Origin of the sequence: Novosphingobium capsulatum NBRC 12533 (assembly GCF_001598375.1) — a bacterium.
Classification (GTDB): Bacteria; Pseudomonadota; Alphaproteobacteria; order Sphingomonadales; family Sphingomonadaceae; genus Novosphingobium; species Novosphingobium capsulatum.
On record NZ_BCYV01000011.1, the window covers coordinates 1 to 225,356 of the forward strand.

Annotated in this window: 209 protein-coding genes, 3 tRNA genes and 1 riboswitch (1 of these 213 running past the window's edge); of the genes, 135 read left to right on the forward strand and 77 right to left on the reverse strand. The window is 66.0% G+C overall.

The window, feature by feature from the left end:
- The 5 genes from SCA01S_RS22565 to SCA01S_RS10185 all read left to right on the forward strand — a co-directional run.
- Positions 1–660, forward strand: a 660-nt coding sequence (locus SCA01S_RS22565) for a hypothetical protein (protein WP_062785311.1), incomplete at its 5' end; no start/stop codon positions are given.
- A 103-nt stretch (positions 661–763) separates the two neighbouring features.
- Positions 764–839, forward strand: a tRNA-Ala gene (locus SCA01S_RS10170).
- Positions 840–1,018: 179 nt separating this feature from the next.
- Entirely contained in the window at positions 1,019–2,074 is a 1,056-nt protein-coding gene (obgE, locus tag SCA01S_RS10175) for a GTPase ObgE (protein ID WP_062785622.1), read from the forward strand.
- Positions 2,075–2,310: 236 nt separating this feature from the next.
- A complete protein-coding gene (gene proB, locus SCA01S_RS10180) occupies positions 2,311–3,444 on the forward strand; it encodes a glutamate 5-kinase (RefSeq protein ID WP_062785313.1) in 1,134 nt (377 codons plus the stop codon).
- A 25-nt stretch (positions 3,445–3,469) separates the two neighbouring features.
- Positions 3,470–4,405, forward strand: a complete 936-nt coding sequence (locus SCA01S_RS10185; RefSeq protein WP_084390925.1) for an NAD-dependent epimerase/dehydratase family protein — start codon at positions 3,470–3,472, stop codon at positions 4,403–4,405.
- 18 nt (positions 4,406–4,423) lie between these two features.
- Here the strand turns inward: SCA01S_RS10185 and SCA01S_RS10190 are convergent, their stop codons facing one another.
- Entirely contained in the window at positions 4,424–5,437 is a 1,014-nt protein-coding gene (locus SCA01S_RS10190; protein ID WP_062785315.1) for a Rieske 2Fe-2S domain-containing protein, read from the reverse strand.
- Positions 5,438–5,496: 59 nt separating this feature from the next.
- Here SCA01S_RS10190 and SCA01S_RS10195 point away from each other — a divergent pair, with 59 nt between their 5' ends.
- Positions 5,497–6,126 carry a TetR/AcrR family transcriptional regulator gene (locus SCA01S_RS10195; protein ID WP_022674678.1) on the forward strand — a complete coding sequence of 210 codons (630 nt, stop codon included), beginning with the start codon at positions 5,497–5,499 and terminating at the stop codon, positions 6,124–6,126.
- 19 nt (positions 6,127–6,145) lie between these two features.
- Here SCA01S_RS10195 and SCA01S_RS10200 read toward each other — a convergent pair whose 3' ends face one another.
- From SCA01S_RS10200 to cobA, 6 genes are all read right to left on the reverse strand, one after another.
- Positions 6,146–7,549 carry an MFS transporter gene (locus SCA01S_RS10200; RefSeq protein ID WP_218016399.1) on the reverse strand — a complete coding sequence of 468 codons (1,404 nt, stop codon included), beginning with the start codon at positions 7,547–7,549 and terminating at the stop codon, positions 6,146–6,148.
- Between the two features lie 123 nt (positions 7,550–7,672).
- Positions 7,673–8,473 (reverse strand): phosphoadenylyl-sulfate reductase, encoded by an 801-nt coding sequence (locus tag SCA01S_RS10205; RefSeq protein ID WP_022674676.1) that lies wholly within the window; start codon positions 8,471–8,473, stop codon positions 7,673–7,675.
- Positions 8,474–8,477: 4 nt separating this feature from the next.
- Positions 8,478–8,918: a DUF934 domain-containing protein gene (locus SCA01S_RS10210; protein ID WP_054130576.1), complete on the reverse strand. Its 441-nt coding sequence runs from the start codon at positions 8,916–8,918 to the stop codon at positions 8,478–8,480.
- Complete coding sequence (locus tag SCA01S_RS10215) at positions 8,911–10,545, reverse strand: nitrite/sulfite reductase (protein ID WP_062785317.1); 1,635 nt, start codon at positions 10,543–10,545, stop codon at positions 8,911–8,913. The genes SCA01S_RS10210 and SCA01S_RS10215 overlap by 8 nt, the downstream gene beginning before the upstream one ends.
- A 2-nt stretch (positions 10,546–10,547) precedes the next feature.
- Complete coding sequence (locus tag SCA01S_RS10220) at positions 10,548–10,844, reverse strand: DUF2849 domain-containing protein (RefSeq protein WP_028657417.1); 297 nt, start codon at positions 10,842–10,844, stop codon at positions 10,548–10,550.
- An 8-nt stretch (positions 10,845–10,852) separates the two neighbouring features.
- Positions 10,853–11,620, reverse strand: coding sequence for a uroporphyrinogen-III C-methyltransferase (cobA, locus tag SCA01S_RS10225; protein WP_054130575.1), 768 nt, complete (start codon positions 11,618–11,620; stop codon positions 10,853–10,855).
- Between the two features lie 167 nt (positions 11,621–11,787).
- Between cobA and SCA01S_RS10230 the strand changes: the two genes are divergently transcribed.
- From SCA01S_RS10230 to SCA01S_RS10270, 9 genes are all read left to right on the forward strand, one after another.
- A complete protein-coding gene (locus SCA01S_RS10230) occupies positions 11,788–12,252 on the forward strand; it encodes an EF-hand domain-containing protein (RefSeq protein WP_062785319.1) in 465 nt (154 codons plus the stop codon).
- Positions 12,253–12,306: 54 nt separating this feature from the next.
- Complete coding sequence (locus SCA01S_RS10235; protein WP_084390926.1) at positions 12,307–12,864, forward strand: RNA polymerase sigma factor; 558 nt, start codon at positions 12,307–12,309, stop codon at positions 12,862–12,864.
- Entirely contained in the window at positions 12,857–13,249 is a 393-nt protein-coding gene (locus tag SCA01S_RS10240) for a hypothetical protein (protein WP_133726759.1), read from the forward strand. Before SCA01S_RS10235 ends, SCA01S_RS10240 begins: the two co-directional genes overlap by 8 nt.
- Positions 13,246–13,683 carry a periplasmic heavy metal sensor gene (locus SCA01S_RS10245; protein WP_054130572.1) on the forward strand — a complete coding sequence of 146 codons (438 nt, stop codon included), beginning with the start codon at positions 13,246–13,248 and terminating at the stop codon, positions 13,681–13,683. Before SCA01S_RS10240 ends, SCA01S_RS10245 begins: the two co-directional genes overlap by 4 nt.
- Before the next feature lie 99 nt (positions 13,684–13,782).
- Positions 13,783–15,276, forward strand: a complete 1,494-nt coding sequence (locus tag SCA01S_RS10250) for a DUF1800 domain-containing protein (RefSeq protein WP_062785325.1) — start codon at positions 13,783–13,785, stop codon at positions 15,274–15,276.
- Positions 15,277–15,278: 2 nt separating this feature from the next.
- Positions 15,279–16,424, forward strand: coding sequence for a DUF1501 domain-containing protein (locus SCA01S_RS10255; RefSeq protein WP_062785327.1), 1,146 nt, complete (start codon positions 15,279–15,281; stop codon positions 16,422–16,424).
- Between the two features lie 97 nt (positions 16,425–16,521).
- Positions 16,522–16,770, forward strand: coding sequence for a GCG_CRPN prefix-to-repeats domain-containing protein (locus tag SCA01S_RS10260; RefSeq protein WP_022677932.1), 249 nt, complete (start codon positions 16,522–16,524; stop codon positions 16,768–16,770).
- Between the two features lie 157 nt (positions 16,771–16,927).
- A complete protein-coding gene (locus SCA01S_RS10265; protein WP_054130570.1) occupies positions 16,928–17,260 on the forward strand; it encodes a hypothetical protein in 333 nt (110 codons plus the stop codon).
- A 39-nt stretch (positions 17,261–17,299) separates the two neighbouring features.
- Positions 17,300–17,388: riboswitch (Fluoride riboswitch) on the forward strand.
- Positions 17,389–17,426: 38 nt separating this feature from the next.
- Positions 17,427–18,728 carry a chloride channel protein gene (locus tag SCA01S_RS10270; RefSeq protein WP_062785329.1) on the forward strand — a complete coding sequence of 434 codons (1,302 nt, stop codon included), beginning with the start codon at positions 17,427–17,429 and terminating at the stop codon, positions 18,726–18,728.
- On the opposite strand, the gene SCA01S_RS10275 is transcribed toward SCA01S_RS10270, so the two are convergent.
- From SCA01S_RS10275 to SCA01S_RS10290, 4 genes are all read right to left on the reverse strand, one after another.
- Positions 18,696–19,646, reverse strand: coding sequence for a mechanosensitive ion channel family protein (locus SCA01S_RS10275; protein ID WP_054130568.1), 951 nt, complete (start codon positions 19,644–19,646; stop codon positions 18,696–18,698). The genes SCA01S_RS10270 and SCA01S_RS10275 overlap by 33 nt on opposite strands.
- Positions 19,643–20,875, reverse strand: coding sequence for a cystathionine beta-lyase (metC, locus tag SCA01S_RS10280; protein WP_062785330.1), 1,233 nt, complete (start codon positions 20,873–20,875; stop codon positions 19,643–19,645). The genes SCA01S_RS10275 and metC overlap by 4 nt, the downstream gene beginning before the upstream one ends.
- Positions 20,876–20,970: 95 nt before the next feature.
- On the reverse strand, positions 20,971–21,828 hold the full coding sequence (gene sseA / locus SCA01S_RS10285; protein ID WP_022675168.1) for a 3-mercaptopyruvate sulfurtransferase: 858 nt from the start codon (positions 21,826–21,828) through the stop codon (positions 20,971–20,973).
- 137 nt (positions 21,829–21,965) lie between these two features.
- A complete protein-coding gene (locus SCA01S_RS10290; protein ID WP_062785332.1) occupies positions 21,966–23,285 on the reverse strand; it encodes a hypothetical protein in 1,320 nt (439 codons plus the stop codon).
- A 157-nt stretch (positions 23,286–23,442) separates the two neighbouring features.
- Between SCA01S_RS10290 and queF the strand changes: the two genes are divergently transcribed.
- From queF to SCA01S_RS10305, 3 genes are all read left to right on the forward strand, one after another.
- Positions 23,443–23,922, forward strand: coding sequence for a preQ(1) synthase (queF, locus tag SCA01S_RS10295; protein WP_028658479.1), 480 nt, complete (start codon positions 23,443–23,445; stop codon positions 23,920–23,922).
- Between the two features lie 214 nt (positions 23,923–24,136).
- Positions 24,137–24,319 carry a Flp family type IVb pilin gene (locus SCA01S_RS10300; RefSeq protein WP_022678626.1) on the forward strand — a complete coding sequence of 61 codons (183 nt, stop codon included), beginning with the start codon at positions 24,137–24,139 and terminating at the stop codon, positions 24,317–24,319.
- A 238-nt stretch (positions 24,320–24,557) separates the two neighbouring features.
- Entirely contained in the window at positions 24,558–24,740 is a 183-nt protein-coding gene (locus tag SCA01S_RS10305; RefSeq protein WP_054130878.1) for a Flp family type IVb pilin, read from the forward strand.
- Between the two features lie 145 nt (positions 24,741–24,885).
- Here SCA01S_RS10305 and SCA01S_RS10310 read toward each other — a convergent pair whose 3' ends face one another.
- Positions 24,886–25,935 carry an aldo/keto reductase gene (locus SCA01S_RS10310; protein ID WP_062785628.1) on the reverse strand — a complete coding sequence of 350 codons (1,050 nt, stop codon included), beginning with the start codon at positions 25,933–25,935 and terminating at the stop codon, positions 24,886–24,888.
- A gap of 240 nt (positions 25,936–26,175) precedes the next feature.
- Here SCA01S_RS10310 and SCA01S_RS10315 point away from each other — a divergent pair, with 240 nt between their 5' ends.
- Positions 26,176–27,159, forward strand: a complete 984-nt coding sequence (locus SCA01S_RS10315) for a GAF domain-containing protein (protein ID WP_062785334.1) — start codon at positions 26,176–26,178, stop codon at positions 27,157–27,159.
- A 187-nt stretch (positions 27,160–27,346) separates the two neighbouring features.
- The gene (locus SCA01S_RS10320; protein WP_062785336.1) at positions 27,347–27,790 is read left to right on the forward strand and encodes a c-type cytochrome; all 444 of its coding nucleotides are present in this window, start codon (positions 27,347–27,349) and stop codon (positions 27,788–27,790) included.
- Between the two features lie 74 nt (positions 27,791–27,864).
- Here the strand turns inward: SCA01S_RS10320 and SCA01S_RS10325 are convergent, their stop codons facing one another.
- The 6 genes from SCA01S_RS10325 to SCA01S_RS10350 form a co-directional block, all read right to left on the reverse strand.
- On the reverse strand, positions 27,865–28,188 hold the full coding sequence (locus tag SCA01S_RS10325; protein ID WP_062785338.1) for a GIY-YIG nuclease family protein: 324 nt from the start codon (positions 28,186–28,188) through the stop codon (positions 27,865–27,867).
- 148 nt (positions 28,189–28,336) lie between these two features.
- Positions 28,337–30,418 carry a glycoside hydrolase family 97 protein gene (locus tag SCA01S_RS10330; RefSeq protein WP_062785340.1) on the reverse strand — a complete coding sequence of 694 codons (2,082 nt, stop codon included), beginning with the start codon at positions 30,416–30,418 and terminating at the stop codon, positions 28,337–28,339.
- A 7-nt stretch (positions 30,419–30,425) separates the two neighbouring features.
- Positions 30,426–32,051 (reverse strand): alpha-amylase family glycosyl hydrolase, encoded by a 1,626-nt coding sequence (locus SCA01S_RS10335; RefSeq protein WP_062785342.1) that lies wholly within the window; start codon positions 32,049–32,051, stop codon positions 30,426–30,428.
- A complete protein-coding gene (locus SCA01S_RS10340; protein ID WP_062785344.1) occupies positions 32,048–33,907 on the reverse strand; it encodes an alpha-amylase family glycosyl hydrolase in 1,860 nt (619 codons plus the stop codon). The genes SCA01S_RS10335 and SCA01S_RS10340 overlap by 4 nt, the downstream gene beginning before the upstream one ends.
- A complete protein-coding gene (locus tag SCA01S_RS10345) occupies positions 33,904–35,424 on the reverse strand; it encodes a tryptophan halogenase family protein (protein WP_062785346.1) in 1,521 nt (506 codons plus the stop codon). Before SCA01S_RS10345 ends, SCA01S_RS10340 begins: the two co-directional genes overlap by 4 nt.
- 118 nt (positions 35,425–35,542) lie before the next feature.
- Positions 35,543–38,374: a TonB-dependent receptor gene (locus SCA01S_RS10350; protein WP_062785348.1), complete on the reverse strand. Its 2,832-nt coding sequence runs from the start codon at positions 38,372–38,374 to the stop codon at positions 35,543–35,545.
- Between the two features lie 384 nt (positions 38,375–38,758).
- Here SCA01S_RS10350 and SCA01S_RS10355 point away from each other — a divergent pair, with 384 nt between their 5' ends.
- Both SCA01S_RS10355 and SCA01S_RS10360 read left to right on the forward strand, forming a co-directional pair.
- Positions 38,759–39,793, forward strand: coding sequence for a LacI family DNA-binding transcriptional regulator (locus SCA01S_RS10355; protein WP_022678614.1), 1,035 nt, complete (start codon positions 38,759–38,761; stop codon positions 39,791–39,793).
- Between the two features lie 208 nt (positions 39,794–40,001).
- The gene (locus tag SCA01S_RS10360) at positions 40,002–41,468 is read left to right on the forward strand and encodes an MFS transporter (protein ID WP_062785350.1); all 1,467 of its coding nucleotides are present in this window, start codon (positions 40,002–40,004) and stop codon (positions 41,466–41,468) included.
- Here the strand turns inward: SCA01S_RS10360 and SCA01S_RS10365 are convergent, their stop codons facing one another.
- The 3 genes from SCA01S_RS10365 to SCA01S_RS10375 form a co-directional block, all read right to left on the reverse strand.
- Positions 41,469–42,551 (reverse strand): serine hydrolase domain-containing protein, encoded by a 1,083-nt coding sequence (locus SCA01S_RS10365; protein WP_062785352.1) that lies wholly within the window; start codon positions 42,549–42,551, stop codon positions 41,469–41,471.
- Between the two features lie 33 nt (positions 42,552–42,584).
- A complete protein-coding gene (locus SCA01S_RS10370) occupies positions 42,585–43,040 on the reverse strand; it encodes an Lrp/AsnC family transcriptional regulator (protein WP_022678610.1) in 456 nt (151 codons plus the stop codon).
- A gap of 68 nt (positions 43,041–43,108) precedes the next feature.
- Positions 43,109–43,846 (reverse strand): DsbA family protein, encoded by a 738-nt coding sequence (locus SCA01S_RS10375; RefSeq protein ID WP_062785354.1) that lies wholly within the window; start codon positions 43,844–43,846, stop codon positions 43,109–43,111.
- Positions 43,847–44,009: 163 nt separating this feature from the next.
- Here SCA01S_RS10375 and modA point away from each other — a divergent pair, with 163 nt between their 5' ends.
- From modA to SCA01S_RS10390, 3 genes are read left to right on the forward strand one after another with little or no spacing between them, the layout of a single operon-like run.
- Positions 44,010–44,798, forward strand: a complete 789-nt coding sequence (gene modA, locus SCA01S_RS10380; RefSeq protein ID WP_062785356.1) for a molybdate ABC transporter substrate-binding protein — start codon at positions 44,010–44,012, stop codon at positions 44,796–44,798.
- A gap of 10 nt (positions 44,799–44,808) precedes the next feature.
- Positions 44,809–45,501 carry a molybdate ABC transporter permease subunit gene (gene modB, locus SCA01S_RS10385; protein WP_062785630.1) on the forward strand — a complete coding sequence of 231 codons (693 nt, stop codon included), beginning with the start codon at positions 44,809–44,811 and terminating at the stop codon, positions 45,499–45,501.
- The gene (locus SCA01S_RS10390; protein WP_062785358.1) at positions 45,491–46,129 is read left to right on the forward strand and encodes an ATP-binding cassette domain-containing protein; all 639 of its coding nucleotides are present in this window, start codon (positions 45,491–45,493) and stop codon (positions 46,127–46,129) included. Before modB ends, SCA01S_RS10390 begins: the two co-directional genes overlap by 11 nt.
- 59 nt (positions 46,130–46,188) lie before the next feature.
- On the opposite strand, the gene SCA01S_RS10395 is transcribed toward SCA01S_RS10390, so the two are convergent.
- Positions 46,189–48,153 (reverse strand): potassium transporter Kup, encoded by a 1,965-nt coding sequence (locus SCA01S_RS10395; RefSeq protein ID WP_022678605.1) that lies wholly within the window; start codon positions 48,151–48,153, stop codon positions 46,189–46,191.
- 149 nt (positions 48,154–48,302) lie between these two features.
- Here SCA01S_RS10395 and SCA01S_RS10400 point away from each other — a divergent pair, with 149 nt between their 5' ends.
- The 3 genes from SCA01S_RS10400 to SCA01S_RS10410 all read left to right on the forward strand — a co-directional run bounded on the left by SCA01S_RS10400 (position 48,303) and on the right by SCA01S_RS10410 (position 52,205).
- Positions 48,303–49,847: a DUF4118 domain-containing protein gene (locus SCA01S_RS10400; protein ID WP_084390928.1), complete on the forward strand. Its 1,545-nt coding sequence runs from the start codon at positions 48,303–48,305 to the stop codon at positions 49,845–49,847.
- Positions 49,844–50,563, forward strand: coding sequence for a response regulator (locus SCA01S_RS10405; RefSeq protein ID WP_169049934.1), 720 nt, complete (start codon positions 49,844–49,846; stop codon positions 50,561–50,563). The genes SCA01S_RS10400 and SCA01S_RS10405 overlap by 4 nt, the downstream gene beginning before the upstream one ends.
- 118 nt (positions 50,564–50,681) lie before the next feature.
- Positions 50,682–52,205 (forward strand): methyl-accepting chemotaxis protein, encoded by a 1,524-nt coding sequence (locus SCA01S_RS10410; protein ID WP_062785360.1) that lies wholly within the window; start codon positions 50,682–50,684, stop codon positions 52,203–52,205.
- Between the two features lie 54 nt (positions 52,206–52,259).
- On the opposite strand, the gene SCA01S_RS10415 is transcribed toward SCA01S_RS10410, so the two are convergent.
- The 5 genes from SCA01S_RS10415 to SCA01S_RS10435 form a co-directional block, all read right to left on the reverse strand.
- On the reverse strand, positions 52,260–53,900 hold the full coding sequence (locus SCA01S_RS10415; protein WP_062785362.1) for a TolC family protein: 1,641 nt from the start codon (positions 53,898–53,900) through the stop codon (positions 52,260–52,262).
- 14 nt (positions 53,901–53,914) lie between these two features.
- The gene (locus tag SCA01S_RS10420) at positions 53,915–55,267 is read right to left on the reverse strand and encodes an HlyD family type I secretion periplasmic adaptor subunit (RefSeq protein WP_062785364.1); all 1,353 of its coding nucleotides are present in this window, start codon (positions 55,265–55,267) and stop codon (positions 53,915–53,917) included.
- A complete protein-coding gene (locus SCA01S_RS10425; RefSeq protein ID WP_216656117.1) occupies positions 55,264–57,060 on the reverse strand; it encodes a type I secretion system permease/ATPase in 1,797 nt (598 codons plus the stop codon). Before SCA01S_RS10425 ends, SCA01S_RS10420 begins: the two co-directional genes overlap by 4 nt.
- Before the next feature lie 68 nt (positions 57,061–57,128).
- Positions 57,129–58,112: a sensor histidine kinase gene (locus SCA01S_RS10430; protein ID WP_084390929.1), complete on the reverse strand. Its 984-nt coding sequence runs from the start codon at positions 58,110–58,112 to the stop codon at positions 57,129–57,131.
- Positions 58,113–58,240: 128 nt separating this feature from the next.
- Positions 58,241–58,615, reverse strand: a complete 375-nt coding sequence (locus SCA01S_RS10435; RefSeq protein WP_062785370.1) for a hypothetical protein — start codon at positions 58,613–58,615, stop codon at positions 58,241–58,243.
- A gap of 113 nt (positions 58,616–58,728) precedes the next feature.
- Here SCA01S_RS10435 and SCA01S_RS10440 point away from each other — a divergent pair, with 113 nt between their 5' ends.
- Both SCA01S_RS10440 and SCA01S_RS10445 read left to right on the forward strand, forming a co-directional pair.
- Positions 58,729–59,229 (forward strand): protocatechuate 4,5-dioxygenase subunit alpha, encoded by a 501-nt coding sequence (locus tag SCA01S_RS10440; protein WP_231627513.1) that lies wholly within the window; start codon positions 58,729–58,731, stop codon positions 59,227–59,229.
- Entirely contained in the window at positions 59,226–60,071 is an 846-nt protein-coding gene (locus SCA01S_RS10445) for a class III extradiol dioxygenase family protein (RefSeq protein ID WP_062785372.1), read from the forward strand. Before SCA01S_RS10440 ends, SCA01S_RS10445 begins: the two co-directional genes overlap by 4 nt.
- A 114-nt stretch (positions 60,072–60,185) precedes the next feature.
- Here SCA01S_RS10445 and SCA01S_RS10450 read toward each other — a convergent pair whose 3' ends face one another.
- Together SCA01S_RS10450 and SCA01S_RS10455 are read right to left on the reverse strand one after the other, a co-directional pair.
- Positions 60,186–60,812 carry a response regulator gene (locus SCA01S_RS10450; protein ID WP_022674799.1) on the reverse strand — a complete coding sequence of 209 codons (627 nt, stop codon included), beginning with the start codon at positions 60,810–60,812 and terminating at the stop codon, positions 60,186–60,188.
- Between the two features lie 13 nt (positions 60,813–60,825).
- Complete coding sequence (locus SCA01S_RS10455) at positions 60,826–62,487, reverse strand: sensor histidine kinase (RefSeq protein ID WP_157088939.1); 1,662 nt, start codon at positions 62,485–62,487, stop codon at positions 60,826–60,828.
- A gap of 238 nt (positions 62,488–62,725) precedes the next feature.
- On the opposite strand from SCA01S_RS10455, the gene SCA01S_RS22950 reads away from it, so the two are divergent.
- The 4 genes from SCA01S_RS22950 (at position 62,726) to SCA01S_RS21770 (ending at position 64,798) form a co-directional block, all read left to right on the forward strand.
- Entirely contained in the window at positions 62,726–63,274 is a 549-nt protein-coding gene (locus SCA01S_RS22950) for a helix-turn-helix transcriptional regulator (protein ID WP_022675072.1), read from the forward strand.
- Positions 63,275–63,340: 66 nt separating this feature from the next.
- Positions 63,341–63,739, forward strand: coding sequence for a hypothetical protein (locus SCA01S_RS10465; RefSeq protein ID WP_231627512.1), 399 nt, complete (start codon positions 63,341–63,343; stop codon positions 63,737–63,739).
- A gap of 38 nt (positions 63,740–63,777) precedes the next feature.
- Positions 63,778–64,224 carry a hypothetical protein gene (locus tag SCA01S_RS10470; protein WP_022675070.1) on the forward strand — a complete coding sequence of 149 codons (447 nt, stop codon included), beginning with the start codon at positions 63,778–63,780 and terminating at the stop codon, positions 64,222–64,224.
- Between the two features lie 91 nt (positions 64,225–64,315).
- Positions 64,316–64,798: a MarR family winged helix-turn-helix transcriptional regulator gene (locus SCA01S_RS21770; RefSeq protein ID WP_245652515.1), complete on the forward strand. Its 483-nt coding sequence runs from the start codon at positions 64,316–64,318 to the stop codon at positions 64,796–64,798.
- A 78-nt stretch (positions 64,799–64,876) separates the two neighbouring features.
- Here SCA01S_RS21770 and SCA01S_RS10480 read toward each other — a convergent pair whose 3' ends face one another.
- The gene (locus SCA01S_RS10480; protein ID WP_062785376.1) at positions 64,877–65,560 is read right to left on the reverse strand and encodes an energy transducer TonB; all 684 of its coding nucleotides are present in this window, start codon (positions 65,558–65,560) and stop codon (positions 64,877–64,879) included.
- Between the two features lie 519 nt (positions 65,561–66,079).
- On the opposite strand from SCA01S_RS10480, the gene rpsL reads away from it, so the two are divergent.
- From rpsL to SCA01S_RS10680, 41 genes are all read left to right on the forward strand, one after another.
- A complete protein-coding gene (rpsL, locus tag SCA01S_RS10485) occupies positions 66,080–66,451 on the forward strand; it encodes a 30S ribosomal protein S12 (protein ID WP_022675067.1) in 372 nt (123 codons plus the stop codon).
- A 105-nt stretch (positions 66,452–66,556) separates the two neighbouring features.
- Positions 66,557–67,027: a 30S ribosomal protein S7 gene (gene rpsG / locus SCA01S_RS10490; RefSeq protein WP_022675066.1), complete on the forward strand. Its 471-nt coding sequence runs from the start codon at positions 66,557–66,559 to the stop codon at positions 67,025–67,027.
- Positions 67,028–67,131: 104 nt separating this feature from the next.
- Positions 67,132–69,204, forward strand: coding sequence for an elongation factor G (fusA, locus tag SCA01S_RS10495; RefSeq protein WP_028657518.1), 2,073 nt, complete (start codon positions 67,132–67,134; stop codon positions 69,202–69,204).
- An 89-nt stretch (positions 69,205–69,293) separates the two neighbouring features.
- Positions 69,294–70,484 (forward strand): elongation factor Tu, encoded by a 1,191-nt coding sequence (tuf, locus tag SCA01S_RS10500; protein ID WP_022675064.1) that lies wholly within the window; start codon positions 69,294–69,296, stop codon positions 70,482–70,484.
- 146 nt (positions 70,485–70,630) lie between these two features.
- A complete protein-coding gene (rpsJ, locus tag SCA01S_RS10505) occupies positions 70,631–70,942 on the forward strand; it encodes a 30S ribosomal protein S10 (protein ID WP_011444906.1) in 312 nt (103 codons plus the stop codon).
- 329 nt (positions 70,943–71,271) lie between these two features.
- Entirely contained in the window at positions 71,272–71,997 is a 726-nt protein-coding gene (gene rplC / locus SCA01S_RS10510; protein ID WP_022675063.1) for a 50S ribosomal protein L3, read from the forward strand.
- Positions 71,998–72,000: 3 nt separating this feature from the next.
- A complete protein-coding gene (gene rplD, locus SCA01S_RS10515; RefSeq protein WP_062785378.1) occupies positions 72,001–72,624 on the forward strand; it encodes a 50S ribosomal protein L4 in 624 nt (207 codons plus the stop codon).
- Entirely contained in the window at positions 72,617–72,922 is a 306-nt protein-coding gene (locus SCA01S_RS10520) for a 50S ribosomal protein L23 (RefSeq protein ID WP_022675061.1), read from the forward strand. Before rplD ends, SCA01S_RS10520 begins: the two co-directional genes overlap by 8 nt.
- Before the next feature lie 16 nt (positions 72,923–72,938).
- On the forward strand, positions 72,939–73,775 hold the full coding sequence (rplB, locus tag SCA01S_RS10525; RefSeq protein WP_022675060.1) for a 50S ribosomal protein L2: 837 nt from the start codon (positions 72,939–72,941) through the stop codon (positions 73,773–73,775).
- 6 nt (positions 73,776–73,781) lie between these two features.
- Entirely contained in the window at positions 73,782–74,060 is a 279-nt protein-coding gene (rpsS, locus tag SCA01S_RS10530; RefSeq protein WP_022675059.1) for a 30S ribosomal protein S19, read from the forward strand.
- Positions 74,060–74,437 carry a 50S ribosomal protein L22 gene (gene rplV / locus SCA01S_RS10535; RefSeq protein WP_022675058.1) on the forward strand — a complete coding sequence of 126 codons (378 nt, stop codon included), beginning with the start codon at positions 74,060–74,062 and terminating at the stop codon, positions 74,435–74,437. Before rpsS ends, rplV begins: the two co-directional genes overlap by 1 nt.
- A gap of 3 nt (positions 74,438–74,440) precedes the next feature.
- Positions 74,441–75,136 (forward strand): 30S ribosomal protein S3, encoded by a 696-nt coding sequence (rpsC, locus tag SCA01S_RS10540; protein ID WP_022675057.1) that lies wholly within the window; start codon positions 74,441–74,443, stop codon positions 75,134–75,136.
- Between the two features lie 22 nt (positions 75,137–75,158).
- Positions 75,159–75,593 carry a 50S ribosomal protein L16 gene (rplP, locus tag SCA01S_RS10545; protein ID WP_022675056.1) on the forward strand — a complete coding sequence of 145 codons (435 nt, stop codon included), beginning with the start codon at positions 75,159–75,161 and terminating at the stop codon, positions 75,591–75,593.
- 9 nt (positions 75,594–75,602) lie between these two features.
- Complete coding sequence (rpmC, locus tag SCA01S_RS10550; protein WP_022675055.1) at positions 75,603–75,809, forward strand: 50S ribosomal protein L29; 207 nt, start codon at positions 75,603–75,605, stop codon at positions 75,807–75,809.
- An 11-nt stretch (positions 75,810–75,820) separates the two neighbouring features.
- Positions 75,821–76,090, forward strand: a complete 270-nt coding sequence (gene rpsQ, locus SCA01S_RS10555) for a 30S ribosomal protein S17 (RefSeq protein ID WP_022675054.1) — start codon at positions 75,821–75,823, stop codon at positions 76,088–76,090.
- Positions 76,091–76,178: 88 nt separating this feature from the next.
- Positions 76,179–76,547: a 50S ribosomal protein L14 gene (gene rplN / locus SCA01S_RS10560; protein WP_022675053.1), complete on the forward strand. Its 369-nt coding sequence runs from the start codon at positions 76,179–76,181 to the stop codon at positions 76,545–76,547.
- Positions 76,547–76,864: a 50S ribosomal protein L24 gene (gene rplX / locus SCA01S_RS10565; protein WP_062785380.1), complete on the forward strand. Its 318-nt coding sequence runs from the start codon at positions 76,547–76,549 to the stop codon at positions 76,862–76,864. Before rplN ends, rplX begins: the two co-directional genes overlap by 1 nt.
- Positions 76,857–77,438 (forward strand): 50S ribosomal protein L5, encoded by a 582-nt coding sequence (rplE, locus tag SCA01S_RS10570; protein ID WP_022675051.1) that lies wholly within the window; start codon positions 76,857–76,859, stop codon positions 77,436–77,438. The genes rplX and rplE overlap by 8 nt, the downstream gene beginning before the upstream one ends.
- A gap of 28 nt (positions 77,439–77,466) precedes the next feature.
- Positions 77,467–77,772 carry a 30S ribosomal protein S14 gene (gene rpsN / locus SCA01S_RS10575; RefSeq protein WP_022675050.1) on the forward strand — a complete coding sequence of 102 codons (306 nt, stop codon included), beginning with the start codon at positions 77,467–77,469 and terminating at the stop codon, positions 77,770–77,772.
- Between the two features lie 12 nt (positions 77,773–77,784).
- Complete coding sequence (rpsH, locus tag SCA01S_RS10580; protein ID WP_022675049.1) at positions 77,785–78,180, forward strand: 30S ribosomal protein S8; 396 nt, start codon at positions 77,785–77,787, stop codon at positions 78,178–78,180.
- Positions 78,180–78,713: a 50S ribosomal protein L6 gene (gene rplF, locus SCA01S_RS10585; protein ID WP_054130540.1), complete on the forward strand. Its 534-nt coding sequence runs from the start codon at positions 78,180–78,182 to the stop codon at positions 78,711–78,713. The genes rpsH and rplF overlap by 1 nt, the downstream gene beginning before the upstream one ends.
- Entirely contained in the window at positions 78,713–79,063 is a 351-nt protein-coding gene (rplR, locus tag SCA01S_RS10590; protein WP_022675047.1) for a 50S ribosomal protein L18, read from the forward strand. The genes rplF and rplR overlap by 1 nt, the downstream gene beginning before the upstream one ends.
- A gap of 2 nt (positions 79,064–79,065) precedes the next feature.
- Positions 79,066–79,785, forward strand: coding sequence for a 30S ribosomal protein S5 (rpsE, locus tag SCA01S_RS10595; RefSeq protein WP_022675046.1), 720 nt, complete (start codon positions 79,066–79,068; stop codon positions 79,783–79,785).
- 6 nt (positions 79,786–79,791) lie between these two features.
- Positions 79,792–79,968, forward strand: coding sequence for a 50S ribosomal protein L30 (rpmD, locus tag SCA01S_RS10600; protein ID WP_022675045.1), 177 nt, complete (start codon positions 79,792–79,794; stop codon positions 79,966–79,968).
- A 280-nt stretch (positions 79,969–80,248) separates the two neighbouring features.
- Positions 80,249–80,728, forward strand: coding sequence for a 50S ribosomal protein L15 (gene rplO, locus SCA01S_RS10605; RefSeq protein ID WP_022675044.1), 480 nt, complete (start codon positions 80,249–80,251; stop codon positions 80,726–80,728).
- Positions 80,729–80,917: 189 nt separating this feature from the next.
- Complete coding sequence (gene secY / locus SCA01S_RS10610) at positions 80,918–82,285, forward strand: preprotein translocase subunit SecY (protein WP_054130538.1); 1,368 nt, start codon at positions 80,918–80,920, stop codon at positions 82,283–82,285.
- Between the two features lie 32 nt (positions 82,286–82,317).
- Complete coding sequence (locus SCA01S_RS10615) at positions 82,318–82,962, forward strand: adenylate kinase (RefSeq protein ID WP_062785382.1); 645 nt, start codon at positions 82,318–82,320, stop codon at positions 82,960–82,962.
- Positions 82,963–83,075: 113 nt separating this feature from the next.
- Positions 83,076–84,101 (forward strand): SRPBCC family protein, encoded by a 1,026-nt coding sequence (locus tag SCA01S_RS22680; RefSeq protein WP_062785384.1) that lies wholly within the window; start codon positions 83,076–83,078, stop codon positions 84,099–84,101.
- Between the two features lie 338 nt (positions 84,102–84,439).
- Positions 84,440–84,808: a 30S ribosomal protein S13 gene (rpsM, locus tag SCA01S_RS10625; RefSeq protein ID WP_022675075.1), complete on the forward strand. Its 369-nt coding sequence runs from the start codon at positions 84,440–84,442 to the stop codon at positions 84,806–84,808.
- A gap of 57 nt (positions 84,809–84,865) precedes the next feature.
- Positions 84,866–85,255, forward strand: a complete 390-nt coding sequence (rpsK, locus tag SCA01S_RS10630) for a 30S ribosomal protein S11 (protein WP_008065643.1) — start codon at positions 84,866–84,868, stop codon at positions 85,253–85,255.
- A 121-nt stretch (positions 85,256–85,376) separates the two neighbouring features.
- Positions 85,377–86,438, forward strand: a complete 1,062-nt coding sequence (locus tag SCA01S_RS10635) for a DNA-directed RNA polymerase subunit alpha (RefSeq protein WP_022675076.1) — start codon at positions 85,377–85,379, stop codon at positions 86,436–86,438.
- Between the two features lie 152 nt (positions 86,439–86,590).
- The gene (gene rplQ / locus SCA01S_RS10640) at positions 86,591–87,016 is read left to right on the forward strand and encodes a 50S ribosomal protein L17 (protein WP_022675077.1); all 426 of its coding nucleotides are present in this window, start codon (positions 86,591–86,593) and stop codon (positions 87,014–87,016) included.
- A gap of 202 nt (positions 87,017–87,218) precedes the next feature.
- The gene (locus SCA01S_RS10645; protein WP_062785386.1) at positions 87,219–87,593 is read left to right on the forward strand and encodes a hypothetical protein; all 375 of its coding nucleotides are present in this window, start codon (positions 87,219–87,221) and stop codon (positions 87,591–87,593) included.
- A gap of 80 nt (positions 87,594–87,673) precedes the next feature.
- Positions 87,674–89,845, forward strand: coding sequence for a prolyl oligopeptidase family serine peptidase (locus SCA01S_RS10650; RefSeq protein WP_054130535.1), 2,172 nt, complete (start codon positions 87,674–87,676; stop codon positions 89,843–89,845).
- A 64-nt stretch (positions 89,846–89,909) separates the two neighbouring features.
- Positions 89,910–92,228 (forward strand): prolyl oligopeptidase family serine peptidase, encoded by a 2,319-nt coding sequence (locus tag SCA01S_RS10655; RefSeq protein ID WP_327195984.1) that lies wholly within the window; start codon positions 89,910–89,912, stop codon positions 92,226–92,228.
- Positions 92,229–92,295: 67 nt separating this feature from the next.
- A complete protein-coding gene (locus SCA01S_RS10660; RefSeq protein ID WP_022675081.1) occupies positions 92,296–92,619 on the forward strand; it encodes a DUF1476 domain-containing protein in 324 nt (107 codons plus the stop codon).
- The gene (locus SCA01S_RS10665; RefSeq protein WP_062785388.1) at positions 92,619–92,852 is read left to right on the forward strand and encodes a BolA/IbaG family iron-sulfur metabolism protein; all 234 of its coding nucleotides are present in this window, start codon (positions 92,619–92,621) and stop codon (positions 92,850–92,852) included. Before SCA01S_RS10660 ends, SCA01S_RS10665 begins: the two co-directional genes overlap by 1 nt.
- A 25-nt stretch (positions 92,853–92,877) precedes the next feature.
- The gene (gene grxD / locus SCA01S_RS10670; protein WP_022675083.1) at positions 92,878–93,201 is read left to right on the forward strand and encodes a Grx4 family monothiol glutaredoxin; all 324 of its coding nucleotides are present in this window, start codon (positions 92,878–92,880) and stop codon (positions 93,199–93,201) included.
- A gap of 333 nt (positions 93,202–93,534) precedes the next feature.
- Positions 93,535–94,356: an NUDIX domain-containing protein gene (locus tag SCA01S_RS10675; protein WP_174544794.1), complete on the forward strand. Its 822-nt coding sequence runs from the start codon at positions 93,535–93,537 to the stop codon at positions 94,354–94,356.
- Positions 94,357–94,518: 162 nt separating this feature from the next.
- Positions 94,519–94,782, forward strand: a complete 264-nt coding sequence (locus SCA01S_RS22230; protein ID WP_157088940.1) for a hypothetical protein — start codon at positions 94,519–94,521, stop codon at positions 94,780–94,782.
- A gap of 135 nt (positions 94,783–94,917) precedes the next feature.
- Positions 94,918–95,688, forward strand: a complete 771-nt coding sequence (locus tag SCA01S_RS10680) for a sugar transferase (RefSeq protein WP_245652516.1) — start codon at positions 94,918–94,920, stop codon at positions 95,686–95,688.
- A gap of 121 nt (positions 95,689–95,809) precedes the next feature.
- On the opposite strand, the gene SCA01S_RS22235 is transcribed toward SCA01S_RS10680, so the two are convergent.
- A complete protein-coding gene (locus SCA01S_RS22235) occupies positions 95,810–95,956 on the reverse strand; it encodes a hypothetical protein (protein WP_157088941.1) in 147 nt (48 codons plus the stop codon).
- 762 nt (positions 95,957–96,718) lie between these two features.
- Here SCA01S_RS22235 and SCA01S_RS10685 point away from each other — a divergent pair.
- From SCA01S_RS10685 to SCA01S_RS22240, 4 genes are all read left to right on the forward strand, one after another.
- Positions 96,719–97,588, forward strand: coding sequence for a glycosyltransferase family 2 protein (locus SCA01S_RS10685; RefSeq protein WP_062785390.1), 870 nt, complete (start codon positions 96,719–96,721; stop codon positions 97,586–97,588).
- A gap of 4 nt (positions 97,589–97,592) precedes the next feature.
- Positions 97,593–98,696 (forward strand): glycosyltransferase family 4 protein, encoded by a 1,104-nt coding sequence (locus SCA01S_RS10690; protein WP_062785392.1) that lies wholly within the window; start codon positions 97,593–97,595, stop codon positions 98,694–98,696.
- 50 nt (positions 98,697–98,746) lie between these two features.
- Positions 98,747–100,201, forward strand: a complete 1,455-nt coding sequence (locus SCA01S_RS10695) for an oligosaccharide flippase family protein (RefSeq protein WP_062785394.1) — start codon at positions 98,747–98,749, stop codon at positions 100,199–100,201.
- A gap of 104 nt (positions 100,202–100,305) precedes the next feature.
- Positions 100,306–100,845 carry a hypothetical protein gene (locus SCA01S_RS22240; RefSeq protein ID WP_157088942.1) on the forward strand — a complete coding sequence of 180 codons (540 nt, stop codon included), beginning with the start codon at positions 100,306–100,308 and terminating at the stop codon, positions 100,843–100,845.
- A gap of 92 nt (positions 100,846–100,937) precedes the next feature.
- Here the strand turns inward: SCA01S_RS22240 and SCA01S_RS10705 are convergent, their stop codons facing one another.
- From SCA01S_RS10705 to SCA01S_RS10720, 4 genes are all read right to left on the reverse strand, one after another.
- Entirely contained in the window at positions 100,938–102,086 is a 1,149-nt protein-coding gene (locus SCA01S_RS10705; RefSeq protein WP_062785398.1) for a S41 family peptidase, read from the reverse strand.
- A 432-nt stretch (positions 102,087–102,518) separates the two neighbouring features.
- Complete coding sequence (locus SCA01S_RS10710) at positions 102,519–103,190, reverse strand: hypothetical protein (RefSeq protein ID WP_062785401.1); 672 nt, start codon at positions 103,188–103,190, stop codon at positions 102,519–102,521.
- Positions 103,191–103,252: 62 nt separating this feature from the next.
- Positions 103,253–103,867, reverse strand: a complete 615-nt coding sequence (locus tag SCA01S_RS10715; RefSeq protein ID WP_062785403.1) for a hypothetical protein — start codon at positions 103,865–103,867, stop codon at positions 103,253–103,255.
- Positions 103,868–103,936: 69 nt separating this feature from the next.
- Positions 103,937–104,926, reverse strand: a complete 990-nt coding sequence (locus tag SCA01S_RS10720; RefSeq protein ID WP_062785405.1) for a sterol desaturase family protein — start codon at positions 104,924–104,926, stop codon at positions 103,937–103,939.
- A 301-nt stretch (positions 104,927–105,227) separates the two neighbouring features.
- On the opposite strand from SCA01S_RS10720, the gene SCA01S_RS10725 reads away from it, so the two are divergent.
- Positions 105,228–106,007: an SDR family oxidoreductase gene (locus tag SCA01S_RS10725; RefSeq protein WP_062785407.1), complete on the forward strand. Its 780-nt coding sequence runs from the start codon at positions 105,228–105,230 to the stop codon at positions 106,005–106,007.
- A gap of 51 nt (positions 106,008–106,058) precedes the next feature.
- Here the strand turns inward: SCA01S_RS10725 and SCA01S_RS10730 are convergent, their stop codons facing one another.
- Positions 106,059–107,933: an ABC-F family ATP-binding cassette domain-containing protein gene (locus SCA01S_RS10730; protein WP_022674728.1), complete on the reverse strand. Its 1,875-nt coding sequence runs from the start codon at positions 107,931–107,933 to the stop codon at positions 106,059–106,061.
- 27 nt (positions 107,934–107,960) lie between these two features.
- A complete protein-coding gene (locus SCA01S_RS10735) occupies positions 107,961–108,776 on the reverse strand; it encodes an SDR family oxidoreductase (RefSeq protein ID WP_022674727.1) in 816 nt (271 codons plus the stop codon).
- Positions 108,777–108,967: 191 nt separating this feature from the next.
- On the opposite strand from SCA01S_RS10735, the gene SCA01S_RS10740 reads away from it, so the two are divergent.
- From SCA01S_RS10740 to mdoH, 4 genes are all read left to right on the forward strand, one after another.
- A complete protein-coding gene (locus SCA01S_RS10740) occupies positions 108,968–110,092 on the forward strand; it encodes a hypothetical protein (protein WP_157088944.1) in 1,125 nt (374 codons plus the stop codon).
- Positions 110,074–111,273: an efflux RND transporter periplasmic adaptor subunit gene (locus tag SCA01S_RS10745; RefSeq protein WP_062785411.1), complete on the forward strand. Its 1,200-nt coding sequence runs from the start codon at positions 110,074–110,076 to the stop codon at positions 111,271–111,273. Before SCA01S_RS10740 ends, SCA01S_RS10745 begins: the two co-directional genes overlap by 19 nt.
- 83 nt (positions 111,274–111,356) lie before the next feature.
- A complete protein-coding gene (locus SCA01S_RS10750) occupies positions 111,357–112,907 on the forward strand; it encodes a glucan biosynthesis protein (protein WP_245652517.1) in 1,551 nt (516 codons plus the stop codon).
- A complete protein-coding gene (gene mdoH, locus SCA01S_RS10755; protein WP_062785413.1) occupies positions 112,904–114,790 on the forward strand; it encodes a glucans biosynthesis glucosyltransferase MdoH in 1,887 nt (628 codons plus the stop codon). Before SCA01S_RS10750 ends, mdoH begins: the two co-directional genes overlap by 4 nt.
- A 433-nt stretch (positions 114,791–115,223) precedes the next feature.
- On the opposite strand, the gene SCA01S_RS10760 is transcribed toward mdoH, so the two are convergent.
- The 4 genes from SCA01S_RS10760 to SCA01S_RS10775 form a co-directional block, all read right to left on the reverse strand.
- Positions 115,224–116,732, reverse strand: coding sequence for a hypothetical protein (locus tag SCA01S_RS10760; RefSeq protein WP_062785415.1), 1,509 nt, complete (start codon positions 116,730–116,732; stop codon positions 115,224–115,226).
- 49 nt (positions 116,733–116,781) lie between these two features.
- Positions 116,782–117,492: an acyltransferase gene (locus tag SCA01S_RS22955; RefSeq protein WP_082349699.1), complete on the reverse strand. Its 711-nt coding sequence runs from the start codon at positions 117,490–117,492 to the stop codon at positions 116,782–116,784.
- A gap of 65 nt (positions 117,493–117,557) precedes the next feature.
- The gene (locus SCA01S_RS10770) at positions 117,558–118,595 is read right to left on the reverse strand and encodes a glycosyltransferase (protein ID WP_084390947.1); all 1,038 of its coding nucleotides are present in this window, start codon (positions 118,593–118,595) and stop codon (positions 117,558–117,560) included.
- A 262-nt stretch (positions 118,596–118,857) separates the two neighbouring features.
- Positions 118,858–121,062: a GumC family protein gene (locus SCA01S_RS10775; RefSeq protein WP_062785417.1), complete on the reverse strand. Its 2,205-nt coding sequence runs from the start codon at positions 121,060–121,062 to the stop codon at positions 118,858–118,860.
- A 490-nt stretch (positions 121,063–121,552) separates the two neighbouring features.
- On the opposite strand from SCA01S_RS10775, the gene SCA01S_RS10780 reads away from it, so the two are divergent.
- Complete coding sequence (locus SCA01S_RS10780; RefSeq protein WP_245652518.1) at positions 121,553–122,179, forward strand: polysaccharide biosynthesis/export family protein; 627 nt, start codon at positions 121,553–121,555, stop codon at positions 122,177–122,179.
- A gap of 132 nt (positions 122,180–122,311) precedes the next feature.
- Here SCA01S_RS10780 and SCA01S_RS10785 read toward each other — a convergent pair whose 3' ends face one another.
- The 5 genes from SCA01S_RS10785 to hutI form a co-directional block, all read right to left on the reverse strand.
- Positions 122,312–123,271 carry a transferrin-binding protein-like solute binding protein gene (locus SCA01S_RS10785; RefSeq protein WP_062785421.1) on the reverse strand — a complete coding sequence of 320 codons (960 nt, stop codon included), beginning with the start codon at positions 123,269–123,271 and terminating at the stop codon, positions 122,312–122,314.
- 167 nt (positions 123,272–123,438) lie between these two features.
- Positions 123,439–125,106 (reverse strand): urocanate hydratase, encoded by a 1,668-nt coding sequence (gene hutU, locus SCA01S_RS10790; RefSeq protein WP_062785423.1) that lies wholly within the window; start codon positions 125,104–125,106, stop codon positions 123,439–123,441.
- A gap of 2 nt (positions 125,107–125,108) precedes the next feature.
- A complete protein-coding gene (hutG, locus tag SCA01S_RS10795) occupies positions 125,109–125,903 on the reverse strand; it encodes an N-formylglutamate deformylase (protein WP_062785425.1) in 795 nt (264 codons plus the stop codon).
- The gene (hutH, locus tag SCA01S_RS10800) at positions 125,903–127,432 is read right to left on the reverse strand and encodes a histidine ammonia-lyase (protein WP_062785427.1); all 1,530 of its coding nucleotides are present in this window, start codon (positions 127,430–127,432) and stop codon (positions 125,903–125,905) included. Before hutH ends, hutG begins: the two co-directional genes overlap by 1 nt.
- Positions 127,429–128,643, reverse strand: coding sequence for an imidazolonepropionase (hutI, locus tag SCA01S_RS10805; RefSeq protein ID WP_062785646.1), 1,215 nt, complete (start codon positions 128,641–128,643; stop codon positions 127,429–127,431). Before hutI ends, hutH begins: the two co-directional genes overlap by 4 nt.
- 63 nt (positions 128,644–128,706) lie before the next feature.
- On the opposite strand from hutI, the gene SCA01S_RS10810 reads away from it, so the two are divergent.
- On the forward strand, positions 128,707–130,080 hold the full coding sequence (locus SCA01S_RS10810) for a formimidoylglutamate deiminase (RefSeq protein ID WP_062785429.1): 1,374 nt from the start codon (positions 128,707–128,709) through the stop codon (positions 130,078–130,080).
- A gap of 6 nt (positions 130,081–130,086) precedes the next feature.
- On the opposite strand, the gene SCA01S_RS10815 is transcribed toward SCA01S_RS10810, so the two are convergent.
- The 4 genes from SCA01S_RS10815 to SCA01S_RS10830 all read right to left on the reverse strand — a co-directional run bounded on the left by SCA01S_RS10815 (position 130,087) and on the right by SCA01S_RS10830 (position 131,680).
- Entirely contained in the window at positions 130,087–130,488 is a 402-nt protein-coding gene (locus SCA01S_RS10815) for a hypothetical protein (protein ID WP_062785431.1), read from the reverse strand.
- An 85-nt stretch (positions 130,489–130,573) separates the two neighbouring features.
- Positions 130,574–130,648, reverse strand: a tRNA-Asn gene (locus SCA01S_RS10820).
- Positions 130,649–130,702: 54 nt separating this feature from the next.
- Positions 130,703–130,777: transfer RNA gene (locus SCA01S_RS10825), tRNA-Asn, on the reverse strand.
- A 99-nt stretch (positions 130,778–130,876) separates the two neighbouring features.
- Positions 130,877–131,680, reverse strand: coding sequence for an NAD kinase (locus tag SCA01S_RS10830; RefSeq protein WP_043609077.1), 804 nt, complete (start codon positions 131,678–131,680; stop codon positions 130,877–130,879).
- Between the two features lie 170 nt (positions 131,681–131,850).
- Between SCA01S_RS10830 and SCA01S_RS10835 the strand changes: the two genes are divergently transcribed.
- Positions 131,851–133,200, forward strand: a complete 1,350-nt coding sequence (locus SCA01S_RS10835) for a bifunctional diguanylate cyclase/phosphodiesterase (RefSeq protein WP_084390933.1) — start codon at positions 131,851–131,853, stop codon at positions 133,198–133,200.
- 20 nt (positions 133,201–133,220) lie between these two features.
- On the opposite strand, the gene SCA01S_RS10840 is transcribed toward SCA01S_RS10835, so the two are convergent.
- Positions 133,221–133,745, reverse strand: a complete 525-nt coding sequence (locus tag SCA01S_RS10840; protein ID WP_231627546.1) for an outer membrane protein — start codon at positions 133,743–133,745, stop codon at positions 133,221–133,223.
- On the opposite strand from SCA01S_RS10840, the gene SCA01S_RS22840 reads away from it, so the two are divergent.
- Positions 133,683–133,931 carry a hypothetical protein gene (locus SCA01S_RS22840; RefSeq protein ID WP_245652527.1) on the forward strand — a complete coding sequence of 83 codons (249 nt, stop codon included), beginning with the start codon at positions 133,683–133,685 and terminating at the stop codon, positions 133,929–133,931. The two genes, SCA01S_RS10840 and SCA01S_RS22840, sit on opposite strands and share 63 nt — an antisense overlap.
- A 137-nt stretch (positions 133,932–134,068) precedes the next feature.
- Here SCA01S_RS22840 and mfd read toward each other — a convergent pair whose 3' ends face one another.
- Together mfd and SCA01S_RS10850 are read right to left on the reverse strand one after the other, a co-directional pair.
- A complete protein-coding gene (gene mfd, locus SCA01S_RS10845; RefSeq protein ID WP_062785433.1) occupies positions 134,069–137,572 on the reverse strand; it encodes a transcription-repair coupling factor in 3,504 nt (1,167 codons plus the stop codon).
- Positions 137,573–137,741: 169 nt separating this feature from the next.
- Complete coding sequence (locus tag SCA01S_RS10850; RefSeq protein WP_062785435.1) at positions 137,742–138,041, reverse strand: FAD assembly factor SdhE; 300 nt, start codon at positions 138,039–138,041, stop codon at positions 137,742–137,744.
- Positions 138,042–138,105: 64 nt separating this feature from the next.
- Here SCA01S_RS10850 and recG point away from each other — a divergent pair, with 64 nt between their 5' ends.
- The 3 genes from recG (at position 138,106) to SCA01S_RS10865 (ending at position 143,533) form a co-directional block, all read left to right on the forward strand.
- A complete protein-coding gene (gene recG, locus SCA01S_RS10855) occupies positions 138,106–140,163 on the forward strand; it encodes an ATP-dependent DNA helicase RecG (RefSeq protein WP_062785650.1) in 2,058 nt (685 codons plus the stop codon).
- A 182-nt stretch (positions 140,164–140,345) separates the two neighbouring features.
- A complete protein-coding gene (locus tag SCA01S_RS10860; RefSeq protein ID WP_062785437.1) occupies positions 140,346–143,015 on the forward strand; it encodes a TonB-dependent receptor in 2,670 nt (889 codons plus the stop codon).
- A gap of 113 nt (positions 143,016–143,128) precedes the next feature.
- Positions 143,129–143,533 carry a DoxX family protein gene (locus tag SCA01S_RS10865; protein ID WP_062785439.1) on the forward strand — a complete coding sequence of 135 codons (405 nt, stop codon included), beginning with the start codon at positions 143,129–143,131 and terminating at the stop codon, positions 143,531–143,533.
- A 50-nt stretch (positions 143,534–143,583) separates the two neighbouring features.
- Here the strand turns inward: SCA01S_RS10865 and SCA01S_RS10870 are convergent, their stop codons facing one another.
- Genes SCA01S_RS10870 through SCA01S_RS10880 form a run of 3 tightly spaced genes read right to left on the reverse strand, consistent with a single transcriptional unit; the run spans position 143,584 to position 148,169 of the window.
- Complete coding sequence (locus SCA01S_RS10870) at positions 143,584–144,702, reverse strand: glycoside hydrolase family 53 protein (protein WP_062785441.1); 1,119 nt, start codon at positions 144,700–144,702, stop codon at positions 143,584–143,586.
- Positions 144,703–144,722: 20 nt separating this feature from the next.
- Positions 144,723–147,230, reverse strand: coding sequence for a beta-galactosidase GalA (galA, locus tag SCA01S_RS10875; protein ID WP_062785443.1), 2,508 nt, complete (start codon positions 147,228–147,230; stop codon positions 144,723–144,725).
- Between the two features lie 3 nt (positions 147,231–147,233).
- On the reverse strand, positions 147,234–148,169 hold the full coding sequence (locus tag SCA01S_RS10880) for a Gfo/Idh/MocA family protein (protein WP_062785445.1): 936 nt from the start codon (positions 148,167–148,169) through the stop codon (positions 147,234–147,236).
- 249 nt (positions 148,170–148,418) lie between these two features.
- On the opposite strand from SCA01S_RS10880, the gene SCA01S_RS10885 reads away from it, so the two are divergent.
- Together SCA01S_RS10885 and SCA01S_RS10890 are read left to right on the forward strand one after the other, a co-directional pair.
- A complete protein-coding gene (locus SCA01S_RS10885) occupies positions 148,419–150,146 on the forward strand; it encodes an IlvD/Edd family dehydratase (RefSeq protein ID WP_233250923.1) in 1,728 nt (575 codons plus the stop codon).
- The gene (locus SCA01S_RS10890; protein WP_245652519.1) at positions 150,133–151,050 is read left to right on the forward strand and encodes an SMP-30/gluconolactonase/LRE family protein; all 918 of its coding nucleotides are present in this window, start codon (positions 150,133–150,135) and stop codon (positions 151,048–151,050) included. Before SCA01S_RS10885 ends, SCA01S_RS10890 begins: the two co-directional genes overlap by 14 nt.
- Before the next feature lie 18 nt (positions 151,051–151,068).
- On the opposite strand, the gene SCA01S_RS10895 is transcribed toward SCA01S_RS10890, so the two are convergent.
- Entirely contained in the window at positions 151,069–151,830 is a 762-nt protein-coding gene (locus tag SCA01S_RS10895; protein WP_171794658.1) for a FadR/GntR family transcriptional regulator, read from the reverse strand.
- A 65-nt stretch (positions 151,831–151,895) separates the two neighbouring features.
- Between SCA01S_RS10895 and SCA01S_RS10900 the strand changes: the two genes are divergently transcribed.
- Genes SCA01S_RS10900 through SCA01S_RS10910 form a run of 3 tightly spaced genes read left to right on the forward strand, consistent with a single transcriptional unit; the run spans position 151,896 to position 155,002 of the window.
- Positions 151,896–153,485, forward strand: a complete 1,590-nt coding sequence (locus SCA01S_RS10900; RefSeq protein WP_062785447.1) for a sodium/sugar symporter — start codon at positions 151,896–151,898, stop codon at positions 153,483–153,485.
- Positions 153,469–154,362, forward strand: a complete 894-nt coding sequence (locus tag SCA01S_RS10905; protein WP_157088945.1) for a 2-dehydro-3-deoxygalactonokinase — start codon at positions 153,469–153,471, stop codon at positions 154,360–154,362. The genes SCA01S_RS10900 and SCA01S_RS10905 overlap by 17 nt, the downstream gene beginning before the upstream one ends.
- Positions 154,352–155,002, forward strand: coding sequence for a 2-dehydro-3-deoxy-6-phosphogalactonate aldolase (locus tag SCA01S_RS10910; protein ID WP_062785451.1), 651 nt, complete (start codon positions 154,352–154,354; stop codon positions 155,000–155,002). The genes SCA01S_RS10905 and SCA01S_RS10910 overlap by 11 nt, the downstream gene beginning before the upstream one ends.
- A gap of 214 nt (positions 155,003–155,216) precedes the next feature.
- Here SCA01S_RS10910 and SCA01S_RS10915 read toward each other — a convergent pair whose 3' ends face one another.
- A complete protein-coding gene (locus SCA01S_RS10915; RefSeq protein ID WP_062785453.1) occupies positions 155,217–157,550 on the reverse strand; it encodes a TonB-dependent receptor in 2,334 nt (777 codons plus the stop codon).
- Positions 157,551–157,898: 348 nt separating this feature from the next.
- Between SCA01S_RS10915 and SCA01S_RS10920 the strand changes: the two genes are divergently transcribed.
- The gene (locus tag SCA01S_RS10920) at positions 157,899–158,984 is read left to right on the forward strand and encodes a TauD/TfdA family dioxygenase (protein WP_245652520.1); all 1,086 of its coding nucleotides are present in this window, start codon (positions 157,899–157,901) and stop codon (positions 158,982–158,984) included.
- A gap of 170 nt (positions 158,985–159,154) precedes the next feature.
- Here SCA01S_RS10920 and SCA01S_RS10925 read toward each other — a convergent pair whose 3' ends face one another.
- The 4 genes from SCA01S_RS10925 to SCA01S_RS10940 are packed head-to-tail and all read right to left on the reverse strand — an operon-like array spanning position 159,155 to position 163,380.
- Positions 159,155–160,357: an MFS transporter gene (locus SCA01S_RS10925; RefSeq protein ID WP_062785455.1), complete on the reverse strand. Its 1,203-nt coding sequence runs from the start codon at positions 160,355–160,357 to the stop codon at positions 159,155–159,157.
- On the reverse strand, positions 160,354–161,169 hold the full coding sequence (locus SCA01S_RS10930; protein WP_062785457.1) for a TauD/TfdA dioxygenase family protein: 816 nt from the start codon (positions 161,167–161,169) through the stop codon (positions 160,354–160,356). Before SCA01S_RS10930 ends, SCA01S_RS10925 begins: the two co-directional genes overlap by 4 nt.
- Before the next feature lie 17 nt (positions 161,170–161,186).
- Positions 161,187–162,560 carry an amidohydrolase family protein gene (locus tag SCA01S_RS10935; RefSeq protein WP_062785459.1) on the reverse strand — a complete coding sequence of 458 codons (1,374 nt, stop codon included), beginning with the start codon at positions 162,558–162,560 and terminating at the stop codon, positions 161,187–161,189.
- A gap of 1 nt (position 162,561) precedes the next feature.
- Positions 162,562–163,380, reverse strand: a complete 819-nt coding sequence (locus tag SCA01S_RS10940; RefSeq protein ID WP_062785657.1) for a DODA-type extradiol aromatic ring-opening family dioxygenase — start codon at positions 163,378–163,380, stop codon at positions 162,562–162,564.
- A 319-nt stretch (positions 163,381–163,699) separates the two neighbouring features.
- Between SCA01S_RS10940 and SCA01S_RS10945 the strand changes: the two genes are divergently transcribed.
- Positions 163,700–164,968 carry an MFS transporter gene (locus tag SCA01S_RS10945; protein WP_062785461.1) on the forward strand — a complete coding sequence of 423 codons (1,269 nt, stop codon included), beginning with the start codon at positions 163,700–163,702 and terminating at the stop codon, positions 164,966–164,968.
- A complete protein-coding gene (locus tag SCA01S_RS10950) occupies positions 164,968–165,864 on the forward strand; it encodes a ribokinase (RefSeq protein WP_062785463.1) in 897 nt (298 codons plus the stop codon). Before SCA01S_RS10945 ends, SCA01S_RS10950 begins: the two co-directional genes overlap by 1 nt.
- Before the next feature lie 172 nt (positions 165,865–166,036).
- Here SCA01S_RS10950 and SCA01S_RS10955 read toward each other — a convergent pair whose 3' ends face one another.
- Positions 166,037–167,128, reverse strand: a complete 1,092-nt coding sequence (locus SCA01S_RS10955) for an acetamidase/formamidase family protein (protein ID WP_062785465.1) — start codon at positions 167,126–167,128, stop codon at positions 166,037–166,039.
- A gap of 200 nt (positions 167,129–167,328) precedes the next feature.
- Between SCA01S_RS10955 and SCA01S_RS10960 the strand changes: the two genes are divergently transcribed.
- The 3 genes from SCA01S_RS10960 to SCA01S_RS10970 all read left to right on the forward strand — a co-directional run bounded on the left by SCA01S_RS10960 (position 167,329) and on the right by SCA01S_RS10970 (position 171,650).
- On the forward strand, positions 167,329–167,814 hold the full coding sequence (locus tag SCA01S_RS10960; protein WP_022676434.1) for a VOC family protein: 486 nt from the start codon (positions 167,329–167,331) through the stop codon (positions 167,812–167,814).
- A 186-nt stretch (positions 167,815–168,000) separates the two neighbouring features.
- Positions 168,001–169,191 (forward strand): aromatic ring-hydroxylating oxygenase subunit alpha, encoded by a 1,191-nt coding sequence (locus SCA01S_RS10965; protein ID WP_062785467.1) that lies wholly within the window; start codon positions 168,001–168,003, stop codon positions 169,189–169,191.
- Between the two features lie 128 nt (positions 169,192–169,319).
- Positions 169,320–171,650, forward strand: coding sequence for an acetamidase/formamidase family protein (locus SCA01S_RS10970; protein ID WP_062785470.1), 2,331 nt, complete (start codon positions 169,320–169,322; stop codon positions 171,648–171,650).
- A gap of 145 nt (positions 171,651–171,795) precedes the next feature.
- Here SCA01S_RS10970 and SCA01S_RS10975 read toward each other — a convergent pair whose 3' ends face one another.
- On the reverse strand, positions 171,796–172,638 hold the full coding sequence (locus SCA01S_RS10975; protein WP_062785472.1) for an oxidoreductase: 843 nt from the start codon (positions 172,636–172,638) through the stop codon (positions 171,796–171,798).
- 218 nt (positions 172,639–172,856) lie between these two features.
- Here SCA01S_RS10975 and SCA01S_RS10980 point away from each other — a divergent pair, with 218 nt between their 5' ends.
- From SCA01S_RS10980 to SCA01S_RS10995, 4 genes are read left to right on the forward strand one after another with little or no spacing between them, the layout of a single operon-like run.
- Positions 172,857–173,987 (forward strand): LLM class flavin-dependent oxidoreductase, encoded by a 1,131-nt coding sequence (locus SCA01S_RS10980; protein WP_062785474.1) that lies wholly within the window; start codon positions 172,857–172,859, stop codon positions 173,985–173,987.
- Positions 173,980–174,654, forward strand: a complete 675-nt coding sequence (locus SCA01S_RS10985) for a cysteine hydrolase family protein (protein ID WP_062785476.1) — start codon at positions 173,980–173,982, stop codon at positions 174,652–174,654. Before SCA01S_RS10980 ends, SCA01S_RS10985 begins: the two co-directional genes overlap by 8 nt.
- Entirely contained in the window at positions 174,651–176,060 is a 1,410-nt protein-coding gene (locus SCA01S_RS10990) for an amidohydrolase family protein (protein ID WP_062785478.1), read from the forward strand. Before SCA01S_RS10985 ends, SCA01S_RS10990 begins: the two co-directional genes overlap by 4 nt.
- 2 nt (positions 176,061–176,062) lie before the next feature.
- The gene (locus SCA01S_RS10995) at positions 176,063–177,328 is read left to right on the forward strand and encodes an MFS transporter (RefSeq protein WP_062785480.1); all 1,266 of its coding nucleotides are present in this window, start codon (positions 176,063–176,065) and stop codon (positions 177,326–177,328) included.
- Between the two features lie 12 nt (positions 177,329–177,340).
- Here SCA01S_RS10995 and SCA01S_RS11000 read toward each other — a convergent pair whose 3' ends face one another.
- The 5 genes from SCA01S_RS11000 to rpsA all read right to left on the reverse strand — a co-directional run bounded on the left by SCA01S_RS11000 (position 177,341) and on the right by rpsA (position 182,270).
- Positions 177,341–177,802 carry an Lrp/AsnC family transcriptional regulator gene (locus SCA01S_RS11000; RefSeq protein ID WP_062785482.1) on the reverse strand — a complete coding sequence of 154 codons (462 nt, stop codon included), beginning with the start codon at positions 177,800–177,802 and terminating at the stop codon, positions 177,341–177,343.
- Positions 177,803–177,810: 8 nt separating this feature from the next.
- Positions 177,811–178,836, reverse strand: a complete 1,026-nt coding sequence (locus SCA01S_RS11005) for a LacI family DNA-binding transcriptional regulator (protein ID WP_245652521.1) — start codon at positions 178,834–178,836, stop codon at positions 177,811–177,813.
- 28 nt (positions 178,837–178,864) lie between these two features.
- The gene (gene gloB / locus SCA01S_RS11010) at positions 178,865–179,626 is read right to left on the reverse strand and encodes a hydroxyacylglutathione hydrolase (RefSeq protein ID WP_062785484.1); all 762 of its coding nucleotides are present in this window, start codon (positions 179,624–179,626) and stop codon (positions 178,865–178,867) included.
- 86 nt (positions 179,627–179,712) lie between these two features.
- The gene (locus tag SCA01S_RS11015; protein WP_062785486.1) at positions 179,713–180,291 is read right to left on the reverse strand and encodes a biliverdin-producing heme oxygenase; all 579 of its coding nucleotides are present in this window, start codon (positions 180,289–180,291) and stop codon (positions 179,713–179,715) included.
- Between the two features lie 278 nt (positions 180,292–180,569).
- Positions 180,570–182,270, reverse strand: coding sequence for a 30S ribosomal protein S1 (gene rpsA / locus SCA01S_RS11020; RefSeq protein WP_054130489.1), 1,701 nt, complete (start codon positions 182,268–182,270; stop codon positions 180,570–180,572).
- 328 nt (positions 182,271–182,598) lie between these two features.
- On the opposite strand from rpsA, the gene SCA01S_RS11025 reads away from it, so the two are divergent.
- A complete protein-coding gene (locus SCA01S_RS11025; RefSeq protein WP_233250889.1) occupies positions 182,599–183,117 on the forward strand; it encodes a GNAT family N-acetyltransferase in 519 nt (172 codons plus the stop codon).
- A gap of 57 nt (positions 183,118–183,174) precedes the next feature.
- On the opposite strand, the gene SCA01S_RS11030 is transcribed toward SCA01S_RS11025, so the two are convergent.
- Positions 183,175–184,605, reverse strand: a complete 1,431-nt coding sequence (locus tag SCA01S_RS11030) for a glutamate ligase domain-containing protein (RefSeq protein WP_062785490.1) — start codon at positions 184,603–184,605, stop codon at positions 183,175–183,177.
- A gap of 460 nt (positions 184,606–185,065) precedes the next feature.
- Between SCA01S_RS11030 and SCA01S_RS11035 the strand changes: the two genes are divergently transcribed.
- From SCA01S_RS11035 to SCA01S_RS11065, 7 genes are all read left to right on the forward strand, one after another.
- Entirely contained in the window at positions 185,066–185,899 is an 834-nt protein-coding gene (locus SCA01S_RS11035; RefSeq protein WP_062785492.1) for an LD-carboxypeptidase, read from the forward strand.
- A gap of 32 nt (positions 185,900–185,931) precedes the next feature.
- The gene (fabD, locus tag SCA01S_RS11040) at positions 185,932–186,870 is read left to right on the forward strand and encodes an ACP S-malonyltransferase (protein WP_054130486.1); all 939 of its coding nucleotides are present in this window, start codon (positions 185,932–185,934) and stop codon (positions 186,868–186,870) included.
- Positions 186,871–186,931: 61 nt separating this feature from the next.
- A complete protein-coding gene (locus SCA01S_RS11045; RefSeq protein WP_062785494.1) occupies positions 186,932–187,324 on the forward strand; it encodes a GxxExxY protein in 393 nt (130 codons plus the stop codon).
- A 54-nt stretch (positions 187,325–187,378) separates the two neighbouring features.
- Entirely contained in the window at positions 187,379–188,143 is a 765-nt protein-coding gene (fabG, locus tag SCA01S_RS11050; RefSeq protein ID WP_062785496.1) for a 3-oxoacyl-[acyl-carrier-protein] reductase, read from the forward strand.
- Positions 188,143–188,673 carry a hypothetical protein gene (locus tag SCA01S_RS11055; RefSeq protein ID WP_084390939.1) on the forward strand — a complete coding sequence of 177 codons (531 nt, stop codon included), beginning with the start codon at positions 188,143–188,145 and terminating at the stop codon, positions 188,671–188,673. The genes fabG and SCA01S_RS11055 overlap by 1 nt, the downstream gene beginning before the upstream one ends.
- Positions 188,674–188,914: 241 nt before the next feature.
- Positions 188,915–190,033, forward strand: coding sequence for a DNA polymerase III subunit beta (gene dnaN / locus SCA01S_RS11060; protein ID WP_062785498.1), 1,119 nt, complete (start codon positions 188,915–188,917; stop codon positions 190,031–190,033).
- A 184-nt stretch (positions 190,034–190,217) separates the two neighbouring features.
- Positions 190,218–191,651, forward strand: coding sequence for a globin-coupled sensor protein (locus SCA01S_RS11065; RefSeq protein ID WP_022676414.1), 1,434 nt, complete (start codon positions 190,218–190,220; stop codon positions 191,649–191,651).
- A 17-nt stretch (positions 191,652–191,668) separates the two neighbouring features.
- Here SCA01S_RS11065 and SCA01S_RS11070 read toward each other — a convergent pair whose 3' ends face one another.
- On the reverse strand, positions 191,669–192,469 hold the full coding sequence (locus tag SCA01S_RS11070) for an alpha/beta fold hydrolase (RefSeq protein WP_231627500.1): 801 nt from the start codon (positions 192,467–192,469) through the stop codon (positions 191,669–191,671).
- Between the two features lie 195 nt (positions 192,470–192,664).
- Here SCA01S_RS11070 and SCA01S_RS11075 point away from each other — a divergent pair, with 195 nt between their 5' ends.
- From SCA01S_RS11075 to SCA01S_RS11085, 3 genes are all read left to right on the forward strand, one after another.
- Positions 192,665–195,337, forward strand: a complete 2,673-nt coding sequence (locus SCA01S_RS11075; RefSeq protein WP_062785501.1) for an EAL domain-containing protein — start codon at positions 192,665–192,667, stop codon at positions 195,335–195,337.
- Between the two features lie 149 nt (positions 195,338–195,486).
- Positions 195,487–197,289 carry a translation elongation factor 4 gene (gene lepA / locus SCA01S_RS11080; protein ID WP_022676411.1) on the forward strand — a complete coding sequence of 601 codons (1,803 nt, stop codon included), beginning with the start codon at positions 195,487–195,489 and terminating at the stop codon, positions 197,287–197,289.
- Between the two features lie 93 nt (positions 197,290–197,382).
- Entirely contained in the window at positions 197,383–198,996 is a 1,614-nt protein-coding gene (locus SCA01S_RS11085) for a mechanosensitive ion channel family protein (RefSeq protein ID WP_062785503.1), read from the forward strand.
- Here the strand turns inward: SCA01S_RS11085 and SCA01S_RS11090 are convergent, their stop codons facing one another.
- Positions 198,997–200,514, reverse strand: coding sequence for an ABC1 kinase family protein (locus tag SCA01S_RS11090; protein WP_062785663.1), 1,518 nt, complete (start codon positions 200,512–200,514; stop codon positions 198,997–198,999). It abuts the gene before it with no gap.
- A 134-nt stretch (positions 200,515–200,648) separates the two neighbouring features.
- Between SCA01S_RS11090 and SCA01S_RS11095 the strand changes: the two genes are divergently transcribed.
- The 6 genes from SCA01S_RS11095 (at position 200,649) to SCA01S_RS11120 (ending at position 206,851) form a co-directional block, all read left to right on the forward strand.
- Positions 200,649–201,575, forward strand: a complete 927-nt coding sequence (locus SCA01S_RS11095) for a CmcJ/NvfI family oxidoreductase (protein WP_062785505.1) — start codon at positions 200,649–200,651, stop codon at positions 201,573–201,575.
- A gap of 167 nt (positions 201,576–201,742) precedes the next feature.
- On the forward strand, positions 201,743–202,660 hold the full coding sequence (gene cysD / locus SCA01S_RS11100) for a sulfate adenylyltransferase subunit CysD (protein WP_022676407.1): 918 nt from the start codon (positions 201,743–201,745) through the stop codon (positions 202,658–202,660).
- Complete coding sequence (gene cysN / locus SCA01S_RS11105) at positions 202,660–204,579, forward strand: sulfate adenylyltransferase subunit CysN (RefSeq protein WP_062785507.1); 1,920 nt, start codon at positions 202,660–202,662, stop codon at positions 204,577–204,579. Before cysD ends, cysN begins: the two co-directional genes overlap by 1 nt.
- 23 nt (positions 204,580–204,602) lie before the next feature.
- Positions 204,603–205,337 (forward strand): 3'(2'),5'-bisphosphate nucleotidase CysQ, encoded by a 735-nt coding sequence (locus tag SCA01S_RS11110; RefSeq protein ID WP_062785509.1) that lies wholly within the window; start codon positions 204,603–204,605, stop codon positions 205,335–205,337.
- Between the two features lie 38 nt (positions 205,338–205,375).
- Entirely contained in the window at positions 205,376–205,867 is a 492-nt protein-coding gene (locus SCA01S_RS11115; protein WP_022676404.1) for a flavin reductase family protein, read from the forward strand.
- A gap of 285 nt (positions 205,868–206,152) precedes the next feature.
- Positions 206,153–206,851 (forward strand): Crp/Fnr family transcriptional regulator, encoded by a 699-nt coding sequence (locus SCA01S_RS11120; protein ID WP_022676403.1) that lies wholly within the window; start codon positions 206,153–206,155, stop codon positions 206,849–206,851.
- Between the two features lie 101 nt (positions 206,852–206,952).
- Here the strand turns inward: SCA01S_RS11120 and SCA01S_RS11125 are convergent, their stop codons facing one another.
- Positions 206,953–207,741 (reverse strand): PPC domain-containing protein, encoded by a 789-nt coding sequence (locus SCA01S_RS11125; RefSeq protein ID WP_084390940.1) that lies wholly within the window; start codon positions 207,739–207,741, stop codon positions 206,953–206,955.
- Between the two features lie 267 nt (positions 207,742–208,008).
- Entirely contained in the window at positions 208,009–208,701 is a 693-nt protein-coding gene (locus SCA01S_RS11130; RefSeq protein ID WP_062785513.1) for an OmpW/AlkL family protein, read from the reverse strand.
- Between the two features lie 259 nt (positions 208,702–208,960).
- Between SCA01S_RS11130 and ccoN the strand changes: the two genes are divergently transcribed.
- The 12 genes from ccoN to SCA01S_RS11190 all read left to right on the forward strand — a co-directional run bounded on the left by ccoN (position 208,961) and on the right by SCA01S_RS11190 (position 222,114).
- Positions 208,961–210,613 (forward strand): cytochrome-c oxidase, cbb3-type subunit I, encoded by a 1,653-nt coding sequence (gene ccoN, locus SCA01S_RS11135; RefSeq protein ID WP_062785515.1) that lies wholly within the window; start codon positions 208,961–208,963, stop codon positions 210,611–210,613.
- Between the two features lie 28 nt (positions 210,614–210,641).
- Entirely contained in the window at positions 210,642–211,388 is a 747-nt protein-coding gene (ccoO, locus tag SCA01S_RS11140) for a cytochrome-c oxidase, cbb3-type subunit II (RefSeq protein WP_022676399.1), read from the forward strand.
- Complete coding sequence (locus SCA01S_RS11145; RefSeq protein ID WP_022676398.1) at positions 211,385–211,546, forward strand: CcoQ/FixQ family Cbb3-type cytochrome c oxidase assembly chaperone; 162 nt, start codon at positions 211,385–211,387, stop codon at positions 211,544–211,546. The genes ccoO and SCA01S_RS11145 overlap by 4 nt, the downstream gene beginning before the upstream one ends.
- The gene (gene ccoP / locus SCA01S_RS11150; protein ID WP_062785517.1) at positions 211,539–212,465 is read left to right on the forward strand and encodes a cytochrome-c oxidase, cbb3-type subunit III; all 927 of its coding nucleotides are present in this window, start codon (positions 211,539–211,541) and stop codon (positions 212,463–212,465) included. Before SCA01S_RS11145 ends, ccoP begins: the two co-directional genes overlap by 8 nt.
- A gap of 8 nt (positions 212,466–212,473) precedes the next feature.
- Positions 212,474–213,982 carry a cytochrome c oxidase accessory protein CcoG gene (ccoG, locus tag SCA01S_RS11155; RefSeq protein ID WP_084390941.1) on the forward strand — a complete coding sequence of 503 codons (1,509 nt, stop codon included), beginning with the start codon at positions 212,474–212,476 and terminating at the stop codon, positions 213,980–213,982.
- A 15-nt stretch (positions 213,983–213,997) separates the two neighbouring features.
- Positions 213,998–214,495, forward strand: a complete 498-nt coding sequence (locus SCA01S_RS11160) for a FixH family protein (protein WP_245652522.1) — start codon at positions 213,998–214,000, stop codon at positions 214,493–214,495.
- A complete protein-coding gene (locus SCA01S_RS11165) occupies positions 214,492–216,642 on the forward strand; it encodes a heavy metal translocating P-type ATPase (RefSeq protein ID WP_062785519.1) in 2,151 nt (716 codons plus the stop codon). Before SCA01S_RS11160 ends, SCA01S_RS11165 begins: the two co-directional genes overlap by 4 nt.
- The gene (gene ccoS / locus SCA01S_RS11170) at positions 216,639–216,800 is read left to right on the forward strand and encodes a cbb3-type cytochrome oxidase assembly protein CcoS (protein WP_062785522.1); all 162 of its coding nucleotides are present in this window, start codon (positions 216,639–216,641) and stop codon (positions 216,798–216,800) included. Before SCA01S_RS11165 ends, ccoS begins: the two co-directional genes overlap by 4 nt.
- Complete coding sequence (locus tag SCA01S_RS11175) at positions 216,797–217,090, forward strand: hypothetical protein (protein ID WP_062785524.1); 294 nt, start codon at positions 216,797–216,799, stop codon at positions 217,088–217,090. The genes ccoS and SCA01S_RS11175 overlap by 4 nt, the downstream gene beginning before the upstream one ends.
- Complete coding sequence (gene hemN / locus SCA01S_RS11180) at positions 217,080–218,483, forward strand: oxygen-independent coproporphyrinogen III oxidase (RefSeq protein ID WP_245652523.1); 1,404 nt, start codon at positions 217,080–217,082, stop codon at positions 218,481–218,483. Before SCA01S_RS11175 ends, hemN begins: the two co-directional genes overlap by 11 nt.
- 139 nt (positions 218,484–218,622) lie before the next feature.
- Entirely contained in the window at positions 218,623–219,240 is a 618-nt protein-coding gene (gene eda, locus SCA01S_RS11185; protein WP_022674609.1) for a bifunctional 4-hydroxy-2-oxoglutarate aldolase/2-dehydro-3-deoxy-phosphogluconate aldolase, read from the forward strand.
- 87 nt (positions 219,241–219,327) lie between these two features.
- The gene (locus SCA01S_RS11190) at positions 219,328–222,114 is read left to right on the forward strand and encodes a phosphoenolpyruvate carboxylase (RefSeq protein WP_062785528.1); all 2,787 of its coding nucleotides are present in this window, start codon (positions 219,328–219,330) and stop codon (positions 222,112–222,114) included.
- A gap of 10 nt (positions 222,115–222,124) precedes the next feature.
- Here SCA01S_RS11190 and SCA01S_RS11195 read toward each other — a convergent pair whose 3' ends face one another.
- The 3 genes from SCA01S_RS11195 to SCA01S_RS11205 form a co-directional block, all read right to left on the reverse strand.
- Positions 222,125–223,933: an FUSC family protein gene (locus SCA01S_RS11195; RefSeq protein ID WP_157088947.1), complete on the reverse strand. Its 1,809-nt coding sequence runs from the start codon at positions 223,931–223,933 to the stop codon at positions 222,125–222,127.
- Between the two features lie 115 nt (positions 223,934–224,048).
- Positions 224,049–225,164, reverse strand: a complete 1,116-nt coding sequence (locus SCA01S_RS11200) for a potassium channel family protein (RefSeq protein ID WP_062785530.1) — start codon at positions 225,162–225,164, stop codon at positions 224,049–224,051.
- A gap of 62 nt (positions 225,165–225,226) precedes the next feature.
- Positions 225,227–225,356, reverse strand: the end of a protein-coding gene (locus SCA01S_RS11205; RefSeq protein WP_022677308.1) for a TetR/AcrR family transcriptional regulator. The gene runs 458 nt beyond the window's last position; only the last 130 of its 588 coding nucleotides appear in the window; the start codon falls outside the window, past its right edge; it ends in the stop codon at positions 225,227–225,229.

Sequence of the window (225,356 nt, forward strand, 5' to 3'; positions counted from 1 at the left end):
CCGCCGCCGCCCCCGCCACCGCCGCCCAAGGTCGTGATCGTGCCGGCGCGGCCGATGCCGCCCAATGGCGCCAGCGCCAACCTGACGGTGCCGCCGCTGGCCGCCACCGGCCTGCGGGAATCGGTCAATCGCAACATCACGCCCGCGCAGATGGTTTGGAACCTGCGCTCGGCCTACAACGTTGCCGCGCTCAACTGCACTGGCCCGCGCCATGTCGAGCTGTTGCCGCTCTATCGCACGTTCCTCAAGTCGCAGGCCAAGGGGCTCGACAAGGCCAATCGCACTGTCGACCAGGAATTCAAGGCCAAGTTCGGCAGCAAGTTCATCGCCCCGCGCGAGCAGTACATGACCGCAGTTTACAATCATTACGCCCTTCCGGCGACGATGGGTGATTTTTGCGATGCAACGCTGGCGGTGGCGCGCGACGGCGCCGCTGTGCCCGCTGCCGAACTCGAAGCCTTTGCGGTGCGCAGCCTGCCCAACATCGAAATCGTGTTCGATGCGTTCTATCGCCGATACGACCAGTATCGCACCGATCTGGCTATCTGGCAGGCACAATATGGTGGTGCCCAGCCTGGCTCCACTATCGTGATTCCGACCGTTGCCAGCGACAACTCGACCAGCGGGACACCAACTACGCAGGCCACCGGCGCGCTCTAAAAAATATCACTTTTGCTCTTGGCGCCGCCATGGCTCTGCGCTAATGGCGGCGCTCCCGAAGCACGGGGCGCCTAGGCGGCCCTGCTTTGGACGATACTGGAACGGGGCCGTAGCTCAGCTGGGAGAGCGCGTCGTTCGCAATGACGAGGTCAGGGGTTCGATCCCCCTCGGCTCCACCAGTATAAAATTGAACGGATCGGTTCCATTTCCGGTCCCCATGCTCGCCAGCCTGCTGCCAGCCTGAATTCCGACGCGCCATCAGCCGACGGGCCGGGTGGGCAAAGCGGGCCTTGGCGCAATCGGCGTTTGCTGCAAAGGCGCCGGCTGCGCCCATTCAGGACTGCCGGACGCCAACGCCATGCACTTTCTCGATCAGGCCAAGATCTTCATCCGCTCAGGGCAGGGTGGCCCCGGCGCGGTCAGCTTCCGGCGCGAGAAGTATGTCGAATATGGCGGCCCCGATGGCGGCGATGGCGGCAAGGGTGGCGACATCATTTTCGAGGCGGTGACCGGCCTCAATACTCTGATCGATTTCCGCTATACCCAGCACTTCAAGGCCCAGCGCGGCCACGGCGGCGCCGGCAAGAACCGCACGGGCGCGGGTGGCAACGATCTGGTGATCAAGGTGCCGCTCGGTACCCAGGTGCTGGACGATGACCGCGAAACCGTGCTGGCCGACCTGACCGAAGTGGGCCAGCGCGTTGTCCTGCTGCGCGGCGGCGACGGCGGGCGCGGCAACCTGTCGTTCAAATCCTCGACCAACCGCGCGCCGCGCCAGTGCGGGCCGGGCTGGCCGGGTGACGAGATGTATGTCTGGCTGCGGCTCAAGCTGCTGGCCGATGCCGGGCTGGTGGGCCTGCCCAATGCCGGCAAGTCTACCTTCATCAACCAGATCACCAATACCAAGGCCAAGGTAGGCGATTATGCCTTTACCACCACGCGGCCGCAGTTGGGCGTGGTGCGGCACCGCGCGCGCGAATTCGTGCTGGCCGATATTCCTGGCCTGATCGCGGGTGCAGCAGAAGGCGCGGGCATTGGCGATCGCTTCCTGGGCCATATCGAGCGCTGCCGCGTGCTGATCCACCTGATCGACATTCACGGCACCGATCCGGCCGAGGCGCTGGCGATCGTCGAAGAGGAACTGGCTGCCTATGGCGCCGGGTTGGAAGACAAGCCCCGCGTGGTGGCGCTCAACAAGATCGACCTGGTCGATGCCGAACTGGTCCGCGCCTTTTCGCGCGAGCTGATCGAGGCGGGCGCCGCGCGCGTGTTCCCGATTTCGGGCGCAACGGGCAGGGGCATGGATGATCTGCTCGATGCCGTGCTCGATTACCTGCCGGCCGCCACCACCACTGAGCGGCCGACCGGCGAAGTGGAAGACGAGGCCGACGCCAAGCCGTGGTCGCCGATTTGAGGCTTTTTTTTGCAGCTTTTCATCAGTTGTTTTAGGGTTCCACCACCCCCAAACCCCCTCCTCTAAAGAGGATGGGGCTTTCCATCTTACTTCTCCCCATCCTCTTTAGAGGAGGGGGTTGGGGGTGGTGTGATGCCATGCGCATCCTGGCGGAAAACACCCCCGCGCCAAAGCGTGTCACAATTCCTTCAAGCGCCCTTCACCTGCCCGATCATTTGGCCTAAGCCGCGCCGATCATGCGCATTGCCCAGCTGTCTCACCTCGCCGATCCTGCCGTGTGCCCGCGCCTTGTCATCAAGGTCGGCTCGGCGCTGCTGGTGGGCAAGGACGGGCAGCCGCGCCGCGCCTGGCTGACGGCGCTGGTGGCCGAAATCGCTGCCGCCCGCGCTGCCGGGCAGCAGGTGATCGTGGTGTCTTCGGGCGCGATCGCGCTTGGTGCGCGCAAGCTGGGCCTGGCCAAGGGCGGGCGTGGCAGCCTGGCCGATGCCCAGGCCAGCGCCTCTGTCGGGCAGATCGCGCTGGCCGGTCTGTGGGCCGAACTCTTGGCCAGCCATGGCATTACGGCGGCGCAGATCCTGCTGACGCTGGAAGACCTGGAAGACCGCCGCCGCTATCTCAACGTCACGGCCACGCTGGGACGGCTGCTGGCGGCTGGCGCGGTGCCGGTGATTAATGAAAACGATTCGGTCGCCACGCAGGAAATCCGCTTTGGCGACAACGATCGTCTCGCCGCGCGCGTGGGCCAGGCTGCGGCGGCGCAGGGCGTGCTGCTCTTGTCGGATATCGACGGGCTGTATGACCGCGATCCGCGCTTGCCCGATGCGGTGCGCATTCCGGTGGTACAGGGCGTCACGCCGGAAATCCATGCCATGGCCACGGGCGGATCGTCGTCCGGCCTGGGATCGGGCGGCATGACATCGAAGCTGCAGGCGGCTGAGATTGCCGAAATGGCCGGCATGGCTCTGGCGATTATCGATGGCCAGCCGGTCTCGCCGATCGCTGCGGCCTTTGACGCCACGCGTGGCACGCTGTTCGTGCCGCGCCGCCGCCACACCGCGCGCAAGGCCTGGCTGGGCGGGCGCCTGCGCATGCGCGGCACGGTGACGGTCGATGCCGGTGCCGCCGCTGCCCTGGCGCGCGGGTCCAGCCTGCTCGCTGCCGGCGTCACCGCGATCGACGGCGATTTCGCGCGGGGCGATGCTGTTGCCGTGATCGGCCCAGACGGGCAGACCCTGGCGCGTGGCCTGGCGGAATACGACGCGGCAGAGGCGGCGCGGCTGCTGGGCCATCCCTCGTCCGCGCACGAGGCGATCCTGGGCTACGCGCCGCGCTCTGCGTTGATCCACCGGGACCAGATGGTGCTGTTGTGAAAGTGCCCGTCGTGGGGATCTGGGCATGATGGCGCTTCGCCAAAGACCGGGGGAATTGCTGGCCGTGACCGGTGCCACCGGGTTCGTGGGCCAGGCCGTGCTGGAGCAGGCGGCGCGCGCCGGGATGGACGTGCGCGCGCTGACGCGCCGCCCGCAACCCGCCCGCGAGGGCATCGAATGGGTCCAGGGCGATCTGCACGATGTCGCCGCGCTCAAGCGGCTGGTGCATCGTGCCGGGGTGGTGCTGCACATTGCCGGGGTGGTGAACGCGCCGGACGAGGCCGGGTTTCACGCCGGCAACGTCACCGGCGCGCTCAACGTGGTCAACGCCGCGCTGGCGGGCGGGGTGGAGCGCTTCGTCCACGTCTCGTCGCTCTCTGCGCGCGAGCCGCAGCTGTCGGTCTATGGCGCCAGCAAGCGCAAGGGCGAGATGATCGTGCGCGCCTCGAGCCTGGATTGGACCGTGGTGCGCCCGCCGGCAGTCTATGGCCCGCGCGACACCGAGATGTTCGAGCTGTTCAAGCTGGCGCGCAAGGGCATCGTGCCGCTGCCGCCCGAGGGGCGCGCCTCGATCATCCACGTCAACGACCTGGCGCGCCTGCTGATCGCGCTGGTGCCCGGTGGCGAGGACGTCACCAGCCAGACGTTCGAGCCAGACGATGGCACGCCCGGTGGGTGGAGCCATACCGATCTGGCCCGCGCCATTGGCCTCGCCATGGGCAAGCGGGTCAAGCCGCTGCCGCTGCCGCGCGGCGTGCTGGAATGGGCGGCCAAGGCCGATCGCTGGGCCCGCAAGGACAAGGCCAAGCTCACGCTCGATCGCGTGGGCTATATGTGCCATCCCGACTGGACGGTGAGCGACGGCGCCCGCCCGCCCGCCAGCCTATGGGAGCCGCAGGTGGAAACCACGCTGGGTCTCCACGCCACGGCGGCATGGTACAAGGAAGAGGGCTGGCTGTAGGACGCCAGCCCGGTTGTGTTATGCGGGCTGCAGGGCAGGTTCGGCTGCCTCGCGCTTGCGCAACTGCATCATGCGGCGGCGCACCCGCACCGCGCCGGCATCAGACGCCAGGATCAGCGGCCGCGCCGCCCAGAACTCCTGTCCATCGAGGCCGGCTTCGGCAGCCTGGATCATCGGCTCATCCTCTTCGAGGAAGACCTTGAGCGCCATGGCTTTGGCGGCATCGCCTGGTTCGCGCGTATAGAAATAGTGCGAGGTAGTAGCCGTTGCCGGCGTGATGATGTGCGGGTTGGCCATCGGCGGGACCAGCGGCTGGCCGGTGTCGTCGCGAGTGAGTTCGATGAACAGCGCCATGGATGCCGGTGCGTGCCAGCGGATGTGCATCTTCTGGTCGGTATTGGTGCCGGGCGGCAGCATGGGCTTGGCCCATTCCGGCGCCTTGGCATCGACCATGTCCCACTTGTTCCAGATGCCGCCGGTATCATCGGTTTCGACGCTGTGCTTGCCGCCGAACAGCGAGCCATTCACGCCGAAGGTTTCGACATGCAGGAATTCTGCGTGGCTCAGGTCCATCAGGTTATCGGTGATGAATTGATAGCCTGCATCCATCAGCAGGCTTTCACACACCACCTCCGCCCCGTCGGTCACGAAAGAAAAATCGGGAATGAGCGCAGGGTCGGCGAGCTCCGCATCGCCCGGCCAGAACCACAAGGCACCGTGCCGCGCCACGATCGGGCGCGTGGCCACCTGGGCATCGGGGACGGCGGTGGCAAAGGGCGTATGCGCGCAGCGGCCGTCGGCGCCAAAGCCCAGGCCGTGATAACCGCATTGCAGCATGTCGCGCACGCGCTTGCCCCGGCTGAGCGGCACGAAGCGATGCGGGCAGCGATCGGCCAGCATGGCATAGCTGCCATCGCCCAGACGATAGATCGCCCAAGGGGCATCGAGCAGGCGGCGGGCGAGCACGCCATCATCGGGCACCTCGTTTTCCCAAGCCGCCATATACCAGAGGTTGCGCACGTAATCAGACATGGCCAAGCTCTCCCGCTATCGAATTAAACAAACCTGTTGGTTTCTTTATGGCAAGGACGATGACGACGCAAGCCGCCCGACCGATTCGCAGCCGCAAGCCCGAAGCCGTGCGCGAGCGCATTCTTGATGCCGCGCAGGCCGAGTTCATGGCGCATGGCTTTGCCGCGGCCAGCACCAACCGCATTCTGGAGCGCTTTGCCGGGTCCAAGCCCACGATGTTCCGGCATTTTCCCACCAAGCGGGCGATGTTTGGCGGTGTGGTGCAGCGCATTGCCGCGCGCTGGCGCAGCGCGATTGATCCGGCCGGCATCACGGCGGATGATCCGCAGGGCTGGCTGCAGGCATTCGGGCTGTTGGCGCTGGCGTGGATCACCAGCGACGAGAATATTTTCGTGGGTCGCATGGCGGTGGCTGAAGGCGCGGAATTTCCCGAGGTGTCGGAACTGTATCGGCGCGAAGCGGTGGAGCCAATCGAGGCTACGCTGGCCGATCGGCTCAGCGCCTGGGCGCACGCCGGTTTGATCACCACGGCAGACCCGGCGCGCGATGCGCTGGCGTTCCTCGACCTGACGTTGGCCGGTCAGGTCAGCCGGCTGCTCTATGGCGCGCCACGGCCCGATCCTGCCGCCTTGGCCGCGCATGTTGGCTATTGCGTCACGCTGTTCCTGAACGGGCGGATGGCGCGATAGGGCTGCGCTTCTTTGCGCCTTATCCCGTGGTCAGCGTCCGTCCGGCCTCGTGCGGCAGTTTCAGCGCGCTGATCACGCCGCCGAGCGAGAGCACGGCCATGGCAATGAACGCGAAGCGATAGTCCGCGCCCTGGCCGTTCAGCCCAACCGCGCCGGCGAGAGCATCGCCGGCGTGCACGCTCATCGCCGCCGCGGTCACGCCGGCGGCGGCGCCCAGCTGCAGGATGGTGTTGAACAGGCCGTTGGCATCGCCCATCGCGGTGCGGTCCACATCGGCAAAGGCCAGGGTGGAAAGCGACGAGAACTGGAGCGAGCGGGCCAGGCCGTTGACGAACAACAGGGCCGCCACCAGCACGGCTGGCGAATGCGGGCCGATTGCCGAAAGCGAGAGCAGCGAGGCGGCGCAGATCACGCCGTTGATCGTCAGCACGTTGCGATGGCCGAAGCGGCGCAGGATGCGTTCGACCAGCGCCTTCATCGTGATGTCACCGGCAAACAGCGCGACCACGAACAGCCCGGCGTGCACCGCGCCATAGCCGAAACCGGCCTGCATCATCAGCGGCAACAGGAACGGCACTGCGCCAATCGCCATGCGGCTAAGCGATCCGCCGCTGACCGCCGCGCGGAACGATGGGATATTGAGCGCGCCCAGATCCAGCAGCGGATTTGGGCTACGGCGCAAGTGGGCCATGGTGATCGTCAGCATCGCAAGCCCGGCACACACCAGGCCCAGGCCCAAAGCGTCGATCCGCCGGGCGCTATGCTCCAGGCCGATCTGCAAGGCGAACACGCCGACGGCGGTGAGCGCAAAGCCGGTCCAGTCAAACCGGCGGCGCGGGCCGCGCACGTCGGGGATCAGCCATAGCGCCGCGAGCAGGGCCAGGATGCCCAGCGGCACGTTGAAATAGAAGATCCAGCGCCAGCCCAGGTGCTCGGTAATGAAGCCGCCCACTGGTGGGCCGACCACTGGCGCGAACAGCGCGGGCCAGATCAGCGCTGAAAGCGTGGCGATAAGCTGGTCGCGCGGGGTGTGGCGCATCACCACCAGGCGCCCCACCGGCGTCATCATCGCGCCGCCAATCCCCTGGAGCACGCGCAGGGCCACGAATTCCGGCACCGATTGCGCCTGCCCACACAGCGCCGATGCCACCGTGAAGATCGCGATCGCGGTCACGAAGATGCGGCGCGAGCCAAAGCGATCGGCCAGCCAGCTGCTGGCGGGGATCAGCACGCCGAGTGCGAGCATGTAGGCCGAAATGCCGATGTCGAGGGCGACGGCCGATGTACCGAAGGTGCGCGCCATCGAGGGCAGCGCGGTCGTCAGGATCGTCCCGTCGAGGATTTCCATGAACAGCGCGCCGGTGACCAGCCACATGATCAGGCGGCGGCGCAGCGGGGTGATCGGGGCGATCTCGTCAGTCAAGGGCAGGGCTTTCCGGGCAGGCGGGACTGGCCTGCCTTGACGAAAGCGCGCGCCCGGATCAACCCTGCGGGACCGATCAAATTTTGCACGGAACCATAAGGAAACCGCAGGCTTGGGCGCGGGTCAGAACACCGGTTCGTAGCCGGGGGGCAGCTCGCTGCCGTCGCCGTCATCCGTGCTGCCAGGCACGTGGATGCCGCATTCGGTCTTGTCCCACCCCTTCCAGCGGCCCGAGCGCGGGTCTTCACCCGGTGCCACCTTGCTGGTGCAGGGGGCGCAGCCGATCGAGGGATAGCCTTGCGCCACCAGTGGGTGATGCGGCAGGCCATGGACGGTGAAATAGGCGTCCAGCGCGTCCTTGGTCCAGCTGGCGAGCGGGTTGATCTTGAGGCGGCCAACTGCGTCGCTGCTGTCCAGCTCGAAGCGGGGCAGGCCAGCGCGGGTGGACGACTGGAAGCCCTTTCGCCCGGTGATCGTGGCATCGAGGCCCGCCATGGCCTTGGCCAGCGGGATCACCTTGCGGATTTCGCAGCAGCCATCCGGGTCCCACGACCAGCGCAGGCCCGCTTCGTCCTTCTTGGCCACGGTGGCGGCATCGGGTTCCAGCACGACCAGGTTGGTCAGCCCGAGTTGCGCCACCAGGGCGTCGCGATAGGCCAGCGTTTCGGGAAAATGCTTGTGCGTGTCGAGGAACAGCACCGGGGTTGCCGGATCGACCTGCGCCACCAGATGCAGCAGCACGGCGCTTTCCGCGCCAAAGCTGGAGACCACGGCCACGCGCCCCGCCAGCCCTTCGCCCAGCACGGCCGCCAGCATATCCTGCGTGGAGGCATCAGCGAACCGCGCGTTGAGCGCGGCTACCTCGGCCGCGGTAAAGCGCGGGCCAAGGTCGAGCGTGTCGGGAGTGCGGGCGGGGCTGGCCATGGCTTCAGGCTTTCGCGGCCGGGTGGCGCGCGGCCCAGATCGGGGCGCGGCCATCGACGGTCTGCTGATAGACTTCCGGCCAGGTGGCAAAGGCGGCTTCGGCCGCCTCGGCGCTGATCGGCTTGTCGGGGGCAAAGGAATCGAACCCGCACCGGCGCATGTGCGAAAGCTGATCGATCAGCACATCGCCCACCGCGCGCAGTTCGCCGGTATAGCCGCGTTCGCGCAACGACCGCGCGGCGGAATAGCCCCGGCCATCGGCAAACGAGGGGAAATTCACCTCGATCAGGGCAATGCGCTCCAGATGCGGCAACAGCGCCAGGGCATCGTCGCCCGGCTCGATGCGCACGGCGGTGGCATTGCTCTGCGCGGCAAAGGCATCCACCGTCACGGCTGGGTCACCCACGGGCTCGTCAGTGCGATAGCGCAGCACGGTCTCAACCATAGATCGCCTCCTTGAACGGGGCCATGCCGATGCGGCGATAGGTATCGAGGAAGCGTTCCGCGCCCTCGCGACGGGCGAGATAGACGTCCGTCACCTTTTCGATGGCATCGACCACGCCGTCTTCGGAAAAGCCCGGGCCGGTGATCGTGCCGAGCGAGGTGTCGGCGCTTTCCGCGCCGCCGAGCAGCAGCTGGTAATTTTCCACGCCCTTGCGATCCACCCCCAGGATGCCGATGTGGCCGGCGTGGTGGTGCCCGCAGGCATTGATGCAGCCGGAAATCTTGAGCTTCAGCTCGCCCAACTCGCGCTGGCGACCGATGTCGGCAAACCGGTCGGTGATCTTCTGCGCCAGCGGCAGCGAGCGGGCATTGGCCAGCGCGCAGTAATCGAGACCAGGGCAGGCGATGATATCGGTGATGAGATCGAGGTTGGGCGTAGCCAGGCCCGCCGCGTCCAGCGCCTGCCACACGCGATAGAGATCGGCCTTCTTCACATGCGGCAGCACGATGTTCTGCGCATGGCTGACGCGCAGTTCATCGAGGCTGTAATCGCGCGCGAGATCGGCCATCAGGCGGATCTGGTAGGCCGTGGCATCGCCCGGAATGCCGCCCACCGGCTTCAAGCTGATCGTGACGATCGCATAGCCGGCCTGCTTGTGGGTGTGCACGTTCTGATCGACCCACAGCGCGAAATCGGGATCGCTGCGATCGAGATCGTCAGACAGCCCGCTTTCGAGGCCGGGATCGGCGAACATGCCCTTGATCCGCTCCAGCTCGGCCGGCGGCGGTTCGAGGCCCAGGGTAAGGATGTGGGCGAATTCTTCCTGCACCTGGCGGCTGTATTCGGCGACGCCGATTTCGTGGACCAGGATCTTGATCCGCGCCTTGTACTTGTTGTCGCGGCGGCCGTGGCGGTTGTAGACGCGCAGCGCCGCTTCGAGGAAGCTGATCATCTGCAGCGCGGGCACGAATTCGGCAATGCACGGCGCGATCATCGGGGTGCGGCCCATGCCACCGCCGGCAAAGAACTTGCAGCCGATTTCGCCCGCCTCGTTCTTGACGATCTGGATGCCGATATCGTGCAGGCGCATGGCCGCGCGGTCGGTCTCGCTGGCGATGATCGCCACCTTGAACTTGCGCGGCAGGTAATCGAATTCCGGGTGGAACGTCGACCACTGGCGCAGCAGTTCGGCATAGGGGCGCGGATCGGCCACTTCATCGGCAGCCGCGCCGGCAAAGTGATCGGCCGTGGTGTTGCGGATGCAGTTGCCGCTGGTCTGGATCGCGTGCAGCTGAACCTTGGCCAGATCGGCCAGGATATCGGGCGCGTCGGCCAGCTTGATCCAGTTATACTGGATGTTCTGCCGCGTGGTGAAGTGGCCATAGCCACGGTCATACTTGTCGGCAATGTCGCCCAGCACGCGCATCTGCGCGGAATTGAGCGTGCCATAGGGCACCGCCACGCGCAGCATATAGGCGTGCAGCTGGAGGTAGAGCCCGTTTTTGAGGCGCAGCGGCTTGAACTGGTCTTCGGTCAGTTCGCCCGACAGGCGGCGTGCCACCTGGCCGCGAAATTCGGCCACGCGCGCATCGACCATCGCCTGGTCGTGTTGATCGTATTGATACATGGTCAGATTACCCAGCTGCCGGCCTGCGGATCGGCAGGCTTGAGCGAAAGATCGAGGCGCACGGTGGGCCCCAGCGCGCGGATGCGGTCCTTGATGTGGGCCGGGCGTACCGCGCCGTCGGCGGCCACTGCATCGATCACGTGCGTGTCGGTCACCACCTGCTTGGCGTTTTCGCGGGCGATGATCGCGTCGGCATCGTGGGTTACCGCCACGGCATTGTCGACATGGCGCGACCAGCCTTCGCCGGTCCACCAGATCACGTCACCCGTGCGCAAGTCGTTGCCCGTGATGATCTTGATCTTCTCGCTCATCGGGCTGCCTCCACAACCGCTTGCAATTCCATGATGTCTCCCCGTGCGGTCACTTCGCCGATGACGATCAGTGCCGGACTCTTGATGCGTTCGCGCTCGACCAGGTCGGCCAGCCCCGCCAGCGCGCCCCTTACCACGCGCATCTGCGGGCGCGAGGCATTTTCGATGACCGCCACCGGCATTGTCGGCGCCAGGCCATCGGCCATCAGCTTTTCGGCGATGGCGGCGGCTGTGGCCACGCCCATGTAGATCACCAGGGTGCGGCCAACGCCAGCCAGGCCCGCCCAGTTCTGATCCGACAGGCCCTTGCATTGCCCGGCCACGAACGAGACGATCGAGGCATTCTCGCGGTGGGTCAGCGGAATCTGCGCAGAAGCGGCCGCGCCCAGTGCAGCGCTGACGCCGGGCACCACCTGCACCGGCACGCCGGCGGCATGGCAGGCCTCTGCCTCTTCCCCGCCGCGGCCGAAAATGAACGGATCGCCGCCCTTGAGGCGCACGACATCGTGCCCGGCCAGCGCTTCTGCCACCAGCAGGGCGTTGATGTCTTCCTGCCGCATGGTGTGGCGCGCACGCTGCTTGGCCACCGACACGAAGCGGGCGCCGCGCGGGGCCATGGCCAGAACGGCGGGATCGACCAGGCCATCGTGCACCACGACCTTGGCCTTCATCAGCAGGCGCGCGGCGCGCAGCGTGAGCAGATCGGGATCACCGGGGCCGGCGCCGACCAGAAACACGGTTCCGGGGAGGGGGGCATGACTCATGGTGGGGCATGTGGGCGCAGCGGCGCCATCGTGCCAGCGAGAATCGATTGGGCGGGGGCTAGGTCAGCTTTAGCGCGAACATTCTTGCTTCCTCTTCGGCATTTGCAGCGGGGTGCGACGGAATTCGCGTCATGCCCCGTTAAAGGGCCAGGCTCGATGGAGGTCTTATGAAAACACTTGGCTTGGCATCCCTGTTCCTGGCGCTCACCCCGGCGATGCCGGCCTTGGCGCAGGACACCACCCAATCCCCGCCACCTGCTGGCCAGGGCGTGACCCGCGATGCCTTTGTCGCGCGGCAGATGGGGCGGATCATGGCCGCCGATACCGATGGCGATGGCCGCGTGAGCAAGGCGGAACTGACCGCGATGATGGCCGGCCGGGGCGACCCCGACCGGCAGTTCACGCGCATGGACAGCAATGGCGATGGCTATCTCGACAAGGCGGAAATCACCGCTGGCCTGACCGAGCGCTTCAACCGCATGGACCGCAATGGCGATGGCGTGTTGACGCCGGACGAGCGCATGCGGCCGGGTGAAGGCATGCGGGGTGGCGGCATGCGCGGTGGTGCCGGTGGCCAGGAAGGCATGGGCGACCACGGCATGCAGGGTGACGGGCAGCAAAACCCGTCCTGAGGCTGATGCCGCCGTGCCCACCATCTTCGGGACGCTGGCCTGCGAGGCCCTGGCTTGAGCGAGGCAGATCCCGACGCCGCATTGCTGGCGCGGATGGCCCAGGGCGAGGATGGCGCGGTGCGCCAGTTAGTCGGGGCCAAGCTGCCGCGCCTGCTGGCCCTGGCGAGCCGCCTGCTGCACGATCGGCACGAGGCCGAGGACGTGGCGCAGGAAGTGTTCGTGCGGGCCTGGCGACAGGCAGGGCGGTGGCGGCCGGGGCAGGCGCGGTTCGATACCTGGCTGCATCTCGTCACGCTCAACCTGTGTCGCGATCGGATGCGGCGGCGGCGCGGCGTGGTGGTGGCAGAGCCGCCCGAGCAGGCCGATACCGCGCCGCTGGCCGATGCGGCGCTGGCCGCGCAAGCCCAATCGCGCGCGGTGGCCGATGCGGTGGCGGCCTTGCCCGAGCGTCAGCGCGAAGCCATCGTGCTGGTCCATTACCAGGAACTGAGCAATATCGAGGCGGCCGCCGTGCTGGGGGTGAGCGTGGAGGCATTGGAAAGCCTGCTGTCGCGCGGCCGCCGCGCGTTGCGGCAGCGCTTTGCGCAAGAGGAAGGGGCCGATCATGACTGAACCGATGAGCCCGGAGCGCTTTGCCGCGCTGGCGCAGGCCTATGGCGGGATCGACCGCTGGCCCGCAGAGCTGCGTACCGCGGGCTGGCACCTGGCTGCAGCCGATCCCGCTTGTGCGCAAGCGCTGGCCCAGGCCGAGGCGCTGGACTTTAAACTGGCTGCCTGGACGGTGGCGCCACCCACGCCGGCCTTGCGCCAGCGCATGGTGGCACGGCGGCGGCGCGGCTGGATCGTGCGGGCGCGGCTGTGGTGGTCGGCCATCGGCGTGGGCACGGTGCTGGCCGGGGCCGTGGCCGGGTTGGGCGCTGCCGTGGTGATCGGGCCAGAGCGCGTGGCGCCACGGCTGGACGCCAGCGTGTTTGAAAGCGCGGGGGAAGAAGGATGAAGGCATCCCCGCGCCTGCGTGTGCTGCTGGCCGGCTCGATCCTGCTCAACGCCTTTTTGCTGGCGGGCGCGGGCGCGGCTTGGTGGAGCATGCACAACCAGCATCCGGCGATCGGCATGGGCGCCTTGCGCGTGCCAGGCGCTGAGCTGGCGCCTGAACAGCGCCGTGGCCTGCGCCAGGTGGTGCGCCAGGCGCGCGCAGAGGTGCGCCCGCAGGTGGATGGCAACCGCGCGCTGCGTCGCCAGATCGCCGCGCTGCTGCGCGCGCCGGTGGTGGATCAGCCGGCCCTGCTGGCGCAGCTTGAACGCCTGCGGGCGGGCGATGCCATGGTGCGCGCCCACGTGGAAATGCAGGTGGTGCCCTATGTGGCGGGCCTGCCGCAGGCCGATCGCAACCGTATCGCCGATCGGCTGGAGCCCAAGAGCGGGAAATAAGCTGCGTTACGTCGCCAGCGACGGAATCGGCCGGTCGCTGCGTTCAAGCCCGCGACGAAGGAACGGAAAAAAAGGGTTTCCGTTTCAAAGGGCTTTGCCATGGTCTCGGAACAACCCCTGTCTCCTGCCGCAATTGCGCTCAACCGCTTTGGCCTGGGCGCCACGCCCGATACCGCAAGCGCGGCGGCACTCGCCGATCCGCACGGCTGGCTGATCGCGCAGTTCGATCATTTCGATGTTACGCCGCCGGCCTGGGCGGCGCTGGCCGATGCCCGCGCGCTGCTTTCCGCGTATCAGGAACAACAGCGTGCCTTGCGCCAGGCCCGTGCCGCTGCGCCGCCCCCTGCGCCTGTTACCGCAGCCACCACCCCGCTGCCGGCTGGCCCGGTCATGGCTGCCACGGTGCCGATGGCGGGAAAGCCGGCGCGCACGCCAGAGCAGAAGCAGGCCCGCCGCGATCTGGGCGAAGATATCCACGCGCTCTATCGCCAGGGCGTGCAGGCGCGGGCGCAAAGTGCGCTGGAAACGCAGGCGCCCTTCGTGGAGCGGCTGGTGCATTTCTGGTCCAACCATTTCTGCGTGTCGGTCGACAACTTGCCGGTCACCGCGCTGGCCGCCTCGTTCGAACGCGATGCCATTCGCCCCCATGTGCTGGGCCGCTTTGAAGAAATGCTGCTGGCGGTGGAGCGCCACCCGGCGATGCTGCTCTATCTCAATCAGAACCAGTCGATCGGGCCCAATAGCCCGGCGGCGCTGCGCGCGCGGGCCAAGGGTGGTGCCGATCGCCAGCGCGGCCTCAATGAGAACCTGGCGCGCGAGATCATGGAACTGCACACCCTGGGCGTGCGCAGCGGCTATAGCCAGGCCGACGTCACCGAATTTGCCCGCGCGCTGACGGGGTGGACCGTGGGCGGCATCAATGACGATGCGCCGGGCGATTTCGCGTTCCATCCCCAGCAGCACGAACCCGGCACCCGTACCATCGTGGGCAAGACCTATGCCCAGAGCGGGGTGGACCAGGCGCGGGCCGTGCTGGTCGATCTTGCCCATGCGCCGGCCACGGCCAGCCATGTCGCCACCAAGCTGGCCCGCCATTTTGCTGGCGACGTGCCGCCCCAGGCGCTGGTCGATCGGCTGGCCGATGCCTTTGCCCGCAGTCGGGGCGATCTGCCCACGGTCTATCGCGCGCTGGTGGCCAGTCCCGAACCGTGGGAGCCACGCTCGCTCAAGGCCAAGACGCCGTGGGAGTGGACGATATCGTCGTTGCGCGCGCTGGGCGTGGGTGACGTCGGCACGCTGCAGGTGGCCACGATCACCCAGCAACTGGGCCAGCCGGTGTGGAAGCCGGGCTCTCCCGCCGGGTGGGACGATACGGCCGCCAGCTGGATCGCGCCCGATGCGCTGATGCGGCGGGTGGAATTCGCCCAGCGGCTCGCCGCCCCACGCGCCGCGCAGATCGATGCCCGTCAGCGTGCGCCGCAAGTGCTGCCCGGCGCGCTGTCTGCGGCGACAGCCGAACAGATCGCCCATGCCGAAAGCCCGGCCAGTGCGCTGGCGCTGATGCTCGTCTCGCCCGATTTCCTGCGGAGGTAACCATGCTTCATCGCCGAAGTTTTCTTCACCTTGCCGGCGGTGCTGCCGGCAGCCTGCTGGTGGCGCCGGGCATGGTCCTGGCCGCAGCCGAGACCGAACGCCGCTTTGTCTTCGTGATCCAGCGCGGTGCGGCCGATGGGCTCAACATCGTCGTGCCCTATGCCGATCCGGGCTATGCCCGGCTGCGTGGCGCGCTGGCGATCGATCCGGCGGCGGCGACGCGGCTCGATGGCACCTTTGCCCTGCATCCCGCGCTCAAGGAAACGGCGGCGATGTATGCCCGGGGCCAGGCGCTGTTTGTGCATGCGGTGGCCTCGCCCTATCGCGACCGCTCGCATTTCGATGGGCAGAACGTGCTGGAGACCGGGGGCAGCCAGCCCTACCAGGCACGCGATGGCTGGCTCAACCGCCTGGTGGCCATGCTGCCACGCGCCAGCGACGCGGCCATCGCGATTGCCCCCACTGTGCCCCCGGCGCTGCGCGGGCCGGTGCAGGTGACGTCCTATGCGCCGTCCGGGCTGCCCGGCCCGACTGACGATCTGATGACGCGGGTGGGCGCGCTCTATGCGCCAGACCGGCAATTGCAGGCAGCCTGGAGCGCGGCGCTCGATACCCGCAAACTCGCCCAGGGCAGCGGCGCGCGGCAAGACCCCGCCTCGCTCGGCAAGCTGACCGCCACGTTCCTGACCAAGCCGCACGGCCCGCGCATCGCCATGCTGGAAACCGAAGGATGGGATACCCACAGCGGGCAGGACGGCCGGCTGGCCACGCAGCTGCGCGGGCTCGATACGCTGCTGGCGGCGCTGCGCGACGGGATGGGCCCGGCCTGGGCGCAAACCACCGTGCTGGTCGCCACCGAGTTTGGCCGCACTGCCGCGGCCAATGGCACGGGCGGCACCGATCATGGCACGGCCTCGGTCGCCTGGGTGCTGGGCGGCGGCGTCAAAGGCGGGCGCGTGGTGGCCGATTGGCCGGGGCTGGGCAATGGCCAGCTCTATGAAGGGCGCGATCTGGCACCCACCAGCCAGCTTGACGCGCTGCTGGCCGGCGTTGCCGCCGAAAGCCTCGCGCTCGATCCGGCGCAAGTGGCGCGGCGCCTGTTTCCGCTGGCCGGCGCGCCCCGGCCGATGACTGGCTTGTTGGTCTAAATTTGCGACGAACCGACAGACGGAAACACCGGCCGCCATCGTTCAAGTAATGTCAGGCAAGGATGAACAGCCTGCAGCAACGATAAGTGAGGTCGATATGAAAAAGATCCTGCTGAGCGTGGCGATCGCCACGGCTGCACTCGCCACTGCGGCGCCGGCGATGGCGCGCGATGGTTGTGGTGGCGGATGGTATCGCGCCTATGATGGCCGTTGCTATCCCATGGGGCGCACGGTCGTGGTCGAACGCCCGGTCTTTGGCGGCTATTACGGCCATGGCTATTGGGGTGGTCGTCCCTATTGGGGATACCACCATTACTGGCATCGTGGCTGGGGTCACCGCTGGTGATGATCGCGGCAGGGGCCTTGATGGCCCCTGCCGACTACCTCTTGCCCCGGCTGCGGCGTCTATCGGGTGAGGGCAGCGGTTGATCGAACGCCCGGTGTGTCGATCGGACCGGCCGGGCACAGCGATCCTTTACGCCCGACTCAAGGAAGCCACGCCGATGCTCGTTCCCCGCCATGCCCTGCCGCTGGCTTTGCTGATAGCCATGGGCGGCGCGCTGGCCGGATGCCACCATGATGGCACGCCCGATGCAGCGGCGAACGGGACCACCATTGGCGGCGATTATCGCCTGGAAGGCAAACGCACGTTTCGCGGCATGATCGGCGGCAATGCCACTGTCGCGGCTGGCGCCGATGTCACCGTTGCCGGTATGATCGGCGGAGACCTGATCGTGGAGCAGGGAGCCCGGGTGACGGTCAAGGGCCTGGTCGGCGGCCGCATCATCAACAACGGCGGCCAGGTCGACGTGCGCGGCGCCGTGGGCGGGGCGTAATTCCGCAATCTTGACGGGACTCGCCGCGCACGGCATAGGCGCGGCCAAGGCGATGGATTTCCGCCGGGCATTTTGCCGAACCGCCTGCCGCGCCAAACGGCGCCAGGGCTGATGATTCCTACCTGAAACCAAGCTGCCCGACCGGGCACATGCAACAGGAGGAATCGTGCGCGCTTTTTTCACCCGTTCGTTCGTCACGCCGGCCCGCATCCGCTTTGTGCTGGCGCTCCTGGCCATGGCGCTTGCCGTGGGCACGGCTTGCGCCGGCTTTCTCTGGTCACTCGATGCGGTCACGCGGCTGCGCTTTGCCGCGCCCTGGCTGCTTTATGGCCTGCCGCTGTGTGGCCTTGCGGTGGCCTGGCTGTATCGCCGCTTTGGCGCGCGGGCAGAGGGCGGCAACAATTTGATCCTCGATGAAATTCACGAACCCGGCGGCGGGGTGCCGCTGGCCATGGCGCCGCTCGTGCTGATCGGCACGGTGGCCACGCATCTGTTCGGCGGATCGGCCGGGCGTGAAGGCACCGCAGTGCAGCTGGGCGGCAGCCTGGCGCATGGCCTGGTCGATCGCCTGGGCCTGACCGGCAAGGCCCGGCGCCTGCTGCTGATGGGCGGGGTGGCGGCCGGCTTTGGCGCGGTGTTCGGCACGCCGCTGGCCGGTGCGGTCTTCGCGATCGAGGTGCTGGCGCTGGGCGGGCTCGACCTGGCTGCCCTGGTGCCGTGCCTGGTGGCGGCGCTGGTGGGTGATTTCGGCTGCCGGCTGTGGGGTGCGCACCACACGCTCTATCCCCACATCAGCCTGCCACAGACCGATCCCGCCGGTTTTGCCGTCCTCCTCGCCAAGGCCGCGCTGCTCGGCCTTGCCAGCGGCGTGGTGGCGCGCCTGTTTGCCGAGGCGAACCATGGCGTTGCCGATCTCTACAAGCGTTTTGTTGCCATTCCGCTGGCGCGGCCGGTAATCGGCGGGGTGCTGGTCATCGCCTTGACCTTTGCCTTTGGCACGCAGGACTATCTCGGGCTGGGTGTGCTGTCAGCCCATCCCGGCGCGCCCACGCTGCCGGGCTTTTTCGTGGCCGGGCCTGACCGGTGGAGCTGGCTGATCAAGCTGGTGTTTACCGTCGCCACGCTGAGCGCCGGGTTCAAGGGGGGTGAGGTGACCCCGCTGTTCTTCATCGGCGCGGGTCTGGGCAGTGCGCTCTCGCTCGTGCTGGGCCTGCCGGTGCCGCTCGCGGCTGCAGTGGGCATGGTGGCGCTGTTCGGCGCGGCGGCCAACACGCCGGTGGCCTGCGCGGTGATGGGCCTGGAACTGTTCGGGATAGATGCCGCCCCGGTGCTGATCGTGGCGTGTGTGGCGGGCTATCTCGCTTCGGGCCATGGCGGCATCTATCTGTCGCAGCGGATCGCCCGGCCCAAGTGGCCCCGCCGCAGCGGCGGGGCATCACTGCGGGCGGTGCGGCACGTCTGGCTCTGACGCCGGGCCGGCGCCCAGCACCGCGCGCAGGCCGGCGGTATCGCGCAGGCGCACTTCCTGCTGCGGATAGGGCACTTCCACGCCGTGTTCCTGAAACAGCTGCCACAACGCGCGCAGCACCTGGCTGCGCACGTTGCCGGTGCCATCCTGCGGATCTTCGATCGTCACATAGATCGCCATGTCGATGCCGCTGGCACCCAGCGCGGTCATCGCCACCGATGGCCCCGGATCGCTCAGCACGCGCGGCGCGGCGCGGGCGGCCTGCAGCATCAGCTTTTCCGCCATGTCGATATCGGTGCCATAGGCCACGCTGACCGGGATGGTCAGCACGATCTGCGTGTTGGAATAGGACCAGTTTTCGACCTGGGTGGTCATGAGGATTTCGTTGGGAATCAGGTATTCGCGGTTGTCACGTGTGGCCACCGACACCGCGCGGATGCCGATCTTGCGCACCTGGCCCACGGTGCTGCCCTTGCCATCGTTGATGGCGATGACGTCTCCGGGCTTGATCGAGCGATCCATCAGCAGGATCAGGCCGGCGATCAGGTTGCCGAAGGTCTTCTGCAGGCCAAAGCCGATGGCCAGGCCAAAGGCACCGGAAAACACCGTCAGCGCGGTGAAATTGATCCCCAAAAGGTCAATGCCCATGAAGAACGCCAGCGCCCAGACCATGAGCGAGACGATCTTTTCGCCCAAGACCTGCTGCACCGGATCGAGACTGGTGGCGCGGGCAAAGAAATAGCGGGCCAGCCGGCTGCCCAGCCGGGCCAGCATGAACATGGCAAAGACCACCAGCACCATCTTGCCGGCGTTGAACACCGAGATGTGATAGTGCCCGACGTCAAACCCGAGATCGTCGAGCGACTGGAGGAAATCGCCGACCTGGCGATGCGTCTTGTGGCTGACCCAGCTGCTCATCGTGCTGCTGCCCAGGCGGCCAGCGCCTGTTCGAGATCGGCAATCAGATCGTCGGCGTCTTCCAGCCCGATGGCGAGGCGCACGGCAAAGCGATCGGCCGCGTCCATGTCGGGCCGGGGCCAGGGGCTGGCGGTGCGGATCGCGGCGGGATCGACCGGCGTGGCCAGGCTTTCAAACCCGCCAAAGCTGTAGCCGATGCCGAACAGGGCCAGCGCATCGATCAAGGCATCGCGCGCCTTGGCCGTGCCGCCCTTGAGCACGAAGCTGAACAGCCCGCAGCCGCCGGTGAAATCGCGGCGCCAGTAATCGTGGCCGGCCGATCCCGGCAGCATCGGGCATAGCACGCGCGCCACCTCGGGCCGGGTATCGAGCCATTGCGCCACGCGCAGCGCGGCCGCGGTGGCGGCATCGAGGCGCAGCGCCATGGTGCGCAGACCGCGCAGCATGATTGCGGCATCGTCTGGCGAAACCACCAGGCCCAGGTTCTGGCTGCGCAGGCGCAGCTTGCCATACCAGTGCGCGCCGGCCGTGGCGCTGCCCATCACCACGTCGGAATGGCCGCTGACGTGTTTGGTCAGCGACATGATGCTGATATCCGCGCCATGGGTCAGCGGGGCAAAGCCCAAGGGAGAGGCCCAGGTATTGTCCACCAGCACGGCCAGACCCTGTGCCTTGGCCGCGCCGATCAGCGCGGGCATGTCGGGCACTTCCATGGTCAGGCTGCCTGGCGCTTCCAGCAGCACGGCCTTTGCGCCGGGGCACAGCGCGGCAAAGGCGGCGGTGTCCATGGGATCGAACCAGATCGTCTTCACGCCGAAATCGGCCAGCAGGCCGCGCGCCATGGCGCGGCTGGGCTCATAGGCATTGTCGGTCAGCAGCAGCGTATCGCCGGGCCGCAGCACGGTGAGCAGCGCGCCGCAGATCGCGCTGACGCCCGAGGGATAAAGCACAGTGCCGCCGCCCTCGGCGCCCGGTTCCAGGCTGGTCAGTGCCTCGGCCAGGGCCCATTGCGTGGGCGCACCGCGCCGGCCGTAATAGAAATGCCCATCGGCGTTGCCGGGGTGGCTGCGCAGGGCAGCCATATCGGGATAGAGGTGCGTGCTGGCGCGCCACACCGGCGGGTTGACGACCGCGCCGGGCTGGCCGGGCGTGCCGGTCCATTCCGGCCGGCGCCCGGCGGCAACGATGCGGGTGGCGGTCTTGAGCGGCTTGTCGGAAGGGGCAGTCATGCCCGCGTGCAAAGCACAGATGCGCCCATTCCGAAAGCCTGCAAACAGATGCGCCGCGCCCGGCAGATCAATGCAACGCGATCAATCTACGCCGGTCAATCTACCAGGCAGGTGGCCGGGCCGGTTTCCTTGGGCGTGGCGGGATCGGCGCCCCATTCGCTCCAGCTGCCATCATATAGCGCCACGTCGGTCTTGCCGAGCAGGTGCAGGGCAAAGATCACGACATTGGCCGTCATCCCCGAACCGCAGCTGGCGATGACCGGGCGATCGAGATCGACTCCGGCGTCGGCAAAGGCGGCGCGCAGGCCATCGGGCTTTTTCCAGGTGCCATCAGCAGCGAACAGGCTGGCATAGGGCACGTTGCGCGCGCCGGGAATGTGGCCGCTGGCCAGCGCCGGGTTGGTTTCCTTGACATCGCCGGTAAAGCGGCCGGCGCCGCGCGCATCGACCAGCTGTTCGGCATGGCTGGACAGGTTGTCGAGCACTTGCGCCTTGGAACGCAGCGCGCTCAGGTCGCTCCACGCGGTGAAATGGCGGTGACGCAGGGTTTCGCGCCCTTGCGCGCAGGGGCGCCCTTCGGCCTTCCACTTGGCGATCCCGCCATCGAGCAGCGCCACGTTCTGCGCGCCGAACAGTGTCAGCAGAAACCAGGCGCGGGTGGACGATTTAATCGGGCTGTCATCGTAAAGCACGATGCGGCTGCCATCGCCCAGGCCCAGGCTTTGCATGCGGCTGGCGAATTTTTCCGCCGGGGGCAGCGTGTTGGGCAGGCCGGTGGCGTTGTCCACCAAGTTGCCCAGATCCATGAAGACAGTGCCAGGAATGTGGCACGCCTCATACTCCAGCGCGGCATCGCGCTTGTGTTCGGGCAAAAAGCAACTGGCATCGACGATGCGCAGATCGCTCGCACCCATCTCGTTGGCGAGCCATTGGGTGGAGACCAGCGGTTCCATGAATTTCTCCTGCCTGCGTGCGACCCGTCTGGCGCGGGTTGATTTTGGACGCTGAACTTAATCCTGCGGGGCGATGGCGTCGATTGCAAAAATAGCCAATCGACGCCCCGTTTCGTTTCACTTTTCGCCGCAGCCTCTCACAGCGCAGGCAGGGGCATGGGCCGCTGATCGAGCGTTTCGAATACGCGTGGCCCCTGATCGAGGCGAAAGGGTTGCAGCCGCGCGGCCGGATCGCCCGGCGCGGCCGGCTGGCCGACCAGGAACGCGGCATGGGCATGGGCCGCGCCGCCATCGTCCTCGCGCGTGGCCCAGACGCCAGCGCGCACGATCGGCACGAACAACTGCGCGGCGCCGGCGCGAATCGTCAGGATGGTGGACAGCGGCAGGCGCATTTCGGCCGGTACCGTCACGCTCTGGCCCGGCTCGAGCCGGGCAATCGTGCGCAGCGGCGGCAGTTCCGGCCCGGCCAGACCCAGTTGCTCGTCCATCGGGCGCGAGGCATGGGCCGAGGTCATGTCGCCCGACAGGGCGATGTCGGTCAGCGCGTGGGGCGCATGGTTGGTCAGCACCAGCCGGCATGACAGCGTGGCATTGACCAGCGTGGCGCTGAGGCGGTCAGCGTGAAGCGCCACATCCAGCCCGCGCGGCAGGCCAGTAGCGGCAAGATCGCTGGGCGGCATTTCCACCGGCGCCGCCGGCGCGGGACGCGGCGCTGGGCGATAAGGCGCGGGCGGCGGCGCAACCGGCACTGGTGCCTCGATTACCGGTTCGGGCGCCGTGGTGTCGGCCGCGCGGCGCCGGCGCCGGGCAAACAGCACGATCACCACGGCCAGCGCGGCGATCCCGGCGGCCCAGGGCCACCAGGCGTTTTCGCTGCTGCTTGCGCCGGTGTCCGGTGCGGGCGTGTCGCTGGCAAGCGGCGCCGGTTCGCTGGTGGTGCTGGCATCGGGCAGCGGGGTTGCTGGCGGCAGATCGGGCGTCGGGCTGGCTACGGGAGACGGCGTGGCGCTGGGCGTTGCGGTGTCCTGGGGCAGGGGGACGAGGCGGGGGGCTGGTGCTGGCGCTGCCGCTGCCGCGGGGGTTTCTGCGCGTGTGGCAGGCCGGCGCGTGGGCGTGGCCGCGGCGCGGCTGGGCTTGGCCTGTGGCAGGGTGATGACTGTGGGCGCGGTGGTTGGCGCTGTGGGCAGCAGGTTCGATCCCGCCGGGGCCGCCGGCTTGATCACCGGGGCAGGGCTGGGAGAATTGAGCGTGGGCAGCGTGGGCGCGGGCACGGCCGGGGTAATCGGCTGGGTGGTGGCCGGTTGGCCCGTAGCCGCCGCCGTTTGGGCCTGGGCCTGTGCCGGGACCAAAGCAGCCGGTGCCGCGATGAGCAGGGCCGATGCCGATAGGGCCGACGCCAGCAGGGCGGCGCGCGGTGATCCGGTTGCCGATGAACGTGAGAGGAAAATGCCGCGCATGGCCTGGCCTGAACTGCCTCGTTTCATGATGTGTCGCACTGGCCGGATACGGCCGGATGGCGTTGAATAGTGCCTGAACGGGCGGGCGCAAGCCGCCGGGTTGCGTCATCGCCGGGTTTCGGTGCATGGCGCGCGCAACAGAAAGGATTTTCCCGCCATGTCAGATCCCCATCGTCCGGCTTCCGGCCATCCGGCCCCGCTGCACCTGGGCCAGACCAGCGCCCTGCCGGCATCGCCCGAGGAAGCGGTGCTGGACTATGTGCCCAATCCGCGTAGCGGCACGCTCTATCTCGTGCGCTTTGCCGCGCCGGAATTCACCTCGCTGTGCCCGGTCACCGGCCAGCCCGATTTTGCCCACCTGGTGATCGACTATGCGCCGGGCGAAACCATCGTCGAATCCAAGTCGCTCAAGCTCTTCCTCGGCGCGTTCCGCAACCATAACGGCTTTCATGAAGACGTGACCGTGGGCATTGGCCAGCGCCTGTTCGACGAGATGAAGCCGCAGTGGCTGCGCATCGGCGGTTACTGGTATCCGCGCGGCGGCATTCCGATCGATGTGTTCTGGCAATCCGGCCCGCCACCCGCAGCCCTGTGGCTGCCCGACCAGGGCGTGCCGGGCTATCGCGGGCGCGGCTGAAGACACAGGCGCCTTGCCACGGATGGACGCAAAAGGGGCGATTCGGCCCCTTTTGTTTTGCATGACTGTCACGCGCGGGACCCGTTAACCATCAAAATGTCAGGTTGAAGTGGTTTTATCCGCACGGATACAGCAGGTTGCGACAATCATTTACCATTGCTTAGGATGCTTTTGCCAAAAACGCGGCAGGGGGCCGGAAACAGGAGACTTGGATATGACCTTTTTCCGCCAGCTGATTACCGACACCGAAGGCGCCACCGCCATCGAATATGGCCTGATTGCCGCCCTCATCTCCGTTGCCGCGATCACTGCCATGGGGACGCTCGGCAACTCGCTGTCCAACACGTTCAATTTCGTGTCGAACGACATGAACAACGCCTCTGACGGTCACCTCTAAGGCGCCAGCGGAACGGCCGTGATCGGCCGGGCCAGGCCTGTGCACGGTTTGGGGTAACCGTGCACAGGCTGTGCTGCCTGCGTGGCCGGCAACCCCTTTTCAAAAAATTAAGGCTATTACTGACCGAAAGTTAGTGTTTCGGCCGGTTCAGCTACGCAAAAATGCGTAGGCCATTTACCATTGGTTAGGGGGAGTTTGCCAAAAGAGCAGCGGGGTTACTCAAACAGGAGACTTGGACATGACCTTCTTCCGCAAGCTCATCAAGGACACCGAAGGCGCCACCGCCATCGAATACGGCCTGATCGCTGCTCTCATCGCTGTTGCCGCCATCACCGCCATGGGCGCGCTGGGCAACTCGCTTGGCAACACTTTCAACCTCGTGTCGAACGACATGAACAACGCTTCGGACGGCAAGCTCTAAGGCTTGATCCTGGCGCGATCGCCCGGGCCACGCCGATGCGGCGGCCGGGGCGGTCCCCAGGTCTGCGACGGTCGCCAGCGATCGGGGCGCAGACCATCCACGGTAGAGGGAAAGGGGGGCGGAAACGCCCCCCTTTCTTTTTGTGTCACGGGCAGGGATCGGGCAGCACGGCGTGCACCGCCTCGATCGCGGCCAGTGCTTCGGGCGGCAGCGTCACATCGGCACTGGCCACGGCCAGCGCCAGCTGTTCCGGCGTGGTGGCGCCAATGATGTTCGCTGCCACGAACGGGCGGCTGTTGACATAGGCCAGCGCCAGGGTGGCGGGATCGAGGCCAAAGGCATGGGCGATGGCGACATAGCGCGCGATCGCAGCGTTGGCATTGAGCGTGTCGTAGCGGGTGAACTGGTTGGCCACGTCGCGCCGCGATCCAGGGGGAATCACCCCGCCCAGATACTTGCCGGTGAGATTGCCCGCTGCCAGCGGCGAATAGGCCAGCAGCGGCACGTTTTCGCGCAGCGCCACTTCGGCCAGGCTGCCTTCGAACAGGCGATTGACCAGGTTGTAGGCATTCTGGATCGAGGCCACGCGCGGCAGGCCCTTGTCGCGCGAGAGACGAAGATACTCACCCACACCCCATGCCGTTTCGTTCGACACACCGATGTGGCGCACTTTGCCGGCCTTGACCAGTTCGCCCAGCGTATCGAGCGTTTCCTCGATCGGGGTCAGATCCTCTCGGTCCTCCACCTGCGCCAGCCCGCGCGCGCCGAACATCGGCACATGGCGTTCGGGCCAGTGAACCTGGTAGAGATCGATATGGTCGGTGCGCAGGCGCGCCAGGCTGCCGTCGATCGCCGAGAGGATATTGCGGCGATCGAGCTTGTTGTCGCCGCCACGGAACTTGCGCACCATGTCGCGCGCCGGGCCCGCCACCTTGGTGGCCAGGATCACCTTCTCGCGCTTGCCGGGCTGGGCCAGCCAGGTGCCGATATATTCCTCGGTGCGGCCGATCGTGTCGTTGTGGAACGGCGTGACCGGATAGGCTTCGGCCGTGTCGATGAAATTGACACCATGATCGATCGCGTAATCGAGCTGCGCGTGCGCCTCTGCTTCCGTGTTCTGCGACCCATAGGTCATCGTGCCCAGGCAGATCAGGCTGACATCAAGGCCGGTCGTGCCAAGTTTGCGGGTTTGCAAGGGATTGCTCCATTCGTTGCGGCTTGCGCCTTCTTGCCGATGAATTGCGCAAATGCACATGAGGATTTTTCATCGGCCGAATGGCCAATGGGCAAGGGCCAAAATGCCTTGCAAATGGAAGCAATGGAGCCAGATAAAACCGCCGCACGAGGAGCCATGCCGCACAAACGCCGGCGCCGGCCCGCGTCTGCAGCAGGCGCACCACGATGCGGCGTCACAGCCGATGGAGAGGCACAGGCCATGGCCGTTTTGCAACCCAGTCTCGATCCCGATCCCGATCACGCCGCACGGGTGTTGAATGCGGTGCAATCCTCGCGCGCGGCGGTTTCGGCGGTGGCGGCATCGTGGTGCCGATCGGCGCTGCACCATGGGCTTGATCCGGCTGCGCCGCGCAGCGTGGCAGAGCGGTTGGGCGGGGCCGAACTCAAGGCCCTGCGCGCCGGCAATGGCGAACTGCTGGCCGTGGCCGCGCCTGTGCTCGATCGGCTGTTCGGAAGCGTGGGCCTGGCGGGCGCCTGCGTGCTGATTGCCGATACCGGCGGCGTGGTGCTGGATTGGCGCGCGGGTGATGCTGACGCCAGCCGGTTCGAGGAACTGGGCCTGGCGCCCGGTGCATCGTGGGCCGAGGCGGCGCAGGGCACCAATGGCATCGGCACCTGCCTGGTGGAGGGTCGCGCCGTGACGATCCACCGTGACGAGCACTTTGCCAGCCGCAACGTGGGCGTAAGCTGCATGGATGCGCCGATTTTCGATGCCGAGGGGCGGCTTATCGCCGCGCTCGACATCTCATCGGCGCGCGGCGACCATGATCGCGCGATGGCCGCGCTGATCGCCGCGCTGGTGCAGGACGCCGCCCGCCATATCGAGCGTGACCTGTTCTGTCGCCGCTATGCCGCTGCCCGCATCGTGCTGGCCGGCACCGATCCGACCGCCCGCGGGCATGCCCTGCTGGCGGTGGACCGCGACGATCTGGTGATCGGTGCCACGCGCGCGGCGCGGCAGCATTTCCGCCTGGGTTCGGGCACGGCGATCTGCCCGCGTCCCTTGGGTGAGTTCCTCGGCGATGGCCAGCCCGCCAGCTTTGACGACGGCGATCGCGCGGTGCTGCGCCAGGCGCTGGCACGGGCCGGCGGCAACGTGAGCAGCGCCGCGCGCCTGCTCGGCATCGGCCGCGCCACGTTCTATCGCCGGATGGAGCGAGTCGGCCTGTCGCTGCGCCACTGACGAATCACTTTGGGCGCCTTTGTCGAACGCGGTTTCCCCGCGTTGCGCGGGCCATTTTGTGTGCGGTGGACGCTGCCTTGTGCAGTTTTTTTGGGGCGTCGCCGCGCGCAATGCAATTTGTGCAACTGCCCGGCGCGGGACAAATTGCCATATCGTGCCGTGCATCTGGGCCGATTAGACGGTCGCCATGATCCGCACCCGCCTTGCTGTCGTCACGCTTGCTGCGCTTGCCGTGTCTGCCTGTGGCGGGGACAAGACCCACGATGCACGCCTAGCCAAGGCGGGACCTAACCCATCGCTGGCCGCGCTGATGAACGTGGCCGATCCGCAGATCGGGGATCGCAAGGCCGCCGCGTGCAAGGCCTGCCATACGTTTGATGCCGGCGCGCCGGACATGGCCGGGCCCAACCTGCATGGCGTCTATGGCCAGCAAATGGGCCGAAACCGCCCCAGCTTCGGCTATTCCGCCGCGTTGCGCGATGCCGGCGGCAAGTGGGACGCCGCCACGCTCGATGCGTGGCTGAAGAACCCGCAGGCGGTGGTGCCGCATACCGCGATGATGTTCGGGGGGATTTCCGACCCGCTCAACCGGGCAGACGTGATTGCCTATCTGCGGTCGCAGGGGCGATAACGCACTCTTTGTACGACAGCACGGTTGTATGCACCCAGCATTTCTCGTCGCCCCGTGCTCGACACGGGGCTTGGCTACTTTGCGATCTCGCCTTGGCGCGCTGCCGTGGGATACCATTGATCCCAGAGATCTAGCCAATCGGGATTGTTTGCCTCGATCAACGCGAATTTCCATTCCCGGCGCCATTTTTTAACCAGTTTCTCACGGGCAATGGCGGGTTCGATTTCCTCGTGGCGCTCGGCGTAGACCAGCTTTGTCTTGTCAAAGTCTCTTACGTGGATCGAGCCACGACCATCGCGATGCTGCCAAACGCGTCGGATCAAATCCGACGTGACGCCAACATAGATTCCGCCTCGATAGCGGTTCGCCATGATGTAGACCCAGCCGCCCTTTTCCATCTTGCCAGCATGCCAAATGCAAGGTCGCAAGGGAAGCCGAGCCCCGTGTCAAGCACGGGGCGACGGGTGTCTAACTTCAACCCTTGCGCCCAGCATCCCCCACATCCAACCCTCTCCCCCGAAAGGGAGAGGGCTTCTTGGCATGTGTTTACTTGCCCGGATGCAGGCGGATGGCGGCGCCGCCGCCCGGCGCCAGCCACAGGTCGAGGGTGTCGCCCTTTTTCACGGTCTTGGTGTCATAGGCGATCTTGTGGCGCGCGTCGGTTTCATAGGTCGCGCCTTCGCCGTCCTTGTAAATCGTGGCGGTATAGGTCTTGCCGGGATCAAGCATGTCGAAATGCAGCGTCACGGTGCGTGCGGTGGCGTCGTTGACGCCGCCGGCATACCAGTCGTCGCTCTTGCGGTCCTTGCGCGCAAAGATCGCGTATTCGCCCACTTCGCCCGCGATCAGGTGGCTTTCCGACCAATCGGCCGGCACCTGGCGGATGAAGGCCAGTTCCTTGGGATGGGCGGCCAAGGTTTCGATGAAATCGGCCGCCATCTGGATCGGCGAATAGATCGCCAGGTAAAGACCAAGCTGCTTGGCAAGCGTCGAGGCCAAAGGCGCATGCTTGGCGCCTTCCAGGCTCAGCACGCCCGGCGTGAAGTCCATCGGGCCAGACAGCATGCGGGTATAGACCAGCGTCGGCTCATGGCTCGGCCCGTTGGCGAACTGGCCCCAGGCGTTGTATTCCATGCCGCGTGCGCCTTCGCGGTCGATCCAGTTGGGATAGGTGCGGCGCAGGCCGGTGTCCTTGACCGGTTCGTGGGCGTCGATGGCGATGTGATACTTGGCTGCGGTTTCCACCACCTTCAGATGGTGTTCCACCTGCCGCTGGCCATCATGATAGGCCATGGCATAGGTATCGGGCGTGGCGCCCGGGGCGAGAATACCGCCGGCGTCCGCCACATAGCCGGTCTTGACCGAATGCACGCCCAGCGCGGCATACATCTTCATCGCATCGTCAAGCTGCGCTTCGTAATTGGCGATATTGCCACCGGTTTCGTGGTGGCCGATCAGTTCCACGCCCTTCTTGCGGGCATAGTCGGTAACGGCCTTGATGTCGAAATCGGGCGTGGCCTGGGTATAGCTGAAATCCTTGCCGTTGCCGAACCAGTTGCCGTTCCAGCCCTTGTCCCAGCCTTCGACCAGCACGCCGCCAAAGCCGTTCCTGGCGGCGAAATCGATGTATTGCTTGGTGCGGGCGGTGGTGGCGCCATGGTTTGGCCCTTCCGCCCAGGTCCAGTCGCCGCGGATCATGCCCCACCAGATGCCGACATACTTCATCGGCTTGACCCAGCTGACATCGCCCAGCTTGTTGGGTTCGTTGAGGTTCAGCTCCAGATCGTTTTCGACCAGGCCAGCGGCGTTGTCGGCAATGCGGATCGTGCGCCAGGGGGTGTTGAACGGCAGGTCACGCGTCACCTTGGGGCCGCCCGGATTGGGCGAAAGGGTGGAGCGGAAGCTGGTGCCGTCGATCCGCTTGAACCACATCGCCGAATAATCGACCAGCGCGGCTTCGTGGAACGCCAGGTGCGTGCCATCGGCCAGCTTCATGGTGATCGGCGTGTGCGCAGTCGAAACGCCATCGATCGGGGTCTTTTGATAGACCTGCTCATATCGATTCCACTCGCCACCGGGAATCCACCAGGCCGCGCCGTTCTGCGCCAGGTTGAACTCGGTCAGCTCGTCGGCGATCTTCATCGTCGTCATCGCGGCCTGGCTGGGCAGTTCATAGCGCAGGCCGAAGCCATCGTTGAACAGGCGGAAGCGCACGTTCATTTCGCGGCCGCCCCATTCGGGCACCTGCTTGAACTTGACCAGCAGCTCGGTGTGGTTGTCGGTCACGTAGCGGCGCTCGCCCCAGGGCTGTTCCCAGGTGCTGGGCGCGGGCTTGCTGGCTTCGCTGCCGATGATGTGGTTGCCGCGCACCATGGTGGGGCCGTCGGTCAGGATGAAGCCGAGCGAGGACGCGCCGATCAGGAGCTTGCCCTTGCGCGACAGGCTGTAGGTGGGGCGGCCATCGCCATCGATCGCCACGGTCAGCACCAGGCTGCCATCGGGCGAGGCGGCGGTGATCGGGCCATCGTTGACCGCGCCGGGGACAGTGGCGATCTGGGCCAGCGCCGGAAGCGGGGCGCACGCGAGGGTCAGCGCCAGCGGCGCTGCGAGACGGGTGAGAACGGACATTGGGGGGTCAGATCCTCTCTTCGATAATCAGGGCGGCAAAGCCGGGCAGATAGCCCAGGCTCGCATCGTTTTCGGCGACCAGCACCATGCCATCCTGGGCCACATCCTGCGGCCAGGCGACGGGCTGGTTGCCCATGTTGATCACCACCAGCAGCGACTGGCTGGCAAACTGGCGCCGCGCCACAAGCAGGCTGGCATCGGCGTGCAGCACGGCAAAGCTGCCGTGGCGCAGCGCCGGGGTATCGCGCCGCAGGTGCAGCAGGCGGGTGGTAAGCGCCAGCAGCGATGCCGGATCAGCTTCTTGCCGATCGACTGCGCGCGCGAGGTTCTCCTCGCCCAGAGGCAGCCAGGGGGCAGGGCCGGCGGTAAACCCGCCCATCGCGCTTTGCGCCTGCCAGGGCAGCGGGGTGCGGGCGCCATCGCGCGACAGCGTCAGCGGCCAGTTGGCGATCGCTTCGGGGTCTTGCAACTGCTCGAACGGGATATCCACTTGCGTGAGGCCCAGTTCCTCGCCCTGATAGACGATGATGTTGCCGCGCAGGGCGGCAAACAGCACGGCCTTCATCCGGGCATAGGCATCGCGCGCCTCGGGCGTGGCCCAGCGCGACAGCGCGCGCGGCGCATCGTGGTTTTCAAAGGCCCAGCTCGGCCAGCCGATGCCCGGTTCGTCCGGCCACTTGGCCAGCACATCGCGCACCATCACCGGCGTGATCTGCGGGGCATAGAGGAAATCAAAGCCATAGGCGCTGTTGAGGCGCGCCGCGCCGGCGGTGTATTCCTTCATCTCGGTTTCGGCGAGATCACCGCCCACCTCGGCCACCGTGAACACCGCGCCATAGCTGTTGCACAGGCTGCGCAGCCGCTCGATGAAGGTGATGATGCCGGGGTGCGACTGGTTGTAGATCTTGAGCTGGTAATCGAACGGGCGGGTGCGGCGGCGGCCATCCTCGGGCGCGGGCGGATTGTCGCGCAGCGTGGGGTCGTGCATCAGGAAGTTGAGCGCATCGATGCGGAAGCCATCGACCCCGCGATCAAGCCAGAACTTCATCACCCCCAGCAGCGCTTCCTGCACGGCGGGATTGTGCGCGTTGATCTGCGGCTGCTCGGCCAGGAAATTGTGCAGGTAATACTGGCAACGCCGTGCGTCCCAGCGCCAGGCCGGGCCGCCGAACACCGACTGCCAGTTCGACGGCGGCGAGCCATCGGGCTTGGGATCGGCCCAGACATACCAATCGGCGTGCGGATTGTCGCGGCTTTGCCGGCTTTCCACGAACCACGGGTGGAGGTCGGAGGTGTGGGCATAGACCTGGTCGATCGTGACCTTGAGGCCCAGTTCGTGCGCGCGCGCGACCAGGGCATCGAAATCGGCGAGCGTGCCGAACACCGGATCGACATCGCAATAGTCCGACACGTCATAGCCGAAATCGCGCATCGGCGACTTGAAGAACGGCGAGATCCAGATGGCATCGGCGCCCAGCCGCGCGACGTGCTCGAGCCGGGCGGTGATGCCGGCCAGATCGCCCACCCCATCGCCGTTGGAATCGGCAAAGCTGCGCGGATAGATCTGGTAGATCGCCGCGCCGTGCCACCAGGGCAGGTCTTGGGCGGAAGACGGGGGCGTATGCTGGGTCATTGGCCTTGCTTGGAAGAAGAAGTGGAAAGGACGCGGCAGACAGCGCTGCCGTATGCGGGCAAGTCAAGCACGATCGAGCCGGGCGCGGCCACCATGGCCGGGCATTGGCCAAGCAGGCTTTCCAGCCGCCGGGCACTGGTGCCGATCGTGCTGGCCGCCTTGATCGGCTGGCCAGAGGTGTTGAATGCGATGAGATATTCGGCGCCCGTTACAGGATCGAACCGCGATACGCTGAACAGCCCCGGCTTTTCACCATAGCTGCGCGTCAACTGTGCCCCCCGCGCCAGGGCCGGGTGTGCGGCGCGCAGCGCGTTAAGCCGGGCGATCAGCGTGTAGAGCGGATGTGCGGGGTTGAAATTGTCCTGCGCCGTGGTGCGGGTGGTGCCCAGCAGTGGCTGATCGTTGTAGCTGGCCACCTTGCTGGCGAACATGTCCTGGCGGGCGGCCTGGTCGTTGCCGTGGCCGATCATGCCCTGTTCGTCGCCATAATAGACCACCGGGCTGCCGCGCAGGGTCAGCAGCATGGTATGGGCCAGCGCGGTGCGGGCCAGCAGTTCGTCCTGGCCGATGCCGGGGCGATCATGCTCGACCAGCCAGGCGAAGCGGCCGATATCGTGGTTGTCGATGAACGTCGGCTGGGCAAGCGCTGCCTTGTCACCGCCTTGATAGAGCACGTCGCCATCGAACAGGTCGGCCAGGACATCGGTGCCCTTGTCCTGCGCCAGCACCGCGCGCACGGCAGCGTGGAAGGCAAAGTCGAGCACGTGGGGATAGCCGTCGCGCCGGGTGAAGCGGGCGATATAGCCGTTGTCAGGGTTTTCCCGCGCCACTTCGCCAAAGATGGTGAAGTTGGGAATGCCTTCGCCCCGTGCGACCGCTTCCATTGCCGGAATAAACACTTGCCAGAAGCCGGGATCGACATGGCGCGCGGTATCGATGCGGAAACCATCGACATGGAACTTGCGAATCCAGTCACCGTAGATGGCGATCATCCCGGCGCGCACGCGCGGGTTTTCGGTGAACACATCGTCCAGCCCGCTGAAATCGCCGAAGCGGCTGTTTTCGCCGCTGAACGTGCTGTCACCGCGATTGTGGTAATAGCGCGGATCGTTGAGCCAATCGGGCACCTTCACATGCTCTTCCCCCTTGGGAATGAACGGCGTGTAGGCATAGGATGGATCGACCAGCCGGGCGAAGTTGGCATCGGTGGAATCGCTGTCACCGACAAAGCCGGGATTGATTGCCGGGCCAGCCAACCCGCCCTTGCGACTGTAGGGATAGTTGGCCTTGTCGCGATAGGGGGCGGCCGTGCCAGCCGGCACTTCGCGATACTGGATCACGTCGGCGGTGTGGTTGACGACGATATCCATATAGACCTTGAGGCCGCGCGCGTGCGCCGCATTCACCAGCGCGGCAAATTCGGCATTGGTGCCGAAGTGCGGATCAACCTGGGTGAAATCGGTGATCCAATAGCCGTGATAGCCTGCGCTTTCCTGCCCCGGTGCGCCCTGGACGGCCTTGTTCTTGAAGATCGGGCCAACCCACAGCGCGGTAAACCCCATGCCCTTGATATAGTCGAGCTTGGCGATCAGGCCCTTGATGTCGCCACCATGGTAGAAGCCCTTGTCCGCCGGATCGAAGCCCGACTGCAGGCGCCCACCGGCAATGCCGCCGGAGTCGTTGGCGGTGTCGCCATTGGCGAAGCGATCGGGCAGCACGAAATAGATCGATTCCCCTGCTGCCGGCCGTGCCGCCACGGCCGACGCGGATGGAACGGGGACCGGGGCGGCTATGGCTGGCGCGAGGGCAGTGGTGACCAGGGCCGCGGCAAGGGCACTGGCAAGGCGGGCTTTCATGCGACAAGTCCTTTGGGGGAAGGCGCCGCGCAATGGCGGGCGATATAGTCGGCGTGGGTGGGATAGGCCGCCACCTCGCGGGAAAACAGCGCGTGCAGCGTATCGAGCCAGCCGGCCAGGTCCGCTTCGGAAACCGCCTCGGCGAGGGCATGGCTGGTGGCCGGGATGATGCCCTGGCCGACCAAGACCTGGAGCCAGCCCACTTCGCTGAACAGGTCTGACTGATCGCGGAAGAGGTGGCCCGCGCTTTGGAACAGGGCGATCTTTTCTGCCAGGCTGGCGGGCAGGGGCAGGTTGCGACAGGCCTGCCAGAACGGCTCTTCACGCTGGTTGGCCCAGTAATGCAGCACGATGAAATCGCGGATGCGCGCCATCTCGTCGGCAAACTGGCGGTTGAACGTGTCGCGCACCGCTGCGGCCGGGCGGCAGGTCGGGCCGAACGTCATGATCCGGGCGATCATCGACTGGATCAGATGGATCGAGGTGGATTCCAGTGGTTCGAGAAAGCCGCTCGCCAGCCCCATGGCAATGACATTGTGCGACCAGGCTTGCTGGCGGCAGCCCGTGGTGAACCGGATCACGCGCGGCTCAGCGAGCGGCGCGCCATCGAGATTGGCTAGCAGGCCGGCGGTCGCTTCATCGTCTGACAGGAACGCATCGCAATAGACGCGGCCATTGCCGGTGCGGTGCTGCAGCGGGATGCGCCATTGCCAGCCCACGGCGTGGGCGGTGGAACGGGTATAGGGGGTGAGCGGCGCCGCGCTGGCGCAGGGCACGGCCACGGCGCGGTTGGCCGGCAACAGGTGCGACCAATCATCGAACCCCACGCCCAGCGTGTCGCCAATCAGCAAGGCGCGCAGGCCCGAGCAATCGATGAACAGATCGCCAGCGATCATGCGGCCATCGGCCAGGCGCACGGCCGTGACATCGCCGCTGGCGCCGTCGCGATCGACCGCCACGATCAGGCCTTCCTCGCGGATCACGCCCTTAGCCTGGGCATAGCGGCGCAGATAGGCGGCATAGAGGCCGGCATCGAAATGGAAGGCGTGCGGCATCTGCGGCACGTTGCGGTTGGTCAGCGGCGCGCCATCGTGCATCTTGCCGGCGCGGGCGGCCAGATCGTTGACGCTGTAATCGCCCAGTGGACGGGCCAGGCCGAGCCGGTGCGCGCGCGACCAGAAATGGCGGAAGGCGCCCAGGCCGATATCGCGGCCGACATCGCCAAAGGCGTGAAGATAGCTGTGCCCGGGGCGCAGCCAGCCGGCAAATTCGATGCCCAGCTTGAACGTGGCGCCGGTGGCGCGAATGAAATCGGTCTCGTCGATGCCCAACGCCTGGTTGAACATGCGGATTTGGGGAATGGTGGCCTCGCCCACGCCGATCGTGCCGATCGCGTCGCTTTCCACCAGGGTAATGCGGGTGTTCTCGCCCAGGAAATGGCCCAATGCGGCCGCACACATCCAGCCTGCCGTGCCACCGCCAACAATGGTGATCGAACGTGCTACTTGGCTGTCCATGGCCCTGTGCCCCCCGCAGGAAAGGATCGGGCGCGCAAACAGCGCCCTGCAATCCAATGCAATCGTGTCATGGCGGCGGCAGACGGTCCAGCCTGGACCGCCCGCCGCCTGAGGGAACTTACAGCTTGTAGCTCAGCGTCAGGTAGAAATCGCGACCATAGCGCTGGTAGTCGATCACCTGGCGCGGATCGTTGTTCTGGTAGGTGATGAACGGACGATCGGTCAGGTTCTTGGCCTGGAACATCACGGCCAGACCGGCAAAGCGCGAACCAGGCTGGAATTCGTACCCGATCTGTGCGTCGAGAATGCCTTCCGACTTGGCGGTGCGGTAGGTCGGGTTGGCCGACAGACCGGCCACTTCAGCCAAGAAGCTGGAGCGGAAGCGGTAGTTGGCGCGTGCCTGGAAACCGGCCTTTTCATAATAGACCGAACCGTTGGCCACCCAGTCCGACAGGCCGGGCAGGGTGATCGGGTCGTTGGGGTTGTTGGCAAAGACGATGCGGCTGTCGGTGTAGCTGACCGAGCCGAACACGCCGAACCCGTCGAGGGCCGGGGTGAACAAGGCGAAGGGCAGCGATACGGTGGCTTCGGCGCCCTTGACGTTGCCCTTGCCGGTGTTGCCGGGCGCGGTGACCGGACCCACCGTGGTGGCGATCTGGTCACGGATGCTGGCCGGCAGGCTCGCAACCACAGACTTGAAGTCATAGGCATACGAGTTGTTGGGGTCGACGAAGTCGGTCAGGCGCTTGTAGTAGAGCGCTGCCGAGACATAGCCGCCCTTGGCAAAGTAATGCTCGGCCGAAAGATCGAGGTTGGCCGACTTGTAGGGACGCAGCAGGGCGTTGCCGCCGTTCGAACTGAAGAACGGACGGGTCGGATCGGTCGACCCGATGTTGGTCGGGTTGATCGAGAATTCCTGGTTCACGCGCTCCTGATCCAGGCGCGGACGCACCATGGTGAGCGAGCCGGCGAGCTTCAGGTAGGTGGCCGGAGCGAGTTCCAGCGCAAAGTTGGCGCTGGGCAGCACGTTCCAGTACTTGGCGCCGCCGTGGGCAGGCGTGACGATCACGTTGCCGGTGGTGGCATCGAAGTTCGACAGCGAACCGTTGCTGCTCTGGTCGGTGTAGATGCCCTGGACGCCGACGGTGCCCGACAGGCGCTTGCCGCCCACGTCACCATCCAGCTTGATCATGGCATAGCCGGTCCAGACCTTTTCGGTCACCGAGTTGTCGCGCACCAGCGAGACCGGACGGTTGTCATACACCGAGTTGTACGCGTTGTTGTACAGGTACATCGGATCGAGCGCGAGCATGCGCGGCACGCCGAGGTAGGCGAGCGGAACGGTGCCGATGATCGCGGCCTGCGGGATCGGGGCAAAGGTGGTGGTGCCGCTGCCCGGGGTGCAGCCGGTGCCGCCGCCCTTGGGGCACAGGAAGTACGACGTGAACGCCGAGGTCTTCTTGCGATAGCTGTAGTTGGCGCCAACTTCCCAGCCCTTGAGCAGCCCGCCCTGGGCGAATTCGCCATCCAGGCTGGCGCGCAGCGAGGCGAGATCGTCCTTGAAGCTGGGCTTGTTGAGGAAGCCGGCCTGGACCACGGCCGTGGTGCCGTTATAGCCCCAGCCGCGCGGATCGGTGATGCCGAAGTTGGCGGCGTTGCCATAATCGAGCGTGGGCACGATATCGAACGTGCCGTTGCCGTTCTGCGAAATGTGCAGCGTGTCGCGCGCGCCGGCGTTGATGTAGCCGGTGCCCGAATAGTTTTCGAGCAGGAAGTCGGTGCGCTTGGCGTGGCTGTAGCTGGCATCCACCGTCAGGTGCATCGTGTCGCCCAGGCCGATCACGTTGTTCCAGCCGATCGACAGGTTGTCTGCCTTGCGCTGGTTGTAATCGTTGCGCATCACGGCTTTGACATTGCTGATCGTCGCGTCGGTGACGAAGCCGTTGTTCACCTTGTAGCCCGGCTGGATCACCGTGGTGTCACCACCGCCCAGGCCCGACCAATCGGGGAAGATCGGGAATTCGATGCCGCGCAGGTGCTGCGTTTCCTTGAAGTGCGAATAGAGCACGTCGAGCGTCGAATGCCAGTTGTCGTTCGGCTGGTATTCCAGCGTGGCAACCGCGCCATAGCGGTCCAGCATGTTGGACTGCACATAGGGCTTGGCACCGCCCAGCATCAGGGTCTTGCCATCGGCCAGGGTGGGGAAGCCCCAGGCGTTGTAGCGTTCATCCTGCGACGGGGCCGAGGTGGCCGAAACGCCGATGGCGATGCCAAAGGTGTCATCGGCAAACTTGTCGACGTAGGTGGCCGAGGCGCGATAGCCGTAGCGCTTGCCGTCCGGGTTGAGCTTCTGCATGCCGTTCATCTGGCCGCGCAGCTGGACCGCGATGACGCGGTTGGCCTGGGCGAGCGGGCGCAGCATGCGCAGGTCGACCGTGCCGGAAATGCCCGCCGCGATCAGCGAGGGATCGGCGGCCTTGTGAACCACCACGTTCTTGAAGAATTCCGACGGATACTGGTCATATTCGACGCCGCGGTTGTCACCCACGGTGACCTGCTCGCGGCCGTTGAGCAGCGTGGTCGAGAAATCCGGGCCAAGGCCGCGGATCGACAGGCGCTGGTCGCGCCCTTCGAGGCGCTGTGCGGTCACGCCGGGCAGGCGGGCCAGCGAATCCGCGATCGACACGTCGGGCAGCTTGCCGATGTCTTCGGCCGAAACCGCTTCGACGATGGCGATGGAGTTGCGCTTGATCGAGGCCGAGGCATTGAGCGAGGCGCGGATGCCCGAAACCACGATGGCGCCCTGTTCGGGCGTGGCATCGGCAGCGGCCTGAGGAGCCTGCGGTGCCGGGGTTTCCTGGGCGAGGGCCGGGCTGCTGCCGGCCAGAACGGTCGCCAGCGCGACCAGCGAGCAGCGCAAGCCGCCCGCAGAAACTGCGTGATGTGCCATGATACCTTCCACTCCCCCAGCCGGCCTGCAGCCGGCTACGAACCTTGTTGGCGTGCCCATCGCCAAGGCGGCGATCGGCTGAATGCGCGACACCCGCCAGGTGCGTCATCCCGTCATGCGGGGATGTGACACCTGGTTCCACCGGATCTCGCTTGGTTTCAAATTACGCCGAAGCGGGCCGCGAGCGAATATGGCATACGTATACCATGCATTGTGTATGTCTTCGCGAATGCGGAAAAATCCATTGTATTACATATGTATAGGTCAATGCATCATGCATTTGGATAGGCATTTTATCCGGGATCGTTGCATAATTTTGTTCTTATGCATAAGAATGGTAGCGATAATGCAGTCGCGAATCTCGGCTGAAGGGGAGAGTCGGCCATGGGGCGCAAGCCATCCAACAAGCCCACCAGCTTTGAAATTGCCTATCTTGCCGGGGTGTCGCAGCCCACAGTCAGCCGTGCCCTGCGTGGCAGCAAGTCCGTCAGCAAGGCCACGCGCGAAAAGATCGAGGCGATCGCCCGGCAGTTGAACTACACGGTCGACAAGAACGCCTCTTCGCTGCGCACGCAGCGCTCCAACACGCTGGCGCTGCTGTTCTTCGAAGATCCGACGCCTGATGAATCCAACATCAACCCGTTCTTCCTGTCGATGCTGGGATCGATCACGCGGCATTGCGCAGCCAAGGGGCTGGATCTGCTGGTGTCGTTCCAGAAGCTGGAGGATGACTGGCACCGCCGCTATCAGGAAAGCCACAGGGCCGATGGGCTGATCCTGCTCGGCTATGGCGACTACACCCTGTATGAAAGCCGCCTGCGCCAGCTGGTCAAGGCGGGCACGCATTTCGTGCGCTGGGGATCGGTCGATCAAGGCACGATCGGTGCCACGGTGGGATCGGACAATTTCGGCGCCGGGCGCCTGGCGGGCGAGCATCTGATTGCGCGCGGCCGGCGGCGCATTGCCTTCCTGGGCCAGGCAGACAGCCATTATCCCGAATTCGAGCAGCGCCACGCCGGCCTGCTGCGTGCGCTGGCTGCTGCCGGGCTGTCGCAAGACCCGGAATTGGTGGTCGATGCCATCAGTTCCGAGGAATCCGGCCATGGCGCGGCACGCGTGCTGCTCTCGCGCGGGGTGCCGTTTGATGCGATCTTTGCCGCTAGCGACCTGATCGCGATCGGCGCGCAGCGCGTGCTGGCCGATGCCGGGCTGGCGGTGCCCGGCGACGTTGCGCTGGTCGGCTTTGACGACATTCCCGCCGCCGGCTTTGCCAATCCGCCGCTCACCACCGTGGTGCAGGATATCCGCCTGGCGGGCGAGGCGCTGGTGGAATCGGTGCTGGCCCAGATCGAAGAACGCATTCCGCCGCCTGCGATCCTGCCCACCCGTCTGGTGGTGCGGGCGAGCACGGGGGGATAGGGTTGGTCAAGGTCCGGCACCACCCCCCGACCCCCTCCTCTAAAGAGGATGGGTAGAACGCGTCGAAAAGCCCCATCCTCTTTAGAGGAGGGGGTTGGGGGTGGTGGAAGCCTTGAGCAAAGCCATCAACGCATAGCATTCGTATGCATCTCGCCCCGCCGCCAACTCTGGCGCATCGCGCCTGTCTAGAAAATAGAGAGAGGACGCCATGAACACGCCGCAAAAGCCCGCGCAGACGTTCTGGGGGCTGTGGAACACGAGCTTTGGCTTTTTCGGCATCCAGCTGGCCTTTGCGCTGCAGAATGCCAATGTCAGCCGCATTTTCCAGGCGCTGGGCAGCAAGGTGGACGACCTGGCGTTCCTGTGGATCGCCGGGCCGGTAACCGGCCTGGTGGTGCAGCCGCTGATCGGGCATTGGTCCGATCGCACCTGGGGCCGTTTTGGCCGGCGCCGGCCCTATTTCGTGGCCGGGGCGGTGCTGGCGGCGCTGGCGCTGCTGGGCCTGCCCAATACCCCGCTGCTGATCGCCGCGGCGCTGTTCCTCTGGCTGCTCGATGCCTCGCTCAACGTGGCGATGGAGCCATTCCGCGCCTTTGTGGGAGACATGACCCCGCCGAACCAGCGCGCGCAGGGGTTTGCCCTGCAAACCTGGTTCATCGGTGCAGGCGCGGTGCTGGGCAGCCTGGCCCCGGCGGCCTTCAACGCCCTGGGCATTGCCAATACCGCGCCCGAAGGCGTGATCCCGCCCTCGGTGCGCTACAGCTTTTACCTGGGCGCATTCGCGATGGTGGCGGCCGTGGCATGGACGGCATTGCGCGTGCGCGAATACAGCCCGGCGGAGATGGCCGCTTTTGCCGCCGAACCCGAAGCAGCCGCAGGCCACGAGCCGCTGGTCTATCCGGCGCGTGGGCCCTTGTGGATGCTGGGCGGCGCGGCGTTGCTTGGTGTGGTTCTGGCACTGGGGCTGGACAAGCAACTGCTGGTGCTGGGCGGCGGCCTGGTGGCGTTCGGGCTGTTGCAAGTGGTCGTGCGGGCGCGAGCCAGCACCGGCACGCTCGCCCAAGTGATCAGCGATTTGGCACAGATGCCGCGTGCCATGCGGCAACTGGCCCTGGCCCAGTTCTTTACCTGGGTGGCGCTATTCATCCTGTGGATCTACACCACGCCGGTCGTCACGCGCGAGGTGTTCCACGCCACCGATACCAGCGGCGCGGCCTATAATGCCGGGGCCGACTGGGTGGGCGTGATGTTTGCGTTCTACAACGGCGTGGCCGCGCTGGCGGCGTTTGCCTTGCCAGTATTGGCGCGGCGGATCGGCAACGTGCGCACGCATATGGTGGGCCTGGGCGCAGGCGCCGTGGCTTTCCTGTTGCTGCTGGTGATCCGCGATGCCCATCTGTTGCTGCTGCCGATGGCGCTGGTCGGCGTGGCCTGGGCCTCGATCCTGGGGATGCCTTACGTGATCCTCACGCGGGTTTTGCCGCCGCGCAAATTCGGCATCTACATCGGCCTGTTCAACCTGTTCATCGTGATCCCGCAACTGATCGTGGCCACAGCCATGGGCGGTGTGATGCGCAGCTTTTTCCCCGATCAGCCGAAGTGGACGATGCTGGTGGCGGCGGTCGTCATGGCTGGCGCGGTGATCGCCATGGCGCGTGTGGAAGAGCAGGACTGATCAGGCGCGCAGCGCGGTCTCGAGCGGGGCCGCCAGGCGCTGGTGATCGCCCCAGTTGGTCGCCAGCGCCCTGACGCCCTCGGGCTGCACCAGCACCTGGGCGGTCCACAGGTTGTTGCTGCCATCGTGCCACAGGCTGCCGTCTGCCCGCACGACCCAGCCCAGCGCATAGCTGCCACCGAACGGCGGGGTGTGCAGGCGCTGCCAGGTTTCACTGCGTAGCATGGCGGCGCGGGTGCGGTGCCCATCGAGAAACGCCAGCATGGCCGCCATCGGCGCATGCAGCCGTGCGGCGGGCCCGGCCACGGCGGGATTGTCCGTCGGTGGCACGCCTGGCGGATGGGGTACGCCGTGTTCTCCTGGCCACCACGCGTGGCCCACCGGCTGGTCGAGCAGCCCGGGCGTGCCGGGCGCGCCAAAGCCGGCGTCAGCCATGCCCAGCGGCCCGAGCAGGCGCTGCTGCAGCAGCACTTCCCACGGTGCGCCGCATGCCGCCTCCAGCATCGCGGCGGCGGCCACATAGTTGCGGTTGGAATAGATGAACCGGGCGCCGGGCGTTGCCTCTGGCGCGCGGGCCATGGTCATGCGCGTCAAGGCCAGGCGGCTGGCGCGCGGATCGGCTTCTTCGGCCGGAAAGGCGTCCATCGCGGTATCAACGTCAAGCCGGGCAAAGCCGCTGGTGTGCGACAGCAGGTGCAGCAGGGTGACCCCGCGCCACGGCGCTGCGCCGGCATCGGCCAGGCCCAGCCGCGCCACCAGCGGCTCGTCCCAGGCCAGTTCGCCCGCTTCGACGGCCAGCGCGATCAGCGTGGCAGTGACGGGCTTGGTGATCGAGCCCCAGTGCCAGCTGTCGCCTGGCGCCACCGGCACATCGCTGCCCAGCATGCGGCGCCCGGCGCAGGCCGCTCCACTGTCCGCCAGCGTTTCGCGCCAGCCCGCCGCCAGGGCCGGCACATCCAGCCGGCGGCGCAGGCGCGCGGCGGCATTCATGCTGCGTGGAAACGAAGGCGCGGCGGCCAGTGCGCGGCCAGACCAGGCCAGCCCGGCCAGGAGGCCGATCACCCCGCGCCGCGTCACGATCATTCCGCCGCCAAGGCCGGACCGAACCGCGCGCGGTTACCCCAGGGCATAGCCGTTCCACGCCTTGATCGGGCGGATCACAAAGCTGGTGTGCATCGTGCTGACGCCGGGCAGGCGTGCGAGGCAATCGCGGTGCAGCCGGTCATAATCGGCCATGTCATGCGCGGCGATGCGCAGGCGGTAATCCGCCACGCCCGAGATCAGATAGCATTCGAGGATTTCGGTGGAATCGAGCGTGGCCCGTTCGAACCGCTCCATCGCTTCGCGGCTCTGGCTTTCCAGCGTGATATCGATCAGGGCGTGCAGGTTGAGGCCGATCTTGCCGGCATCGACCCGCGCGCCATAGCCGGTGATCGCACCGCTCTCTTCCAGCGCGCGCATGCGGCGGTGGCAGGCAGAGCTGGAAAGCCCCACCCGATCGGCCAGTTGTGCCAGCGAACTTTGCGAATCTGCCTGCAACGCGGCCAGCAGCTTGCGATCTATGCGGTCCATCAACGCCGTCTAGCGCAAAATCTTCGCGGATAAAGTCAGATTCGCGGGAAGCCTTGGCTCGTTTCGGATCAACGCGAATAATCCGCTGGCGGCGCACCGTGCCGCTTGCTGCGCGATGCCATCAGGGTGATCGCCTGGTCGAGCGTTTCACCATCGATCGCGCCATCGACCATGATTGTCTCGCCCGTCAGGTTGTTGCGCACGGCCACGGCCGGCGTGCCCTGCACAGTGGCGCGTTCGGCCGCATCGCCTTCGGCGGCGACGCGGCCCAAGGTTTCATCGCTGCGCAGGCAGGCATCAAGTTTGGCGCCATCGGCCGCGCCATCCTGCTTGGCCAGGGCAACCACGGCCGGGCGCCCACCTTCCAGGCCGCGGCCATTGCCGCCGGTGCGGGCAAAGTAATCGTTGAGAAAGCGATAGAATGCGGCCGCGCCGCCCTGGTCGGCCACGCACAGCGCGGCCATGCTGCCCAGCACCGCCGGTGCGCCGTGGAAGGGCAGGGGCAGCATGCGGATCGCCAGGTTGGCCTTGCCCTTGGCGCGTTCGATCGCGGCATCGGGCACGCCGGCAAACTGCTTGCAATAGGGGCATTCCGGATCGGACCAGACCACCACGCTGATCGGCGCCTGCGCCGGCCCGACCAAGCGGTCCTGCGCCAGCAGCGCGCCCACATCGGGCACGGTGCGCCACGGCGCGGGGATGTCGGGCGTCTGCACGGCAGCCTGCGCCATGGCCGGCGCGGCCAGCAGGGGCGCCGAGGCCGTGATCGTTGCCGTCAGGGCGATCGCCCAGAACCGTGCGCGCATTGCTGTTCCTTGTCGTTTGCAAACCTTGGCGGTGCTGTTGCGCAATCCGGGGCAGGCGGCAAGCCTTGGCGTGCGAAGGTGCACGCTTTGCATTTCGCCGCGGCTGGCTGTAGGGCAGCTGAATATATCCCGCCAAATACAGCCTGCGGGCTGCGGAGTTGCCATGGGCCGCGTTGTGCTTCGTCTCCTTGCCCTGTGTTGCCTGGTTGCGGCCGCCCTCCTGCCGGCTACGGCGCCGGCCGCGGAAAATCCCGCCGGCCGGGGGCCGCTGGTGCTGGCAGCGGCCAGCCTGCAGGAATCGATGAATGCGGCGGCCGACCGCTGGGCAGCGCTGGGCCATCCGCGCCCGGTGCTGTCGTTCGCGGCCTCTTCGGCCCTGGCCCGCCAGATCGAGGCGCACGCCCCGGCAGACCTGTTCGTGTCGGCCGATGAAGACTGGATGGACGATGTGGCCCGTGCCGGCCTTGTCGCGCCGCGCACGCGCGCCCGGCTGGTGACCAATGCCTTGGTCATCGTAGCGCCGGCGGGCAGCACGCTGCGGCTTTATCCGGCGCCCGGCTTTGCGCTGATGCAGGCGCTGGCCGGTGGCAAACTGGCGATGGGCGATCCTGCTGCCGTGCCGGCTGGCCGCTATGGCAAGGCCGCGCTGGAGCGGTTGGGCGTGTGGAACCAGGTGCAGGGCCAGGTGGCGCGCGCGGAAAATGTGCGGGCGGCCCTGGCGCTGGTGGCCCACGGCGCCGCGCCGCTCGGCGTGGTCTATGCCACCGATGCTCGCGCCGAACCGGGGGTGAAAGTGGTCGGCGTGTTTCCCGCCGGCAGCCACGCGCCGATCACCTATCCGGTGGCGCGGCTGACAAGCTCCACCCATCCCGACGCCGAAAAGTTCCGCCGCTTCCTGCTCTCGGCCGAAGGCAAGGCGATCTTCCGCCGCTTCGGCTTTGTCGCGCACTGAGCCGCGCGTGCTGCTTTCGGCGCAGGAATGGGGTGTGGTTGCGCTTTCCGCCAAGGTGAGCGGGGTGGCCATCCTGGGTGTGCTGCCGCTGGCCTTTGCGCTGGCCTTTGCGCTGGCACGCGGGCGGTTTCGTGGGCGTGTGCTGCTTGATGCGCTGGTGCATCTGCCGCTGGTGCTGCCACCTGTCGTCATTGGCTGGATGCTGTTGGTGGCCTTTGCCCCGGCTGGCCCGATCGGGGCCTGGCTGTGGCGCCTGTTTGGCGTGACGCTGCTGTTTCGCTGGACCGGCGCGGCGCTGGCTGCCGCGATCATGGCGTTGCCGCTGATGGTGCGAGCAATCCGCCTGTCGCTTGAGGCAGTCGATCCCCGCCTGGAACAGGCCGCGCGCACGCTCGGCGCCGGGCCATGGGCCACGTTCTGGCGCGTGACGCTGCCGCTGTGCGCGCCGGGCATCGTGGCCGGCGCGGTGCTGGGCTTTGCCCGCTCGCTGGGCGAATTCGGCGCGACCATCACCTTTGTGTCCAACATCCCCGGCGAAACCCAGACGCTGCCGCTGGCCATCTATGCCGCCCTGCAGGTGCCCGGCAGCGACGCCACGGTCTTGCGCTTGGCCGGGGTGGCGGTGCTGCTGTCGGTGCTGGCACTGGTTGCGTCGGAACTGCTGGCACGTCGGCAGGGTGGAAAGGGCGCGCATGTCCTTTGACCCGGCCCCATCCTTTGACATCGATGTGGTGCTGGCGCGGGGGCAGCTCGAATTTCCCGTGCGGGTGGCAGGTGGCGGCGGCATCACCGCGCTGGTCGGGCCATCGGGGCAGGGCAAGACCAGCACGCTCGATGCCGTGGCGGGCCTGCTGCGCCCGCTTTCGGGCCATATCGCGGTGGGCGGCACAGTGCTGTTCGACGCGGCGCGGGGGATAGACCTGCCGCCCGAACGGCGCGCGGCCGGCTATGTGTTTCAGGACCTGCGCCTGTTTCCGCACTTGAGCGTGGCGGACAACCTGCTGTTCGGCTGGCGCCAGGCCGCGCCCGAACGACGCACCCTGGCGCTGGACGAAGTGGCCGGTTTTCTCGACATCGCGCCTTTGCTCGCGCGCCGGCCGCACACGCTGTCGGGCGGCGAGGCGCAGCGCGTGGCGATCGGCCGTGCGCTGCTGTCGGGCCCGCGCTTTCTGTTGATGGACGAGCCGCTGACCGCGCTCGATCCGGCGCGGCGCGAGGGCGTGATAGCGCTGATCGCCCGCATCCGCGATGCCTTTGCCCTGCCGGTCCTGCTGGTGTCGCACCAGCAGGACGAGGTGGCCCGGCTCGCCGATGCGGTGGTGGAAATCTAGAGCATTTTCAAGGCAGGTGGAATCACCTGCTGACTCGGAAAATGCGGCAAATCAAAAGGCTAGATTTCCAGCTGGCTACCCAGTTCGATCACGCGGTTGGTGGGCAGGCGGAAGAACTGCATCGGGCTTTCCGAATTGCGCACCATCCAGGCAAACAGCTTTTCCCGCCAGATCGCCATGCCCGGCCGCTTGGACGCGATCAGCGTCTGCCGCGCCAGGAAATAGCTGGTTTCCATCGGCTTGAATGGACCGGCCGCGCGCGTTTCGGCGGCGAGTTCGGCGGGAATGTCGGCCTCGTCCATAAAGCCGGTGCGGATGATCATGCGGTAGAAGCCATGGCCCATGTCTTCCACCTCGCGCCGCTTGTGATCGGGCACGTGTGGCACCCCGGCGGTCATCACGGTCAGAACCACGACGCGTTCGTGCAGGATGTGGTTGTGCTTGAGATTGTGCAGCAGCGCCGGCGGAATCCCTTCAACGGTAGAGGCCATGAACACCGCCGTGCCCTTGACCCGGCGCACGCGTTCGCACACCGAACCCAGGAACAGTTCGAACGGCATGGCATCTTCGGCGAGGCGTTCGCGCACGATGCGCCGGCCGGTGGCCCAGGTGGTGAGCGCGGTGAACGTGATTGCCGCGACCATCAGCGGGAACCAGCCACCATCGGGGATCTTGGTGGCGTTCGATGCGAAATAGGCGCCATCGATCACCAGGAACGTGCCGGTAACGATGCCGGCCACCAGCGGATGCCATTTCCACACGGCAAAGGTCAGCACGCCCAGCATGCAGGCGGTAATGAACATCGTCCCGGTCACCGCGATGCCATAGGCCGAAGCCAGGTTGCTCGACGTGCGGAACGCCAGCACCAGCAGGATGACCATGACCAGCAAGACCCAGTTGACGAACGGCACATAGACCTGGCCGGCCGCGCTGGCGCTCGTATGCAGAATGCGGATGCGCGGCAGGAAGCCCAGTTGCACCGCCTGCTGCGAGACCGAAAACGCGCCCGAGATCACCGCCTGGCTGGCGATCACCGTGGCCAGCGTCGCCAGGATGACCAGCGGCAGGCGCGCCCAATCCGGCGCCATCAGGAAGAACGGATTTTCCACCAGGGCCGGGTTGCGCAGCAACAGCGCCGATTGCCCGGCATAGTTGATGAGAAGGCACGGAAACGCCACCCACAGCCACGCCACCATGATCGCGCGGCGGCCGAAATGGCCCATATCGGCATAGAGCGCCTCTGCCCCGGTCACAGCCAGCACGACAGAACCCAGCGCCAGGAAAGCCAGCAGCGGATCGAGCGTGAAGAACTTGACGGCGTACCAGGGATTGGCTGCCAGCAGGATTTCCGGCGCGCGGGCAATGCCGTTCAGGCCGAGCAGCGCGATGACCAGGAAATAGACCAGCATCACCGGGCCAAACAGCTTGCCCACCGCCGCCGTCCCGCGCGACTGGATGGCAAACAGGCCGATGAGGATCGCAATCGAGATCGGCAGCACCACCTCGGCAAAGGCCGGGTGCACCACGGTCAGCCCTTCGACTGCCGACAGCACCGACACCGCCGGCGTGATGATCGCGTCGCCATAGAACAGCGCCGTCGCCACGATGCCCAGCACCACGGTGAAGGCGGTCCATCGCCCCGGCTTGAGCTGGCGCCCGATCAGCGCGAGCAGCGCCAGGCTGCCGCCTTCGCCCTTGTTGTCGGCGCGCAGGATCACGAAGACGTACTTGACCGTGACGATCAGCGTCATCGTCCAGAACATCAGCGAGAGCACGCCGAAGATATGATCGGCATCCACCGCCAAACGGTGGTGGCCGATGAAGCTTTCCTTCAGCGAATAGAGCGGCGAGGTGCCGATATCGCCAAACACCACGCCGATCGCGCCCACGGCGAGTGGCACAAGGCCCTGCGCCTCGTGGCCCTCATGATGATCGACTCCGGCGGTGTCAGGGGCGGGGGAAGCGTCAGCAGCGGCAGCGGCAGGCGTGGATTCGGGCGCGCCCGGATAGGACATGGCGGTCATGCCGGCGCCGCTACGCCCGGCAATATCCCGATGCGACGAAATTTATGCATTCTTTACGCGACCGCCCGCCCATCTCGTCGCGCCGGCATGACACGGTGCGACAGCCTTGGCTCTCGACAGAGGGGGCCCTGCTGCGGCATCCCGGTGGCATGACACTGGCCCTTGCCCATCGTATCGCACCTGCGCCCGGCGCTGAGGGGGATGGTGGGCTGGTTGCCGGCCTGCTGGCTACCGCGGCGCTGATCGGGCTGGCCAGCCTGGTTGGCATGACGCTGCTGGCGCGGGGGGATGTGGCTGATATCGGCCTGCTCTATCTGGTGCCGGTCATGTTTGCCGCGATCCGCCTCGGTCTGCGGCCGGGGCTCGCGGCGGGGCTGCTTTCGTCGCTGTGTTATAACTATTTCTTTATTCCGCCGCGTTTCACGCTGGCGGTGGCCGATCCCTCGCACCTCATCACGCTGGTCATCCTGCTGGGTGTAGCGTTGGTGGGCAGCCACATGGCCGCGCGCCTGCGCCACCAAGCCTCGCTAGCGCAGGCGCAGGCCGGGCGCGACGCGTTGCTGGCCGGGTTTGCCGGGCGCTTGATGGGGGTGACGCGGCGCGATGCGCTATGGGCCTTGCTGGCCGAGGAAGTGGCCCGCCAGTTTGGCCTGCGCGTGCTGGTGGCGGCAGCCGATACCCAGGGCATCGCCACGCTGGTGGCGGCGCACCCCGCGCACGATCGCCTCGACCTGCTGGAGGCGGCCGCCGCGCAATGGTGCCTTGATAGCGGGCGCTCGGCCGGGCCGGGCGGACAAGTGCCCACCGCGTCGGAGTGGTTGTTCCTGCCGGTGCCGGGCGGCCAGGGCCCGCTGGCCGTCGTCGGGGTGGGCAATCCCGATGGCGAGTTGCCGCTGCACGGCGGGCAGACTCCGCTGCTGGAAAGCCTCTTGGCCCAGGCCGGCCTCGCCCTGGCGCGCATTGCCCTGGAAGAGGAAAAGCTGGCGCTGGGCCGGGTGCAAGAGCGCGAGCGGCTGCGCAGTGCCCTGCTGTCGTCGATCGGCCACGATCTGCGCACCCCGCTCACCACCGTGCTGGGCACGCTGCGCGCGCTGCGTCCGCTGACCCCAGAGCAGGCGGCCGCCTTGGCCAGCGCGCGCGGCGAGGCAGAGCGGCTCGACCGGTTCGTCGCCAACCTGATCGAGATGGTGCGCCTGGAAATCGGCGCCTTGCAGCGCGATCCTGAACCGGTTGACCTGGCCGAGGCGTGTGACGCGGCACTCGATCATCTCGCGCCAGGCGGCCTGGTCGGCCCGCTGGAACTGGTCGTGCCCGAAGACCTGCCGCTGGTCTTGGCCGATCCACGCCTGCTGCACCATTGCCTGATCAATCTGATCGACAATGCCGTGCGCCATGGCGGCAAGGGCGGCATTCGGATAGAGGCGCTGGCCGATCCGCAGGGCGGGGTGGAACTGGCGGTCTGCGATCGTGGGCCTGGCCTGCCGCCGGGCGAAGAGGAGCGCATTTTCGGCATGTTCACGCGGCTTGAAGGATCAGACCGGCAAGGCGGCACGGGGCTGGGCCTTGCCATCGTCAAGGGCTTTGCCGAGGCGATGGGCCTTGCCGTGACGGCCGCCAATCGCCCGGGCGGCGGTGCGCGCTTCGCCCTGCATGTGCCGCCCGCGCTGGTGCGGCCTGTGGCGGTTCCGGCGTGAGCGGCACGACAGAACCGGCTGGCCCCGGCGTGCTCATCGTCGATGATGATCCGGCGATCCGCGCGCTGTTGCGCCAGACGCTGGCCCAAGCCGGTTATGGCGTAAGCGAGGCCGCCACGGCGACCCAGGCCCTGGCCCAGCGCGCCGCGAAGGCGCCCGATCTGGCGCTGCTCGATCTCGGGCTGCCCGATCGCGATGGCCTGGAAATCCTGCCGCAACTGGTGGCGGCGGGCCTTGCCGTGGTGGTGCTGTCCGCGCGCGATGCCACCGCGGAAAAGGTTGCCGCGCTCGATCTGGGCGCCAGCGATTATGTGACCAAGCCATTCGATCCCGAAGAAATCCTGGCGCGCGTGCGCACCGCGCTGCGCCATCGCGCGCGGCTGGCTGGCGTACCGGGCGGGCAGGCGGTCTTGCGCTTTGCCGATGTGGAGATCGACCTCGCCGCGCGGCAGGTGCGCAAGGCCGGGGCAGAGGTGCACCTTGCCCCCAAGGAATATGCGTTCCTGGCCGAACTGGCGGGCAATGCCGGCCGCGTGGTGACCCATGCGCAATTGCTGCGCACGATCTGGGGGCCGGGGCACGAGACTGACGTGGAATATCTGCGCGTGGCGGCGCGCGGCATCCGGCGCAAATTGGAAAGCGATCGCCCGCCCGGCCACTCGGCGCTGCGCAACGAACCAGGCATCGGATATCGCCTCGATCTGGCGCGCGGCTAACCCGAACCTGCGCCACCCCCACGCAGGTTTACGTGGCCCCGGCTTAAACGCCATTTGAGCACGCCGATGATAGCGCCTGTCCCGGTCAATTCCGCCACCAGGACCGGGGAAAGATTGCATGTTCAAAAGGCGCGTTGTCGTTCCACTCGAAACCCGTTTCGCGCAGGCGGTGTTCGAGCAGGCGGCCGATGGCTTCCTGCTGATGCAGAATGGCCGGTTTACCCTGTGCAACGCTGCGGCGGAGCGCGTCTATCAGCGCCCCCGGCATGACATCATCGGCGCCTCGCCCGACATGCTGGCCGCGCCCTGCCAGATGGATGGCCGCCCCACGGGCGAGCACGTGGTGGAACGGATTGCCGAGGCGCAGCGCAACGGCTTTGCCCGCTTCGAATGGCTCAACCTCGACGGCAAGGGCCTGCCGTTGCGCATGCTGGTGACATTGACGCCCATGGTGATCGACGGGGGCGATGCCCTGATGATCCAGGTGCAAAGCCAGGCCGAAACTTCTGCCGTGGTCGATGCCCTGCGTGAGGGGCTGGAGCGGCTGGCCGGTGGCGATCTCGATTGCCGGCTGACTCGCGCGTTCCGCCACGATTACGAATGCCTGCGAACCGCGTTCAATTCGGCGGTCGATGCCATGGCCGGGGCCATGCGCTCGGTCGGCGGGATTGCCGAACAGGTGGCCAATGGCTCGGCCGAAATCCTCGCCGGGTCCGAAGATCTTTCCACCCGTACCGAACAGCAGGCCGCCGCCGTGGAAGAGGCCGCCGCCGCGCTGCGCCAGATCAACGAAAGCGTGCAGAAATCGGTGCACGAGGCGGGCAACGCCAGCACCATGGTGCAAACGACGCTGGATGAGGCCCGCCAATCGGGCGACGTGGTAGGCCGCGCGATCGAGGCGATGGCGACGATCGAGAAATCGTCCCAGGAAATTGCCGAGATCGTGGGCGTGATCGACGCGATTGCGTTTCAGACCAACCTGCTGGCGCTCAACGCCGGGGTCGAGGCGGCGCGCGCTGGCGACGCGGGCAAGGGCTTTGCCGTGGTGGCGAGCGAGGTGCGCGCCCTGGCGCAGCGGGCGGGCGATGCCGCGCGCGATATCCGCGCCCGCATCGGCAGCTCCACCGAACAGGTTTCCAATGGCGTCGCGCTCGTCACCGCCACGGGTGACGCGCTGGAGCGGATTGCGGCCAGCGTCGGCGAAATCAACGATGTGATGCAGCGGATCAACGGCACGTCGAGCAACCAGGCGACAACCCTGGGTCAGATCAATGCCACCGTGCGCGATGTCGATTCGATCACCCAGCAGAACGCCGCCATGGCCGAGGAGGCCACGGCCACGGCCCGCAATCTCGCCGACCAGGCCAACGTGATGGCACGCGAACTGGCCAAGTTCCGCTTTGCCGGCAACCAGGCCACGGCCCGCGCCACGACCGCGCCGCGTCCGATCGCTCCATTGCGACCGGCGTCGGTGCAATCGGCGGCAGCGGAAGCAAAACCCCGGCTGGCGCCGGCTGTGGCGGCCGTTGCATCAGTGCCGCCTGCGCCAGTCCCCGCGCCCGCGCCCCGGCCGCGGCCATCGGCTGCTCCGCGCAGTTCCGGCAATGCGGCTGTGGCCGAGGATGACTGGTCCGAATTTTGAGCCTGCCGCGTGGCGGATCGGTTCGGATGACCGCCCTAAAGCCAGCGGCATCCGTTAGTTTTCGCCACGTGACAGCTCTGCCGCGGGGATAAGCGTGCGCGCCGCCGGATCGCGCGCAGAGCGGGGAGGCGCGCTGCCTTCCACCAGGCCATCAAGCGCGCGCACGGCGTCGGTCACGAGCGGCACATCGGCCTTGCCGGCCACGCGCCAGGCATCGCCCTGCGCATCGCGACGCGGGCCATCGGGCAGGAGCCAGGCAGCATCGAGTGCGCCCAGCGCGGCCAGTACCTGCACCTTGGCAAGATAGGCGCCGGCCACCCCATCGTTGTAGGCGCTGCGCGCCTGGAGCAGTTCGCGCGCCAGTTGCAGCACGTCGAGCGTGGTGAACATGCCCGCCCGCTCTTGCAGCACGGCGCCATCATAGGCGTTTTGCGCAGAGGCCACCGCCTTGGCGAGGGTGTCGATCGCGGCGGTCTGGGCCTGCCAATCGTTCCATGCGCCGGCAAGGGCCGCACGATTTTCGCGCAAGGTGGCGTCCATCAGGCGCCAATCGGCATCATTGGCCGCTTGCGCGGCGTGTACGCGCGCGGCGCGCTCGCCACTGTCAAACAGGGGACCAGACAGCGTGACCACGCCCTTGATCTCGGTCTGGCGCAAGGTATCGGAATAGTTGGAAAAGCCGGCCGAGTAGGGCAGCAGGGCTGCCGTCCCCTGGAAATCGACGCGCGGGCGGCGCTCCGCTCTGGCTGCTTCCACGCTGGCGCGCGAGGCGCGCTCGCGCTCCTGCGCGGCATGGATCAGCGGATTGTGCCCCTCAGCATAGGCATAGGCTTCTTCCAGATCGGCCACCGGCAATTGCAGCGGGGGTGGCGGCGCAAGATCGCCCGGCCGCGTGCCGACCATGCGCAGGAATGCAGCCTCGGCCGTGCCGGCGTCGCGCTGCGCGGCAAGCAATTGCACGCGGCCCAGTTCTACCCTGGTTTCCACCTGCTGGATATCGGTGGCGGTCACCTCGTGCGCGGCCAGGCGCGCGCGATTGTCGGTCAATTCGCGGGTCAGCGCAGCCAGGTTGTCTGCGGCGATGGCCACGGCCGTGCGGGTGCGGCGCAGGCCGACAAAGGCATCGGCCGCATCGAGCAGGGCTTGCTGTTCGGCCGATTGCAGCACGGCCTGCTGATAGGCGGCCTGGGCGCGTGCGCCGCGTTCGTTGGCAAACGACCGGCCAAAGCTGAACAAGGGTTGGGTCAACACGGCCGTGGCGGTAGATGTCCAACCGCTGCGGCCCAGAAACACGCCCTTGGCAATTTCGAACCGGTCGCGCGTCCAGCCATAGGTCAGGGCATAGTCCAGCTTGGGGCCATAGCCGGCGCGTGCCTGTGCCACGCCCCAGGCGCTGCTCTGCGTGCTGCTGCGCTGGGCCAGCAGGGCCGGCGATGTCCAATAGGCATAGCGCAGGGCATCGGTCAGCGTGGAAACCGGCCGGCCTGACAGCGCGCCTTCGGCGATGTCTGCCGGGGTTTCGGGCGGCAGGCCGGCGCTGCGATCGATATCGACCGCCTCCTGCGCCCGAGCGGTGGGCATAAGCAGGGCCAGTGCGGCCGTGGCGCAGGCCCAATGCAGGTTTAGGCGCAGGTTTAGGTGCAGGCGTGACCGGCGCACGCAGACGGGGCGCAGATGGCGCAGGGCAGGGCGCATGGCGGAAATCCCCCTCAATTGTCGCGGAAAGCGCGCATGAACTGGTCACGCAGTGGCTTGGTGACATAGGACAGCAGCGACCGGTTGCCGGTCTCGATATAGGTTTCGGCGGGCATCCCGCTGCGCAGCGCCAGCCCCTCACGCTCCACGGCCGCCTGGTCGACCGCAATGCGCACGGTGTAATAGGCCTGGCGCGTTTCCTGGTTGTCTGTCCGATCGGTGGCGACATAGATCACCCGGCCGGGAATTTCCGGGGTCGCGGCGCGGTTGAACGCGGAAAACCGCACCCGCGCCGCCTGGCCCACGCGCACCTGGTCGATGTCGGCGGGGCTGACCGAGGCTTCGACGACCATGACATCGTGATCGGGTACGATTTCCATGATCGGCTCGGCTGGCCGTACGACATCGCCGATCGCGGCAAAGGCAATCTTTTCGATCGTGCCGGAATAGGGCGCGCGGATTTCGCTGCGGTCCTTCTGGTCCGATGCGCTGACCTTGCGCAGCTGCTGCTGGTTGAGCGCGGTATTGACCTGGGCCAGATCGGTGCCGGCCTGGACGCGGCGGGTCTGCACCGTCTGGATCGACTGCTCCTGCGCTTCGGTAATGCGGGCGCGGGTCTGGGCGATCTGCGCCTGCAACTGCGCCACTTGCCCGTCGATATCCACGGCTGTGCGTTCCAGCTGGTTCAGGCGGTTGATCGTGACCAACTGCTTGTCCCACAGGTCGCGCACACCCTGGCGTTCCGGCTCGATCAGGTGGCGTTGCTGGCGCAGGGCATCGATCTGGGCCTGAAGCCCGGTGATCTGCTGGTTGTATTGCGCCACGCGCGCGGCGAGCTGGGCGCGCAACTGACCTTCTTCGGTCTGGCGCATGGCGAACAGGTGCTGTTCGTCGGCCATGGCCTTGGCCGCACTGGGGTTGCCCGCTCGCAACAGGTCGGCCGGAAAGACCACCTGGCCCAGGCCCAGCCGCTCTGCTTCCAGCCTGGCTTTCTGCGCCAGCAGCTGTTCCACGGTGAGGTTGGAATAGGTGGCATCAGCGCCGGTCACCCGGTCATCCAGCCTCATCAGCAGCTCACCCTGGCGCACATGTTGGCCATTGATCACCGCGATCGTGGTGATGACGCCGCCTGTGGGATGGGCAATGCGCTTGACCCTGCTTTCCACGCCCACCTGGCCACCGCCGATCACCGCGCCACCGATAGGCACGATCGCAGCCAGGGCGAACAGCAGGGCCATCAGCCCGGCGAGGGCAAACACCAGCCGCACCAGCAGGCGTGGGGCAAGGGGGCGCGGCGCGCTGGGCTGGTCGATCCACAGTGCCGGCAGCAATTGCCGCATGGCCTCGGGAGAGAGCGGGGCGTTCATCGTGCGGCCTCCTGCGCCAGTCGGCCCGGCGCCGGGGCACTGGCCGTGGCGGTGCTGTCGTTTGCCTGCAGAGTGCGCTGCATCACGGCGTCGCGTTCGCCGAAATCGACAAGGCGGCCATTCTGCATCACCGCGACATGGCTGATCGGGCCGAGCGTGGCCGGGCGATGGGTGATCATGATCACGATGCCACCCCGCTGGCGCATGTCCATCACGGCGCGGTTGAGCGCGGCATCACCCACGGCATCAAGGTTGGAATTCGCCTCGTCCAGGATCAGCAGATGCGGGTTGCCATAAAGCGCGCGGGCCAGGCCCACCCGCTGGCGCTGCCCGGCGGAAAGCTCGCTGCCCCCGGCGGACACCGGCGTGTCATAGCCATCGGGCAGGGCCAGGATCGCCTCGTGCAGGCTGGCGGCGCGCGCCGCGGCCATCACCCCGTCGGACGTTGCGGCCGGATCGAACCGGGCGATGTTCTGGCCCACCGTGCCATCGATCAGATCGACCGTTTGCGGCACATAGCCAAAGGCACTGCCCAGCGCTTCGGCATCCCACTGGTCTGGCGTGGCGCCATCCAGCCGCACCTCACCACGCTGCGGTTTCCAGATGCCCAGGATGCCACGCACCAGTGTCGTCTTGCCCGCGGCACTCGGGCCGATCACGGCCAGGGCCTGACCAGGTTGCAGCGACAGCGACACGCCCTGGACGGTGAAGCGCTGCGTGCCCGGTGGCGCCACCCACAGATCGCGCAGGGCAAGTTCTCCGCGCGGGCGATCGAGTGTTACCTGGCGTTCGGGCGGGCGGCGGAACGTGGTGATCGCCTGGACGATCCGGCTCCAACCGCTGCGTGCGGCCACCAGCCCTTTCCAGTTGGCAATCGCGGAATCGACCGGCGCCAGGGCGCGGCCCGAGAGCACCGAGGATGCCAGGATCACGCCGCCGCTGGCCTTGTCATCGATCACCAGCAGCGCGCCCACGGTCAGGATGATCGATTGCAGCAGCATGCGGAACGTGCGGCTGGCCCCCCCCAGGCGCGAGACGGTGCGCGCCAGTGCCGATTGCGCGGCAATGAACTGGCTTTCCCAACCAGAGGTGCGCGACACGAGGCGATCCTGCATGCCCATGGCAAAGGCGGATTCGGCAAACCGGATTTCGGAAAGCGTGGCGGCGCTGCGCTGCCCGGTGATCATCGCCAACTCGCGCGAGGCGGTTTGCGTGCGACGGTTGGACAGTAGCGCCAACACTGCCATCACCATGACCCCGGCCAGCGCGGTCAGCCCCAGCCACCAGTGCAGTGCGGCCAGCACCACCAGGAACATCACCACCCAGGGCAGGTCGATCAGCGCAACCGGGCCGGCGCCAGCCAGAAACGTGTGCACCGCGTCCAGGTCGCGGGCAAACTGCAGCCCATCGCCCTTGTCCGGCCCCGCGCGCAGCGGGCGGGCGACCGTGGCATAGTGGACAGCACCGAACAGATCATCGTGCACGCCATTGGCAACGCCCAGCAGCGCCTCTGCCCGAATTGCCTCGAAAACCGCTTGAAATACGTAGATCAGCACCAGCATGACAAACAGCCCCACCAAGGTGGGAATGCTTCGGCTGGGCAGAACCGAATCGTAAACCAGCATCATGTAGCCCGACCCGGCAAAGACCAGGACGTTCAACAGCAGGCTGGCCACGGCGACCAATCCAAGATTTCCGCGATATCTGCGCAGGAACAGGCGCAGCATTTGCCGATCCACGTTGTAACACCCCCACAAGGCCCTTGTTGCCTTGCGGGTATAGCAGTGTGGCATCAGGCCATTCCGGCAGATGCTTCCGGCTCGGAACTATAACGCTGTGATCAGGCCCGTTACGTGGCGTTTCAGGCGGCTTCTGCCGCCGTGCAGGCGCGGGCGCCAACGATCAGCATCTCACACCAGACCCCGCGCGGATCGAACATGAGATCGACTGCTTCGAGCCCCGGCTGCGCGCGCAGCAGGTGCGATCCCGTGCCCTGGTGGGCGGGTGGGCTGACCAGCGGCCCACCCGATTCCTTCCACAGCAGGTAGAGCCGGTCACCATCGGGTGCCAGAAACCAGCGCAGATCGACCCAGCCGGCGGGATCGGACAGCGCGCCGTGCTTGATCGCATTGGTGCACAGCTCGTGCACCGCCATGATCAGCGGAATGCAGCTTGGCTCGGGCACTGTGCAGGGAGTGCCGCTCAGGCGGATGCGTGATCCCTGGCCGAAGGGGCCGATAGTGCGCTCGATCAGTTCGGGAAGATGCCCTTCGGCTTCGGTGCCGATGCGCAGCAGGTCGCTGGCTTTGGCCAGGCTGTCCAGGCGGTGGGAAAACTCGCGGAAGAAATCGAGCGGGTTTTCGGCACGTGGCCCACGCGCCGACAGGGCCTGGATTATCGACAGCAGGTTGCGGCAACGGTGGCGCAATTCGCGGTTGAAGGTGTCCTGCTGGCGGTTGACGGCGTCAAGTTCGCGCACCGTGGTGCGCGCCACTATCGCCATGCCCATGACCAGGACCACGCAGGCGGCGCCCACCAGCAGCGACACGAGCGGCCGACCGTGCCAGGCGATGCCCATGATCGATCCGGCAAACAGCCACTGCGCCACGGCAAACGAGGCGAACACGGCCAGCATGGCAAAACCCTGTTCCAGCAGCAGCGCGGCGATCAGCACCGTGGGCCAGAACGCGAGGAACGGCATCACCGCAGGTTGCGGCTCTATCACCAGGCGCAGGAGCGACGGCACGAACACCAGAAGGGCGCACAGGATCGCCTGTTGCAGTGCGCTGCGCTGCCGGATCAGCGCGGCGCGCATCATGCCGGAAACCCCGGTCAGAACTTTCATCTGCGCCCCTTTGACCCTGGCCGCGCCGGGCGAATCCCTGCGGCGGATCTTTGTAAAACAGTGTTAACGCCATTGCCGGCGAACCGCAGCCCTTTTTCCGTTTGCGCCGGGCCAATTGGCCCAAATAACTAGGGCTGGCGGGGGCGGGACAGCCTTAATGCGGCCTCGATCTCCAGCAGGCTGCAGAGCAAGGCGCGCTCTTCCAGGCCAAGCGCCTGGCTGCGTTGCAGCGTGGTGCGGCACAGTGCGAGCAGGCTGGCGGGATGCCGCGCTAGCGTGGCGCGGAATGCGTCCAGCGAGGGCGGGGTGGTGGGCAGATCTGCTGGCGACCCCGCCGGAACGATCAAGGCGTCTTCGGTGGCGGCGGCGGCGCGCACGCGCCACAGGACGGCAACCGCGCGGTCCACCATCGCGCGCACCAGATCGCCTGCCGCCTCTCCCGATGCGCGGGCTTTGAGTTTCTGGCGATAGCGGCGTTGCCGTTCGGCATTGGTCAGGGCCATGACCCTGCCTAGACGGGGTTTGGCAAGGCTTGAAAAGCCCGGTCAGCCCCTTGCGTAACCATCCCTATCGATGGCTCCTGCACCACTTATCCCTCGCTTTTGCCGCTTTTGACATGCGTCAAGGAGGCGGCGCGCGGCTGGGCTATCTTGCACAGGTGGCCCGATCCGTCACCGGACCAGGGCGGATGGGCATGGAGGATGCAGCGATGACCAATCCTGAAAGTATGGCACTGCGGCGCGGGATCGCCGGCACGCTGCTGTTCGATGGTGAACTCGCCAGCCGCGGTTTCGAACTCAATGCCATGTGCTTTTCATTCAACGACACGGCCAATCGCGCCGCATTCCTGGCCGACGAAGACGCCTACTGCCGGCGCTATAACCTTACGCCCGAACAGCGCGATGCGGTGGCGCGGCGCGATGTGCTGGCGATGATCGAGGCAGGTGGCAATGTCTATTACCTGGCCAAGCTGGCGGGTATCTTCGGCCTCAACGTGCAAGATCTCGGTGCCTTGCAAACCGGCATGAGCGTGGCCGAATTCAAGCAATACCTGCTCGACCAGGGCGAGGCCGCGGGCTGCGCCCCGGCCAGCAACGACGTGGGAGTGGCGGCATGAGCGCGCAGATCATCGGTGGCTATTTCAGCAGCCACGTTCCCGGCATCGGCGGCGCGATTGCGCGCGGCGCCCAGGCAGAGCCCTATTGGAAGCCGTTCTTCGATGGCTATCCACCGGTGCGCACGTGGCTGGCGCAGGCGCGCCCGGACGTGGCCATTGTGTTCTACAACGATCATGGGCTCAACTTCTTCCTCGATGCCATGCCCACGTTCGCGGTGGGCGCAGCGGCGGCCTATCCCAACGAGGATGAAGGCTGGGGCCTGCCGGTTTACAAGACTTTCCAAGGCGATCCCGGGCTTTCCTGGCACATTATCGAGGAACTGGTCGGCAGCGGGTTCGACATCACGATGTGCCAGAAGATGAAGGTCGACCACGCCCTGTCGATCCCGTTCGAGCTCGCCTATCCCGACGTGGCGGCCTGGCCGGTGAAGATCGTGCCGATTGCGATCAACACCGTGCAATACCCGCTACCTTCGCCGCAGCGCTGCTATGATCTGGGCCGTGCCGTGCACCGCGCGTTCCAATCCTGGCAGGATGACACACGCGTGGTGGTGATCGGATCGGGCGGCTTGTCGCATCAGCTGGATGGCGCGCGCGCCGGGTTCATCAATGCCGACTATGACCGCTTCTGCCTCGATCACCTGGCCAACGATCCCGAGGCGCTGTTGCGCCATTCGACGGAAGAGGTTGCCGCGATCGCCGGCACGCAAGGGGTGGAGATCGTCAACTGGATCGCCGCGCGTGGCGCGCTGGGCCAGGGGCCGCATGCCGAAGTGACGCGGAATTATCACATCCCGATCAGCAATACGGCCGCAGCAACGCTGGTGTTGACCCCGACCTGACAGCTTGGCAGGTTTGGCCCGTGCCCGTGGCATACGGGCCGATAGGCCGGCGCGTCTTCCTGGGGGGGAGGGCGCGCCGGTTCTCTTTGGCAGCCCTCGCGGTGGTCTACGGTCTTAGTCTGCCATGTCGTTGACGGCCATCAGGGCCAGCTCGGTGCGGTTGTCGATGCCCAGCTTCTGGTACATGGCGTGAAGGTAAACCTTCACGGTGCCTTCGCCGATATTCAGTTCCGCGCCGATATCGCGATTGCGCATGCCGCGCGCCACCAGGCGGGCGATGCGCCGCTCGCGTGGGTTCAGGCGATCGAGCGGCCCGGTGCCCTCGGGATGAAGCGACAGGTCAAGCGCGCGCTGCAGAAGGTCTGCCGAAATGGCCCGTTCGCCTTCCTCCACCTTGGCCAGCACATCGATCAGTTCATCGCCGGCGCCATCCTTGGAGACGATGCCCTCGACGCCCGCGCGCATCACCGCCAGCAGATTGCGATCGGTCAGCTCGGCAGTCAGCAGCACGACCCGCCGCCGATCGCCCCGGGCCCGCAGCGTTTCGAGCACCTGGACCCCGTTCATGCCGGGCATGTTGATATCCAGCACGACGATTTCGGGATCGTGGGTGGCGATCGCGTCCAGCGTTTCCTCGCCGCTGGCCGTGGCGGCGACCACTTTGAAGCGGCTATCGCGCAGCACGGCGGCAACGCCAGCGCGGATAAAGCCGTGGTCGTCAGCAACAAGGATCGTGGTCATGCCTTCAGGCCTGTCATGCATTGATGCGGGTGGGCACTTCGATATCGAGGCGGGCGCCCGGGCGCAGATGGTTGTTGGAATGTTCGGCGATGCGCACACGGCCACCCAGTGCCGCCACGCGCTCGGTGATCGAGCGCGGCTGGCACAACTGGCCCGCCCCTGGAAAGCCAACCCCGTCGTCTGCAATCGTAACGGTCAGGGTGGACCCGTCGTGGTGGAGCGAAATCATCACTTCGCTGCACTGGCCATGTCGGGCGGCATTGGCAACAGCCTCGCGCACCATTTGTCGCAATTCATAGGCAAGATGGATCGGCACCGGCAGCGGGCCGGTCTGTCCGTCAAAGCGGATATGGACGCGCCAGTGGGCCGACATTTCCTCGACCAGGCTGCGCAATTCCTCGGTCACGTCGGCAGCGCGATCACCGTCCTCGCCGCGGCGCAGCCGGTCGATCATTACGCGCAACTGCGCCTGCTCGCGGCGCAGCGCTTCCTTCATCGCCACGATTTCGTCCTCAGGGTCCTTGCCGTCGCGCAGGCGGCGACGCAGCGCCTCGAGCCGGAACATCGTGCCGGCCAGGAACTGTACGACGCTGTCGTGAAGGTCGCGCGCCAGGGCATTGCGCACTTCGGCCACGGCCGAGCTCTTGGCCAGGGTGGCCATTTCCTCGCGGTCGAGCGCCAGGCCGATCTCGCGAACCAGGGCGCTCATCCACGGCAGGTCGTCCACCGCCATGGCGGGAATGCCCCAGACCAGCAGTTGCCCCTGGCTGGAAACAGAACTGAACGTGGCAAGAATGCCTTCGTTGACGCCGCAGATCTCGGCCAGCGGAATGGCGGCAGTGCTGCGCTCGATCACCAACTGGTGCTCCGCCGGCAGGCCGATGCGGCGCGCGCGCTGGCGATCGAACAGGGTGGGCGGGGCAGGCATGGCCAGGGCCGTGGACAGGGCGCTCGGGCCCTGGCGCTCGCTCGTGACGCGGCCATCGTCTTCGATCAGCAGATCGATCCAGGGCTCGTCACCCCAGGCCACCGCAAGAGCCGCGCCGCGTGCCCCCATGGTGAGGCAGGCCTGGCGCAAGGCGCTGGCCAACACGCGGTTGCGGCGCGCGCCGGGCGGGCCGGCTGGTTCGGGCAGAGTCACCACGCGCCGCCCGCGCTGGCGGCTGGCCAGCCACAGCATCAGCATCGACACCACGACCATGCAGATCAGCCCACGCACGAAGCGCAGCGGATCGGGGGCGGCCCCGCCAAGCGTCAGCATCCCGGCCGGCACGATCGCGGCAAAGAACAGGCCCATGCCGGTCGTCGCCACGCCGATCGTGCCCCAGCGCACGAGGGCAACCAGCAGCAGAAACGTGCCGAACACCAGAAACGGCCCGGTCAGCACGCCTTGCGGGCGCTCGGTAAAATAGATCGCGCCGGCAAATGCCACGAAATCGATCACCTGCGCGGCCGGGGCCAGGCGGCAATCATACCACCAATCCGTCCAGGCCGCGCAGGCGAGGACGATGACCCAGAAGACATAGCCACCAGCCAGTATCCGGGTGATGCCGGGATTGCGCAGCGCCACATCGGGAGAGAACACGATACCCGCCATGAACATCGCGGCCATCGTCAGCCGGCACAACGCCAATACCTTGCCGCTGCGCCGCGCATACATGTGACGGATCTCCAAGCCTGCGGCCTCCCTATGGGAAAAGATATGTGGCGCCCTGTGCGGATATGCAATCGGATTGCGCTCCCGGCGGGTGGGCTTTTACGTTAACCATTGTTACAGGGGGCTATGCCATCGACCATGCTTGCCGGTTCATGAATACCGATACGGGGCACCGACCTGACGCGGCGCTGATTCGCATCCTGTGGGATGCGGGCTGGCATGCACTTGGCGCTGCGGATAGGATGGGAGGCAAGTCATGACCGGATCGCCTTCCTCTTCCTCGCCGCTTGATGCGTTGACGGCCAAGCAGCGTGAGGTGCTGAACCTTCTGATCCAGCACAAGACCTCGAAGGAGATATCCCGGATACTGGGTATCTCGCCCTATACGGTCGATCAGCGCATTCTGCTGGCACGGGGCAAGCTGGGCGTCACCTCGCGTAGCGAAGTGGCTCAGGCATATAGGCTTTTGCTGGAAGAAACCGGGTCTGCCAGGGTATCCGTAAAACCCGTATATGGTTCGCAGGATGTCGCCAAGGTCATCATTCCGACGCACAAGGACAGCGAAGGACAAGACGAGCCCGAAGCCCCGGTAGACGAAGGTGGCGATGATGGGGATCATCCCACCACGCAAGCGTCCGCCACCATGGACCAAGGGTATCATCGTGTCCTTCCGGAGATGTTCGACGGACCTTACGGGACGCTGATGCGACTGGGGGCAATGGCCCTTATCGCGATGGTCCTGATCCTCACCGTCCTGGGTGGGCTGACGATGTTCTCGCAGTTGTCCAGGATCGTGGATCGTTAACCTGTCGGATCTCCTCCGCATCAACATGGGGACGGCACCGGTGGTGTCGTGTGGAGGCAGATGACGATGACCAATACCAAGCACAACAATACGGTTCGGGCCGCAGTGGCTGGCGCGATGACGCCGGCGGTGGCGCAACTGCGCGTAACCCGCGATCTGCACGAGGCGGAAGCGGCGCTGGACGAGGCGTTGATCCGCCAGGCCAACCTGCTTTCTTCGATGGTGTCTGCGCGGCGTGAGGCGGGGCTGCCGCCGTTCCTCGGGCAGGATGCGCTGATGCGCCTGCTCAAGAGCCAGCAGGCGATGGTCGATGCGGGTGGCGAATTGGCGCGCGTGCACGGCCGGCTCAGTGCCATTGCGGCCGAAACCATGGGCGGCAATGACGAATGCCCCAAGACCGCGACGCTGGTCGATCCGGCCGATGCGTCCGGTGGGGTGATGGCGCCCCTGGCGCACGCAGCCTGACCTTGTCTCCGGCATGGGTATGGAGGATGTGACGGCCGATGCTCTCGCTCTGGCTACCTCGCATTCTCCTGGCCTGCGCCGTTCTGTTCGCCGCCCGCAAGGGCGGCGAACCTGAACAGTCGGTGGCGGCGATCCTGCTCGCGACATTCGCGCTCGACGTTGCCAACCACGCAATCTTCGGAGATCCCGCATGGTTTGCGGTCAATCCCGGTCACCTGGTGATCGATCTTTGGGCGTTCATCGTCCTGCTGTGGGTGGCCTTGCGCGCCAACCGCGCCTGGCCATTGGCCGTCAGCGCGGCGCAGGCGCTGGTCGTGCTCGGCCACGCCGCCAAGTTGTGGGAACTGGCCATGGTGCGCAAGGCGTACTGGGTGATGACGCAGGTTCCCTTCTCGTTGCAACTGCTGTTGCTGATCTTTGGCACGGCCGCGCACATGCACCGCGCGCGCCGGCTGGGCGACTATCATGGCTGGCGGCTGACCTGATCGCTGCAGCCATGCTGACTCCAGCGGGGAGGGCGGCATGACGGTGCGATCGATGCGAGCCGCCGCGCGCCGAAGTGATGGAGTGCAGGGCATGACCTTTCGAAACGAGCAGATCATGGCAGCAGCACCCACTGCCGGTGTGCCGCGCCCGGCCATCCCGGTGCCAGCGCTGGCGATGGCTCGCGAAGTCTATGCCGCGCGGCGGCGGCGCGAACGGTTCCTGGCGGCAGACCTGTTTGGCGAGCCAACCTGGGATATCCTGCTCGACCTGTTCATCGCCGCGGCAGAGGCGCGCCGCGTGCCCACGACTAGCGCCTGTATCGGCGCCAACGTTCCGCCCACCACGGCGCTGCGCTGGCTGCGCATCCTGGAAGCGCGCGGCCTGGTGGAGCGCGAGGACGATGGTCGCGATGGCCGGCGCACGTTCGTGTGCCTGACCGCGCGCGGCCTGGCGGCGATGACCGATCTCATGCTCAACTGGCAGGCAGCGATGGGTGCAGTCGCGCAGTCCACGCTCGCAACTGAACAGCCACGCCCGGCGCCGGCCTTTTCCTTTGAAATGACTGCTGACTGAAGGCCAGGCTGATGTCTGGCAGGCGTGTAGCAAAGCCCGGCTGCTTGCAGCCGGGCTTTGCTGCCTAAGGGCTAGGCCCTATTCATCCAGCTCCCAGCGGATCGAGCCGAGGTAGATGCCCGTGGTGGCCGCACCACTAGCATCGGTAGCGACGGCGAACCGCGCACGGCTGGCGATGCGTGCGCAGGCCGTAGCGTCCAGCAGATCGTGCCCGCTGCTGGCGGTGATCGCGCAATCGGCGACGCGCCCGTCGCGGCCGATCGTTAGCCGAAACCGGGTTACGCCGGTCCAGCCCTCGCGCACCGCCTGGCCAGGATAATCGTTGCGCGTAACCCAGTCGCCGGGATTGCCCTTGGGTGTGGCGCGCTGTGGGGTGGCCTGGGGCTGCGGTTCGGGCGGCGGCGGGAAGAACGGCTCGGTTGGCCGGATCACCACGGGTCCGTCGTCGATCTGCGGCAGCGTACTCGGGCCAGTTTGGGGCAGCGGATTGGCCGGGGCCAGCTTGTCGATGACCGGCGGCGTGGTGTCGATATGCGTGGGCGCGGTTGGCGGTGGCTTGCGCTCGGGCGTTGGGGCTGGTTTCGGCGGCGGGGGTGGCACATAGGTCCAGTTGTTCCCCTGTAAGGTGTGGTGGATCACCGCCGTAATCGCGCCGCCCGCGAACATGGTGAGGAGTGCGGCGCCCACCCCCAGATGGAGCAGGCCGACCGCAAGGCCGATGCGCAGCGAAGGACGACGGGCAGTCTGATCGACGTAAGCCATGCGTTTCTCCTCTCAGCCATGTACCGGCGGCCTGATTGTGCCTGCCGGGCAACGCCTGCGCGCTCCAAGCGCGTGGGGCGGGCATTGCAATGGTGATGGTATCACATGTCAGGACGCGACAAAGTGAAATCTCAACCGCGCTGGTAGTAATTGCACCGTGGCGCCTGCCTTGACCGGATCGGCCCTTTGGCGTAGGGGCGCACTCGTTCCGGTATGCATTTGCGTGCTGCCGGCCAGTTAAAGAGCTGAACATTGCCGGTGCGCATGGGGCTGCAAGTGGCGGTAATCCGCCATGGGTGGCCCTTTTCCCTTTGGGTTGGATCTTGCCGAATCGGCAAGGGCGCCTGCCGGGATGCCAGCCGTCAAAGTAACCCGGTGCCGTTGGCCTGGGTGGAGTGTTTTCGGCTCATTCGATGCGTCATGCGCTGCGGCCTCGTGCTGCGCAGTGCCGACCTATTGCATGAGGCGTCTTTCCTTCACCTGTTCCGGCGTTGCCATAACCAAGGTGAAGAGTACTTCATGCCTACGATCAACCAGCTGATCCGCAAGGGTCGCGTCCCGCAGAAGGCCAAGAGCAAGGTCCCTGCGATGGAGCAGAACCCGCAGAAGCGCGGCGTTTGCACCCGCGTCTACACGACCACCCCGAAGAAGCCGAACTCGGCTCTCCGCAAGGTCGCCAAGATCCGTCTGACCAACAGCCGCGAAGTCATTTCGTACATTCCCGGCGAAGGCCACAACCTGCAGGAACACTCCGTGGTGCTGATCCGCGGCGGCCGTGTGCGCGACCTTCCCGGCGTGCGCTACCACGTGCTGCGCGGCGTGCTCGACACGCAGGGCGTCAAGGACCGCAAGCAGAGCCGTTCGAAGTACGGCGCCAAGCGTCCGAAGTAATGGTGGCCGCAAGCGCGGCTGGTGGGGGCAGGTGATGCTCCGCCAGGCTGCCTTGCCGGAATGAGCGGCTGGCCTTGAAGCTGGCCCGATCAGAAGGAATTCAACATGTCACGTCGTCGTCGTCCGGAAAAGCGGGTCATCCTGCCCGATCCGAAGTTCGGTGATCAGGTTCTGTCGAAGTTCATGAACAACCTCATGCTCGATGGTAAGAAGTCGGTTGCCGAAAGCATCGTCTATGGCGCTCTCGACACCATGCAGACCCGTGCCAAGGCTGACCCGGTTCAGCTGTTCCACGATGCGCTGAACAACGTGAAGCCGCACATCGAAGTGCGTTCGCGCCGCGTTGGTGGTGCCACCTACCAGGTTCCCGTGGAAGTGCGCCCCGAGCGCGCCCAGGCCCTGGCGATTCGCTGGCTGATCACGGCCGCCCGCAACCGTTCGGAAACCACCATGTCGGCCCGCCTGTCGGCTGAACTGCTGGATGCCGCCAACAACCGTGGCAACGCCGTGAAGAAGCGCGAAGACACCCACCGCATGGCCGACGCCAACCGCGCGTTCAGCCACTACCGCTGGTAAGCTTCCGAAAAACTGGTCACGTGGCCGTCTTCAAACGGTCACAGCAGTAACCATATGGGGTGGGCTGGAGCAATCCGGCCCTTCCCGAACCCAAGGAACACACCATGGCCCGCAGCCATCCGCTCGAGCGTTACCGCAACATCGGTATCATGGCGCACATCGACGCCGGCAAGACGACGACGACCGAGCGCATCCTTTACTACACCGGCAAGTCCTACAAGATCGGCGAAGTGCACGACGGCGCTGCGACGATGGACTGGATGGAACAGGAACAGGAACGCGGCATCACGATCACGTCGGCCGCGACGACCTGCTTCTGGAACGACCACCGCATCAACATCATCGACACCCCCGGCCACGTCGACTTCACCATCGAAGTCGAACGTTCGCTGCGCGTGCTCGACGGTGCGGTTGCGTGCTTCGACGGCGTTGCCGGCGTTGAGCCGCAGTCGGAAACCGTGTGGCGCCAGGCTGACAAGTACGGCGTGCCGCGCATGTGCTTCATCAACAAGCTCGACCGCACCGGCGCCAACTTCAAGTACTGCGTGCAGTCGATCATCGACCGCCTCGGTGCCAAGCCTGCCGTGCTCTACATTCCGATCGGTCTCGAAGCCGATCTGAAGGGCCTGGTCGACCTGGTCAATAACCGCGCGATCATCTGGAAGGACGAATCGCTCGGCGCCGAATTCTTCTACGAAGAAATCCCGGCTGACCTGGCTGACGAAGCCGCGATCTACCGTTCGGAACTGATCGAACTCGCCGTCGAACAGGACGACGAGGCGATGGAAGCCTATCTCGAAGGCAACGAGCCCGACGCCGAAACGCTCAAGAAGCTGATCCGCAAGGGCACGCTGAACCACTCGTTCGTGCCGGTGTGCTGCGGCTCGGCGTTCAAGAACAAGGGCGTGCAGCCCCTGCTCGACGCCGTGGTCGACTACCTGCCTTCGCCGCTCGACATCGAAGACGTCCAGGGCGTAAAGGTCGACAGCGACGAGAAGGACAGCCGTCCGCCCAAGGACGACGCGCCGTTCTCGGCTCTGGCGTTCAAGGTCATGAACGATCCGTTCGTCGGCTCGCTCACCTTCATCCGCATCTATTCGGGTACGCTCACCAAGGGCACCTACCTGAACTCGGTGAAGCAGAAGAAGGAAAAGGTCGGCCGCATGCTCGAAATGCATGCCAACGACCGCAAGGACGTGGACGAAGCCTTCGCTGGCGACATCATCGCGCTGGCCGGCATGAAGGAAACCACCACGGGCGACACGCTCTGCGCCGAACGCGCGCCGATCGTGCTCGAACGCATGGAATTCCCCGAGCCGGTTATCGAACTGTCGGTGGAGCCCAAGACCAAGGCCGACCAGGAAAAGATGGGCATCGCGCTCAATCGCCTGTCTGCCGAAGATCCCTCGTTCCGCGTCTCGACCGATCACGAATCGGGCCAGACGATCATCAAGGGCATGGGCGAACTGCACCTCGACATCATCGTCGATCGCATGCGTCGCGAATTCAAGGTGGAAGCCAACGTGGGCGCGCCCCAGGTGGCCTACCGCGAATACCTCGCCAAGCCGGTGGACCTCGACTACACGCACAAGAAGCAGTCGGGTGGTACCGGTCAGTTCGGCCGCGTGAAGGTCAAGATCACGCCGGGCGAACGCGGCTCGGGCATCATCTTCAAGGATGAAATCAAGGGCGGTAATATTCCCAAGGAATATATCCCCGCGATTGAAAAGGGCATGCGCGAAACGGCAGCCACCGGTTCGCTGGTTGGCTTCCCGATCATCGACTTCGAAATCCTGCTCTACGACGGTGCTTACCACGACGTCGACTCGTCGGCCCTGGCCTTCGAAATCGCCGGTCGCGGTGCCATGCGTGAAGCGGCTCAGAAGTCGGGCATCAAGCTGCTCGAGCCGATCATGAGCGTCGAGGTCGTGACCCCTGAGGAATTCATGGGTGACGTGATCGGCGACTTGAACTCGCGTCGTGGCCAGATCCAGGGTACCGACAGCCGGGGCAATGCCCAGGTCGTCGACGCCATGGTGCCGCTCGCGAACATGTTCGGCTACGTGAACCAGCTGCGTTCTTTCACGCAGGGTCGCGCGCAGTACACCATGCAGTTCTCTCACTATGACGAAGTTCCGGCGAATGTCGCGGCTGAGGTCAAGGAGAAGCTTGCCTGATCACTCTGATCAGGCTAGGGGCGGCGCCTGATTCCGTCGGGTGCCGTACCCCGCAGAATTCACAGACAAGCGAATAGAAGGTTTGAACAATGGCCAAGGCTAAGTTTGAGCGGAACAAGCCGCACTGCAACATCGGCACCATCGGTCACGTTGACCATGGCAAGACCACGCTGACCGCAGCGATCACCAAGGTCCTCGCCGAAACCGGCGGCGCGACGTTCACGGACTACGCGAACATCGACAAGGCTCCTGAAGAGCGCGAACGCGGCATCACCATCTCGACCGCACACGTCGAGTATGAAACTGCCAACCGTCACTACGCGCACGTCGACTGCCCGGGTCACGCTGACTATGTGAAGAACATGATCACCGGTGCCGCCCAGATGGACGGCGCGATCCTGGTCGTGAACGCTGCTGACGGCCCGATGCCGCAGACCCGCGAGCACATCCTGCTCGCCCGCCAGGTCGGCGTGCCGGCTCTGGTCGTGTACATGAACAAGGTCGACCAGGTTGACGACGAGGAAATCCTCGAACTCGTCGAACTGGAAGTTCGTGAACTGCTCTCGTCGTACGACTTCCCGGGCGACGATATTCCGATCGTCAAGGGTTCGGCTCTGGCCGCTCTCGAAGGTCGCGACGACAACATCGGCAAGAACTCGATCACCGAGCTGATGGCCGCTGTCGACAGCTACATCCCGCAGCCGCCGCGTCCGACCGACAAGCCCTTCCTGATGCCCGTCGAAGACGTGTTCTCGATCTCGGGTCGCGGCACCGTGGTGACCGGCCGTATCGAAACCGGCATCGTCAAGGTGGGTGAAGAAGTCGAAATCATCGGCCTCAAGGACACCCAGAAGACCACCGTCACCGGCGTGGAAATGTTCCGCAAGCTGCTCGACCAGGGTGAAGCTGGCGACAACGTTGGCGCCCTGATCCGTGGCATCAAGCGTGAAGAAGTCGAGCGTGGCCAGGTTCTCGCCAAGCCCGGTTCGGTGACGCCGCACACCGAATTCGCCGCCGAAGTCTACGTGCTGTCGAAGGACGAAGGTGGCCGTCACACGCCGTTCTTCGCCAACTACCGCCCGCAGTTCTACTTCCGCACCACCGACGTCACCGGTGAAGTGGTTCTCCCCGAAGGCACCGAAATGGTGATGCCGGGCGACAACCTCACCCTGTCGGTCAAGCTGATCGCGCCGATCGCCATGGACGAAGGTCTTCGCTTCGCCATTCGCGAAGGCGGCCGGACCGTCGGTTCGGGGGTTGTCAGCAAGATCACGAAGTAATATAGGCGCCGGACCGGCGGGAGATTCGCTCTCCCGCCGGACGGTCTTTTTGATCAGTCGCCCCGCTTTCTCCCCATCCATCGGGAGGGGATCAGAGGGTAGGGCGGCTGGTTTTTGTTTTCGCTCTTTCGCATCGGTAAACGGACATGGAAGCCCAGAACATCCGCATTCGCCTTAAGGCCTTCGATCATCGCGTACTGGACCAGGCCACTGGTGAAATCGCGGACACCGCCCGCCGCACCGGCGCCCTGATTCGTGGTCCCATTCCGCTGCCGACCCGCATCGAGAAGTTCTGCGTCAACCGCGGTCCGCACATCGACAAGAAGTCGCGCGAACAGTTTGAAGTCCGCACCTACAAGCGCCTGCTTGACATCGTGCAGCCCAACGCTGCCACTGTCGACGCGCTGATGAAGCTGGACCTCGCTGCCGGCGTGAACGTCGAGATCAAGCTGGCCTGATGCCAGCGCCCTGGCCCCGCCCCCACATGTGTGGCGGGCAGGGCGGCTTGACCGAGCCTCATCGGTTTCCAGTTTTGGGTCACTTGTGATCCATCATCTCTTCCGGCCCTGAGGCTGGCTTGGCGGAAAATTCGTTCTGCCGCGACAAAAGGGATACCTCCGGCCTCCTGCCGCTGCCTTCGGGTGCGGCGCCAAGGGTCGGGAAAGCGTCCCCCGTTCGCTCCTGTTCAGGCAGGGGCACTCAGCCCGGACGGGGCATGCTTCTTATACGGGCTGAACACGCCTTTGGGGGATGGGCCCTCGAAGGCCTCTGTGAGGAGTATGAGATCATGCGCACCGGCGTGATCGCGAAGAAGGTGGGTATGACCCGCCTGTTCCAGGAAGATGGTCGGCACGTGCCGGTCACCGTCCTTTCGCTTGAAGATTGCCAGGTGGTTTCGGTCCGCACTGCCGAACGTGACGGTTACGTCGCGCTTCAGCTGGGTGCTGGCGAAGCCAAGCAGAAGAACGTTGCCAAGCCGCAGCGCGAGCACTTCGCCAAGGCAGAAGTGCCGCTGAAGATGCAGGTCGCCGAGTTCCGCGTCGCTGATGACGCGCTGCTCGATGTCGGTGCCAGCATCGCCGCTTCGCACTTCGTTGCTGGCCAGTACGTGGACATCACCGGCCACACCCAGGGCAAGGGCTTTGCCGGCGCCATGAAGCGTTGGGGCTTCGGCGGTATGCGCGCCACGCACGGCGTGTCGATCTCGCACCGTGCCCACGGTTCGACCGGTAACCGCCAGGATCCGGGTCGCGTCTTCAAGAACAAGAAGATGGCCGGCCACATGGGCGACCGTCAGCGCACCCAGCAGAACCTCGAAATCGTTCGCACCGACGATGCGCGCGGCCTGATCTTCGTCAAGGGCTCGGTCCCTGGCGCGAAGAACGGCTGGCTGCTCGTTCGTGACGCGGTCAAGGTCGATCGCCATGCGCAGGCGCCCTATCCCGCCGGTCTCAAGGCCGCCAACACCAACGAACAGGCCGCTCCCGAAGCCGCCGATGGCCAGGAGGGCTAAGTCGTGAAGGTTCAAGTCCTCAATCTGGACGGTTCGACCGCCGGCGACGTGGAACTCGCAGATGACGTGTTCGGTCTCGAACCGCGCGCCGACATCCTGCACCGCGTTGTGACCTGGCAGCTGGAAAACCGTCGTGGCACGGCCCGTGGCGCTCGCGAGCGTTCGGACGTTGCCCGCACCGGCAAGAAGTTCGGCCGTCAGAAGGGTGGTGGTACCGCTCGTCACGGCGACCGCAAGGCCCCGATCTTCATCGGCGGTGGCAAGGCCCATGGTCCGCGCGTTCGTGACTTCAGCGTTTCGCTGAACAAGAAGGTGCGCGCTCTCGGTCTCAAGATGGCGCTCTCGTCCAAGGCCCAGAACGGCCTGGTCGTGATCGACAGCCTGGAACTGACCGACGCCAAGACCAAGGCGCTGGCCGGTACGCTGGCCAAGGCCGGCTTCGGCAAGAAGGTGCTCGTCGTGGATGGTGAGCAGGTCAACGAGGGCTTTGCCCGCGCGGCCCGCAACATCGTCGGCGTCAACGTGCTCCCCGCCATCGGCGCCAACGTCTACGACATCCTGAAGCATGATACGCTGGTGCTGACGCGCGCCGCGGTCGAGAAGCTGGAGGCGCGTTTCAATGGCTAAGGACGCAATCGACACGCGTCACTATGACGTGATCGTGGCTCCCCACATCACCGAAAAGGCGACGCTGCTGAGCGAAAACAATGCCGTGGTCTTCAAGGTTGCCGAAAAGGCGACCAAGCCGGAGATCAAGGCGGCGGTGGAAGCCCTCTTCAATGTCACGGTCACCAAGGTGAACACGCTGACCCAGAAGGGGAAGACCAAGCGCTGGAAGGGCAAGCCCTACAAGCGCACCGACGTCAAGAAGGCCGTCGTGACCCTGGCCGCGGGCCAGTCGATCGACGTCACCAGCGGTATCTGAGGCGAAGGCATAGACCATGGCACTCAAGAGCTATAACCCGACCAGCCCCGCACGCCGCGGCCTGGTCCTCGTCGACAAGTCGGCTCTGTGGAAGGGCAAGCCTGTCAAGGCTTTGACCGAAGGCAAGAGCAAGACCGGCGGCCGCAACAACAAGGGCCACGTGACCAGCCGCGGTATCGCGGGCGGCCACAAGCAGAAGTACCGCTTCATCGACTTCAAGCGTCGTAAGTGGGACATGCCGGCCACTGTCGAGCGTCTCGAATACGATCCCAACCGCACCGCGTTCATCGCCCTCGTCACGTACGAAGACGGTGAGCAGGCCTACATCCTGGCGCCGCAGCGCCTGGCTGTTGGCGACGTGGTGGTTGCCGGTGAGAAGACCGACGTGAAGCCTGGCAATGCGATGCTCCTGTCGCAGATGCCGGTTGGTACCATCATCCACAACGTGGAAATGAAGCCGGGCAAGGGCGGTCAGATCGCCCGTTCGGCCGGTACCTACGTCCAGCTCGTCGGTCGTGACCGCGGCATGGTGATCGTTCGCCTGAATTCGGGCGAGCAGCGCTACCTGCGTGGCGACTGCATGGGCACCGTCGGCGCCGTGTCGAACCCCGACAACTCGAACCAGAATCTTGCCAAGGCCGGTCGTAACCGCTGGCTTGGCCGTCGTCCGTTGACGCGCGGTGTGGCAAAGAACCCGGTCGACCACCCGCACGGTGGTGGTGAAGGCCGCACCTCGGGTGGCCGTCATCCGGTCACTCCGTGGGGCAAGCCGACCAAGGGCGCCCGCACCCGTCACAACAAGAAGACGGACAAGTTCATCATTCGTTCGCGCCACGCGAAGAAGAAGAGGTAAGACCCCATGGCACGTTCCGTCTGGAAGGGCCCCTTCGTCGACCTGCACCTCCTGAAGAAGGCCGAAGTGGCCCAGGATGCTGGCAGCCGCGCTGGCCCCATCAAGACCTGGTCGCGTCGTTCGACCATCATCCCGCAGTTCGTTGGTCTGACGTTCAACGTCTACAACGGGCAGAAGTTCATCCCCGTCTCCGTGAGCGAAGAGATGGTCGGCCACAAGCTTGGTGAATTTGCGCCGACGCGCAACTTCCCCGGCCACGCCGCTGACAAGAAGGGTAAGCGCTGATGAGCAAGTCTGCTGCTCCCCGCCGGGTCGGTGACAAGGAAGCTCTGGCCGTCAACACGAACATTCGTGGTTCGGCCCAGAAGCTCAACCTGGTTGCTGCCCTGATCCGCGGCATGAAGGCTGAAGACGCCCTCAATGTCCTGTCCTTCTCGAAGAAGGCCATGGCGGTTGACGCCCGCAAGGTGCTCGCTTCGGCGATCGCCAACGCGGAAAACAACCACAACCTGGACGTCGACGCGCTCGTCGTGGCGGAAGCCTCGGTTGGCAAGTCGATCACGATGAAGCGCTTCCACACCCGTGGTCGTGGCAAGTCGACCCGCATCCTGAAGCCGTTCTCGCGCCTTCGGATCGTCGTCCGTGAAGTCGAGGAGGCCTGAGCCATGGGTCACAAGTCGAACCCCATCGGTCTGCGTCTGCAGATCAACCGCACCTGGGACAGCCGCTGGTACGCCGAAGGGCGCAACTACCAGCAGCTGCTGAAGGAAGACCTTCAGATCCGCAAGTTCATCGTCGAGAGCCTGCCGCAGGCAGCGATCTCGAAGGTGGTGATCGAGCGTCCGGCCAAGCTGTGCCGCATCTCGATCTACGCGGCCCGTCCGGGTGTGATCATCGGCAAGAAGGGTGCGGACATTGAAAAGCTCCGCGCCAAGCTTGCCAAGCTGACCAACAGCGACGTGAAGCTGAACATCGTTGAAATCCGCAAGCCGGAAATCGATGCCAAGCTCGTTGCCCAGGGCATTGCCGACCAGCTCGTCCGTCGCGTGGCGTTCCGCCGTGCGATGAAGCGCGCTGTTCAGTCCGCGCTGCGTCTTGGTGCCGAAGGCATCAAGATCACCTGCGGTGGCCGTCTCGGCGGGGCGGAAATCGCCCGCGTCGAATGGTACCGTGAAGGTCGCGTTCCGCTGCACACCCTGCGCGCGCACATCGACTACGCCGAAGCCGAAGCCCACACCGCCTACGGCGTGATCGGCATCAAGACCTGGATCTTCAAGGGCGAGATCCTGGGTCATGACCCGCTGGCGCAGGACCGCCTGATGCTTGAGGCACAGACCTCTGGCGTCCGTCCGGCGCGCTGAGGCTTGAGGATAGGCTAGCACCATGCTGCAACCCAAGAAGACCAAGTTCCGCAAGGCGTTCAAGGGCCGTCTCCACGGCAACGCCAAGGGCGGCACCGACCTCAACTTCGGCTCCTATGGCCTCAAGGCCATGGAACCGGAGCGGGTCACCGCTCGTCAGATCGAAGCGGCTCGCCGCGCGATCACCCGCCACATCAAGCGCCAGGGCCGTCTCTGGATCCGCATCTTCCCTGACCTTCCGGTGACCAAGAAGCCGGCAGAAGTCCGTCAGGGTAAGGGCAAGGGTTCGGTGGAATACTGGGCTGCCCGCGTGAAGCCCGGCAAGATCCTGTTCGAGCTCGACGGCGTCGCCGGCCCCCTGGCCGCCGAAGCTTTCAGCCGCGCTGCGATGAAGCTGCCGATCAAGACCAAGGTTGTGGCTCGCCTCGGCGATACCTCGCACCTTGGTGGCGAGTAAGGAGTAGGAATGATGGCTAAGTTCGAAGACCTCCGCGTCAAGAGCGACGACCAGCTTACTGCTGACCTCGCCGAGCTGAAGCGCGAACAGTTCAACCTGCGCTTCCAGGCGGCGACCAGCCAGCTGGAGCGTCCGGCGCGCATCAAGGAAGTGCGCCGCGACATCGCGCGGATCAAGACCTTGCAGGGCGAGCGTGCTCGCACTGCCAAGGCTTAAGGAGACACACGATGCCCAAGCGTATCCTGATCGGGACCGTGGTTTCCGACAAGACCGACAAGACCGTGGTCGTGAAGGTCGAGCGCAAGGTGAAGCACCCGCTGTACGGGAAGATCATCCGCCGCTCGAAGAAGTATCACGCCCACGATGAGGCGAATGCCTTCAAGACCGGCGAGACGGTGCGGATCGAAGAGACCTCGCCGTACTCCAAGCTCAAGACCTGGAAGGTTATCGACCGGGTTCTGGCTGGGAAGACCGCCGCGATCGAAGCGGACGTTTGACAAAACGTCCGTTCTCGGTCTTAGGGAGCGTCACGTTTTTGGAACTGCCGGACTGGTTCCGGCAAGCCAGTGAGAAGGAACCGGATCAATGATCCAGATGCAATCCAATCTCGACGTCGCGGACAACAGCGGCGCGAAGCGCGTCCAGTGCATCAAGGTGCTGGGCGGGTCTAAGCGTCGTACCGCAAGCGTCGGCGACATCATCGTGGTGTCGGTGAAGGAGGCGCAGCCCCGCGCCCGTGTCAAGAAGGGCGACGTCCATCGCGCGGTTATCGTGCGCACCAAGAAGGACGTTCGTCGTCCCGATGGCAGCGTGATTCGCTTCGACGGCAACGCTGCTGTGCTCGTCGGCAAGAACGAAGAGCCCATCGGCACCCGTATCTTCGGCCCCGTGGTGCGCGAACTGCGCGGCAAGGGCTTCATGAAGATCATCTCTCTTGCTCCGGAGGTGCTGTAATGGCTGCCGCCAAGATCAAGAAGGGCGATAACGTCGTCGTTCGCACGGGCAAGGACAAGGGCCGTGCCGGCACCGTCCTCCAGGTTCTTCCCAAGGAAGACAAGGTCATCGTGGCCGGCGTGAACGTCGCTGCCCGTCACCGCAAGCCCAGCCAGCAGAACCCGCAGGGTGGCATCGATCGCTTTGAAGCGCCGATGCACATCTCGAAGGTTGCCGTGGCCGACAAGGATGGCAAGCCCACCCGCGTCCGCTTCGAAACCCGCGATGGCAAGAAGGTTCGCGTGGCCGTCAAGTCCGGGGAGGCCATCGATGGCTGACAAGTACACTCCGCGCCTCAAGGGCAAGTACGACGCTGAAATCGCAGCCGCGATGAAGGCGAAGTTCGGCTACAAGAACGACATGGAAATTCCGCGGATCGACAAGATCACGCTGAACATGGGCGTTGGCGAAGCGAGCCAGGACAAGAAGAAGGTCCAGACCGCTGCAGCCGAAATGGAACTGATCGCTGGCCAGAAGCCCGTGATCACCAAGGCCAAGAAGTCGATCGCGCAGTTCAAGCTGCGCGAAGGCATGCCGATCGGTTGCAAGGTTACCCTGCGCCGTGAACGCATGTACGAATTCCTTGACCGCCTGATCACCATCGCAATGCCCCGCATCCGCGACTTCCGGGGCCTGAACCCGAAGTCGTTCGACGGCCGTGGCAACTATGCGATGGGTCTCAAGGAACAGATCATTTTCCCTGAGATCAGCTACGATCAGATCGACAAGGTGCGCGGTCTCGACATCATCGTGACCACCACCGCCAAGACCGACGACGAGGCACGTGAACTGCTTCGCCTGTTCGGTTTCCCGTTCCCGCAGGAAGCCGCCGAACAGGCGCAGGCCGCCTGAAGCCAGTCATAGGAAAGAGCTTAAGTCCATGGCGAAACTGAGTTCGATCAACAAGAACGAGCGTCGTAAGAAGCTCGTTGAAAAGTTTGCGGCCAAGTACGCCGCGCTCAAGGCCCAGGCCGACGATGAATCGCTCGAAGAAACCGAGCGCCTCATTGCCCGTCTGAAGATGGCCGAGCTGCCGCGTAACGCGAATCCCACGCGTGTCCGCAACCGTTGCAACACCACCGGCCGCCCGCGTGGCTACTACCGCAAGTTCGGTCTCTGCCGCATCGAACTGCGCGATCTCGCCAACAAGGGGCTCATCCCCGGCGTGACGAAGTCGAGCTGGTAAGGAGCCTCTACGATGGCATTGACCGACCCCCTGGGTGACATGCTCACCCGCATCCGCAATGGCCAGCAGGCGAAGAAGGACTCGGTCCTCTCGCCCGCTTCCAAGCTGCGTGCACACGTTCTCGAAGTTCTTCAGCGCGAAGGCTATATCCGCGGCTTCAGCGAAGACGCCACTGGCGTTCACCCGCAGCTGCGCATCGAGCTGAAGTACTTCGAAGGCCAGCCTGCGATCAAGCATGTGGCCCGCGTCTCCAAGCCTGGCCGCCGCGTCTACTCGGGTTCCAAGGAACTCCCGGTTGTGCGCAATGGCCTGGGCATCACCATCGTCTCGACGCCGAAGGGCGTGCTTTCGGATGCCGAAGCACGTGCTGCCAACGTCGGTGGCGAAGTGCTGGCGGAGGTGTTCTGATGAGCCGCATCGGCAAAAGGCCGGTGGCGATCCCGAGTGGCGTCACCGCTGACATCGCGAACGGCGTGCTGACCGTGAAGGGCCCCAAGGGTACCCTCACGCTCTCGCTCGTCGACGAGATCAACTACGCCGTCGAAGACGGTGCGATCTCGGTGCAGCCTGCCAACGATACCAAGCGCGCTCGCGCGTTCTGGGGCATGCAGCGCACGCTCGTTTCCAACCTCGTTACCGGCGTGACCGAAGGCTATACCAAGGTCCTTCTGATCACCGGCGTCGGCTACCGTGCCAATTCTCAGGGCAAGAACCTGAAGTTGCAGCTCGGCTACAGCCACGACGTCGATTTCGCCGTGCCGGAAGGCATCGAGATCAAGACCCCGGATAACACCACGGTCGAAATCTCGGGTATCGACAAGCAGAAGGTCGGCCAGGTTGCGGCCGAAATTCGCCGCTGGCGCAAGCCCGAACCCTACAAGGGCAAGGGTATCAAGTACCGTGGCGAGTTCATCTTCCGCAAGGAAGGGAAGAAGAAGTAATGGCCAAGCTGTCTCTCTTCGATCGCCGCCGTCGCCGCGTCCGCACTGCCCTCAAGGCACGTGCTGGCGGTCGTCCGCGTCTCTCCGTGCATCGCACGGGCCGTCACATCTACGCGCAGATCATCGACGATGCTGCCGGCCGTACCCTGGCCGCCGCTTCCTCGCTGGTGAAGGGCGAGAAGTCGATCGGCGCCAATGTCGACGCTGCTGTCCTGGTGGGCAAGCAGATCGCCGAACGGGCCAAGGAAGCCGGTGTCACCACCGTCGTCTTCGACCGTGGCGGTTACCTGTTCCATGGCCGCGTCAAGGCGCTGGCTGATGCTGCCCGTGAAGGCGGCCTGGAGTTCTGATCATGGCTGACGAAACCAACCTGCAGGGCGATGCCGCTGCCCCCGTCGAACAGACCGGTGGCGAGCAGCGCGAAGGTCGCGGTCGTGGCCGTGGCCGTGGCGGCGAGCGTGGCGAACGCGGTGAACGTGGCGGCCGTGGCCGTCGCGACGACCGTCGTGGCCGCAACAACAATGACGAGGACCAGGGTGAAGAGCTGATCGAAAAGCTCGTTCACATCAACCGCGTCTCCAAGACCGTGAAGGGCGGCAAGCGCTTCGGCTTTGCGGCTCTGGTCGTGGTCGGCGATGGCAAGGGTCGCGTTGGCTTCGGCCATGGCAAGGCCCGCGAAGTGCCGGAAGCCATCACCAAGGCCACCGCTTCTGCCAAGAAGAAGATGGTTCGCGTTCCGCTCAAGGAAGGCCGCACCCTTCACCACGACGGCAAGGGTCGTTTCGGTGCGGGCAAGGTCAATGTGCGTTCGGCCCCGGCCGGTACGGGCATCATCGCGGGCGGCCCGATGCGCGCCGTCTTCGAAAGCCTGGGTGTGCACGACGTGGTGACCAAGTCGGTCGGCACTTCGAACCCGTACAACATGATCCGCGCCACCTTCGACGCGCTGCAGGACCAGACTTCGCCGAAGTCTGTTGCCCAGCGTCGCGGCAAGAAGGTCGCTGATCTGCTCGGTCGTGGTGGTGCTTCGCAGGTCGAAGCCGAAGCCGCTGCCGAAGCCATCGCGGAGTAATCGGTCATGGCTACGATCAAGATCAAGCAGATCGGTTCGCCGATTCGTCGCCCGGAACATCAGAAGAAGATTCTGATCGGCCTGGGCCTGGGCAAGATGAACCGCGTGGTTGAAGTGGAAGATACCGCTGAAACCCGTGGCGCCATTGCCAAGCTGCCGCACATGGTGGCCGTGGTCGACTGACCATAGCCCTCTGAGCAGAGCTTTCAGAAAGGCCCCGCGCATCGTCTGGTGCGCGGGGCCTTTCGTTTGGCGTTCCGGGGGGAGGGGCTTCGACAAGCTCAGCCCGAACGGCAATCGCACCAAATTCCCACCCCGTTCGCCCTGAGCCTGTCGAAGGGCGCTAGCGCTAGCGAGCTGCAATCCGATCAAGACTCGCCCTCAGGGGGTGACAAGCTGGCCCCAACCCACTAAGGGCGCCTCTTCCTATCAGCGCGACTCAAAGCGAAAGCGAGTGCATCTCATGAAGCTTAACCAGATTTCCGACAATGGCGGCGCCCGCAAGGGCCGCATGCGCGTGGGCCGTGGCATCGGCTCGGGCAAGGGCAAGACCGCTGGCCGTGGCCAGAAGGGTGCCAAGGCGCGTTCGGGCGTTTCGATCAACGGGTTCGAAGGCGGCCAGATGCCGCTGCACATGCGCATCCCGAAGCGCGGCTTCAACAACATCTTCGCCAAGGACTATGCCGAAGTGAACCTGGGCATGATCCAGAAGTTCATCGACGCTGGCAAGCTCGACGTGTCGGGCGTGGTCGATCACGCGGCGCTCAAGGCTGCTGGCCTGGCCCGTGGCGGCAAGCACGGCGTGCGTCTGCTCGCCAAGGGCGAACTGACCACCAAGGTCAGCTTCAAGGTTGCTGGCGCCTCCAAGGGTGCCGTGGCCGCGGTGGAAAAGCTGGGTGGCGCGGTTGAAGTGACCGTGGCCAAGGCTGCCGCCGAAGCCTGAGACCTTTTAATTATCGCGTAAAACGGGCGCGGGGGTTATTGCATCCCTGCGCCCGTCCTATATGGCCCGTACAGTATTGAACGCACCATATTGACGCGCAGCCCGCCGGGCGGGGCCTGACACATCCGAAGCGAATTTCGCGATCGGGCGTCGGCCGGACCGGGCCACAGCAAGGCTTGATACCCGACCATGGCATCCCGCGCCGATAACATCGCCAGCAACCTCAACCTGTCGAACTTCTCGAAGGCGACCGAACTTAAGAATCGCATCTGGTTCACGGTCGGTGCGCTGATCGTGTTCCGCTTCTTGAGCTTCGTGCCGTTGCCCGGCGTGAACCCGCTGATCCTCGAAACGCTCTACAACCAGACGCGCGGCGGGATCCTGGATATCTTCAACGCCTTTTCCGGCGGTTCGCTCCAGCGCATGAGCCTCATCGCTCTGGGCGTGATGCCCTACATCACCGCCTCGATCGTGGTGCAGCTGGCCGCCTCGCTTCACCCCGCGCTCGCCGCCCTCAAGAAGGAAGGCGAAAGCGGCCGCAAGAAGCTCAACCAGTACACCCGCTATGGCGCTGTGTTCCTCACGGCGGTGCAGGGCTATGCCATTGCCACGGGCCTTGAAGCCTATGGCGCTTCGAGCGGCATCCAGGCGGTTGTGCTGCCCGGTTTCCTGTTCCGCGTTACCGCTGTGATCAGCCTGATCGGTGGCACCATGTTCCTGTTGTGGCTGGGTGAGCAGATCACCGCGCGCGGCATCGGCAATGGCACCTCGCTGATCATCATGGCCGGTATCGTCGCGCAGATGCCCAAGTTCGTCGGCAACCTGTTCGAACAGGGTCGTTCGGGTCAGCTCAATGGCTTCGTGATTGCGGGCGTGATCGCGCTGATTCTCGGCGTCGTCGTGCTGATCTGCTTCTTCGAGCGCGCCACGCGCCGCTTGCTGATCCAGTATCCCAAGCGCGCCACGCAGCGCGGCATGATGGCCGCCGATCGCAGCCACCTGCCGCTCAAGCTCAACACCGCCGGCGTGATCCCGCCTATCTTCGCCAGCTCGCTGCTGCTGCTGCCGCTGACCATTACCCAGTTCGCCGGCAAGTCGATCTCGCCCGATACGACCACGGGCAAGATCATCATCGGCCTCAATCAGTACCTGGGCCACGGCAAGCCGCTGTATATGCTGCTCTATGCCCTGGGCATCGTGTTCTTCAGCTTTTTCTACACCGCCGTGGTGTTCAACCCGGAAGAAACGGCCGAGAACCTCAAGCGCAATGGCGGCTTCATCCCTGGCATCCGCCCCGGCAAGAACACCGAGAAGTATCTCGATTATGTGCTGACGCGCATCACCGTGCTGGGCGCCGCCTATATCACCTTCGTGTGCGTCATCCCGGAATGGATCATGTCCGAGACAGGGATGGGCACGCTGTTCTTCGGTGGCACCAGCTTGCTGATTGTGGTCAACGTCACGGTTGATACGATCACCCAGATCCAGTCGCACCTGCTGGCGCACCAGTATGGCGACCTGATCAAAAAGGCCAAGCTGAAGGGCCGACTGCGCTGATCGCGCAGGTGTCGAAGAGGGGGACTGCCAAAGTGAATATCATTCTTCTCGGCCCGCCGGGCGCTGGCAAGGGCACCCAGGCCCAACGCCTAGTCGAACGCCATGGCCTCAAGCAGCTTTCCACCGGCGATATGCTGCGCGCTGCCGTCAAGGCCGGCACGCCGGTTGGCCTCAAGGCCAAGGCCGTGATGGAAGCGGGCCAGCTGGTCTCTGACGAGATCGTCTCGGCGCTGATCGGTGACGAGCTTGACGCCATGGGCGCCGGCACCGGAGCCATCTTCGACGGCTATCCGCGTACTGCGGCGCAGGCCGAATCGCTCGATGCGATCCTGGCCAGCCGTGGCCGCAAGCTGGATCACGTGATCGAGCTGGACGTGAACGAAGACGCCCTGGTCGAGCGGATTACCGGCCGCTACACCTGCGCCACCTGTGGCAAGGGTTATCACGATACGTTCGAGCAGCCCAAGGTTGCCGGCACGTGCGACAAGTGCGGTAGCCACGAGTTCAAGCGCCGTCCCGACGATAACGAGGAAACCGTGCGCACGCGCATGGCCGAGTATCGCGCCAAGACTGCACCGATCCTGCCGATCTATGAAGCGCGCGGCATCGTTGCGCGCGTGGACGGCATGGCGGACATGGATGCCGTGACCGCCTCGATCGAGGCGATTCTGGCTTAAAGCACCCAGGCTTTCCGACTATCGTGGGAAGCCTGGAAACGTTGCGGCGAAAAGGAGTGTGCCTAGTGCGATCACGGCTTTCAAGCAGGGTCGCGGGGCTGCTTTTCGCCGCCGTGGCGGGCAACGCGGCTTTGGCCGTGCCCGCCCATGCCGAGATTGTTGCGCGCGATGACAACGGCTTTGTCATTCGCCAGACGGTCGACGTTGGCGCTTCTACAGCCGAGGCCTGGCGCACACTGGTCAAGCCGGCGACTTGGTGGTCGAGCGAGCACACCTTTTCCGGGGAAGCGGCGAACCTAACGCTCGATCCGGTGCCGGGCGGCTGTTTCTGTGAAAAGCTGCCGGCGAGCAAGCAAGGCGGGGCAGGGGCCCTGGCCGGCGGCGTCCAGCACATGCGCGTGGTCTATGTCGAGCCAGGGCGCGCGCTGCGCATGACCGGCGCGCTGGGGCCGTTGCAAAGCGAGGCCGTGCTTGGCTCCATGACGATCACGCTGAAGGCGGGTGATCGCGGTACGCGCATTCTCATCGAATATGTCGTGGGCGGCTACATGCGCTATCGCATGGATCAGATCGCACCGGCAGTCGATCGCATGCTGGGGCAGCAGATCGCCGGCCTGGCTGACAAGCTGGGCGGCGCGCTGGCCGGCGATGGCGCCGTGCCAATCATTACCCCCAAGGCCCCGGCTGACCGTTCTGACAACGGCGACTCGGCGCCGGTCTCGCGCAACGCACCGCAGGGCCCGTCGCTCGACCCCGATGGCGCGCCGGTCAGCAGCCGTCCGCTCGGCACCCTGCGTGGTCTGCCCAGCCTGCCGCCGGGCCCGGCGCGTAGCCGCACGACAGCGCCGGCGGTCTCCGGCGATGATGGTTTGGTCGTTTCGGACGACACCCCTGCGCCAGCAGCGGCCAGGGCCCCTTCGGCTAAGCCGGCTGTGGCCAAGGCAGCACCAGGCAAAGCGGCGGCGGCCAAGTCCGCCAAAAAGCCGGCGCCGGCCAGGGCCACTCCGGCCAAGCCCGCGCCCGCCAAGCCCAAGCCTGCGGCCCAGCCCGCAGGGGCGTCGCCGCGTGATGAAGCGACCGCGCAAAAAGACGCGCAGGCCGCATTCGACGCTGCCATGGGGCCGGGCAGCGATCACTGACAAGACGTGCCGACACGGTACGGGCGGGATCACGCCCGCACGCGAATCGTGCTTTGCGACGCGGCGCTTGTGGCGTATAAGGATGATGTCACCAAAGCTGGCCCCCGTGCTCATGGAGGGCCGCACGTTCACCCGTCTGCGTGGGTAACGTGCCCTTTGTGGTTGACCTTTCCCTGCAAAAAGCTTAAGCGCGCCTTTCACTCGAACGAGAAGGGTCATTTGAAGTCCGGGGCAAGTGCTTGCGCGGGCTGCAATTTGGCGTTTTTTGGCGGGTGTTGTCGCGATGAGATAGGGCGCCAATTTCGATTCGGCGCTCTGTGGAGCAAACGGAGAAACAAGTGGCTCGTATTGCCGGGGTCAATATCCCCACCAACAAGCGCGTGATCGTGGCGCTGACCTACATTCACGGCATTGGCTCGTTCAAGGCCCGCCAGATTGCCGACAAGCTCGGTATCGATCATGCCCGCCGCGTTCAGGATCTGTCGGACGCCGAAGTGCTCCAGATCCGTGAAGCGATCGACGCTGAACACACCGTGGAAGGCGATCTGCGTCGCGAAACCGCGATGAACATCAAGCGCCTGATGGACCTGGCCTGCTACCGTGGCCTGCGCCACCGCAAGGGTCTGCCGGTTCGTGGCCAGCGCACGCACACCAATGCGCGCACCCGCAAGGGCAAGGCCAAGCCGATCGCCGGCAAGAAGAAGTAAGATCGGGCCTTTGAGGCTTTAGATCTTCCCAACGGTTTCTCGACAGGAATTCAGCACATGGCACGCGAACCTCAGCGCATTAAGCGCCGCGAGCGCAAGAACATCACCAGCGGTGTTGCGCACGTTAACGCCAGCTTCAACAACACCATGATCACCATCACCGATGCCCAGGGCAACGCCATTTCGTGGTCGTCTGCCGGCATGATGGGCTTCAAGGGCAGCCGCAAGTCGACCCCGTACGCCGCTCAGGTGGCTGCGGACGACGCCGGCAAGAAGGCCGCCGAACACGGCGTGCGCACCCTTGAAGTGGAAGTGAAGGGTCCGGGTTCGGGCCGCGAAAGCGCCCTGCGCGCTCTGCAGGCGGTGGGTTTCACCATCACTGCGATCCGCGATGTGACCCCGATCCCGCACAACGGCGTGCGTCCTTCCAAGCGCCGTCGCGTCTGACCTGCCTTTTGGCGAGTGGCGCGCGAGGTACCACGCGCGCCACACCCGCCCAATATCTTGACCGGTTGCGGCTTCCTTCTGGCCGACTGCCGGCGCTCTCGAAAAACCCTAGGGGAATTCCATGACTGTCAACATCAAGAACTGGCAGGAACTGAAGAAGCCCAACAATCTCGACATCAAGCCCGGCCACGATCCGAAGCGTCGCGCGACTTTCGTTGCCGAACCGCTTGAGCGTGGCTTTGGTCTTACCCTCGGCAATGCGCTGCGCCGGGTGCTGCTCTCTTCGCTTCAGGGGGCTGCGGTTACGTCGATCAAGATCGAGAACGTGCTGCACGAATTCTCGTCGCTTGCCGGCGTGCGTGAAGACGTCACCGACATCGTGCTCAACGTCAAGCAGATCGCGCTCAAGATGCAGGGCGAAGGCCCCAAGCGTCTTCAGCTTTCCGCGATCGGGCCGGGCGAAGTCAAGGCCGGCGATATCGCCGTGACCGGCGACATTGAGGTGATGAACAAGGATCTGGTGATCTGCCATCTGGATGAAGGCGCGACCTTCAACATGGAACTCACCTGCGACACCGGCAAGGGCTATGTCCCGGCCGTGTCGAACCGCCCGGTGGATGCACCGATCGGTCTGATCCCGGTGGACTCGCTTTACTCGCCCGTGCGTCAGGTGTCCTACAAGGTGGACAACGCCCGCATCGGCCAGGAGCTTGACTACGACAAGCTCAGCCTTTCGGTCGAAACCGATGGCACCGTCACCCCGGAAGACGCCGTGGCTTATGCTGCGCGCATCCTTCAGGACCAGCTGGCGCTGTTCGTCCACTTCGACGACCAGGTGCCGACCGGCCACGTGCCGTCGCTGGCCGGCGTTGCCGCCCATGCGCCGGAAGAAAGCGACGCCAACCAGCTCAACCGCTACCTCCTCAAGAAGGTGGACGAGCTGGAACTGTCGGTGCGTTCGGCCAACTGCCTGAAGAACGACAACATCATCTACATCGGCGACCTGGTCCAGAAGACCGAGGCCGAGATGCTCCGCACGCCGAACTTCGGCCGCAAGTCGCTCAACGAGATCAAGGAAGTGCTCTCGTCGATGGGTCTGCGCCTCGGCATGGACATCCCCGGCTGGCCGCCGGAAAACATCGAGGAAATGGCCAAGAAGCTCGAGCAGGAACTGCTCGGCTGATTGGGTGGGCAGGGCCGGCACGGAACGCTTTTCCGTACCGGCCTGGCCGCAGCACAGCGCTGCAACCTCGCAAGGAAAGGGAACGGGCTGCCCCTCAAGTCGGCCTGGATCGGGGTACCTCACACGGCCCCCCTACAAACGGAGAATGAGTTATGCGTCATAAGCTGGGCCAGCGTAAGCTGGGTCGTACCTCGTCGCACCGTATTGCGCTGCTGCGCAATCTGGCCGCCGCGCTAATCAAGCACGAGCAGATCACCACCACCACGCCCAAGGCGAAGGAACTGCGTCCCTACGTCGAAAAGCTGATCACGCTGGCCAAGCATGGTGGCCTGTCGAACCGCCGCCTTGCCCACGCCCGTCTGCTTGACGAAGCGCAGGAAAAGAAGCTGTTCGAAGTTCTGGCCGCGCGCTACGCCGACCGTGAAGGTGGCTACACCCGCATCATCAAGGCCGGCTACCGCGCCTCGGACGCCGCCCCGATCGCCGTGATCGAGCTGGTGGACCGTGACACGTCGGCCAAGGGCCTCGATTCGGGTCCGGTGCTGACTGCCGACGAAGACGAACTCGAAAACGCCTGATTGGGCGGGGCATCGCGCCCCACCATCGGACGAACCGGATGACGGGCGGGGCCGCAAGGCTCCGCCCGTTTTTCGTGCGTTGTGATAGGCTTGCCCGCCCGCTGGCTCCAGCATAGAACGGCCCCATGATCGTATGGCGTTTGGTCAAGGCCGGGGAACACGCGTTGGACGGGGCAGGAACGCTGCGCTTTGGCGGGCGCTATTGTTCGCCCGGGCACCGCATCGTGCATTTGCCAGCGAGGCCGGCCTCGCCGTGCTGGTACAGCAACGCTATCTGGCAGAGCCGGCAGAAACCTGCGAAACGCCGTTCGATCTGGGGTGGACGGAGATTGCCGCCGTGCTCGAACGTGTGCCCGATGGCCTTGATCGCGCCGACACGATTGCGTTTGTCGATGCCTGGGCGAACTCTGGGCGGGGGCTCTTGCTTGCCGTGCGCTCGGCCGTGCTGCCAGAGGCCGACGTCATCCTGATGAACGCCGATCATCCCGCAGCAGGCACAGTGCCACCTCAGACAGTGCGGCCGTTCCGCTTTGCCCAGTGCCTGCATCGCCCGCCGATGCTGGGCCGCTATTCCTGATCGTTGCAAAGTCTGTTGCACTGGGGCGATCCTGCGGTAGTTTCTGGCGAAACCACCCCCCGTCTTGTCAGGATATCGCAATGAAGAACCGCTTGTGGCTGGCCATGGCCGCCCCGCTTGCGCTTGCCACCCCGGTTGCGTTTGCCCAGACGCCGCCCACCCTTGCCAAGGACCAGGCCATGCCGTCACTGCCGCCCTATCCCGCCAGCCCGCAAGTGCCGCTGGTGGAGGACCATTTCGGTGAAAAGGTGTCCGATCCCTGGCGCTGGCTGGAAGCCGACGTGCGCACCGATGCCAAGGTGGCGGCCTGGGTCCAGGCGCAAAGCGCCTATACCGCAGCCTATCTCAAGCAGTTGCCCGAGCGTGCCGCGCTGGAAAAGCGGATGAAGGCGCTGATCGATTACGAACGGTTTGGCCTGCCGCAGCGCCGTGGCGCTTCGGTCTTCTACAGCTGGAACAGCGGCTTGATGAACCAGTCGCAGCTGCTGGTGCGCCCTGCCGATGCGCCGGTGGGCACCAAGGGACGGGTACTGCTCGATCCCAATACCTGGGCCAAGGATGGCGCCACTGCGCTCGATGCCTGGGCGGCATCGGATGACGGGCGCCTGCTGGCCTATTCGGTGCAGGATGGCGGTTCGGATTGGCGGACGGTGAAGTTTGTCGGCGTGGCCGACGGCAAGCCGCTGGCCGACGAACTCAAGTGGGTGAAGTTTTCCGGCCTGGCCTGGCTGGGCAACGATGCGCTGCTCTATTCCCGCTTTGCCGAGCCAAAGGAAGGCCAGGCCTTCCAGGCGCTGAACTATAACCAGACGGTGTGGCTCCACCGCCTGGGCACGCCGCAAAGCGCCGATCAGCCGGTGTTCGCGACGCCCGAGCTGCCCAAGCGCGGCCACGGCGCCAGCGTTTCGAGCGATGGGCGCTGGGTGGTGATCACCAGCAGCGAGGGCACCGATCCGGTCAACACCGTGCACGTTGCGCGCGTCACCAACGGCAAGATTGGGCCGGTTACCGCACTGATCCCCGATCTCAAGGCGCAATGGGATTTCGTCGATGGCGTGGGCGATCAGCTGTGGTTCGTGTCGGGCGATGGCGCCCCGCTCAAGAAGATCGTGCGGGTCGATCTGTCGGGCAGCACGCCGCGCTTCGATACCGTGGTGCCCGAAAGCAAGGACAACCTCGAATCCGTCGGCATTGCCGGCAACCGCCTGTTCGCCAGCTATATCCACGATGCCAAGAGCCAGGTCCTGGCGTTCGATCTTGATGGCAAGCCGGCCGGTGCGGTCAGCCTGCCCGGCATCGGCAGCGCCTCGGGCCTGAGCGGCCGGCCCGGCGATCGCCATGCCTATCTCTCGTTCAGCAGCTTTACCCAGCCTGCCACGGTGCTGGCGCTCGATCCCGCCACGGCGAAAACCACCCCGTGGGAGCCGGTGCACCTGACGTTCGATCCGGCCGATTTCCGGGTGGAGCAGGTGTTCTATCCCAGCAAGGACGGCACCAAGGTGCCGATGTTCATCGTGCGCCGCAAGGATGCCAAGGGCCCGCTGCCCACGCTGCTCTATGGCTATGGCGGCTTCAATGTGGCGCTTACCCCATGGTTTTCCGCCGGTTTCATGACCTGGATCGACAGCGGCGGCGCCTTTGCCCTGGCAAACCTACGCGGCGGCGGCGAATATGGCGATGCGTGGCACGATGCCGGCCGGCGCGACAAGAAGCAGAACGTCTTCGACGATTTCATTGCCGCGGGCGAATGGCTGATCGCCAATGGCGTGACGCCGCGCCACGGCCTGGCGATCGAGGGTGGCTCCAACGGTGGCCTGCTGATCGGCGCGGTGACCAACCAGCGGCCCGATCTGTTTGCGGCGGCCAGCCCTGCCGTGGGCGTGATGGACATGCTGCGCTTCGACCAGTTCACCGCCGGGCGCTATTGGGTGGATGACTATGGCTATCCCGAAAAGGAAGCCGATTGGCGCGTGCTGCGCCGCTATTCGCCCTATCACAACGTGCGTTCGGGCGTGGACTATCCGGCCATCCTGGTGACCACGGCCGACACCGACGATCGCGTCGTGCCGGGGCACAGCTTCAAATATACTGCGGCGCTGCAGACCGCCGCGATCGGGCCCAAGCCGCACCTGATCCGCATCGAGACGCGCGCCGGCCATGGTTCGGGCAAGCCGATCGACAAGCAGATCGAGGAAACCGCCGATGTGCAGGCGTTTCTGGCCCATTTCACCGGGCTGACGCCGCGCCCCTGAAGTCTATCTTTGACGGTGCAATCTCTGGCGCCGGCGCTGTGCCGGTGCTAGAGATTTCCGAACAATGACAAGGTTTGGGACAGGATGGCGCAAGGCGCTGCTGGCGGGAACGCTGGCCGGGCTGGTGGCGGGTGGTGGCCAAGCCACCGCCGCCACCGCGCCTGCCCCTGCGCCCTTGGCCGATGGCGCCGTGGAAGGCGCGGTTGACGTTGTCCGCAGTGAGCATGCCGGCACCTCCAGCCACACCCCGCTAACCCCCACCATGGCCCCGGGGGCCAGCCTGATCCTGTCCCGCGAACTCTATCCCTTGGCCCGGCGCGACGCGGTGGTCGACAAGCCGTTTGGCCAGGCCGTGGCCGATCCGTGGCGCTGGCTCGAAGCCGATCTGCGCACCAGCCCGGAGGTGGCAGATTGGGTGGCCCGCGAAAACCGCCTGAGCGGCGCGTTCCTCAAGGCTTTGCCGGCCCGTGCCGATTTTGCCGCGCGCATCCGGAGCTTGCTCGATTATCCGCGCGTGTCCTTGCCGCGCAAGGCTGGGCGCAGCTACTTCTATTTGCGCAACACCGGCTTGCAGAACCAGTCCCTGCTTTATGTGCAGGACGGTGACAGCGGAACGCCGCGCCTGCTGATCGATCCCAATGGCTGGTCGGGCGATGGGACAGAAGCGCTAGACCTGTGGGTGCCTTCGCGCAGCGGGCGCTTTCTGGCGTTCGGCCGCCAGCGTGATGGCAGCGATTGGCGCACGCTGGGCGTGGTCGATGCGCGCAATGGCCACATGCTCGATGATCGCCTGGAATGGGCCAACGATACGCTGATCGGGTGGCTGGGCGACGAAGGCTTCCTCTATTCGCGCTATCCCGCGCCGGCCCAGGGGCAGGCCTATCGCGCGGTGCTGGCGGGCAAGGCCGTGTGGTTTCACCGCGTGGGCACGCCGCAAGCGGCCGATGAACTGGTCTTTGCCACGCCCGATCATCCCGAATGGGGGCACAAGGCCTTCGTCACCTCGGACGGCCGCTGGGCGGTCATCACCACCGAGGCCAGCACCGATGCGCGCCGCATGGTCCACCTGGTCGATCTGCGCGGCGATGGCTGGCGGCGCGGCGATTGGCGCGTGCTGCCGCTCGTTACCGATTTCGCTCACGAATGGAAGCCGATCGAGGGGCTGGGCGATCGGTTGTGGTTCATCACCAATTCCGGTGCGCCCAATGGCATGGTCGCCGAACTTGATCTGGCCAATGCCGCGCCGCGCTGGCGGGTGATCGTGCCCGAACGCAGCCAGAGCCTGTCCGGCGGCAATGTGGTGGGGGACCGGTTGATCCTGTCCTATCAGCACGATGGCGCCACCACCGCCGTGGTCACCGATCTGCGCGGCAAGCCGGCGCGGGCGATCACGCTCAATGGCATCGGCGTCGCGTCGGGCTTTGCCGGGCGGCCGGGTGACAACGAAACGTTCTATCAGTTTTCCAGCTTCAACCTGCCGCCCACGATCTTTCGACTCAATCTGAAAACCGGGCAGGCGACGCCGTTTGCCCAGCCGCGCCTGGCGTTCGATCCGGCAGACTATGTGGTGGAACAGCGCCGCTATCGCTCCAAGGATGGTACGATGGTGCCGCTCTATCTGGTGCGCAGCCGCCGGGCCGCCCTGGCGGGCCAGGCGCTGCCCACGCTGCTCTATGGCTATGGCGGGTTCGATGTCGCGCTCACGCCGGGCTGGTCGCCAGTGCGCATGGCGTGGATTGCCGCCGGTGGGGCCTTTGCCTTGGCCAACATTCGCGGTGGCGGTGAATTTGGCGAGGCGTGGCACGATGGCGGGCGGCTTGCGGCCAAGCAGAACAGCTTTGACGATTTCATCGCGGCGGGCGAATATCTCATCGCCCAGGGCATCACGCCCAAGGGCGGCCTGGCAATCCAGGGCAGCTCGAACGGCGGCTTGCTGGTGGGCGCGGTGGTCAATCAGCGGCCCGATCTGTTTGCCGCGGCCAACCCCGATGTCGGGGTGATGGACATGCTGCGCTTTGACCAGTTCACGGCCGGCCGGTTCTGGATGGATGACTATGGCAATCCTGGCCGTGCTGCCGATTGGCAGGTGCTGCGCGCCTATTCGCCCTATCACAATATTCGCGAGGGCGTGCGCTATCCCGCTATCCTGGTGACCACGGCCGATACCGATGATCGCGTCGTGCCCGCGCACAGCTTCAAATATGCCGCCGCGCTGCAGGCGGCCGATATCGGCCCGCTGCCGCACCTGTTGCGGGTGGAGCAGGGCGCCGGCCATGGTGGCGGCAAGAGCGTCGACAAGGTGATCGCTGGCGGCGCCGATGTGCTGGCGTTCCTGGCGGCCTATACCGGCCTGTCACCCGATCTGGCGGCACCATCGCCATAGGTTCCCCTTGCAGGGCGGGCAGTGGCTGACTATCCGCAAAGGTGGGACCACAACGGGATCGACCACAATGACCATGTTCGATGATCGCGAGCGCGCGTTTGAAGCCAAGTTCGCCCACGACGAGGAAATGCTGTTCCGCGTGCATGCCCGTCGCAATCGCTTGCTGGGACAATGGGCGGCCGAGCGCATGAAGCTCACCCAGGCTGAGGCGGAAGCCTATGCCAAGTCGGTGGTGCATACCGATTTCGAGGAAGCCGGGGACGAAGACGTGGTGCGCAAGCTGCTGGGTGATCTGATCGCTGCTGGCGTCGATGTCAGCGAGGAAGAAATCCGCACCGCGCTCGATGCCAAGGCGGTTGACGCGCGCCGCCAGCTGATGGGCGAAGTCTGATGGCGATGGCCGCTGCCGAGATCGAAGCGATGATCCGCGCCGCTCTGCCCGATGCAGACGTGACCATCACTGATCTCGCTGGGGATGGCGATCACTATGCCGCGCATGTCGTTTCGCCTGACTTTGCCGGGATGAGCCGCGTGGCCCAGCACAAGGCGGTCTATGCCGCGCTCGGTGGCCGCATGGGCGGCGTGCTTCATGCCTTGCAACTGACCACCGCTGCCCCCAAATAAGGGGCCGAAAGGAACTGATCCCACCATGTCTACCGAGCAGCGCATCGACGAAATCGTCAAGGGCAACGACGTTGTCCTGTTCATGAAGGGTACGCCGCTGTTCCCGCAATGCGGCTTTTCCAGCCGCGCCGTGGCGATCCTCGAACACCTCGGCGTGGAATATGCCAGCGTCGATGTCTTGCAGGACATGGAAATCCGCCAGGGCATCAAGTCCTATTCCGATTGGCCCACGATTCCCCAGCTCTATGTGAAGGGTGAGTTCGTTGGCGGTTCGGACATCATGATGGAAATGTACGAAGCGGGCGAACTGGCCCAGCTGATGGAAGAGGCCGAGGTAAAGCCGGCCTGAAGGTGCCGCTCCCGGCATGCGATGGCCGGGGCGCAACCTGCTGAACAACGCGGTTTCCCGTCGGGAGACCGCGTTTTTTCGTTGTATCATGCGGTGTTGGTAACCCCGGGGGAGGCGGAGCCGGGGAGACTTGGGGTGTCCGGCTCCGCCTCTCGAAGAAAGAAGTCTTCGGGGTATGCAAAATAAAGCACAGACCGTGCCAGTTTCCGGAAGGGCCATCTTTCAGGGGGATGCCCACAGCCCTTGCATGGCGCCGCGTCGGCCAATTGTAAAATATGCCGACGGTTCTTGCGGGCACTTGGCAAGGCTCGCCCGCAACCGCATGGTGGCGCGATGCCCGATCCGCACCTTGCCTGTGAACCGAACGACACTGCCCTGGGAGAACCAGCCGCCACGCTGATCGTGTTTCGCAAGGGCGCGGCAGGCGCGCCAGCGCAGATCCTGCTGGTGGAGCGTTCGGCCCAGTTGCGTTTTGCCGGCGGCGCCACGGTGTTTCCGGGTGGCAAGGTGGATGCGGCCGATCATGCCTTGGTCGCGCAAGGGCCTGGCTGGGCATCCGGGCTGGACGCAGATGATGCCGCCGCGCGTGTGGCCGCCGTGCGTGAAACGCTGGAAGAAACCGGATTGCTCGTGGGCCTGGCGCCTGCCCGGCCGGATGCCGCCGCGCTCGATGCGTCGGGCGCGCAGCAGGCCCGGGCGATCTTGGCGCAGGCTGGGAGCATGGCGCCGGTGCTGGCGCACTTTGGCTGGCAGCTGGATCCTGCCGCCCTGGTGCCATGGGCGCGCTGGTGGCCGCGGGGGAAGCCGGGGCGCGTGTTCGACACGCGGTTCTATCTGGCTGACCTTGGCAGTGGCATGGTCGACCTTGCGGTGGATCGTACCGAAAACTGCCATCTGTTCTGGGCCAGCGCGGCAGAGGCGCTGGCCGCCGCCGCGCGGGGGGATATTCGCGTCATCTTTCCTACGCGGCGCAATCTTGAACGCCTGGCCCTGTTCGACGATTTCGCCACGGCCAGCCAGCATGCCGCGGCCCATCCCGTGGTGCCGATCGTGCCGCAAACCATTCTGCGCGATGGGGAGCCGTGGCTGGCCATTCCCGATGGCCATGGCTATCCCGTGCTGGGGGAACCCTTGGCCGAGGCGCACCGCGCCTGACCCAAGCCTGCGCACTTGCATCCACATTCGAGAATATCCGGCGGCGTCAAATCGCCAAATCGGATAAGGGCATTTCCTGAGGGCAATACGTATACCCCCCGATGCCCCGGCGCAGGCGGCAGTAATCTGGCGGGCGTAAAACCCAGGTGGAGGTAATCCCCCATGCCCGTTTTACAGCCGCGTCACAGCATCCTGCCCGATCCGTCACCGGCCGATGATGCCCCGGTGCCACGGCTCGTGTCTGGTGAGGAAGATCCTGTTTTTTCACCCGTTCATGCGTTGCAGCAAGAACTGTTGCCGCTGGCGCCGGGCAATGCTCAGGCAGCGGACACGCTTTATCCGCTATGGCTGCGGGTGGCGATCATTGGTGGCTCTTCGGCGTTCGCCTGGGCACTGATTATCTGGGGCGTGTTGCGCCTTCACTAGGTGATTCGCCGTCGCTGCGTCAGCTAACGAACCATCTCGGCTGTATCGCTCGCTGACGGCATCTGCGGGCTGTTCCTATCATCCCTGCCATGGACGCCGGATATGCGGCGTCGCCCGGTGTGGGGACCAGCTCAGGTGAATCATCAACACAACGTCGCTGCGCGACCCGAGGGTGTCCGCAATTCCGCCGGCACTTGGCATGGGCCATCGCTTGCTTTCACCCCCGATCTTTCCACGGCGCCGCGTGCAGCGCGGGCGCGCTGGCGCCACCCTGCGTCCGATCCGCGTATCGCGCGGGCAGAGGCGTGGACGCGCGCGATCGACGTGATCATGGCCTTTGGCGCACTTGTCGTGTTTCTTCCGCTCATGCTCGCCATCGCCGCGCTTGTGCGGTTTTCAGATGGCGGCCCGGTGTTGTTCCGCCATCGCCGGGTGGGAGCGGGCGGGCGTCACTTCGCCTGCCTCAAGTTTCGCTCGATGTGCGTGGATGCCGATGCGCGGCTGCGCCATGTCCTGGAAACCGATCCTGCCGCGCGTGCCGAATGGGAAGCGACGCAAAAACTGCAAAACGATCCCCGGATCACGGCGGTTGGGCGGCTTCTGCGCAAGAGCAGCCTGGATGAACTGCCCCAGCTCATCAACGTTCTGCGTGGCGATATGAGCTTGGTGGGGCCGCGGCCGATCGTTGATGCCGAAGTCGTGCGCTATGGGCGCCATTTTGCCGCCTATTGCGCGGTGCGGCCTGGGGTGACCGGCCTGTGGCAGGTGGCGCGCCGCCACGATACCACGTATCGCCGCCGCGTGGCCTGTGACCGGCTCTATCGCCGGGCCCGCTCGTTGCGGCTCTATTTCCGCATCCTGATCCTGACAGTGCCGAGCGTAATTCTGGCGCGCGGCGCGTATTGACGGATTGGGCAAGCCGATCGTTTAACGGAAAACGCAAACGGGAGAAGCGCCAGCTGGTGCTTCTCCCGTCACGCGTAAGTAAACGACAGCAACCAAGAACGCTCGGTGAATTATGTTCTGATCAAAAGATGAGCAGCGCCAGTCCGATCCAGAAAACCTGGCTCAACGCCAAGCCGATCAGCAATCCCTTGGCGGCGGCGGTGCCTTCGCCAGCAGGGGCATCATGGAACGAGACGAAACCATCTTCGCGGAAAGACTGAGTAGACATCCTGCAACCCTTTTAACCAGTGTTCTTGGCCTTGGCGGCAGCAACCGCCGTTACCAAATTCAAACGCGTTTCAGGGCCAGCTTGTTCCCGCTTCGCTCCTGTTGATACGGCCGTTGATAAGGGCGTTTTTCCCGTCCCGCCTGACCGTCCTGCATAGGCTTTTCATAGCAGCGATTGGTTGTAAACCCGTGAATACCACCGTTTTTACACACGATTGCAGCGCAACAGGTCCGCTGTTGCGTCGCACGGGGCGGCCATGGGTATGATGACTTTGGTTCTTGCTGCGCTGCACCCGGTCTGCGTTGCACTGCAACGTTGATGATGGTTTGACAGCGCAGCCAAGGCGAATTGCGCGCGCGCGTGCCGACATGTCGGCTTTGCTGTCGTTAAACTGAAACAAAAACAGCGGTCTGACGGGGGGCTTGGAGGGTTGTTGAGATCGCATCAGTTGCGCTGGGCCGAGGCACAGGTGCGACCGGCTGCAAAACTCCGCGCCGTAACGCCGGTGGTGTCGATTTTGCCGGTGCGAAGATGCCGAAATGGCACCATGGCGTGGCAAACCCGTAGCAGGCGGCAGGCCGATTTCTTGCACTGCAAAAATGCAATTTTTTCGATGAATTGCGCCGACGTGGCGATTTTGCCCGGCTCCCGCCCTACAATCCACGCGGCTCAGTCTCTCGGTAACGGAGCCAACGCGCGTGGACCGGCTGCATCGCGGTCTTACGACGTAGGGGAAATCCACCAGGGGGACCGCGTCAGAGCATGCTGCGAATCCATGTTGCCATCGCCACCGTTGGTCGCGCCAGCCTGGCGCGCCAGACGATCGATCTTCTTGCCGGGCAATCGCGGCAGCCTGATGGCGTAATCGTCGTCGGCGCGGCGCAAGCCGATCTTGCCGGTATCGCGGATAGCCCGCTGACGCCCGAACTGGCCGTGGCCGAACGTGGCCTGTGCCGCCAGCGCAACCGCGCGCTGGATTTGCTCGCGGGCCGGGCCGATGTGGTGATCTTCTTCGATGATGATTTCGTGCCCGCGCCCGATTACCTGGCGGCGGTAGAACGCCTGTTTCTCGCCCATCCCGATGTCGCCGGGATCACTGGCAATCTGGTGGGCGATGGCGTGCGCCATGGCGGCTATGGCATTGCCCAGGCCCAGGCGATGATCGCCGCGCAGACCCTGCTGCTCGATCCTGCGATCATCCCGCGTGAGGCGCTCTATGGCTGCAACATGGCGCTGCGCATGGCCCATGTCGGCAATCTGCGCTTTGACGAGGCGCTGCCGCTGTATGGCTGGCAGGAGGACATCGATTTCACCATGCGCCTGTCCCGGCACGGGCGGCTGGTATCCACCGGGCTGGTTTCGGGCGTGCACCTGGGGGTGAAGGGTGGGCGCACCTCGGGTCGGCGCCTGGGCTATTCGCAGGTGGCCAACATCGTCTACCTGCGCCGCAAGGGCACCATGCCCGGCCCGCTCGGGCGCAAGTTGCTGTGGCGCAATGTCCTGGCCAACCTGCTGCGTGCGCCGTTTCCCGAGCCCCATGTCGATCGCTGGGGGCGCCTGCGCGGCAATGCCCTGGCGCTGGCGGACCTGTGGCGCGGGCGGATCGATCCGCGCAAGATCGAAAGCATGTGATCCGGTGCGAACGATCGCATTCAATGGCAAGTTTCGCGCCGGCAAGCACAATGGGGTGTGGCGCGTTTCGGATCGCCTGATCCGCGAGGTGGACAGCCTGCTGGCCGCCATGTCCTCCGCTGCTCGCCCTGATGTGCGGCTGATCGTGCCCGCCGGGTGCCCGGCGGCCGATCCCTATGAGGCCATCCGGGTGGAGGAAGACGTGCATGGCCCCAGCCAAAGCTGGGAGCAGCGCCGCCTGCCCGCGCTGGCGCGGGGCAGCCTGCTGGTCAACCTCGCCAACCTGGCGCCGGTGCTGCATCGACCCAAAATTACCATGCTGCACGATGCGCAGTTCTGCCGGCCAGACTGTTCCTATCCCTGGCGCCAGCGCATGGGCTATCGCCTTCTGGCGCCGCTCATGGCCCGGTCCAGCAACCTGGTGCTCACCGTGTCTGACTATTCGCGCCGCGATCTGGCCGGATATGGCGTGATCGGCGCTGGGCGCGTGGAAATCGTCCATAACGGCGCTGATCATATCCTTGAGGTCGCGCCCGATCCTGCCGCCCTGCCGCGCCTGGGCCTGGCGCCGGGCGAATACCTGCTGATGTTTGGCAGCGTAAAGGCCTACAAGAACAATGCCGTGGTATTCGAAGCCCTCGAACTGGCCAATGCCGCGCACCGTGCTGGGCAGGGTTGGCCACCGCGCCGGCTGGTCATTGTTGGGCCTAGCCACGATGTCTTGCTGGCGGCGGGCCTGCGCCCCCCTGCTGATGCTGTATTCGCCGGGGGCTGCGACGATGCGGCGCTGCGCGCGCTGTATGAAGGTGCCCAGGCGCTGCTTTTTCCCTCGCGGACAGAGGGGTTCGGCCTGCCGCCGGTTGAGGCCATGTTGTGCCGCTGCCCGGTCATTGCCGCGCCCTGTGGCGCCGTGCCCGAAGTATGCGGCGCGGCGGCCTTGATGGCCGATCCCGATGATCCCACGGCCTGGCTGGATCAGATGGCCGCGCTGGAACAGGCCGACACGCGCGCCACGATGGTGGCGGCCGGGCTGGCCCGCGCTGGCCGCTACACCTGGGCAGGCGCAGGGCGCACGCTGCTCGATCTGTTGATCGCCTGCGCGGTATGAGGCCGGCGATGCACGAGGCTTTGCCACCGCCCATCCACCGCAGCTTGGCTGTGCGGATCGCGGCATGGTGGCGCGGGGGCAGCTTTACGGCAGTGATTGCCATGTCGGCGCGGGCGAGCAGCCAACTGGCGCTGCTCGGCGTAACGCTGGTGGCCACGCGCACCCTGGCACCGGCCGATTTCGGCGTATTCGCGATTGCTGCCGCGTTCCTCACGCTCTCGCGTACCATGCTCTACACCGGGCCGTTCGAATACGTGCTCAAGGCGCCCGAGGCAGACAGCGCCACTGTCGCCAGCGCGGGCCTTGTCGCCAACGTCATCGTCGCGCTGGGCTGGGTACTCCTGCTGTGCGGCTGTGGCCTGGCCGCGCCGTTCGTGTTTCGCGGTTCGGGCGTGGCCCTGCTGCTGTTCTGCCTTGCCCCGTCCAACCTGCTGGCGGCTCTGGCCGGCTGGGAAGAGGCCATGCTGCTGCGCGGCCAGCAGGTGCGCCGCTATTACGCGATTACCGTGATCACGGAAATTGCTGCTGGCCTGGGCGCTGCCGTCTTGCTGCTGATGGGTTGGGGCCTGTGGGCGCTGGTGGCGCAGGTCTATGCCCGGCTGGCGATCTTCATCGTGGCCTATCGTGCCGTTCTGGTGCTTCCCCGCCTGGCCAGGCCTTCCGCGCAGGAAACCTGGCGTGTGCTGGCGTGGTCGTGGAGCCGGTATGGTTCTGTCATGGTCGGTTTCCTGGCCAACTACAGCGGAGACCTGCTGCTGGGCGCAGTGTTTTCGCCGGCGGCCTCGGGCCTTTATCGCGCCGGAAATCGCGTGGTTTCCGCGCTCGCCGATATGTTCGTGCAGCCAGCCGGGCTGCTGGTCACCACCGGCCTCGCGGCAGAGCGGGCGCGGGGCAGGGCAGGCGATGGCAGCTGGTTGCGGCTGTCTGGGCTATTCGGCGCGCTGTGCTGGCCGGCGCTGGCCGGCCTTGCCGTGGTGGCTGACGAGATTGCCCCGGTCATGCTTGGGCCGGCCTGGGCCGGTGCGGGGCCCATCATCGCCGTGTTCTGCGTGGCACGCATGGCTGCCTTGCCGATTGCGGTGGCCTCGGCCGTGCTGGTGATCGAGGATCGGCAGCATCGGGTGCTGTGGGTGCAGTCCGTGGCGGCGGTGGCTACGGCCGCGCTCACGCTGGCGCTGGCCAGCCATGGTCCGATCGCAGCGGCCCTGGCCACCACGCTGGTCGCGCTGGGCTGGGCGCTCGCCCTGGGCGTGGCCGCGCGGCAGGCGGGTGCCGTGGCTGGCGCGGCACTGGGCGATCTGGCGCGGCTGGTGCTGTGGCCCACGCTCGCCACGCTCGGCCTGGCCTGGGGCGCGCGCCTGGTGGCGCTGCACTGGCACCTCAACCCCGGGCAGACCCTGGCCGTGGTCATTCCCGTTGGCCTTGCTGGCTGGGCGCTCTCGCTCCATGCGGTGCGGCGGCCCTTCCGCGCTGGCCTCGCCGCGCTTTCTGCCCGCCAGGCCTAAGGCGACGTGGGCAAAATTCGAATGCCCGGAAGCTCCCACTTGCTGACATTTGAAGCGATGTCCATGGTAGGCCCCAGCGAGGCGCAATCTGCGGGGGAGTTAGGATGAACAGCAAAGCCATCATAGCGCTGGTGATGACACTATCCGCCGTAGCAGCAGTTCCAGCTTATGCAGCCCAATTGGAATTCGACTGCGACGTGCCTGCTGATCATTTCTCTTCCGTATCTCAAGACGTGGCCAACGGCGGCAGCGTAAGCGGCACGATCAGAATGTATGAGATGCGTAACGGCAATAATTTGCCAGTTGTCGGCGCGGGAATCTTCAGTCCAGAAAAGCGAGCCATTGCGGAATTTCAGCTTGTCGCCTCCGATACTCATGCCCAAAGCTTCGACATCATATTCAGCGTGAACCATGATGGTGATGCAAAAAGAGAGAAAGTCGGGGAGGTTGATGCATCGTCTGCCGTAGCATTTAACATTTTTCTTTCCGCTACCGGGAAAGCCGTTCTGAACGTGAATGGTGGTGAGTTCCAATCTGATGCGTCTGCGATTTCCGGCGGTCGCGCAATGGCGTTCTGTTCGACCGCCCAATTCAAATTTACGAACCTCATATTTTCCGCGAACGGCAACGGCAGTGGAGACTGACCCTGGTTCGTAGCGGTAGAATGAAGCGGAACGGCAGCTTCCCACCAGTTTTGATCATTCCCAAACCGCCGATTTTGCCCACGCGCCCTCATTCACGCCGTGGCGATCCACGCGGCGGCGGCCTGCATTACTGGGTCAGTCCCGGCGGCGATCGTGGCGGCGGTTTGCGGTACCAGATGATCGGGCATGATGCCGGCGTCGGGCTGCGGCGTCGGCGGGAAATAGCCGATCAGCGGCAGGTCGAACTCGATGCCGCTGCCTGGCAGGCGCGTGAAGAAGAAGCCTCCGCCATTGATGCCACGGCGGTTGCCGCCGGTCGGCTCGCCAAACAGGGTGATCTTGCCGCTGGCGCGCGCCGCGCTGATAAATCCGAACGTGGCTGAACTGTTGGCCGGGCCGATCAGCGCGGCCACCGGCACGGTCAACCGCTTGGCATCGGGCCGGACCGGTTGCGGCGCATGGGTTTGCGGCAAGCTGATCCAGCCGTGGCCCAGGTCGGCCCCGCCTTCGCCAATGTGGCGATAGCTGTCGTCCCACGTCGAAACATGATCGGCGAGGCTGGCGGGCACGGTGCGAAATCGCACGCGGCTGCTGAATGGCCAGTTCATGACATCGCGATCGACCAGCCGCGCCAGGATCTGATCGCCGCAATCATCCCCGCCTTCGTTGCGCCGGATATCAATGATCAGGCCGCGGGCGTGCGCGGCATCGTCAAGCCGGTCTGCCAGCCACGTCCGCCAATCCCATTTGCTGTTCCACATGCCCCAGTCGGGCATGGTCAGCACGGCAATGCGATCGCTGCGCACCTCGTAGGTCCAGCGCGGTGCGTCGCTATTTGCGGGCAAGCGGAGCATATTGGCGCGCCGGGCGGCGAGACCGATCGCTGGCACCTCGATCCGGGTGCGGCGCCCATCGGGCAGGATGGCGTCGAGTGCGTGGCGCCCGGTCGGGGGTGGCAGAAGCAGGCCCTGGAACACGTCGAAGGTCTCGATAGTGGCGTCGCCACGAACACCGAGCAAAGAGCGGCGCTTGGCATCGTTGTGCCCATCGGCGCGGACATAGGGCATGAGCCGGGCCAGGATCTGCCCGCTCGGCATCCCGTTCACCGCGGTGATCTGCGTGCCACGCGGCAATGCCCCGGTGCCGGTGTGATCGGCGGTGACGACCATCGCCTCGCCGATCCATTCGAAGTGAAACGGCAGCCGCGTCGGTCGGTCGAACAGCGGCCTTGGCCACGGCATCTGACTGGTTGAAGAAATTGGCATAGCTGTGCCCGCAGCGCAGCGTCGCCAGCAGTCGTGATAGAGCGAGATAGCACCGATCAAGATTGCCCGCGTTGAGGCCCGCGCCATAATCCAGCGCGAACCGGTCAAGGTTCCGGGCGAGTTCTGCGGGCGAAAGATAGCGGTCGCGGCCGGGATGGATCGCCAATGCCGCGCGCAACACGGCCATATCGGCTTCCAGGGGGGCCTGTGCCGCGTGGGCCTGCGCCGCGTGTGCAGATGGTGCGGGGCACAAGGGCAGTGCCGCCAAGCCCGCCAGCACGCTGCGGCGCTCCATCATATGCTTCCCCTCAGCCAGTCATGATCGTGCGTCGGGTGTATCGGATTTTTACGGGGCTGTCTGTGTCGGTGTCTGCCTAGGCACGCGGCAGCCCCTTTGGGCAGGCGCGATCAGGGCGCCGCTGGTTTTGTGGGCGCAGGCGACTGCCCCACGATAAAGCGTGCGACAAGGCGGCGCGTGGTGGCGACCGGAACCCCTGCTTTATCGGTAACGACCGCCAATTTCTCGCTTCCGGCCAGGGTTTTGCAAGCGGCCCTGGCGAGCGGCGGAGAGAGGATTTCGGTTGCCAGCGGCTGTGTCCTGGGGGCGGCCACGCATGCGCCGGGCGTGCCGTCTGCCGCCACGAACTGGGCGACCGCCACACGCGCGCGATCCGCTATTCCGGCTGGCAAGCCGGCGACGTAAACGTCCAGATCGACCTGGTCTGGGCTCTTGGCGTTGGTCAAGTTGTCGATCGTATAGCTGATCCAGGTGCGATAGACCCCATAGACTGGCTGACCTTCGGCATCGCGCGCTGGTTCAAAGCGCGCGCGCCGTTTGATCAACGCGCATGTCAGGGCCGCGGGGGTCTTCTCGGCAAAGCCAGGCCCACGCACAAAGCCGATCATGCGGCAGGATTCGGTTAGCCCAGCGGGGTTGACCACCACCTCCATGTTGACCATCGCGCTTTGCAGGGCCTGTGTCATGCGGCTCGGATAATCGTCGGCCGTGACAACTCTTTCGCCGTGGATCAGATCTGGCGCGGCAAGGCCAAGCGCAAGTGTAGCAAGCAAAACGGGCATCCACGCTCTCCACTGGAACCAAGCCCAGTGTTATGCCGCTGCAGCGCCCTTGCCAACTGCGCCTATTCGCCCACCAATTGCTTGCGCAGGCGGGCCTTTACCAGTTTCGCCTCAAGGATGCGGCCGATCACATAGAGCACGGCGAAGAAGCTGGCAAAGACATAGGCCGATGTCGGGGAGTAGCGATCGCCCTTGCGGTCGGGCTTCTTGCCGTCCTTGTCAGGCGCGGGGGCGCCCAGCGCCTTGTCGATGGGGTTCATCGGCAGGACGCGGTCCTTGCTGGCGTCTTTCTTCTTTTCGGCCTTGGCCTTTTCCGCCGCTTCGGCCGCCGGTTTCTGCCAATGGCCAACCGCGATGGTCAGTTGGGCAAAGGCCAGGAACAGCAGCGGTGCCAGGAAGCACAGCAGGAGCGCGCGGCTGATCAGGTGATAGCGCAGCACCAGGCCCGTGCTGCCTTGTTCCACCTGCAGCACGCCGTTTTCGAACACGGCCAGTTTGTCTTGCGCGGCGGGATCAACCTTGTTGAAGCGCAGGGCATCGGCGGCGCGCTGCTGGCTGGTGCCGGGTTGGCGCAACAGCGGTTGCAGCTTGGCAAAGGCTTCGTCGCCGGTCTGGCCGGCGGGCAGGTCCAGGCTGCCGCGCACATGCCAGATCCAATCGATGAAGCGCAGGTTCACGGGCGTTTTCCGGTGGGCGTGGTGGGGGCGCTGCCGGCGAGGGAGGCGGTGCTGCTGCTCATCCCCACGTTACTCGGCCGGAACGGCGGTGGTGGTGGCGGGGCGGGCGAACTTCGCCTTGATCGTGCGCCAGCCATCGGTGAACGGGTAGGTCATCTGTTCGCGAATGCTCATGCGGCGGCCGCCTTCCATGCCCAGCAGTTCGGCTTCACCATCGACGCAGGTGCCGAACATGCGATCGATGAAGATATAAGTATTGGTAAAGTTGCTGCGGCTGGCCTCAAAGTCCTGAGAATGGTGCAGGCTGTGATGTTCGGTAGTGTGGAACAGGAAGCGCCACCAGCGCGGCGAATTGAACCGCACGTTGATGTGTTGATAGCTGCCCACCGCCATGCCGATGGCCCCGGCCAAAAGGAACGCGCGCGGCACGAAATCGAAGAAGCCACCCACGCCCAAGCCGATCAGGAACAGCTCGACCGGATTGCCCACCGCGCCCTTGTTGATGTTGAGCTGGGTGATGTAGTGGTGCACCGAATGGGGCAGCCACAGCGGATACCAGTTGTGCATGCCACGGTGCATCCAGTATTGCCCGAAATCGAAAATGAACGAAATCAGGAAGGCCTGCACCAATATCGGCAGCGTGATGAACCAGTTGAACTTGTCCCAGTGCAAGGCATCCTGGATCGCGCCGACCATCACGTCTGAACCGATGAAGCCATCGACCAGGCGCAATACAGTGTAACCCAGACCAACATAGAACAGGTCGGTGGTGACTTCCTTCCACGTAAGCTGCCAGCTTTCATGGCGGGGAAAGAAGAACTCCATCGCCATCAGCAAGACACGGAAGCCGATGCCGATGCCAATCGCGGTGGATGCCTTGGCGATCGAGTTCGGCGCATAGTACCAGAACAGGATCATCGCGAAGAGCACGGTAGGCTGAAACCAGGTGAAGAACAGGCGCTTGAACGGGCCACCTTCCACCCGCGGCACGTTTTCCCAGCCCACCGTCACCGGTGCCTGGGTGCCTATCCGCCGCTTGCCGACCAGAACGCCTTCCATAAGCCTGACCTCGTAATACTTGGGTACCCGGTCTAGTAATACTAATTGAAGACATGGTAATACGGATAGAATGCTTCGTCTATACCATATTGCACCTGCTTATTGCCTAAATCGCCCGGTAAAACCGGCATTTCGGCCGATTTGCGGGCCAGGCCATGGTGCGATGCACCGCGAGGCGCGGGTGGCCGCAGCAGCGCTGGCGACAAGCCAGCCCGATTCGCGACAGGAAATGAACTTGCCTCCACGGCGTTTCCCGCTCAGACCGACGCCCCCCGAGGGGCAGAGAAAGGGCAAGGCGATCATGCCAAGGTTGCAGGACAAGACATGTGTGGTCACCGGCGCTGCCAGCGGCATTGGCCTGGCCATCGCCAGGCAGTTTCACGCCGAGGGGGCACAGGTGATCCTGACCGATTGCGACACCGCTGCCGGCAGTGCTGCGGCCGCCGCGATCGGCTGCCGGTTCGTCGCGCTCGATGTGCGGGACGAGGCCGCCTGGGCCGCGCTCGCCATGCAGGCGCCAGTGATCGATGTGTTGGTCAACAATGCCGGGGTCACCGGGTTCGAGCATGGCGCCGTGGCGCATGATCCCGAACACGCCAGCCTGGCCGACTGGCGGGCGGTCCATGCCGTCAACCTTGATGGCACGTTCCTGGGCTGTCGCTATGCCATCGGCGCGATGAAGGGGCAGGGCAAGGGCTCGATCATCAATATCTCGTCGCGCTCGGGCCTGGTCGGCATCCCTTTTGCCGCCGCCTATGCCGCTTCAAAGGCGGCGGTGCGCAATCACACCAAGTCGGTGGCGCTCTATTGCGCGCAGGCCGGCTGGCAGATCCGCTGCAATTCGATCCACCCCGGCGCGATCCTGACCCCGCTGTGGGAGCCGATGCTGGGCACCGGCCCCGATCGCGACGCGCGCATGCGGGCGCTCGTCGCCGATACGCCGCTCAAGCGTTTTGGCACGCCCGAGGAAGTGGCAGCGCTCGCCGTGATGCTCGCCAGCGACGAGGCGACCTATGTCACCGGCGCGGAGTTCAACATCGATGGCGGCCTTCTCGCCGGATCGGCGGCGACGCCGGGGTGAGGTGGCAATGGGCGATCGGGATGGATACCACCCCGATCACGGCCCCGTGTCTCACCCGTCGACCTGTTCGCTCCAGGCCAGCCACTGCGCTTCCACGCGGGCGAGTTCGGCTTCCAGGTCTTCGCGCAGCTTGCCCATGGCGCCCAGGTTCATGCCCTTGAGCTGCCCGGTTGCCTTGGCCGGATCGGCGAGGGCGGCATCGATGTCGGCGATGCGGGCCTGCAGCTTGGCCATGTCCTTTTCGGCCTTGGCAATCTGCTTGCCCAGCTCGCGCCGCGCCTGCCATGCCGCCTGGGTGGCAGCCTTCTCCGCCTCGGTCTTGGGGCTCGCGGCCGGCTTGGCAGCGGCATCGGCCTTGGGCTGGTTCCGGCCCAGCACGAAGTCGATGTAATCCTCCATGCTGCCATCATAGGGCACGGCTGCCCCGTCATCGACCAGCACCAGGCGGTCTGCGGTCAATTCCACCATGTGGCGATCGTGGCTGATCAGGATGACCGCACCCTGATAGGCGTTGAGCGCCTGGACCAGCGCCTCGCGCGCATCGACATCAAGGTGGTTGGTCGGTTCGTCGAGGATCAGCAGGTGCGGCGCATCGCGGGTGACGAGCGCCAGGGCGAGCCGCGCGCGTTCCCCGCCTGAAAGGCGCGAAACTTCGGTCGTCGCCTTGTTGCCGGAAAAGCCGAACCGACCCAGCTGGGCGCGCACGGCGGCCTGGGTCTTGCCCTCCATGGCGCGGGTCATGTGCAGCAGCGGGGTATCGCTGCCGGCCAGTTCTTCCACCTGGTACTGCGTGAAATAGCCGATGGCGAGCTTGCCCGAGGTGGTCATGCCGCCTTCCATCGCCGGCAGTTGCCCGGCGAGCAGGCGCGCCAGCGTGGTCTTGCCGTTGCCGTTGCGGCCCAACAGGGCAATGCGGTCATCGGGATCGATGCGCAGGTTCAGCCGCTTGAGGATCGGCTGGCCGGGGGCATAGCCCACCGCCGCCATGTCCAGCGTGATGAGCGGCGGGCGCAGTTCATCGGGGCTGGGGAAATCGAACGTCAGGCTGGGGTCTTCCAGCATGGCCACCACCGGCTGCATCTTGGCCAGCATCTTGGCGCGCGATTGTGCCTGCTTGGCGGTAGAGGCGCGGGCGCTGTTGCGGCGGACATAGTCTTCCAGCTTGGCGCGCTGGCTGGCCTGGGCGGCCTGGGCCGCGGCGGCCTGCGCCGCGCGTTCGGCACGCTGCCGCTCGAAACTGTCATAGCCGCCGGGATAGAGCGTGACCTTGCCGCCCTGCAGATGCAGGATATTGTCCACCACGTTGTTGAGCAGGTCGCGCTCGTGGCTGATCACGATCAGCGTGCCGGGATAGCTGCGCAGGAAATTCTCCAGCCACAGCGTTGCTTCCAGGTCGAGGTGGTTGGACGGTTCGTCGAGCAGCAGCACGTCGGGCTGGGAAAACAGCAACGAGGCCAGCGCCACGCGCATTTTCCAGCCACCCGAAAAGCTGTCGAGCGGGCTGGCCTGCATCGCTTCGTCAAAACCCAGGCCGATCAGGATGCGCGCCGCCCGCGCCGGGGCGGTATAGGCGTCGATCGCGATCAGCCGCTCGTGCACGTCGGCCAGGCGGTCGGGGTCGGTGCAGGTGTCTGCCTCGATCAGCAGCGCGGCGCGCTCGGTATCGGCGGCCAGAACGGATTCAAACGGTGTGGCCGTACCGGTGGGCGCTTCCTGCGCGATATAGCCCAGGCGGGCGCGGCGCGGCATGTCCACGCTGCCTTCGTCGGGCTCGATCTCGCCGATCAGCACTTTCATCAGCGTGGATTTGCCCGCGCCGTTGCGCCCGATCAGGCCGACGCGTGCGCCGGTGGGAACGGTGGCCGAGGCGCGATCGATGATGGTGCGGCCGCCCAGGCGCACGGTGATGCCGGAAATGGTGAGCATGCCCGTGCGCCTAGCCGGCTGCGCCCGTCAGAACAAGCCGCGATAGGCCCCGCCATCCAGCGTCAGGCACTGGCCCGAGATATAGCCGGCCTGCGCCGCGCACAGAAAGGCGCAGGCATCGCCGAATTCGTGCGGCTGGCCCACCCGGCCCGAGGGGCCGCGCGCACCGATGCGGGCATAGGCCTGTTCCAGCGTGATGCCCTCCTGCGCCACCTGCTGCTGCGCCAGCGAGGCCAGGCGATCGGTGTCGAACGGGCCGGGCAACAGGTTGTTGACCGTCACGTTGTCGGCCACGCAATCGAACTGCAAGACCTTGGCCATGGCCATCAGCCCGGCGCGCGCCGAAACCGACAGGCCCATTTCCGGCGCCGGCATCAGCACCTGGGCCGAGGTGATGTTGACGATGCGGCCAAACTTGCGCGCGCGCATGCCGCCCACCACCGCCTTGATCAGCGCCAGCGGGCTCAGCATGTTGGCATGCAGCGCGGCCAGGAAGTCGGCCTCTTCCAGCATGTCGAGTTTACCGGGGCGCGGGCCGTGGTTGTTGTTGACCAGGATATCGGGATCGGGGCAGGCCGCGAGTAGCGCGGCGCGCCCTTCTGCCGTGTCGAGATCGCCCACCACCGCCATAACGCTGGCGCCGGTTTCGCGGGCGATCCGCGCTTGCGCCGCCTCAAGCCGGGCGGCGTCACGCCCGTTGATCCACACTTGCGCCCCTTCGCGCGCCAGGGCCGTGGCGCAGGCCAGGCCCAACCCTTTGGATGACGCGCAAACCATTGCCTTGCGCCCGTTGATGCCCAGATCCATCGCCAGTTCCTTGTGCCGGGCAGGGGGCTTGGCCACGCCTGCCGATTGGCGCTTTGCTCTATCGTAAACAGCGTGGGGAACAAGCCGGGGCGATGATGCGTTCGCACAGCAGCCCAACCGCCCCATCCTTGCGCCGAAATGCGGGATACGGCTGCGGCGATCCGCCCTTCGCCCGTCATTCGATTGCCACACGGTGATATTTTGCTAATCGCCAGCCGGTGTTCTGCGTGAAACCATCCCATCCTGGCCGCGGGGTAGCAGCCCTGGCCCTTGCGCTGGCCTGTGCGGCCTGCGCCGTGCCCGCGCCGCGCGTGGTCGATCCCGGCCTGGCCCCGGCAGACGACGTGCGCGCCGACGCCACCCCATGGTGGACCCAGGCGGGTGACCCGGTGCTGGCCCAGGTCATTGCCCAGGGCCTGGCGCATGATGCGCGCCTCGCCTGCGATGCCTGGCAGTTGCAGGCGCAGGCCGATCGCCTCGCGGCGCGGCGCCGTCATCTTGGCGGACGGCTTACCGGCTTGATGGCGGGAGAGCGCGTGGCCGATGGCAAGGCGCCCGGCGCCTATGCCCACGCCGCGCTGGTCAATCGCCGCGCAGCCGCCATGGCCGAGGCCTATCTTGCCGTGCGCTTGGCCCAGGCGCGCCTCGCCGCGCGGCGCAGCGCTGCAGCGCCATGGCAGGACAATACCGAGATCGCCCGCTTCCGCCGCGAGGCCGGGCTGGTTTCGGCGATCGACGGCGCGCTGGGCGGCGTGATGGTCGATCTTGACGCCGATGCCGTGACCCAGGCCGAAACCGATGTATCGCAGGCCATGACGCACCTGGCCGAGGAAACCGGCCTTGCAGGCGATGCGCTGGTTGCCCTGATGGGGCAGGGCGGCGCCGTGCCCGCGCTGACAGATATCGCTACGCCCGATACCCGCCGCGCTGGCGTGATGCTGGTGCGCCAGGAGCAGGGCCAGGCGGTGGTTGCCGGCACGACCTCGGTCGATCAGGCGCGCGCGGCCTTGGCCAGCGCTACGGCGGCCAATGCCGAAGACATGGATAGCGCGGCCAAGGCGTTGGAGGCGGCGCGCCAACTTGCCCAGGCGAGCGCACGCACCCTGGCGCAGGCCGATCGCACCGTGCGCGATGCCCGCGCCGGCTATCGCGCCGGCGCTGAACCCTTTGCCACGCTCTATGTGGCCGAAGCCTCTGCGCTGGCTGCTGGTGAGGCCGATGCCACGGCGCGGGCCGGGCTGGCGCGCGCGCAGGTGCGGCTGTGGACAGCCCATGGCCTGGGCTGGACCGCCGTCGATCTTGCCCCGGCGGCTCCGGCCCAGGCGCCGTCGCAATGCCCGGCAACGCCATGACCGATGGTGATCTCGATGCCTTTCTCGGCGCCCGCCCGCGCGCCGGGCTGGCGCGCTGGGGCATGGTCCTGGCGCTACTGGTGGCCGGCGTGGCGGCGTTCTGGCTGCTGCTGCGCTTTGTCGACGGGCCGGACATGCCCTATTACAGTGTGCCACTGGAACGCGGCAGCCTGACTCCGGCGATGAGCGCGAGCGGAACCCTGCACGCGGAGGACGAAGTGATCCTGCGCGCCCCCGAAGGCGGCGTGGTGCACAGCCTGCTCGGGCCGGGCGATGGCGTGGTCCGCACCGGCCAGCCGATCGCCGTGCTCGATACCGCGCCGCTGCAGGCCGCGCTCGCCAGTGCCGAGGCCACCCGCGCGGCGGCCGAAGGCACGCTGCTGGCGGCCCAGTCCGATCTCGATGGGGCCCGTGCCCGGCTTGATCGTTATGAGGGCGTGTGGCGCAAGTCTGGCGGCCGGGTGCCTTCGGTCAACGAAATGGACGGCGCGCGCGCCGAACTTTCGCGCACGGCAGCGGCCCTTGCCAGCGCCACGGCGGCCCTGGCCAAGGCGCGCAACGATGAAGTGCTGGCGCGCCGGCAGCTGGCCGATGGCACGATCCGCGCCCCGTTCGATGGCGTGGTGGTCTCGCGCGCGGTGGCGCCGGGGCAACTCGTGGCGCCGGGCACGCCGCTGCTGTCGCTCGCCACCGGGCTCGATCGCCTGGTGGTGACGGTGCCGCTGCCGATGGCAGACGCCCAGCGGCTGGCCACCAATGCCCGCGCCCACGTGCTGTTGGCCGGCATGGCCGACAAGGTGCGCACCGCGCGGCTGGTGCGGATCGATCCCACCGACGATACGCGCGGTCTCGATCGCTTGGCGGTCTTCGCGCTCGATCCGCCGGCCGCTGGCGATGGTGCCATGGTGCAGTTGCGCCCCGGCATGGCCGCCACCGTGGAAATCGACCTGCCTGCGCGCGAAAAGGTGCTGCTCGTGCCCAATGCCGCGCTGGGCTTTACGCCCGATGGCGTGCCGCCGCGCCGCAGCACGATCTATATCCTGTCAGACGACAACGAACCGCGCCAGGTGGCGGTGGCCACGGGCGCCAGTGACGGCAAGCGCACCGAGATCTTGGCGAGCGGGCTGGAGCCCGGCGTTCAGGTGATCATCGGGCGGCGCGCTGGCCCGCCCAAGCCGTGACAGGACGAAACCCAGGCGGGGCAGGCCGTGGAACAGACCGGCTTTCCGCCGAAACCGAACGACGGGGGCTGCGTTAGGCAGGCATGATCGATCCTTCCAACCCTTCCGATGCCGCTGCCGGCGCGGCCGTGTCGCGCCGCGGTTTTTCCACGATGGCGCTTACCCTGGCAGGCCTGGCGGCGCTGCCGGCGCGGCTTTTGGCCCAGGGCGCGGCGGGCAATTTCGGCCCGGCCCAGCCATTTTCATGGGATATCCTGGTGGCCGCCGCCCAGGCTTCCGCGCGCCGCCCTTATGCGGCCCGCACCGCCTCGCGCCGGGCCGCGCCGACATTCGATGATGCTGCCCGGCTGACCTATGGCGAGGCACAAAGCCTGCCGGGCCACGTGCGGCTCTTTCCCACCCGGCTGGAAACCGCGCCCTTTGCCGTGGGCATCAACGTGGTTTCCGCCGGCCAGGCGCGCCCGCTGATCAACACCCAAGGGCTGTTCGGCGCGGCGCAGAATGTCGATCCCGCCGGCTTTCGCGTGATGCATGCCGATGGCCATGGCGATTGGCTGGCGTTCCTGGGCGCATCCTATTTCCGCGCGGCGGGCGAGAAAGACCAGTACGGCCTTTCGGCGCGGGGCATTGCCGTCGATACCGGCACAATGCCCGGGGCGGAGGAATTTCCCGAATTTACCGCGTTCTGGATCGAGGATCTGGGCGGGCCGGAAGGGCGCCAGCGCCTCGTGATCCATGCCCTGCTTGAGGGGCCGTCGCTGACTGGGGCCTATGCCTTCGATACCCGCCAGACCGAGGCGGGCGTGGTGCAAGAGGTGAAATCGGCCCTGTTCCTGCGCAAGGACGTGGCGCGGCTAGGCATCGCGCCGATGACCAGCATGTTCTGCTTTGACGAGGCGACCAAGATGGATCGCCGCGACTGGCGGCCCGAAGTGCACGATTCCGACGGCTTGGCCATCTGGATGGCCGATGGTGAGCGCATCTGGCGCCCGCTGGAAAACCCGCCAGAGCCGCGCACCAACACCTTTCGCGCCAACTCCCTGCGTGGCTTTGCCCTGGTCCAGCGGGATCAGGCGTTCGATCACTATCAGGATGACCTGGCCTTCTACGATCGCCGGCCATCTTTGTGGGTAGAGCCGCAGGGTGATTGGGGCGCGGGTGCGGTTGTGCTCTATGCCTTTTCGACGATCTCGGAAAACGTCGACAATGTGGCGGCTTTCTGGCTCAGCGATCGGCCGGCCAAGGCCGGCCAGCGCCAGGATTTTGCCTATCGGCTGACCTGGACCAACCGCGATCTGGCCGCCAATGCCAATGCCCGCTGCATCAAGGTGTTTGCCGGGCCGGGCGGCGTGCCGGGCGGTGATCCGATCCCCGGTGCCACGCGCTATGTCCTCGATTTCCAGGGCGATTCTCTTGAAGGCCTTAACCGCAGCAGCGGTGTCACGGCCGAACTGGACTTGCCGCCAGAGGCCGTGCTGCACAAGGCGGTCGGCCCGGTCGCCGGGCGGGACAAGCAATGGCGCGTGACGCTCGATATCAAGACGCAGGGGCTCGCCGCGCGTGAATTTCGCTTGTTCTTGAAGCGCGGCGGCGGCGCGCTCAGCGAAACCGTGATCAAGGCGATCCAGCCATGACGGACCGCGCTGCGCCAGGTGGCCAGCCGCCGCTGCTCCCGGCCGAAGCGCCGCTCGACATGCCGGTGCAACGCCTGTTCGGCAATGCGCCGGCGCGGCGCGAGGTGGAAACGCGCCCTCACGGCCTGCTGGTCAAGCGCTGGCTGCTCATCGCGCTGACGGCGGTGTTGGGCCTTGCTGCGTCGAGCGAGGTGCGAGTCGCCTTTTCGCGCGATGGCCTCAATGCCATCGAGGTGGCGCTGCTCGTGTTTTTCGTGCCGCTGTTCAGCTGGGTGGCGTTCGGCTTTGTCAGTTCGACCATCGGCTTCATCCAGCTAATCAGCGGCGCGCATCCCGGCTTCGTGCCGGTGCCATCGCCCGCTGCCAGCCTGGCCCATCGCACCGCCGTGCTGATGCCGGTCTATAACGAAGATGTCGACGCGGTGTTCGCCCGGGTAGAGGCCATGGCCTATGCCATCGATCGGTCGGGCGGGGCGCCGTGGATCGATTTCTTCGTGCTCAGCGATTCCAGTGCGTTGCATGGCAAGCGCGAAGAGGCCGCGTGGGCCGAACTGGCCGCGCGGGCGCCAATCGCAGTCTATTATCGCCGGCGCGAGGAAAATACCGCGCGCAAGCCCGGCAATATTGCCGAATGGGTCCGCCGCTTTGGCGCCGCTTATGAAAACATGCTGGTGCTCGATGCCGATAGCGTGATGACTGGCGCGGCCATCGTTGGCCTGGCCTCGCTCATGGAGGCGCGGCCCTCGATCGGCCTGCTCCAGACCGTGCCGATGATCACCAACGCCCGCACCCTGTTCCAGCGCTGGATGCAGTTTGCCAGCGAGGCCTATGGCCCGATCGCATCGGCCGGGCTGCTGTGGTGGAGCGGGGCAGAGGCCAATTTCTGGGGCCACAACGCGATCGTGCGCACCCGCGCCTTTGCCGAAAGCTGTGGCCTGCCCGATCTGCCGGGCAAGCCGCCGTTCGGTGGGCATATCCTCAGCCACGATATGGTCGAATCCGCGCTGCTGCGGCGGCGCGGCTGGGCCGTGCACATGGTGATGATCGGTGGCAGTTATGAAGAATATCCGCCCACCATCGTCGATCATGCGCTGCGCGATCGCCGCTGGATGCAGGGCAATCTGCAGCACCTGCGGCTGATCGGCGCCTCGGGCCTGGCCAGCACCAGCCGGTTGCACCTGTTGATCGGCGCCTCTGCCTATCTTACCTCGCCGGGCTGGCTGCTGCTGCTGCTCGCCACGATCGCCCAGGTCGCCATGGCGCGCATCGGCGGCGGGATTGAAGGCAATGTCCTGATGACCGTGCCGCCGGGCGTTCTGGCGCTTACCGTGCTGCTGCTGTTCGGGCCAAAGGTGATGGGCCTGGTGTGGATTCTGGCCGACGCACGGCGCTGCGCGGCCTTTGGCGGGCCATGGCGCGCGCTGCGCTCGGTCTTGGCGGAACTCGTGCTGTCTACGCTCTTCGCCCCGGTGTCGATGCTCTTGCAGATCAAGGCATTGCTCGGCCTGCTGCTCGGCATTCCCTCGCAATGGAACGCGCAAAACCGCGATGCCCAGGCCATTGCCGTGCGCGCCATCCTGCCGGCGATGCGCGACCATATCCTGCTCGGCCTGGCGTTTGCCGCCACGGTCTGGCTCGATCCCGTCACCGCGCTGTGGCTATCGCCGATCACGCTGGGCCTGTTGACTGCCCCCTGGCTGGTCAGCCTGACCTCGCGCGAGGATCTGGGCGAAGCCGCCGCCCGACGCGGCCTGTTCCGCGTCCCCGCCCGCACCATGCGCGTCGGCCGCGCCGAAGTGCCCGATCCCGCCGCCGAGGCCGCGCCCGGCGGCATGGGATCAACGCAAGCGCAGCCGGCGCCGGCGAAGGCGCTGGGTGCCTGAGGGGCGGGGTAGTGTTGTGGGTGTTTGGGGCGGCGAAGGGGCTGTGTGCGGTGCGCTGAAGTCAAAACGTATCAGCAAGCAATCACTACGTCAGAAGTTTAACGATTAGTCGTAGCTACATTGCGCAAGAAAGATGGCTGGACGCCGGATCAAGTCCGGGGTGATGTAGATTTCAAGCCATAAATCGACTTACCGTCACCCCGGACTTGATCCGAGGTCCAGCTGTTCTGCTTGTGCAAAACGCCAGCATGTCCTCAAATAAGCGCAAGCTGTCGTTTGAATTTGTTCACCAATCCAGTGCGCGATGGTGCAGTGCGACTGGTGTCTGCCAATCGGTCAGTTGACCGCGCCTGCTTCTGCTCCTTTGGTGGCGATCGCCGGGCACAGCGCTCGCCCGCTGCGCCGTTAATTCCGCCCGCTAAGCCGATACCCCTCACTCGGCCGGCTGCGTCGAAAACGCCGGCTCGGGCATGGCGCTGCCCAACGCCATCGCGGGGGAAAGCTGCAAGGGGGGCAGGCGGCGCACCGGGCCGCGCCATGGGGTCAGGCGGGGCACGATCGGGCGCAGGGCCAAGGCGGCGCCGGTGAGGATGGCAAAGTCCGTTCCCGGGTCGCAGGTGGGAGAGGACAGCGAGGCGACCACGGCATCGACCACTGCCGCCCAGGCGCAGGCCGCGCCGGTCGACAGCGCCATGTCGGGCGAGGGGACATAGGTGGACAGCCGCGTCGGTTTGAACGCGCTGATCATGTGCACGATCATCGCCGTCGCGCCGATCAGGCCGGTGCAGCCGAGCACGGCGGTTGCCAGGCTGGACGAGCGGAAGCTGCCCGGCCCAATGCCGATGCCATGTGTAGCGACAAAGGCATGCCAGCCCTGCCAGGCCCAGAAGCCGCGCTGTTCGCCAGACAGCGACTGGCCCTTGTCCACCGTCATGTGGCGCAGCAGTTCCGTCGCATCGTTGACCAGCACCGGGTGGGCGATCATCAGCCCGGTGATCAACACGATCATGGCCAGGCCCGCGCCGGCAATGATCAGGGCGCGATCGGCCGGCATCGCGCCTGGCAATAGCAAGCTGCGCCCCAGCACCAGCGCGCCATAGATGCCCAGGCCGACATAAGCCGTGGTTGCCGTACTGCACAGCAGCGCCGCTGCCAGCACGAAGGCCGCCGGTCCGGTATAGCGGCTGTCTACCCGACGCAGCCAGCATTCGAACAGGAACACGAACCAGTTGATCCCAAACCAGGCAAAGCCCGATGCCTCTGGCCACAGCCCGGCCATGCGCACGAACCCGCGATAGCTGTGATCGAGCTGGGCATAGGATCCGTTGCGGAACAGGGCGAGCACGGTGTCCACCGGCGTGCCCTTGGCTGCCACGCTGAGAAAGCCGATCAGCCCATGAACCAGCCCGGCGATCGCCATGGTGCGCACGAACACGCGGCGCCCACGCTCCTTGCTGCAAACCACGTGCGCGGCAATCGCGGTCAGCAGGGTGCCAACCAGATAGACCGTGGTGGTGATGTTTTGGGTGGAAAAGCTCAATGGGCGGGTGGAATAGATATAGGCGCGCATGGAGATATAGCGCGCCTCCACCTTGCCGCGCATCGGAGTCACGTCAATCTGCCCGGCAAACAGGCGCGGGCCGATAAATGCCAGCACCGCGCCATAGAGGATGAACGTCGCCAGCCAGATATTGGCTCGCGCCGCCTGGCCCACCGCCATGCCATTCCCAGCACCGGGCACCAGCAGGCGCAGTGCCATGAACACCAGGGCAAACTGCACCGGCGGGATCGACGACCCGCCCAGCATCGGCAGCACGATCGCGGCGGAGCCGCCAAACAGCGTCGACACCAGCAGGAATGCGAACATCGCCTCGATCGATCCGGCAAGGAACAGGCTGAGGCCCAACAGCACCTGGATCGCGCCGATGAAGGTCAATTGCATCGCAGGCTCCGCACAAGCAGGACGATAGAAACGGAAGGGAACGGCGCCATCATGGCCTAATGAAATCGGGCGCGCAGCGCACCGCCTTGGCAAAGCTGGCCGGATTGCCGCGCCACACCTGCGCGGCTGGAATATCCTGGGTCACCACTGCGCCGGCGGCGACCACGGCATGATCGCCGATAGTCACGCCCGGCAGCACGATCACCCCGCGCCCCAGCCACACATTGCTGCCCAGCCGGATCGGCGCCACGCGCACGCCGTCGCCTTGGTGCACCGGGTGGTGGTTGGTATCGCACAGCACGCAATCGGGGCCGATGCGGCAATGCGGGCCGATCTCGATCGCGCTGTGGCAGATCAATTGCACCCCGGCGTTAAGAAAGACGCGATCCGCCAGCGTGACCAGCGCGCCGCGCGCCACCTCGATGCGCACCGGCGCAACGTCACCACGCAGGTTGACCCGCGCGCCGATGCGGATATCGCCCGTTCCGCTGATGCGCGGGCGATGGCCGTGCACGAAAAGCCGGCGCCCAGGCACCGTCCCGCGCCGCCGCAATGCCAGTCGCGTGGCCAGCGTGACCAGCCGGTTGCGCGGCTGGAGCGCGGCGAGCCAGCGGGCCAGTCGGCCGCTGGGGCCAGCCACGGGCGGCGCATCGACCGCAACGCGCGGCGTAGTTTGCCAGTCTTGCGGGCCTGCCGCAGGGGGGAGTGGCAAGGCCGGGGCGTGACGATCGGTCGAAGCGGGGGCGAGATGCGTGGCCATGGGTATCCCCTGGTCAGAAAGTGGCAGACGATTTCACAAGCACGATGACAGTGGGGCGCCGCGCCCTATTCCAGCGCATGCAACAGCCCCTGGTCGAACCGGTCAGGCGCAAAGCGGCGGGCATCGGCCATGGCGGCGGCTGGATCGAAATGCGGCAGCCAGGCTTCCATCGCCTTCACCCCGGCGATCAGCGAGTCCACGCTTTGGCTGGCAAAGAACTGGCCCGTCAGGTCTTGCGTCACGCTGTCGAGCGCGCCACCCCCGGCATAGGCGAGCACGGGCCGGCCCGAGGCGATCACCTCCACCGGGACGATGCCGAAATCCTCTTCCGCCGGAAACACCAGCGCACGGCACTGCGCATAGGCACGCCGCAGCACGGGAAAGGGCAGCCGTGGCAGGATGGTGATGTTGGGCCCGGCGCGGCGGCACATGGCCGCGGCCAGCGGCCCATCGCCCACCATCACCAGCGGCAGGCCCAGCGCGTTGAACGCATCGATCGCCAGGTCGGGCCGCTTGTAGGGCACCATCTGCCCTACCCAGAGATAGGCCGGCCCCACCGCATCGGCGCGATCGAACAGGTCGATCTCTACCGGCGGGTGCACCACATCGGCCTCGCGCCGCCAGGCCTTGGCAATGCGCCGCTGGATAAAGCGCGAATTGGCCACGATGCGATCCACCCGCGCGGCCGAGCTGGCATCCCAGGCGCGCAGGCGGTGGCATAGCAGCGGCATCATCGTGCGGCTGACCATCCCGGCGGCATTGCGATAATCGTGATAGTGGTCCCACAGATAGCGCATGGGCGAATGAACGTAGCTGAGATGCAAGGCATCGGGCGCGGTGATCACCCCTTTGGCCGGCCCGCTTTCGCTGCTGATCACCAGGTCATAGCCGCGCAGGTCCAGCTGCTCGAGCGCCATGGGCATGAGCGGCAGATAGCTTTGGTAATGGCGCCGGGCGCCGGGCAGATGCTGGATGAAGCTGGTCGTTACCTTGTGACGGCGAATCGTGTCCGAAACGGCTGCCGGATCATACACGTGGGTGAAGATATCGGCCTGGGGAAACAGGCGCAGCAGGCGTTCGAGCACGCGCTCCCCGCCGCGCATCGTCACCAGCCAGTAATGCACGATGGCCACGCGGGCAAAGCGGCGGCGTGGGTCTGCGACAGGATAGGGCGCCGGGATCTCCGTGCGCTCTGGCTTGGCGGGCAGTACCAGCCGCGCACCGTGGTCCTCGCGATGTCGCGCCGTTTCCGGCAAGCGTAGCGGCAGGGCCGGCACGTCGGCCGTACCTGCTGCGCCCGGCGCGGTAACAGCCACTGCCGTGTCCGCAGGCGCAGTGGATCGGCCCGCCACGCGCCGCCGCCGCTCAGGCATAATAGCTCTCATAGCTGCGGTAGAATGCGGTCTCGCCATAGTCGAAGCGGGGCTGCTTGCGCATGTCCACGCGGGTGAGGGCGACGCCGGCCAATTGCACGCGGTCGATCGGCAACAGGCGCAGCGCGGCGCGCAGGGCCTGCTCCGGTGTCTTGCGCCAGCGCACCACAAAGACCGAGGCATCGGCCTTGCCCAGCAAGAGGCGGGCGTCAGCGATGGGCAGCACCGGCGCGGTATCGATGATCACCGCATCGAACCGTTCGCGCGCCGTGGCGAGCAGGCGATCCATTTCGACCCCGGTCATCAGTTCCGCGCGATCACCCGCCTCGGCGCAGAGCGGCAGGATCGAGAGACCCGTGCCAGGATCGACAACCAGCGCATCGTCGAGGCTGGCCGTGCCGTGCAGCACTTCCATCAGGCCAGGGCGCCCTTCGCCCCCGCGCAGGAACCGGCTGACGCCCTGGTGGCGTAGATCGCCGTCGATCAGCAGGATGCGGTCACCTGCCGCCGCCATCGAGCGCGCCAGGCAGATCGACGTGGTGGTCTTGCCTTCCTCGGGCAGGGCAGAGGTGATCGCAATGATCCGCGCCTCGGTGGTGTTCATCGCGATCGAGGCGCGCAGCGAGCGGAAGCTTTCGGCAAAGACCGAACGCGGATCTTCCAGCAGGGCGCTGGCCGGCACCCGCTCCCCGCGTCGCGCCACCGATTGCAGCGTCGGGATGGCGCAAAGATAGCGCACGCCCATGCGCTCTTCGATATCCTCACCCGTGGTCAGGCCGGTGAAGGTCATTTCCGCCAGGAACGCGGCGGCGATGCCAAGCCCGGTGCCCAGCGCCACGGCCAGCACCCCGTTGATCAGGATGTGTGGGCTGTTGGGATGGCGCGGAACATCGGCGCGGTGCAGCATGTCGGCATCGGCCTGCTCGGTGCCTTCGCGCGCGGTCAGTTCCTTGAAGCGGTTGAGATAGCTTTCATAGAGCGCGTTGGAGGTTTCGGCGCGCTTCTGCAGGTCGTCGAGCCCCACTTGCGCCGCGTTGTTCTGCGCCAGTGCCCCGCGCGAGGCATCGAGCGAACCGGCAAGCGAAGCCAGGCGTTGCTGCGATACCCGGGCCTTGGCTTCGAGGCTGGCCATCACGCGTTGGGTTTCGGCGGCGATTTGCCGGTTCACGGCATCAAGCTGCGCCTTGGAGCGCAGCACTTCGGGATGCTGTGGGCCATAGCGTGATGACATGGCGGCAAATTCGGCGGCAAGGCTGGCTTGCTGTGCGCGCATCTGGCCGATCACCGGCGAGAGCGAGGCTTCGCCCACGCCGCCGCTGCCACCGGCCTGCAACTGGCGCTGCGCCGCTTCCAGGCGGGCGGCATCCTCGCTCGCCTGTGCACGGGCAGCGGTCACTTCCTGGTTGTACGACGAGATTTCCTGCTCGGTCAGCGTGCCCTGCGTGGTGCTGAGCAGGTTGTGCGCGATGCGATATCGTTGCACCGTCGCACTATCGGCCAGCGCCTGTTGGCGCAGTTGTTCCAGCCGGTTGGCGATCACCCCGGTGGTTTCGCGCGCGCCGCTGCGCTTGTTCTCCAGCGCGCCCAGCGTGTATTGCTCGGCAAAGGCGTTGGCGATGCGCGCAGCCTCCTGAGGGTCGCTGCTTTCAAACGTGATGGCGATGCCATAGGTCGTGCCGATGCGCTGCGCCGCCACGTTCTTGGCCAGGTAGGCAATGGCCGCCTCGCGCGCGCTTTGAGGGGCGCCGGCAGATTTTGTGTTGGCGGCTTTCCCTTCGTCTGGCGATGGGGCAAAGCGCGGATCGTGCGCCAGGCCCAAGGCATCGGCAACAGCGGCCGTGTTGGTTTCCGAGGTGATTACCGAAACCTGCGTATCGACAAAGCTCTCGCTGGGGATGGCGGGCTGGTCGGTGCGGTCGTTCGTGCTGGTCGGCGCGACCGGCTGCAACTTGCTGTTGAGCGTGACTTCGGCGCGAGCTTGATACGTGCGCGGCTGCAACGCCGTGATGACCATGCCGATCGCCAGCACGCCCAGCAACACGCCCAGGAATACGCCGATTCGCCTGCGGAACATGGCCATCAGCCGCCGCAGATCGATGCGGTCGGTTGCCGCTGCGCTGTTGGCCCGCGGCTCGGCCGGCGTGGCCGGCACGATGCCGGCTGGCGCGCGATAAAAGTCGATTGCGGTGTTCACCATTGCCCCCTTCGGCCAAGTCAAGCTCTGCACCCGGCGCGCATGGCGGCGGCGCCATTGGCGCCCCAGGCCTTGCCCGCTCCCGGTATGACCTCAGCCTGTGGCGGTTCGCCCGCGCAAGGAAGGCCAAGCATATCCGCAGCGGAGCAATAGCGAGGCACCGCTTGGCACCCCTTGCAGCCGGCTGATCCGGGCCCAGGAGAGGGGTGCGGCGGGTGGCGCAGGCCGGGTGGCAATCGCGCCGTCGGCTATCGGTAAATCCGCGTATGGCACCGGAAAAATGCGTAGGATTTGCCCGCATATACGGCGCGCTGGCCGGTTCCGCCCGACGGCCATCGATTAGGCATGGCCAAGCCCGCCGCCCGGCCTAACCGGCGATTCCGATCGTTCCGGAAAGCCTCCAAGTCGGAGTTTTCATCCCGGGCCGCTGCATTGTCTTCGCAAGGGCGCGGCATAGAACAACCGGGAAACGAACGCACACGGAGGGTGTAACGTGATTCCCCATATCGATCATGGTCTCTCGCGCCATGCTGCCATGGCCCGGGCGGCCCGGCCCGCCATGCTGGCGGCCGTGCTGGGCTTCGCCCTGTTGTTGCCGGGGTGCGCGGGCACCACGGCACAGCCACTATCGGCAGTGGACCGCGCCACTGGGCTGGCGGGCTATCGGGTGGGCGCAGGTGACAAGCTGCGCATCACCGTGTTCAACGAGCCGACACTGACCGGCGAATACAACGTCACCTCCACCGGCGCCGTGGCCTTTCCCCTGATCGGCGTGGTCCAGGCCGGAAACCACACGATCGACGACGTAACGCGCGAGATTACCGGTCGGCTGTCGGGCGCTTATGTCAACGATCCGCGCGTCAGCGTCGAAGTGCTCAACTACCGCCCGTTCTACATCCTGGGAGAGGTGAACAAGCCGGGGGAATACCCCTATGCCTCGGGCATGACGGTGGAGCAGGCGATCGCCAAGGCCGGCGGATTTACCTATCGCGCCAACGAAAAGACGGCATTCCTGCGGCGGCAGACGACTTCGGCCGAACACAGCGTATCGCTGCGCAGCGGCGCGCCAGTGGCGGTTTTGCCCGGCGACACGATCCGCGTCGGTGAGCGCTATTTCTGAAGCGGCCCAGCTGACCACAACGCCGTGCCACCCCGGCCGGCCGGATCGTCGCGCTGGCGCTTGGGCCAGGGCAGACGATCCGGGGCGGCCTCGCGCTGGACGACGGCTGTGGAGTGCAGCGCGGGGGAGTGGCTACTTCTTCGCGCCGACCACGGCCCCGACGATGGAAATGTCGCCGGGTGATACGCTGGCGCCGGCATAAGGATCAGGATTGTGGCCCTTGATCGCGAACGTATAGCCCATCTCTGCCGCTGATGGCCCGAAGAAGGCACCGTTGAATGCGCCGCTGGCAAAGTAGTTGGTACCGCTGGTGAACGTACCGGCAAACTGGTCTTTCGCGATCGTGCCGCTGCCGCTGTAGACGCCTGCGCTGCCTTCGGTGGGATTCCCGACCGCGCGGAGGGACAGGCCGGTGCTGACCGTGCCCTGGGCGAAATCGGCCGTGAACGTTGCCGTCCCGGTGAGGTCGCTCAGTGTGGCCGGGGCATAGTTGTATGCCAGCATCGTGCCCGAAACGGTGGTGGCATAGGTGGCCGAACCGCTGGTGGGCATGCCCTTGCTGCCCGACATTTCGCCAAACACGTAATAGCGGATGTCGGTCTGGTCGGCGCTGGCGTCGACGTGGGTCCATTTGCCAAAGCTGGTGTAGCTCAGGCTGACGGGGGCGGTTGCCGTATTGCCCTGCTGCGCGTTGCCATACAGCGTCAGGCTGTCGCCACCTTTGTTGAAACTGGTGGTATAGTCGCTCGACGGCATCTTGTCGGCGGCGGTGAAGCTGGCTGATGTGCTGCCCGCCTGCACGGTATAGGTTCCCGTCGCGGCGTCATAGGCGATTGTCGTGGCTGCGTTGATGCCGGCCGTGGTGGCGGGCGTCACTGCCAGTGGCTTGCTGAACTGGCTGCCGAATTGGCCGCTGCTCAGGCTGCCGGTGTAGGTTTGCGTGGCCGTCGCGGCGGAAAAGGTGCCCGAGGTGCTCTGCGGAAAAGGCTTGCTGGCCGATACGGAATTGACCGGGCCATCACCGCCGCAGGCTGCGAGCAATCCGCATGCCAGTGGAACAGCCATGCGAATGGTGCGAATTGTATATGCCATCGTTTCGATCGGTCCCGCAAAAGTTGTCTTGCGTGCCGCTGTTACAATAGATTTCCTGACGCGTATCCAAATATTTAGGATCACATCGGGGGAATAGTCTGCCCCCGCCGGATCGGCCGTCACGCGGTCAGCGCGCCGGTTCCGGCGGGGATCGACCAGCGGCTGGATCAGCCCAGAATGCCGGGCAGGTCCAACCCCTTTTCGCGGGCGCAATCCTGGGCGATGGCATAGCCGGCATCGGCATGGCGCATCACGCCGGTGGCCGGGTCGTTCCACAGCACGCGTTCCAGGCGGCGCGCTGCCTCGGGCGTGCCATCAGCCACGATCACCATGCCCGAATGCTGGGAATAGCCCATGCCCACGCCACCACCGTGATGCAGCGACACCCAGGTGGCGCCGCTGGCGGTGTTGAGCAGGGCATTGAGCAGCGGCCAATCCGACACGGCATCTGATCCATCGAGCATGGCCTCGGTCTCGCGGTTGGGGCTGGCGACCGATCCGCTGTCGAGGTGATCGCGCCCGATCACCACCGGCGCCTTGAGTTCGCCGTTGGCGACCATCTCGTTGAACGCCAGGCCCAGGCGGTGGCGGTCCCCCAGGCCCACCCAGCAGATCCGCGCCGGCAGGCCCTGGAAGTGGATACGCTCGCGCGCCATGTCCAGCCAGTTGTGCAGATGGGCGTTATCGGGCAGCAGCTCCTTCACCTTCTGGTCGGTCTTGTAGATGTCTTCCGGGTCACCCGACAGCGCCGCCCAGCGGAACGGGCCGATCCCCCGGCAGAACAGCGGGCGGATGTAGGCCGGCACAAACCCGGGGAAATCAAACGCGTTTTCAACGCCTTCGTCAAAAGCCACCTGGCGGATGTTGTTGCCATAGTCGGTGGTGGGCACGCCGCGCGCCTGAAATTCCAGCAAGGCACGCACGTGTGTGGCCATGCTGGCGCGTGCGGCCTTGGCAACGCTTTCCGGCTCGCGCTCGCGCTTGTCGATCCATTCCGCCACGGTCCATCCGGCGGGCAGATAGCCGTTGATGGGATCGTGCGCGCTGGTCTGGTCGGTCAATAGGTCGGGCAGGATGCCGGCCTCTAGCATCTGCGGCAGGATTTCGGCGGCGTTGCCGATCAGGCCCACCGACACCGGCTTCTTGTCGGCGCAGGACTGGCGGATGATGGCCATCGCTTCGTCGAGGGTTTCGGCGGCGTGATCGAGGTATCCGGTGCGCAGGCGCATCTCGATCCGGCTGCGCTGGCATTCGATCGCCAGGCACGATGCACCGGCCATGACCGCAGCGAGCGGCTGCGCGCCGCCCATGCCGCCCAGGCCCGCGGTCAGCAGCCACTTGCCGGAAAGATCGCCACCATGGTGCTGGCGGCCCATCTCGACGAAGGTTTCATAGGTGCCCTGGACGATGCCCTGGGTGCCGATGTAGATCCACGAGCCGGCGGTCATCTGGCCGTACATGGCCAGGCCCTTGCGATCGAGCTCGTTGAAATGCTCCCAATTGGCCCATTCCGGCACCAGGTTGGAATTGGCAATCAGCACGCGCGGCGCATCGGCATGGGTGCGGAACACGCCCACCGGCTTGCCCGATTGCACCAGCAGGGTCTGATCATCTTCGAGGCGGCGCAGGGTTTCGACGATCTTGTCATAGCTTTCCCAATCGCGCGCGGCGCGGCCGATCCCGCCATAGACGACCAGTTCCTCGGGCCGTTCGGCCACATCGGGATGCAGGTTGTTCATCAGCATGCGCAGCGGCGCTTCGGTCAGCCAGGATTTGGCGGTCAGGTCCGTGCCCGTGGCGGGGCGGATCACGCGGCTGTTGTCCAAACGGGTCATCGTCATTCTCCAGCAAAGGCAAGGCAGGCGCTGAGCACGCGCTTCAGGATCGGTTGCAGGTGGGCAAGGCGCCGTGGATCGGGGTGGGGCGGCCAGTTTTCCGCCGTCGGCTCCGCCGGTTCCGCCAGATAGCCCCGCATCGCCAGTTCCATCTGCACGGCGTGGATGCCGCGCGCGGGATCGCCATGGTGGCGCGTGGTCCAGCCGCCTTTGAAGCGGCCGTTGACGACATGGCTTTCGCCGCTGGCGGCGCAGACGGCGGCAACGGCTGCCTCCAGCTCTGGCGCGCAACAGCGGCCATCGTTGGTGCCGATGTTGAACAGCGGCAGTTCCCCGGGAAACAGGCGGGGCACGTGGCTGCGGATCGAATGCGCATCATAGAGCACCACGCGCGGGTGAATGGAACGAAGCCGTTCCATTTCCGCCGCCAACGCGGCGTGATAGGGCGCGTGCCAGGTTTCGCGGCGGTGGGCGATTTCGCCCTCCGCCAGCGGGGCAGGGATCAGCGGTTCGCCATCGAACGTGGTTTCCGGGCACAGGCTGGTGGTGGCCATGCCGGGATAGAGCGAGGCACCCGAAGGATCGCGGTTAGCATCGATCACGCTGCGCGAGATGCGCGTGGCAACCAGCGTGGCGTCGAGATCGCGGGCAAAGTCATAGACTTCGCCGATCCACCAATCGGTATCGCGCCGGGCCAGCCATTCCGAGCCGAAGGCGCACCCGGCCAGATTGGTGCCGCCGTGGGGAAAGGCCACGATCAGCGGTGCGGCGCCGCGCTGGATGGTGAGCCAGTCCATCAGCCCAGCACCGGCAGTTGCAGCGGGCACGCCGCCAGCACGGCACCGCGCTCGACCATGCCACGCGCGACGGCAATGTCGGGTGCAAAATGGCGGTCTTCGACCAGAGCAGGCACCACGCCGCGCAACATGGCGCGCACCGCCTCCAGCTCGTCGCTTGACCGCAACGGCGCGTGAAATTCGATGCCCTGCACGGCGGCGAGCAGTTCGAGGCCGAGGATCGCATCGAGGTTGCCCGCCATGTCGAGCAGGCGCCGCGCGCCGTGGGCGGCCATCGACACGTGGTCTTCCTGGTTGGCCGACGTGGGAATGGAATCGACGCTGCACGGCGCGGCGCGCTGTTTGTTTTCCGAAACCAGGGCTGCGGCCGTTACTTGCGGGATCATGAAGCCGGAATGCAGCCCCGGCAGCGGGGTGAGGAAGGCAGGCAGGCCCGACAGCGCGGGATCGACCAGCATGGCCAGGCGCCGCTCCGACAGCGAGCCGATTTCGGCCAGCGCCAGGGCGATCATGTCGGCGGCAAAGGCCACTGGCTCGGCATGGAAGTTACCGCCCGACAGCGCTTCATCGGCATCGGGGAAAATCAACGGATTGTCGGTGACGCCGTTGGCCTCGATTTCCAGCGTGCGCGCGGCCTGGCGCAGCACGTCGAGCGCGGCGCCCATCACTTGGGGCTGGCAGCGCAGGCAATAGGGGTCCTGCACGCGCGGATCATCCACTGCGTGGCTGGCGCGGATGGCGCTGCCGGCCATCAGCGCGCGCAAGGTGGCGGCAGTTTCGATCTGCCCGCCATGGCCGCGCAGGGCATGGATGCGATGATCGAACGGGGTATCCGTTCCGCGCGCCGCCTCGGTCGACAGGGCGCCGGTGACAAGGCCGGTGGCGAGCAGGCGTTCGGCCGCAAACAGCCCGGCCAGCGCATTGGCCGTGGAAAACTGCGTGCCGTTGAGCAGCGCCAGGCCTTCCTTGGGCCCCAGCGCGATGGGGGCGAGGCCATGATCGGCCAGGGCCTGCGCGGCGGGCAGAGCCACGCCGTTCACGAAAATCTCGCCAACGCCAAGCATCGTGGCGGTCATGTGCGAAAGCGGGGCAAGATCGCCGCTGGCACCCACCGAACCCTGGCACGGCACCACCGGTACCAGGCCGCGCGCCAGCATGTCTGCCAGCAAGCGCACGGTGGCCACCTGCACGCCCGAGGCGCCCTGCGCCAGGCTGGCGAGCTTGAGCGCCATCATCAGCCGCACCACAGGCACGGGGGAGGGCGCACCGGTGCCGGCGGCATGGCTGAGCACGATATTGCGTTGCAGGGCGGCCAAGTCTTCATCGGCGATGCGCACGCTGGCCAGTTTGCCAAAGCCGGTGTTGATCCCATAGACGGCGTCGCCCTTGGCCAGGATGCGCGCAACGGCCGCCGCGCTGGCCGCGATCGCCCCCCAGGCATCATCATGCAGCACGACATCGGCGCCACCGTGGATCGCGCGCCAATCGGCCAGCGTGGCCGCGCCAGGGGTGAGGACGATTTTGGTCATTTTCCACTCCAGATGCGGGCATGGAGCGGCGCAGCGCCCATCCCGTGAACAAGATCGGCCGGGCGCGCGATATTCCAGATCGCCAGGTCGGCACGCTGGCCAGGCACAAGCTGGCCCAGCGTGCCGGCCAGGCCCAGCGCGCGGGCGGCATGGACCGTGGCACCGGCCAGGCATTCGTCCACCGTCAGGCCGAACAGCGTGGCGCCCATGTTCATCGCCAGCAGCAGCGCGGTGAGCGGCGACGTGCCGGGGTTGCAATCCGTGGCGATGGCCATGGGCACGCGGGCGGCGCGCAGCGCGGCGATCGGCGGCTTGATGGTTTCGCGCATGAAATAGAACGCGCCGGGCAGCAGCACCGCCACGGTGCCGGCCTGGGCCATCGCGGCAATGCCATCGGCGTCAAGGTGTTCGAGGTGATCGGCGCAGAGCGCGCCGTGGCTGGCGGCCAGTGCCGCGCCGCCAAGGTTGGAAAGCTGTTCGGCGTGCAGCCGCACCGGCAGGCCGAGCGCGCGGGCCGCGCGGAACAGACGATCGACCTGTGCCGGCGAAAAGGCAATGCCTTCGCAAAAGGCATCGACCGCATCGACCAGCCCCTCTGCCGCCAGCGTGGGCAGCCAATCGTCGGCCAGTTGCGCGATATAGCCATCGGCATTGCCGGCCCATTCGGGCGGCAGCGCGTGGGCACCCAGGAACGTGGTGACGATGCGCACCGGCCGCACCTGGCCCAGTTGCCGCGCAGCCAGCAGCATCGCGCGTTCTGCCTCGAGCGTCAGGCCATAGCCCGATTTGATTTCGACGCAGGTGACGCCTTGCGCCAGCAGCGCGTCGAGGCGCGGCAGCGCGGCCCGAACCAGATCATCGACACTGGCCCCGCGCGTGGCGCGCACAGTGGCCATTATCCCGCCACCAGCGCGGGCGATATCCTGGTAGGTGGCACCGGCCAGCCGGGCTTCCCATTCGTCGGAACGGTTGCCGGCAAAAACCAGGTGGGTGTGCGCATCGATCAGGCCCGGCGTGATCCAGCGGCCCTGGCAATCGACCGTTGCGCCTGCCTCCAGCGCCGGCGCCGCCGCAGCCGGCCCGGCATAGACGATTACACCGTCACGCGCGGCGATCAGGCCGTTGTCGATGCGTCCCAGTGCGTCAACGTCGGTGCCCTGCCTGGCCATCGTGGCAAGGTGCGCATTGGTCCAGATCGTGTCGCAGCGCATGAAGGGATGGTCCTTGCCGGGGGTGCAATAATGTATATACATAATCACCCAAGGAGCGTGACGATGCAAGCGGATTCTCAAACCCTGTTCTTCGATGCGGCCTGGCTGGGCACAGGGTGGGCGCGCGATGTGCGGGTGACCTTGGCTGACGGGCAGATCGCAGCAATCGCGGCCGATCAGGCCCCGCGCGCCGGAGAGACGCGGCACGGCTGGGCCATGCCGGGCCTGCCCAATCTGCACAGCCACGCCTTTCAGCGCGCCATGGCTGGCCTGGCTGAACGCGCCGGGCCGGGCGCAGACAGTTTCTGGACCTGGCGCGAGGCGATGTATCGCTTTGTCGGGCAGGTCACGCCCGAAGACCTGCTGGCCATTGCCGCGCAGGCGCAGGTGGAAATGCTGGAAACCGGCTTTACCCGCGTGGGCGAATTTCATTACCTACACCACGATGCGGGCGGCCGGCCTTTTGCCGATCCGGCGCAGATGAGCGCCGCTGTGGTTGCTGCCGCGCAGGAAACCGGCATCGGCCTGACGCTGCTGCCCGTGCTCTACAGCCATTCCGGGTTCGGCGGGCAGCCGCCCAGCGCCGGGCAGGCGCGGTTCATCACCGATCTTGATGGCTTTGCCCGCCTGGTGGAGGCGGCGCGCGGCCATGCTGCGGCTTTGCCCGATGCGGTGGTGGGCGTGGCGCCGCACAGCCTGCGCGCGGTCACGCTGGACCAGTTGGCGCAGGTGAGCGCGCTGGCCGAGGGTGGGCCGATCCACATCCACATTGCCGAGCAAGTAAAGGAAGTGGACGATTGCCTGGCCTGGAGCGGGCAGCGCCCGGTGGAACTGCTGCTCGACCGTACGCGTGTGGATGCGCAATGGTGCCTGGTCCATGCCACGCACATGACGCCAGCCGAAACGCTGGCCCTGGCGCGCAGCGGCGCGGTGGCGGGGCTATGCCCGATTACCGAGGCGAACCTGGGTGATGGGCTATTTCCCGCTGGCGCCTTTCTGGCCGCTGGTGGACGGATCGGTGTGGGCAGCGATTCCAACGTGCGGATCGATGCGGCCGAAGAACTGCGCCTGCTGGAATATGGCCAGCGCCTGGACCAGCGCGGCCGGGCCGTGCTGGTGCAAGGGCCGGGCGCCTCGACCGGGGAAACGCTGCTGCGCGCCTGCCTTGCCGGCGGGGCGCAAGCGCTGGGACAGACACATGCGGGCCTGGCGGTGGGCTCGCCTGCCGATTTTGTTACGCTTGATTCCGCCCATCCCGCTCTGGCTGGCCACAGGCCGGAAAGTGCAATTGACGCCTGGATCTTTGCCGGCGGCAGCAGCCTGGTCGATGGCGTGTGGCGTAGGGGCCGGCAGGTGGTGCAAGGCGGGCACCACATCGCCCGTGATGCCATCGCCGCGCGCTATCGCGCCACGATGGCGGCGCTGCTCCCCGCGTAAGCCGGCTCAGCGCGGCGCCCGGGCGGCGATGCGCGCCAAGCGGATGACCGGGCGCGCGACGTTGTCGTGGCTATCCAGGAACAGCACGTCGCGCTTGCCAGTGCGGCGCACCAGGCGCGTTTGCTGCGCAGCCGGGCCTTGCCAATCGAGCACGTAGAGCGTGGCGTCAGGATCGCTTTTCCAGCCGCGTTCGGTGTTGAGATCGCCCTCGCGCACATGGCCGTGCAGGCGCAGCCGATAGCGCGTGCCATGATCTTCAAAGCGGATCGGCCGGCCATCGGGGCCGAGGCCGGCGAACACCGCATAGGCCGGCTGCGCAGGGCTGCTTGGATGGGCCGGCGCGGCGTGCGCGGCGAGGGGCGTTGCAACGAGCACGGCAAACGCGATGGCGGCGGGGCGAAGGAACATGGCGGCGATAGTGTCCGGCAATGGAAATGACCGCCGCAGCATGATGCGATCCTGGGCCGGCCGCAATAACCAGTGCTGAAAAGGGTGGCTCCCTGAGTAGGATTCGAACCTACGGCCGCTCGATTAACAGTCGAGAGCTCTACCGCTGAGCTATCAGGGAACAGGCCCGGCGTGGCCGGGACAAGGCGGTGTTCTGCCATACAGCAGAAGAAGATGGCTCCCTGAGTAGGATTCGAACCTACGGCCGCTCGATTAACAGTCGAGAGCTCTACCGCTGAGCTATCAGGGAGCAGTCCCGGTTGCCCAGGACAGGTGCGCGCTAATAGCACTCATTTCGTGCATGGCAACCCGCCGCCGGGCAAATTTTTCCACAGCGCGCGCTGTACGATCAACTCATGAACTGTTCGGCAAAGATGCGTTCGTCCAGGCTGCGGCCGCGATCGAACAGCAGGGTGAGCTGATGCTCGCGCCAGGCGCTTACGCGCACTTCACTGATATCGCGCACCTCTTTCTGGTCGGCCACGACAAGCACCGGCCGCTTGACCGATTCGAGCACGCGAAACACGATTTCGGCGGTATCGGGCAAAATCGCCCCGCGCCAGCGTCGGGGGCGGAACGGGCTGATCGGGGTGAGCGCCAGGATATTGGCGCCCAGCGGCAGGATCGGGCCATTGGCGGACAGGTTATAGGCGGTGGAGCCGGCCGGCGTTGCCACCAGCACGCCATCGCACGACAGTTCGGGAATGCGGGTCTTACCGTTGACCACCACTTCCAGCTTGGCGGTCTGGCGGGTTTCGCGCAGCAGCGACACTTCGTTGATGGCATAGCAGCTTTGCGTTTCGCCGCTGGCGGTGGTCGCGTCCATACGCAGCGGGCTGATCGCCACGGGACGGGCGCGGGCGATGCGCTCTTCCAGCGTGCGGCTGCTCTTGTGCTTGTTCATCAGGAAGCCAACGGTGCCCAGGTTCAGGCCATAGGCGGGCAGCACGCGATCGAAATCGAGCATGTAGTGCAGCACCTGCAGCATGTAGCCATCGCCGCCCAGCACGACGACCGCCTCTGCCTCGGCGAACGGCACCCAATCGCGGCTTTTCTTGAGCACGGCTGCTTCTGCCTGGGCACGATCGGTGGGAGACGCCAGCAGCGCGAGCTTTTCATATGTGGCACTGTTTGCCGAACCGATCGCAGCCATTGTCACCCGTTCCCGGCCGCAGGAATCGCGGCGCATGTCGCTTTCGCCGCCGTGGCGCCGCAAAGCTGCGGGCGTGATATGGGGCGCCCCATAATGGCGCAACGCGAAAATGTCCCAGGTGTGCCCGGGGGCAGACAGCCGGCGCGCGGCTCTGCTAGGGCGAGGGGAAGATGACCATGCCTGCCAGCCCCGATTTGCCGCCTGTTCTCCCTGCCATCGCCCCTGGGCAGGAGGGCTTGACGCAGGACGGCTTGACCGGGCTGGCTACGGCCGCGCAGGCGCGCGACTGGCTCGATTGGGCAGGCGCGCAGGGAACCGTGCAGGCCATGCTGATCGGCCTCAACCGGTTCCAGGCGGTGAACCTGGCATTCGGCCATGGCGGCGGCGATCGCGTGCTGGCCGAAGTGGCGCGGCGCATTGCCCATTTCGCCGCCGAGGAACTGGCGCCGGGCGAGGGCGGCGATGGGCCGCCGCTGGTGGCGCGGGTTTCGGGCGGGGAATTTCTCGTCGCTTCGGCCAGCCGCCTCAGCCGCGAACGCTGGCAGGTTCTGGCCCAGGGGCTGGGACGCAGCATTGCCCGGCCGCTGGCGCTGGGCGGAGATGCCGTGCGACTGCTGCCGCGCATCGCGTTGCTGCGCGGCCAGGCGCTGGAAGGTGGCAGCGCGCTGCTCGATCGGCTGGACCAGGCCCTGGCGCAACTCATGGTGGGCGGGGCGCGGCGCCTGGCCTGGGCCGATGGCCGCCACCGCGCGCGCGGGCGCAGTGTCGCCCGGCTTGAGGCAGACCTGATCGGCGCGCTGCATCGGCAAGAGATCGCCGTGCTCTATCAGCCGCAGTTTCGCGTGGGCGATGGCATGCTGGCGGGTGCCGAGGCGCTGGCGCGGTGGGAGCATCCTGGCCTGGGCCGGATCGGCGCGGAAACGCTGTTTGCCGTGGCCGAGCGCGCCGACCAGATGGCGCCCCTGTCACATGCCATTGCCGGGGCCGCCTTGGCCGGCGCGCATGACTGGCCCGCGCCGCTGCGCCTGTCGCTCAACGTGACGGCTGAGGATTTTGCCTTGCCTGATTTTGCGCCGGCCCTGCTGGCACGGGCGGACGATGCCGGCTTTGCTCCCGAACGGCTGACGATCGAGATTACCGAGCAGACCCTGATTGCCGATTTCGATGCCTGTGCGGCGGCGCTGCGCACGCTGGCGGCACGCGGCGTGGCGGTGGCGCTCGATGATTTCGGCACCGGCTTTTCCAACTTCCGCACGCTCAAGGCGCTGCCGCTCGATACGCTCAAGCTCGATCGCTCGTTGGTGCGCGATGTGGCGCACGACGGGCGCGATCGCGCGATCCTGGCCGCGATGGTGGCCATGGCCCGGGCGCTGTCACTCAGCGTCGTGGCCGAAGGAGTGGAAAACGATGCGCAACTGGCCGTGCTGGCGCAGGAGGGTGTCGACCTGTTCCAGGGCTTCCTGCGGGCCGGGCCGCTGGATGGCGCGGCCATGGCGCGCCTGGCGTCCGGGGCGCCGTAACAGCGCCCCGGCACAACCGATCAGAAGCGCGTGACGAGCGCGGCAACGACCTGATGACGACGCACCGAAATGCCGGTGTTCTGGCCTTCGATGTAGGTGTGGCCATAGTCGGAATAGCGATATTCAACGCGGGCCACGATCGGCTGGCTCACGGCCACTTCCACGCCGCCGCCCAGACGGAAACCGCCGTTGTTGAAGCCATAGCCGGTGTTGCCATAGTCAAGGTGCAGGCGGGCGTTGGTGTAGCCGCCCTTGGCATAGACCGAAACCTGCGGGTTGACGGCATAGGCCGCACGCACGCCGGCATAGAGGTCACGGCCGGCCTTCAGCGCCACGGTGCCATCGCTTTCCTTGACGGTCGAACCATCGGCTTCCAGTTCAACGCCCACGCTGCCCTGGCCCATGGCATAGTCATAGCCGGCGACGACGCCATAGACGAAGCCGTCCTTGCTGCCCTTGTCGCCCTGAACGGCCAGGGTCACGTGATCGTAACCACCAACAACGCCAACGGTGAAGCCGCTGTGATTGGCAACTTCCTGAGCCATCGCGGGAGCGGCGCAAGCAAAAGCAGCCGTGGCGGCGCCAAGGGCAAAGATCTTCTTCATTGTGGTATCGTCCTGCAATGTGATTTTTTGGTGCTGACAACATCACCGGGATGTGATCGCCCCGTGCCGATAGTTTTTGTCTGGCAGGATGGTCAACGCATGGTCATGATATGCAGGGATTTGTAACACTATGTGTGGCATAAAAGCCGCATGAACACGATTGCTGCCGGGTTTGCTGGCTCGGTGGTTGGAAAATCTGCATTTTTCTCGCGCCGCTGCGGTCTTGGCAGCGGACGCGGTCATCAACGCGGTCGTCGACGCGGTCAGGCGGCTTTCTTGGCCGCCCGCCGCGCGATGGTGGAAAGCCCCTTGGTCAGTTGCACCAGGCCGTTCAACCGCCCTTGCGCATCGCCCCAGGCGCGCTGGATCACCAGCTTGTTGTCAGGCCGCAGCTTGGCCGTGCCCTTGAGCCGCTCGACATAGGCGATCAGGCCCATGGGATCGGGGAAATCGTCGTTGTGGAACGAGACGAGCACGCCCTTTGGCCCCACGTCGATCTTGGCGATGCGCGCCTCGATCGCCTGGCGCTTCACCTCGATCAGCTGCAGCAGGTTCTGCGTGGGCTGCGGCAGCGGGCCAAAGCGGTCGATCATCTCGGCGGCCAGCGCTTCCACTGCATCGGCGCCTTCGGCGTCGTTCATGCGGCGGTAAAGCGCCATGCGCACGGCGAGATCGGGCACGTATTCTTCCGGGATCATGATCGGCGCATCGAGCGTGATCTGCGGGCTGAGCGCGTCGCGTTCGCGCGCCATGCCGATATCGCCGGCCTTGGCCGCCAGGATCGCGTCTTCCAGCATCGACTGGTAAAGCTCGAAACCCACTTCCTTGATATGGCCAGATTGTTCGTCACCCAGCAGGTTGCCGGCGCCGCGCAGATCGAGATCGTGGCTGGCCAGCTGGAACCCGGCGCCCAGCGAATCCAGATCGCCCAGCACTTTCAGGCGCTTTTCTGCCACTTCCGACAGGGCCTGGTCTTCGGGATAGGTGAGATAGGCATAGGCGCGCAGCTTGCCGCGGCCGACGCGGCCGCGCAGCTGATAGAGCTGCGCCAGGCCAAAGCGATCGGCACGGTGCAGCACGATGGTATTGGCGCTGGGAATGTCGATGCCGCTTTCGATGATCGTGGTCGAGAGCAGCACTTCGTACTTCTTTTCGTAGAAAGCGCTCATGCGGTCTTCCACCTCGGTCGGGCTCATCTGCCCATGCGCGGTGACAAAGCGGATTTCCGGCACGTTGAGGCGCAGCCAGTCTTCCACTTCGGCCATGTCGGCAATGCGCGGCACGACGATGAAGCTCTGCCCGCCGCGCTGGTGTTCGCGCATCAAGGCTTCGCGCATGGTCACGTCGTCCCACGGCATGACATAAGTGCGCACCGCCAGGCGATCGACCGGCGGGGTCTGGATGGTGGACAGCTCGCGCAGGCCTGACATGGCCATCTGCAAGGTGCGCGGGATCGGTGTGGCAGTGAGCGTGAGGACGTGGACGTCGGTCTTGAGCTCCTTGAGCTTTTCCTTGTGCGTCACGCCAAAGCGCTGTTCCTCGTCGACGATGACCAGGCCAAGGCGCTTGAATTCCACCGACTTGGACAAAAGCGCGTGGGTGCCCACGACGATATCGACCGTGCCGGCAGTGAGCCCAGCGCGGGTTTCGGCCGCTTCCTTGGCCGGCACCAGGCGCGAGAGGCGCCCGATCTGGATGGGAAAGCCGGAAAAGCGTTCGACGAAATTGGCATAGTGCTGGCGCGCGAGCAGGGTGGTTGGCGCGATTACCGCCACCTGGTGCCCGGCCATGGCGGCCACGAACGCGGCGCGCAGTGCCACCTCGGTCTTGCCAAAGCCCACGTCGCCGCAGACCAGGCGGTCCATCGGCTTGCCTTCGGCCATGTCGCCCAGCACGTCGTCGATGGCGCGGTCCTGGTCTTCGGTTTCCTCCCAAGGGAAGCGATCGACGAACGGGCCATAGCTGGCGGGATCGACCGCCAGGACATCGGCCTGGCGCAGCGCGCGCAGTGCGGCCGTCGCCATGAGCTGCCCGGCCATTTCCAGGATGCGCTCGCGCATCCGCGCCTTGCGCCGCTGCCAGCCTTCGCCGCCCAGCTTGTCGAGCGCGACGTTCTCGCTTTCGGCGCCATAGCGCGACAGCACGTCGAGGTTTTCGACCGGGATATAGAGCTTGTCGCCGCCGGCATAAGTCAGCTGCACGCAATCGTGTGGGCTCTTGCCCACGGTGATCGCTTCCAGCCCTTCATACCGGCCGATGCCGTGATCCATGTGGACGACAAGGTCACCCGGGATCAGCGCGGAAAGCTCTGCCAGGAAGGCGTCGGCGTCCTTGCGCTTCTTTTTGCGGCGCACCAGGCGGTCGCCCAGGATGTCCTGCTCGGTCAGCAGTTCCAGGGTATCGTTGGCAAAGCCCTGTTCCAGCGGCAGGACCACGGCCACCGGGCGGCCGCTGGCAGCCAGGCCCAGCGCTTCCTGCCAGGTGTCGGCCAGGGCCGGGGCCTGCTTACCCGCTTCGGCCAGCAGCGAGGCCAGCCGCGCGCGCGAGCCGGTGGTATAGGCCGCGACGATCGGCTTGCGCCCGCGCGTGCCTAGTGCGGCGAGATGCTTGGCCGCCGCTTCATAGATATTGACGCCCTGCGCGCGATCGGGGGTAAAATCGCGCGCGCTGGCAAAGCCGAAGTCGATGACGCTGGCGCTTTCCGGCTCGGCAAAGATGGTGGCGCGGTGCACTGGCCAGCCGGCCAGCGCGCGATCGAGTTCCTCGCGCGTCAGATAGAGCGCGTCGGGCTTCAACGGGCGATAGGTGCCCGATTGACGCGCCGCTGCCTCTGTCCGGGCGGCATAGTAATCGGCAATGTCGTCCAGCCGGCTTTCGGCGGCCTTGGCCGCGCCAGCATCGAGCACGACGAGATCGCCTTCGCCAAGGTGATCGAACAGCGTGACCATGCGCTCTTCGAACAGCGGCAGCCAATGCTCCATGCCGGCCAGGCGCCGCCCTTCGCTGACGGCCTGGTACAGCGCATCGCTGGTGGCATTGGCGCCAAAGATTTCGCGATAGCGGCTGCGGAACCGCTTGATCGAGGTTTCATCGAGCAGCGCCTCGCTGGCGGGCAGCAGCAGATGGGTTTCCACCGGCTGCACCGAACGCTGCGTGCTGGGGTCGAACAGGCGCAACGTTTCCAGCTCGTCGCCGAAGAAGTCGAGGCGCAGCCCGTGATCGAGCCCGGTGGGATAGATATCGAAGATCGAGCCGCGCACGGCGTATTCGCCGGCATCGACCACGGTGTCGGTGCGCGAATAGCCCTGGCGTTGCAGCAGGGCGATCAGGCTTTCGCGGCCGATTTCCACGCCCGGCGTGAGCAGGCGGGTGGATTCGCGGATGCGGAACGGGGAAAGCGTGCGCTGGAGCACCGCGTTGATCGTGGTGACCAGCAGTTGCGGCCGGCCGTCGCGCTTGTGCTGCAGCTTTTGCAGCGCCGCCAGCCGCCGCGCGCTGATCGACAGGGCGGGAGATGCGCGATCGAACGGCAGGCAATCCCAGGCCGGGAAATCGATCACATCGAGTTCGGGGGCAAAGAACGCGGCGCTTTCCACCACCGCGCGTAGGGCGGCATCGTCAGGCGTGATGAACACGCAGCGGCCCTGCGCTTTCGCGGCTGCCGCGGCGCGGGCGAGGTCGGCCATGACCAGCGGCTGGGCACCGCGCGCCACGCTGGCAAGCGTCAGCGGGCTGCGGGCGGAAAGAATGCGGGTCAGGTCTGGCATGGGCGGTTCTTTAAAGCGTGCGTTGCGTGCGCGCCCTTCGACAGGCTCAGGGCGAACGGAGGTTGGTATGCGGGGCGGGGACAAGCTCAGCCCGAACGGACAAAACACGAAGCATTGCAATAACGTTCCGTTCGCCCTGAGCTTGTCGAAGGGCGGGAAACGCAACCCCTCAGCGCGGAATCTCCACGTAGTCCAGCTGGCGCATGCGGTCCATCAACGGCCCGGCATATTCCTCCGGCACCGACAGCGTGCCCAGCGCCCAGCCCAGGATATCGACGTCTTCCTCGTCCATCAGGGTTTCGAACCACACGGCCTCGGCTTCGCCCCACTGGCTGTGGAAACGGTCGAAGAAGCAGCCGATCATGTAATCGGCCTCGCGCGTGCCGCGGTGCCAGGCACGGAATTTCATGCGGCGCAGGCGCGCGTCGTCCAGCTGCGGGGAGTCGGGAGTCGCGGTCGTTTCGGTCATGACGGCTGCGGGTAAGCCAGCTTGCCCCATGGCGCAACGGCCCGATGGTGATTATGGAGCCGCCATGCGCCCTGATCTGCTCAATCCCCTGTTTGCCGAGGCCACCAGCCTGAAGGGCGTGGGTGCCGGCCTTGCCCGCCCGCTCGACAAGCTGGGGCTGACGCGGGTGCGCGACTTTCTCTATCACCTGCCCGATCGTTTCGTGCAGCGGCGCGCCGTGGCCACGCTGGACGAGGCTGCGCTGGGCGAGCAGATCATCGTGGCGCTGACCGTGCGCGAGCATCGCCAGCCAGCCGGGCGCGGGCCGTTTCGGGTGATCGCCGAAGACAGCGTGGGCAACCATGTGTCGATCACCTATTTCGGGCGGGCGGCCTATACCGCGAAAAAGGCGCTGCCGGTGGGCGAGAAGCGCTGGGTGGCCGGTCGGCTCGACCAATATGGCCAGACCTGGCAGATCGTTCACCCCGACCATGTCAGCGAAGACAGCGCCGGCCTGCAGGGCCACCTGACCGAGGCGGTCTATCCCCTGTCGGAAGGGCTGACGCAGGGGCGCATTGCCAGCCTGGTGCACCAGGCGCTGGGCCAGGCGCCACGCCTGCCCGAATGGATCGAGCCGGGCTTGCTGGCGCGCGAGGAATGGCCGGCCTGGCACGAAGCACTGGCCCGCACCCACCAGGCGCCGGACAAGCGCGCCAAGGACCGGCTGGCCTATGATGAACTGTTTGCCAATGCCCTGGCGCTGATGCTGGTGCGCGCGGCCAACCGCAATCGGGTTGGCCAGCCGCTGCACGGCGATGGCCACTTGCGCGCCAAGCTCAACCTGCCGTTTACGCTGACCGGCGCGCAAAGCCGGGCCATTGCCGAAATCGAAAGCGACATGGCCCAGGGCAGCCCGATGCTGCGCCTGCTGCAGGGCGATGTCGGCTCGGGCAAGACAGCGGTGGCGCTGCACGCCATGCTGGTCGCGGTGGAGGCGGGCGGGCAGGCGGCCCTGCTGGCACCCACCGAAATCCTGGCGCGCCAGCATGCCGATACGCTGGCCAAGATGGCGCGCGGGACGGGCGTGAACATCGCACTGCTGACCGGGCGCGACAAGGGCCGCGCGCGCGAAGCGCTGCTGATGAACCTGCTCGATGGCGGGATCGACATTCTCGTCGGCACCCATGCGATCTTTCAGGACAGCGTCGCCTATCGCAACCTGGCGCTGGTGGTGATCGACGAGCAGCACCGCTTTGGCGTGGGGCAGCGCCTGATGCTCACGCAAAAGGCGCGGCGCACGCCGCACTGCCTGGCGATGACCGCCACGCCGATCCCGCGCACGCTGACCCTGGCGCAATATGGCGAGATGGAAGTGTCGCGGCTGGACGAGATGCCGCCCGGTCGCCAGGCGATCGACACGCGCGTGGTGGCGCAGGAACGCCTGCCCGACGTGATCGACGGGATCGGCCGCCACATTGCCGCCGGGCACCAAGCCTATTGGGTGTGCCCCATGGTGCGCGAGGCAGAGAACGAGGATCTGGCCGCCGCCGAAGCGCGCCACGCCATGCTGGCCGAGCGCTTTGGCGCGCGCGTGGTCATGGTCCATGGCCAGATGCGGCCCGAGGCCAAGGACGCGGCGATGGAGCGGTTTGCCAGCGGAGAGGCGAGCCTGCTGGTCGCCACCACCGTGATCGAAGTGGGCGTCGACGTGCCCAACGCCACGCTGATGGTGATCGAGCAGGCCGAACGCTTTGGCCTGGCACAGCTGCACCAGCTGCGCGGGCGCGTGGGGCGCGGCAGCCAGAAATCCACCTGCCTGCTGCTGCGCGGCGACATGGTGAGCAAGGTGGGCCGCGAGCGGTTGGCGCTGATGCGCGAAACCCAGGATGGGTTCCTGCTGGCCGAGGAAGACCTGCGCCTGCGCGGTGGCGGCGAACTTTTGGGCACGCGGCAATCGGGCGACACGCCGTTTCGCGTCGCCGATTTCGAGCAGATCGCCAACCTGCTGCCCATCGCGCACGATGATGCGCGGCTGTTGATGGAGCGCGATGGCGGGCTGTCTTCCCCGCGTGGAGAAGCGGCGCGGGTGCTGCTCTATCTGTTCGAGCGCGATTGGGGCGTGCAGTTGCTGCGCGGCGGCTGAACCGCACTGGATCGCGGCTTTCGCAAGGATTCCCGAGCATTCCAAGCTGTTGCTGGCCGGCAACACTCTGCGGCCATCGCCCGGCTGGCGGGTGGTGATCGGCAACACGGCTTGACAGTCTGCGCATACGAATCCTATTTATCGTATAAATAAGACTTCACTGCTTTCTGGGAGGGGCTTTCATGCATCTCGATTTCCGTCGTGTTCTGTGGCCAACCAGCGTGCTGGCGCTGGCCATCGGTTCCAACGCCGCGCTGGCGCAATCGGCTGACAGCGCTGCCGCGCCACAGGCCGCTGCCGAGGCCGCGTCCGATCAGGCGATCGTCGTCACTGGCCTGCGCGCCTCGCTGCGCGATGCGCTCAATGCCAAGCGCAACACCGCCGTGGTGGCTGAAACCATCAGTTCCAAGGACATCGGCGTTCTGCCCGATGTGACCATCGCCGATTCGCTGGGCCGCCTGCCGGGCGTGACCGCCACGCGCGATCGCGGCAATGCCAGCCAGGCAGCGGTGCGCGGCCTTGGCCCGCGCCTGGTGCTGGGCCTGATCAACGGGCGCGAAGTGGCCTCGTCAGAGCCTGATCGCAACGTGCGCTGGGAAATCTACCCGTCCGAAATCGTCTCGTCGGTCGCGGTGTACAAGGGCCAGAGCGCCAACTTCATCGCCGGCGGCGTGGCCGCGACGATTGATATCCAGACGATCAAGCCGCTCGACTATCACGGCCCGGCGCTCACCGTGCGCGGCGGCGCGATCTATAACGATGGTGGCAAGGACATCCCCGGCTATTCCGGCCTCGGCGCGCGTGGCAGCGCGCAATACGTCGGCAAGCTGACCGACAATCTCGGCCTGGTGCTGGGCGGCACCTACCAGCGGCAGAAGAACGGCTTCGAAAGCTTCCAGGGCTGGGGCTACAACACGCCCGACACCGGCACGCCGCCGACTGATGCCAGCGGCAACAAGATCAACGCCCCCTGGGGTGCGCAGTCCGAAGTCAAGGGCCTGACCGAAACGCGCTGGAGCACCACCGCCGCGTTGCAGTGGAAGCCGGGTTCCTATTGGGACATCACGCTCGACGGCCTCTATTCCAACATCAAGATCAACGAAAACCAGGCGCAGCAGTGGTATGGCCGGTCCAACGGCTGGGGCGACTGGGGCGGCAATTTCGGCCAGCCGGGCGATATCTATCAGCCGGGCAACTATACCCTGGCCGGCAACACCGTCACGGGTGCCACGCTCAACAACTATTCCTCGGTCACCAACGTGTTCGGCAAGTACACCGAAGACAAGACCCTGTTCGTCTCGGGCCTCAACGCCAAGTACGATGATGGCACGTGGTCGGTGAAGACCGACGTTTCCTATTCCAGCGCCAAGCGCAATAACCTCTATCGCTCGGTCGCGACGGAATTCTATCCGTCGAGCACGACCTTTGCCACCGGCGCAGGCCAGGTGCCGTCGGTCTCGGTCAGCGGTGCCAATGTCGGCGACACGTCTGCCCAGACGGTGCAGAGCTATTACCCCGGTCTCTATGACGGGCCGCAGCGCCTGCATGATGACCTGGGCGCCGGGCAGATCGATATTCGCCGCGCCGTCAACAGCGGCTGGCTGGCGGGCGTGGGCGTGGGCCTGCGCTATTCCAACCGGGTCAAGAGCCTGGCCTATGGCAGCGGCAGCGTGGGCACGATCGGCGGTGGCAACGTCACGCTCAACGCCGCTGACCTGACTGCGTTCAATGTGCGCAATTTCAGCGTGCCGACCATGGTCTATGGCAATTTCGACACGATTGCCGCGCAGTCGGTGGTCTATACCCCCGGTGCCGATGATCCCACCAAGGGCTGGCGTGTGCGCGAGGACGACATGGAAGGCTATGTCATGGCCGACCTTGGCGGGAATGGCTTTTCGGGCAATGTCGGCGTGCGTTTCGTCGATGTGGTCACGCACAGCACGGCGGCCGGTTCGAGCACGTCGTGGGATCCGAACGCCAACAACGGCAGTGGCGCCAATGTCACCACGATTTTCCCGATCCAGGGCAACAGCCACTATTTCCGCGCGCTGCCCAGCATCAACCTGAACTTCGAACTGACCGACACGCTCAAGCTGCGCGTTGCCGCCGCGCGCGTCATCTCGCGTCCGCCGCTCGATGAACTGCGCGCCAACCGCATCCTGTCGGTATATCCGCCGCAGCTGACCGGCAGCGCCGGCAACCCCACCTTGCGCCCGTTCATGGCGACGCAGGGTGACATCTCGGCGGAATGGTACTTCCACAAGGATGCCATGCTGGCCGTGGCCGGCTATTACAAGGATGTCGATACCAACATCGGCTATACCCAGACCACCCAGAACATCGGTGGAGCCGATTACCTGATCACCGGCCCGGCCAACGGCAAGGGCGGCTATATCGCCGGCGTGGAAACCACGTTGCAGATGCCGTTCTACTTCATCCCCGGCCTCGACAAGTTCGGTATCTATGCCAACGCCGCCTTCGTGAAGTCTGACCTCAAGGAACTGGCGCCCAAGGCCAATCCGTTCCCGGCGGTGGGGCTGGCCGATTTCACCGGCGAGTTCGACCTGTGGTATTCGGATCATGGCATTGATGCGCGCCTGGCGCTCAAGCATCATAGCCCGTTCACGGTGATCTATGGCTGGGATGCCTCGCAGCTGACGCGGCTGGACAGCGAAACCACGCTGGGTGCCAGCATCGGCTACAGCATCACCAAGAACATCTCGGTGCGGGTCCAGGCCAACAACCTGACCAACCAGGTGGCGCGCTTCTACTGGAACAACGATCCCAACCAGATCGCCCGCTATGAAAAGTATGGCCGCAGCTATCTCGCTGATGTGACCGTGCGCTATTGATCGTTTCAGGGCGGTTCGATCCTCTCCCCGAACCGCCCTCAACCTGCCAGGGCGCCGCAGCGATGCGGCGCCCTTTTTCTTGGCGCTGCGCCGGTGCCATGCAACAAGCGGGCATGACCCGTCGCATCGTGCGTATCCTGCTTGGCCTGCTCTATTTTGCTGCAGGCGTGCTGCACCTGGCGCTGCCCGCGCCGTTCCTCAAGATCACGCCTGCCTGGGTGCCACTGGCGCCGCTGGTGATCACGCTGACCGGGCTGGCCGAACTGGCCGGCAGCGTGGCGCTGGTGCAGGGCCATAGCCCCGCCCTGCGCCGCGCCGCGGGCTGGGGCCTGGCGGCCTATGCGCTGTGCGTGTGGCCGGCCAATGTGAACCATATGCTGATGGACCTGGCGCGGCCCGATCATGGCCTGGGCCTGGCGTATCACATCCCGCGCATGCTGGCGCAGCCCGTGCTGATCTGGGCCGCGCTGTGGGCTGGCGGGGTGGTGGGCCGCCACCACATTCCCGTAAAACGCTGACAAAAAAGCCCCCTCCTCTTCAGAGGAGGGGGTTGGGGGTGGTGAGAGGCTTAGCGCTGGGGCTTGTACGTTTTCCCCAGCCAGTCGAACGCGGGCAGCGCCTCGTGGTGGCGGATGTCGAACATCGCGGCGTTTTCCCAGCTCGATCCCGTGCCCCAGCGTGTCTTGCAGCGGGTGGAAACCCAGTCCGGCGCCCAATAGACAACGCCGTTGCCGCCATTGTTTACCACGGTCTGCGTCAGGTCTTGCAGATACTTGAGCTGACCCTTGGGGCTGACCGGGTAGCCCGGAATGGCGCTGTCTGAGCCGAGCAGGTTGGTCGTGTCGTCGGCGTGATCGTCGGAAAAGGCATAGGCGGTTTCCACGACCCACACTTGCGCGCCATAGCGGCGGTGCGCGGCATCGATCACCTTGCCCAGGCCGGAAAGGTTATAGGTCGACCACTTGGAATAATAGCTGATGCCGATGATGTCATAGTCGAGCACGCCGGCTGCGGTCGCAGCGTCGAACCAGGGGATGATGTTTTCGGGCTGGGCGATGTGCAGCATCACCTGGATCGGCTTGCCATGGGCCTTGGCGCTTTCGCGCACGGCGCTTATCCCGGCGTTGAGCAGGCGGGCGTTGCGCGTCCAGTCGATCGGCTGGTCCTTGACGCCCCCTTGCACGGCCGCGTTGGTTTCGTTGCCCACCTGGACCATTTCGGGCAGCTGCCCGGCCGCCGCCAGCTTGTCCAGCACCTCGCGCGTATAGTCGTGCAGCGCCTTGACCTGGGCATCGGTGGGCAGGTTCGCCCAGGCGGCCGGGGCGGGCTGCTTGTCGCCATCGGCCCAATCGTCGGAATAGTGGAAGTCTAGCAGCACGTTGAGGCCGGCGGCATGGGCGCGCGTGATCGTTTTGAGCACATCGTCATAGGTGCTGTACTGCGTCCATGTCGGAGTGTGCCACAGCCGCACCCGCATGACATTGCCGCCATGCTGCTTGAGCACCACGAAGGGATCGGCCGGCTTGCCGTGCTCGAGGAAGCGGGCGCCGCAGGCTTCCATCTCGTTGGTAAAAGACAGGTCTGCCCCGAGATAGAGCGGCGGCGCGGGCGCGGCCAGCGCCGGGGTGGACAGCGTAAGGGCAAGGGCGGTCATCGCGGCGCTGCGGGCGTGGCGCAGGAGGGTCATGGAAAGAGGGGCCTTTCGCATCAGGCGTGAAAGAACAGGTCGAGGCTGGCCGGCGCAAGGCCAGCGGCCGTAACGGTCAGCCGTGCCGCGCCGGTGGTGCCGGCGCTTTGCACCAGGGCCTGAGCCAGGCCATTGAACGCGCGCCGGGCATCGCCCTTGTCGGGTTCAGTGGAGGTGGGATTGCCGTTGCCCAGCCCGATGATCCGGGCCGCGCCACTCAGGGAAAAGCCGAGCGCGGTATCGGCGGTGGGAACCAGGTTTCCGGACGCATCGATGACCTCGACCCGCACGGCGGCAGTATCCCCGCCATCGGCAGCCAGGCGAGTGCGATCGGCCGAAAGGCGCAGCGCGGCGGGGCGGCCTGCCGTCACCCGGCTGTCGCGGGCGGCAAGCCGGCCCTGGTTATAGCCGCGCGCCTCGATCCGGCCGGGGGCATAGGGCACCATCCAGGCAAGGTGGCCGTTCTGCGGCATCGCCTTGCGGCCCAGCGAGCGGCCATTGAGCAGCAGTTCCACCTCGGCGCAGTTGCCGTGGACCCACACCTCGATCGGCTGTCCTTCGCGGCCGGCCCAGTTCCAGTGCGGCAAGAGGTGCACCAGCGGTTCGTTCCGGCGCCACCAGGCGCGGTAGTAGTAATAGTTGTCCTTGGGGAAACCGCACAGGTCCATCGCCCCGAAATAGCTGGAAACGCTGGGGAACTGGGCATAGGGCGTGGGTTCGCCGCGATAGTCGAAGCCGGTCCAGATAAAGCCGCCGGCAATGCCGGGTTCGGCCGCCACGATCTGCCACCATTCCTCGGCCGTGCTGGCCCACCACGGATGCTCGGTATCATAGGCGCGCACCACGTGGGCGGCGGCATCGTTGGCATAGGCGCCGCGCGTGGCCACGGTGCTGGCGGTCTCGGTGCCGATCACCGGCTTGCCCGGATGGCGCTGGCGCCACGCCGGGATCTTGTCGGTGCGATAGTTGAAACCCACCACATCGACGGCATCGGCCGCGCCGCCGTCCCAGCCTTTGTCCATCGCCTGGGTGGTCAGCCGCGTGGGATCGAGCTGCTTGCAGCGCGCCACCAACTGCGCCGAAATGCGGCGGCCCCGCTCGGTGCCCTGGTGGCCTTCCTCGTTGCCCACCGACCACAGGATGATCGCCGGGTGGTTGCGCGAGGACCGGATCATGCGATCGAGTTCGTCCAGCGCCTCGGGATTGGTGGTGTTGAGGCGGGTTTCGGCGACCATCATCATGCCGGTCGCATCGCAGATATCGAGCAATGCCTGTGCCGGCGGATTGTGCGCGCTGCGCCAAGCGTTGGCGCCCATGCTTTGCGTCTGCGCCACGCGCCAGGCATGCAGCGCATCGGGAATGGCCGTGCCCACGCCGGCGTGATCCTGGTGGTTGCACACGCCCAGCAGCTTGACCGGCTTGCCGTTGACCGCAAAGCCGTGCGTGCCATCGAATGACAGCGTGCGAATGCCAAAGCGGGTCTGGGTGCGGTCAACCTCCTGGCCATCGACCAGCACGCTGGTTTCCAGGGTATAGAGCCGCGGCGTTTCCGGCCACCATAGCTGCGGCGCGGGCAGGGCCAGCGCTTGGTCCAGCGTGGTCTGCGCGCCTGGCGCCAGCGCAATGGCCGGTTGCGCGGCGATGGCTGCCACTTCGCGGCCATCGGGGCCGAGCACGCGGTGGCGCAGTTGCGCAGCGCCCGCCACCTCGGCCGCATTGGCCAGCGTAGTGGCGATGGCGATCTGTGCGCCGCTGCCGTCGACCGTGCTGCGCACGCAGGTGCCCCACTGCGGCACGTGGATCGGCGCGGCGCTCACCAGGTCGATATGGCGATAGATGCCCGCGCCTTCATAGAACCAGCCTTCGCCAAGGCTGGCATCGACGCGCAGGGTCAACTGGTTGGGGCCGCCATCGTAATCGAGGAAATCGGCGATATCGACGCGGAACGGGGCATAGCCCGAGGCGCTGCCGCCCGCTTCGTAGCCGTTGACGAAGACCTTGCAATCGCGGAACACGCCGTCGAATTCGAGCCAGATGGCGCGGCGCTTATCGCCTGCGCCAACCGGCAGCTTGCAGCGATACCAGCCCACGCTGTTCTGCGGGAAATCGCGGCCGATCGCGCGAAAGCCATGGCCGGCCGCCATGTCTTCCTTGTCCTTGGGCACCGGCGCCTTGGGCGGGGCATAGGGTAGTTCCACCGCCCAATCGTGCGGCACGCGCACGCTGGCCCAGGCGCTGTCATCGAAATCGGGCTGGGTGGCGGGCGAGACATCGAAGCCGGGCTTGGCATAAGTGCGCTGATAGCGGCCGAAATCGAAATCGCGGTTCATGTCGGAGGCATGGCCCAGGGCAAAGCGCCAGCCATCGGCCAGGCGCACGCGCCGCCGGGGCGACGCAGCCGCGCCAGCAGGCGGCGTGGTGAGCGCTGTCCTGGCCGTGGCAGCCAGTGCGGGCGCGGCGCTGGTGGCAAGGCCGGCGAGGCCCAGGGCAAGGGCCGTGCGGCGGTCGGTCGAAGGTGAGATGGTCATGGCTTAGAACTCGAAATCAGGGCCGGTGGTCACGGTGCCGAGCAACAGGGCATCGGCCACCAGCGAGAGCGGCCGGGCATCGGCATCGCTTTCCCGCCGCGTGATCAGATCGGCAAAGCGGCGATAGATCCGGGCATATTCATCGTTGGCGGATTCCTGGCGCAGCGTGCCGTCGATTTCCAGGCGATGCCCGCCATCGCGCAGCACCAGTTCGCCATCGGGCGTGTTGACCACGATATCCCATTGCTGGTGGCCCGGTTGCAGGATCGACAGATCGGCAATGATCGGTGCGCCGGTGCTGCAGCGCATGTCCACCTGCGCATCGGTCGGCGCGCCGCGATTGGCCGGTACGTCCATCCGCGCGCCTTCCACGCAAATGCCCGAGGGCAGGATTTCGGTCAGGATCGAAAATGCGTTGATCGCCGGATCGAACACGCCAAAGCCGCCCTTGGACAATAGCCAGTCCTGCCCGGGGTGCCATTTGCGCACGTCTTCGCGCCAGGTAATGTGCACCGCACTGATGCTGCGGGTGGCGAGCCAGGCGCGTGCGGCCTCGACCACTTCGCTCTCGCGCGAATGCCACGCGGCATAGAGCGTGACGCCGGCGCGCGTGGCCAGTTGCTCCAGCGCTTGCGCCTGGGTCGGGGCGGCCGCTGGCGGCTTTTCCAGCAGCACGTCGAGCCCGGCGGCAATGGCCGCGCGCGCCAGCGGCACGCGCACCGCGGGCGGCGTGCATAGCGCCACGGCATCGAGCTTGCCCGCTTCGCCGGCCAGCATTTCCGCCAGTCCGGCATAACCGCGCACCCCGTCAAGCCGGTGAACCGGATCGGCCACCGCGACCAGATCGAACCGGGAATTGCCCGCAATCGCGGGGAGATGCTGGTCGCAGGCGATCTTGCCCAGGCCCACTAGGCCAAGGCGGATCGGAGGGTATGACATTCCAGGTTCCTCGCAAGCTTATGGGGTGGCTCTTTACATTTATCATATATATATGGTTAGAGAGGTCAATGGGCGGGGACGGCAGAACAAAAGCCTGCATCCTGCTCCGGCCGAAGGCACGAAAAGGAGCGGCTTCAAGTGGGCAATGAGCAGACGGAACAGGGCAACGCCGCAGGCAGCGATGCCGGGAAGAGCGGCTTTCGCGCCTTGCGTTCGCGGGCGTGGTTCAACAATCCCGAATCGGCCGACATGACCGCGCTCTACCTGGAACGCTACCTCAACTACGGCCTGACCATCGAGGAACTGCAATCCGATCGGCCGATCATCGGCATTGCCCAGACCGGCAGCGATCTTTCCCCGTGCAACCGCCACCACCTCGTGCTCGCCAGCCGCGTGCGCGACGGCATTCGCGAGGCGGGCGGCATTCCCATCGAGTTTCCGCTGCACCCGATCCAGGAAACCGGCAAGCGGCCCACCGCCGGCCTCGATCGCAACCTGGCCTATCTGGGCCTGGTAGAGGTGCTGTTCGGCTATCCGCTCGATGGCGTGGTGCTGACGATCGGCTGCGACAAGACCACGCCGGCGGCCTTGATGGCGGCGGCCACGGTCAACATTCCCGCGATTGCGCTCTCGGTCGGGCCGATGCTCAATGGCTGGCACGAGGGCAAGCGGACGGGCAGTGGCACGATCGTGTGGAAAGCGCGCGAAATGCTGTCCAAGGGCGAGATCGATTTCAAGGGCTTCATCGAACTGGTGGCAAGTTCTGCGCCCTCGACCGGCTATTGCAACACCATGGGCACCGCCACCACGATGAATTCGCTGGCCGAGGCATTGGGCATGAGCCTGCCCGGCTCGGCCGCGATCCCCGCGCCGCATCGCGATCGCCAGGAATGCGCCTATTACACCGGCAAGCAGATCGTCGAGATGGTTGCAGCTGATCGCAAGCCGTCAGACATTCTCACCCGCAGTGCCTTTCTCAACGCCATCCGCGTCAATTCCGCGATCGGCGGATCGACCAATGCGCCGATCCATCTCAATGCCATTGCTCGCCACGTGGGCGTCGAACTGACGCTGGAAGACTGGGAAAGCCATGGCGCCGACATTCCCCTGCTGGTGAACCTGCAACCCTCGGGCGAATATCTGGGCGAAGACTATTTCCGCGCCGGCGGGGTGCCGGCGGTAATGGGCGAACTGGCCCGCGCCGGCTTGCTCGATGGCGCGGCATTGACCGCCAATGGCAAGAGCGTGGCCGACAACGTGGCCCACGTGAAGATTGCCGACGAGGATGTGATCCGCCCGTTCGATCGCCCGCTCAAGCCGGCGGCGGGTCTCACCGTGCTGGGCGGCAACCTGTTCGATGCGGCGGTGATGAAGAAAAGCGTGATCAGCGACCAGTTCCGCGCGCGCTATCTGTCGAACCCCGATGATCCCGAGGCATTCGAAGGCCAGGTCTTTGTATTCGACGGGCCGGAAGACTATCACGCGCGGATCGATGATCCCGCGCTCGGCATCGACGAGCGTTCGATCCTGGTGATCCGTGGTGCCGGGCCGATCGGCTATCCGGGCGGGGCCGAGGTGGTCAACATGCGCCCGCCCGCCGCGCTGATCCGCGCCGGGATCGATGCGCTGCCATGCCTGGGTGACGGGCGCCAATCGGGCACCAGCGGCAGCCCCTCGATCCTCAACGCCAGCCCCGAGGCGGCGGTGGGCGGTGGCTTGGCGCTGCTGCGCGATGGCGATCGCATCCGCGTCGATCTGAAAACCCGCAGCGTCAACCTGCTGGTCAGCGATGCCGAACTGGCCACGCGCCGCGCCGCGCTGGCGGCAGAGCCGTTCCGCTTCCCCGAAGACCAGACGCCGTGGCAGGCGATCAGCCGGAAGATCACTGGCCAGTTTGCCGGCGGCGCGGTGATCGAGGATGCCGTGCGGTTCCAGAAGGTAGCCCAGGTCTATGGAGTGCCGCGTGACAGCCACTGATCAAGGCCCTGATCAAGCCACCGATCAAACCACCATCCAGGTTGTGCCGGTGGACCGCCCTGGTGCGTTTCACGGGCACGACCTGCTGGGCGAGGGGCTGATCTGGTCCGATCGGCAGCAGGCGCTGTTCTGGGTCGATATCATCGGCCAGCGCATCAACCGGCTGGACCTGGACAGCGGCATCGTGGCCGAATGGGACGTGCCCGACATGATCGGCTGGGTGCTGGAACGCGAAGGCGGCCCCGGTTTCATTGCCGGGCTGCGCAGCGGCTTTGCCACGATTACGCTCGATCCGTTTTCCTGCGTGCCGATCGGCGCGCCCGAGCCCGATCTGCCGCGCAACCGCATGAACGATGCCATGGTCTGCCCGCAGGGCTGCATCTGGGCCGGCACGATGAACATGGACGGGGAAACCCCGACCGGCAATTTCTACCGGCTCGATCACGATCTGTCATGGACGCGGGTGGACAGCGGCTATCGCATCGCCAACGGACCGGTGCTGTCGGCCGATGGGCAGTGGCTCTATCACACCGACAGCGCGCTGGGCCGCGTCTATCGCTTTGCCTTCCACGGCAACGGCACGCTGGGCCCGCGCGAGGTGTTCCTCGATTTTCCCGAAAGCTGGGGTTCGCCCGACGGCATGACGATCGACAGCGACGGGGGCCTGTGGATCGCGCAATGGGGCGCTGGCAGCGTCAGCCGCTTCCTGGCTGACGGCACCCGCACCCATTGTGTTGCGCTGCCCGCCAGCCAGATCACCAACCTGGCCTTTGCCGGGCCAAGCCGCGATCGCCTGTTCGTCAGCTCTGCCGCCGACGGGGTGGACGAGCCAGCCGGCGGTGCCCTGTTCGAGATCGTCGGTACCGGCTTTCGCGGCTGCCCCACGCCCCGGTTCGGGGGCTGAGCGGCGGCGATGTTGGTGTCAGGCCAGCGCTTCCTCGTTCAGGCGAATGGCATCGAGCGCGTCCTCGATGATCACGCGCATGCGGGCTTGCGCGGTCTGCCCATCGCGCGCCAGGATCGCCTCCATCACCGCCTCGTGCGCGGCAAGATCGGCGCTGCGCCCGACAATGCGGTTGGTATAGCGGATCGAGGTCTTGAGCGCGGTGGACACCACATCGCGGAACTGGCCGAAGAAGGGATTGCCCGACGCCTTGAGAATGGCGACGTGGAAGGCAACGTCGGCTTCCAGCACATCGTCCTGCCCGGCATCGGCGGCGCGCATGCGGGCAAAGCCGGCACGGATCAGCGCCAGGCCATCCTCGGTCGCCTCGCGCGCGGCGAGCGCCGCCGCAGCCGGCTCGATCGCTACGCGCAGCTGGCCGAAATGGGTGAGCAGGTCGATCGAAAAGCGGCGTTCCAGCATCCAGCGCAGCACATCGGGATCGAACAGGTTCCACTGGCTGTCGGGCTGGATGATCGTGCCCTGGCGCGGGCGCGCGCTGACCAGGCCCTTGGCCGTCAGCATCTTGACCGCCTCACGCGTGACAGAGCGGCTGACGCCGTGCGCGTCGGACAGTTCCGCCTCGGTCGGAAACGGCCGATCGGCATAGGCGCCGCCCACGATCAGCAGGCCCAGCCGATCGAGCAGACCGTAGGTGAGATTGCGGCCGAGCGCGTCGCGTGCTTCGAGCGGTTGGAATGCCACGGATATCCCTTCACGATGGGGTGCTTTTTTAATCATATAAATAGACGCGGATCAGGATTGGCAAGGCCAAATCCCGCGCAAACGACCAGAGAGGGCGGGAAATGAGCCTATCGACACTCGATGCCACCGTGGTGGCGGCCTATGCCGTGTTCATCTTCGCGCTGGCCCAATGGGTCAGCCGCAAGAAGGCCGGGCACGAAACCGACACGACCGACTACTTCCTTGCGTCCAAATCGCTGCCGTGGTGGGCGATCGGCGCCTCGCTGATCGCGGCCAATATCTCGGCCGAACAGATCGTCGGCATGGCTGGGTCGGGCTATGCGATCGGCCTGGCCATCGCCTCGTACGAATGGATGGCGGCAGCCACGCTGTTGCTGGTGGCCAAGTATTTCCTGCCGATCTTCCTGGCGAACGGCATCTATACCATGCCGCAGTTCCTGGAGCAGCGCTTTGGCCCGACGATCCGCACGGTCATGGCGGTGTTCTGGCTGGTGCTCTATGTCTTCGTGAACCTCACCTCGATCATCTGGCTCGGCTCGGTGGCGGTGATGCAGGTGGCCGGCGTCAACCAGGACGTGGCGCTGGCGGGGCTGGGCATCTTCGCGCTGCTCTATCAGCTGCGTGGCGGGCTCAAGGCCGTGGCGCTGACCGATATCGTGCAGGTGACGCTGCTGGTGCTGGGCGGGCTGGTGATCGCCTGGCTTACCCTGGGTCAGATCGGCCAGCTCTATGGCGACGGGCCGGGTATCCTCTCGGGCTTCAAGGCGCTGGTGCAGCAGGCGCCCGATCATTTCCACATGATCCTCTCGGCCAATGATCCGCACTACAAGGATTTGCCGGGCCTGTCGGTGATCATCGGCGGGATGTGGATCGCCAACCTGTCATACTGGGGATGCAACCAGTACATCATCCAGCGCGCGCTGGCCGCCAAGAGCCTGCCCGAAGCGCAGCGGGGCATGGTCTTTGCCGGTTTCCTCAAGCTGATCATGCCGATCATCATCGTGCTGCCCGGCATTGCCGCGGTGCTGCTGGCGCCCAACCTCGCTAAGCCCGACGAAGCCTATCCGGCGATGATGCGGATGTTGCCGCCGGGCCTGCTGGGGCTGGTGTTCGCCGCGCTGGTGGCCGCGATCATCGCGTCGACCGCCAGCAAGATCAACTCGATCGCCACGATCTTCACGCTCGATATCTATGCCCGCTTTGCCAAGGGGCCACAGAGCGAGAAGAAGCTGGTGACGGTGGGCCGCGTGGCGGCGGCCCTGGCGGTGGTGATCGCCATTCTCACCGCGCGGCCGCTGCTCGGCGGGCTCGACCAGGCGTTCCAGTACATCCAGGAGTTCTCGGGCTTCGTCACGCCGGGGATCACGGTGATCTTCCTGCTCGGCCTGTTCTGGCCGCGCGCGACAGAGGCGGGCGCGCTGACCGGCGCGGTAGCCTCGGTGCTGCTCAGCCTGGTGTTCCGCTTTGGCGGGATCGCTGCGCTCGAGGCAGTGCCGTTCATGAACCGCATGGCGATCATCTTCGTGATTTCGCTGCTCTTGGCCATGGGGGTTTCGCTCGCGCGCCCGCAGGTGCAACAAGGCGAGGGCATCCGCAAGGAAGCGCACCTGTTCCGCACCAGCGCCGGCTTCAACGCCGCCGCCGTGGCGATCCTGGCGATCCTGGTGGCCCTCTATGCCTATTGGTGGTGATTTGACCGTGAACGACCGTTTCCTTGCCATCGATTGGGGCACCACCAATCGCCGTGTCTATCTGCTCGATCGCGCGGGTAGCGTGTTGGAGACCTTTCGCGACGATCGCGGCGTGCTGGCGGTGGGGCCGGGCGGCTTTGCCGATGAAGTGGCCGCGATCCGCGCGCGGATGGGCGATTGGCCGGTGATTGCCGCCGGCATGGTCGGCTCGCAGCGGGGCTGGGCGGTGGTGCCCTATCTGCCATGCCCGGCGGGCGCGGTTCAGATTGCCGGCGCTCTGCATGCCGTCGACGATCGCACGTGGATCGTGCCGGGCCTGTCAGACCCGCGCGGCGATGTGATGCGTGGCGAGGAAGTGCAACTGCTCGGCGCCGTACACGCCGGGCTGGCGCCCGCCGACGCGCTGCTGTGCCAGCCCGGCACGCACTGCAAGTGGGCGCGCATGGCCGATGGCGCAGTGGCCAGCTTTTCCACCAGCATGACCGGCGAAATGTTTGCCCTGCTCAAGCAGCACAGCCTCTTGGCCGAGTTTCTCGGCGGCCCGGTGGCCGACGGCCCGGCGTTCCGCGCCGGGGTAGCAGCCAGCGCCGACCCGGCCTTGCTGACGGCGCTGTTCGGCGTGCGGGCAGCGGCCCTGCTGGGCCTGCGCGCGGTGGAAGACAGCGCCGCGCACGCCTCCGGCCTGCTCATCGGCAGCGATGTGCGCGGGGCAGGCGTGACCGCGGGCAGCGATGTCTATCTCCTTGCCGATCCGATGCTCGGCGCGCTTTACACCGCAGCCATTGCCCAATGCGGCGGCCGCGCCCACCTTGTTGACAGCCATGCCGCGTTCGTTGCCGGCATCGCCCAGATCTGGAGCCTTGTTCGTGACCGCTGACCACACCGCCGCCGATCGTTTCGCCCAGGCCGTGCGCCACTGCCCGCTCGTGGCGATCCTGCGCGGGGTGCGCCCGGACGAGATCGAGGCCATGGCCGACGTTCTGGTCGAGGCCGGCTTTGCCATGATCGAAGTGCCGCTCAATTCGCCCGATCCGCTGGTGTCGATCGAGAAGATCGCCCACCGCTATGGCAGCAACGCGCTGGTTGGGGCGGGCACCGTGCTCAATGTGGACCAGGTGGATGCGGTGCGCGATGCCGGCGGCACACTGGTGGTTTCGCCCAACGTCAACCCGGCGGTGATCGCGCGCAGCGTGGCGCACGACATGGTGTCGCTGCCCGGCTATGCCACGCCGACCGAAGCCTTTGCCGCGCTCGACGCCGGCGCCCACGGTCTCAAGCTGTTTCCCGCTGAGGCCGCCAGCCCCGCCGTGCTCAAGGCGCAACTGGCGGTGATCCCGCGCCATGTGCCGGTGCTGGCCGTGGGCGGCGTCACGCCGGAAAACCTGTCTGACTGGATGGCGGCGGGTGCGGCCGGTGGCGGCCTGGGCTCGGCGCTCTACAAGGCCGGGCGCAGCGCGGAAGACGTGGACAAGGCAGCCAAGGCCTTTGTGCGCGAAGTGCACCGCCTGATCGACTGAGCGATCCTCGGTCTTATCTGAACCAACTCGTCACCCCGGACTTGATCCGGGGTCCCGCTTTCTTTTGTTCCTTGCGCTTGGATCAAGAACAGCGGGACCCCGGGGCAAACCCGGGGTGACGATGGTTTGTGGATTGGGGTTGCTTACCACCCGCACAAAAAAACGGCAGCGCGGTGTGTGAACCGCGCTGCCGGCAAGGTGGAAACGACGCGTCTTAGAACTTGTAGCCGACCGTGGCAAACACTTGGCGCGGCGGAATGTATTCCACGCTGGTGGTGCCCGAACCATAAGGATCGGCGAACTTGTTGCTGACCCCGGCCTTGTCGGTGATGTTGGTGCCCGTGACCGAGAAGGTGAAGGGCGAGGCATCGGGCTGATACTGGATCATCAGGTTGCCGATGGTGTAGGACGGCACCGTGTCGAACTGCGGCACATTGAAGATGCGCGAGTTGAACTTGCCGCGATAGATCACTTCGCCGCGCAGCATCAGCTCGCCCGGGCCAACCGGCGCGGTATAGGTCGCGGCAAAGCTGCCCTGCACACCCGGCAGCTTGGGGATCTTCTTGCCGTTGGTATTGGTGGACGCGGCGATCACCGCGGCAATCACGCGCGGATCGTAATACCACCCGGCGGGATAACCCAGCGCAGCATAGGTCGTGGCGCGGATATCCTGCGCGGTCTGCTTGTCGATCGTGTAATAGTCGCCGTGGAACTTGCCTTCGGCCAGCGCGAGGGTACCGTCAAAGCGCAGTTGCTTGGTCGGCGCCCAGGTGGTTTCGAACTCCACGCCATAGGTCTGCGCGCGCGGAATGTTGGCCGTGCCGCCGGCAAAGGGCACCGGGTCTTCGGCAGTGAACTGGAAATCCTTGTACCAGTAGTAATAGCCCGCCACGTTGAGGCGCAGGGTCTTGTCGAAGAACTCGTTCTTCGAACCCACTTCGGCCGCCCAGACGGTTTCCTTGGCGTAGGTGCTCTTCACGAAGATCGAATTGCCCGCGAACGTGACGCCGCTGGGCTTGTAGCCCTTTGACCCGGTGACATAGAGCATGTTGGTGGGCGTGACCTGGTATTGCACGCTGACCTTGCCGGTCAGCGCATCGCTGGTGGCGATGCGTTCGGGCACGGTGGCGAAATACTGCACCGGCTGGGCCGAGATCTTGTCCCAGCTGTAGCGCGCGCCGGCGATCAGATCGAGTGTGTCGGTAGCGTGGAAGATCGCCTGGCCATACCCGGCCCACGAGGTGTGCTGATAGGGGCTGTCGGTCTGGAATGACACGGCCTGGCCGGTGGCCGGATCGGTGGAAAAGCCGCCGGTGGTGTATTCCATGATGTTCTGCAGCGCATGCTGGCGCAGGTAGAACCCGCCGACGACCCATTCGAGCGATTTGTTGGGCGTGGACGAGGCGGAAACTTCCTGCGTCCAGGTGCTGCTCATGTCCTGCCACTTGACGATGTTGTCGTGATAGTTGGCATAGATGAAGCGGTCGTTGTCGCCCGACTGGTTCTTGTTGAGATACTGGTAGGCCGTCACCGACTTGAGCACGACCTTGTCATCGATCGTCTGTGCGATCGAGAGATAGGCCATGCGCGTCTTTGTCACGTACTTGCCGCCGAAATCCTGGCTGACCACGCGGGGATCGGCATTGGGATCGGCGATGTAGGTGGTGCTGCCGGCGGCCGGATCGGTGCTGCACAGCAGGCACTTTTGCAGCGCCGCATTGTGGCTGGCATCAAACGACTGGGCCGAAAGCGTCACGCTGGTATCGGGGCTGGGCTGCCACAGCAGCGAGACGTGGCCGCCGATATTGTTGGCATCGTCGAGCGGATACTTGGCATAGCCGGGCACGCCAACGGCATAGCCATAGCCATCATGGCGCAGGTATTGCACCGTGCCGCGCAGGGCGAGCGTTTCGGCAATCGGCACGTTCAAGGTGCCCATGGCGCGCACATAGTTGTAGTTGCCATAGCTCAGCTGTGCTTCGCCGGTATATTCGCCGAGCACCGGCTTGCGCGTGATCACGTTGACCGCGCCGCCGGTGGACGTCTGGCCGAACACCGTGCCTTGCGGGCCGCGCAGCACTTCCACGTGATCCACATCGAGCAGATCCTGGTTCAGCGCGACGACGTGGGCGATATAGACCCCGTCGATATGAAACGCGACGCCGGGCTGCGAATTGGGGTTCTGCGCGGTTTCATAGCCGACGCCGCGAATGGCGATGACGCGTTCGTTGCCCTCGCTCTTGGTCACGGTGAGGCCGGGAACGAAGCCGTTGAGATCGGCAAGCTCGGTTGCGTTGCGCTGGCGCAGCGCGTCGGCCGAAACGGTGCTGATCGCGATCGGTGCGGTTTGCAGGTTCACTTCCCGCTTTTCACCGTTGACCACGATGGTGCCGAGCGGGCTGCCATCGGCGTCGACCATCGGATCGGCGGCCGGAGCAGGCGCCGTTTCGGCGGCGGGTGCGCTGGCCGCATCGGCGGCGCGGGCAGAGGTGGCGGCAAGCGCCAGGAGCGATGCAGTGGCAGTGAGCAGGACGGATGACGGGCGCATGGGTTTCCCCCCTCGAGAAATGCTTTTCATCGCTTTCAGACAGCCTCCCGGCTGTATGTTCTCCCTGAACCTGGCCTTCGTTATGGCCGGCCTTTTTGTCGTGCCCCAGCATCGGTGTTCAACCGCCCTGCGGTCTTGCGTGGCAACGCACGAATAGTTGACCGATCCGCGATGCAGCAAGCCCCATGTTGCGATGCAAGGCGCGCAAAGGACCGATGATGTCGGATGACGCGGGCGGTGCCGGTCCAAATCTCTTGCGCGCCAGGTCAAGACATGGCGCAGTGCATGATGGCACATGCGTTTTCGTCAGATGCTTTCGCGCCGCTGCAAAGGAACCAAGCCTTGTCCGTGATCACGCCTTCCGCCCCCGTGCTATCCCCCATCACCAGCCGCGCCGCCTGGCGTGGCGACCGGCTGAGCCAGGGACAGGACTGGGTCTTTGAACTGTCGGCTGCGCAGATTGCCGAACTGGAAACGCTGGGCGCGCGCTTCATGGCCGACGATCCCGATCTGCGCACGGTGCAGGCGCAGGACTATCCGCTGGTGGAAACTGCCCAGGCTTGCGAGGAATGGCGCCAAGAGGTCGATTTCGGCCGTGGTTTCGTGCTGGTGCGCGGGCTTCGCGCCGAACTCTATTCCGATGCGCTGTCGGCCGCGATCTATTACGTGCTGGGCCTGCACATGGGCGATCCCATCCGCCAGAACGAGATGGGCGACCTGATCGACCATGTCTATGCCACGTCTGACAAGACGATGGACGATCCCACCGCGCTTTCGTCCAAGGTGCGCGACAAGCTGGTCTATCATTCTGACAGTTCGGATATCGTCGCGCTGATGTGCCTGCGCGGGGCGCGTGAAGGGGGGCTTTCGTGCCTGGTTTCGGGCGCGGAAATCTACAACGAGATCCTGCGCCGCCGCCCCGATCTGGCGCCGCTGCTGTTCGAGCCGTTCCACTGGGACTGGCGCCGCCAGGATCACGAAGCCCCGGCCGATACCTATACCTCGCCGATCGTCAGCCTGAAGGATGGCGTGTTCAGCATGTATGCCGGCTCGCTCTATATCCTCACCGCGCAGGAATATCCCGGCGTGCCGCAGTTGACCGCCGACCAGATCGAGGTGCTGCGCCTGTTCGACGAGATCACCTATGAAGACGGCATGGCGATCGAGATGGATTTCCGGCCCGGCGATATCCAGTGGCTGTCGAACTATGCTGCGCTGCATGCCCGCACCACGTTCTGGGATTGGCCCGAACCGCAGCGCAAGCGCCACCTGCTGCGCCTGTGGCTGTCGAGCAAGGGCACGCGCCCGGTGGTCGAAGGCTTTGGCAAGAACGGCGTGGTGCAGCACCGTGCCGCCCCGCGCGATGGCGCGGCCGAACACCCCGATGCGCATTTCGATGTGCGCGGCATGGCAGTGCCGCGGCTGATTTCCTGAACCAATTTTTGGCGCACAAAAACAGCCCGGTGGAGCGATCCGCCGGGCTGTTTTGTTGGCAGGTCAGAGATCGAAAACCAGACAAACAGGCATTGCCTAACCGTCACCCCGGACTTGATCCGGGGTCCCGCTTCTTTTCTCGGCCTAAGACAGAAAAGCGGGATCCCGGGTCAAGCCCGGGATGACGGGGTCTCTATAGGTTTGGCACGGTGCAAGACCCCCGCCGCCACTGCCACTGGCACGCATGACGCGCCCAGCAGCCATATCGCGCCGGCATAGCTGCCGGTCCACTGCGCCAGTACCCCGGCCAGGCCCGGCCCTAACGCGGCAAGGCCGGCGAGCGTCCAGCACAGGGCGAGGCCGGCCGTGCCGGTTTCGTGCCCGAACCATTCCATAAGCAGTACCGTGACCGCCATGGCGACAAGGGCCGAGCCCACGCCGAACAGCGGCACAAAGCCCCAGTTGACCATCAGCGCACCGCCTTGAGCCAGGGCGCCCATGCCCAACGCCGTGGCCAACAGCGACAGCGCCAGCAACCGCACCGCGCGGACATGGCGCAGGGCAAAGCCGGCAAGGCCCGTGCCCAGCGCGCCAAGCAGGCCTTGCAGCGCGAGCACCCGCGCCACGGCGCCCGCGTTCCATCCCAGCGCCGGGGAAAGATGCGCCGGCGCAACGCTGAGCGCGGTCATGATCACGGCTTGCGAAAGGACCATTGTACTGGCGAGCACGGCAAAGCGCAGGCCCAGCAACGGTCGCCACCAGCCAGCCGCGCGCGGCGCGTCGGGCAAGGCAGGCGCCGGCGGATCGCGCAGCACGGCGAGCAGCAGCAGTGCCAGGGCCAGCGCCAGGCCGCAAGTGCCACGCCAATAGCCCAGGCCATCGGCGATCAGGGCCTGGCCCAGCGCCGGCCCGGCGGCATTGCCCAGCGCGCCGATCATGAGATAGAGGCCCAGCACGCGATTGGTGCGCGGGCCCGACCAGCCCGCGATCATCGCATAGGCCGGGGTATTGGCGAGCAGGGAAAAGCCCGCGCCCACCAGCGCCATGGCCGGCAGCAGCAGGGCAAGGCCGCTGGCAAGGCCCGCCAGCGCAAGGCCGGCGGCCATGACCAGCGCGCCGCCGGTCATCGTCAGGCGCCCGCCGATCCGCGTGATCAGCCACACCGGCAGAGTGGCCCCGGCGCTGGCCCCCACGATCACCGTGGTAAAGGCTGCGCCCAGCGCGGCCGGCCCCAGGTGCAGGGCCTGGCCCGTGGCAAACAGCGCCAGCCCCATGCCGGCAAAGACGATGCCCTGGCCCAGGAACAGCGCCAGCGATACGGCCAGCGCCACCACGCCTTCACGCGCGGTGAAGGCGTGGTGGCCGGCGCTCATTCCGGCTTTTCGCCCAGGATCTGCACGCGATAGCCCGAGCGGACCTGCGGGAAATAGTCCCAGATCGCCGAATGCTGCGCACAGCGGTTGTCCCAGAAGGCGATCGAATGCGGCTGCCAGCGAAAGCGGCACTGGAACATCGGATGTTGCACGTGTTCATAGAGATAGGTCAGTATCGCGCGGCTCTCGATCGCGGGCACGCCCTCGATATGGGTGGTGAAGCCACGGTTCACATAGATGCACTTCTTGCCCGTCACCGGGTGGGTGCGGATCACCGGATGGCTGTGGCGCGGCAGCTTCATGCCTTCAGGCGTGATCCCGCCAAAGCCGACCACGGCATCGTGCACGGCGGTCAGCCCAGAAAGATAGGCCTTCATCCGGTCAGACAGCGCCTCATAGGCGGCATACATATTGGAAAACACCGTATCGCCGCCGACGGGCGGCATGGTGTGGAGATAGAGGATCGAGCCCATCGGCGGCGCTTCGTCGCAGCTCATGTCGGAATGCCAGTCTTCGCCGGCCACGAACGTGCTGTTTTCATCGGCGTGGATGATGGTCACTTCGGGGTGGCCGGGAACCTGCCAGGGCGCGGTGCTGGGCGCGATGTGCACGCCGCCGAAATAGTTGGCCAGGCGGATATGGTCTTCGTGGCCGATCGGCTGATCGCGGAAGAACAACACCAGCCGATCGGCCATGGCGGCTTTCAGCTCGGCCACCTGCGCGTCGGGCAGGGGCTGGGTCAGATCGAGGCCAAACACTTCCCCGCCGATCGCCGGGGTCACATTACGTACCGTTATCGTTTCATAGGCCATGGGGATGCTTGCCTTTGTCAAAGGATCGGCCAGGCCATGCGCAGGGGCAGGCCCGACCTGGAAACCAGCGCTTGCGCGGCGTCTTTCGCCTGCGCGAGCAGTTGTTCTTCATCAATGGTGGTGCAGCGCCCAGCGTCGACCACGCGGCGGCCATCGACCCACACGCTGTGCACGCCGCGCCCATCGGCAGACCACACCAGTTGTTGCACCGGGTTGTGCAGCGGCATCCATTCCGGGCGGCGGGTATCGTGCAGCACCAGGTCTGCCCGTGCGCCCACGGCCAGCGTGCCCACCTGCCCTTCCAGGCCCATGGCGCGCGCGCCGTTGACGGTGAGCATTTCCAGCGCGCTTTCGGCCGGGAACAGCGCAGTGTCGCCGCGCGCATCCTTCCACAGGCCGGCCATCAGGCGGGCAGAGGGCATCAGATCATGCCGATCGCCGCCATCGGTGCCGATCGCGATGTTGACGCCAGCGGCGGCCATTTCGGGAAACAGCCCGCGCGTGGTGGCCTGATAGCCGCCTTTGAGCGAGGCTTCGGGGCAATGCACCACATGCGTGCCGCTTTGTGCCAGCAGGGCCACTTCGCGTTCGTCGACATGCACCATGTGGACCAGCGCCAGGTGATCGCCCAACACGCCAAGGTCTGCCAGCCATTCCACCGGGCGCTTGCCGGTGTTGGCCAGATACCATTCCGGGTCACCGGCGGCGGGCGCCATGTGCGCGCAAATGCGCAGGTTTTTCTCGCGCGCGATGGCCGTGGCCGCCTGCCACAGCTCGGCAGTATTGGTCATGTGCCCGACCAGCAGCGGCCAGGCGGCGATCAGGCGTCCGTCATCGGGCCAGGCAGCCAGATCGGCGCCAAACGCGTCGAGCGCGGCCTGGGTCAGCGCGGCCTGGTCCTCGCCAGGAGCAAACGCCCGGTCCATGCACCAGCGGCCGATGCGTCCGCGAATGCCTGTGCCCTCCAGCGCCTGGGCCACGGCCTCGAACGCGATCAGCGTGCCGGCTTCGAGGAACGTGGTCGTGCCGGTCTTGAGCATGGCCAGCACTGCCAGCCGCGCCGCAATGGCCTGCTCATGCGGGGTATGTCCCTGGTAGAGCGGGATCACCCATTGGTTGAGCCCTTCGTCAAAGGGCAGCGCCTCGGGCAGGAAATTGCGGATCAGGGTTTCGGTCAGATGCACGTGCGCATTGACGAAGCCGGGCGTGGCAACAAAACCGCGCGCATCGATCACCTCGCGCGGCGCAACCATGCCGGCCACCTCTGCGCTTGGCCCCACCGCCACGATGCGGCCCTGTGCCATGGCAACCGCGCCATCGCGGATCACGCGGCGCTGCGCATCCATCGTCACCAGCATCGCGCCGGTGACCAAGGTATCGACCGCCTGCATCCTAGCCGAACCGGAAGGCAGAGATATCGGCCATCATCACGTTGTCGGTAAAATCGCGCTGGCCCGGCGCATCGGCGGCGGCACCTGCTGCCACCATCAGCGGGATCAGGTGTTCTTCGCGCGGGTGGCTTTGCCGGCCGGCCGGCGCGCTGGCCCAATGGCGCAAGGCTTGCCAGCGCTGTTCGGGCGGACTTTCGATCGCCTGGGTAAGCCAGGCATCGAACGTGGCCGAAGGCTGCGTGGCGGCGGGCGAAAAGAACGCGCGCATGTTGTGGAAGCTCATGCCCGAACCCACGATCAGCACGCCCTCGTCGCGCAGCGCAGCAAGGGCGCGGCCACAGCGCAGGTGCTCTTCAGGATCGAGGTCGCGCTTGAGCGAGAGCGGCACCACCGGAATATCCGCCTCGGGCGTGACCAGCAGGAACGGGATGAACACCCCGTGGTCGAACCCGCGCGTGGCATCGGTGCGTGCCGGCAGCCCTTCGGCCTCGATCAGCGCGACAATCCGCTCGGCAAGCGCAGGTGCACCCGGCGCGGGAAACTTCAGTTCATAGGTGTGCGGCGGAAAGCCATAGTAATCATAGATCATGCCCGGCGCGGGCGCGGAAGCGACGGTAAACGCGTCTTCCTCCCAATGCCCGGATATCACCACGATGCCCTTGGGTTTTTCCGGCAGGCTGGCGATCAGGCCCTTGAGATAGCCGGCGGTCTTGTCCCAGGCGTCGGCCGGCCCACCCATCGCGCGCCAGTCCATGAAAAAGCAGGGGCCGCCGCCATGGGGAATGAACAGGCTGGGCATCCGGGTGGCGGAATCGGGCATGAGGTCGCTTGGCTCCTTGCGCATCGGCAGTATCGTGGCATCGTCGTTCCGGGCTTTGCCCCGAAAGGTCCGCTCGGTGATGGCACGGTCATCGGCCCCGACCTAGCGGGGCAGGGGTTCCCCGTCTTGACGGCCCGCGCAAGCAATTTTGCAAGGCGCGGCTGTTCGGTGGCCAAGTGCCTGTAAAGCGGCACTTGCTGGCGCCATCAAATTGATGGCTGACGCCCTCGTTGTTGCGAGCGAGCCTCCATGCTTGGCAAGCGCGCCAGCGTGGGGTCTGATAGCTGCGCCACTCACTATCCGGGACTCGCCGCGCACCATGCCTTCTGCGCCCAGCTATCAGGCGGCCAAGGTCGCCATCGCCGCCACCATCGCCAACACCTTGTGCATGACCGCGGCGATTTCCGCCACGATCGGCGTGTTCCTGGTGCCGATCGCGCAGGATTTCGGCTGGCCGCGTGCCGGTGTTTCGGGCGTGCTCGGGCTGATTTCGGTGATCAGCGCGATCAGCTATCCGCTGATCGGCCGGGCGATGGACCGGTTTGGCGCACGCTGGCTTCTGCTGACGGGCAATCTCGGGCTGGCGGTGGGCATCCTGCTGGTGTCGCGCGCCGATGGCACGATGCTCGATTTCTACTGGCGGTTTGCCGTGGTCGGGCTGTTCGGCACGATGGCGGCCACAGGCATGGTCAGCAAGGTGGTGTCGAACTGGTTCGATGCGCGGCGCGGGCTGATGCTGGGGGTTACCGCGGGCGTGGGCAATGGCCTGGGCGCCACGATCATGCCGATCGTGGCCGGCGTGGTCCTGTCCAGCCACGGCTGGCGCATGGGCTATGTCGTGATCGGGCTGATCGTGGCGCTGGCCGCGCCGTTCATCGCGCTGTGGATGCGCGATGCGCCACCCGCTGCGGCCGGTGATAGCCATGCCATGTCCCCGCTCGCCAGCGGCATGAGCCTGGGCCAGGCCGCGCGCACCGGTGCATTCTGGCTAATGCTGGTGGCCGTGGCGGCCGGCGCTGGCGGGATGACCGCGATGTTCACCCATGTCGTGCCGATCCTCATGGGCCATGGCGTGTCGCTGGCGCAGGCCACCGGCGTGGTAGTGGTCTTTGCCCTGGTCACGGCGGGCTGGCAGGTAGTGACCGGCGGCCTGCTCGATCGCTTTCGCACCCCGCGCCTGATCCTGCCGATGTATGCCAGCGCCATGGCCGGCATGCTGATCCTGCAGTTTTCCACCGGCAGCCTGGCGATCATCACCGCCGGCGCGTTGCTCGGCATCGGCATGGGGGCGGAATATGCCGCGCTGTCGTATTTCGTGTCGCGCTATTTCGGGCTGCGCCACTTCGGCACGATCGTCGGTGCATTCTATGCTGTCGTTGCGTTCATCCAGGGCGTGGCGCCGATGCTGATGGACATGAGCTTTGACCGCAGCGGCACTTATGTCGTGGCGACGCTCGCCATCGTCGGTGCATTGGCACTGGGCATGGTTCTGCTGGCGCTCTTGCCGCACCCCGACCGCTTTGCTGCCAGCGCGCCAGACGCGCGCCCGGCCGCAGACAGCGCCACGGGCGATCTGGTGCTCGCCTGATGGCAGTCGTCGTTTTCGGATCGATCAACCGCGATCTGGTCATGCGCGTGCCGCACCTGCCGCTTGCCGGGGAAACGGTTGCGGCCACCAGCTATGACCTGCTGCCCGGTGGCAAGGGTGCCAACCAGGCAGTCGCCGCCGCGCGCCAGGGCGTGCCCACGGTGATGCTGGGCGCGGTGGGCGATGATGCCCATGGCGTGGCGATGCTCGATGCCCTGGCTCAGGCCGGCGTGGGCACCGGCGCGGTGGCGCGGCTGCCTGGCCCAACCGGGCTTGCGCATGTCTTCGTGTCTGACGCGGGCGAGAACCAGATCGTGATCGTGGCGGGCGCCAATGCCGCGCTTCCTGCCCCGTCAGACTTTCCCGCCGGTGCTGCCCTGGCCGTGGCCCAGGCCGAAGTGCCGGCTGAGGCCGTGGCCCGCTTTCTGACCCTGGCGCGCGAGGCTGGCGCACGCACGCTCTACAATGCCGCGCCGGCCACGGCCGAAGGGCGCGCGATCCTGCCGCTGGCCGATATCCTGGTGGTTAATGAAACCGAACTGGCGTTCTTCCTGGGGGAGGACGTGCCGGAGGGAGACATCGCCCTGGCGGGGGCCGCGCGCCGGCTGATGGCGCGCGCGGGGCAGTGGGTGATCGTCACGCTGGGCGGGGCCGGCGTGCTGGCCGAAGGGCCGAACGGCACGATCCGCCTGCCTGCGCGGGCCGTGCCGGTGGTGGATACGACCGGCGCGGGTGATACCTTCTGTGGCGTGCTGGCCGCGCGGCTGGCGGAAGGTGAAACCATGGCCCACGCGCTGACTGTGGCGGTGGTTGCGGCCGGAATCTCGGTGCAGCGCCTGGGTGCTGCCGCCTCGATGCCCACGCGGGCAGAGGTGGACGAGGGCCTGGCCGGATAGGGCGCGCAAGGGCGGGGCTTCGACAAGCTCAGCCCGAACGGTGGTCAGGAATTGGCTCTCCCCATTCGCCCTGAGCCTGTCGAAGGGCGTTGGCACGTCACCCAAATCCACGCGCGAAAAGCGCCGGAAAGCCAAGGCTCTCCGGCGCTTCCTGTGCGACCCTCGGCAGGGCTTACTGTGGGTCTTTGGCCACGCCCTTGGCGGGGAACATGTCGCGGTTGATCCGCGCGTGCACGCCCAGCGTGCCGTCCACCACCTGGGTCACGCCGAAATCGGCGGCCACGCTCATCAGCGAATAGGCATCGTTCTTCGACAGGCCGACCTGTTCGCTCAGCAGGTGGAGCATGTCGAGCGAGGCATTCTTCATCGCCGCATCCAGGTCTTCGCCAAAGCCGTGGACGATCCAGTGCTTGGGCGTTTCCAGCAGCGGCGAGGGGAAATCGAAATCCTTGCGCAGGATGATCTGGAACAGGCAGTTGAGCGAGCTTTCGATCGCCGTGCCGGAAATCTCGCCATCGCCCTGGCTGACATGCGGATCGCCGATGGAAAAGAGGCCGCCCTTGACCTGGCACTTGTAATACATCGTTGCGCCGGCGCCGATGCGCCAGTTGTCGATATTGCCGCCATGCAGGCCGGGGGGAATCGTGCTGACCGGCTCGTTCACCGCCGGGGCCACGCCGGCCGTGCCCAGGTGCGGGCGGGCCGGGATGGTCACACCCGGCAGGGCGGGCTGGCGATCGCACACCGGGCAGTTGGTGATCGTGCCAGGCACCAGGTACTTCCCCGGAAAATCATAGGCATAGAGCGCGCTGGCGGTTTGCGTGGTGGGATCGAGTTGGTAGATCGTCACCCGCTCCTTTTCGTCGAACTCCTGATAGAGGTGGCCCCAGTTGGCCGCGAGGTTGGAGCCATAGTTGTTGCGCGGCACCATCTGGAGATAGCGCACCTCCAGCATGTCGCCCGGCTCGGCGTCTTCGACATAGATCGGCCCGGTCATGATGTGCACGCCCGGCGCGCGGGTGGTGGGATCGATCTGGGTGAAGATCTGCTCCACGCCTTCGTCGAACATCAGTTCGGGCGCATCGCCGGCATGGTGGGTGATCGCTTCGGCATGCACCAGATCGCCGCTCTTGATCGTCAGGGCGGGCTTGATCGTGGGCGAGAAATAGCCCCAGTGCACGGTCTCGGGCGTGGCTTTCAGATAGTGCAGGGCGCCGGGCGCCGTAGCCGTCCGCTGCTGACCGTGGGTGCAGACCAAACTCATGCGTGTGCCTCGTTTCGATGGGTATCAGGACGCCTTGGTTGTCGGGCCAATGCTGCGCTGCGGTCTTGTTTGCGCGCGCCCTATGACTTGGCCGCGCCGCGCACGGATCAACAATCGGTGCGCCCAGGTCCAAGCCGGGCGGGGCCGCGCCTTGCCACAAGGTGGCTATTGACCCTGCTGGCCAAGGAAAGGCGCTGCCAATGCCCAACACCCTGATTTTCGTCGATATGCCTGCCGATGACCCGGCCGCCGCAGCCCGATTCTATGCCGAGGTGTTCGGCTGGCAGAACGATGAAAAGCCGGCCGGGGTCTATCACCGCATGGTGCCGGGCGGGCAGTTCAAGAACCCCGACGGCAGCGACAGCGCGATCGGCAACTTGCACCTGGGCATCTTTGCCGCAGCCAATGCCCGGCCGCACCCAGAACCGGCCGGCGTGGCCCCGCGCGATCTGGCGAGCGACGGGCGCAAGCCGCGCATCTGGATCCTGATCAGCGACGATGACAGTGCCGATCGCATCTTGGCCGCGGCGGAGGAACGCGGCGCCACGATCCTGTGGCGCAATCACTATTGGTCCACTTTCAACGGCTATAACCATGCCTTCCAGGATCCGTGGGGCAACGAAATCCTGCTGTGGGGCAAGGCCGGGGCCGATCCGCAGGTGCCGGCAGACTTCACCCGCGAGTGATGCCGGTGGCGGGGGACGCAAATCCCCCGCCAATTGTGTTCTTCATTATTGTTGCGGCGCAGCATGGCTTGGCGCAGACTGCGCAGCACCACATGCTCAACAATTCGTGCTGCCCGGCTCAAGACCAGCGGCCTGCAACACCGCTAAACAGAGCTTCGATCCAGCCCGTTTCAGGAGTTTGCGCCCGTGACCCTCGTTACCGACAGCTTCATCCGCTCGCTTGAGAGTTCGGCCACCGACCTCGCCGAGGCGGAGACCCTGCCGCCCGAGTGCTATACCAGCGCGGAATTCTATGCGTTCGAGAAAGAGGCGCTCTACAACCACGAATGGCTATGCGTGGGCCGCGCCGATTGGGTGGCCAAGCCGGGCGACTATTTCTCCACCCGCGTGATTGGCGAACCGATCCTGGTATCGCGCACGCTGGATGGGGAAATCCGCGCGATGTCGGCGGTGTGCCAGCACCGCGCGATGCTGGTGGCCGAAGGGCACGGCAATGCACGCGGTTTCCTGTGCCCCTATCACCACTGGAGCTACAACCTGGACGGCAAGCTGGTCGCCGCCCCGGCGATGAGCAAGACCTGCAATTTCGACAAGGCGCAATACAGCCTGCCGACGTTCAAGGTGGAACTGTGGAACGGCTTCATCTTCATCAACTTTGATGCCGATGCCGCCCCGCTGGCGCCGCGCCTGACGGCGGTGGCCGACGCCATTGCCGGCTATGACTTGGCCGGGGCGGAAGGGCCGCGCCCCGATCCGGCGCCGACCTTGCCGTGGAACTGGAAGGTCATGTTCGAAAACAACAACGATGGCTATCATGCCAGCCGGCTGCACCATGGCCCGCTGCACGATTTCGTGCCATCAGGCCTGGCGGTGTTTCCCGATAGCGATCCGGCCGATGGCGGCTTCCTGCGCTTCAACGGCACGCTGCATGCCGATGCCAGCTTCAACGCCACGCAAAAGGCGGTGCTGCCGGTGTTCCCCGGCCTGTCTGACGAAGCGCGCATGCGCATGACCTTTGCCAACATCCCGCCCACGCTCAGCCTGGTGATGATGAGCGACATGGTGATCTATCTGATCCTGCGGCCCAATGGCCCGGAATCGCTGGAGATGGACACCGGCTTCCTGTTTGCGCCGGGCGCGATGGCCGACCCCGCCTTCGATCACAAGCTCGACATGAATATCCGCGCCTCGGGCCACATCATCGCGCAGGACCTGCATGTCGATGAACTGGTGCAGCAGGGCCTGCGCTCGCGCTTTGCCCCGCGCGGGCGCTATTCCTGGCAGGAAGGCGCGCAAGGCCAGTTCAACAAGTGGCTGGTGCACCGCTATCGCGCCACGCACCAGCGCCTGGCAGTCCGGGAAATGACCCAGGCCTGACCCGATCCGGGGCACGTTTTGTTTGCGGTGCAGCATTGCGTGTCATCACAGATGGCGTAAGGTGGTTGCCAGGCCGGCAACCATAAGCCGCGCCGCCATCAGGGTCGCTCAACCTAGGGGGCAAGCCGTTGCGCTTTACCACCAATGCCTACCCGCGCGAGCAGCGCCAGGACGCCTGGCGTTTTGCGCTGCAGCGTGTCAGCCTCGAAGTGCTTGGCACTGCTGAGGAACTCTATGGCGAGCTGGTAAGCTTTACCAGCGGCCAGGGCATCCAGTTCGTGCGCGTGACCGGCAATGGCCAGCGCCTGGCGATCGATATGGCTCAGGATGCGCCCAGTTTCTGGCTGGTGCTGCTGCTCGAAGGGCGGCTGAGCGCGACGCAGGGCACCACCGCGATCGAGCTGTCCGAAGGGGACATTCTCTATGGCGGTGGCTCTGCCCGCACGCAGATCGACCTGAACGGCGAACACCGCTTTCTGCTGGTCAAGGTGCCCCACGCGCTGCCCGCGCTGCGTTCGCGCTCGGCCCTGCCATCGCAGATCAGCAACCTGATTGCCGACGAGGCGATCGGCCGCATGCTCTCGGCGCTGCTGCGCTCGGTGGCCGATACCATCGTCGACGTGTCGGACGACCAGATCCGCCCGGTCGAACTGGCGCTCCCCGAATTCATTGCCGCCACGCTGCTCGACAAGGCACCGGTCAAGGAATTGGGCGGCGCGGCCGGTGCGCGCGCGGCGATCCTCGAACGGGTGTTCCAGTCGATCGAAATGCGCCTGTCCGATCCCAACCTGTCGATCCACCAGATCGCGGCGGAGCACCGCATTTCCCCGCGCTATCTGCAGAAACTGTTCGAAAGCGCCGGCGAAAGCTTTAGCCAGTTCGTGAAATTCCGCCGGCTGGAACGCTGCCGGCTTGACCTGGGCAGCCCGCTGCACGCGCAGCGCTCCATTTCCGAAATCCTCTTTCAGTGGGGGTTCAACGACAGCGCCAGCTTCAGCCGCGCATTCCGCGAACGCTATGGCATGAGCCCGCGCGAATACCGCAAGGTGGGCGCTCTGCCGGACGAGTCGATCGAGGCACCCCGGCGCGGGCGACCCAGCGCGCAAAAGGATGCCCGGCCCGAAGAGCGCGAGGAAGCGCCTGCCGCCACGACACTCGATCCGGCGGTAGAGGCCGATGGCCTGGTCGAGGACGTGCAGGTCGATGCCGCGCCTGGCGTGCGCCATCATGTGTTGCCGGTGCGCCCCGATACGATCCACTGGGGCTATTTCAGCAAGCATCTGAAACCCGCGCTGGAAGTCTGCTCGGGCGATTATGTCACCGTCGAAACGCTGACCCACCACGCCAACGATGACGCCGAACGCATGATCCATGGCGATCCGGCGGCAGAGGCGGTCTATCGCTGGACAGCCGAGGGCAAGGTGGTGGATCGGCGCGGGGCAGGGCCGCTCGATGCCTCGGTGCTGGGGCGTGGGCCGGGCGAGGGCTTTGGCGTGCATATCTGCACCGGCCCGATCGCCATTTCGGGGGCAGAGCCGGGCGACGTGGTGCAGGTGCGCATCCTCGATATCGATCCGCGCCCCAGCCGCAACCCGCGCTTTGCCGGGCGCGCCTTTGGCAGCAACGTGGCCGCCTATTGGGGTTTTCACTATGCCGAACTGATCACGGAGCCGAAACCGCGCGAAGTGATCACCATCTACGAGATCGAGAAGGGCGCTGGGCTGCCGCTGGCGCACGCGGTCTACAACTATCGCTGGACGCCGCAGAAAGACCCCTCGGGCGTGATTCACCCGATGTACGATTACCCCGGCGTGCCGGTCGACCCGGAAACGATCGAAAAGAACTTCAACGTGCTGCGCGATATCGAGATACCGGTGCGGCCGCATTTCGGCGTGGTGGCGCTGGCGCCGGCCCATGCCGATCTGGTCGATTCGGTGCCGCCGGCCAATTTCGGTGGCAATATCGACAACTGGCGCCTGGGGCCGGGCGCCAGCGTGTTCCTGCCGGTGGCAGTGCCTGGCGGCCTCTTGTCGCTGGGCGATCCCCACGCCAGCCAGGGCGATGGCGAACTGTGCGGCACGGCGATCGAATGCTCGATGACCGCCGTGATCCAGGTGATCCTGCACAAGGCCAAGGGCGCGCCGGCCCACGTGCGCGAGCTGGATTATCCGATGATCGAGACGCCCAGCGAATATGTGATCCTGGGCTTTTCCAACCCCGATTACCTGCGCGATCTGGGCGGCAAGGCGCAGAGCGAGGTTTACAAGCGATCATCGATCGATGCCGCAATGCGCGACGCTTTCCGCAAGGCGCGGCGCTTCCTGATGACCATCCGCGACCTGACCGAGGACGAGGCGATCTCGCTGCTCTCGGTCGGCGTCGATTTCGGCATCAGCCAGGTCGCCAATGGCAACTGGGGCGTGCATGCGGTGATCCGCAAGGCGCTGTTCACCAGCTGATCGCGGGTAGCGGTGCGCGCCAAGGAAGCGGGACCCCGGATCAAGTCCGGGGTGACGTGGAAAGACATTCTTTCAGGCATCGTCTCCCCGGACTTGATCCGGGGTCCCGCTGTTTGCCGTCACGACGTTGCGGATACCCGTTCGATCACTCGAGCAATACCGGCTCCGCCGCAATCGCCAGCGTATAGCCCTGCCAGCGATCGAACTGCCCAGCCAAGTGACCCAGTTCGTGTTCGGCATAGTGCAGCGCGTCGTCACCCAGCAGCAGGACCAGCGGTGGCTCGGGCTCATCCAGCGCGGCCAGGATCGCCTGCGCGGCCAGCGTGGGGCAGCCCGGCTCGTTGCCGTGCTTGTCCTGCAGGATCTGGCGCGCCAGATGCGCGGTGCCGGCATAATCGGCGATGACTGGATCGGCGCCGGGCAGGCGGTCGGCGGAAAAGGCGGTGCGCAGTCCGCCGGGCGCCACGTTGGTCACCTTGATGCCCAAGGGGGCCACTTCCTGCGCGAGGGTGCGGCCGATGCATTCCAGCGCAAACTTGGTGGCGCCATAGATCGCCGTGCCATGCCAGGCCGCCAGGCCCGAAACCGAGGTGATGTTGACGATGTGCCCGGCGCCGCGGGCGCGCATGGCGGGAAGTGCGGCCTTGATTACCGCCAGCGGGCCGAACACATTGACATCGAACAGCGCGCGCGCATCGGCCAGGCTGGTTTCCTCCACCGCGCCGGTAAAGCCGCGTCCGGCGTTGTTGACCACGTAATCAAGCGGGCCGACCAGCCCCTGCGCGGTGCGCATCACCACCTGCACGGCGGCTTCGTCGGTCACGTCCAGCTTCATCGCATGAGCGCGGCCGGGGGCAAGGGCAGTAAACATTTCCGCGTCGGCCTGCGCGCGCACCGTGCCCACCACGGCATCGCCACGCCCCAGCGCGGCGCGGGCCAGGGCCAGACCCAGGCCCGAACTGACGCCGGTGATGAACCAGTTTGCCATGCGCATTCCTTCTGTTGGTTTGCGCCAGGGCTAGTTGGATGTGGCGGGCGCGTCTTGCCGTGGCGCGCATGGATTTGTGCGCCAGCGCCGGAGTTCATGCGCTGCACAAACCTTCGTGCGCGTGGTGACAAGATGCGCGGGCCAAGCCGCCCTAGCTTGCCCGTGATCCCAACCCGCGCCACACATCCTGTTCATCACTGCAAAATCACGGACCAGCCATGACCGAACCCACTACCACGGTTGCGCATTTCGGCCTTCCTTCCGACAGCGGCGGGCGCGACATCGGCATCTTCATGCCGATGGCCAACGGCGGCTGGATCATTTCAAAGAATTCGCCGCGGCTCGATGGCTCCTATGGCTATAATCTGGAAGTGGCCAAGCTGGCCGATACCATGGGGCTGGACTTCATCATGGCTATGGCCAAGTTCAAAGGCTATGGCGGCGAGATCCAGCACTGGGAATCCTCGCTCGACAGCCCGCTGATGATGGCCGGCCTGGCCCAGGCGACCAGCCGGGTAAAGGTCTGGGCGACGATCCACACCCTGCTGCAAAATCCGGCGGTGGCGGCCAAGATGATTGCCACGCTCGATCAGATCAGCGGGGGCCGCGCCGGGCTCAACGTGGTGACCGGCGCCTACAAGGGCGAATTTGCCCAGATGGGCGCCTGGCCCGAAGGCGTCGACCATGACGAGCGCTATGTCCTGGCCACCGAGTGGATCGAGAACATCAAGCGGCTGTGGAGCGAAGACCGGGTCACCGCCCATGGCAAGTATTTCACGCTGGACGATTGCACGTCGTGGCCCAAGCCGCAGCAGCGCCCGTTCCTGGTCTGCGCCGGCACGTCCAAGGCCGGCGTGCGCTTTACCGCCGAGCACATGGACGCGCTGTTCCTGGCGGGCAACAACCTGGACGAACTGATTGCCAACACGCACAAGGCCAAGGCCGGCGCGCTGGAACTGGGCCACGCCATCCGCACCTATTCGATGATGATCCTGGTCATTGGCGAAACCGATGCAGAGGCCGAGGCCATGGTGCAATCCTATCGCGATGGGCTGGATGAAGAGACGCTGTGGGGCATGATGCGCGCCTATGGCATGCTCGATGCTGAAATCGGCAAGGAGAACGATTTCACCCGCAAGGCGCGATCGGCGCTGATGGCCCCGCATGTGGCTGGCTCCCCCGAGACGGTGCTCGCGCAGCTGACCGAAATCTTTGAAAAGACTGCGCTTGACGGGCTGATGCTGATCTTCCCCGATTACCTGACGATGCTGCCGGTCTTTGCCGAAAAGATCCTGCCCGTTCTGCGCGCGCGCTTTCCCGGCAAGATCAAGGAGGCGATCGATGCCTGAGCCGGCGGCCCAGACCGTGATCGATCCGGCCACCGCCTTGCCGCACGTGGCCCAGCCAGGCGCGATGATCGCGCCGGCGCGCACCGCGCTGGTGGTGGTCGATGTGCAGGTCGATTTCGCCGCGCCGCACGGCGTGGTCGCCGGTTATGGCGCAGACATGACCGAATCCGACAAGGCGGTCGACCGGATCGAGGAACTGGTCGCCGCTGCCCGCGCGGCCGGCGTCACCGTAGCCTTCATGCGGGTGATGACCCGGCCGGAAAGCGACAGCCAGGCGCTGAAAACCTGGATGGCCAGGCGTGGCTCTCCTGGCGGCGAGGCGATCTGCCGGATCGGCAGCGGCGGCGAGGATTACTGGCGCGTGGCGCCCCGGCCAGGCGATATCGAGATTGCCAAGCTGGCCTATTCCAGCTTCCACGGCACCGACCTTGATATGCAATTGCGTGCGCGCGGTATCGATACCCTGGTGATGACCGGGCTGACGACCGACTGCTGCGTCGATTCCACCACGCGCGATGCGTTTCATCACAACTACCACACCTTTGTGGTGTCTGATGCCTGCGCTGCGGCCGAGCCTGATCTGCATGTGCACGCGCTCAAGGCTATGGCGCAGCATTGCTCGCTGCTGACGACCAGCGCCGCCGTGGTGGGGGCTTGGCGCGCATGAGCCCTGACGGGGACGGCCCTATCGCTGCCGATTTCGTGATCCGCAACGCGTGGATCGTGACGATGGACGCCGCGCGGCAGATCTGGCGCGATGGCGCGCTAGCCGTGGCGGGCGATCGCATCGTGGCGGTGGGCCCGACCGCGCAGGTCATGGCCCAGGTTACCGCGCGCGACGTGATCGATGGCAGCCGCTTCGTGCTGACGCCGGGGCTGGTCAATTGCCACGTGCACATCACTGGCGAGCCGATCACGCGCGGCTATGTGCCCGATGACACCGATTGGCGCACCAACGTGTTCGATTGGCTGATCCCCACCTATCTGGCGCAGACCCCGGCCGAGGAACAGCTTGCCGCCACGCTGGCCTCGGTGGAAATGCTTAAGAACGGGGTGACCACGTTCATCGAGGCCGGGACGATCCTGGATCTGCCCGCCGTGATGGAGGCGGTTGACGCCGTGGGCATTCGTGGCCGGCTGGGGCAGTGGATCCAGGATCGCGCCTTTGCGCCCACCGACGATCAGGCTGCGCTTACGCGCGATGCCATCGCCCGGCTCGAAAGCCAGCTGGATCGCTGGCCGGTTGCTGATGACAAGCGCCTGGCGGCCTGGGGCTGTCTGGTCGGACACAACACCGCCACAGACGACCTGTGGCGCGCCGCCACGACCATGGTGCGCGAACGCGGTGTGGGCATTACCGCGCATATGAGCGCTGATCCGGCCGATCCCGACTATTACCTTGCCACCACCGGCAAGCGCGCCTTGCTCCATCTGGAAGAACTGGGCGCGTTGGGCGATCATCTTTCGCTCACGCACATGATCCACCTCGATGACGCCGAGGTGGCCGCCGTGGCGCGCAGCGGCATGCTGGTGACGCATTGCCCGCTCACCGCGATGAAGGGCGGCTATGGCGTGACCAGCCATGGCAAGTTCCCGGAAATGCAGGCGGCGGGCGTGCCGATCCAGCTGGGCACCGATGGCAACAACAACGGCAATATCGCCGATCTGATGCGCGCGATGTATCTGCTCGCGGGCCTGTTCAAGGATGCGCGGCGCGATGGTGACCTGTTCCCCGCGCATGCCGTGCTGGAATGCGCCACGCTGCATGGTGCGGCGGCGGCGGGCCTGGCTGGAACGGTCGGCGCTCTGGTGCCGGGCATGAAGGCCGATTTCGTGGCGCACGATCGCAACCGCCCGGAATGGACGCCGCTGCTCAACGTGATCAACCAGCTCGTCTGGTCGGCCGATGGACGCGGCGTGCACAGCGTGTGGGTGGACGGGCAGCGCCTGGTCGACAATTATCGGATGACGAACGTGGATGAAGAAGCGCTCTATGCCCAGATTCAGGATGCCGCGCCGGGCCTGATCGCGCGGGCCGGCAAGACGATCCCTTGCGCCTGGCCGGTGGCTTGACCATGTCGGGTCGGGCAACCCAGCCGGGCACGGGTATCACCAAGGGCACCAAGCCGATGCGTATCGTCATTCTGGGCGCGTTTGCCGCGCTCTATTTTCTGTTGATGGCTTCCACGTTCAATTCGTTGGGCCAGGTTCTGCCGATGATCGTGGCTGATCTGCACTTTACCTGGGCGCAGGCGGGCATGGGCTTTACCGTGCTGGGGATTGCCTGCGGGGCGGCCTCGATGCTGCCGGCAGCTGTCATCCGCCGCCATGGCGTGGCGGTTACGCTGCTGATCGGCATGGTGCAGCTTATTGCCGGATTTGCCGCGCTGGCCTGGATGCAGGGCGTGTGGATGTATCTGCTCGCCACGCTGCTCTTGGGGCTGGGCTTCTGCTTTTGCGGGTCGATCGCGGCGGTCGATGCCATTGGCAATGCCTTTGACCGCAAGCGCTCCACTGCCATCGGCCTCTATTTTACCGCTGGCAACCTGGGGGCGGTGGCTGGGCCGATCACCTTCTTCGCGATCCATTCGGCCACCGGCAGCTGGCGCCTCTATTGGCTGGCCTGTGCCGCCGGCGCACTGGTGCTCGGGCTGTTCGCGGCGGCGGTGTGCGGCCGCTATGAACGCCGCGTCGGCGTGGTCCATGGCCCGGCCGATGAAGCGCCGCCTCCGCCCGAAGGCTGGACGGCGCGCGCGGCGCTGGCTTCATGGCAGTTCTGGATCGTGGTGCTGGCCTATACTGCGTGCCTGTTAATCAACACCACCGTGCACAGCTTTGCCTATCAGCACATGCTCGAACACCGCGTGGCGCCGGGCGTGGCCACCGGGTTCATTTCGGCGGCGGCCTTTGTGGCGGCCGTGGCAGCGGCGCTCGCCGGTTTTGCCGGTCAGCGGGTCGATGCCCGCGCACTTACCGTGGTGGCGCTGGTGGGATCGGCATTTTCCTCGCTCGCGCTGATCCTGCCGCTGGGCACCGCCGCGCTGGGCTTTTTCGCGGTAACCTTTGGCATCGGCATCGGGGTTTCCACCGTGGGCACGGCCCTGCTGCTGCGCGGCTGGTTCGGCGGGCGCGCCGCGCTGGAGCTTTATTCGGTGATGACCGTGGTTTCCACCTCAGCTGCGATCGGGCCGAGCATCGGTGGGCACCTGCACGATACGATGGGCAGCTTCGTGCCCAATTTCGCGGGCCAGGCGCTGATCGGCCTTGTCGTTGCGTTGGTGGTGGGGCTGGCCCGCCGCCCGGTGCCGCGCACTGCAGCGGGGGATGCGGTGCTGGCGTGACCTCTGCTGCGCCTATGCGCCGTGCTCGATGATCGTTTCCATCGCCACATAGGTCGATGTGCTCGCCACGTTGGGCAGGCTCGAAATCCGCTCTCCCAGCACGCGGCGATAGGCCAGGATATCGGCCGTGCGGATCTTGAGCAGATAATCGAAATGGCTGGCGATCATGTGGCATTCCTCCACCTCCTCCACCTGGAGGACGGCGCGGCGGAACGCGTCGAGCGCCTTTTCGCGGGTGTCTGACAGCTTCACCTGGGTAAACGCGATATGCGCCAGGCCTAGCTTGTGCGGATCGACCACGGCGCGAAAGCCACGGATGACGCCATCGGCCATCAGCCGCTTGAGCCGCGCCTGGCATGGCGTCTTGCTCAAGCCCACGCGGCGCGCGAGTTCGTTGATGCTCAGCCGCCCGTCGACACGCAGCTCTTCCACGATCTTGAGGTCAATGCGGTCAAGCGGAGACGGCTCTGTCATCGGCTGGCTCAGGGCCGGGTAGAGCCGCGTACGACCAGGCGCACCGGCACGCGCCGCGCCGTCGCCGTCTCGCCCGAAATCATCGCCAGCAGGCGATCGACCAGCAGCGAGCCGGCCACCTCGAAATCGGATTCCACCGTGGTGAGCGGCGGCGTGGACCAGGCACCGGCACGCACGCCATCGAACCCGACGATGCCGATCTGATCGGGCACGACCAGCCCGCGCCCGGCCAGTTCCTTGAGCGCGCCCAGCGCGATCTCGTCGCTCACGCCAAAGATCGCATCGAACGGCCGCCCGCTTTCGATCAGGGCCACGGCGGCCCGGCGGCCTTGCTCTTCGCGCGGCAGGCCACGCTCGATGCGCTGAAGCACCGGCTCCAGCCCGGCGCTTTCCATCGCTGTGGCATAGCCGTCATAGCGTTCCTTGAACTGCCGCTGTGGCGAGGTTTCCGAACCCAGGCACACGATATGGCGATAGCCGCGCACCAGCATGTGGCGCGTGGCCAGCGTGGCCCCGGCGTGGTTGTCGCTGCGCACCCAGGGGAAATCGTCCTGCGTCGCGCCCCAGCACACCCAGTGGCTGCCCTGGGGCAGGGCGCCGAAATAGTCCCAGGCCGCAGTGTTCTCGCTGGTGCCGATCACGATCATGCCGTCGGCCTTGCGGCGTTCCTGGTAATGGCCCCAGAAATTTTCCGGGCTGTCCTGAAACGCCACCAGCACCTCGAACCCGCGCGCGGCGGCGGCGGCGCAGGTGCTGCCCAGCAGGGCATAGTAGAAGGGATTGAGATCCTTGCGATCCTGCCCCGGCCGGCAGACCATGACTACCGCCAGCGTGCCGGTCTTGCCCCGGCGCAGGCGCGCGGCATTCTCGTCTACCTGATAGTTGAGCTTGCGCGCCGCCTCCATCACCCGCTGGCGGGTCGGCGCGCTGATCGACGGGTCACCGGCCAGCGCACGGCTGACGGTGGACTGGCTGACGCCGGCCGCTTCGGCCACGTCGAAACTGGTTACACGGGTGAGGCGCTTTTCGGCCATGGATCAAGATCTCTTTCGCGTGCAACAGTCAGCGGAAGCTGTCCTTGGCCGCGCGCAAGGCGGCAAAGGTGGCAACGGCGTCGCCGCCGCCCCAGCGGGATTGCAGGACGGGATCGTCGGCGCGCAGGAAGGGGTTGGTTTCTAATTCGCGCGCCAGCGGTGTGGGCACGGTTGGCAGGCCCTGCGCGCGCCGGGCAGCAACATCCTGCGCATAGGCGGCCAGCGCGGCATTGTCGGGATCGGCGTGCACGGCAAAGCGGGCATTGCTGGCGGTATATTCGTGCGCGCAGTAAACCAGCGTTTCGGCCGGCAGCGCCTTGAGGCGCGTGAGGCTGGCCCAGAACTGCGGCGGGGTGCCTTCGAACATGCGCCCGCAGCCCAGCGCAAACAGCGCGTCACCGACAAAAGCCAGGCCGGCATCGGGCAGGTGATAGGCGACATGGCCCAGCGTGTGCCCGCCCACGGCCAGCACCTGCACCACGTGATCGCCCAGGCGCACGGTGTCGCCGCCATCGACGGCGCGGTCAACGCCCGCGATCTTTGCGGTTTCCTGGGCCGGCGCGCTGATCGTGCAGCCAGTGGCGGCCTTGATCGCCGCGTTGCCCCCGGCATGATCGGCATGCCAGTGGGTGTTCCAGATCTGCGTGATCTGCCAGCCGCGCGCGGCCGCCTCGGCCAGATAGCGATCGGCATCGGGGGTGTCGATGCACACGGTTTCGCCGCTCGCGCTGTCATGCACGAGGTAGCCATAGTTGTCAGACAGGCAGGGAAACTGGTGAACTTCGATCATCGCCCTCGCTCCTCGCGTTCCCTCATAGCGGAAATGCTGCAAAGCAAAAGACGGCAAACGGCGGTTAACCGGCGCGGCGCCACTGCTCAGTCGATGCGGGCCAGGCGCGCGACATGGGCAAAGGCCTGGCGCGCCCCGGCAATCGCCTCGGCTTCCTGCCCGGCATCGAGGGGTACGGCATCGAGCGCGTCGGTAAAATCGCGCCAATGCGCGGCCGGTCCATCGCCCCATGGCGCCAGGTGGCGGGCGCCGAATGTGTCGGAGAGGCCGATGCGCATGACCAGCTTGCGCAGCACTGCCGCGCCCAGGTTCGAGCCTTCGGCCACATAGAGCCATCCCAGCGCGGCGCCGAGCGTGGGCTGCGGCGGGGCCGGCAGTGGAGGGGAGGGCGCATCAAGGCCAAGATCAGCCATGTCTTGCAGCACCAGCGGCAGCCGGCAGCGGTCTGCCAGGCCGGGCAGGACAGCCTGCAGCGCGGCATCGCCATAGAGCGGCGCGACCGTGCGGTGAAAGCCCAGTTGCATGGCCAGGAAGCTGGCATAGCCTTCGCGGCTGGCAAAACTTTCCCGCGCCATCAGCGCCGCATCCAGCGCCGCATGCACATCGCGCGTCGCCTCGCGCAGGCGCTGGGCGCGGCCGGGATGGGGCTGGGTGGGTGAGGGCATGCGCGCGGTCTATTCTCGGGATCTGTAGGGATGGAATGTGTACCATGCTCCGCTCGTCCTGAGCTGGACGAAGGACGCGAAGCGCAGCGCTGAGTTGCGACAGCCCTTCGACAAGCTCAGGGCGAACGGAACGCGGAGGTGGCGTCGTATGATGCATCTAACGTAGGCGGTGTGCTCCGAAAACGCCACTGCATGAAAAAGCCCGCCCGGCGCGGTGCCAGGCGGGCTTTTTCGGTCTCTCGGTTGGCAGGGGCCGCATGGCCCCCGCCAGGCCGGGATCAGCCGCGAGCCTTGAGGGCTTCGCCGAGGATGTCGCCGAGCGAAGCGCCCGAGTCCGACGAACCGTACTGTTCCACCGCTTCCTTTTCTTCGGCCAGCTGACGGGCCTTGATCGAGAAGTTGGGCTTCTTGGAACGGTCGAAGCCGGTGACCATGGCGTCGATCTTCTGGCCAACCTGGAAGCGGTCGGGACGCTGTTCGTCACGATCGCGGCCCAGGTCCGAACGCTTGATGAAGCCGGTCGCGCCGTCTTCGCCAGCCTGCACTTCGAGGCCGCCATCGCGGACTTCGAGGACAGTGACGGTGACGACTTCGCCGCGACGCAGCGAGCCCGAGGTGGCAACGCCGCCAGCAGCCGGAGCGCCCTTTTCGAGCTGCTTCATGCCGAGCGAGATGCGCTCCTTGTCGACGTCGACGTCGAGGACCACGGCCTTGACCTGCTCACCCTTGCGGTGGAGGGCCAGGGCGTCTTCACCCGAGATGCCCCAGGCGATGTCGGACATGTGAACCATGCCGTCCACGTCGCCATCCAGGCCGATGAACAGACCGAATTCGGTGGCGTTCTTGACTTCGCCTTCCACGATCGAACCGACCGGGTGCTTTTCGGCAAAGCCTTCCCACGGATTCTGCTGCGCCTGCTTGAGGCCCAGGCTGATGCGGCGCTTGTCGCTGTCGACTTCCAGAACCATGACGTCGACTTCCTGGCTCGTCGAAACGATCTTGCCGGGGTGGACGTTCTTCTTGGTCCAGGACATTTCCGAAACGTGGACCAGGCCTTCGATGCCCGGTTCCAGCTCCACGAAGGCGCCGTATTCGGTGATGTTGGTGACGGTGCCGCGCAGCTTGGCGCCAACCGGGTACTTGGCGGCAACGCCATCCCACGGATCGCTTTCCAGCTGCTTCATGCCCAGCGAGATACGCTGCGTGTCCTGGTTGATGCGGATGATCTGGACGCGCACGGTGTCGCCGATGGCGATCACTTCGCTCGGGTGGTTGACGCGCTTGTAGCTCATGTCGGTGACATGGAGCAGGCCGTCGATGCCGCCGAGGTCAACGAACGCACCGTAGTCGGTGATGTTCTTGACGACGCCGTCGATGATCTGGCCTTCCTTGAGGTTCTGGATCAGGCCCGAGCGCTGTTCGGCGCGGGTTTCTTCCAGAACGGCGCGGCGCGACACGACGATGTTGCCACGGCGGCGATCCATCTTGAGGATCTGGAACGGCTGCGGCATGTCCATCAGCGGGGTCACGTCGCGCACGGGGCGGATGTCAACCTGCGAGCCGGGCAGGAAGGCCACGGCGCCGTCGAGGTCGACGGTGAAGCCACCCTTCACGCGGCCGAAGATCACGCCTTCAACGCGCTTGCCTTCGCCGAATTCGGATTCGAGCTTGTCCCAGGCGGCTTCGCGGCGGGCGCGGTCGCGGCTGAGCATGGCTTCGCCTTCGGCGTTCTCGACGCGGTCGACGAACACTTCGACTTCGTCGCCGACCTTGAGGCCGTGCGGCTGGCCGGGGGCGGCGAATTCGCGCAGGGCCACGCGGCCTTCGCTCTTCAGGCCCACGTCGATGACGGCCTTGTCGTTTTCGATGGCGGTTACGGTGCCCTTGACGACGCGGCCTTCAAAGCCACCGGTGGCGCCAGCGCCAAGCGATTCGTCAAGCAGCGCGGCGAAATCGTCGCGCGTCGGGTTGGTCGACATGAAAAAGTCTTCCTGATATCGATGTTTCCGGCCAGGCGGTTGGTTCCGCCGGTCTTTTCTCCATCACCTGCCCCATGCAGGATAATGGGCCAAAAGGGCCGATCCGCCCATGCGGGCCGGATGCCCGCGCAGGCATTCTTGTCCCTCTCGGGAAAGAACCTGGCGCGCTTAGGCCTGCCCCCAGTGAAATGCAAGCAAAACCGCGTGTTTTGCAAATGCCCGCTTTGCTCAAGGTCAAGGTGATCGGCGCGCGGGCAGACTAGGGATCGAGCATCCAATCCGCACGACGGGAGTTGCCACAATGACTGCCACCCAAACACCGCCCCCCATGGCTGCCCTGGCCCGCGCCGCCACCGTTGTCACCCGCCACGGCGTGACCTTAAGCGTGCGGCAGGCCTTTGCCGAAGACGAAGATGCGCTGGCTGCGTTTTTCGATGCCGTGCTGCCCGAAGACCGCCGCTTTCGCTTTCTTGCAGCTGCCGGCCATCTCGATCACCAGCGGCTGTTGCCGATGACGCGGGTGGACCATTGGCGCACCGAAAGCTTCCTGGCGTTCGACCAGGCAAGCGGCGATCTGGTGGCGTCGGGCATGCTGGCCTGCGATGCGGCGATGGAAACCGGTGAAGTGGCGGTTTCGGTGCGCGGCGATTTTCGCGGGCAGGGCGTGGGCTGGGCCATGCTCGACCTTCTGGCCCACGAAGGCGAACGGCGCGGGCTGGACCGCGTGATCGCGATCGAGGACCGCGCCAACCAGGCCGCGATCGACCTGGAAAAGGACTATGGCTTCATCGCCCATGGTGTTGAGGGCGATCCGCACCTCGTCATGCTGGAAAAGCGGCTGGGGTAAGATGTGGCGCGTGCCCCCCCGGCCTGGCTGGGGAGGGGCACGCACCGGTCCATGCGATCAGGTAAGGCTGCCAAGCACGTCGCGGGCAAAGGCTGACAGCGTATCGTCGCGCGCGCCCATGATCACGATCCGGTCTCCCGGACGGGCGAGGGCCGCCAGCCGCTGGCCGGCCTCGGCGCGCTCCGCCACGTGTTCGGCTTGGCCGCCATGCGCGTTGACCAGGCCGACGATGCGTTCAGACCCTTGTGTGCGATCCACCGTGCCGCCAAAATAGACCGGGTCGGTCAGGATCACGCGATCCTCGGCGCTCAATCGCGTGGCCAGCACTTCGGCCAGTTCCGCGCCCATCTGGCGCAGCGGGCCATAGCCGTGCGGCTGGAACAGCGCGAGCACGCGGCCGGGATGGGCCTTGAGCGTTGCGAGGGTGGCGGCAACCTTTTCCGGGTTGTGGCCAAAATCATCAATCACCGTCACGCCGCTGGCGCTGGTGCCGACAATGTCGAACCGGCGGGCGAGCCCGGCATAACCGCTCAGGGCCGCCACGGCCTCGCCCAGCGGCAGGCCCGCCGCATCGGCTGCGGCCAGAGCTGCCAGGGCATTGGCCAGGTTGTGCCGGCCCGGCACGGCCAGCGTGATATCGTGCTGCGCACCACTGCGCCGGTCGACCACGGTGGCGGCAATGCGGGTCGGGCTTTCCACCACGCTGGCGGGCACGACCCCGATCATCGCGGTATCGGCAAAGCCGAAGGTGACCGTGGCCCGCGCGCGGTGGGCCAGGGCCATGCTTTCCGCGTCATCGGCATTGATCACCGCCGTGCTTGCCATGGCGAGGAAATTGCCAAACAAATCGCGCAGTTCCTCCAGACTCTTGTGATCGAGACTGACGTTGTTGAGCACGGCGATCTGCGGCCGATAGAGCGCGATCGTGCCGTCGCTTTCATCGACTTCCGAAACGAACAGCCCGCCCTGGCCCGCCCGGGCCGAGGCAAAGGGCGCGTCAGGCGTGGCAAAGTTCTTCATCACCGCCCCATTCATGATCGTGGGATCGCGGCCCAAGGCCGTGAGCATCCAGCCGATCATGCCAGTGACGGTGGACTTGCCGCTGGTGCCGCCCACGGCAATGCCGATCGGCGCGGCGTTGAACAGGCGAGCGAGCAATTGCGCACGGGTGAAGCGCGGGCAGCCGAGGTCGCGGGCGCGCACCACTTCGGGCACGGTGTCTTCCACCGCAGCTGAGGCAACGAGCGCCTGGTCGGCCGAGGTGATGCCGCTGCCGTCTTGCGGGAACAGGGCAAAGCCCAGACTTTCCAGCCAGGCGAACTTTTCGGGCGTGCGGCCCTGGTCGCGGCTGCGATCAGACCCGGCCACTTGCGCGCCTGCGCCCTTGAGGATCAGCGCCAGGGGCAGCATGCCAGATCCGCCGATGCCGCAAAAGAACCAGGGATGGGCAGTTAGCGCGCCATCTGGCGCAGGTGCAGTGTGGGCCATGGGCACAGGGCACTACAGCAATCAGGGGGCGTGGCAAGATCGCTGCGACCGGTTTGCCCCGCGGCCGCGTCTGGCCGCAGCAGCGCAGGGATGAAAAGGCTGGCCGGAGCCGGGCGCACGGGGCGCAGGGTTCGGCCAGGCTCTTTTCCGGACCAGGCTTGCGGGCGCGAGGGCAAGGTCGGAGCCAGTGCCACGGCAAGCGTCGGCATCGGTTCGGCCAAGCCCGTTTCGCCCGACGCCTGGTCCGCGATGCGGTCAAAGGCGCAAGGTGTGACAGCACCGGAGCGGCCCACGCCCGGCAGGCCAGCTGGCTTGCCAGGGTGCCCGTTCGGCCCCGTCATGCCACCTAACGCGGCTGGAGCGGAAACCTTTCCCGCAATTTGCGTGCTAAGTATTCAGGCAAGGTTTGGGTAACTATGTGTGATAGACGAACCCCCGCGCAGGCGATAACACCGCGCCCATGTTGCGCATTGCCGTCTGTGCCCCGTCCGCCCCGTTCGATCGCGCCGATGCCGGGCGGGTTGCCGCTCTGGTGGCCGAGCGGGCCGGACTAGAAATCCACTTTCACGAACAATGCTTTGCGCAAAGTGGCCATTTTGCGGGAACCGACCAGCAGCGTCTGAACGCATTTGTCGAATGCGCCAATGATCCCGGGTTTGACGCGGTGTGGTTTGCGCGCGGCGGCTATGGCGCGGGGCGGATTGCGCAGGATGCCATCGGCCTCCTGGCACCGGCGGCGCAGAACAAGGCCTATCTCGGCTATTCGGATGGCGGGGTGATGCTCGCCGCGCTCTATCGCGCCAAAGTGGGCCGCTCGGTCCATGCGCCGATGCCGGCCGATGTGCGGCGCGATGGCGGCGAGGCGGCGGTGCGCCGCGTGCTGGCTTGGCTGCAGGGCGATAGTGCCGGGCTGGAGCCGACGATCCCGGCGGCAGAGCCTGTGGTGGCGTTCAACCTCATGACCCTGTCGATGATCATGGGCACGCCGGTGATGCCTGATCTGGCCGGGCATGTGGTGATGGTGGAAGAAGTGAGCGAATACGACTATGCCGTCGATCGCCTGCTGTTTCATGTCAGCGCCGGGCTGGCGGCCATGAAGGTGGCCGGCCTGCGGCTCGGTCGTGTGACGCAGGTGCCTGAAAACGATAGACCTTTTGGCATCGGGGTAGAGGATATGGCGCGGCATTGGTGCGCGCGTACTGGCCTGCCTTACCTCGGCCGCGCGGATATCGGGCATGATGGCGATAATCGCATCGTGCCGTTCGGGCTTGCAGGAACCCCGCCGGGCCAATAGGGCGCGCGCCAGTTTTCAGGAGGCATCGATCAATGCGGGCATTCGTTTTTCCGGGGCAGGGCAGCCAGAAGGTGGGCATGGGCGCCGAGCTTGCCGCCGCCAGCACCGCCGCGCGCGAAGTGTTCGAGGAAGTGGACGACGCGCTCGGCCAGAAGCTGTTCCAGATCATGACCCAGGGCCCCGATGATGCGCTGACCCTGACGGAAAATGCCCAGCCCGCGATCATGGCCCATGCCATCGCCGTGCTGCGCGTGCTGGAAAAGGAAGGCGGCATCCAGCTGGCCGACAAGGCCGATTTCGTGGCAGGGCACAGCCTGGGCGAATATACCGCGTTGTGCGCTGCCGGTGCGTTTTCGCTGGCCGATACCGCCCGCCTGCTCAAGCTGCGCGGGCAATCGATGCAGGCCGCCGTGCCGGTGGGCGAAGGCGCGATGTGCGCACTGCTTGGCGCCGATATCGACAAGGCCACCGCGCTGGCCGAAGCCGCTGCGCAGGGTGAAGTCTGCACCGTGGCCAACGACAACGATCCCACCCAGGTGGTTCTTTCCGGGCACAAGGGCGCGATCGAGCGCGCGGTGGCGCTGGTCAAGGAGCATGGCATCAAGCGCGGCGTGCTGCTGCCGGTGTCGGCCCCGTTCCACTGCCCGCTGATGCAGCCGGCCGCCGATGCCATGGCCCAGGCGCTGGCCGCCACGCCGCCCCAGGCCTTTCGCGTGCCGCTGTTCGCCAACGTGACCGCCTCCATCGTCACTGATCCGGCGCAGGTGCAGCAACTGCTGGTAGAGCAAGTCACTGGCCGCGTGCGCTGGCGCGAAAGCGCGATCGCGATGAAGGACGCCGGCGTCGAGGCGTTCGTCGAACTGGGCGGCAAGGTGCTGGCACCGATGATCACCCGCTCGGCCGGGGCCGATCTCTCCGTCACCAGCGTGATCACCATGGCCGACATCGAAGCCCTGGCCAAGGATCTCTGAGAGCCAAGCAGATCAGGCAAAATGAATCGCGCAGAGGCGCAGAGGCGCGGAGGGGAAGTGCATGACGGCAATCGACTCCATCAGCGGCGACGTGGTCGATGCCGCGATGCGCATTCACAAGGAGCTCGGTCCCGGACTGTTGGAAAGCGTTTATGAAGTCGTGCTTGCCGCTGCGTTGGAACGACGTGGATACAAGGTTGACCGGCAAAAGCCGGTCGATATCGAATTCGATGGAATGCGCTTTCCGGCAGCTTTTCGGGCCGATCTGATTATCGAAGACAGGTTGATCGTAGAGATCAAGTCCGTGGAGAAACTCAGTCCGGCACATGCCAAACAGGTGCTGACGTATCTGCGCTTGATGAAACTGCCGGTTGGCTTGTTGCTGAATTTTTCGGGCGAAACGATGAAGGAAGGTATCCGGCGGCTGGTCAATAGCTATAGCCCTCAGTCCTGACCTTCTCTGCGCCTCCGCGCCTCTGCGCGAACTATTGAAATCGGAGCCAAGATTATGGAAAACCGTCTTTTTGACCTGACCGGCATGACTGCCCTGGTTACCGGCGCTGCTGGTGGTATCGGTTCGGCGATCAGCCATGCGCTGGCCCGCCAGGGGGCGCGGCTGGCGCTTTCGGGGACGAACCCGGCCAAGCTGCGCGCGTTTCGTGAAGAGCTGAACGAGACCTATGGCCACGACCATGTGGAAGTGACCTGCGACCTGTCGAACGCCGAACAGGTGGAAAAGCTGGTGCCTGCCGCGCTCGATACGCTCGGCAAGATCGACATCCTGGTCAACAACGCCGGCATCACCCGCGACAATCTGACGATGCGGATGAAGGACGACGAATGGGACGCGGTGATCCGCGTGAACCTGGAAGCGGCGTTCCGCCTGATGCGCAGCGCGACCAAGCCGATGATGAAGGCGCGTTTTGGCCGGATCATCTCGGTCACCAGCGTGGTGGGTGCCACGGGCAACCCCGGCCAGGTGAACTATGCCGCGGCGAAGGCTGGCCTTGTCGGCATGTCCAAGAGCCTGGCGCAGGAACTGGCCAGCCGCAACGTGACCGTCAACTGCGTGGCGCCCGGCTTCATCCGCACCGCGATGACCGATGTGTTGCCGGATGCGCAGAAGGATGCGCTCAACGGCCGCATTCCGATGGGCCGCATGGGCGAAGGCCAGGATATCGGCGCGGCGGTGGCCTATCTTGCCAGCAAGGAAGCCGGCTACGTCACCGGGCAGACGCTGCACGTCAACGGCGGCATGGCGATGTTCGCCTGATGCGCGGCGGGTGGGTGCTGGCCGTAGTGGCGGCTGGGCTGGCGGTGCCGGCCGCAGCCTTGGCGCGCCCGCCCGAAACGCTGGCCTGCGCGATCAAGGCCGCGCCCGAGGGGCTGGACCAGAAGGTGGCCGATGCCATCCTGACGCCCGGCACCCCCGCGGCCAATGCGACGCAGGCCGATCTGCGCGCGATCACCGATGCCTGCGCGGCCGACCAGTTGCTGAACGACAAGCAGCGCGATGCCTATTTCAGCTATACTTGGGGCCGCATGGGTCGCGATGCGCTCGATGGCCGCCTGGCGGCGCTGGGCATCGCCTCGGCGCTGATCGACCGGGCGCTCGATATCGGGCCTGGCAACACCAACAACCCGGCCGACAAGGTGACGCCGGGCGATCTGCGCATCGTGAGCGAGGCGCTGGACAAGGCGGGCAAGCCCCCGGCCAGCGTGACATCCCAAGGCTGGCAATTGATCACCGGCTGGATCGTTGCCACCGCCCTGATGTTCGATGGGCAGCGCGATCTGGACTGAAACGGCATTTTTTTCGAGTTTTCGGGTCATTTATGCACAGTTTCACTTGGGCCATGCATGGGGAGCCTTGCCCAAGGGGCACTCCACGCTAAGAAAGGTGGTCCGAAACGCAACGCTGCTGGCTGTGATTCCATGGCCTTCTGGTGTGCAGCTAACCCGGACGGCGCCTGTCCGTCCAGTCCGGCCTGTTTCAGATCGGTTCTGAAGCAGCCGGGTTACGAGACTGGGGATCGAGACGAGAATGAAGGCGACCATTGAACGCGCGACTCTTCTGCGCTGCCTGTCCCACGTCCAGTCGGTTGTCGAACGCCGCAACACCATTCCCATCCTGTCGAACGTGCTGATCGAGGCGTCGGCCGACAATTCAGTGCGCCTGATGGCCACCGATCTTGATCTGCAGATCGTGGAATCGATGCCGGCGGTTTCGGTGGAGGGGCCGGGCGCGATCACGGTTTCGGCGCACCTGCTGTTCGATATCGCGCGCAAGCTGCCCGATGGCTCGCAAGTGAGCCTGGAAACCGCCGACAACCGCATGGTGGTCAAGGCCGGACGCAGCCGTTTCCAGCTGCCCACGCTGCCGCGCGACGATTTCCCGGTGATCGTCGAAGGCGACCTGCCGACCAGCTTTGAAATTCCCGCGCGCGTGCTGGCCGAACTGATCGACCGCACCCGCTTTGCCATCTCCACCGAGGAAACCCGTTACTACCTCAACGGGATTTTCTTCCACGTGGCCGATGAAGTGCTCAAAGCGGCCGCCACCGACGGCCACCGCCTGGCCCGCTACACCCTGACGCGCCCCGAAGGCGCCGAGGGCATGCCCGACGTGATCGTGCCGCGCAAATGCGTGGGCGAACTGCGCAAGCTTTTGGAAGAAGTGCTCGATACCAATGTGCTGCTCGATCTGTCGGCCAGCAAGGTGCGCTTTACCCTGGGCGGCGAACACGGCGTGGTGCTGACCAGCAAGCTGATCGACGGCACGTTCCCCGATTACAGCCGCGTGATCCCCACCGCCAACGACAAGCTGCTCAAGCTTGATCCGCGCAGCTTCTATGAAGGCGTGGACCGTGTGGCGACGATCGCCACCGAAAAGACCCGCGCGGTGAAGATGGCGCTGGAAACCGACCGCGTGACGCTGTCGGTCACCAGCCCGGACAACGGCACCGCGGCTGAAGAACTGCCGGCAGACTACACCGCGCAAGGCTTCGAGATCGGCTTCAACGCCAACTATCTCAAGGACATCCTCAGCCAGATCGACGGCGACACGGTGGAGCTGCACCTGGCCGATGCCGGCGCGCCGACGCTGATCCGCAAGGATGACAAGTCGCCCGCGCTCTACGTGCTGATGCCGATGCGCGTCTGACGCGGGGCAGGCCAGCCCGGCAACATACCAAAGGGGCGCGATCGGCCAGGCTGATCGCGCCCCTTTCGCGTTTCGGCAACGCGGGCGGCTGCCGGCACCTCGGGCAAATCCCTATATGCCTTTTCAGCGGTCTTGATCGCCCTGCGCCTATGCCTGTCGCATCGGAGTTAGACAGGTAGATCCCATGGCGCTTACCCAGCAGGACGTTGACCGCAAGCTGACGTTCTTCAACATCAGCAGTGATGACGTGGCCCGGTTTGGCCAGATTGCCGGCGCCATGGACGGCCTGGCTCCGCCGGCGCTGGAACGGCTGTATGATCGCATTGCCTTGACGCCGGAAACGGCGCGCTTCTTCCCTTCGCGCGCCGCCATGTCCCATGCCCGGGACAAGCAGATCGAGCATTGGGGCAGCATGTTCAGCGGCACGCCCGGCATGGCCTATGCCGAACGCGCCCAGCGCATCGGGGATGTTCACGCGCGAATCGGGCTGGAGCCGGGCTGGTATATCGGTGCCTATGCCTCGGTGCTGGACGAGGTGATCGTGCGGTTTCTGGGGCGCGGCCTGGGCAAGCTGGGCAGCCGCCGCGCCAAGGCCGTGGCCACGCTGGTGAAGATGGCGCTGCTCGATATGGAAGTGGCGCTGTCTGCCTATTTCCAGGCGGAAGATGCCAAGCGCCAGGCGGTGGTTACCCAGGTGGGCCATACCGTGCGCAAGATGACCGAGGGCGATTTTACCGTGGCGTTGACCGGCCTGCCCGAAGCCTATGCCGCGCTGGAAGCGGACCTGGAAACCATGCGCAAGAAGGTGAGCGGCGCGCTGGGCGCGGTCTCGCAGACTTCGCGCGCAGTCGACACCGGCGCCAAGGAAATTCGCGAGGCTTCGGACGATCTTGCCCGGCGGACGGAGCAGCAGGCAGCCTCGCTCGAAGAAGCCTCGGCCTCGATCACCACGCTGGCGGGCACGGTGGGCAAGACGGCCGAAGAAGCGACCCAGCTGCATTCGGCGGTGCAGGACGCCCATGGTGACGCGCGTCAGGGCGGCGGCGTGCTGGAAGAAGCGGTGCAGGCGATGAACGACATTCACCGCTCTGCCGCCGAGATCGGCAAGATCATCGCGGTGATCGATGGCATCGCCTTTCAAACCAACCTCCTGGCGCTCAACGCCGGGGTGGAAGCGGCGCGGGCGGGTGATGCCGGGCGCGGCTTTGCCGTGGTCGCCAACGAAGTGCGCGCGCTGGCGCAGCGATCGGCCGAGGCGGCGCTCGATATCAAGAAGCTGATCGGCGAAAGCTCTGTCCAGGTGGAACGCGGCGTGACGCTGGTGGACCAGACTGGCGAGACGTTCGAGCGGATCGTCAGCCGGGTGGGCGCGATTGCCGACGTGGCCAGCAACATTGCCGAGGGCGCCAGGGCACAGGCCGCGAATATCCGGCAGATTCAGGCCACGGTCAACGAACTGGACCTGATGACCCAACAGAATGCGGCCATGGTGGAAGAAGCGACGGCGGCATCACGCAGCCTGGCTGGAGAGGCCGATCGCATGGCCGATCTCGTGGGCCATTTCCGCGTGGAAGGCCTGGTGCCACACCAGGCCAAGGCGACGCGGCGCGCGGCCTGACGCGGCGCAGAGGCCCGTCACGCCGCGTCGAGAAATCCGCGCAGCGTGGCGGCAAAGCCTTCGGGATCGGCGAGCATGAACAAGTGCCCGCCGCCCTTGAACATTTCCAGCCGGCTGCCTGGGATGGCGCCGTGCAGGAACTGGGCATTGGCCGGCGGGATCAGCTGGTCTTCCTCGTCATGCATGACCAGAGTGGGCAGGGCCAGCAGCGGCAGGAACGGTGCGCTGCTCCAGGTGGAAAAAGCGGCCAACTGGCAAGCCCAGCCGACCGGCGAGGGCGGCATGGCCGCATTGAGCGATACTGCCTGGTGGCCACCGCCATTGTACAGCGAGGCAAGGTTGCGCTGCAGGGTGCGCGCGACGGTATATTCGCGCGGATCGGCCATGTGGCTCATGATCGCGGGATTGCCGGGCACCATCGCCGCCCCGGCGGCCGTGGCGGCCAGCGCCAGCCGGCCGATGCGGGCGCGATGCTGGAACGCGAACTGCTGCGCCACGGCGCCGCCCCAGCTGATGCCCAGCACGTCTACCGCATCGAGATGCAGGCGATCGAGCAGCGCGGCCAGCGTGAGCGCGATACACGGCATGGTATAGGGAATGATCGGATCGGGTGACTTGCCGATGCCCGGCATATCGAAACTGATGATCCGGCGGCAGGGCAGGGCGCGAACCACCGGTTCGAGCAACTCCATGTTCATGCCGATGCCGCCCAGCAGCACCAGCGGACGCGCACCTTGGGCGCCGACATGCCACTGGCCAAGGCGCAGGCGCCGGCCAGCAACGCCAACCATCGAAAAATCAGCGGTAAAACTCGCCACGATCCCGTCATCTCCTGCCGGGTGCATGGCGCCTGTGCGCCGGCAATCCCGCCAACGTTCGCCCTGATAAAGTCCCACCCACGTCCGGCATGCCGCCTAGCAGGTTCATTACGGAGGTAAAAGTGGGCAGATTTCGTGTCGCTTCGTCAGGCCTGCTTAACGGTTTTTCAAAGCCGTTCGGGCATGCGGGTAACCATGGCAGACGTATCCGGGGCAGAGCAGATCGAAATCGAAGCGCGGGGCGAGGAGCGCCGTGACTTTGCACGCACGCAGCGGCGGCGCGAACGCGTGCCGGCCAGCCACGCGCCAAACCCGCGGATGGCCAACCGTTTGATCGCGCGCGAATGGCCGCAGATCGCAGCGCCGATGGCGGTGGGCCTTGCCGGGCTGGCGCTGCTTAACGGGGTGATTCCCGATGGCATCGTGGTGTCGGTGGGAATCACCGCGGTCATGCTGGCGTTGCTCGGCGCGCTGGCGGTGCGGGTGGAAAACGCTGGTATCGTCGGCACCGCACCGCGCATGCTGCTGATGGCGCTGGCCGTAGGCATGCCGATGTTTCTGTTTGGCGCGGCGGTGGGCCACTGGGCCGAGATCGGCGCCGTGCCGTGGTTGCAGGGGCTGGCCCTGCTGGTAACCGTGTCGCTGCTCGCCACCGTGTTCGAAAGCGGGCAACTGGCCAGCGTGCTGGTGGCGCAAGTGTCGATCTGGGCCGGGGTGGCCTGTGCGGCAAACCGCCTGGGCGGGCTGGTCACGCTGGGTATTGGCCTGGCCGTGGCGGTGGCAGCCTATTTCCGCCAGCGCGAAATCGAAGCGCGCGCGCGCGAGCAGATGGAAATCGAAACGCGCATCCAGACCCGCGCGCAGGAGATTCTGGCCGATTACGAGGAAACCGGCCAAGGCTGGTTCTGGGAAACCGATCGGCGTGGCCAGATCACCTATCTTTCGCGCCCGGTCGCCCAGATCCTGGGGCGCGGCGTGGAAGAACTGATCGGCCGGCCATTTCCCGAACTGTTCAACCTGGCCGACCAGGCCGGCGAGGGTGAGCGCACGCTGGCCTTTCATCTTTCGGCGCGATCGAGCTTTTCCGAACTGGCCGTGCGCGCGGCAACCGACATGGAAGAGCGCTGGTGGCAGATCAATGGCCGCCCGACCTATGACACGTTCAACAATTTCCAGGGCTTTCGGGGCTCGGGCACCGATCTGACCGAAAAGCGCCGCTCGGCCGAGCATGCCTCGCGCCTGGCGCAATTCGATTCGCTCACCGGCCTGTCGAATCGCCTGCGCATGTCGCAGACGCTGGAAAAGATCCTGGTAGCGCCGCAGGTGCAGCACCGTGCCTGCGCGGTGTTTCTGCTCGATCTCGACCGGTTCAAGCAGGTGAACGATACGCTGGGCCATCCGGCCGGCGATGCGCTGCTCAAGCAGGTAGCGCAGCGGCTGGAAGGCGTGATCGGCAATGTCGGCCGCGTCGGGCGCCTGGGCGGCGACGAGTTCCAGGTGATCATGCCCGGCAAGATCGAGCGCGACCATCTGGCCTACCTTGCCAACCAGGTAATCGAACAGCTTTCCGCGCCCTATGCCATCGACGGCAACCGCGTGATGATCGGCGCATCGGTGGGCATTGCCATTGCCCCCGATGATGGCGTGACCAGCGAGGCGCTGATTCGCAACGCCGATCTGGCGCTCTATGCCGCCAAGGACGGCGGGCGCGGGCGCTATCACTTCTATGCCGCAGACCTGCACAGCGATGCCGAGGAGCGGCGCCAGCTGGAAGAGGAACTGCGCGATGCGGTGGCCCATGGCGGGCTGGAGCTGTATTACCAGCCGGTGGTACAGACCGCGACCGAGCGGATCACCGGGTTTGAAGCCCTGCTGCGCTGGCACCATCCCCAGCACGGCTTCATTTCGCCGGCCAAGTTCATTCCCATTGCGGAGGATACCGGGCTGATCGCCGCGATCGGCGAATGGGCGCTGCGCACCGCGTGCCAGGATCTGGCGCAGTGGCCGCAGGACGTGCGCGTGGCGGTCAACGTCTCGCCACTGCAGTTTGCCAATCCGGCGCTGCCCACGATCGTTACTTCCGCCCTGGCCCACGCCGGAGTGGAGCCCGAGCGGCTGGAGCTGGAAATCACCGAAAGCGTGTTCCTCAACAACGACGAGGGCACCGACCAGATGTTCAAGCAGCTGAAATCGATCGGCGTGCGTCTGGCACTCGACGATTTCGGCACCGGTTATTCTTCGCTCGGCTATCTGCGCTCTGCCCCGTTCGACAAGATCAAGATCGACCAATCGTTCGTGCGCGGGGCGACCCAGCCGGGCAGCCGCAATGGCGCGATCATCGCCTCGATCGTCAGCCTGGCCGAAGCGCTGGGCATGGAAACCACGGCAGAGGGCGTGGAGACGCTGGACGAGCTGGACCTGGTGCGCATGCTTGGGTGCAGCCATGTGCAGGGCTATATCTATGAACGGCCGCTCTCGGCGGTCAACGCTGCGGCGCGGCTTTCGACTGGGCTGGTGGCCGTGGCCCAGGGGCCGCGCTCGGCCCGTGCCAGCCGCCAGTCGATGCTGCGCAAGGTCGTGCTGGAAAATGCCGGGCACAAATACAACGGCATGGTGCGCAACATCTCGATGACCGGCGCCCTGATCGAGGGGCTGTGGAATGTGCCGGAAGGCACGGTGTTTCGCATCCAGCTCGCCGATGGCCACGTGGTCACGGGCACCTGCCGCTGGAGCAACGACGATCGCATGGGCGTGGAATTTGCTGCCCCGCTCAAGGCCGATGACGATGGCCGCATTGCCGTGGTCCAGGTGCGCACGCCGGCGTTGGCCCCGGTGCTGGAGCGGCCCTTGCAGCGCAAGGTGGGGTGAGGGGCTTTGGAGCGTTAACATGCCCTCCCCCAGCCCCTCCCGCGTGCGGGAGGGGCTGGGGGAGGGCATGTTAGCGACCCTGATAACTCCCGCCGAAACTGCCCATTGCGCCTGATGACAGCGCGCAACGGGCCTGCTAACGGCGGCGCATGACCGACCTCGCGCTGATCCGCAATTTTTCCATCATTGCCCACATCGACCATGGCAAGTCCACCCTGGCCGACCGCCTGATCCAATATACGGGCGGCCTGGCCGAGCGCGAGATGACCGCGCAGGTGCTCGACAACATGGACATCGAGCGCGAGCGCGGGATCACCATCAAGGCACAGACCGTGCGCCTGGATTACAAGGGCAAGGATGGGCAGACCTATCAGCTCAACCTGATGGACACGCCCGGCCACGTCGACTTTGCCTATGAAGTGAGCCGCAGCTTGGCGGCGTGCGAAGGCGCGCTGCTGGTGGTGGACGCAGCCCAGGGCGTGGAAGCGCAGACCCTGGCCAACGTCTATCAGTCGATCGAGCACGACCACGAGATCGTGCCGGTGATCAACAAGATCGATCTTCCCGCGGCCGAGCCGGAAAAGGTGAAGCACGAGATCGAGGAAGTGATCGGCATCGACGCCAGCCAGGCCGTGCTGGCGAGCGCCAAGGCCGGCATCGGCATTGAGGAAGTGCTCGACGCCGTGGTGGCGCGCATTCCCCCCCCGGGCGGCGATCGCAATGCGCCGTTGAAGGCCATGCTGGTCGATTCCTGGTACGACCCCTATCTCGGCGTGGTCATCCTGGTGCGCGTGATCGACGGGGTGATCAAGAAGGGCTTGCAGGTCAAGTTCATGGCCGGTGGCACCGAACACCTGATCGATCGCGTGGGTTGCATGCGGCCCAAGATCGAGCAACTGGCCGAACTGGGGCCGGGCGAGATCGGTTTTATCACCGCGCAGATCAAGGAAGTGGCGCAGGCCCGCGTCGGTGACACGATCACCACGGTCAAGGGTGGCGCCAGCGAAGCGCTGCCGGGCTTCAAGGAAGTGCAGCCGGTGGTGTTCTGCGGGCTGTTCCCGGTCGATGCCGCCGATTTTGAAAAGCTGCGCGATTCGATCGGCAAGCTGCGGCTGAACGATGCCTCGTTCAGCTTTGAAATGGAAACCAGCGCGGCGCTGGGCTTTGGTTTCCGCTGCGGGTTCCTGGGCCTGTTGCACCTGGAAATCATCCAGGAGCGCCTGAGCCGCGAATACGATCTCGACCTTATCACCACGGCGCCGTCGGTGGTCTATCGTCTGACCATGACCGATGGCTCGCACATGGAACTGCACAACCCGGCCGACATGCCCGATGTTGTGAAGATCGACACCATGGAAGAGCCGTGGATCAAGGCGACGATCTATACGCCCGACGAATACCTCGGTTCGATCCTCAAGCTGTGCCAGGATCGCCGCGGCATTCAGACCGGGCTGACCTATGTCGGCGGGCGCGCGCAGGTGAACTATGAACTGCCGCTCAACGAAGTGGTGTTCGATTTCTACGATCGCCTCAAGTCGATCAGCCGTGGCTATGCCAGCTTCGACTACGAGCAGATCGGCCTGCGCGAGGGCGACCTCGTCAAGATGAACATCCTGGTCAACAACGAGCCGGTCGACGCCTTGAGCATGATCGTGCACCGCAGCCAGGCCGATGCGCGCGGGCGCGGGCTGTGCGAGCGGTTGAAGGACCTGATCCCGCGCCATCTGTTCAAGATTCCGATCCAGGCCGCGATCGGCGCCAAGGTGATTGCGCGCGAAACCATTGCCGCGATGCGCAAGGACGTGACTGCCAAGTGCTATGGCGGTGACATCAGCCGCAAGAAGAAGCTTCTGGAAAAGCAGAAGGAAGGCAAGAAGCGCATGCGCGAATACGGCAACGTGCAGATTCCGCAGGAAGCCTTCATCGCCGCGCTGCGCATGGGCGAGGAATAGGGGCGTATCTGCCGCGGGCCGGGGAACCGAACCGCGCGCTATCCGGTTACGTTGGGTGGGAGCGTTCGCTCCTGCAGCAATACCGGAGGCCCTTTGCTCATCGTTCGCCTGTTCCGATTTGCCCTGATCGCGCTGTTGCTGGGCTTCGCGCCGCTGGCCCACGCGCAGTTGACGCCTGCGGCAGCGTCTAGCCCGGTCGCACCCAGTGACCCGTATGGGCGCGAAACCCCGCGATCAGCGGTAGCTGGCCTGATCCAGGCGCTGGCTGGCCGCGATTACGAACGTGCGGCACATTTCATGTCGGTGCGGCTGGACAATCCGCGCCTGGCCAATGGCGCCGAAGAACTGGCGCGGCGGTTGCAGGTGCTGCTCGACAAGGGTGGTGCGCTGCGCGCGTTTGGCGCCCTGTCGAACGATGCCGTGGGCGATCTGAACGACGATCTGCCGTTCAACCGCGAGCAGGTCGGCACGATGCGCGTGGGCGATCAAAAGGTGCCGGTCTTGCTGGCCAGCAGCCAGCAGGGCCAGGTGGTGGTCTGGCGTGTTGCTCCTGAAACCTTGCAGATTTTGGCCAAAGCCGACGTGCCGCGCGACGCGCCGGTGGCGAGCAACAACCCGGATAGCTGGATGGTCGGCGGTGCGCCGATCGGCGATTGGGCGCTGCTGCTGGGCCTGGCGGCGGCCAGTTTTGCCGCGTTTCGTTTGCTGGCCGCGCTGATCCTGCTGGTGGTGCGGCGGTTGATCCCGCAGTTCCAGGATAGCGCGGTCTATCGCTTCCTGGCAGCGGCCTTGCCACCGCTCAGCCTGTTTCTGTCGATCATGATCTTCTTCATGTGGGCCAACCGCCTGCCCGTGGCCATCGTCGCCCGGCAAACGCTGCTGCGCTATGGCGGCACGGTGGGCCTGGTGGCGCTGGTGTGGTTTGCGCTGCGCCTGATCGATGCCATTGCCGAACTGGCAACTCGGCGCCTGCGCCATCACCAGCGGCGCCAAGTGATCTCGGTGGTCAACCTACTGCGGCGCGGGGCCAAGCTGTTGCTGCTGGCCTTCACGGTGGTGGGTGTTCTTGATACGTTTGGTATCAATGTTACTACAGGTATTGCGGCGCTGGGCATTGGCGGCATCGCCTTGGCGCTGGGCGCGCAAAAGACGGTCGAGAACCTGGTCGGCAGTGTCACGGTCATTGCCGATCAGCCGGTGCAGGTCGGGGATTTCTGCAAGGTTGGCGATGTTTCGGGCACGGTGGAAGACGTGGGCATCCGTTCCACGCGCATCCGCACCAACGACCGCACCTTGGTCACCATTCCCAACGGCGATTTTGCCGCGCGGCAGATCGAGAACTTTGCCACGCGCGACCGCTTCCTGTTCAATCCCACGATCGGCATCGCCTATGGCCTGCCGGTCGCCAAGGTGCGCGAGGCGGTGGACATCGTGCGCCAGACGCTGCTCGATCACGATGGCGTGCTCAACGATGGCGTGCGCGCCACGTTCACCAACTTTGCCGACACGGCGCTGACCATCGACGTGTGGTCTTACCTGGCGGGGCCGGATTACAACGCGGCGATGGCGGTGCGGCAGGACGTGCTGCTGACGATCATGGAACAGTTCGAGGCCGCCGGCATCGTGCTGGCGCAGCCGACACGCTCGGTCATGGTCCAGGGCGGCATGCCGTTGCCTGCTGCCGAAGTGCCGCCGAGCGCGGCGTGATCACCCGATCAGGCGGGATGCCACCACAGCCACGGCGACCAGCACCCCCGCACCCCAGATCGCGCGCGTAAGCGGACGGACCAGGGCGGCCCATTGCGGGGCTGGTTCGATCGGCGCCGGTGGCTCGGTCAAGCGCTGCACCCCGGCGCGCAACAGGCGCGGTGCGTCATTGCCGAGATGGGCCAGTTCCAGCCCCAGCGCGCGCAGGATCGGTTGCCAGTGATCGGGCGACAGCCGCGCGGCAACCAGGCGCAGGGTAGATCGGCGCAGCGCGGCCGACAGTTCAAACCCGGGTTCGATGCGGCTGAGCACGCCGTCGATCGTGACCAGCGCCTTGAAGATCAGCAGCAGGTCTGATGGCATGACGATGCCGGTGTCGCGCAGCAAGGGCAGGAAATCGGCAACCATTGGCGCCAGGCGCAGGCTCTCGCCGCCGTGGGTTTCGACCAGGCGGCGCGCCGCGGCGGCCACGGCTGATGCCGACGCGCTGCCGCTTTCATCCCAGGTGGTGAGAACGTCGGCCATGGCGGCATCGTCGCGCGCGACGAGCGCCTGGGTAAAGCGGATGAACTCCTCGCGCCGGCGGGGCGATACCTGGCCAACCAGGCCAAGGTCGAGCAGGGCAATGGCATTGCCGGGCAGGCAGCGCAGGTTGCCGGGGTGCGGATCGCCATGGAAGCGGCCGTTGATCAGGACCATGTCCAGCACCACGTTGGCACCCAGCGCGGCGATGCTGGCCGGATCGATACCGGCATCGCGCAAAGCCTGGCTGCTGGTGGGGGCAACGCCGGCCACGAAATCCATCACCAGCACGCTTTCGCTGCTGAGCGGCCAATGGATGTTGGGTACGACCACGCGCGGATTGCGTGCAAAATCGGCGCGCAGCCTGTCGGCATTGCGGCCTTCCACGGTGAAATCGAGTTCCTGGCGCAAGGCATCGGCGAGTTCCGCCGCCATCGCTCCGGCGCGCAACTGCCGCGCCTGGGCATTGGTGCGCTCGGCGAGGGCAGCGGCACCCGCGATCAGGCGCAGGTCCGCCAGCATAGGGCCAGTGATGCCGGGCCGGCGGATCTTGACGGCGACCGGGGTGCCATCGGGCAGCGTCGCCCGGTGCACCTGCGCCATCGAGGCGGCGGCCAGCGGGATTTCATCAAACGTGGCAAAGCACGTTTCCAGTGGTGCACCCAGCGCCTGCTCAAGATCGGGGCGCAGCGCGGGGAAGGGCAGTGTGGGGGCCTGACTTTGCAACTGCTCCAGTTCTGCGATCCATGGCGCGGGCAGAAGATCGGCGCGCGTCGCCAGGATTTGCCCCAGCTTGATCCAGGCCGGGCCCAGTTCTTCCAGCGCCAGGCGCACCCGGCGCGGCGTGGTGGCGGGATCGCCGTCGGGCGTCTCTGCCGCGCCGCTGCCAGGCATGAAGCGTGCCGCCAGCCAGCCGAGCCCGTGGCGGGCAAGAATGCGGGTGATATCGGCAAGGCGGGCGCTGTCGGCCGCGCGGCCAGGGAAGGGCAGGGTCATGCCAGCCAAGGTAGGGTGGCGATTGCCGCGCGCAACCTTGGGGTGCGGCATGGCTGGACTCACTCGCTAACAATTGTTAGGTTGACGAACACGTAGGGTGCGCCAGATCGCCCTGCGGTGCGAGAGGATCTGCCATGGATGCCGCGTTGCATGCCCGCCCCGATGTGTTCGACCCGATCGAGGAAACGGCGCGCCAGGCGCCGGCGATGATCCGCTATCTGGGGGAGGGGGATTTCGTCACCCGCCGCTATGTCAGCCAGGGTGCCGAGATCAACACCGGCACTTACACCGATCACGCCGTGGTGGTGCGCGATGGCATGCCGCTGCGCGATCACTTCACGCTCGATACCCATGGTTTCATGATGGGCCAGCACCGTTCGGCGGTGGACGACTTTCACGATGCCGCGATGGTTGACGCGCTGTACCTGGCAGAGGTGGAAGCCCTAGTAGCGCAGTTGTGCGGGGCCAATCGCGTGGCCGCGCAAGGCTGGATGATCCGCACCTCGGCCGATCTTTCTGCCCGCGCGCGGGAAAAGGTTGCCAATTATCAGCACAATGGCGGCATCCAGCCGCCTGCGGGCGAAGCGCACGTGGACTACAATCGGCCCACGGCGCGGCGCGCGGCACGGCGCATGCACGACCAGCGCTTTGCCGATCATGGCGGCTATTCCCGCGCGATCTGCTTTTCGCTGTGGCGCACCTTTTCGCCGGGGCCGCAGGACTGGCCCCTGGCGGTGTGCGACGGGCGCAGCGTGAGCGAGGCGGAAACCGCATCCAACACCCTGTTCGTGGTAGATGAATTTCCCGAAGGCGACGCGCTGACTGCGCCGGTGGCGGGAGAGGAAAACATGATCGCGGCGACGATCTTCCGCTGTTCGCCCGCGCATCGCTGGTGGTATTTTGCCAATATGGCGGCCGATGACGTGCTGCTGTTCAAGTTCAACGACAGCGATGAAAGCGTGACCTGGCGCTGCCCGCACACCGCGTTCCACGATACCAGCCTGCCCGATACGCGCGTTCGCAGCAGTATCGAGGTGCGTTGCATCGCCTATTTCGACTGACGTTTGGATAGGGTGTGTGTGCCAACGTGCCCTCCCCAGGCCCCTCCCGCTTGCGGGAGGGGAGGCATTCGGTTCTGCGCAATGCGTTTGTGACCAAAGTTTGGCTTGGGGGCGCTTAACCAATTCGCCCTGTCATTCCACGCGCGGCCTGTGCCAAAGGCGGCGCCATGACCAGCCCATCGCTCACCCATCTCCAGCGCCTTGAAGCCGAGGCGATCCACATCATGCGCGAAGTCGTGGCCGAGGCACAGGCGCCGGTCATGCTCTATTCGGTGGGCAAGGACAGCGCGGTGATGCTGCATCTGGCGCGCAAGGCGTTCTATCCCGCGCCGCCGCCGTTTCCGCTGTTGCACGTCGATACCACCTGGAAATTCCAGGACATGTATGCTCTGCGCGATCGCATGGCGCGCGAAAGCGGGATGGACCTGCTGGTCTATCAGAACCCCGAAGCCCAGGCGCGCGGCATCAATCCGTTCGATCACGGCGCGCTCCACACCGATATGTGGAAGACCGAGGGCCTCAAGCAGGCGCTCGACCTCTATGGCTTTGACGCGGCGTTTGGCGGCGCCCGGCGCGACGAGGAAAAGAGCCGGGCCAAGGAGCGCATCTTTTCGTTCCGCACCGCCAGCCATGGCTGGGACCCCAAGAACCAGCGGCCCGAGCTTTGGAACCTCTATAACGCCCGCAAGAACAAGGGCGAGAGCATCCGCGTCTTTCCGATCAGCAACTGGACCGAGCTGGACATCTGGCAATACATCCACCTCAACGACGTGCCGATCGTGCCGCTCTATTTTGCCGCGGTGCGCCCGACCTATGAATGGGACGGGCAGCTGTTCATGGCCGATGATATCCCGCGCCTGGAAAAGGTCTTGGGCTATCGGCCCGAGATCGTCGAGCGCTCCATCCGCTTCCGCACGCTGGGCTGTTTCCCGCTGACCGGCGCGGTGGAAAGCAGCGCGGCGACGTTGCCCGAAGTGATCCAGGAAACCCTGCTGACCACCACCAGCGAGCGCCAGGGCCGCGTGATCGACAAGGATGCTGGCGGCGCCGGCATGGAAGTGAAGAAGCAGCAGGGGTATTTCTGATGACCGATCCGGTTTACGTCACCGATGCCCTGATCGCGCAGGATATCGACGCCTATCTCGATACCCATCAGCACAAGACCATGCTGCGCTTCATCACCTGCGGGTCGGTGGACGATGGCAAGTCCACGCTGATCGGGCGGCTGCTCTATGATTCCAAGATGATCTTTGAAGATCAGCTGGCGGCGCTGGAAAACGACAGCAAGAAGGTGGGCACTCAAGGCCAGGCGATCGATTTCGCGCTGCTGGTCGATGGGCTTGCGGCAGAGCGGGAGCAGGGCATCACGATCGACGTGGCCTATCGCTTTTTCAACACCGAAAAGCGCAAGTTCATCGTCGCCGATTGCCCCGGGCACGAACAATACACCCGCAACATGGTGACCGGCGCCTCTACCGCCGACCTCGCGGTGATCCTGATCGATGCGCGCAAGGGCGTGCTGGTGCAGACCCGGCGCCATTCCTACCTCTGCCACCTCCTGGGCATCCGCAACATCGTGCTGGCGGTCAACAAGATGGACCTGGTCGATTACAGCCAGGCCCGGTTTGACGAGATCGTGGCCGAGTATCGCGCCTTTGCCAGCAGCATCGGCATCGAGGCGTTCACCGCGCTGCCGATCTCGGGCTTTGCCGGCGACAACGTGACGGCGCCTTCGGCCAATACGCCGTGGTACACCGGGCCTTCGCTGATTGCCCACCTGGAAACCGTTCCGGTGCGCGGGGCCGACGATCTGGCCCGCCCGTTCCGCATGCCGGTGCAATGGGTCAACCGCCCGAACCTGGATTTCCGGGGCTTTTCCGGCCTGATTTCCAGCGGCAGCGTCAAGCCGGGCGATAGCGTGCGCGTGTTGCCTTCGGGCAAGACCAGCACGGTGACGCGGATCGTCACGCTGGAAGGCGATCTGGACCAGGCGCAGGCCGGCCAAGCCGTAACCCTGACGCTGGCCGATGAAATCGACTGCTCGCGTGGAGACGTGATCGCGCTCGCCGACAATCCGCCCGAGGCGGCCGACCAGTTCGAAGCGACGCTGGTGTGGATGGCTGATGAAGCCTTGACGCCCGGCCGTGCCTATTGGCTCAAGCTGGGGACGCAGACCGTTTCGGCCACGGTGCGGGCGCCCGAATATGTCGTGAACGTCAACACGATGGAGCGCCTGGCGGCCAAGACGCTGGAACTCAACGCGATCGGCGTTGCCGAGGTGGTAACCGACAAGGCGCTGGTGTTCGAACCCTATGCGCAAAGCCGCACGCTGGGCGGGTTTATCCTGATCGACAAGATCACCAACGCCACGGTTGGCGCCGGCATGCTCAATTTCAGCCTGCGCCGGGCCCAGAACGTGCACTGGCAGGCGCTGGACGTGACGCGCAAGGCGCATGCCGCGCTCAAGATGCAGGAACCGGCGGTGCTGTGGTTCACCGGGCTGTCCGGCTCGGGCAAATCGACCATTGCCAACCTGGTGGAAAAGAAGCTGCATGCCCTGGGCAAGCACACGTTCCTGCTCGATGGCGACAATGTCCGCCATGGCCTGAACAAGGACCTGGGCTTTACCGACGCCGACCGCATCGAGAACATCCGCCGCGTGGGCGAAGTGGCCAAGCTGATGACCGATGCTGGCCTCATCGTGCTGACCGCGTTCATCAGCCCGTTCCGCGCCGAGCGCGAGCTGGTGCGCAGCCTGCTGCCGGTGGGTGAGTTCGTCGAGGTGTTCATCGACACCCCGCTGGAAGAGGCGGAAAAGCGTGACGTGAAGGGCCTGTATAAAAAGGCGCGCAGCGGACAGCTCAAGAACTTCACCGGGATCGACAGCCCCTATGAACGGCCCGAAAATCCCGAAATCCGGGTGGACACCACGCGCGAAAGCCCCGAAGACGCCGCCGAGCGGATCGTGGAGCGGGTGATCGGCGCGTGGATGCCGGTGATCTGACCGGATCGCAGGGGGGAAGGCGAATGGACGATCTGGCGCTGGCGCGGCATCTGGCCGCTGAGGCGGGGCGCATCCTGATGGATTTGCGCGCTGCTGGCACGCACGAGGGCAAGGCCTTGGGCGGCGAGGGCGATGCGCGGGCCAATGCCTTTCTCATGGCGCAGATCGCGCAACACCGGCCTGACGATGGCGTGCTGAGCGAGGAAACGGCCGACACGCCGGCACGGCTTGGCAAAAGCCGTGTGTGGATCATCGATCCGCTGGACGGCACGCGCGAATATGGCGAAGGCCGCGCCGATTGGGCGGTGCACGTGGGCCTGGCGATCGATGGCAAGGCCGTGCTGGGCGCGGTGGCGTTACCGGGAGAGGACCTCGTGCTCGACAGCGGCGGCGTGGGCGTTCTGCCTGCCATGTCGACGGTGCCACGCCTGCTGGTCAGCCGGTCGCGCCCCGCGCATGAAGCGGTGGAAGTGGCCCGCGCGATTGGCGGCGAACTGCTGCCGATGGGCAGTGCCGGGGCCAAGGCTATGGCCGTGGTGCGCGGCCAGGCGGAAATCTATCTGCATTCGGGCGGTCAGTATGAATGGGACAACTGCGCGCCCGTGGCCGTGGCGGCCGGCGCCGGCCTGCATGTCTCGCGCATCGACGGCGCGCCGCTGGTCTACAACAACGCCGATACCTGGCTGCCCGATGTTTTGATCTGTCGGCCTGAATGGGCCGACAGGGTGCTTGAGGAAGTTGCCCGGATCGGCGATTGACGCAGCGCAGCGATAACTTTGACCCAGGCGAGGACTCCATGATCGATCCCAAGCATTTCCGCACCGTTCTGGGCGCCTACCCCACCGGCGTTTGCGTGATCACCTCGGTCGACGAGGCGGGCGTGCGCACGGGCCTGGTGGTCGGTTCGTTCACGTCGATTTCGCTTGATCCGCCGCTGGTGGGCTTTTTCCCTGACAAGCGATCGAGTTCCTGGCCGCGGATTGCCGCGACCGGGCGGTTTTGCGTCAATGTGCTGGGCGCCGACCAGCTGGACCTGTGTCGCCGCTTTGCCGCCCGCGCCGACGACAAGTTTGCAGAACTGGCCCATGGCCACACGCCGTCCGGGCAGCCGCTGCTCGACAACGCGCTCGCCTGGATCGACTGCCGCATCGAGCGGGTGGACGATATCGGCGATCACTGGCTGGTGGTCGGCGCGGTTGAGGCGCTGGATGCGCGGGCCGGGGGAACGCCGCTGCTGTTTTTCCGTGGCCAGTATCACGATGCGGTAGAGATCGCCCAGGGCGTGTGATTGCCCGCGCACGGCCACCAATTTGCGCCATTTCCGCGCTAATTGTGGCATGGTTGACGCGGATCAAAGCGGACCCCACGCGATCGGCCTAGACCGGAAATCGCCGAAGGGAACAGGTCTTTCCAACCCGGACAGCCTGTTCGTTTCGCGTGATTTCTCCCCAACTCGGGCGGCATGCCTTGCTTGCCGCCCCCCTTTTCGTTGGGGTGGCCTTATCACACTTTGGTCTAATAAGGCCGTGTCTTGTCATTGTCTTGGCGCGCGCAAGATGGTAATTGCACGGCCATGTCTTCTTGCGAAACCTGCGTCGTCCGCAACCGGGCCATCTGTGCCGGACTCGACAATCAGGAGATTGTCGCGCTCAATGCCATTGGGCGCCGCCGCAGCGTGTCTGCTGGGGAGCCGTTGATCTGGGAAGACGACGATTCGCTGCTGGTCGCCAATGTGATCGATGGCGTGCTCAAGCTGACGACGAGCACCGAGGATGGTCGCGAGCAGATCGTGGGCGTGGCCTATCCGTCCGACTTCATCGGGCGCCCGTTCGGTCAGACGAGCAAGGCCAGTGTCGTGGCGCTGACCGATGCGCGGGTCTGCGTGTTCTCACGCAATGATTTCGATCGCTTTGCCCGCAGCCATCCCGAGCTGGAGCACAAGCTGCTGGAACGCACCCTGGCCGAGCTTGATCGCACGCGGTCGTGGATGATGCTGCTGGGCCGCAAGACGGCGCCGGAAAAGATCGCGACGTTCCTGCTGGAAATGTCGGATCGCCTGGCCGAAACCGGCTGTACCCCGATCACGCGCGGCCCGGCCAAGCGCTTTACCCTGCCGTTCTCGCGCCAGCAGGTGGCCGACGTGCTGGGCCTGACGATCGAGACCGTCAGCCGCCAGTTCACCAAGCTCAAGAACGAGGGCGTGATCGACCTGCCGGCGCGCCGCGACGTGGAAATTCTCAATCGCGCCTCGCTGGTGGCGCTCGCCGGCTGATCCAGCCGCCGCGCCGATCACACGATCAGCAGGCGATGTGGTGAACCGGACAGCGCCTTGCGCCGATACGGCCACCACATGCCAGTGATTTGCATGGCCGATCAGCTTTCCGGCATGGCCGCAGCGCGCAGCGCATAGGCGCCGGTCTCGCCATTGTTCGCGCTGGTCACGCGGACGATATAATCGCCTTCCGTATCCGGCGTGAATGCAATGAATGCATTCTTGCCGCCGCCGCTGTCATCATCCTGGGTGATCGGCTGGTCGGTCGTCTTGCCTTGCGCATCGAAGATCTGCAGCACCGGGTCGATCGCGTCGCTCTTCAGGAAGAACAGCATGGTCTGGCCGCTGTTGACGTGGAAGATGAACTCGTCCTCGTACTTGCCGCGGATTTCGCCATCAGACGCTTCCAGCGTGCCGCCATAGGTTTCCAGGCGCAGCGCGGTGGTGCTTTGCGGCTTGGCCTTGATCGGGGCGGGCAGGGGGCGCACCTCGCGCAAGGTCAGCTTGTAGTCCGCGCCGGGCTTGGCGCCGTCCACGGCCTTGACGCGGACGCGATAGGTGCCGCTGCGCGTCGGGGAAAAATCGAGCAGCGCGTTGTTGCCTTCGCCGCCGTCATCATCGTCGGCGATCACTTCGGCATCGGGATCGGTCAGCGTCATGGCCGGATCGAACGCCTCGGAATCCACGCCGATTTCGTAGCGCTTGCCCGCAGTCAACTGGATCGGATAGCTGGCATAGATTTCGCCATCGCGGGGATTGCGGCGATCGAGCTTGCCGGCATAGGTAATCGCCTGTGCGCGCTGCGCCAAAGCCTGTTCCACGCCACCGCTCTCACTGGCCAGCATGAGCCCGAGGGCGATGAGGATTTTTCGTTTAGCCTTGGCAGCCATGTATGTCGTCTCCTGCGTGCGATGGGGGCGGGCCGTCGCATTGGGCCACAGGGGCCGGCAGCCGGACCACCCGCCTGATTTAGCATATTCTATTTATTTGAAATTTTTTGTGACGGAGACGATCGTCTGTCAAGGCTGCGGCGCACCCATGGACGTGGTTGGCGCACATGAAAACGGGCGGGCCGATACCAGGGGATCCCAGACCCTGGACCGACCCGCCCGCTGGCCCTGCATACGACGGATATGCAGGGCTATCGGTGCAAGGGCTTAGAAGCGGTAGGCGACGCCGGCGCTGAGTACCCACGGGTCCATGCGGTGGCGGGTGGTGAGCGCTTCGGTGCCGTTGGCGGTGTAGAAGTGCGCGGTGGTGCTGATCCAATACTTCTTGGCATCGAGCGTAAGGCCAAGACCGGTCTTGGTGATCGGAATGTCGATGCCACCCTGGACCACGACACCGGCATCGTTATCGAGCTTTACGCGCGTGGCACCCAGTGCCTGGGCGGTCGCGCCCGCGCGTTCGTCGATATAGAAGAACCAGGCCCCACCGGCGCCGACATAGGGCTTGATGCCGCCCGGCAGGGTGAGGTGATACTTGGCCGTGACAGTGGCGGGCAGGATCAGCGCGTGATCGACCAGCGCGGCCCCGGCGAGCGAGCCCGCCCCGGTGACGTGGTGCGCGGTAAAGCAGCAGATCGTTTCGACCGAGACATTGGGCAGGGCGAAGTATTCGATCGCCAGCGTGGGGGTGAAGCTGTTGTTGCTGGCATCGGTCTGCGCGCCGGCGGGCAGGCCGATCAGATCCTTGCGCACCGCGGTGATCTTGCCATCGGCCAGAACCGAGGTGGCCAGCACCTTGACCTGCCACTTGCCGGCCGGTGCCTCGTCGGCCGCCAGCGCGGGAGAAGCGAACGCCAGCGCCAGGGCGGCGGCACCAAGAGCTTTGCCAAGAACCTTTTTCATCACGCGTTTCCTAGTCAGATGCAGCATGCACCGCTGCAGGCTGCGCCACTGCAGGCGGCCTGCCCCTCGCAGGCTCCGTTCCCTCTGGCGTGGCACCGTCAATGGCGGGCGGCGCGATTCGGTACATTGACGCAACGCAAAAAAGCGCAAGTTCCCAACAATTCGTTCACCGCACAGGTTATTTGACTCGTATCAATGTGAAAGACCGGCAATCGGCGCAGGGGCACAATCTGTAGTTTGGCATGGAAGGGAAGGGTCCATGGAACAGGTTCTGTTGCGCGCCGGCCTATGGTTTGGCGCGCTTGTCCTGGCGGTGGTTGCCTGTGCTCTGGCAGTTGACCAGGGTTTTGCGATTCATATGGCGATCTTCGGGATCGCCGCCGCCATCGCGCTGTGGGTTACCATCAGCGGCAAGAGCGTCGACAATGCAGTGCGCGGTATCCTGCGCATGCCCGATCAGGGCCGCTATGACGACGATGTGATTCGCTGGGGCGTTATCGCCACGGTTTTCTGGGGGATTGCCGGATTTACCGCCGGCCTGTGGATCGCGCTGGAGCTGACCTGGCCCCAGCTCAACCTCGGGCTGGAGTGGATCAACTTCGGCCGCCTGCGCCCGCTGCACACCTCGGCGGTCATTTTCGCTTTCGGAGGCAATGCGCTGATCGCCACGTCGTTCTACGTCGTGCAGCGCACCTGCCGGGCGAGGCTGGCCTTCCCCGGCCTCGCCCGTTTCGTGTTCTGGGGTTATCAGCTGTTCATCGTCATCGCGGCGACCGGTTATCTGCTGGGGATCACGCAGGGCAAGGAATATGCCGAACCGGAATGGTACACCGACCTGTGGCTGACCATCGTCTGGGTGGCCTATCTGGCGGTCTTCGTCGGCACGATCATCAAGCGCCATGAGCCGCACATCTATGTGGCCAATTGGTTCTACCTCTCGTTCATCCTGACCGTGGCGATGCTGCACATCGTCAACAACCTCAACATTCCCGTCAGCCTGTTCGGATCGCGGTCCTACCCGGTCTTTGCCGGGGTGCAGGGGGCGCTGGTGCAGTGGTGGTATGGCCACAACGCGGTGGGCTTTTTCCTGACCGCCGGCTTCCTGGGCATGATGTATTACTTCGTGCCCAAGCAGGCCGAACGCCCGGTCTATTCCTATCGGCTGTCGATCATCCACTTCTGGGCGCTGATCTTCCTCTATATCTGGGCTGGCCCGCACCACCTGCACTATACCGCGCTGCCCGATTGGGCGCAGACGCTGGGCATGGTCTTCTCGGTCATGCTGTGGATGCCGAGCTGGGGCGGCATGATCAACGGCCTGATGACGCTGAACGGCGCGTGGGACAAGATCCGCACGGACCCGATCATGCGCATGCTGGTGATGAGCCTGGCGTTCTATGGCATGAGCACGTTCGAAGGCCCGATGATGAGCGTGAAGAGCGTCAACTCGCTCTCGCACTATACCGACTGGACCATCGGCCACGTGCATTCCGGCGCACTCGGCTGGAACGGCATGGTGACGTTCGGGGCGCTTTATTACCTGGTGCCGCGCCTGTGGAACCGCGAGCGGCTTTATTCGCTGCGCATGGTCAACTGGCACTTCTGGTGCGCCACGCTGGGCATCGTGTTCTATGCCGCCTCGATGTGGGTGGCAGGGATCACCCAAGGGCTGATGTGGCGCGAATATGGGCCTGACGGCTATCTGGTGAACAGCTTTGCCGAAACCGTGGCCGCGCTGCACCCGATGTATGCCCTGCGTGCCTTTGGTGGCCTGCTCTACCTGAGCGGCGGGGTGATCATGGTGATCAACATCACCAAGACGATCCTGGGCCAGTATCGCACCGAAGCACCCATGCATGATGCCGCATTCGATCCCGCCAAGGATCGCCCCATCGTGGCCCAGCCGGCCTGACCGCCCGCGAGATAAGGAAACTCGAACAATGTCCAGCATTGTTGAGCGTCACAAGACGCTGGAGCGCAATGTCACCCTGCTGGCAGTCCTTGCCTTTGCCGCGGTGACGATCGGCGGGATCGTGGAAATCGCCCCGCTGTTCTGGATCGACAACACCATCGAGAAGGTGGAGGGGATGCGCCCCTACACCCCGCTGGAGCAGGCCGGCCGCGACATCTACGTGCGCGAGGGCTGCTATGTCTGCCATAGCCAGATGATCCGCCCGTTCCGCGACGAGACCGAACGCTATGGCCATTACAGCCTGGCGGCGGAATCGATGTACGATCACCCGTTCCAGTGGGGATCGAAGCGCACCGGGCCGGACCTGGCCCGCGTGGGCGGCAAGTATTCGGATGAATGGCATGTCCAGCATCTGAAAGACCCGCGCTCGGTCGTGCCGGAATCGATCATGCCGACCTATCAGTTCCTGGCCGGGCGCCCGCTCAACCAGGGCGACATGACGGCAGAGCTGCAAACGCTCTACACCACCGGCGTTCCCTATACGAAGGACCAGATCGCCAAGGCCAACGACGATCTTAAGGCCCAGGCCGACCCGGAAAACGCCACCGAGTTCAAGAAGCGCTGGCCCAAGGCCCAGGTGCGCGACTTCGATGGCGATCCCACCAAGCTGACGGAGATGGATGCGCTGGTCGCCTATCTCCAGATGCTGGGCACGTTGGTGGATGTGAATGCGCCTGCTGCCCAGGAAGACCTGGCAAAGGAGAAGGGGCGATGAGCACGTATGACGCGCTGCGCCATTTTGCCGACAGCTGGGCGCTGGTGGTGATGGGCGCGATTTTCCTGGCCCTGTGCATCTGGCCGTTCCGCCGCGGGGGCAAGTCCTCCGGCAGGGAAGCGGCCAACTCGATCTTCACGGAGGATCACGATGGCTGACAAGCGCATCGACGAGCCCACCGGCGTTGAAACCGTCGGACACGAATGGGACGGCATCGAAGAACTCAACACGCCCTTGCCGCGCTGGTGGCTGTGGACGTTTTACGCCACGATCGTTTTCGCGATCGGCTATGTGGTGGTCTATCCGGCTATCCCCGGCCGCCATGCGGCAACCGCGGGCACGCTGGGCTGGACCAGCCGTGGCGCGCTGGACAAGGACCTGAAGGCGGCCGACGCCGCCCGGGCCCAGACCCGCGCGGCGATTGCGGCGACGCCGGTGGAAAAGCTGGCGGACAATCCGCAACTGCTGCGCGCCGCGATCGAGGGCGGGGCTGCCGCGTTCAAGCAGAACTGCGTGCAGTGCCATGGCGCGGGCGCGGCCGGCTCCAAGGGCTATCCCAACCTCAACGATGACGACTGGCTGTGGGGCGGCGATATCGCCACGATCCACCAGACGCTGGAACACGGCATCCGCTATCCCGGTGACGAGCAGACCCGCGTGAGCCAGATGCCCGCATTTGGCAAGGATGGCATCCTGACCGCCGCCCAGGTACAGGACGTGGTCAGCCACGTGCGCGTGATCAGCGGGCAGGACAAGCCCAATGCTTCGTCCACGCGCGGTGCCCAGATCTTTGCCGACAACTGCAGCGTGTGCCACGGCGCCAATGGCGAGGGTAACCGCACGGTGGGCGCGCCGCGCCTCAATGACAAGATCTGGCTCTATGGTGGCGATCGCGCCACGCTGACGCAGACCGTCACCTATGCCCGCCAGGGCGTGATGCCGGCATGGGGGCAGCGGCTGGACCCGGTCACCATCAAGATGCTGGCCGCCTATGTCCACTCGCGCGGGGGCGGGGAAGCCCTTCCACCTGCAGCGCCTGCGGCGCCGGCAACGGCCGCCGTTGCCCAAGCAAGGTAACCCAGACCATGCCCGCTGATCCCAAGCTCAAGCTGGTAGCCTCCACCCCCGCGCCGCAAGGCGGGGGTGGGGCACCCCACGAACCATCGCTCTATGCCCGGCGCGAACCTGTTTGCCCGAGCAAGATCGATGGGCGGTTCCGGCGCTTCAAATGGGCCGTCATGGCGTTTTGCCTGGCAGTCTATTGGGGCACGCCGTGGCTGCGCTGGGATCGCGGGCCCTGGGCGCCCCACCAGGCGGTGCTGATCGACCTGGCACATCGCCGGTTCTACATGTTCGGCATCGAAATCTGGCCGCACGAGTTCTATTTCGTGGCCGGGCTGCTGATCATGGCGGGCATCGGCCTGTTCCTGGTCACATCGGCCGTGGGCCGGGCGTGGTGCGGCTATGCCTGCCCGCAGACGGTGTGGACCGATCTGTTCCAGCATGTCGACCGCCTGATCGATGGTGACCGCAACGCGCAGCTGGCGCTGGACCGCGCCCCGTGGACGGCGCGCAAGGTGACCAAGCGTGTGGCCAAGTGGGCCATATTCCTGGGCATCAGCTTTGCCACCGGCGGGGCGTGGATTTTCTATTTCGCCGACGCCCCCACGCTCCAGCGCGAATTCTGGACCGGCACGGCGCCGGGCGTCGCCTATGGCTGCGTCGCCGTGCTCACGTTCACCACGTTCTGGTTGGGCGGATTCATGCGCGAGCAGGTGTGCGTCTACATGTGCCCCTGGCCGCGCATCCAGTCGGCCATGCTCGACGAAAAGTCGCTGATCGTTACCTACAAGGATTGGCGGGGCGAGCCGCGCGGATCGCTCAAGCAGGCCAAGCGCCTGCCTGGCGCAGTGGGCGACTGCATCGACTGCAAGCAGTGCGTGGCGGTGTGCCCCACCGGGATCGACATTCGCGAAGGCGCGCAGATTGGCTGCATCACCTGCGGCCTGTGCATCGATGCCTGCGACCGGGTGATGGGCCAGGTCGGCCGCGCGCGCGGCCTGATTGACTATTGCACGCTCGATGATGCCGAACACGAACGGCAAGGCGGGGCAGCCAAGCCGTTGATCCGCGCGATCTTCCGCCCGCGCACGCTGGTCTACCTGGGCCTGTGGGGTGGGATCGGTCTGGCGCTGCTGTTCATGCTGGGCCAGCGCACCCGGCTCGACCTGTCGGTCGCGCGCGATCGCAACCCTGAATTCGTCCAGCTTTCCAACGGTTCGGTGCGCAATGGCTTCACCGTCAAGCTGCGCAACATGGAAGACCGGCCGCGCCAGGTCGTGCTGTCGCTCGATGGCTTGCCGCAAGGCGCGATCTATAGCGACGAGATGGACGCAGCCGCGGCGCGGCCCGCGCTGCGCTTCACCGTGCCGGCAGATACCACGCAGCGCCTGCGCATCTATGCCGTGGTGCCCAGCGGTACCGCGCAAGAGCGGCATTTCACCTTCCGCCTGACTGCCCAGGCCGGGCCCGGCGAACAGCCGGCGCAGGATGCCGTGAAGACCGAATTTTCCGCCCCCGGCGACACCGACTAGCAAGGAGCACAGCCGATGACCCAGCATCGTCTTCCGCAGGATGCCATGCCCGCCACGCGCGTGGCCCGCCCGTTTACTGGCCGCCATATGGCAGCGATCCTGATCACGTTCTTTGGCGTGGTGATCATCGTCAACGTGGTCATGGCGCGGCTTGCCCTGTCAACGTTCGGCGGGGTGGTGGTGGAAAATTCCTATGTCGCCAGCCAGAACTTCAACCGCTGGCTGGGCGAGGCACGCAGCGAAAAGGCACTGGGCTTTGCCGGCAGCATCGCGCGCGACGATACTGGCGCGCTCGCCGTGGTGCTGAACGATGCGCAGGGCCATGCGATTGCCGGGGCGGCGGTGACCGCGCTGGCCGAACATCCGCTGGGCCTGCGTGATGACCTGGCGCTCAGCCTGAATGAAACGGCGCCGGGCCATTATCGCGCCGCGCTGCCTGGCGGGCGCTGGCGCATCAAGCTCAAGGTCGTGGGGCATGGCGCCACATGGCGCATGATGGGCGACGTGGGATGACCCGCGCGGCCCAGACCCTGGCGCCGGCCGATACGGCGGCACCGGCACCGCTGCACACCGCGCTGTCGGTGCCGGGCATGCATTGCGGCGGCTGCATGGGCAAGGTGGAGCGGGCGCTGGCTGCCGTGCCCGGCGTGGTTGCCGCGCGCGCCAATCTCACTGCGCGCAGCGTGGGCGTCGATCACGTGGCGGGGGTGGCCGTGCCCGATCTGGTGGCGGCGCTGGCGGCCACCGGCTTTGCCGCGCAGCCGCGCGCCACCGTGCTGGAACAGGCGCCTTCTGCCGTGCGGCCGTTGCTGGCACCGCTGGCCGTGGCGGCGTTTGCCTGCATGAACGTGATGCTGCTGTCGGTCAGCGTGTGGTCGGGGGCCGATGGCGCCACGCGCGATCTGTTCCACTGGCTTTCGGCGCTGATCGGGGTGCCGGCGATTGCCTATGCCGGGCGGCCGTTCTTTGCCTCGGCATGGGGCGCCTTGAAGCACGGGCGCACCAACATGGATGTGCCGATCTCCATCGGCGTGACGCTGGCCACTGCGCTGTCGTTCTATGAAACCGTGACTCACGGCGCCGAGGCATGGTTCGATGGCACGCTGATGCTGCTGCTGTTCCTGCTGGCCGGGCGCGCGCTGGATGCGATGATGCGCGATCGCGCGCGGGCCGGGGTGGATGCCCTGCTGCGTCAGGCCGCGCCGGGGGCCATGGTGGTGGCCGCCGATGGCACGCCCGCTTGGCTGGCGGCAACAGACCTGGCGCCGGGCATGATCATGCGCGTGGCCGCCGGAGAGCGGCTGGCTGCCGATGGTGTGATCCTGCGCGGGGCGAGCCGGCTCGACCGTTCGCTGCTGACCGGTGAAAGCGCTGCCGTTGCCGCCAAGGTGGGTGACCTGGTGCTGGCCGGCACGCTGAATGAAGAGGCGCCGCTCGACGTGGAAGTGCGCGCGATCGGCGAGGATACCGCCCTGGCCGAGATCGCCCGCCTGATGGAGACGGCCGGTCAATCACGCTCGCGCTATGTGCGGATCGCCGATCGGGCTTCGCGCCTCTATGCCCCGGCGGTGCACAGCCTTGCGGCGCTGACCTTTGTCGGCTGGATGCTGGCCGGAGCCGGGCTGTACAAGGCGCTGGTGATTGCCATCGCCGTGCTGATCATCACCTGCCCCTGCGCGCTGGGGCTGGCGGTGCCGGTGGCGCAGGTGGTCGCGGCGGGCGCGCTGATGAAGCGTGGCGTGCTGATCAAGGACGGCTCGGCGCTGGAGCGGCTGGCCGAAGTGGACCGCATGCTGATCGACAAGACCGGCACGCTCACCCTGGGGCGCCCGGTGCCCGACGCCAGCGCACTCGATGCACTGACGCCACAGGAAGCCGGCGTCGCGCTGGCGCTGGCCAGCCACAGCCGCCATCCGCTGTCGCTGGGCCTGGCTGAGGCTTTGGCCGCGCGCGGGGTAAAGGCGGCGCCGCTCAGCGAGGTGGAGGAAGTGCCTGGACGCGGGGTGACCGCGCTGTGGCAGGGCATTGCCGTGTCGCTGGGCCGGCCATCCTCGCCCGCCGGCGGCATGGCGGCGGCGCTGGCCCTGGGAACTGATCCGGTGCGCCTGATCGGCTTTGCCGACTGCCTGCGGCCCGATGCCCAGGCCGCGCTGGCGGCCCTGCGGCGTCAGGGGCTGGAAGCCTCGATCCTGTCGGGCGACAATGCCCAGGCGGTGGCCCAGGTGGCGCGGGAAACCGGGTTGACCGCGCAGGCCAATGCCTCTCCGCAAGACAAGCATGACGCGATCGCGCGGCTGACGGCGGCCGGGCGCCGGGTGCTGATGGTGGGCGACGGGCTCAACGATGGCCCGGCGCTGGCGGCGGCCCATGCCTCGATCGCGCCGGGCACGGCCAGCGACGTAGGGCGCCAGGCCGCTGACGTGGTCTTTACCGGCACCTCGCTCATGGCGCTGCCGCGCTGCGTTTCCATGGCCCGCGCCACGATGCGGGTGGTGCGCCAGAACTTTGCGCTGGCGATCGTCTATAACCTGTTGGCCGTGCCGCTGGCCATGGCGGGGTTGGTTACGCCACTGATCGCGGCGGTCGCGATGTCGACCTCTTCGTTGATCGTCGTGGCCAATTCCCTGCGCCTGTCTTGGGTAAGGGGAGACGTGGCATGACCTCTATCGCCGTTCTCATTCCGATCGCGCTGGGCATGGGCCTGATCGGGCTTTGCGCGTTTTTCTGGGCGCTGCGGCGCGGGCAGTTCGTCGACCTGGATGGCGCGGCGGCGCGCATCCTGATCGACGAGGCGGACGAAGCGGATCGGCAGCCATGACCCGCCGCGTCCGCCTGTGGCTGGTCACGCCGGCCTGCGCGCTGGCGGTGCTGCGGCTGGTGCTGCCGGCGCCCGCGCTGGCGCAGGTGGGCGATGGCAGTGCCTTTGCCGTGCCGATCTGCGGCGAGGCGGGCCATGTCCTGGTGATCCGCATTCCCGGCCAAGGCCAGCAGCGCAAGCCCCAGGGCGATGGCACCGCGCCGTGTTGCGCGATTTGCCATAGCGCAATGCGCAAGCGCGCCACGGGCGATAGCTGCTGTGGCGAGGAGGACGATGACGATGTCGCTTGAAGCAGGCCCAGCTGCCCAGATGAACACCGCCGTTGCCGCGATTGCCGGGGCGATCCCGCCGCAATCGGGCGAGCGATTCGATGATTGGACCTGGTATCCCGAACTCTTGGCGCGGCCGGTGCCGCGCTATACCAGCTATCCCACAGCGGCCGAATTTGCCGACGCCGATCTGGCCGATGCGCAAGCGCGGGCGCTGGGCCTGCTGCGCGGGCCGGTCTCGCTCTATCTGCATATCCCCTATTGCCAGGAAATCTGCTGGTATTGCGGCTGCAACACCGGTGCTGCCAACCGCAGCCAGCGCCTTGCCGCCTATCTCGGCGCGCTTCACCGCGAGATCGAAATGGTGGCCCAGCTGATCGGGCCGCAGGCGCGGATCACGCGGATCGCCTTTGGCGGGGGCAGCCCCAACGCGATTTCACCCACCGATTTCGTGAGGCTGATCGATACGCTCACGCTCAATTTCCGCCTGGCGCGCCCGGTCATCTCGCTTGAACTCGATCCGCGCAGTTTGATGCCGCAATGGTTCACCGCGATCGCCGGGATCGGCGTGATCAAAGCGAGCCTGGGCGTGCAGACTTTCGATCCGCGCGTGCAGGCGGCGATCGGCCGCGTGCAGCCGCAGGACGACATTGCCCGCGCGATGGATGGCCTGCGCGGCGCCGGGGTGGATTCGATCAATTTCGACCTGATGTATGGTCTGCCCCATCAGGACGAGGCCGTGCTCGACCAGACGCTGGATACTGCCATTGCCATGGCGCCCGATCGCGTTGCGCTGTTCGGCTATGCCCATGTGCCGCACGTGGTGCCGCGCCAGCGGCGGATCGACGTGGCCGCGCTGCCGGGCCAGCGCACCCGCTTTGCCATGGCCGCGCAAGGATCGGCGCGGCTGCGTGCGGCGGGCTATGACGCGATCGGATTCGATCACTTTGCCCTGCCGGATGATGACCTGGCCAAGGCGCGGCGCAATGGTACGCTGCGCCGCAACTTCCAGGGCTTTACCGACGATAGCGCCGGCGCGCTGATCGGCCTTGGCGCCTCGTCGGTCGGGGTCTTTCCCGGCCTGCTGGTGCAGAACGAAAAGAATGCCGGGCGCTATCGCCAGCAACTGGAAAGCGGGCGCCTTGCTGGCACGCGCGGCGTGGTCCAGACGGTGCAGGACCAGCGCCGCGCGGCGGTGATCGAGACGCTGCTGTGCCAGGAGGCGGTAGACCTGCCGGCCGACCTGCTGGACGAAGCGCGCGACGGCCTGGCGCCGTTCGTGGCCCGCGGCCTGGCACGTATCGAGGGGCAGCGCCTGGTCCTGGCACCACACAGCGCGCCCTATCACCGCTCCATCGCCGTGCTGTTCGATGCCTATCGCGGCGGCGGGCACCAGTTCAGTTCTGCGGTGTGACTGAAACACGGGGCAGCCAAGCCGCTGGCGCGGTTTTTGCCACACTTTGAGGAAATAGCTATGCGCCCGGTCTGTTAGCGGGTGCACAACTGCGCGTTGAGGGGCTAGGCTTTTCTCCTGCCAAATGCGGGGAGAGTTCATGAAGCCGATCGAAGCCATCATGCGCACGGCGCCTGTCATTCCGGTGCTGGTGATCGATGATGTGGCCCATGCCCTGCCAGTCGCCCGCGCCCTGGTCGCCGGCGGCTTGCGCGTTCTTGAAGTCACGCTGCGCACGCCTGCCGCGCTCGAGGCGATTACGGCGATGAAAAGCGTTGAAGGCGCCATCGTCGGCGCCGGCACGGTGACCAATCCCGATGAACTCAAGGCCGCGATCGACGCCGGGGCCGAGTTTATCGTGTCGCCCGGCCTCACCGATCGCTTGGGCCAGGCGGCGGTGGATGCGGGTATTCCGTTCCTGCCCGGCACGGCCTGCGCCGCCGATATCATGCGTGGCCTTGACCTGGGGCTGACGCATTTCAAGTTCTTCCCGGCGTCCACCTCGGGCGGGTTGCCTGCGCTCAAGGCGCTGGCCGCACCGTTCTATCAGGCGCGCTTCTGCCCCACCGGCGGGATCAGCGCGGCAACTGCCCCCGAATGGCTGGCGTTTGATCGCGTGCTGTGCGTGGGCGGCAGCTGGGTCGTGCCCAAGGGCGCGCCGGACGAGGCCGAGATCGAGCGCCTGGCGCACGAGGCCTCGGCCCTCGCCAAGGGCTGAGGGGCCCAGGCGCGGGTGGCGGGCAGGAAAGTTCGCTCGACAGGAAAGCCGCATGGCGCAGCAAGGCCAGCAGGGGGGAAACGGCAGATGAAGACCGTCGCAAAGCTTAGGGACCGTTTGCGCAAGCTGCATGAACGGACGTCTGAAACGCCGCTGTTCAATCCGGTTTTCCAGCTGAGCCACGATCTGTCGCGCGATCTGGAAACCGGCGCCCTGTCGCTCGACGACATGGAAGGCCTGGTGGCCGAGCTGGAATGCGAGGCTTTGCAGAGCCGCGCTGGACGCCTGCGCCGCCTGGTGGCGCCCACCGATCCGCAGGAAAACCTGTCGCGCATTGCCGCCCTGCTGGACGAGGAAGATGGCTTCAGCCAGTTCCGCGCCCGCTGGGAAAAGCCGCTGCTGCACGGCGTGTTTACCGCCCATCCCACGTTCCTGCTCAACCCCGCGCAGGCCGATGCCGTGGCCACCGCCGCGCTGGCCGACGATCCGCTGGCGTCCACGGTCTGCGCGCTGCCGGCCCACGGCCCCAAGATCACGCTGGAATTCGAACACCTTGAGGTGTGCAACGCGATCGAGCGCGCCGGCCGCGCGCGCGACCGCATCAACGCCACGCTGCTCTCGCACGCGCGCCAGCGCTGGCCGGGCCGCTGGCTCGATTTCCGCCCGCTGCCGTTCCGCTTTGCCACCTGGGTCGGCTATGACATGGATGGCCGCACCGACATCGGCTGGCACACCTCGATCGCGTTCCGCCTGCGCGAAAAGGCGCGGCGCCTGGGCACCTATCGTGCCAGCCTGGCTGGCCTGGCGCCCGATCATGCGCTGATCGCCACGCTTGATGCGGCGCAGATCCATGCCTCTGACATGGCGGAGCTGTTTTCCCGCCCGCTCGATACGCCCGAAGCGCTGGCCGCTGCCGCCAATCGCATGACGGCCGACGATCCGGCCAAGCTGCTCAGCCTGGCGCCGCTGATCGAGACGCTAGAAGCCGATGCGGCCGGGGCCGAGGATGGCGATCTGGCGGTGGGCCTGGCCACGCTGGCCGGCGCGATGCGCGCCGATGGCCTGGGCATGGGGTGGATCCACTTCCGCGTCAATTCCTCGCAGCTTCACAACGCCTTGCGCCGCCGGATCGACCCGGAAGGCACGCTCGACATCGCCAGCAAGAGCGCGATCTCGCGGCTGCGCGAGCTGCTGGCCGAGGTCAAGCCTCTGCGCGTCAACTTTGCCGCGCTGGCGATCGAGACCAGCACCGCGATCCGCCAGTTCCTGGCGATGGCGCAGATCCTGCACCATATCGATGCCGATGCGCCGATCCGCATGCTGATCGCCGAATGCGAACAGCCGCAGACCGTGCTGGCCGCGCTCTATTTCGCCAAGCTGTTCGGCATCGATGACAAGGTCGACGTTTCGCCCTTGTTCGAAACCGAAACCGCGCTGGAACATGGCGGCCGCTTCCTGGAAGCGCTGCTGGCCGAGGAAGCCTATCGCGATTACGTGCGCCGCCGCGGCCGCGTGTCGATCCAGACCGGCTTTTCCGACGCCGGGCGCTTTATCGGCCAGCTGCCGGCCGCGCTTGCGATCGAGCGCCTGCAAGGCCGCCTGGCCGAGGCGATGACCAACAACGGGCTGGCCGATGTGGCCGCCCTGGTGTTTGATACCCACGGCGAATCCATGGGGCGCGGCGCGCATCCGGCCGGCTTTGCCGATCGCCTGACCTGGCCGCTCAGCCGCTGGGCGCGCCGCCGCTTTGCCAAGGCGGGCATCGCGCTGGAAGCCGAAGCCAGCTTCCAGGGCGGCGATGGCTATCTGTTCTTCCGCAACGACGAACTGGCGCTGGCCACGCTGGCCCGCATCGCCGAAGCCGAAGTGGCCTTTACCGCACCGGCCTCGCGCGATCCGTTCTATGATCGCACCGATCTCAGCCTCGACTTCTACCGCGCGATCCGCCGGGTGCAGCGCGATCACCTCAAGAGCGCGACCTATGCCCGCGCGGTGACCGCGTTCGGCCTGGGCATGCTGACGCCCACGGGCAGCCGCGTGTCGCGCCGCCAGTCCGACATTTCGGCTGACCGCTCGATGAGCCTGCGCCAGATCCGCGCGATCCCGCACAACGCCATCCTGCAGCAGATCGGCTATCCGGTGAACGTGATCGCCGGCGCGGGCACGGCGGCTGGTGACGAGATGGAGGCGATTGCCGAACTCCTGGGCCAGTCTGACCGGGGCAACCAGCTGGTGCGCCTGCTGCGCGCGGCCAATGGGCTGGCCTCGATCAAGACGGTGGCCGCCTATGGCGAGCTGTTCAATTCCGCCTATTGGGCCAGCCGGCCCTATCGCGGCACTGAAACCGCGCTGGAAGCAGCGTGCATGGCCCTGGCCGAATACCTGACCAAGGACGATCGTTCGGGCGTGTTCCGCCGCCTGACCTCGCGCCTGCGGGTGGACTGGATGAAGCTGCACCGCCTGCTGGCGCTGGTGCCGGGCATGCCGTCCGGGCGCGATCCGGTTGTCGATGCCGAACGGCGCAATATCGGTCTGCTGCAGGCCGTGCGCCTGTCGCTGCTGATGCACATGTTCCTGCGCGCGGTGCAGGTGCCGCCGTTCTCCCGCTCCAACGACGTGAGCCGTGACGACGTGCTGGAAATGGTGCTGTCGCTGCGCGTGGACGATGCGCTGGCGCAGCTGCGCCGGGCCTATCCGGTGGCGATGCCGCACGTGGCCGATTTCAGCGTGGACGAGCCGAGCGACTTTCCCGATCATGAGGGCGAAGATTATGGCGCGATCCGCGCCCGCTTCATCGACCCGATCGAGCGGGCCCACGCGCTCAACCTGCGCGTGGCGGTGGCCGTGGCCAACTACTTCGGCGCCCACGGCTAAGCCGCGCGGCTTAAACGCCGCGGTTTTCGCCTAGGCGGCGGTGCCAGGCCATCGCCGCCGTGCCCGCCAGCATGCGCAAGGTGCCCAGCCCCTGGGCATGGGCCATCGCGCCGCGGGTGCGGTTGATCAGGCCACCCAGATCGTGCAGCGCGGTTTCGGCCTCGATGCTGGCGAGGCCAGCGGCGCGGCGCACCGTTTCGATCTCGGCAAAGGGGCGGGCGGCGCTGACCGCGTCGAAATAGGCGCGGTTGGCGGCAATGCCTTCGGCGATGCGCCCGGGCAGGGACGCGCCGAAATCGGGCCACAGCAGGAAGACCGCGAGCAGGGCCGCCAGGCTGCCGATGACGTTGTCGATCATCCGCGCCGCGGCAATGCCTTCGCCGGGATGGAGCATGGCCGTGACAATCACGAACAGCATCGTCAGAAACACCACGAACACGGTGTAATTCACCGCGCGCAGGGCAATCGCCACGCCGGCCAGCAGCGTGGCGAGGCAGGCGAGTGGCACGGTTTCCGCCCCGCCGAGCAGCAGCAGGGCCGAGGCAAAGAGGCCGCCCAGCACGCTGCCCAAAATGCGTTCGAGGCAGCGCGCCCAGGTGACGCGCACCCCGCCTTGCAGGACGACAACGACTGCCATCGCCGCCCAATAGGGATAGCCCAGCCCAAAGGTGAGCGCGGCGGCATAGACCGCCACCAGCCCCGCGGTCTGCCGCAGGGCCTGTTGCACGGCCGCGCGCGACAGGGGGCGGGCGCGCAGCACACCGCCCGCTGACGGCAGCGGTGCGGCGGGTGGGACGGGGGCGGCAAAGGCCTGGGCCATGGCCAGGGTGCAGCCGGCGCACAGGTCATCGCGCAGCCCTTGGGCGAGGGCGTGCAGGCGGCGCAGTGCCCAGGGCAGGGCGGCAGGTTCCGCGATGCCGGGCAGCATGGCGCGGTCGTGCATCCAGGCGAGCAGCGCGGTGCGGCAGGCCCGCGCCACGGCCAGCCGCTCGCGCGCCGAACCGACCTGCTCGATAAAGCCCTGGTCCAGTGCGATCAGCGCGCCAAACAGGGTTTCGGCCGTGGCCAGCGCCTGGTGATGGGGGGCAAGGCCGGTAGTCTGTACGGCATAGCGATCGAGCAGGCTGCGCAGCCGCTCTACCGCCAGGCGCACGGTGCGGCGATGCTCGGCATGTTCGCTGTGCCAGGCGCCATCGCGGTGCGGGCCTTCACCCAGGCTGACGAGGCTTTCGGCCATGTCGAGCAGGCGCACGATCACGGCATCACTGGCGCGCACCAGTGGGCGCAGCGCATCGATCGGCCAGAGCAGCGTGATCAGCAGATAGGCCCATGTCGCCCCGGCGAGAAAGGCCAAGGCCTGCGCGCCGGCGAGGTGCAGCCCCTGCGGAAAGCCCACGGCGACCACTGCCACCACGCCGAGCAGCGTGCCGAGCAACCCGCCATAGGCAATGCGCCCGCAGGCCAGCAGCACGGCAAACACCAGGATCGGCCCCAATAGCAGCCCCGCCATGGGCCAGAGCGCGGCGAGCGCACTGCCGGCAAAGGCCATGGCCGTGCCCGCGCCCAGGAACGTGCCCAGCATGCGTCGCCGCACCGCATCGGGTGCGGGGGCATCGCACAAGCAGGTCCAGAATGCCGCGAAGACCGACCAGCCCAGCACGGATAGCCCGCTGGCCAGGGCCAGCGTCAGCGGCGCGCCTACCGCCAGCGCGGCGCGCAGCCCCTCGGCCAGGTCGAAATGCTCGGGGACAAGCCCGAAGGCGCGCAGTTCGAGCCGCCGCGCCACCCAGCGCAACATGCTGTCGGGGCGGCGCCTCATGAGGGGCAGCGTGGCAAGCGGGGCTGGTGCGGGATCGGGCATGGCAGAGCCGCGCTCCTGCCCAGCGGCAGGGAGCGCAGCAATTGCCATTCTTGCATTCGCAGTTGCGCCGCGGTCATCGCACCAAGGTGCGGCCGTGCTTCACCGGCCGGGCCGGAGCGTGGAACACGGCGCCAGCCGAAAGGCGGCTGCCGCGCACGACCAGCAGGATGCGGTCGCCCGCTTCGATCCGCACATCTTCGCCGGGATGCTGGATCTGCTGGCCACCGGCGCGATCGATCTGGACGATGAAATAGGCGCCGTTGCCGCGCCGCTCTGCCTCGCCCACGCTGGCGCCGGTCAGCGCGCCCTTGGCCGGGCAGGTCACCACTTCCAGGTCCAGCCCGAAATCGTGCAGCTTGCGCTTTACATCGCCCATCGGGCTGTTTTCCCCCATCGCCGCACCGGTGGCGGGATAGAGGATCAACTCGGTGATGCGCTCGGCCCCGATGTGGGTGGGCAGCACCACCTTGTCTGCGCCGGCGTGGAACAGCTTGCTTTCGGTGGACGGCGCCTCGCCTCGGGCGATGATTTGCACGGCGGGGTTGAGATTGCGGGCCGAGAGCGTGATGAACACGTTGGCGGCGTCATCGGGCAAAACCGTGGCCAAGACCTTGGCGCGGGTGATGCCCGCCTCCTTGAGCGTTTCTTCCAGCGTTGCCTCTCCCACCAGGGTCAGGAAGCCATGGCTGCGCGCTTCTTCGGCCTTGGCAGGCGAGCGTTCCAGCACCAGGAACGGGTGTCCCGCCTCGGCCAGGGCCTTGGCCAGTTGCACGCCGATGCGGCCATAGCCGCAGATGATGGTGTGCCCGCTCAGACGTTCGATTTCGGTGTGCATGCGATCAAGCCCCAGAAGGCGGCGGAACTGGAACAGGGTGAAGACCTGGACGAGCGCGCCGGTCAGCACGATCATCCCGGTGCAGCCCAGCACGATCGTCATCGTCGTCCACAGCCGCAGGAACGTGCCATCGATCGGCCGCACTTCGCCATAGCCGACCGAAAAGATCGTCAGCAGCACCATGTAGGCGGCATCGCCCAGCGGCCAGCCGGCGCGGACATAGCCCATCGTCGACACCGCAAACAGCGCCACGACATAAAGCAGCGTGCCCGCCAGCAGCCGCAAAGGTGAACCCAGCACGCTGTTGGCGCCATGCGAGAATGCCGATTCGCTGCCCTGCCTGATGTCTGCCATTGCCCCCGTCCGGCCTGGAGTGTGGCGGGCGATCATGGTGCTGTCCAGCGCGCGGGCGCCACTCAGTGCGCACTGATGGCGTCTTCCACGCGGGCGAGGGCGGCAGCAAGCGGATCGGTTTCACCCAGCAGGCGGAACGTGCCGTTGAGCGCGAAGAAGCAGTGACCGTGCACCGTTGCCAAGAGCGAGCGC

Excerpts from the sequence above, each read along its gene's own strand:
- obgE (WP_062785622.1), top strand. The coding sequence starts at position 1,019 with ATGCACTTTCTCGATCAGGCCAAGATCTTCATCCGCTCAGGGCAGGGT.
- proB (WP_062785313.1), top strand. The coding sequence starts at position 2,311 with ATGCGCATTGCCCAGCTGTCTCACCTCGCCGATCCTGCCGTGTGCCCG.
- SCA01S_RS10185 (WP_084390925.1), top strand. The coding sequence starts at position 3,470 with ATGATGGCGCTTCGCCAAAGACCGGGGGAATTGCTGGCCGTGACCGGT.
- SCA01S_RS10190 (WP_062785315.1), bottom strand. The coding sequence starts at position 5,437 with ATGTCTGATTACGTGCGCAACCTCTGGTATATGGCGGCTTGGGAAAAC.
- SCA01S_RS10195 (WP_022674678.1), top strand. The coding sequence starts at position 5,497 with ATGACGACGCAAGCCGCCCGACCGATTCGCAGCCGCAAGCCCGAAGCC.
- SCA01S_RS10205 (WP_022674676.1), bottom strand. The coding sequence starts at position 8,473 with ATGGCCAGCCCCGCCCGCACTCCCGACACGCTCGACCTTGGCCCGCGC.
- SCA01S_RS10210 (WP_054130576.1), bottom strand. The coding sequence starts at position 8,918 with ATGGTTGAGACCGTGCTGCGCTATCGCACTGACGAGCCCGTGGGTGAC.
- SCA01S_RS10215 (WP_062785317.1), bottom strand. The coding sequence starts at position 10,545 with ATGTATCAATACGATCAACACGACCAGGCGATGGTCGATGCGCGCGTG.
- cobA (WP_054130575.1), bottom strand. The coding sequence starts at position 11,620 with ATGAGTCATGCCCCCCTCCCCGGAACCGTGTTTCTGGTCGGCGCCGGC.
- SCA01S_RS10230 (WP_062785319.1), top strand. The coding sequence starts at position 11,788 with ATGAAAACACTTGGCTTGGCATCCCTGTTCCTGGCGCTCACCCCGGCG.
- SCA01S_RS10240 (WP_133726759.1), top strand. The coding sequence starts at position 12,857 with ATGACTGAACCGATGAGCCCGGAGCGCTTTGCCGCGCTGGCGCAGGCC.
- SCA01S_RS10245 (WP_054130572.1), top strand. The coding sequence starts at position 13,246 with ATGAAGGCATCCCCGCGCCTGCGTGTGCTGCTGGCCGGCTCGATCCTG.
- SCA01S_RS10250 (WP_062785325.1), top strand. The coding sequence starts at position 13,783 with ATGGTCTCGGAACAACCCCTGTCTCCTGCCGCAATTGCGCTCAACCGC.
- SCA01S_RS10255 (WP_062785327.1), top strand. The coding sequence starts at position 15,279 with ATGCTTCATCGCCGAAGTTTTCTTCACCTTGCCGGCGGTGCTGCCGGC.
- SCA01S_RS10260 (WP_022677932.1), top strand. The coding sequence starts at position 16,522 with ATGAAAAAGATCCTGCTGAGCGTGGCGATCGCCACGGCTGCACTCGCC.
- SCA01S_RS10265 (WP_054130570.1), top strand. The coding sequence starts at position 16,928 with ATGCTCGTTCCCCGCCATGCCCTGCCGCTGGCTTTGCTGATAGCCATG.
- SCA01S_RS10275 (WP_054130568.1), bottom strand. The coding sequence starts at position 19,646 with ATGAGCAGCTGGGTCAGCCACAAGACGCATCGCCAGGTCGGCGATTTC.
- metC (WP_062785330.1), bottom strand. The coding sequence starts at position 20,875 with ATGACTGCCCCTTCCGACAAGCCGCTCAAGACCGCCACCCGCATCGTT.
- sseA (WP_022675168.1), bottom strand. The coding sequence starts at position 21,828 with ATGGAACCGCTGGTCTCCACCCAATGGCTCGCCAACGAGATGGGTGCG.
- SCA01S_RS10290 (WP_062785332.1), bottom strand. The coding sequence starts at position 23,285 with ATGCGCGGCATTTTCCTCTCACGTTCATCGGCAACCGGATCACCGCGC.
- queF (WP_028658479.1), top strand. The coding sequence starts at position 23,443 with ATGTCAGATCCCCATCGTCCGGCTTCCGGCCATCCGGCCCCGCTGCAC.
- SCA01S_RS10300 (WP_022678626.1), top strand. The coding sequence starts at position 24,137 with ATGACCTTTTTCCGCCAGCTGATTACCGACACCGAAGGCGCCACCGCC.
- SCA01S_RS10305 (WP_054130878.1), top strand. The coding sequence starts at position 24,558 with ATGACCTTCTTCCGCAAGCTCATCAAGGACACCGAAGGCGCCACCGCC.
- SCA01S_RS10315 (WP_062785334.1), top strand. The coding sequence starts at position 26,176 with ATGGCCGTTTTGCAACCCAGTCTCGATCCCGATCCCGATCACGCCGCA.
- SCA01S_RS10320 (WP_062785336.1), top strand. The coding sequence starts at position 27,347 with ATGATCCGCACCCGCCTTGCTGTCGTCACGCTTGCTGCGCTTGCCGTG.
- SCA01S_RS10325 (WP_062785338.1), bottom strand. The coding sequence starts at position 28,188 with ATGGAAAAGGGCGGCTGGGTCTACATCATGGCGAACCGCTATCGAGGC.
- SCA01S_RS10330 (WP_062785340.1), bottom strand. The coding sequence starts at position 30,418 with ATGTCCGTTCTCACCCGTCTCGCAGCGCCGCTGGCGCTGACCCTCGCG.
- SCA01S_RS10335 (WP_062785342.1), bottom strand. The coding sequence starts at position 32,051 with ATGACCCAGCATACGCCCCCGTCTTCCGCCCAAGACCTGCCCTGGTGG.
- SCA01S_RS10340 (WP_062785344.1), bottom strand. The coding sequence starts at position 33,907 with ATGAAAGCCCGCCTTGCCAGTGCCCTTGCCGCGGCCCTGGTCACCACT.
- SCA01S_RS10345 (WP_062785346.1), bottom strand. The coding sequence starts at position 35,424 with ATGGACAGCCAAGTAGCACGTTCGATCACCATTGTTGGCGGTGGCACG.
- SCA01S_RS10350 (WP_062785348.1), bottom strand. The coding sequence starts at position 38,374 with ATGGCACATCACGCAGTTTCTGCGGGCGGCTTGCGCTGCTCGCTGGTC.
- SCA01S_RS10355 (WP_022678614.1), top strand. The coding sequence starts at position 38,759 with ATGGGGCGCAAGCCATCCAACAAGCCCACCAGCTTTGAAATTGCCTAT.
- SCA01S_RS10360 (WP_062785350.1), top strand. The coding sequence starts at position 40,002 with ATGAACACGCCGCAAAAGCCCGCGCAGACGTTCTGGGGGCTGTGGAAC.
- SCA01S_RS10365 (WP_062785352.1), bottom strand. The coding sequence starts at position 42,551 with ATGATCGTGACGCGGCGCGGGGTGATCGGCCTCCTGGCCGGGCTGGCC.
- SCA01S_RS10370 (WP_022678610.1), bottom strand. The coding sequence starts at position 43,040 with ATGGACCGCATAGATCGCAAGCTGCTGGCCGCGTTGCAGGCAGATTCG.
- SCA01S_RS10375 (WP_062785354.1), bottom strand. The coding sequence starts at position 43,846 with ATGCGCGCACGGTTCTGGGCGATCGCCCTGACGGCAACGATCACGGCC.
- modA (WP_062785356.1), top strand. The coding sequence starts at position 44,010 with ATGGGCCGCGTTGTGCTTCGTCTCCTTGCCCTGTGTTGCCTGGTTGCG.
- SCA01S_RS10390 (WP_062785358.1), top strand. The coding sequence starts at position 45,491 with ATGTCCTTTGACCCGGCCCCATCCTTTGACATCGATGTGGTGCTGGCG.
- SCA01S_RS10395 (WP_022678605.1), bottom strand. The coding sequence starts at position 48,153 with ATGACCGCCATGTCCTATCCGGGCGCGCCCGAATCCACGCCTGCCGCT.
- SCA01S_RS10400 (WP_084390928.1), top strand. The coding sequence starts at position 48,303 with ATGACACTGGCCCTTGCCCATCGTATCGCACCTGCGCCCGGCGCTGAG.
- SCA01S_RS10410 (WP_062785360.1), top strand. The coding sequence starts at position 50,682 with ATGTTCAAAAGGCGCGTTGTCGTTCCACTCGAAACCCGTTTCGCGCAG.
- SCA01S_RS10415 (WP_062785362.1), bottom strand. The coding sequence starts at position 53,900 with ATGCGCCCTGCCCTGCGCCATCTGCGCCCCGTCTGCGTGCGCCGGTCA.
- SCA01S_RS10420 (WP_062785364.1), bottom strand. The coding sequence starts at position 55,267 with ATGAACGCCCCGCTCTCTCCCGAGGCCATGCGGCAATTGCTGCCGGCA.
- SCA01S_RS10425 (WP_216656117.1), bottom strand. The coding sequence starts at position 57,060 with ATGCCACACTGCTATACCCGCAAGGCAACAAGGGCCTTGTGGGGGTGT.
- SCA01S_RS10430 (WP_084390929.1), bottom strand. The coding sequence starts at position 58,112 with ATGAAAGTTCTGACCGGGGTTTCCGGCATGATGCGCGCCGCGCTGATC.
- SCA01S_RS10435 (WP_062785370.1), bottom strand. The coding sequence starts at position 58,615 with ATGGCCCTGACCAATGCCGAACGGCAACGCCGCTATCGCCAGAAACTC.
- SCA01S_RS10440 (WP_231627513.1), top strand. The coding sequence starts at position 58,729 with ATGCGTCAAGGAGGCGGCGCGCGGCTGGGCTATCTTGCACAGGTGGCC.
- SCA01S_RS10445 (WP_062785372.1), top strand. The coding sequence starts at position 59,226 with ATGAGCGCGCAGATCATCGGTGGCTATTTCAGCAGCCACGTTCCCGGC.
- SCA01S_RS10450 (WP_022674799.1), bottom strand. The coding sequence starts at position 60,812 with ATGACCACGATCCTTGTTGCTGACGACCACGGCTTTATCCGCGCTGGC.
- SCA01S_RS22950 (WP_022675072.1), top strand. The coding sequence starts at position 62,726 with ATGACCGGATCGCCTTCCTCTTCCTCGCCGCTTGATGCGTTGACGGCC.
- SCA01S_RS10465 (WP_231627512.1), top strand. The coding sequence starts at position 63,341 with ATGACCAATACCAAGCACAACAATACGGTTCGGGCCGCAGTGGCTGGC.
- SCA01S_RS10470 (WP_022675070.1), top strand. The coding sequence starts at position 63,778 with ATGCTCTCGCTCTGGCTACCTCGCATTCTCCTGGCCTGCGCCGTTCTG.
- SCA01S_RS21770 (WP_245652515.1), top strand. The coding sequence starts at position 64,316 with ATGACCTTTCGAAACGAGCAGATCATGGCAGCAGCACCCACTGCCGGT.
- SCA01S_RS10480 (WP_062785376.1), bottom strand. The coding sequence starts at position 65,560 with ATGGCTTACGTCGATCAGACTGCCCGTCGTCCTTCGCTGCGCATCGGC.
- rpsL (WP_022675067.1), top strand. The coding sequence starts at position 66,080 with ATGCCTACGATCAACCAGCTGATCCGCAAGGGTCGCGTCCCGCAGAAG.
- rpsG (WP_022675066.1), top strand. The coding sequence starts at position 66,557 with ATGTCACGTCGTCGTCGTCCGGAAAAGCGGGTCATCCTGCCCGATCCG.
- fusA (WP_028657518.1), top strand. The coding sequence starts at position 67,132 with ATGGCCCGCAGCCATCCGCTCGAGCGTTACCGCAACATCGGTATCATG.
- tuf (WP_022675064.1), top strand. The coding sequence starts at position 69,294 with ATGGCCAAGGCTAAGTTTGAGCGGAACAAGCCGCACTGCAACATCGGC.
- rpsJ (WP_011444906.1), top strand. The coding sequence starts at position 70,631 with ATGGAAGCCCAGAACATCCGCATTCGCCTTAAGGCCTTCGATCATCGC.
- rplC (WP_022675063.1), top strand. The coding sequence starts at position 71,272 with ATGCGCACCGGCGTGATCGCGAAGAAGGTGGGTATGACCCGCCTGTTC.
- SCA01S_RS10520 (WP_022675061.1), top strand. The coding sequence starts at position 72,617 with ATGGCTAAGGACGCAATCGACACGCGTCACTATGACGTGATCGTGGCT.
- rplB (WP_022675060.1), top strand. The coding sequence starts at position 72,939 with ATGGCACTCAAGAGCTATAACCCGACCAGCCCCGCACGCCGCGGCCTG.
- rpsS (WP_022675059.1), top strand. The coding sequence starts at position 73,782 with ATGGCACGTTCCGTCTGGAAGGGCCCCTTCGTCGACCTGCACCTCCTG.
- rplV (WP_022675058.1), top strand. The coding sequence starts at position 74,060 with ATGAGCAAGTCTGCTGCTCCCCGCCGGGTCGGTGACAAGGAAGCTCTG.
- rpsC (WP_022675057.1), top strand. The coding sequence starts at position 74,441 with ATGGGTCACAAGTCGAACCCCATCGGTCTGCGTCTGCAGATCAACCGC.
- rplP (WP_022675056.1), top strand. The coding sequence starts at position 75,159 with ATGCTGCAACCCAAGAAGACCAAGTTCCGCAAGGCGTTCAAGGGCCGT.
- rpmC (WP_022675055.1), top strand. The coding sequence starts at position 75,603 with ATGATGGCTAAGTTCGAAGACCTCCGCGTCAAGAGCGACGACCAGCTT.
- rpsQ (WP_022675054.1), top strand. The coding sequence starts at position 75,821 with ATGCCCAAGCGTATCCTGATCGGGACCGTGGTTTCCGACAAGACCGAC.
- rplN (WP_022675053.1), top strand. The coding sequence starts at position 76,179 with ATGATCCAGATGCAATCCAATCTCGACGTCGCGGACAACAGCGGCGCG.
- rplX (WP_062785380.1), top strand. The coding sequence starts at position 76,547 with ATGGCTGCCGCCAAGATCAAGAAGGGCGATAACGTCGTCGTTCGCACG.
- rplE (WP_022675051.1), top strand. The coding sequence starts at position 76,857 with ATGGCTGACAAGTACACTCCGCGCCTCAAGGGCAAGTACGACGCTGAA.
- rpsN (WP_022675050.1), top strand. The coding sequence starts at position 77,467 with ATGGCGAAACTGAGTTCGATCAACAAGAACGAGCGTCGTAAGAAGCTC.
- rpsH (WP_022675049.1), top strand. The coding sequence starts at position 77,785 with ATGGCATTGACCGACCCCCTGGGTGACATGCTCACCCGCATCCGCAAT.
- rplF (WP_054130540.1), top strand. The coding sequence starts at position 78,180 with ATGAGCCGCATCGGCAAAAGGCCGGTGGCGATCCCGAGTGGCGTCACC.
- rplR (WP_022675047.1), top strand. The coding sequence starts at position 78,713 with ATGGCCAAGCTGTCTCTCTTCGATCGCCGCCGTCGCCGCGTCCGCACT.
- rpsE (WP_022675046.1), top strand. The coding sequence starts at position 79,066 with ATGGCTGACGAAACCAACCTGCAGGGCGATGCCGCTGCCCCCGTCGAA.
- rpmD (WP_022675045.1), top strand. The coding sequence starts at position 79,792 with ATGGCTACGATCAAGATCAAGCAGATCGGTTCGCCGATTCGTCGCCCG.
- rplO (WP_022675044.1), top strand. The coding sequence starts at position 80,249 with ATGAAGCTTAACCAGATTTCCGACAATGGCGGCGCCCGCAAGGGCCGC.
- secY (WP_054130538.1), top strand. The coding sequence starts at position 80,918 with ATGGCATCCCGCGCCGATAACATCGCCAGCAACCTCAACCTGTCGAAC.
- rpsK (WP_008065643.1), top strand. The coding sequence starts at position 84,866 with ATGGCACGCGAACCTCAGCGCATTAAGCGCCGCGAGCGCAAGAACATC.
- SCA01S_RS10635 (WP_022675076.1), top strand. The coding sequence starts at position 85,377 with ATGACTGTCAACATCAAGAACTGGCAGGAACTGAAGAAGCCCAACAAT.
- rplQ (WP_022675077.1), top strand. The coding sequence starts at position 86,591 with ATGCGTCATAAGCTGGGCCAGCGTAAGCTGGGTCGTACCTCGTCGCAC.
- SCA01S_RS10650 (WP_054130535.1), top strand. The coding sequence starts at position 87,674 with ATGAAGAACCGCTTGTGGCTGGCCATGGCCGCCCCGCTTGCGCTTGCC.
- SCA01S_RS10655 (WP_327195984.1), top strand. The coding sequence starts at position 89,910 with ATGACAAGGTTTGGGACAGGATGGCGCAAGGCGCTGCTGGCGGGAACG.
- SCA01S_RS10660 (WP_022675081.1), top strand. The coding sequence starts at position 92,296 with ATGACCATGTTCGATGATCGCGAGCGCGCGTTTGAAGCCAAGTTCGCC.
- SCA01S_RS10665 (WP_062785388.1), top strand. The coding sequence starts at position 92,619 with ATGGCGATGGCCGCTGCCGAGATCGAAGCGATGATCCGCGCCGCTCTG.
- grxD (WP_022675083.1), top strand. The coding sequence starts at position 92,878 with ATGTCTACCGAGCAGCGCATCGACGAAATCGTCAAGGGCAACGACGTT.
- SCA01S_RS10675 (WP_174544794.1), top strand. The coding sequence starts at position 93,535 with ATGCCCGATCCGCACCTTGCCTGTGAACCGAACGACACTGCCCTGGGA.
- SCA01S_RS22230 (WP_157088940.1), top strand. The coding sequence starts at position 94,519 with ATGCCCGTTTTACAGCCGCGTCACAGCATCCTGCCCGATCCGTCACCG.
- SCA01S_RS22235 (WP_157088941.1), bottom strand. The coding sequence starts at position 95,956 with ATGTCTACTCAGTCTTTCCGCGAAGATGGTTTCGTCTCGTTCCATGAT.
- SCA01S_RS10685 (WP_062785390.1), top strand. The coding sequence starts at position 96,719 with ATGCTGCGAATCCATGTTGCCATCGCCACCGTTGGTCGCGCCAGCCTG.
- SCA01S_RS22240 (WP_157088942.1), top strand. The coding sequence starts at position 100,306 with ATGAACAGCAAAGCCATCATAGCGCTGGTGATGACACTATCCGCCGTA.
- SCA01S_RS10705 (WP_062785398.1), bottom strand. The coding sequence starts at position 102,086 with ATGCCGTGGCCAAGGCCGCTGTTCGACCGACCGACGCGGCTGCCGTTT.
- SCA01S_RS10710 (WP_062785401.1), bottom strand. The coding sequence starts at position 103,190 with ATGCCCGTTTTGCTTGCTACACTTGCGCTTGGCCTTGCCGCGCCAGAT.
- SCA01S_RS10720 (WP_062785405.1), bottom strand. The coding sequence starts at position 104,926 with ATGGAAGGCGTTCTGGTCGGCAAGCGGCGGATAGGCACCCAGGCACCG.
- SCA01S_RS10725 (WP_062785407.1), top strand. The coding sequence starts at position 105,228 with ATGCCAAGGTTGCAGGACAAGACATGTGTGGTCACCGGCGCTGCCAGC.
- SCA01S_RS10730 (WP_022674728.1), bottom strand. The coding sequence starts at position 107,933 with ATGCTCACCATTTCCGGCATCACCGTGCGCCTGGGCGGCCGCACCATC.
- SCA01S_RS10745 (WP_062785411.1), top strand. The coding sequence starts at position 110,074 with ATGCCCGGCAACGCCATGACCGATGGTGATCTCGATGCCTTTCTCGGC.
- SCA01S_RS10750 (WP_245652517.1), top strand. The coding sequence starts at position 111,357 with ATGATCGATCCTTCCAACCCTTCCGATGCCGCTGCCGGCGCGGCCGTG.
- mdoH (WP_062785413.1), top strand. The coding sequence starts at position 112,904 with ATGACGGACCGCGCTGCGCCAGGTGGCCAGCCGCCGCTGCTCCCGGCC.
- SCA01S_RS10760 (WP_062785415.1), bottom strand. The coding sequence starts at position 116,732 with ATGCAATTGACCTTCATCGGCGCGATCCAGGTGCTGTTGGGCCTCAGC.
- SCA01S_RS22955 (WP_082349699.1), bottom strand. The coding sequence starts at position 117,492 with ATGGCCACGCATCTCGCCCCCGCTTCGACCGATCGTCACGCCCCGGCC.
- SCA01S_RS10770 (WP_084390947.1), bottom strand. The coding sequence starts at position 118,595 with ATGCGCGGCGGGGAGCGCGTGCTCGAACGCCTGCTGCGCCTGTTTCCC.
- SCA01S_RS10775 (WP_062785417.1), bottom strand. The coding sequence starts at position 121,062 with ATGGTGAACACCGCAATCGACTTTTATCGCGCGCCAGCCGGCATCGTG.
- SCA01S_RS10785 (WP_062785421.1), bottom strand. The coding sequence starts at position 123,271 with ATGGCATATACAATTCGCACCATTCGCATGGCTGTTCCACTGGCATGC.
- hutU (WP_062785423.1), bottom strand. The coding sequence starts at position 125,106 with ATGACCCGTTTGGACAACAGCCGCGTGATCCGCCCCGCCACGGGCACG.
- hutG (WP_062785425.1), bottom strand. The coding sequence starts at position 125,903 with ATGGACTGGCTCACCATCCAGCGCGGCGCCGCACCGCTGATCGTGGCC.
- hutH (WP_062785427.1), bottom strand. The coding sequence starts at position 127,432 with ATGACCAAAATCGTCCTCACCCCTGGCGCGGCCACGCTGGCCGATTGG.
- hutI (WP_062785646.1), bottom strand. The coding sequence starts at position 128,643 with ATGCGCTGCGACACGATCTGGACCAATGCGCACCTTGCCACGATGGCC.
- SCA01S_RS10810 (WP_062785429.1), top strand. The coding sequence starts at position 128,707 with ATGCAAGCGGATTCTCAAACCCTGTTCTTCGATGCGGCCTGGCTGGGC.
- SCA01S_RS10815 (WP_062785431.1), bottom strand. The coding sequence starts at position 130,488 with ATGTTCCTTCGCCCCGCCGCCATCGCGTTTGCCGTGCTCGTTGCAACG.
- SCA01S_RS10830 (WP_043609077.1), bottom strand. The coding sequence starts at position 131,680 with ATGGCTGCGATCGGTTCGGCAAACAGTGCCACATATGAAAAGCTCGCG.
- SCA01S_RS10835 (WP_084390933.1), top strand. The coding sequence starts at position 131,851 with ATGACCATGCCTGCCAGCCCCGATTTGCCGCCTGTTCTCCCTGCCATC.
- SCA01S_RS10840 (WP_231627546.1), bottom strand. The coding sequence starts at position 133,745 with ATGGCTCAGGAAGTTGCCAATCACAGCGGCTTCACCGTTGGCGTTGTT.
- mfd (WP_062785433.1), bottom strand. The coding sequence starts at position 137,572 with ATGCCAGACCTGACCCGCATTCTTTCCGCCCGCAGCCCGCTGACGCTT.
- SCA01S_RS10850 (WP_062785435.1), bottom strand. The coding sequence starts at position 138,041 with ATGACCGAAACGACCGCGACTCCCGACTCCCCGCAGCTGGACGACGCG.
- recG (WP_062785650.1), top strand. The coding sequence starts at position 138,106 with ATGCGCCCTGATCTGCTCAATCCCCTGTTTGCCGAGGCCACCAGCCTG.
- SCA01S_RS10860 (WP_062785437.1), top strand. The coding sequence starts at position 140,346 with ATGCATCTCGATTTCCGTCGTGTTCTGTGGCCAACCAGCGTGCTGGCG.
- SCA01S_RS10865 (WP_062785439.1), top strand. The coding sequence starts at position 143,129 with ATGACCCGTCGCATCGTGCGTATCCTGCTTGGCCTGCTCTATTTTGCT.
- SCA01S_RS10870 (WP_062785441.1), bottom strand. The coding sequence starts at position 144,702 with ATGACCCTCCTGCGCCACGCCCGCAGCGCCGCGATGACCGCCCTTGCC.
- galA (WP_062785443.1), bottom strand. The coding sequence starts at position 147,230 with ATGACCATCTCACCTTCGACCGACCGCCGCACGGCCCTTGCCCTGGGC.
- SCA01S_RS10880 (WP_062785445.1), bottom strand. The coding sequence starts at position 148,169 with ATGTCATACCCTCCGATCCGCCTTGGCCTAGTGGGCCTGGGCAAGATC.
- SCA01S_RS10885 (WP_233250923.1), top strand. The coding sequence starts at position 148,419 with ATGACCGCGCTCTACCTGGAACGCTACCTCAACTACGGCCTGACCATC.
- SCA01S_RS10895 (WP_171794658.1), bottom strand. The coding sequence starts at position 151,830 with ATGATTAAAAAAGCACCCCATCGTGAAGGGATATCCGTGGCATTCCAA.
- SCA01S_RS10900 (WP_062785447.1), top strand. The coding sequence starts at position 151,896 with ATGAGCCTATCGACACTCGATGCCACCGTGGTGGCGGCCTATGCCGTG.
- SCA01S_RS10905 (WP_157088945.1), top strand. The coding sequence starts at position 153,469 with ATGCCTATTGGTGGTGATTTGACCGTGAACGACCGTTTCCTTGCCATC.
- SCA01S_RS10915 (WP_062785453.1), bottom strand. The coding sequence starts at position 157,550 with ATGCGCCCGTCATCCGTCCTGCTCACTGCCACTGCATCGCTCCTGGCG.
- SCA01S_RS10925 (WP_062785455.1), bottom strand. The coding sequence starts at position 160,357 with ATGAGCGCCGGCCACCACGCCTTCACCGCGCGTGAAGGCGTGGTGGCG.
- SCA01S_RS10930 (WP_062785457.1), bottom strand. The coding sequence starts at position 161,169 with ATGGCCTATGAAACGATAACGGTACGTAATGTGACCCCGGCGATCGGC.
- SCA01S_RS10935 (WP_062785459.1), bottom strand. The coding sequence starts at position 162,560 with ATGCAGGCGGTCGATACCTTGGTCACCGGCGCGATGCTGGTGACGATG.
- SCA01S_RS10940 (WP_062785657.1), bottom strand. The coding sequence starts at position 163,380 with ATGCCCGATTCCGCCACCCGGATGCCCAGCCTGTTCATTCCCCATGGC.
- SCA01S_RS10945 (WP_062785461.1), top strand. The coding sequence starts at position 163,700 with ATGCCTTCTGCGCCCAGCTATCAGGCGGCCAAGGTCGCCATCGCCGCC.
- SCA01S_RS10950 (WP_062785463.1), top strand. The coding sequence starts at position 164,968 with ATGGCAGTCGTCGTTTTCGGATCGATCAACCGCGATCTGGTCATGCGC.
- SCA01S_RS10955 (WP_062785465.1), bottom strand. The coding sequence starts at position 167,128 with ATGAGTTTGGTCTGCACCCACGGTCAGCAGCGGACGGCTACGGCGCCC.
- SCA01S_RS10960 (WP_022676434.1), top strand. The coding sequence starts at position 167,329 with ATGCCCAACACCCTGATTTTCGTCGATATGCCTGCCGATGACCCGGCC.
- SCA01S_RS10975 (WP_062785472.1), bottom strand. The coding sequence starts at position 172,638 with ATGGCAAACTGGTTCATCACCGGCGTCAGTTCGGGCCTGGGTCTGGCC.
- SCA01S_RS10980 (WP_062785474.1), top strand. The coding sequence starts at position 172,857 with ATGACCGAACCCACTACCACGGTTGCGCATTTCGGCCTTCCTTCCGAC.
- SCA01S_RS10985 (WP_062785476.1), top strand. The coding sequence starts at position 173,980 with ATGCCTGAGCCGGCGGCCCAGACCGTGATCGATCCGGCCACCGCCTTG.
- SCA01S_RS10990 (WP_062785478.1), top strand. The coding sequence starts at position 174,651 with ATGAGCCCTGACGGGGACGGCCCTATCGCTGCCGATTTCGTGATCCGC.
- SCA01S_RS10995 (WP_062785480.1), top strand. The coding sequence starts at position 176,063 with ATGTCGGGTCGGGCAACCCAGCCGGGCACGGGTATCACCAAGGGCACC.
- SCA01S_RS11000 (WP_062785482.1), bottom strand. The coding sequence starts at position 177,802 with ATGACAGAGCCGTCTCCGCTTGACCGCATTGACCTCAAGATCGTGGAA.
- SCA01S_RS11005 (WP_245652521.1), bottom strand. The coding sequence starts at position 178,836 with ATGGCCGAAAAGCGCCTCACCCGTGTAACCAGTTTCGACGTGGCCGAA.
- gloB (WP_062785484.1), bottom strand. The coding sequence starts at position 179,626 with ATGATCGAAGTTCACCAGTTTCCCTGCCTGTCTGACAACTATGGCTAC.
- SCA01S_RS11015 (WP_062785486.1), bottom strand. The coding sequence starts at position 180,291 with ATGCCCTCACCCACCCAGCCCCATCCCGGCCGCGCCCAGCGCCTGCGC.
- rpsA (WP_054130489.1), bottom strand. The coding sequence starts at position 182,270 with ATGTCGACCAACCCGACGCGCGACGATTTCGCCGCGCTGCTTGACGAA.
- SCA01S_RS11025 (WP_233250889.1), top strand. The coding sequence starts at position 182,599 with ATGGCTGCCCTGGCCCGCGCCGCCACCGTTGTCACCCGCCACGGCGTG.
- SCA01S_RS11030 (WP_062785490.1), bottom strand. The coding sequence starts at position 184,605 with ATGGCCCACACTGCACCTGCGCCAGATGGCGCGCTAACTGCCCATCCC.
- SCA01S_RS11035 (WP_062785492.1), top strand. The coding sequence starts at position 185,066 with ATGTTGCGCATTGCCGTCTGTGCCCCGTCCGCCCCGTTCGATCGCGCC.
- fabD (WP_054130486.1), top strand. The coding sequence starts at position 185,932 with ATGCGGGCATTCGTTTTTCCGGGGCAGGGCAGCCAGAAGGTGGGCATG.
- SCA01S_RS11045 (WP_062785494.1), top strand. The coding sequence starts at position 186,932 with ATGACGGCAATCGACTCCATCAGCGGCGACGTGGTCGATGCCGCGATG.
- fabG (WP_062785496.1), top strand. The coding sequence starts at position 187,379 with ATGGAAAACCGTCTTTTTGACCTGACCGGCATGACTGCCCTGGTTACC.
- SCA01S_RS11055 (WP_084390939.1), top strand. The coding sequence starts at position 188,143 with ATGCGCGGCGGGTGGGTGCTGGCCGTAGTGGCGGCTGGGCTGGCGGTG.
- dnaN (WP_062785498.1), top strand. The coding sequence starts at position 188,915 with ATGAAGGCGACCATTGAACGCGCGACTCTTCTGCGCTGCCTGTCCCAC.
- SCA01S_RS11065 (WP_022676414.1), top strand. The coding sequence starts at position 190,218 with ATGGCGCTTACCCAGCAGGACGTTGACCGCAAGCTGACGTTCTTCAAC.
- SCA01S_RS11075 (WP_062785501.1), top strand. The coding sequence starts at position 192,665 with ATGGCAGACGTATCCGGGGCAGAGCAGATCGAAATCGAAGCGCGGGGC.
- lepA (WP_022676411.1), top strand. The coding sequence starts at position 195,487 with ATGACCGACCTCGCGCTGATCCGCAATTTTTCCATCATTGCCCACATC.
- SCA01S_RS11090 (WP_062785663.1), bottom strand. The coding sequence starts at position 200,514 with ATGACCCTGCCCTTCCCTGGCCGCGCGGCCGACAGCGCCCGCCTTGCC.
- SCA01S_RS11095 (WP_062785505.1), top strand. The coding sequence starts at position 200,649 with ATGGATGCCGCGTTGCATGCCCGCCCCGATGTGTTCGACCCGATCGAG.
- cysD (WP_022676407.1), top strand. The coding sequence starts at position 201,743 with ATGACCAGCCCATCGCTCACCCATCTCCAGCGCCTTGAAGCCGAGGCG.
- cysN (WP_062785507.1), top strand. The coding sequence starts at position 202,660 with ATGACCGATCCGGTTTACGTCACCGATGCCCTGATCGCGCAGGATATC.
- SCA01S_RS11110 (WP_062785509.1), top strand. The coding sequence starts at position 204,603 with ATGGACGATCTGGCGCTGGCGCGGCATCTGGCCGCTGAGGCGGGGCGC.
- SCA01S_RS11115 (WP_022676404.1), top strand. The coding sequence starts at position 205,376 with ATGATCGATCCCAAGCATTTCCGCACCGTTCTGGGCGCCTACCCCACC.
- SCA01S_RS11120 (WP_022676403.1), top strand. The coding sequence starts at position 206,153 with ATGTCTTCTTGCGAAACCTGCGTCGTCCGCAACCGGGCCATCTGTGCC.
- SCA01S_RS11125 (WP_084390940.1), bottom strand. The coding sequence starts at position 207,741 with ATGGCTGCCAAGGCTAAACGAAAAATCCTCATCGCCCTCGGGCTCATG.
- SCA01S_RS11130 (WP_062785513.1), bottom strand. The coding sequence starts at position 208,701 with ATGAAAAAGGTTCTTGGCAAAGCTCTTGGTGCCGCCGCCCTGGCGCTG.
- ccoN (WP_062785515.1), top strand. The coding sequence starts at position 208,961 with ATGGAACAGGTTCTGTTGCGCGCCGGCCTATGGTTTGGCGCGCTTGTC.
- ccoO (WP_022676399.1), top strand. The coding sequence starts at position 210,642 with ATGTCCAGCATTGTTGAGCGTCACAAGACGCTGGAGCGCAATGTCACC.
- SCA01S_RS11145 (WP_022676398.1), top strand. The coding sequence starts at position 211,385 with ATGAGCACGTATGACGCGCTGCGCCATTTTGCCGACAGCTGGGCGCTG.
- ccoP (WP_062785517.1), top strand. The coding sequence starts at position 211,539 with ATGGCTGACAAGCGCATCGACGAGCCCACCGGCGTTGAAACCGTCGGA.
- ccoG (WP_084390941.1), top strand. The coding sequence starts at position 212,474 with ATGCCCGCTGATCCCAAGCTCAAGCTGGTAGCCTCCACCCCCGCGCCG.
- SCA01S_RS11160 (WP_245652522.1), top strand. The coding sequence starts at position 213,998 with ATGACCCAGCATCGTCTTCCGCAGGATGCCATGCCCGCCACGCGCGTG.
- SCA01S_RS11165 (WP_062785519.1), top strand. The coding sequence starts at position 214,492 with ATGACCCGCGCGGCCCAGACCCTGGCGCCGGCCGATACGGCGGCACCG.
- ccoS (WP_062785522.1), top strand. The coding sequence starts at position 216,639 with ATGACCTCTATCGCCGTTCTCATTCCGATCGCGCTGGGCATGGGCCTG.
- SCA01S_RS11175 (WP_062785524.1), top strand. The coding sequence starts at position 216,797 with ATGACCCGCCGCGTCCGCCTGTGGCTGGTCACGCCGGCCTGCGCGCTG.
- hemN (WP_245652523.1), top strand. The coding sequence starts at position 217,080 with ATGTCGCTTGAAGCAGGCCCAGCTGCCCAGATGAACACCGCCGTTGCC.
- eda (WP_022674609.1), top strand. The coding sequence starts at position 218,623 with ATGAAGCCGATCGAAGCCATCATGCGCACGGCGCCTGTCATTCCGGTG.
- SCA01S_RS11190 (WP_062785528.1), top strand. The coding sequence starts at position 219,328 with ATGAAGACCGTCGCAAAGCTTAGGGACCGTTTGCGCAAGCTGCATGAA.
- SCA01S_RS11195 (WP_157088947.1), bottom strand. The coding sequence starts at position 223,933 with ATGAGGCGCCGCCCCGACAGCATGTTGCGCTGGGTGGCGCGGCGGCTC.
- SCA01S_RS11200 (WP_062785530.1), bottom strand. The coding sequence starts at position 225,164 with ATGGCAGACATCAGGCAGGGCAGCGAATCGGCATTCTCGCATGGCGCC.